The following is a 224,538-nucleotide window of genomic DNA, read 5'->3' as shown; positions in this document are numbered from 1 at the left end:
GCGGCGAAGGCGTCCTTGAGGTCGACGCCGACGGCACGGCGGTAGAGGAAGACGATCTTGCCGACTTTGAACACGAACAACGCCAGCGGCGGGATGGCGAAGATCAGCAGCGGCGGGTCGACCCGCTGCGGCACGATGATCATCGCTGCCGACCAGAGCAGGGCGCCGATGGTGAAGAAGATGTTCATGCCATCGGCGATCCAAGGCAGCCAGCCGGCCAGGAAGTGGTAGCGCTGGCCTCGGGTCAGCTCGCTGCCGTTGCCGCGCAGCAGGGCGCTGGCGTGGTGCTTGATGATCTGGATGGCGCCGTAGGCCCAGCGGAAGCGTTGCTTCTTGAAGTCGATGAAGGTGTCGGGCATCAGGCCTTTGCCATAACTGTTGTGGGCATAGGCGGCCGAGTAGCCTTTCTCGAATACCCGTAAGCCCAGCTCGGCGTCTTCGCAGATGCACCATTCGGCCCAGCCCAGCTCTTCGAGCACGGAGCGTCGGGTCATGGTCATGGTGCCGTGCTGGATGATCGCATCGCGGTCGTTGCGGGTGACCATGCCGATGTGGAAGAAGCCTTTGTACTCGCTGTAGCACAGCTTTTTGAAGGTGCTTTCGTTCTGGTCGCGGTAGTCCTGGGGCGATTGCACCACGGCGATCTTCGGGTCGGCGAAGTGCGGCACCATGTGCTTGAGCCAGTTGCGGTCCACGCAATAGTCCGAGTCGATCACCGCGATCACTTCGGCATCCTTGGCCGTATGCGGGAGCAGGTAGTTCAGTGCGCCGCCCTTGAAGCCGGCCAACGGAGAGACATGGAAGAACTTGAAGCGCTCGCCCAGCAGTTCACAGTGGGCCTTGAGCGGTTCCCACACTGCCGGGTCCTTGGTGTTGTTGTCGATGACCAGCACCTCGAAGTCGGGATAATCCAGCGCGGCGAGGGCGTTGAGGGTCTGCTTGACCATTTCCGGCGGCTCGTTGTAGCACGGCACATGCACCGAGACCTTCGGTCGGTAGGCGCTGTCGGCCTGTACCGGTAGGAATTCGCGCCGGCGCTTGTGGATCCATACCGCCTCGGCCAGTTCATGGGCCTCGGTCAGCAGGACGATGAACACGCCGAGTGCGCCGAGGGCCAGCAGAAAGCCCACGGTCAGGCTGAACCAGGTGCTGTATTGCTGGCTGTAGTCATAGCCGATCCAGACCAGCACCGAGCCACAGAGGAAGGCAATGAAGGTCAGGAAGGTGCGGCCGCGTTGGCGCAGGGCCGAGCCGTCGATCAGCAACAGGGTCAGGGCCAGCATGGCCAGCACCACCGAACCGACGGCCAGCGCACGCCATTGCGGAATGGCCACCACCGGCCCCTCGAAGTTGAATTTCTGCTGGCGTTCGGCGTTGAACACTCCCCAATAGGCGCCTACCGAACCCTCGTCGCTGGCTTTCCACGGCTGGTCGTAGGCTTCGATGACGAAGTAGTTGTAACCCTGGCTATTGAGGGTGGTGACCAAAGTGCGTAGGTAGATGGCCTGGTCGGCCTGGGTGGCATCGGCGCCGCCGCGCATGCGGCCGTTGCTTGGCCAGCCGACTTCTGAGAGCAGCAACGACTTGCGTGGGAACTGGTGCTTGAGGTCGCGGGCACGCTCGAGGACGAACTCCACAGAATCTGCCATCGGCACGAACTCCCAGTAGGGCAGGATGTGCGCGGCGATCAGGTCGACATGGAAGGCCAGCTCGGGATGTTCTTTCCAGATATGCCATTGCTCACTGGTGGTCACTGGCACCTTGACTGCTGCACGGACCCGGTCCAGGTACTGGATCAGCGCCTCGGGAGTGATCTCTTCGCGGAACAGCGCTTCGTTGCCGACCACTACCCGGACCACGCTGCGCGAGGTGTTGGCCAGCTCGATGGCCTTGGCTATCTCCCGTTCGTTGCGCTCCAGGTCTGGGCTGATCCAGATCCCCAGGGTTACCCGCAGGCCGAGTTCCTCTGCCAGATGCGGGATCTCGGCCTGGCTGCCTTCGACCGTATAGATGCGGATGCTGTCGGTCAGTTTGCTGATCTGCTCCAGGTCCTGGCGTATTTGGGCTTCTGTCGGATACTGGCCTCTCTGCGGGCTTTGCCCGAGGCGGAAAGGCGAATAGGAGAAACCGGAAATCTGTTCCGGCCAGGCGGGGGCGGACACGGGGCGGTTGATCAGTGCCCAGAACCCGGTGAACAGCGCGGCAATGGCCAGGACCACCACCAGGTTGATACCAAATTTACGCGATGACATAGAGTGTTCAGGTTCCGAAGGAAGGAACGGGCAGGCGCCACCGGGGCGCGGATCCTACGCTTTACCTGGGAAGGTAACTGATTGGATTTTCTTCAAAGGCTGAAGTTCTGGGCCCGTTCTGTTGTCGTCCGGCTCTTTTGGCCGGGGGCGCATTAAAGCAGGATTAGGCAATTCATTACCAATTGACCGCCAGGAGCCGTGCCCGGACTGGCTGTCATTCCGCAGCTGGCGGCCTATAATGCGCGCCGCTTTTTTCGGGATTGAGCCATGAGTACAGAAGATCCACGCTTTGCCGGCGTCGCCCGGCTATATGGCAATGACGGCTTGCAGCGCCTCAAGCAGGCCCATGTAGCCATCGTCGGCATCGGTGGCGTCGGGTCCTGGGCGGCCGAGGCCATGGCGCGCAGCGGCGTGGGTGAGATCTCCCTGTTCGACCTGGACGATGTCTGCGTCAGCAACACCAACCGCCAGGCTCACGCCCTGGAGGGTCAGGTCGGCCGGCCCAAGGTCGAGGTCATGGCCGAACGCCTGCGGGCGATCAACCCAGCCTGCACGGTGCATGCGGTGGCCGACTTCGTCACCCGCGAGACCATGAGTGAGTACATCACCGAGCAGCTCGACTGCGTCATCGATTGCATCGACAGCGTGATGGCCAAGGCGGCGCTGATCGCCTGGTGCCGGCGGCGCAAGATTGCCATCATCAGCACCGGCGGCGCGGGCGGTCAGATCGACCCGACCCAGGTGCAAGTCACCGACCTGAACAAGACCTACAACGACCCGCTGGCTTCGCGGGTGCGCTCCACCTTACGCCGTGACTACAACTTTTCACGCAATGTCAGCCGCAACTATGGCGTGCCTTGCGTGTTCTCCACCGAGCAGTTGCGTTATCCCAAGGGTGACGGCAGCGTGTGCCTGCAGAAGAGTTTCGTCGGCGAAGGGGTGCGCCTGGACTGTGCCGGCGGCTTCGGCGCGGTGATGATGGTGACTGCGACCTTCGGCATGGTCGCCGCCAGCAAGGCCGTGGAGAAGCTGGTGGGCGGCGCCCGGCGTCCGGCCGAGCGCAAGCCTCAGGCGCCTGAAGCCAACTGAGCCATACGCTGCAGCACAGCGTGCAGGCCGTTGCTGCGTGAAGGGGACAGTTGACGTTCGAGCCCCAGTTGGGTGAACCAGGCGCGTAGGTCCAGTTGAGCCAGTTCGGTGCTGTCCAGGCCTTGTATCCGAAGCAGCAGCAACGCCAGCAGGCCGCGCAGCAGGCGGGCGTCGCTGGCGGCCTTGAAATGCCATTGACCGTCCTGCTGCGTGGCCACCAGCCAGACCAGGCTTTCACAGCCATGGACCCGGTTGGCTTCGACCTTCTCTGACTCCTCCAGCGCGGGCAGACGCTCGCCCCATTGCATCAGCAGACGCGCGCGCTGCTCCCAGCCGCGGGCTTGCTCGAAGCTTTCCAGCGCCAGGCGGGCTGCTTCCGGCAGGCTCATTGCAGCAGCTCCAGGGCCTGGTCCAGCGCATCGAAGAAGCGCTGCAAGTCATCGCTGTCGTTGTACAGCGCCAGTGACACCCGTATCGCGCCCTCCAGGCCGAAGCCCTTGAGCAGCGGAATGGCGCAGTGATGGCCAGCGCGCACGGCAATGCCTTGCTCGGTCAGCAAGTGGGCGATGTCGGCATTGTGCACGCCGTCGATGACGAAGCTGGCCAGGGCCGTCTGTGGGGTGCCCAGCAGGCGGATACCCTCGCGGTCATCGAGCCCACGTAGCAGGTGCTGGTGCAGGCTGGCTTCATGGTTGGCCACGGCATTGGCATCCAGCCCGCCAAGGTAGTCGAGGGTGGCGCCCAAGCCGATGACTCCGGCGATCGGTGGCGTACCGGCCTCGAAACCCAGCGGCGCTGGCCGGAAGGCAGCGCTGTGGTAGTCCGCGATCTGCACCATCTCGCCACCGAATTGCCAGTGCCGCAGGCGCTCCAACGCCGGTCGGCGGCCATAGAGCACGCCAACGCCTTCGGGGCCGTAGAGCTTGTGGCTGGAAAACACATAGAAGTCGCAGCCCAGTTGCTGCACGTCATGGCGGCCATGGACCACTCCCTGGGCGCCATCGACCACGGTCAGCGCGCCCTGGGCGCGCGCATGCGCCAGCAGCGGCGGCAGCGGTTGCCAGGTGCCAAGCACGTTGGACAACTGGCTGACCGCCAGCAGGCGGGTGCGCGGGCCGATCAGTTGTAGCGCCTGCTCCAGGTCGATGCGCCCGTGTTCGTCCAGTGGCAGGATCACCAAGCGCAGGTTGCGCCGCCGCGCCAGTTGCTGCCAGGGCAGCAGGTTGGCGTGATGCTCCAGCGCACTGATGGCGATTTCGTCACCCGTTTCGAAAAGGTATTCCAGGCCATAAGCCAGCAGGTTCAACGCCGAGGTGGCCCCCTGGGTGAAGATGACCTGCTGGGCATCGGCGGCATTCAGCCAGGCCGCCACCTTGTCGCGACTGGCTTCGAACGCCTGGGTTGCCAGGGCGCCGGGCAGGTGCTGGGCACGGTGCACATTGGCTGCGCCATGGGAGTAGTAATGGCTCAGGGCGTCTAGCAGGGCCTGGGGCTTCTGGGTTGTGGCGGCGTTGTCCAGGTAGGTCTGGTGCTGCCGTTGCAGGGCGTCGATGGCAGGAAAGTCAGCGCGCCAGGGAGAGGGTTGGAACATGATCTTGGGACCTGGAAATCGGGCCTGGCATTAGGCCAGACCCGATGGTACCACTTAGAACCGGTCCGGGTTCTCAGTTGTGTGCGTGCAGTGCCTCGTTCAGCTCGATGGCCGACTTGTGGGTCTTGCACTCCACGGCACCGCTGACCGAGTTGCGGCGGAACAGCAGGTCGGTCTGGCCGGCCAGGTCACGGGCCTTGACCACCTTGACCAGTTGGTTTTGCTCGTCGAGCAGTTGCACCTTGGTGCCGGCAGTGATGTACAAGCCGGCTTCGACGGTGTTGCGGTCGCCCAGCGGGATGCCAATGCCGGCATTGGCGCCGATCAGGCAGCCTTCGCCCACGGTGATGACGATGTTGCCGCCGCCCGACAGGGTGCCCATGGTCGAGCAGCCGCCGCCCAGGTCAGAACCCTTGCCAACGAACACGCCTGCCGAAACACGGCCTTCGATCATGCCTGGGCCTTCGGTGCCAGCGTTAAAGTTGACGAAGCCTTCGTGCATGATGGTGGTGCCTTCGCCGATGTAGGCGCCCAGGCGCACGCGCGCGCTGTCGGCGATACGCACACCGGCGGGGACCACGTAGTCGGTCATCTTCGGGAACTTGTCCACCGAGAAGACTTCCAGCAACTCGCCTTTCAGGCGTGCTTCGAGCTGTTGTTCAGCCAGTTCGGCCAGGTCGATGGCACCCAGGCTGGTCCAGGCGACGTTCGGCAGCAGCGGGAAGATCCCGGCCAGGCTCAGGCCGTGCGGCTTGACCAGGCGGTGGGACAGCAGGTGCAGCTTCAGGTAGGCCTCGGGCGTCGAGCTCAGGGTGGTGTCTTCGGCCAGCAGGGTGGCGACCAGCGGCTTGTGGCTTTCGGCCAGGCGGGTCAGCAGGGCGGCCTGGGTGGCATCGACATTCTTCAGGGCGTCGGCCAGTTGCGAAGCCTGGGCGGTGGTGAAGGTGATGGCCTGGTTGCCGCCTTCGTAGCCCAGGACCGGCGCGATCGCGGCGACCAGTTCGGCGGCAGGCTTGAGCAGGGGCTGAGCATAGAAGACTTCCAGCCAGGCGCCCTGGCGGTTCTGGGTGCCGACACCGAAGGCCAGGCTGAACAGAGTAGTGGACATGCAGTTACCTCTTGCGAATAAGGGGTGGAAGCGTAGGCAGGTTCAGCGCAGGGCTGCCGCGTACAGGTCCGGTTTGAAGCCGACCAGGGTCTTTTCACCGAGGTCGAGCACCGGACGCTTGATCATCGAGGGTTGTGCCAGCATCAGCTCGACGGCCTTGGCCTGGTCGAGATCCGCCTTGCTGGCGTCATCGAGCTTGCGGAAAGTGGTCCCGGCACGGTTGAGGACAACTTCCCAGCCGTGCTCGTCGCACCAGCGGTTGAGGCTGTCGCGGTCGATGCCCTGGGTCTTGTAATCATGGAACTCGTAGCCTATGGCTTGTTCTTCAAGCCAGGTACGGGCCTTTTTCATGGTGTCACAGGCTTTGATGCCGTAGAGAGTGTAAGCCATTGAATACCAGGGGCAGCCGGGACAGGCCGGGCGTCCCCGAAACTCCTTGAAGATTGGGTGGGGCCGATTATGCGGCATCGATGGGCAGGGCGCCACGGCTGTGGTGGGCTCACTGTGCCCGTGGGGTTACGGCTTGACCCGCAGTGCAGGATGCTGTGTAGCATTAGGTTACATATTCTCGCGCGACCTGCGACTTTCGTGCAGCGGTTCATTTTCCCAGAGAGCCGCTAACATATTGTTTCAATGGCCCTGTTTCGCGACGCGGGCGGCGCCACGCTTTTGATCACACAGGAATCTTGCCGTATGCAGTCAGCCTATACCGTCCTTATCCTGCTGATGCTGGTAAGTGTTTCCAAACTGGTCGGACGGATGGTTCCCCTGCCATTGCCGTTGGTGCAGATCGCTGCCGGTGCGCTGTTGGCCTGGCCGACGCTCGGCTTGCATGTGGCCCTGAACCCTGAGCTGTTCCTCTTCCTGTTCTTGCCGCCGCTGCTGTTCGCTGACGGCTGGCGTATGCCCAAGCGTGAGCTGTGGCGCCTGCGTGGCCCGGTAGTGGCCTTGGCGGTCGGCTTGGTCCTGTTCACCGTCGTGGGCGCTGGCTATTTCATCCACTGGATCTTGCCGAGCATCCCGCTGCCGGTGGCCTTCGCCCTGGCGGCGGTGCTGTCGCCCACCGATGCCGTGGCGGTGTCGGCCATCGCCCAGGATCGCCTGCCGACCCCTTTGATGCACATGCTCCAGGGTGAGGCGCTGATGAACGACGCTTCAGGCCTGGTGACCTTCAAGTTCGCCCTGGCGGCGGCGATCACCGGCGTGTTCTCGTTGACCGAGGCGAGCCTGGCCTTCGTTCTGGTGGCATTGGGTGGCCTGGCGGTGGGCGTGGCCCTGAGCTGGCTGGTCGGCCGCCTGCGGGCGTGGATGATCGCCCGGGGCTGGGATGATCCGGCGACCCATGTGGTGTTCATGCTGCTGCTACCTTTCGCGGCTTATGTTCTGGCCGAGCGCCTTGGGGTTTCCGGGATTCTTTCGGCGGTAGCTGCTGGCATGATGCAGAGCTGGCTCGACCTGCTGCCGCGGCAGACCAGTACCCGCCTGCTTAATCGCAGTGTCTGGTCGTTGCTCGAATTCGCCTTCAACGGCCTGATCTTCCTCCTGCTGGGTCTGCAATTGCCTGACATCATCAAGGCCGTAGTCAGCCACGAGACCTCGCTGTGGCCGACTTTGGCCTGGCGCTGCCTGGATGTGGTAGCGATCTTCGCGGTGCTTGTGCTGCTGCGCTTTGTCTGGGTGCAGAGCATCTGGCGGGCGATCGGGGTAGTCCGCCGCTGGCGCGGCAAGTCGGAGCTGGTGCAGGTGCCGAACACGCGTTCCTGCTGGTTGTTGACCATGGGCGGGGTGCGTGGGGCCGTGACCCTAGCGGGTGTGATGTCGGTGCCCCTACTGATCGGCGCAGACACGCTGTTTCCCGAGCGGGACCTGCTGATCTTCATCGCTGCCGGGGTGATCCTGCTGTCGCTGATCTCGGCCTGTATTGCCCTACCGTTGTTGTTGCGTGGCGTGACCAAGAGTCCGGACGAGGCACTGCGCCAGGAAGTCCAGGAAGCCTGGCGGCGGACTGCCGAAGCAGCGATCCATACACTGGAGGCGGAGGAAGTTGTCGAGCCGGGGGCGCCGCAGGATGCCGCCCAAGCGGCCATGGCCACCGAACTCAAGGCGCGCTTGATGGCTGAATACCGCGACGAGTTGGAAAGCTACAACGACACCGCCGAATCCCGTGCCCTGGCCGAGCAAATGGACCAGTTGGAACGGCGTCTGCGCTTGAGAGCGTTGCGGGCCCAGCGCCTGGAGCTGTACAGCCTGCACCGCCAGCACCTGGTGGGGGATGAGGTGGTGCGGCAGGTGTTGGGCGAGCTGGACATGAGCGAGGCGAATCTGGGGCAGGTCAGGTAGGCCAGGGTTGAAGCATCGCGGAGCCATCCCACTTCCTGGCCATGGAAGCGGGATGGCTCGCGATACACCGTCAGCCTTTCAGGAATTCCCTGATCCGCTGCGCAGCCTCGATGCACTCGGCCAGTGGCGCGACCAGCGCCATGCGCACGCGCCCGGCGCCTGGATTGACGCCGTCCACTTCGCGGGACAGGTACGAGCCCGGCACCACGGTCACGTGCTGCGTCTCGAACAGGTCACGGCAGAACTGGGCATCGTCGCCCGGCACCTTCGCCCATAGGTAGAAACTGCCATCAGGACGCTGCACGTCCATCACCGGCTGGAGAATTTCAAGCACCGCATCGTACTTGGCCCGGTATTGGTCGCGGTTGTCGCGCACATGCGCCTCGTCCTGCCAGGCGGCAATGCTGGCCAGTTGGGTCTGCACGGGCATGGCGCAGCCGTGGTAGGTGCGGTACAGCAGGAAGGGCTTGATGATACTGGCATCACCTGCCACGAAGCCGGAGCGCAGGCCCGGCAGGTTGGAGCGCTTGGACAGGCTGTGGAACACCACGCAGCGCGCGAAATCGCTGCGGCCCAGCTCGGCGCAGGCGCTGAGTAGGCCGGGTGGCGGGTTTTCCTCGTCGAAGTACAGCTCGCTGTAGCACTCGTCGGCGGCGATCACGAAATCATGCTCGTCGGCCAGGGCGATCAGCTTCTTCAGGGTGTCCATCGGCACCAGGGCGCCGGTGGGGTTGCCCGGCGAGCAGAGGAAGAGGATCTGGCAGCGCTTCCAGACTTCGGCTGGCACGGTGTCGAAATCCGGGTTGAAGCCGTTGCTGTCCAGGCATGGCAGGTAGTGTGGCGTTGCGCCGGCCAGCAGGGCTGCGCCTTCGTAGATCTGGTAGAAGGGGTTGGGGCTGATCACCAGGCCATCGTCGGCACGGTTGACCACTGCCTGAGTGAAGGCGAACAAGGCTTCGCGGGTGCCGTTGACCGGCAGGATGTGGCGGTCGGCGTCGAGCCAGCCGGCTGGTACGCCAAAGCGGCGTTCGCACCACTGGCCGATGGCCTGGCGCAGGGCGGGAAGGCCCGCAGTAGTGGGGTATACCGACAGTTGCTTGAGGTTGTCGGCCAGGGCTTGGGCGACGAACGCTGGCGATTCGTGCTTCGGCTCACCGATCGACAGGGCGATGGCGCGTTTGTCCGCCGCCGCTGTCACGCTGCCCAGCAGGGCGCGGAGTTTCTCGAACGGGTAGGGCTGCAGCTGGGTCAAGGCATGGTTCATCGGCGCGGGGTCTCGTCAAACGTTAAAAAGTCACGCGGGTAGGGGTGGCTTCGCTGGTCTGGCCGGCTTGCAACTGCTGGACGATGGCGTCCTGCAGGCGGCTGCACAGCTGCGGATCGGACAGCGGCTGGTTGTCGGCGTCGGTAATGAAGAACACGTCTTCGACGCGTTCGCCGAGGGTGGCGATCTTGGCATTCTGCAAAGAAAGGTCGAACTCCAGGAAGATCTTGCCGATCCGCGCCAGCAGGCCGGGACGGTCGGGGGCCGTGAGTTCGAGGATGGTCACCGGGCGCTGGGCGTCGTTGTGGATGGTCACCTGCGGCGCGAAAGTGAAGTGCTTGAGTTGGCGTGGCACCCGGCGCTGGATGATGTCCGGGTAGTCTTCCGGCGTGCGCAGGGCTTCGGTCAGGCCCTCGCGGATCTGCTTGACCCGCTGCGGGTTGTCGCCGATGGCGCCGCCGTCGTTGTCCAAGACAATGTAGGTGTCGAGGGTGAACTGGCTGCTCGAGGTGATGATGCGGGCGTCATGGATGTTCAGGTTGAGCTGGTCCATGGCGGCCACGGTCACGGCGAAGAAGTCGTGTTGGTCGGGCGCGTAGATGAAGATCTGGGTGCCGCCCTCGAACTCGCGCTGGGTGGTTTCCTTGATCAGCACCAGTGGCCCGCCATCGGCGGGCTGCTGGAGGATCGCGTCGCTGTGCCAAGCCACGTCGGCGGCGGTATGGCGCAGGAAGTAATCGTCGCCCAGCTGGGCCCAGAGTTGCTCTACGTCGTCCGGGTCGGTGCCGCCGCGGACGAGGATGTCCAGCGCGGCATTTTGCGTCTGACGGATCTGCTCCTCGCGGTCCAGCGGGTTTTCCAGGCCCCGGCGCAGGGCGCGCTTGGTCTCGGTGTAGAGCTGGCGCAGTAGGCTGGCGCGCCAGGAGTTCCAGAGGCTGGGGTTGGTGGCGTTGATGTCGGCCACGGTCAGTACGTAGAGGTAGTCCAGGCGGGTTTCGTCGCCGACCAGCAGGGCGAAGTCGTTGATCACCTGTGGGTCGGATAGGTCCTTGCGCTGGGCGGTGGTCGACATCACCAGGTGGTTCTGCACCAGCCAGACGATCAGGCGGCTATCCCAGGCGGGCAACTGATGGCGTTCGCAGAAGGCCAGGGCGTCTACCGCGCCGAGTTCGGAGTGGTCGCCCTGGCGGCCCTTGCCGATGTCGTGGTAGAGGCCCGCCAGGTAGATCAGCTCCGGCTTGGGCAGTCGGCCCATGAGCTTGCTGGCCAGCGGGAATTTCTCCGAAACCGGCGTGTACTGCAGCTTGCGCAGGTGCTTGATCAGGTTGAGGGTGTGGGCATCGACCGTATAGATGTGGAACAGGTCGTGCTGCATTTGCCCGACGATCAGGCCGAACTCGGGCAGGTAGCGGCCGAGGATGCCGTAGCGGTTCATCCGCCGCAGGTTGCGGTGGATGCCGATCTCGCACTTGAACAGCTCGATGAACAGGCTGGTGTTGCGGATGTCGTGGCGGAAGCTGTCGTCGATCAGGTGACGGTGCTCGCGCAACAGGCGCACGGTGTCGGCTCGCACGCCCTTGATCTCGGGATGCTGGGCCATCAGTACGAAGATTTCCAGCATGGCGAACGGCGTGCGTTTGAACACGTTCGGGTTGACTGCCTCGATATAGCCGTCGTGCAGGCGGAAGCGGGCATTGAGCGGCTGGGTGCTGCCGCTGTCGTCAGCGAGGATGACTTCCTCGAAGTGCTGGATGATCAGGTCGCACAGCTGGCTGATGCTCATCACCACCCGGTAATACTGCTGCATGAACTGCTCGATGGCACGCTTGGGGTTGTCATCGCTGCAGCCCAACAGCGCCGCGATGCTGCGCTGGTGATCGAACAGCAGGCGGTCCTCGGCGCGCCCGGCGAGCATATGCAGGGCGTAGCGCACCTTCCACAGGAATTCCTGGGACGAGGCGAGCAACTCGTTCTCGCTTTCCAGCAGGAAGCCTTCGCCGGCCAGGGCGTGCAGGTTGAGGGTGCCGTACTGGCGGCGGGCGACCCAGAGCACCGTCTGGATGTCGCGCAGGCCGCCCGGGGAGCCCTTGACGTTGGGCTCCAGGTTGTATTCGGTGTCGTTGTACTTGTGGTGGCGGGCCTTGAGTTCGGCGCGCTTGGCCAGGAAGAACTCCTTGCTCGGCCACATGTGTTCGGTGCTGGTGACCTCGAGCATGCGCTGGCGCAGGGGCTCGGGGCCGGCGATGGTGCGACTTTCCATCAGGTTGGTGATCACCGTCAGGTCGGCACGCGCCTGCTCGGCGCATTCCTCGACAGTGCGCACGCTCTGGCCCACTTCCAGGCCGATGTCCCAGAGTAGGGTCAGGAAGCGCTCGATGGCATCGCGGTACAGCTCGTGCTCGGCACTGTCGAGCAGGATCAGCAGGTCGATGTCGGAATGGGGGTGCAACTCGCCGCGGCCATAGCCGCCCACCGCGACCAAGGCTATACCGGCTTGGTCGCGCCAGTCGAACTGGTTCCAGGCCTGCTGCAGGATATTGTCGACGAACCAGGCGCGGTCCTCGATGAGCCGGCGGATCTCAAGGCCGTTGCGAAAGCGCGCGTTGAGCACTTCGTCGGCCCGGCGAATGGCCTTCTTGAAGGCCGCGATGGGGCTCGCTTTCAGCGCCAGTTCCGCCTGGAACTGACCACGGTCGAACAGCTCTGGATCCACCTGGGGCATCGAATTGCGTTCCTAGAAGAGTCAGGCCGACGTGCGGGGAATGGTGTCGTCTTTGCGCAGGGTGAAGATCTCGTAGCCCGTGGCGGTGACTAGCAGGGTGTGTTCCCACTGGGCCGAGAGCTTGCGGTCCTTGGTGATCGCGGTCCAGCCGTCGCCCAGCACCTTGGTGTCGGCCTTGCCCTGATTGATCATCGGCTCGATGGTGAAGGTCATGCCTTCCTTGAGCTCCATGCCGGTGCCGGCGCGGCCGTAGTGGAGGATCTGCGGCTCTTCGTGGAACACCTTGCCGATGCCGTGCCCGCAGAACTCGCGTACCACCGAGAAACCGTTCTTCTCGGCATGCTTCTGGATCACCTCGCCGATGTCGCCCAGGCGGCAGCCCGGCTTGACCAGTTCGATGGCCTTGTACATGCATTCCTGGGTGATCTTGGACAGGCGCTCGGCCCAGACGGGCACGGTGCCGACATGGAACATGCGGCTGGTGTCGCCGTGGTAGCCGTCCTTGATCACGGTGACGTCGATGTTCAGGGTGTCACCGTCCTTCAACGGTTTGTCGCCGGGGATGCCATGGCAGACGACATGATTGACCGAGGTGCAGATCGACTTGGGGAAGCCCTTGTAGTTGAGTGGCGCCGGAATCGCCTTCTGCACGTTGACGATGTAGTCGTGGCAGAGGCGGTCGAGCTCCTCGGTGGTCACGCCGGGCTTGACGTGCTCTTCGATCATCTCCAGGACCTCGGCGGCCAGGCGGCCGGCGATGCGCATCTTTTCGATGTCTTCGGCGGTTTTGATGGTTACGGTCATTACAGGCTCTCTACGGCGCCGCGCTAGGGCGCAACAAACGGGAAAGGCCGGATTCTAGCAGAGCAGGGTGGCGATCTGGGTGAGAAAGGCACCAATCCGGCGGTATAATGAGGCCATTCTCGCCCGATTGGCGGGTCGCTGCAAAAGCCGCTGACGGACGACGGTGATCCGGGTTCCGTTTACTGGCGGTCTGTGGTATAAAATGCGCCGCTTTCGGGGATGGCCCCGGAAGTCCAAACCCACACACGTGTCGACACGATGGCCTGGGTGCCCTGAATCCACTGGATTCGTGGGTTGGTCATTGGGATGCGTGGAGGCCCAACCCGACTTATCAAGGAACTATCATGTCCCAAGTCAACATGCGCGATATGCTGAAGGCCGGTGTGCACTTCGGCCACCAGACCCGTTACTGGAACCCGAAAATGGGCAAGTTCATTTTCGGCGCGCGTAACAAGATCCACATCATCAACCTGGAAAAAACCCTGCCGCTGTTCAACGACGCCCTGTCGTTCGTAGAGCGCCTGGCCCAGGGCAAGAACAAGATCCTGTTCGTCGGCACCAAGCGTTCCGCTGGCAAGATCGTCGCAGAGCAAGCTGCTCGTTGCGGTTCGCCATACGTCGACCACCGCTGGTTGGGCGGCATGCTGACCAACTACAAGACCATCCGCGCCTCGATCAAGCGCCTGCGCGACCTGGAAACCCAGGCCGAAGACGGCACTTTCACCAAGCTGACCAAGAAAGAAGCGCTGATGCGCTCCCGTGACCTGGAAAAGCTGGATCGCAGCCTGGGCGGTATCAAGGACATGGGCGGCCTGCCTGATGCCCTGTTTGTGATCGACGTTGACCACGAGCGCATCGCCATCACCGAAGCCAACAAGCTGGGCATTCCGGTCATCGGCGTTGTCGATACCAACAGCAGCCCGGAAGGCGTTGACTACGTCATCCCAGGTAACGACGACGCCATCCGCGCCATCGAGCTGTACATGACTTCGATGGCTGATGCCGTCATCCGTGGCCGCAACAACGTTGCCGGCGGCACTGAAGTTTACGCTGAAGAAGCGGCAGCACCAGCTGCTGAGTAATTGACGCCTGGCGTCTACTCGGCACGCAAAAAGGGGGCTAGGCCCCCTTTTTGCCACCTTGAAATCCTCCTGTCAGCAAGGGCGCCGCATCATTGTCTCGCTGGCGTGACGACAGTGGATTTCCAGAATTGAACGCCCGTGACGAGCGGGTGGAATGGTTGAATACCTATCCAAGAGGATTTTGAAATGGCAGAAATTACTGCAGCGCTGGTCAAGGAACTGCGTGAGCGTACCGGCCAGGGCATGATGGAATGCAAGAAGGCGCTGGTCGCTGCCGGTGGTGACATCGAGAAGGCCATCGACGACATGCGTGCTTCCGGCGCCATCAAGGCTGCCAAAAAGGCTGGCAACATCGCTGCCGAAGGTTCGATCGCCGTTCGCGCAGAAGGCGGCCGTGGCCTGATCATCGAAGTCAACTCGCAAACCGACTTCCTGGCCCTGCAGGACGACTTCAAAGGCTTCGTCAAAGACAGCCTGAACGAAGCGTTCGAGCAGAAGCTGACCGACGCCGCTCCGCTGATCGCTTCGCGCGAATCGGCCCGTGAAGCCCTGGTCGCCAAGTGCGGCGAGAACGTCAACATCCGTCGTCTGGCGGCTGTCGAAGGCGAGGTCATCGGTTCTTACCTGCACGGCCACCGCATCGGCGTCCTGGTCGTCCTGAAAGGCGGCGACGAAGAGCTGGCCAAGAAGATCGCCATGCACGTGGCTGCTTCCAACCCGGCCGTCGTTCGTCCAGAAGACGTTTCCGAAGAGCTGGTTGCCAAGGAAAAAGAAATCTTCCTGCAACTGAACGCCGACAAGATCGCCGGCAAGCCGGAAAACATCGTCGAGAACATGATCAAGGGCCGTATCGCCAAGTTCCTGGGCGAAGCCAGCCTGGTCGAGCAAGCTTTCGTCATGGATCCAGAAGTCAAGGTTGGCGAGCTGGCCAAGAAAGCCGGTGCTGAAGTCGTTTCCTTCGTTCGTTACGAAGTCGGCGAAGGCATCGAGAAGAAAGAAGACAACTTCGCTGACGAAGTTGCTGCTCAAGTGGCTGCTGCCAAGAAGCAATAAGACGGACCCGTCTGTCGCCCCAAAGAGGCTGCCCGCTCACGCGCGCAGCCTCTTTGTCAAACCGGAAGCAGGTTTATCCAGCCTGCCTCCGCTGGCGCTGAAGCAGCGCCACGCTACAGTTAGCAGGCTGTACACAGCCCGCGCAGAATTTTCTTTAAAACGCCGCAGGAGAGACTCGCAATGGCTCAGCAGGTGAGTGGTCGCCAACCTCGCTATAAACGCATTTTGCTCAAACTTAGCGGCGAGGCCCTGATGGGCTCGGAAGAGTTCGGGATCGACCCGAAAGTGCTGGACCGCATGGCCCTGGAAGTTGGCCAGTTGGTCGGTATCGGCGTCCAGGTCGGCCTGGTGATCGGTGGTGGCAACCTGTTCCGTGGTGCGGCGCTCAGTGCAGCCGGCATGGACCGCGTCACCGGTGACCACATGGGCATGCTGGCCACCGTCATGAACGCCCTGGCCATGCGCGACGCTTTGGAGCGTTCGAACATCCCGGCCCTGGTCATGTCGGCCATTTCCATGGTCGGTGTCACCGATCATTACGACCGCCGCAAAGCTATCCGTCACCTCAACTCTGGTGATGTGGTAATTTTCTCCGCCGGCACCGGCAACCCGTTTTTCACCACCGACTCTGCAGCCTGTCTGCGAGCCATCGAGATCGATGCCGACGTCGTTCTGAAGGCGACCAAGGTCGATGGTGTGTACACTGCCGATCCATTCAAGGACCCGCACGCCGAGAAGTTCGACCGTCTGACGTACGATGAAGTACTGGATCGCAAGCTCGGCGTGATGGACCTGACCGCAATCTGCCTGTGCCGCGACCACAAGATGCCATTGCGGGTATTCAACATGAACAAGCCTGGCGCCCTGCTCAACATCGTGGTGGGTGGCGCTGAAGGAACCCTGATCGAGGAAGGCGAAGCATGATCAACGACATCAAGAAAGACGCTCAGGAGCGTATGAGCAAGTCCATCGAGGCCCTGGGGCGCAACCTGGCGGCTATCCGCACCGGCCGCGCCCACCCGAGCATCCTGGACAGCGTCAGGGTCCCTGCCTGGGGCAGCGAGATGCCGCTGAACCAGGTGGCTGCGGTCTCCGTCGAAGATGCGCGTACCCTGAAGATCGTCGCCCACGACAAGAACCTCAGCGCCGCCATCGAGAAGGCGATCCTCACTTCCGACCTGGGCCTGAATCCGAGCAGCGCTGGTACCACCATCCGTGTACCGATGCCGGCCCTGACCGAAGAGACCCGCAAGGGCTACACCAAGCAGGCCCGCGGTGTTGCTGAAGACGCCAAGGTGTCTGTGCGTAACGTGCGCCGCGACGCCCTGGCCGACCTGAAGAAGCTGGCCAAAGACAAGGAAATCAGCGAAGACGAAGAGCGTCGCGCCGCCGACGAGCTGCAGAAGCTGACCGACAAGTTCGTTGCCGAGGTCGACAAGGCGCTGGAAGCCAAGGAAAAGGACCTGATGGCCGTCTAAGGTCGGGACTTTTTAATGGAAAAGACCAAGCTAGCGGCACCGCCTTCGGTGCCGCGTCATGTCGCGATCATCATGGATGGTAATAATCGCTGGGCGAAGAAGCGCTTGCTGCCCGGCGTCGCCGGGCACAAGGCCGGCGTGGACGCGGTGCGGGCTGTGATCGAGGTCTGCGCTGAAGCCAAGGTCGAGGTATTGACCCTGTTCGCCTTCTCCAGCGAGAACTGGCAGCGTCCGGCCGATGAGGTCGGCGCGCTGATGGAGTTGTTCTTCTCGGCCTTGCGCCGTGAGGCCAAGCGTCTCAATGACAACAATATCTGCCTGCGCATCATTGGGGATCGCTCGCGCTTTCATCCCGAGCTGCAGGCTGCCATGCGCGAGGCCGAGGCGCTGACCTCCGGCAACGACCGCTTCATCCTGCAGATCGCCGCCAACTATGGTGGTCAATGGGATATCGCCCAGGCAGCCCAGCGCCTGGCGCGGGAAGTCCAGGCCGGCCATTTGCGCCCCGACGACATCACTCCTGGTTTGCTGCAGACCTGCCTGGCGACTGGCGACCTGCCATTGCCCGACCTGTGCATCCGTACCGGCGGCGAGCACCGCATCAGCAACTTCCTGCTGTGGCAGCTGGCCTATGCCGAGCTGTACTTCTCCGACCTCTACTGGCCGGACTTCAAACACGAGGCCATGCGCAACGCCCTGGCCGATTTCGCTTTGCGCCAGCGCCGCTTCGGTAAGACCAGCGAGCAGGTCGAAGCTGGAGCTCGTGCTTAATGCTTAAACAACGCATCATTACCGCGCTGGTCCTGTTGCCGATCGCGCTGGGTGGATTCTTCCTGCTCAACGGTGGGGATTTCGCCCTGTTCATTGGCCTTGTGGTGACGCTCGGCGCCTGGGAATGGGCGCGGCTGGCTGGCCTGGTGGCCCAACCCCTGCGCCTGGCTTACTCCGCCGTGGTCGCCGGGGCACTGATGCTGCTTTATCTGATGCCTGACCTGGCACCCTGGGTGCTGGGGGCGTCGGTGATCTGGTGGGCGCTGGCCACCTGGCTGGTGCTGACTTACCCACGTAGCAGCGAACTATGGGCCAGCGCCGCCTGCCGGTTGCTGATCGGCCTGCTCATCCTGTTGCCTGCCTGGCAAGGGCTGGTGCTGCTCAAGCACTGGCCTCTGGGTAACTGGCTGATCCTGGCGGTCATGGTGCTGGTCTGGGGGGCCGACATCGGCGCCTACTTCTCTGGGCGCGCTTTCGGCAAGCGCAAGCTGGCGCCTCAGGTGAGCCCTGGCAAGAGCTGGGAGGGCGTGTACGGTGGCCTGGTCGCGAGTCTGCTGATCACCCTGGCGGTCGGCGTGAGCCGCGACTGGGGTATAGGCCAGTTGCTGCTCGGTTTGTTGGGGGCGGCGTTGGTGGTCATGGCCTCGGTGGTCGGCGACCTTACCGAAAGCATGTTCAAGCGCCGCTCCGGGATCAAGGACAGCAGCAACCTGCTGCCCGGCCATGGCGGCGTACTCGACCGCATCGATAGCCTGACGGCGGCGATCCCGGTGTTTGCCGTGCTCCTCTGGGCGGCAGAGTGGGGTGTGATGTGAGTGCCTTGCAACGTATTACCGTGTTGGGTGCCACCGGCTCCATTGGCTTGAGCACCCTGGATGTGATCGCTCGCCATCCGGGGCGTTACCAGGTCTACGCCTTGAGCGGTTATTCGCGCCTGGACGAGTTACTGGCGCTGTGTCTACGTCACGCCCCAACCTATGCCGTAGTGCCGAGCGCCGGCGCCGCCGCACAACTGCGCGAAGGCTTGCGCGCCTCGGGTTGCGCCACCGAAGTGCTCGAGGGCGAGGCTGGGCTATGCCAGGTGGCGTCCGCGCCGGAGGTGGATACGGTAGTGGCCGCCATCGTTGGCGCGGCCGGTCTGCGCCCGACCCTGGCTGCCGTGGAGGCGGGCAAGAAGATCCTCCTGGCCAACAAGGAAGCGCTGGTGATGTCCGGCGCGCTGTTCATGGACGCGGTGCGGCGTAGTGGCGCCGTGCTGCTGCCAATCGACAGCGAACATAACGCGATCTTCCAGTGCTTGCCGGGCGACTACTCCCTAGGCATGGCCGAGGTGGGCGTGCGGCGTATCCTGTTGACGGCCTCTGGCGGCCCGTTCCGGGAAACGGCGCAGGCGCAGCTGATGCATGTCACGCCTGAGCAGGCCTGTGCCCATCCGAACTGGTCCATGGGGCGGAAGATCTCCGTCGATTCGGCGAGCATGATGAACAAGGGGCTGGAACTGATCGAAGCCTGCTGGTTGTTCGACGCGCCCCCGTCCAAGGTGGAAGTGGTGGTGCATCCACAAAGCGTGATTCATTCGCTGGTGGACTATGTCGATGGTTCGGTGCTGGCCCAGCTTGGCAACCCGGACATGCGCACCCCGATCGCCAATGCCTTGGCCTGGCCGCAGCGCATCGACTCTGGCGTCGCCCCGCTGGACCTGTTCGCGATCGCCCGCCTGGACTTCCAGGCTCCGGACGAGCAGCGCTTCCCTTGCTTGCGCCTGGCGCGGCAGGCTGCCGAGGTGGGCGACAGCGCGCCGGCGGTGCTCAACGCGGCCAATGAAGTGGCGGTGGAAGCATTTCTCCAGCGGCGCATCCGCTTCCCGGAGATCGCGAGTATGATCGAACAAGTGCTCGACCAGGAGCCTGTGGTAGCGTTGCCTTCGCTCGATGCGGTGTTCGCCGCCGACCAGCGTGCGCGGGAGCTGGCCCGGGAATGGTTGAGTCGTCACGGCCGCTGAGGTCTGGCGCTTGCGTGCGCTGTAGCAGGCACCGCTGAACGTCATTCGGAGAAAGACATGACTGCGCTTTACATGATTATCGGCACCCTGGTTGCACTGGGTGTGTTGGTCACCTTTCACGAATTTGGCCACTTCTGGGTGGCGCGTCGCTGTGGCGTCAAGGTGCTGCGTTTTTCCGTGGGCTTTGGTACTCCGCTACTACGTTGGTATGACCGTCACGGCACTGAATTCGTGGTCGCTGCCATTCCGCTAGGGGGCTACGTCAAGATGCTCGACGAGCGGGAGGGCGATGTTCCGCCAGGGCTGGCCGAGCAGTCCTTCAACCGCAAGTCGGTACGCCAGCGCATCGCCATCGTTGCTGCCGGTCCCATCGCCAACTTTCTGCTCGCCATTCTCTTTTTCTGGCTGCTGGCCATGCTCGGCACCCAGCAGGTGCGCCCGGTCATCGGTGCGGTCGAGCCGGGCAGCGTGGCGGCTGTCGCGGGCCTGAGCGCAGGGCAGGAAATCGTTTCCATCGATGGCAAGCCGACCAATGGCTGGTCGGCGGTCAACCTGCAACTGGTGCGTCGCCTCGGTGAGAGCGGTACATTGCGCGTCAACGTGCGCGAAGAGGGGAGTAGCGCCGAGCGCCAGCACGAGCTGAAGCTGGAGCAGTGGCTCAAGGGCGACGACGAGCCTGACCCGATTCAGTCCCTGGGTTTGCGTCCATGGCGGCCGGCGGTGGTGCCGGTACTGGCCCAGATCGATCCGAAGGGGCCTGCCGCCGCCGCTGGTCTGAAAACCGGAGACCGCCTGCTGGCCCTGGACGATACCGTCCTGAACGACTGGCAACAGGTGGTCGACAGGGTTCGCGAGCGCGCCAACAGCAAGGTGCAACTGCGCATCGAGCGTGACGGCGCGATCATGGAAGTCCCGGTAACTCTGGCCCGTCGGGGTGAGGGCAAGGCAGCCGGTGGCTACCTGGGAGCGGGGGTCCAAGGTGTCGAATGGCCGGCCAACATGCTCCGCGAAGTCAGCTACGGACCGCTGGAGGCCGTTGGCGAGGGCTTGTCGCGAACCTGGAACATGAGCGTCCTGACCCTTGAATCGCTGAAGAAAATGCTGTTCGGCGAGCTCTCGGTAAAAAACTTGAGCGGACCGATAACCATTGCTAAAGTGGCGGGCGCTTCAGCCCAGTCCGGCGTTGGGGATTTCCTGAATTTCCTTGCCTACCTGAGCATAAGCCTGGGGGTTCTTAACCTGCTGCCCATACCCGTACTGGATGGGGGGCATTTGCTGTTCTACCTGATCGAGTGGGCGCGCGGTCGTCCGCTGTCGGATCGGGTGCAAGGTTGGGGGGTCCAGATCGGTATCAGTTTGGTCGTTGGGGTCATGTTGCTTGCCCTGATCAACGATCTGGGTCGACTTTAACGCTTCGCTCAATTGCGAACTTGCCGCCCTTTTGGCGGCGAGTTGTTTATTGCCAGTTGGAATAAAAAAGGACTTCATGAAACGTCTGCTGCTAACTGCGGTCCTCTCCGCACTGATGATCGCTGAAGTTCACGCCGAGTCCTTCACCATCTCCGATATTCGAGTCAATGGCCTGCAACGGGTTTCTGCCGGCAGCGTGTTCGGCGCCCTGCCATTGAACGTCGGCGACGAGGCCGACGACCGGCGCCTGGTGGAATCCACCCGGTCCCTGTTCAAGACCGGTTTCTTCCAGGATATCCAGCTGAGCCGGGACGGCAATGTCCTGATCATCAACGTGGTCGAACGGCCGTCGGTGTCTAGCATCGAGATCGAAGGCAACAAGGCGATCAGCACCGAGGACTTGATGAAGGGCCTGAAACAGTCGGGCCTGGCCGAAGGCGAGATTTTTCAGCGCGCCACCCTCGAAGGTGTGCGTAACGAACTGCAGCGCCAGTACGTGGCCCAGGGCCGCTACTCGGCCGAGGTCGACGCTGAAGTCGTGCCACAGCCGCGCAACCGGGTCGGCCTGAAGATCAAGATCAACGAAGGCACCGTTGCCGCCATCCAGCACATCAACGTGGTTGGCAACAACGTCTTCAGCGACGAAGACCTCACCGACCTGTTCGAGCTCAAGACCACCAACTGGCTGTCCTTCTTCAGGAACGACGACAAGTACGCCCGCGAAAAACTCTCCGGTGACCTGGAGCGCCTGCGTTCCTACTACCTGGACCGCGGCTACATCAACATGGACATCGCGTCCACCCAGGTATCGATCACTCCTGACAAGAAGCACGTCTACATCACCGTCAACATCAACGAAGGTGAGAAGTACACCATTCGCGACGTGAAGCTGTCCGGTGACCTCAAGGTGCCGGAAGACCAGGTCGAGTCGCTGTTGCTGGTGCAGCCGGGCCAGGTGTTCTCGCGCAAGGTGATGACCACCACCTCCGAGCTGATCACCCGCCGTCTGGGTAACGAAGGCTACACCTTCGCCAACGTCAACGGCGTGCCGCAGGCGAACGAGCAGGACCATACCGTCGATATCACGTTCGTCGTCGACCCGGGCAAGCGCGCCTACGTCAACCGCATCAACTTCCGTGGCAACACCAAGTCCGAGGACGAAGTGCTGCGCCGCGAGATGCGCCAGATGGAAGGTGGCTGGGCCTCGACCTACCTGATCGACCAGTCCAAGACCCGCCTGGAGCGTCTGGGCTTCTTCAAGGAAGTCAACGTCGAGACCCCGCAGGTGCCGGGCACCGACGACCAGGTCGACGTCAACTACAGCGTCGAGGAGCAGGCTTCCGGCTCGATCACCGCCAGCGTCGGCTTTGCCCAGAGCGCTGGTCTGATCCTCGGTGGTTCGATCAGCCAGAACAACTTCTTGGGTACTGGTAACAAGGTGTCCATCGGCCTGACCCGCAGCGAATACCAGACCCGCTACAACTTCGGCTTCGTCGACCCCTACTGGACCGCCGATGGTGTCAGCCTGGGCTACAACGCCTTCTACCGTAGCACCGACTACGATGACCTCGATGTCGACGTGGCCAGCTATGCGGTGGACAGCCTGGGCGCCGGTGTCAGTGTCGGCTACCCGATCAGCGAGACCTCGCGCCTGACCTTCGGCCTGACCGTACAGCAGGACAAGATCAAGACCGGTCGCTACACCGTCGACGAGATTTTCGATTTCGTCCGAGAGGAAGGCGACAACTATCTGAACTTCAAGGCTTCGGCTGGCTGGTCCGAGTCGACCCTGAACAAGGGCGTGCTGGCTACCCGTGGTCATTCCCAGAGCCTGGTGCTCGAGGCGACCACCCCGGGCAGCGACTTGTCGTTCTTCAAGCTTGACTACCGTGGTCAGCTGTTCAAGCCGATTACCAACGACTACACCCTGCGCCTGCACACTGAGCTGGGCTATGGTGACGGTTTTGGTTCCACTTCGGGCCTGCCGTTCTACGAGAACTACTATGCCGGTGGTTTCAACTCGGTACGCGGCTTCAAGGACAGCAGCCTGGGCCCACGTAGTACGCCGAGTACCGGTAAGAACCCAGGTACCATTCGCGACCCGGATCAGGATCCGCTGCCGTTCGGTGGTAACGTGCTCGTTCAGGGTGGTCTCGAGTTGCTGTTCCCGCTGCCGTTCGTCAAGGACCAGCGCTCGCTGCGGACCTCGGTCTTCTGGGATGTGGGTAACGTGTTCGACACCAACTGCGGCTCCAAGCCCGATTGCGAGAAGGTCGGCTTCTCGGGCATGGCCAGTTCGGTCGGCGTAGGCGTGACCTGGATCACCGCTCTGGGCCCGTTGAGCTTCAGTCTGGCGATGCCGGTCAAGAAGCCAGACGACGCCGATACCCAGGTGTTCCAATTCTCTCTGGGCCAGACCTTCTGAGGTCTGCCCCTTGCTACCGACAACGGATTCTCTAGGAGTGCAACGTGCGTAAGTTGATCAAACTGGCCGTCGTGGCCGCGGCGCTGGTCGCCACCCCGGCTTTCGCCGAAATGAAGATTGCCGTGCTGAACTATCAGATGGCGTTGCTCGAGTCGGACGCGGCGAAGAAGTACGCAGTCGATGCCGAGAAGAAGTTCGGCCCGCAGCTGACCAAGCTGAAGAACCTGGAAAGCAGCGCCAAGAGCATCCAGGACCGCATCATCAAGGGCGGCGACAAGATGAACCAGCAGGAGCGCGAGCGCCTGGAGCTCGAGTTCAAGCAGAAGGCCCGTGACTTCCAGTTCCAGTCCAAGGAGCTGAACGAAGCCAAGGCCGTGGCTGACCGCGACATGCTCAAGCAGCTCAAGCCCAAGCTTGACGGCGCTGTCGAGGAAGTCATCAAGAGAGGTGGTTTCGACCTGGTGCTCGAGCGTGGCGCGGTGATTGATGTCAAGCCTCAGTACGACATCACTCGCCAGGTCATCGAGCGCATGAACCAAGCTCGTTGATCATGACCGTTACCATGACGCTCGGCCAACTGGCCGAGGCTCTCGGGGCCACTCTGAAGGGCCCCGAGGCGCTGGAAATCACTGGCTTGGCCACCTTGCAGGAGGCCGGGGCAGGGCAATTGAGCTTTCTTGCCAACCCGCAGTACCGCAAGTATCTCGTGGACACCCAGGCCGCCGCTGTGCTGCTCAAGGCCGCCGATGCTGAAGCCTTTGCCGGTCATGCGTTGATCGTTCCCGATCCGTACCTGGCTTATGCGCGTATTTCCCACCTGTTCGATCCTAAGCCCAAGGCTGTGGCGGGTATTCATCCCAGCGCCGTGGTTGCCGAGGACGCCCTGGTGGATACCAGCGCCAGCATCGGCCCGTTTGTCGTGATCGAGAGCGGTGCACAGGTCGGCCCGGGCGTGACCATCGGTGCCCATTGTTTCATCGGCGCGCGTTGCGTGATCGGTGAGGGCGGCTGGCTGGCGCCACGGGTCACCCTGTACCACGATGTGCGTATCGGCAAGCGTGTGGTCATCCAGTCGGGGGCGGTGATCGGTGGTGAAGGCTTCGGTTTTGCCAACGAGAAAGGTGTCTGGCAGAAGATCGCACAGATTGGCGGCGTCACCCTCGGTGATGATGTCGAGATCGGTGTGAACACTGCTGTCGACCGGGGCGCTCTGGCCGACACCCAGATCGGCGACGGGGTCAAGCTCGACAACCAGATCCAGATCGCCCACAACGTCCAGATCGGTGACCACACCGCCATGGCGGCTTGTGTCGGCATCTCCGGCAGTACCCGCATCGGCAAGCATTGCACCATCGCTGGCGGTGTTGGGATGGTGGGGCATATCGATGTTTGCGATGGCGTATTCGTCTCCGGGATGACCATGGTCACCCGCTCGATCACTGAGCCGGGTGCCTATTCTTCCGGTACGGCCATGCAGCCGCTGGGTGAATGGCGCAAGAGCGCTGCGCGTATCCGGCAGCTCGACGAGATGGCCAAGCGCCTCCAGCAGTTGGAAAAACGTATCGATACCGTGACCTCAGGCGGCCAGCCATCATCAGAAGGCTGATACCATTTCCTGAGCAAGAGTGAACAGTCGCTAGCTGGCTCCTCTTTGGATTTGCAAAAGGAGCGCGTGGTCAGCACCTGCGCTCCCTATTCTTACTACAGGCTTCCCCCCGAAATGATGGACATCAACGAGATTCGCGAATACCTGCCTCACCGTTACCCGTTCCTGCTGGTGGACCGGGTGGTGGATCTGGATGTCGAGGCCCAGAGCATTCGTGCCTACAAGAATGTCAGCATCAACGAGCCGTTCTTCAATGGCCATTTCCCGGCGCATCCAATTATGCCGGGCGTGCTGATCATCGAGGCGATGGCCCAGGCGGCCGGGATTCTCGGCTTCAAGATGCTCGATGCCAAGCCGGCGGACGGCACGCTGTACTATTTCGTCGGGTCCGACAACCTGCGTTTCCGCCAGCCGGTTCTGCCAGGCGACCAACTGATCCTCGAAGCCAAGTTCATCAGCCGCAAGCGCCAGATCTGGAAGTTCGAATGCCAGGCCACGGTCGACGGCAAGCCGGTATGCTCGGCACAAATCATCTGCGCGGAACGTGAACTATGAGTTTGATTGATCCACGGGCAATCGTCGATCCATCGGCCAAGCTGGCCGATGGCGTCGAAGTCGGCCCATGGTCGATCGTAGGCCCCGGTGTCGATATCGGGGAGGGCACTGTCATCGGCCCGCACGTGGTACTCAAGGGGCCGACCCGGATTGGCCGGCACAATCGCATCTATCAGTTTTCCTCGATCGGTGAAGACACGCCCGACCTGAAGTACAAGGGTGAGCCAACCCGCCTGGTGATCGGTGACCACAATGTGATCCGCGAGGGTGTCACGATTCACCGCGGCACCGTGCAGGACCGCTCGGAGACGACCCTGGGCGATCACAACCTGATCATGGCCTATGCCCATATCGGGCACGACAGCGTCATTGGCAACCACTGCATCCTGGTCAACAACACCGCATTGGCCGGGCATGTGCACGTGGGCGACTGGGCTATCCTCTCGGGGTTCACCCTGGTGCACCAGTATTGCCATATCGGCGCCCACAGCTTTTCCGGCATGGGCACCGCAATCGGCAAGGATGTGCCGGCGTTCGTTACCGTATTCGGCAGCCCTGCTGAAGCGCGCAGCATGAACTTCGAAGGCATGCGCCGCCGTGGTTTCAGCGACCAGGTCATCCAAGCCTTGCGTCGTGCCTACAAGATCGTCTATCGCCAGGGGCTGACCGTGGACGAAGCGATCAGCGAGCTTGCCGAGCTGTCTGGCCAGTTTGCCGAAGTCGAACTGTTCCGCCAGTCGATCCAGAATTCTGCCCGCGGCATCACCCGCTGATATGGCGCAGCTTTGCGTAGCACTGGTCGCAGGTGAGGCCAGCGGCGATATTCTCGGTTCCGGATTGATGCGGGCCTTGAAGGCGCGCCACCCTGATGTGCGCTTCATCGGGGTCGGTGGCCCGCTGATGGAGGCCGAGGGCCTGCAGTCCTACTTTCCCATGGAGCGCCTGGCGGTCATGGGGCTGGTCGAGGTGCTCGGACGCCTGCGCGAGTTGCTCAAACGGCGCAAGCTGCTGATCCAGACCCTCATCGCCGAGAAGCCGGATGTGTTCATCGGTATCGATGCGCCGGATTTCACCCTCAATATCGAATTGAAGCTGCGTCAGGCTGGGGTCAAGACCGTGCATTACGTCAGCCCTTCGGTCTGGGCGTGGCGGCAGAAGCGCGTGCTGAAGATCCGCGAAGGCTGTGACCTGATGCTGACGCTGTTCCCCTTCGAGGCGAAGTTCTACGAAGAGCAGGGCGTTCCTGTGTGTTTCGTTGGTCATCCATTGGCTGACACCATTCCGTTGGATGCCGATCGCCAGGCGGCCCGCTCGGTCCTCGGCTTGTCCGAAGGGCCCTTGGTGGCCTTGATGCCGGGCAGTCGTGGCGGTGAAGTCGGACGCTTGGGGGCGCTCTTCCTGGATGCCGCCCAGCGCCTGCGCGAGCTGGTGCCGGGCGTACGCTTCGTTTCGCCTTGTGCCAACCCGGCGCGGCGTGCGCAACTGGAGCAGATGCTCGAAGGCCGCGAGCTGCCGCTGACCTTGCTCGACGGTCAATCGCACCAGGCCCTGGCGGCCTGTGACGCGGTCCTCATCGCCTCCGGTACGGCGACCCTGGAGGCTCTGTTGTACAAGCGTCCGATGGTCGTCGCCTACCGCCTGGCACCGCTGAGCTTCTGGATACTCAAGCGCCTGGTGAAGAGCCCTTACGTGTCGTTACCCAACTTGCTCGCCCAGCGCCTGCTGGTGCCTGAACTGCTGCAGGAGGCCGCCACCAGCGAAGCCCTGGCGCAGACCTTGGCGCCACTGGTGACCGATGGTGCCGGCCAGACCGAGGGCTTCGGCCAGATTCATCGCGCCTTGCGCCGCGACGCCTCCAACCGGGCGGCCGAGGCGGTGCTTGCCCTGTTGGAAGACCGATAGATGCAGATTGGACTGGATTTCAACCTGGTCGAGGAACTGGTCGCCGGTGTCGACGAAGTGGGGCGTGGCCCCCTGTGCGGCGCTGTCGTCACGGCAGCGGTGATCCTCGACCCGCAGCGTCCCATCCTTGGCTTGAATGATTCGAAGAAGCTCACGCAGGCCCGGCGCGAGCTGTTGTTCGATGAGATCTGCGAAAAGGCCTTGAGCTTCTGCATCGCTCGGGCGGAGGTCGAGGAAATCGACCGCCTGAACATCCTGCACGCGACCATGCTGGCTATGCAGCGTGCGGTGGAGGGCTTGCATATCACGCCCAAGTTGGCCCTGATCGATGGCAATCGTTGCCCGAAGCTTGCGGTGCCGGCTGCTCCTGTGGTCAAGGGCGATAGCCAGGTCCCGGCCATTGCTGCCGCATCTATCTTGGCCAAGGTCACCCGTGACCGGGAAATGAGCGCGTTCGAACTGATCTACCCTGGCTATGGCATCGGGGGGCACAAAGGCTACCCCACGCCTGTCCACTTGGAAGCCCTGGCGCGCTTGGGGCCGACCCCCATCCATCGGCGCTCGTTCGCGCCGGTGCGGGCAGCCTTCGAAGCCCGCGGGGGTGTCACTGGGTCGCTGCTCGAACCCTGACGTGCCTTTGCCGTCGTGCGGCGGCTGCTGTTTTGTGCAAGGCCCGGTACAATCCGGGCCTTGTTGTCTTGTGCTGCTATAGGATCATCCATGTCGGTTTCCTTCGTTCATCTTCGCGTGCACTCCGAATTCTCGCTGGTCGACGGCCTGGTGCGGATCAAGCCGTTGGCCAAGGCCCTGGCCGGGATGAACATGCCGGCGGTGGCGATTACCGACCAGAGCAACATGTGCTCGCTGGTGAAGTTCTACAAGACGGCCATGGGTGCCGGGATCAAGCCGATCTGTGGCGCCGACCTGTGGCTGGCTGGTTCCGATCCGGACGCGCCATTGTCACGTATTTGCTTCCTGGCGATGGACGCCAAGGGCTACCGCAACCTGACCGAGCTGATCTCCCGGGGCTGGGTCGAAGGACAGCGCAATGGCCTGGTGATTCTCGAGCGCGACTGGATCGCTCCAGCCAGTGAAGGGCTGATCGCCTTGTCTGCGGCAAAGGAAGGCGATATCGGCATGGCGCTGCTCAACGGCAATGCTGACGAGGCTGAGGCCTTGCTGCGCGACTGGATGGGCATGTTCCCGGACCGTTTCTATGTCGAGGTGCAGCGCACCAACCGTGCCGGCGACGAAGAATACCTGCATGCCGCCGTGGCCTTGGCTGACAAGCTTGGCGCGCCGCTGGTGGCGACCAATGACGTGCGTTTCATCAAGCAGGCGGACTTCGACGCCCATGAAACCCGGGTTTGCATCGGCGAGGGGCGGGTGCTGGACGACCCGCGCCGTCCGCGCATCTACAGCGACCAGCAGTACCTCAAGAGCGCGGAAGAAATGGCCGAGCTGTTCAGCGACCTGCCCGAAGCGCTGGAGAACACCGTCGAGATTGCCAAGCGCTGCAACATCCAGGTGCAATTGGGCAAGTACTTCCTCCCCGACTTTCCTACGCCCAACGGCATGGGCATCGACGACTACCTGCGCCATGTTTCCCACGAGGGCCTGGAAGAGCGCTTGGCAGTGCTCTGGCCGAAGGAAACCACACCCAACTACGAGGAAAAGCGCCAGGTCTACCTGGACCGCCTTAAGTTCGAGCTGGACATCATCATCCAGATGGGTTTCCCCGGCTACTTCCTGATCGTTATGGACTTCATCAAGTGGGCCAAGAACAATGGCGTTCCGGTCGGCCCCGGCCGGGGGTCGGGTGCCGGCTCGCTGGTGGCCTACGTGCTGAAGATCACCGACCTCGATCCGCTGGCCTATGACCTGCTGTTCGAGCGCTTCCTCAACCCTGAACGTATTTCCATGCCCGACTTCGACGTCGACTTCTGCATGGACGGTCGTGACCGAGTGATCGACTACGTGGCGGAAGCCTACGGGCGCAACGCAGTGAGCCAAATCATCACCTTCGGCACCATGGCCGCCAAGGCGGTGGTGCGCGATGTGGCGCGGGTCCAGGGTAAGTCCTACGGCCTGGCTGACCGCTTGTCGAAGATGATCCCCTTCGAAGTCGGCATGACGCTGGAAAAGGCCTACGAGCAGGAGGAAATGCTCCGCGACTTCCTCAAGAGCGACGAGGATGCCCGTGAAATCTGGGACATGGCGCTCAAGCTCGAGGGCGTCACCCGGGGCACCGGCAAGCACGCCGGTGGCGTGGTGATCGCGCCGACCAAGCTCACCGACTTCTCGCCGATCGCCTGTGACGAAGAGGGTGGCGGCCTGGTGACCCAGTTCGACAAGGACGATGTGGAGGCGGCCGGCCTGGTGAAGTTCGACTTCCTCGGCCTGCGGACGCTGACCATCATCAAGTGGGCGATGGAGACCATCAACCGCGAGCAGGCCAAGAAGAACCTGCCGGACCTCAACATCGACTTCATCCCGCTCGATGACAAGAAGACCTACGACCTGTTGCAGAAGGCCGAGACCACGGCGGTGTTCCAGCTTGAATCGCGGGGCATGAAAGAGCTGATCAAGAAGCTCAAGCCCGACTGCCTGGAAGACCTCATCGCATTGGTGGCGCTGTTCCGTCCAGGCCCGCTGCAGTCCGGCATGGTGGACGATTTCATCAACCGCAAGCACGGCCGCGCCGAGCTGGCCTACCCGCACCCTGACTACCAGTACGAAGGCCTCAAGCCGGTTCTGGCACCGACCTACGGCATCATCCTGTACCAGGAACAGGTGATGCAGATCGCTCAGGTCATGGCCGGCTACACCCTTGGCGGCGCCGACATGCTGCGCCGTGCAATGGGTAAGAAGAAGCCTGAGGAAATGGCCAAGCAGCGCGGCGGCTTCATTGAAGGCTGCGCGAACAACGGCATCGATGCCGAGCTGGCAGGCAACATCTTCGACCTGGTGGAAAAGTTCGCCGGCTACGGCTTCAACAAATCCCACTCCGCCGCCTATGGCCTGGTGTCCTACCAGACCGCCTGGCTCAAGACCCACTACCCGGCGCCGTTCATGGCCGCGGTGCTCTCGGCCGATATGCACAACACCGACAAGGTGGTGGTGCTGATCGAGGAAGTTCGCAGCATGAAGCTGCGCCTCGATGCGCCGGATGTGAACAACTCCGAGTTCAAGTTCACGGTCAACGATGATGGCCGTATCGTCTATGGCCTGGGGGCCATCAAGGGCGTGGGTGAAGGGCCGGTGGAGGCCATCGTCGAGGCCCGCGCCGAGGGCGGTCCGTTCAAGGACCTGTTCGACTTCTGCGAGCGTGTCGACCTCAAACGCATCAACAAGCGTACCCTCGACGCCCTGATCCGCAGCGGCGCCCTGGACCGCCTCGGCCCGCACTTCCATGACGAACTCAAGGCCTACCAGGCCAACATCGACCGCAACCGCGCCGTCCTGCTCTCGGCCCTGGAGGAGGCGATCAAGGCCGCCGAACAGACTGCGCGTACTGCCGACAGCGGCCACGCCGACCTGTTTGGTGGCCTGTTCGTCGAAGAAGACGCCGATGTTTACGCTAACCACCGCAAGGCCCGTGAGCTGACCCTCAAGGAGCGTCTGCGTGGTGAAAAGGACACCCTCGGCCTATACCTGACCGGTCACCCGATCGACGAGTACGAAGGCGAGATCCGCCGTTTCGCCCGCCAGCGCATCATTGACCTCAAGCCGTCGCGGGAAACCCAGACGGTGGCCGGCATGATCATTGCTCTGCGGGTGATGAAGAACAAGAAGGGCGACAAGATGGGCTTCATCACCCTTGACGACCGCTCTGGACGGATCGAGGCTTCGTTGTTTGCCGATGCCTTCATGGCCGCCCAGGCGCTGCTGCAGACTGACGCGATGGTGGTGGTCGAAGGGGAGGTTAGCAATGACGACTTCTCTGGTGGCCTGCGTCTGCGGGTCAAGCGGGTGATGAGCATGGAGGATGCGCGCACCAATCTGGCCGAGAGCCTGCGCCTGAAAGTGGCCAGCGACGCACTCAAGGGCGACCGCCTGAACTGGCTCGGTGAGCTGATCACCCGCCACCGCGGCGCCTGCCCGATCACCCTGGAATATATCGGCAGCGATGCCCGGGCCATGCTGCAATTCGGCGAAAGCTGGTGCATCGACCCGGCCGATGGCCTGATTCAAGCCCTGCGTGACCAGTTCGGGCGTGAGAACGTCTTTTTGCAATATCGATGAATTTTTAATCTCGACCTGAATGCGCCTGATCCCTTAAGGTAGGGCGCCAAACGGATCAACCGGCCGGCCGCCTGGCCGTAGACCCAAGACGGATGCCTATGAACCCGAATTTCCTGGATTTCGAACAGCCGATTGCCGACCTGCAAGCCAAGATCGAAGAGCTGCGCCTGGTTGGCAACGACAATTCGCTGAACATCGGCGATGAGATCGCCCGTCTGCAAGACAAGAGCAGCGCCCTGACCGAAAGCATCTTCGGTAACCTCACCAGCTGGCAGATCGCCCGTCTGGCCCGTCACCCGCGTCGTCCCTACACCCTGGACTACCTCCAGCACATCTTCACCGAATTCGAAGAACTGCACGGTGACCGTCATTTCTCCGATGACGCTGCGATTGTCGGTGGCACCGCCCGCCTGGACGGCCAGCCGGTGATGGTCATCGGTCATCAGAAGGGTCGTGAAGTGCGCGAAAAGGTACGCCGCAACTTCGGTATGCCGCGTCCAGAGGGCTACCGCAAGGCCTGCCGCCTGATGGAAATGGCCGAGCGCTTCAAGATGCCGATCTTGACCTTTATCGACACGCCGGGCGCCTACCCAGGCATCGATGCCGAAGAGCGCAACCAGAGCGAAGCCATCGCCTGGAACCTGCGTGTGATGGCGCGCCTGAAGACGCCGATCATCGCTACCGTGATCGGCGAGGGCGGTTCCGGCGGCGCGTTGGCCATCGGTGTCTGCGACCAGTTGAACATGCTGCAGTACTCCACCTACTCGGTAATTTCGCCAGAAGGTTGCGCCTCGATCTTGTGGAAGACCGCCGACAAGGCCGCCGATGCAGCCGAAGCCATGGGCATCACGGCCGAGCGTCTGAAGGGCCTGGGTATTGTCGACAAAGTCATCGACGAGCCTCTGGGCGGAGCACACCGTGATCCGGTGAAGATGTCGGAAAGTATCCGCGCCGACCTGGTCGAGCAACTGGACATGCTCAAGACGTTCGACAACGACGCCTTGCTGCAGCGTCGTTACGACCGTCTGATGAGCTACGGCCTCTAAGGCCCGCACTACCCCTGCTGGAGCGGCGACTCGGTGTCCCCGGTCGTCCGTTCCAGCCAGGTGAGCACCGCTTCTCTATGTGAGGCTCCCATGATCGACCTCACCCCTCGGCTTACCCCCTGGCGCAACGCTCCAGCCTGGCGGGTCGCCTTCTCCGGCGGCCTGGACTCCACTGTCCTCCTGCATTTGCTTACCCGCTTCGCTCAAGTCCATGACACCCCCCCATTACGTGCCGTGCATATCCATCATGGCCTGCAGGCGGCTGCCGAGGCCTGGCCGGCCCACTGTCAGCGACTGTGTGACGAGCTGGGTGTCGAGTTGCAGGTCATTCATGTCCAGGTCGTTCCAGGTGCGAGCATCGAGCAGGCTGCCCGCGATGCGCGCTACGCGGCTTTTGCCGACGTGTTGGAGCCGGATGAGGTCCTGCTGACCGGACAACACCGTGAGGATCAGGCCGAAACCCTTTTGTTCCGACTGCTGCGCGGCGCCGGCTTGCGCGGTCTGGCTGCCATGCCGGCAGAGCGGCGTCTTGGGCAGGGCAGGTTGGTCAGGCCACTGTTGGCCGTGTCGCGGGCCCAGTTGCAGGCCTATGCCGATGAGCATGGCCTGGGCTGGGTCGAAGACCCTTCCAATACGGATACCGCCTTTGCTCGCAACTACCTGCGCCATGAGGTGTTCCCGCGGATGCAGCAGCGTTGGCCACAGGCAGCCCAGAACCTGGCGCGCAGCGCTGGGCACCTGAGCGAAGCCTTGGGGTTGCTCGATGAGCTGGCGGTCACTGATCTGGCCGAGGCGCGCAGCGACAGCCCGTTCGATTGGCTGGGCCTGGAATCGCTGGACCTGGTCTCGCTGGCGGCGCTGTCGCCTGCCCGACAGCGCAATGCCTTGCAGTATTGGCTGGCGTCGCGCACACGCCTGCCCGACAGCCGGCATTGGGCCGGCTGGGAGGCGCTGCGCGACGCCGCCGAGGATGCCCAGCCGGTCTGGCGCCTGACCGATGGTCAGTTGCAGCGCAGTCACCAGCGGATCTGGTGGCTGGCCGGGGACTGGGAGCGGGCCCCAACTGGCGAGCATGCCTGGCTTGACCCGCAAAAGCCGCTGCCGCTGCCGGACAACGGTCTTGTCCGGCTCACTGGCAGCCTGCCGCCGGGGCCTTTGCACATCGCCTATCGCCAGGGTGGAGAAAACCTGCAGGTCGTGGGCCGTGGCCGACGCGACCTCAAGCGCCTGCTCAATGAACTGCAAGTGCCGCACTTCGCGCGCCTGCGTCTGCCGCTGCTGTTCCAGGGCGATCAGCTGCTGGCGGTGGGCAACTTACCGGCCTTGAGCCAGGGGGATTGGCAGCTGCATTGGCAGGTCCCGACGAGCGCGCAAGGTTTGAGATGAAAGGCACATTCGGGTAGACTACGCTCCCTTCTTGATACAGCTTCTGTGCTTTCCTCGAAATCACAGGAGTTGCCGATTACCAAGCAGTTTTTTGCTGGGCGATTTCTAAAAATGTTTAGCGAGCTCCATGCCGGGGCGTATACCCCCGGTCTGTCCAGACGCGGCAGTTTTTCAAGGTGCACTGTGATTGACGCTGGTGATCGGGGGCTTCGGCCTTCCTTCGCTTACCTCGGCGGCGCTGGCCGCTTTAACGCAGACTTCTAGGGTTTTTCATGACGCGCTACATATTCGTCACGGGCGGTGTTGTTTCTTCATTGGGGAAAGGCATTGCCTCGGCTTCCCTGGCGGCCATCCTGGAGGCGCGGGGGCTCAAGGTCACCATGCTCAAGTTGGACCCGTACATCAACGTCGACCCCGGCACCATGAGCCCGTTCCAGCACGGTGAAGTTTTCGTCACCCACGACGGCGCCGAGACCGACCTTGACCTGGGCCACTACGAGCGGTTCATTCGCACGACCATGACCCAGAACAACAACTTCACCACCGGTCGCATCTACGAGCACGTGTTGCGCAAGGAGCGTCGTGGCGATTACCTGGGTGCGACCATCCAGGTAATCCCGCACATCACCGACGAGATCAAGCGCCGCATCATCAAGGGTGCTGGCGATGCCGACGTGGCCCTGGTGGAAATCGGCGGTACAGTGGGTGACATCGAGTCGCAGCCGTTCCTCGAGGCTATCCGTCAGTTGCGCGTCGAAGTGGGCTCCAAGCGCGCCATGCTGATGCACCTGACCCTGGTTCCGTACATCGCCACCGCCGGCGAGACCAAGACCAAGCCAACTCAGCACTCGGTCAAGGAGCTGCGTTCGATCGGCCTGCAGCCTGACGTGCTGATCTGCCGCTCCGACCATCCGGTGGATGCGTCCTCGCGCCGCAAGATCGCTCTGTTCACCAACGTCGAAGAGCGTGCGGTGATCTCCCTGGAAGACGTCGACACCATCTACAAGATCCCAGGCGTGCTGCATGCCCAGGGCCTGGATGACTTCGTCGTCGAGCGCTTCGGCCTGCAGTGTGGCGGCGCCGACCTGTCTGAGTGGGACAAGGTGGTCGATGCCAAGCTCAACCCCGAGCACGAAGTCACCATCGCCATGGTCGGCAAGTACATGGAGCTGCTGGACGCTTACAAGTCGCTGATCGAGGCGATGAGCCACGCCGGCATCCAGAACCGCACCAAGGTCAACCTGCGCTATATCGACTCCGAAGACATCGAGAACCAGGGCACCAGCCTGCTGGAAGGCGCCGACGCCATCCTGGTACCGGGCGGTTTCGGCCTGCGCGGCGTGGAAGGCAAGATCACCGCCGTGCAGTACGCCCGTGAGAACAAGGTGCCGTATCTGGGCATCTGCCTCGGCATGCAGGTCGCGGTCATCGAGTTCGCTCGTAACGTCATGGGCTGGAAGGACGCCAACTCCACTGAGTTCGATCGCAACAGCGGCCATCCGGTAGTCGGCCTGATCACCGAGTGGGCCGATGCCACCGGTGCCGTCGAGACCCGCACCGAAGCCTCCGACCTGGGCGGCACCATGCGCCTGGGTGCCCAGGAGTGCCAGGTTGCAGCCGGCTCCAAGGTCCACGAATGCTATGGCAAGGACGTGATCGTCGAGCGCCACCGCCACCGTTACGAAGTCAACAACACCCTGCTGCCGCAACTGATGGATGCTGGCCTGATGGTTTCCGGCCGCTCCGGTGACGGCGCCCTGGTCGAGGTGGTCGAGTCCAAGGATCATCCATGGTTCGTTGCCTGCCAGTTCCACCCGGAGTTCACGTCGACCCCGCGTGATGGCCATCCTCTGTTCAGCGGTTTCGTCAAGGCGGCCCTGGCACACAAGAGCAAGGTCTGATCCATGACCCAGAAGATCATCCGCGTCGGTAACATCGAGATCGCCAACGACAAGCCATTTGTCTTGTTCGGTGGCATGAATGTCCTGGAGTCCCGTGACCTGGCCCTGAAGGTCTGCGAAGAGTATGTACGGGTGACCGAGAAGCTCGGCATTCCGTACGTGTTCAAGGCCAGCTTCGACAAGGCCAATCGTTCGTCGGTCAACTCCTACCGTGGCCCTGGCCTGGAAGAAGGGATGAAGATCTTCGAAGAGATCAAGCAGACCTTCAAGGTTCCGGTGATCACCGACGTGCATGAGCCCTTCCAGGCCGAGCCGGTCGCCAAGGTGTGCGATATCATCCAACTGCCGGCCTTCTTGTCCCGGCAGACCGACTTGGTCGTGGCCATGGCCAAGACCGGCGCGGTGATCAACATCAAGAAGGCCCAGTTCCTCGCACCCCAGGAGATGAAGCATATCCTGGCCAAGTGCGAGGAAGCCGGCAACGACCAACTGATCCTCTGCGAACGTGGTTCCAGTTTCGGCTACAACAACCTGGTGGTGGACATGCTTGGCTTCGGCATCATGAAGCAGTTCAACTATCCGGTGTTCTTCGACGTGACCCACGCCCTGCAGATGCCGGGTGGCCGTTCCGACTCCGCTGGCGGGCGCCGTGCCCAGGTCACCGACCTGGCCAAGGCCGGCATGAGCCAGGGCCTGGCTGGGCTGTTCCTGGAAGCCCACCCGGATCCGGACAACGCCAAGTGCGATGGCCCTTGCGCCCTGCGTCTGGAAAAACTGGAACCATTCCTGGCCCAGCTCAAGCAATTGGATGACCTGGTGAAAAGTTTTCCGACGGTAGAGACCGCGTAACGCTCATTTCTCCGGTAAAGTACCGCCCGTTCTTCCCCTGACCTATCAGTCAGGGCCCGCCTTCGCCAGGCCTGCCTGTCTCCCGAGACACCTGGCGAAAGGTTCGGATTTCCTAAGCTGCGTTGTTTTCGTCAATTTTGGAGTGCTTAAAACAATGGCAAAAATCGTCGACATCAAAGGTCGTGAAGTTCTCGATTCGCGTGGCAACCCCACCGTGGAAGCCGATGTACTGCTCGACAACGGCATCATCGGCAGCGCCTGCGCGCCGTCCGGTGCTTCCACCGGCTCGCGCGAAGCGCTGGAGCTGCGTGATGGCGACAAGAGCCGTTACCTGGGCAAGGGCGTGCTGAAGGCTGTTGCCAACATCAACGGCCCGATCCGCGACCTGCTGCTGGGCAAGGACCCTGCTGACCAGAAGGCCCTGGACCGCGCCATGATCGAACTGGACGGTACCGAGAACAAGGCCAAGCTGGGCGCCAACGCCATCCTCGCCGTGTCCCTGGCTGCCGCCAAGGCCGCTGCCCAGGACCAGGACCTGCCGCTGTACGCACACATCGCCAACCTGAACGGCACTCCGGGCCAGTACTCGATGCCGGTTCCGATGATGAACATCATCAACGGTGGCGAGCACGCCGACAACAACGTCGACATCCAGGAGTTCATGGTCCAGCCGGTTGGCGCCAAGACCTTCTCCGATGCACTGCGCATGGGCACCGAGATCTTCCATCACCTCAAGTCCGTGCTCAAGGCCCGTGGCCTGAACACCGCCGTGGGTGACGAAGGTGGCTTCGCCCCGAACCTGGCTTCCAACGAAGACGCCCTGGGCGCCATCGCCGAGGCTGTCGAGAAGGCTGGCTACAAGCTGGGCAGCGACGTGACCCTGGCCCTCGACTGCGCGGCCAGCGAGTTCTATGAAGACGGCAAGTACAACCTGTCTGGCGAAGGCAAGTCGTTCGACGCCGAAGGTTTTGCCGACTACCTGAAGGGCCTGACCGAGCGCTTCCCGATCATTTCGATCGAAGACGGCTTGGACGAGTCCGACTGGGCTGGCTGGAAGATCCTCACCGAGAAGATCGGCGCCAAGGTCCAACTGGTCGGTGACGATCTGTTCGTGACCAACACCAAGATCCTCAAGGAAGGCATCGAGAAGGGCATCGGCAACTCGATCCTGATCAAGTTCAACCAGATCGGTTCGCTGACCGAAACCCTGGAAGCCATCCAGATGGCCAAGGCTGCTGGCTACACGGCAGTTATCTCGCACCGCTCCGGTGAGACTGAAGATTCGACCATCGCCGACCTGGCCGTGGGTACCGCTGCCGGCCAGATCAAGACCGGCTCGCTGTGCCGTTCTGACCGCGTCTCCAAGTACAACCAACTGCTGCGTATCGAAGAGCAACTGGGTGCCAAGGCGGTTTACCGTGGTCGCGCCGAGTTTCGCGGCTGAGCAAGAGATGGTAAAAAGACGGCAGCCGGGGCTGTCTGAACCTTGCTGTTGAAGGTTCAGGCGCCTCATGCAGGTTTCTGTCGACGAAGCCTGGCCTCGGCCAGGCTTCGTGCTGTCAGAGGCGTGCTTTTTGAGCGCTTCGGTGTAGCGGTCTTTTACTTCTGGATACCTTGATGCGCAGTCCCTATTGGTTGTTTCTCATCTTGCTCCTACTGCTGGGTGGCCTGCAGTATCGCCTTTGGGTGGGTAATGGCAGCCTGGCGCAAGTGGCCGAGCTCAAGCAGCAGATCGCCGAACAGCATGCGGAAAACGAACGTCTGCTGGAGCGTAACCGTGTGCTTGATGCCGAAGTCCTGGAGTTGAAGAAAGGCATGGAAACCGTGGAAGAACGGGCCCGCCATGAACTGGGGATGGTCAAGGAGGGCGAGACCCTCTACCAGTTACCGCAATGAACCAGCCCCTACCGGCCTTTTGGGCCGTGATTCCTGCGGCGGGCGTGGGTGCCCGCATGGCTGCCGACCGCCCCAAGCAGTACTTGCAACTGGGCGGGCAGACCCTCCTCGAGCATAGCCTCGACTGTTTTCTCGATCATCCTTGCGTCAAAGGGGTGGTGGTCAGCATCGCGGCCGATGACCCTTACTGGCCAGGCCTGAGTTGCGCCAGCGATCCGCGCATCCGCTGCGCCGCTGGTGGCCGCGAACGCGCTGACTCAGTGCTCAATGCCCTGCTGCTGCTGCATGCCCAGGGGGCCGCTGACAGCGACTGGGTGCTGGTGCATGACGCCGCGCGACCGAACCTGGCGCGCAGCGACCTGGATCATCTGCTGGCCGAGTTGGCCGATGATCCGGTGGGAGGGCTGTTGGCGGTGCCGGCGCGTGACACCCTCAAGCGTGCCGATGGCAATGGCCGGGTCAGCGCCACAGTCGATCGCAGCACCATCTGGCAGGCCTATACACCGCAGATGTTCCGCCTTGGCGCGCTGCACCGGGCCTTGGCGGACAGCCTGGTGGCTGATGTATCGATCACCGATGAAGCTTCCGCCATCGAATGGGCCGGCCAAGCGCCACGCTTGATCGAGGGGCGCAGCGACAACATCAAAGTCACTCGGGCGGAAGATTTGGAATGGTTGCGCCAGCGTTGGGCCTCGCGATGCTGAAGCAGGGATCTACCCTACCTCAACTTCCCCGATACTCCGGTAACTGCGCCAACCCGTCCTTGAGATAATCCACCAGCCGGCGCACCTTCGGTGACAGGTGCCGCTGCTGCGGATACAACGCCCACACCGCTGTATTCGGCGGCTGGTGGGCTTCGAGCAGCGAGACCAGGGCACCGGTTTGCAAATGCTCCAGCACGTAATAGTCCGGCAGCTGGCACAAGCCTATGCCCAGCAAGGCGGCGTCCAGCACCGCCTGCCCGCTGTTGCAGCGCCAGTTGCCCTGTACCCGCTGGCTCAGTTCACGGCCGTCCTGCTGCAACGACCAGATGTCCGAGCTGCCGATCAGGCAGTTGTGCCGCGCCAGCTCTGAAAGGCTGTGCGGCCGCCCGTAGCGTTCCAGGTAGGCTGGTGATGCACACAGGTACATGCGCCGAGGGGCCAGGCGGGTGGCGACGAGGCGGGAGTCCTGCAGCCGGCCCAGGCGGATCGCCAGGTCCATGCCTTCGTGCAGCAGGTCAAGGGGGCGGTTGGTCAGCTCGACTTCGGCCCGCAACTGTGGATACAGCGCCATGAAACGGGTCACCAACGGCACGATGAAGCGCTCGCCATAGGCGACCGCGCAGGTCATGCGCAGCAGGCCCTTGGGTTCGCTGGCCAGGTCGCCCATGGCGCGCAGGGCCTCCTCGCGACCGTCCTGCAGGCGCTGACAGTGCTGCAAGAAGGTCTGTCCCGCCTCGCTGAGGGTGACGCGCCGGGTGCTGCGGTAGAGCAGACGGGTTTGCAGGCGTTCTTCCAAGCGGGCGATCTGCCGGCTGATGTGCGAGGACGACACCCCGAGGCGCTCGGCCGCCGCAGTGAATTGGCCCGACTCCGCCACCGCGACGAATTCGTCGATGCCCTCCCAGCGATTGCTCATTGATTATCCCTGCATGGCAATAATGTTTTGTCTTTGTCTGGATTATTCATCAAAAGACCATGAATTACACTGCGAGACTGAATACATCCCTCTGATTGGAGACGATTAATGATCAAGTCCCGTGCCGCTGTAGCCTTCGAGGCGAAGAAACCCCTGGAAATCGTCGAAGTCGACGTAGCCATGCCCAAGGCCGGCGAGGTGCTGTTGCGGGTGGTGGCGAGCGGTGTCTGCCATACCGATGCCTACACCTTGTCCGGCGCGGACCCGGAAGGCATCTTCCCGTCGATCCTCGGTCACGAGGGTGGGGCGATCGTCGAGGCCGTGGGTGAGGGCGTGACGTCGGTGGCTGTGGGTGACCACGTGATCCCGCTGTATACCCCGGAATGCGGTCAATGCAAGTTCTGCCGCTCCGGTAAGACCAATCTGTGCCAGGCCATCCGCGCCACCCAGGGCAAGGGCTTGATGCCTGATGGCACCACGCGTTTCTCCTACAAGGGCCAGCAACTGTTCCACTACATGGGCACCTCTACCTTCTCCGAGTACACCGTGCTACCGGAAATCTCGGTGGCCAAGATCCAGAAGGAAGCGCCGTTGGAGAAGGTCTGCCTGCTCGGCTGCGGCGTGACCACCGGCATCGGCGCAGTGCTTAATACCGCCAAGGTCAAGGCTGGCGATACCGTGGCCATCTTCGGTCTGGGTGGCATCGGTCTGTCGGCGATCATTGGCGCGGTCAAGGCCAAGGCGTCGCGGATCATCGCGGTAGACATCAACCCAGGCAAGTTCGAGATCGCCCGCCAATTGGGCGCCACCGATTGCGTCAATCCCAAGGACTATGACCGCCCGATCCAGGACGTCATTGTCGACCTCACCGATGGTGGTGTGGATTTCTCCTTCGAGTGCGTGGGCAATGTCCAACTGATGCGCGCGGCCCTGGAGTGTTGCCACAAGGGATGGGGCGAATCGGTGATCATCGGCGTGGCCGGGGCCGGCCAGGAAATCTCCACCCGCCCGTTCCAACTGGTCACCGGCCGTGTCTGGCGTGGGTCGGCCTTCGGTGGCGTGCGTGGGCGCAGCGAACTGCCGAGCTATGTGGAAATGTCCGAGAAGGGTGAAATCCCGCTGGATACCTTTATCACCCATACCATGGGCCTGGAGGACATCAACAAAGCCTTCGACCTGATGCATGAAGGCAAGAGCATCCGCAGCGTGATCCACTTCTGAGGTCCGCCATGAGCCTGGAAAACATCTCCTGCCAGAAGAGCTTCGGCGGCTGGCACAAGCGTTACCGGCACCACTCCCAGGTGCTGGATTGCGACATGGTGTTCGCCGTGTACCTGCCTCCGCAGGCCGAGCAAGGCGAGAAGCTGCCCGTGCTGTACTGGCTCAGCGGCCTGACTTGCACTGATGAGAACTTCATGCAGAAGGCCGGCGCGCAGCGTCTGGCTGCCGAGCTGGGGCTGATCATCGTGGCCCCGGACACCAGTCCGCGTGGCGAGCAGGTGCCGGGGGACCCGGATGGTGCTTGGGACTTTGGCCTCGGCGCCGGGTTCTACCTCAATGCTACTCAGCAACCCTGGGCCCGACACTACCGCATGCATGACTATGTGGTGGATGAGTTGCCTGCCCTGATCGAAGCGCATTTCCCGGCTTCGGACCAGCGCAGCATCAGCGGGCACTCGATGGGCGGTCATGGGGCTCTGGTGTGTGCCCTGCGCAACCCGGGGCGCTACCGTTCGGTCTCGGCCTTTTCGCCGATCAGCAACCCGATGGACTGCCCCTGGGGGGAGAAAGCCTTCTCCCGTTACCTGGGCGAGGAGCGTTCGCGCTGGCGCGAGTGGGATGCCAGTGTCCTGCTTGCCGAAACGCCGTCCGGACAGTGCCCGCCGCTGTTGGTCGATCAGGGTGATCGCGACGACTTCCTGGAAAAGCAGCTCAAACCCGAGGCCCTCGAGCAAGCGGCCAGAAAAGGCGGGCATTCGCTGACCCTGCGTTTGCAACCGGGTTACGACCACAGCTACTACTTCATCGCCAGCTTCATCGATGAGCACCTGCGCCACCACGCCGTGTCGCTGGGGCTGCTGTGAGCCGACAAACCCCGCCCAAGGCTGGGTAAAGCAGGTAGAATCACGCCCTGACTCAATCAGGGCGTTTTTCTATGCGTATTGGCCACGGCTACGATGTGCACCGTTTCACGGACGGCGATTTCATTACCTTGGGTGGAGTGCGTATTGCGCACAAATACGGCCTGCTTGCCCATTCCGACGGCGATGTGCTGTTGCACGCCCTGAGCGATGCCTTGCTGGGCGCGGCCGCGCTGGGGGATATCGGCAAGCACTTCCCTGATACCGACCCTCAATTCAAGGGAGCGGATAGCCGTGTGCTGTTGCGTCATGTGCTCCGGATCGTCCAGGCCAAGGGTTGGAAGGTCGGTAATGTCGATGCCACCATCGTGGCCCAGGCGCCAAAAATGGCGCCGCACATCGAGACCATGCGCCAGCTGATTGCCGAAGATCTGCAAGTCGCTCTCGATCAGGTGAACGTCAAGGCCACCACCACTGAGAAACTCGGCTTCACCGGGCGTGAGGAGGGCATTGCCGTACACGCTGTCGCCCTGCTGCTGCAAGCATGACCGAATTCGAGCTGCTTGGGCCGCGCGCCTGTGGCGAGTCCCTGGGGACCGCGGTGCTCAAGGCGGTGGCCGAGGACTTCCAGGTCGACGAGGTGCTGGACATTCCCCTTTCCGGCCAGGGTGAACACCTCTGGTTGTGGGTCGAGAAGCGCGAGCTGAACACCGAAGAAGCCGCCCGACGCCTGGCTCGGGCAGCCGGCGTGCCGCTGCGGGCCATCAGCTATGCCGGGCTCAAGGACCGCCAGGCCCTGACCCGGCAGTGGTTCAGCCTGCACTTGCCGGGCAAGGCCGACCCTGACCTGTCGCGCGCCGAGGACGATAGCCTGCGCGTGCTCAAGCAAGTGCGCCACCAGCGCAAGCTGCAGCGTGGCGCTCATTCGGCCAACGGTTTCACCCTGCGGCTGACGTCTCTGGCAGCTGACCGCCAGGCACTGGATGCGCGGCTGGAGCAACTACGGCGTCAGGGTGTTCCCAACTATTTTGGCAGCCAGCGCTTCGGCCATGCTGGCGGCAACGTGCACGATGCCCGCGACTGGGCCGCCAGGGAAGCACTCCCGGAACAGCGCAACCTGCGTTCACGGCTGCTCTCGGCAGCGCGTAGCTACCTGTTCAACCAGGTGCTGGCGGCCCGTGTCGGCGATGGCAGTTGGCAGTTGGCACAGGTGGGAGACTTGTTGGCGTTCACGGACAGTCGGAGTTTCTTTGCCGCAGGGGAGGCGGAATGCTCAGATCCGCGCCTGGAGATTCTCGACCTGCACCCGACCGGCCCGCTCTGGGGCGAGGGGCCATCACCCGCCGCCGGCGCCACGGCCGAGGTGGAACAGCGGATCGGCGGGCAGCATGGTCCATTGTGCCAGTGGCTCGCCCGTGCGGGCATGAGTCACGAACGGCGTATCCTTCGGCTCCCTATTGGCGAGCTGACGTGGCATTATCCCGAGCCTGATATCCTGCAACTGGAATTCGTCCTTCCGGCCGGATGCTTCGCCACCGTAGTGGTGCGCGAGCTTGTCGATCTGGTGCCGGTAGGGCAGACGGACAGCCCATGCGTATTCTGATTTCGAATGACGACGGTGTCACCGCACCTGGCCTCGCCGCGCTGCACGCTGCGCTGGCGGATTATGCCGAGTGCGTGGTGATTGCCCCGGATCAAGACAAGAGCGGCGCCAGCAGTTCGCTGACGCTGGATCGGCCGCTGCACCCGCAGATCCTCGCCAACGGCTTCATCAGCCTCAATGGCACCCCCACCGACTGTGTTCACCTGGGGCTCAATGGCTTGTTGGCGGAAACGCCCGACATGGTTGTCTCGGGCATCAACCTGGGGGCCAACCTGGGCGATGACGTGCTGTATTCCGGTACGGTCGCTGCCGCGCTGGAAGGGCGCTTCCTGGGCGGCACCTCGCTGGCCTTTTCGTTGATCTCGCGCCAGCCGGACAACCTGCCAACCGCTGCACACATCGCCCGTCGCCTGGTCGAGGCGCAGTCACGCCTGGAGCTTCCTCCGCGCACGGTGCTGAATGTGAATATTCCCAACCTGCCGCTGGAACACATCCGCGGCATCCAGCTCACCCGTCTCGGACACCGGGCACGGGCGGCAGCTCCGACCAAGGTGGTCAACCCTCGTGGCAAGGAAGGTTACTGGATCGCCGTGGCAGGGGATGCCGAGGACGGTGGCCCGGGCACCGATTTCCACGCGGTGATGCAGGGCTATGTGTCAATCACGCCACTGCAACTGGACCGTACCTTCAATGACGCTTTCGAGCGCCTCGATGGATGGCTGGAGGGGCTGCTCTGATGCGCGAACAGGACGATATGATGCGACACGGTATTGGCATGACCTCCCAGCGCACGCGTGAACGCCTGATCCAGCGCCTGTACGAAGAGGGGGTGACGAACACCCGGGTACTCGAGGTGATACGCCGTACCCCGCGCCACCTGTTCGTCGATGAGGCCCTGGCCCATCGTGCCTATGAAGACACTGCGCTGCCGATCGGCCACAACCAGACCATTTCGCAGCCCTTTATGGTCGCCCATATGAGCGAGTTGCTGCTCGAGGCGGGGCCGCTGGACAAGGTGCTGGAGATCGGCACTGGCTCTGGCTACCAAACGGCGATCCTGGCGCAACTGGTGGAGCGCGTCTTTTCGGTGGAGCGGATCAAGGTGCTGCAGGACCGTGCCAAGGAGCGCCTGGTCGAACTCAACCTGCGCAATGTGGTGTTTCGCTGGGGCGATGGTTGTGAAGGTTGGCCGGCTCTGGCCCCTTACAACGGCATCATCGTCACTGCCGTGGCGCCGGAGGTCCCCCAGGCGCTGCTGGACCAGCTAGCACCGGGCGGGCGCATGGTGATTCCAGTGGGGTCGGCAGGAGAGTCGCAACAGTTGATGCTTATCGTGCGGGAAGAGCAGGGTTTTTCCAGGCGGGTCCTGGGCGCCGTGCGATTCGTACCTCTGCTCAATGGGCCGTTGGCCTGACCCAGGCGTCATTATTTTCGGTCTTGGCGAATTCTCATAGCATTGCCCTGTCTATCTGGCGGGGCCCCGAGGCGATGATCTCGCCACTTTGATCTGGCACCGAAACACCCAAGTCGAGTGCGCTCGGTTATAATTGAAACAATATTGCATTTCGTAAACGTCACCATGAGAGGAAGCGGCGGGTGGGTCACACAATCATTCGGCAGCGCAGGGATCTATCGAGCTTCAAGCTTCTGGTGATTGCATTGGCCATGGGGACCCTGCTGGCAGCTTGTTCCAGCACCAGCTCGAACGGCGCGCGGGTGGTGGATCGCAACAGCCCGGTAGTCAAGCGCCCTACAGTGACTTCGGGGCAGTACGTCGTGCGGCCGGGTGACACCCTGTACTCCATCGCCTTCCGCTATGGCTGGGACTACAAGGAGCTGGCGGCCCGCAACGGCATTGTCGCGCCCTATACCATCCGTCCCGGCCAGGCCATTCGTTTCAGCAGTGGCGCGGCAGGCCGCACCACGGTGGTCTCCAGTCCATCCTCCTCGAGCAAGACCACCGTCATCCGTCGTCCAGTGGCAACCACCACCCCACCGGCCAGCACCACGACCAGTAAACCGGCCGCTGTGACACCTGCGGCTCCCGCCGCCACGGTGACTCAAGTACCTGCTGCGGAGCGTTCCGCTGGTGGTTGGGCATGGCCGGCCAAGGGCGTGCTGATTGGAAAATTCGCTTCAAACGGTAGTTTGAATAAAGGCATTGATATCGCCGGTGATTTGGGACAGCCTGTTTTTGCTGCTGCTAATGGTTCAGTGGTTTACGCCGGAAGTGGTTTGAGGGGCTACGGCGAGCTGATCATCATCAAGCACGGTGATACCTACGTCAGTGCCTACGGTCATAACCGCAGGCTTTTGGTTCGGGAGGGGCAGCAAGTCAAGGTAGGGCAGACGATTGCCGAAATGGGGTCCACGGGCACTGATCGGGTGAAGCTGCATTTCGAGATTCGCCGCCAGGGCAAACCAGTCGACCCATTACAATTTCTGCCACGCCGTTGATTGTTGTTTCCGGCCTGTTCCTGACGTAGAGGGGACAGGCTCCAGCGCTGCCAGGGAAGCAGGTGCCGCTCGAGTCTGAGTTCGAACTCAGCAAAGGACTATAACAATGGCTCTCAGTAAAGAAGTGCCGGAGTTTGACATCGACGATGACCTGCTCGTGATGGAAACAGGCATCGTTTTGGAAACGGATGCGGTGTCAGACGAACCTGCTGTACCTTCGGTTCGGACCAAGGCCAAACAAGGCCCATCGCTCAAACAGCACAAGTACATCGATTACACTCGGGCACTTGATGCGACCCAGCTGTATCTAAACGAAATCGGTTTTTCTCCTCTGCTCTCACCAGAAGAGGAAGTGCACTTCGCGCGTCTGTCGCAGCGGGGGGACCCTGCCGGTCGCAAGCGCATGATCGAAAGCAACCTGCGCCTGGTAGTGAAGATCGCCCGGCGTTATGTGAACCGTGGCTTATCGCTGCTCGACCTGATCGAGGAGGGTAACCTCGGCCTGATTCGCGCTGTAGAGAAGTTCGACCCCGAACGGGGCTTCCGCTTCTCCACTTACGCGACCTGGTGGATCCGCCAGACCATCGAGCGGGCGATCATGAACCAGACTCGGACCATCCGCTTACCGATCCATGTGGTCAAGGAACTCAACGTCTACCTGCGTGCCGCGCGGGAGCTGACCCAGAAGCTTGACCACGAACCGTCCCCGGAAGAAATCGCCAGTCTTCTGGAGAAGCCGGTCGCTGAGGTCAAGCGCATGCTCGGGCTCAACGAGCGGGTATCCTCGGTTGATGTTTCCCTGGGGCCGGACTCCGACAAGACCTTGCTCGATACCTTGACCGATGACCGGCCGACCGACCCCTGCGAGCTGCTGCAGGACGACGATCTCTCCCAGAGCATCGACCAGTGGCTTGGAGAGCTGACCGACAAGCAGCGTGAGGTGGTGATCCGCCGCTTCGGCTTGCGCGGCCATGAAAGCAGCACCCTGGAGGATGTGGGACTGGAGATCGGCCTGACCCGTGAAAGAGTGCGGCAGATCCAGGTCGAAGGCCTCAAGCGCCTGCGTGAGATCTTGGAGAAGAACGGCCTCTCAAGTGAGTCGCTTTTCCAGTAAACGCCGCTGTTTTGCAAGACGCCCCGACGACCTCGGGGCGTTTTTGTTTCTGCGATGAAATATCAAGACACCTTTAGCGTTGCATTCCGTGTAAGCGATTGCTTACTTGTGATGTAAGTCATCGCCGTAGGGATTAGTAAATCATTGTCGTTTTCAAAGTCAGTATTTGTTTAACTTGTTGATATTTATAGGTTTTTTTGTTTTCACAGTTGTTTCGGCTGTCTTTTTTTGAGAGGTTTTCCGCTTGCTCGCTGTGCTGGAATAGCTAGTATTCGAACTGTGTCGACGGACTGGCACAGGCTTTCAGGGATGACAGCCAAGGACATCGCAGGATGCGATTCATCAGGATGATGAGCAAGGACAACAGGGACTACGGAAAAAAATGTGGGCGGGTCAAACCGCCCCTTTTTTTGCCTTGCGTATATGAAAAAGGCCCTGATACAGGGCCTTTTTTGCGAGGTAAGGAATAGAGCCCTTAGCGCTCCAGATCCTTGATCTTGCCTTTGACGCCGTCGAACTCTTCGGCATCCGGCAGTGCGTCCTTTTTCTCGGTGATGTTTGGCCAGATCTCCGCCAACTCGGCGTTCAGCTCGATGAACTCCTGCATGTCATCAGGCACTTCATCTTCCGAGAAGATGGCTTGGGCAGGGCATTCCGGCTCGCACAGAGCGCAGTCGATGCACTCGTCCGGGTGGATGACCAGGAAGTTCGGGCCTTCGTAGAAGCAGTCCACCGGACAGACTTCTACGCAGTCGGTGTACTTGCACTTGATGCAGTTGTCGGTGACGACGAAGGTCATTTCTAATTTTCTCCTCAGGCGACGGCAGCGTGCCCTTCCTTACAGGGCCGCGCGGTTTACAGGTGTGTGGCTGCAGGCCAGGCTAGGAGCCTGCAGCACCGGCAAACCGCGCGCGATTCTATCAGCTTGCGCGGGTGCGCGTTATAACAGAGTCTTCAGTGTATAGAGCATTTCGATAGCTTGGCGCGGTGTCATGTTGTCCAGGTCGAGCTTGCCGAGCTTTTCAATCGCCGGGTGCGGCAGGTTGGCAAACAGGTCGCTCTGATGCGGGACAGCGGGCGCGCCGTTAGCAACGACTGGGGCTTCATGGGGCAGGCTGGAGGTCTCCAGCCTGCCCAGGTGCTCGCGGGCACGCTGGATCACCGGTGCCGGTACGCCGGCCAGTTGCGCTACGGCCAGGCCATAGCTCTGGCTGGCCGGGCCAGGCAGCACGTGGTGCAGGAAGACAATGCGTTCGTTGTGCTCGGTGGCATTGAGGTGCACGTTGGCCACCAGGGGTTCGCTCTCCGGTAGGACCGTGAGTTCGAAGTAGTGGGTGGCGAACAGAGTGTAGGCGCGCAGTTGGGCCAGGCGCTCGGCTGCGGCCCAAGCCAGCGAGAGGCCATCGAAGGTACTGGTACCACGGCCCACCTCGTCCATCAGCACCAGGCTGCGGTCGGTGGCGTTGTGCAGGATGTTCGCGGTTTCGCTCATCTCGACCATGAAGGTCGAACGTCCGCCAGCCAAATCGTCGCTGGAACCGATGCGGGTGAAGATACGATCGACCAGCGACAGCTCGCAGCGCGTGGCTGGCACGAAACTGCCGATGTGCGCCATCAGCACGATCAGCGCGGTCTGACGCATATAGGTGGATTTACCGCCCATGTTCGGGCCGGTGATGATCAGCATGCGGGTGCTGTTGTCCAGCGCCAGATCATTGGCCACGAACGGAGTGGTCAGCACTTGCTCGACCACCGGGTGACGCCCTTGGTCGATACGCAGGCACGGCTCGTCGACGAAGCTAGGGCAGTTCAGGTCCAGGTTCAGGGCGCGCTCGGCCAAGTTGCTCAGCACGTCCAGCTCAGCCAGCGCGGCGGCGGTGTCCTGCAGCGGTGCCAGGTGCCCGATCAGGGTTTCTAGCAGTGCGTCATAGAGCATCTTCTCGCGGGCCAAGGCACGGCTCTTGGCCGACAACGCCTTGTCTTCGAAGGCTTTGAGTTCGGGCGTGATGAAGCGTTCGGCACCTTTGAGCGTCTGCCGGCGGATGTAGTCGGCGGGCGCTTGTTCAGCTTGCTTGCTTGGCAGCTCGATGAAATAGCCATGCACACGGTTGTAGCCGACCTTGAGGTTGGCTAGGCCGGTACGAGCCTTTTCCCGGGCTTCCAGGTCGATGAGGAACTGGCCGGCGTTCTCGCTCATGGCCAGGAGCTCGTCGAGTTCGCTGTCATAGCCGGTCTTGAGCACGCCACCGTCGCGGATCACCGCGGGTGGGTTGTCGATGATGGCCTTTTCCAGCAGTCCCGACAGTTCCGGGTAGGTGCCAGTAATGGCGGCCAGGCGCGCCAGGTGCGGTGCCTCCAGCTCGGCCATGGCGTTCTGCAGTTCGGGCAGGGCGCCGAGGGCATCGCGCAGGCGCGCCAGGTCGCGTGGGCGGGCATTGCGCAAGCCGATACGGGCGAGGATCCGCTCGATGTCGCCGATTTCCTTCAGTTGCGGCTGTAGCTTTTCGAAGCGGTAGCTGTCCAGCAGGCAGCGGATGGAACCTTGGCGCGCCTGCAGTACTTTGAGATCACGCAGTGGGCGGTTCAGCCAACGGCTCAGCAAGCGGCTGCCCATGGCGGTCTGGCAGCGGTCGATGACCGATTGCAGGGTGTTATCGCGCCCACCGGCCAGATTGATGTCCAGTTCCAGGTTGCGACGACTGGCGCCATCGAGCACCACGGTGTCGTCCAGGCGCTCGTGGCGCAAGCTGCGCAAGTGAGGCAGGGCGGTACGCTGGGTTTCCTTGGCGTAGGCCAGCAGGCAACCGGCGGCGCCAATGGCCAACGTCAGCTTGTCGCAGCCGAAGCCTTTGAGGTCTTGGGTCGCGAACTGCTGGCACAGGCTCTTGCGCGCCGAATCACGGTCGAAGTCCCACGGCGCACGGCGCCGGCAACCCCGGCGTTTCTCCGCCGGCAGGCCCTGTGGCCAGTCATCAGGAATCAGCAACTCCACCGGGTTGATGCGCTCGAGCTCGGCCAGCAGGTTTTCCCAGCCTTTGATCTCCTGGACGGTGAAGTTACCACTGGTGATGTCCAGCACGGCCAGGCCGAACAGGCGCTCGTCACCGAGCAGCGCGGCGATCAGGTTGTCGCGGCGCTCATCGAGCAACGCTTCGTCGCTGACCGTGCCTGGGGTGATGATACGTACCACCTGGCGTTCCACGGGCCCTTTGCTGGTGGCTGGGTCGCCGATCTGCTCGCAGATCACCACCGATTCGCCCAGCTTGACCAACTTAGCGAGGTAGCCTTCCACCGAGTGGAAGGGGATACCACACATGGGAATCGACTGGCCCGCCGACTGGCCACGAGCGGTCAGGGTGATATCCAGCAGTTTCGCGGCTTTCTTCGCATCTTCGTAGAAGATCTCGTAGAAGTCGCCCATGCGGTAGAACATCAGCTGGTCCGGATGCTGGTTTTTCAGCCTCCAGTATTGCTGCATCATCGGTGTGTGTGCGGAGAGATCAGACATTCAGGGCCTTACAGCGGTGTGTCCATGGAGACAATTGCGAAACGGCTAATGGTACAGGGATTTTCCTTATAGAGGGGCATTCGCGACCCTCTGTCTCGCATGCATTTGAGCAATTGCATTTGATGGCGCTGCCCGGCATTATGCGAAATATGCAAAAACGCAACGTAGCAACCGTTCTCAGAGCACTGCTCGACCGCCACGGCCTCTCCCCGACGGAACTGCACCGGCGTACGGGCGTGCCCCAATCGACCCTGTCGCGGATTCTCAGCGAGAAGATCGTCGACCCTTCGGACAAGCATGTGTCGAAGATCGCCGAGTACTTCGGCGTGAGCACCGATCAACTGCGTGGCCGTGCCGACCTGGGTGGCTCGCGTGAAGCGGCGCAGCCGGCGCATGGCCATGCCGATCTTAATGACATCAGCCTGTGGGATGACGAGACGCCGGTCGAGGACGACGAGGTGTCCATCCCCTTTCTTCGCGAGGTCGAGTTGGCAGCAGGATCAGGACGATTTGTCATCGAGGAAAGCGAGCGGGCACGGTTACGCTTCGGCAAGCGTAGCCTGCGCCACAACGGCGTGCAGTTCGACCAGGCCAAATGTGTGACCGTGCGTGGCAACAGCATGCTACCAGTGTTGCGCGATGGCGCTACGGTCGGGGTCAACACCGGCAAGAGCTCGATTGGCGACATCATCGATGGTGACCTCTATGCCATCAATCACAACGGCCAACTGCGTGTGAAGCAACTCTACCGACTGCCCACTGGCATCCGCCTGCGCAGCTTCAATCGCGATGAGCACCCCGACGAGGACTACAGCTTCCAGCAGATGCAGGAAGAGCAGATCAGCATCCTTGGTCATGTGTTCTGGTGGGGCATGTACGCCCGTTGAGAGCTCCTTTCGATCAGATGAAGCCCGCTTTGGCGGGTTTTTTTTTCGTCTGCGAAAAGCCCTACAGCCTAGAGAGGCTAAGGCTTCCATGCATATCAGCAAAATTAAATGCATAGAAAATTGTCGAAATGCATTGACTGTATATGCATTGATGCATAGCCTGTGTCTCAAGCCGGTCAGCCGCTGTGGTTACACGGGCCCCGATTGTGCGGTCTTGAGCTGCCAGAAGCAGCTAACCGGCAGGCAGGCGATGGCTAGCAGTTCGACAAGGCATTGCTGAAAGACCTGGGCTATCGGTTTTCTGCAATGCCAAGTTCTACCACAACCGGCCTGGCGACATGCCGTCGCCGGGTTATCACACAGGAGACAGGACAGTGACGAACGAGCAACAGATGTTGCTGGAGATGCCAGTCTGGTTGGTGGTCGTCCTGGCACTACTGGGCGGGCTTTTTGGCGAAATGTGGCGGGCTGACAAGGCGGGGGCGCGAGGCTGGGCGCTGGTGCGGCGGCTGGCGTTGCGCTCCGGAGCCTGCATGGTTTGTGGGGTGTCGGCGGTGATGCTGCTGTACGCCAGCGGCATGTCGATCTGGAGCGCCAGCGCCTTTGGTTGCCTCACTGCCATGACCGGCGCCGATGTGGCGATCGGTTTTTATGAACGCTGGGCCGCCCGTCGTCTAGGGCTGCACGAGCCCTCCAGTCCCGAACGCAATCAGGATCACTGACACAAGGAAGAGTACGCATGGGCGACGAGTTAACCCCGTGCGAGGGCCTCTCTATGGTCGTCAAGATGGCAAGCGGGGTCGGGGCAAGAGCATTTGTCCTGGCCGGTTGTGATGGTAGGGTAGTGCGCAGACTTTCCAGGAGCCTGCCATGGACCCGATCACTGTCCTTTCCGCCCGCCTGGGCGAACATTTGCGGCGTTTCAATGCCCAGGTGAGCACTGCTGAGTCCTGCACCGGCGGGGGTATCGCCGAGGCCATCACTCGGATTCCTGGCAGTTCGGCCTGGTTCGAGGCCGGCTATGTGACCTATTCCAACGCCCAGAAGACCCGCCAACTGAATGTGCCATCGACCTTGTTCCCTCTGGTCGGGGCGGTCAGCCAGGAAGTGGTCGAGGCCATGGCCCGAGGCGCCCAGGCAGCCAGTGGCGCGCGTTTCGCCGTGGCGGTCAGCGGTGTAGCCGGGCCCGACGGTGGCTCGCCGGGCAAGCCGGTGGGCACCGTGTGGCTGGCCTGGGTCGATGGCACCCACGTCAGCAGCGAGTGCCGGCACTTCGAGGGTGACCGCGAAGCGGTGCGCCGACAAACGGTGATCGCCGCCCTAGAGGGCTTGTTACAGCTTGGCGCAGAGTAAATCGAAAACGGGGGTAGGCGGGAACGAATCCCTGTGGAATAATACTGGCTACTTATACAGTTGTTCCGGCCGTCAGGCCCAGTCGATTACGTGAGGACTTCAATGGACGACAACAAGAAGCGCGCCTTGGCTGCGGCCCTGGGTCAAATCGAACGCCAATTCGGCAAGGGCGCGGTCATGCGCATGGGTGATCATGAGCGCCAGGCCATCCCGGCCATTTCCACCGGCTCCCTGGGCCTGGACATCGCCCTGGGCATCGGTGGTCTGCCGAAGGGCCGTATCGTCGAAATCTACGGCCCCGAGTCGTCCGGTAAGACGACCCTGACCCTGTCGGTCATCGCTGAAGCCCAGAAGAATGGCGCCACCTGTGCCTTCGTCGACGCCGAGCACGCCCTGGATCCGGAATACGCCGGCAAACTGGGTGTCAACGTCGATGACCTGCTGGTCTCGCAGCCGGACACCGGCGAACAGGCCCTGGAAATCACCGACATGCTGGTGCGTTCCAACGCCGTTGATGTGATCATCGTTGACTCCGTGGCCGCTCTGGTGCCCAAGGCTGAGATCGAAGGCGAGATGGGCGACATGCACGTGGGCCTGCAAGCCCGACTGATGTCCCAGGCGCTGCGCAAGATCACCGGCAACATCAAGAACGCCAACTGCCTGGTCATCTTCATCAACCAGATCCGCATGAAGATCGGCGTGATGTTCGGCAGCCCGGAAACCACCACCGGTGGTAACGCTCTGAAGTTCTACGCCTCGGTGCGTCTGGACATCCGCCGTACGGGTGCCGTCAAGGAAGGCGACGAGGTGGTCGGTAGCGAAACCCGCGTCAAGATCGTCAAGAACAAGGTTTCGCCACCTTTCCGTCAGGCAGAGTTCCAGATCCTCTACGGCAAGGGCATCTACCGCAACGGCGAGATCATCGACCTCGGCGTCGCTAATGGTCTGGTGGAGAAGTCTGGTGCCTGGTACAGCTACCAAGGCAACAAGATCGGCCAAGGCAAAGCCAACGCGGCCAAGTTCCTCCAGGAAAACCAGGCTATTGGTGCCGAACTCGAGAGGCTGATCCGAGAAAAGCTGCTTAACGCCGGTGCTGGTGCTAACGCTGCCAAAGCCACCGCGGCGGGTGCGGACGCCGACAATCTGGCTGACGCCGACGCCGGCTATTGATTGGCCCCATGTCCGTTGTACTCGACACCCCCGTCGCCGTTCGGCGGACAGCCATGGACCTGCTCGCGCGCCGCGAGCATGGTCGGGTCGAGCTGACGCGCAAACTGCGTCAGCGCGGCGCCCCCGACGAGTTGATCGAGCAAGCACTCGATCGTCTCGCCGAAGAAGGGCTGCTCAGTGAAGCCCGCTACCTCGAAAGCTTCATTTCCTATCGTTCCAATGCCGGCTATGGGCCTGCGCGTATTCGCGAAGAGCTTGGTCAGCGTGGCTTGAACCGCGGTGACATCGACCAGGCCCTGCGAGAGTGCGGGGTGGATTGGCCAGCCCGGTTGCAGGAAGTCTGGCAACGCAAGTTCGCAGGGCTGCTCCCTCATGACCCGCGCAGCCGCGCCCAGCAAACCCGTTTTCTCGCCTACCGTGGTTTCCCCATGGAGATGATCGGCCGCCTGTTAAGCGGCCGAGGATTGGACGACTAGCGGCCGACCACTAGCTTCAGGTCACCTTCAGGGCTTCCCGAGCACGCTGGGTGGTGTGCATGGGTTGGGGCTTGGCCCAGTTCTCCGGCAGATTGATGAAGTCCACCAGTTCACGCAGGCGGCCCTGGTCACGGCCATTGAAGGCGAAGGCGAGGCGAGTCAGGTGGTTGAAGTTGCCTTCATCATGCTCTGCACCGCTTTCGGCATGCTGGTGATACTTGCCGCTCAGGCGCAGGTCAGAAAAACCTTCCTGCAACTCATGCAGCGCCGCCTCGCTGAGTGGGTGATGCATACGGATCACGAACTGGTTCTTCAGCCAGCGGCTGGAGTGGTAGTTGCTGTAGAACTGATTGATTTCCTCCACCGCTTCATCGGCACTGTGCACCAGGCGCAGCAGCTTCATGTCGCTGGGCAGGATATAGCGGTTTTCTTCCAGCTGGCGGCTGATGAAATCCAGGGCATCCCGCCAGAACGTGCCGCCGGGGGAGTCCAGCAGGACCACGGGGACCAGCGGGCTCTTGCCCGTCTGGATCAGGGTCAGCACTTCCAGTGCTTCGTCCAGGGTGCCAAAACCACCTGGGCAGAGCACCAGTGCATCGGCTTCCTTGACGAAGAACAGCTTGCGGATGAAGAAGAAGTGGAAGGGCAGCAGTTTGTCGGTACCGTCCACTGTAGCGTTGGCATGTTGTTCGAAGGGCAGGGTGATATTGAAGCCAAGGCTGTGCTCTACGCCAGCGCCTTCATGAGTGGCGGCCATGATGCCGCCGCCGGCGCCCGTGATGACCATCAGGTCGGAGCGTGCCAAGGTAGCACCCAGCTCCCGGGCCAGGGCGTACATCGGATGCTCCAGCGGTGTACGGGCCGAGCCGAATACGGTGACCTTGCGACGTCCTTTGTAGCGTTCCAGGGTGCGGAAGGAATGGTCTAGTTCACGCAGGGCCTGCAGGGTGATCTTGGCATTCCATCGATTGCGGTCATCATGGGCCATGCGCAGGACTGTCAGCATCATGTCGCGGTACAGCGGCAGGTTGGGACTGTTTGGCGCGACCAGTTGCAGTTGCTCGTCAATCTTGCTCAGGTCGATTCCGTTGTCCCTGAAATGGTTGAACAGTAGCTCGTTCGGTTGGTAAGGCATTCAACGTCTCCTTCTGCAGCAAAACCTCTGACCGGGCCGATGGCATGTTCCCGGCCGCGACACTGCGTGTGTCGCTGGCTGCTGTGGCTCGAGTGTGAGTCCCGAGCATTGCAGCAGGCCTTCAAGGACCTGGTGCAGGGGCAGTAAATCCATCTTGTTGTCGTTGTTCCGGTAACGGGAACGCAGGTACGGCGGCACAGACCCCCTTTGCTTGCCGTTGAAAAATCCAAGTGTTCGCTATCAATCTAGACCCTGGCGCCTCTTCGTGCCGAATGGCGTTGATTTGGCCGTTCGTCAGGCAGGATCCAATCGTCTTGCGCCTCTGGTTAACTGGGGGCAGTAGCTTCAATGGCCATGCGCAGAGGTTGCGCTATGCATCGGCTGGTTCTGGAGGTTGACCGGCAACTGCTCCAGTTGCTGGAACGTGCTGCCCGGGCCAATAACCTAAGCCTGGAGGCGGAGTGCCGGCGTCGGCTGGAGGGGGGAGAGCGGCATTCGCGTTACCTCCAGGCCCTGCTGGCGGAGTTGCGCGCCGATGAGGAGCAGCGGCGCGCTAACGACAATGATCGGGTCGCCTGAGTTTACTTCTTGTTGCCCGCAACGCAGCTGGCGGCGTCGAAAGGCTGATCCATGACTGGGCGGTTGCTCTTGTAGACGGTGAAGCGATAGACCAGTACGGCACCCTTGGAGAGCAACTGACGGTAGCCGTTGTTCCTGCAGACACTGTCGCCAAGCTGGCTGCGGACCTGGTCCGGATTGGCAAGCATCTGCTGGGCATGGCTTTCGCGCACGCTCAGGTGGTTGATCAAGGCCTTGCCTTCAACGGTATAGCCTTGGTCGAGGATGTCTTCGTTGATTGCGCGGGGCGTGCCGACGCTGCTCTCCTTGGCGACCTTCTGCAGCATTTGGGTCAGCTCGTACTCCTGTTTGGAGGCTGCCTGGGCCGCCAGGGGTAGGGCAAACAGCAGGCTCAGGGTCGGGACGATAAGACGCAGCATGAATCTCTCCTGGTTCGATGACTGGCAATTTGACCGGCGCCTACCGATGGCGTTCCATGGAACAAGTGCCAAGTCTGCGATTATAAGGGAGGTGTCCTGCCACCTGCACGGCAAATGCCGGCCCCTCTGGTAAACTGGCGCTTTGTTTTCTGTCCGAGTTGCCGCAGTGTCCATTTCCTTCCATCAGCGTTGCCGCCCGTCATGAGTCATGCCGTAGCGCGCCTGCGCGCCGAGCGCCTGGCGCGCAGTAGCAAACCTTTCGTTGCCCGGGGATCGCGGGCAGAGCGTTGCCCGGGTTGCCGGGTGATTATCAGCCATTGCCTGTGCGCCTGGCGGCCCAAGGTCAGCGCCGAGTCGGGCATGTGCCTAGTGATGCATGACACCGAGCCACTCAAGCCCACCAACACTGGTTGGTTGATCGCCGACCTGATCACCGACACTTCGGCGTTCGGCTGGCAGCGTACTCAGGTCGACGAAAAGCTGCTGGCGTTGCTCGAGCAACCGCAATGGCAGCCTTACATCGTCTTCCCGGGCGAGTTCGTCGCGCCTGAGCGAGTGGTGACCGAGGTGGCGCGCGAGCCTGGCAAGCGTCCGTTGTTCATTCTGCTCGACGCCACCTGGACCGAGGCGCGCAAGATGTTCCGCAAGAGCCCTTACCTGGAGCGTTTCCCGGTGCTGAGCCTGCAGCCGGAACAGATGTCCCGCTACCGCCTGCGCCGCTCCAAGCGTGATGATCACTTTTGCACCGCGGAAGTAGCAGCCATGTGCCTAGAGCTGGCTGGCGACCAGCAGGCTGCCCAAGCCCTGGATGCCTACCTCGATGTGTTCAGCACCCACTACCTGAGCGCCAAGCGGCATTTGCCGTTGGACGACCAGGACAGCGCACACCAGCGTTTGCAAACCTTCCTATAGTACAAGGGGCGGGCGCGCCGGATTGGTCCATAATGCCGGGGCTGGCAGTCAGGGCGGGCGAGGCCGGCCGGGCATTTGGCTTGACCACCCGGACCGGGCTCGGCATCCTTGGCGCCGATTCGGGCACGACGAAGATGCTGCTACCCGGACTTCGCCGTGCCTTTCCGGGCGCGGACCTGCGTTTGCCCCCTGAGTTGCCCGCCAGGCGACCCACTTACCCCTCCTGCGCCTGGCACAGAACAGGATCCATAGATCGATGGCCACATACGAAATCCTGATAGCCGATGACCACCCGCTGTTTCGTAGCGCTTTGCGCCAGGCTGTTACCCTCGGCCTCGGGCCTGACGTGCGTTTGGTTGAAGTGGCGAGCATCGCCGAGCTGGAAACGCGCCTGACCGAAAAATCCGACTGGGACCTGGTGCTCCTGGACCTGAACATGCCTGGCGCCTATGGCTTCTCCGGGTTGGTCCTGCTGCGTGGCCAATACCCGCAGATCCCGGTGGTGATGGTCTCGGCCCAGGAAGAAGCAGCAGTGGTGGTCAAGTCTCGGGAGTTCGGTGCCAGTGGCTTCATTCCCAAGTCCAGCCCTCTGGAAGTGATCCAGGAGGCCGTGCGCAAAGTCCTCGATGGTGAAGTCTGGTGGCCACCGCAGGCGTTCGAGAAAGTCGATGTCTCGGCTGAGGCCAAGGCCGCCAGCGAAGGTCTGGCGAGCCTGACCCCACAGCAGTTCCGGGTCCTGACCATGGTCTGCGAAGGGCTGCTGAACAAGCAGATCGCTTATGAGCTGAGTGTTTCGGAGGCGACTATCAAAGCGCATGTGACGGCGATCTTCCGCAAGCTGGGTGTGCGTACCCGGACCCAAGCGGCGCTGCTGCTGCAACAGATGGAATCGGTATCCGGTAGTTAAGGCCTTGCGCCTTCACGCTTTTTTGACTCGGGCTGCATTAGGCTGCAGCGCTTCTTTTCTCAAGTGACCCTACATGTCGCCATTCAAGGGCCAGACCGGCCTCAAACGCATACTTAACGCCGCAGGCTATTCGCTGGACGGCCTGCGCGCCGCCTTCAAGGGCGAAGCTGCTTTCCGCCAACTGGTATTGCTCAACGTACTGTTGATTCCCCTGGCCTTCTGGTTGCCGGTCAGCCGCGGCGAGCGGGCGATCCTCATCGCCGTGTGCTTGCTGGGATTGATCGTCGAGTTGCTCAACTCGGCAGTCGAAGCGGCCATCGACCGGATTTCCCTGGAGCGCCACCCGCTGTCCAAGAATGCCAAGGACATGGGCAGCGCGGCGCAGTTGGTGGCCCTGAGCATGGTTGCGCTGGTCTGGGGCGTAATCCTGCTCTGAGATTCAGGCAATGGGCGGCAGGACGATCTCGTCACTGCGCCTGACCCCTGCGGTGAAGTTGCGGCACAGCTCGAGGAATTCGCGCATGGCCGAGGTCTGGTACTTCTGCTTGTGCCAGATGAAATAGAACTGCCGGGCGAGGTCCAACTCCGGGGTCTCCACAGGCATCAGGCTGCCTCGCCGGAAGGCATCGCGTAGCGCCAGGCGTGAAATGCAGCCGATGCCCAGGCCTGACTCCACGGCCCGCTTGATCGCTTCGGTATGCTCCAGCTCCAAGCGGATGTCCAGGTTGGTGCGGTGATGGCGCATGGCTTGGTCGAAGGTCAGGCGCGTGCCGGAGCCCTGCTCGCGCAGGATCCAAGCCTCCCGGGAAAGCGCTTCGATGTCTGCCCGGCCAATCTTCGCCAACGGATGTTGCGGCGCGCAGAACACCACCAGCTCGTCCTCGACCCAGGGTTGCACTTCCAGGTCGGGGTGGTTGCAGTCGCCCTCGATTAGACCCAGGTCAATCTCGTAGTGCGCGACCTGATGCACGATATGGGCAGTGTTCTGTACATGGAGCTTGACCTGGCTCTCCGGGTGACCCTGCATGAAACTGCCGATCAGCAGGGTGGCCAGGTAGTTGCCGATGGTCAGTGTGGCACCGACCGAGAGCGAACCGAATCCCGACTTGCCGTTGAGCAGGTCTTCGATTTCCTTGGCCTGGTCGAGCAGGGCAACGGCCTGGGGCAGCAGTTGGTGGCCCAAGGCGTTGAGGCTCAGTCGTTTGCCGGCGCGGTCGAAGAGCTGGCAGCTCGATTGCCGCTCCAGCTCGGTTATGGATGTGCTGGCCGCCGATTGCGACAATGCCAGCACGCTGGCGGCTCGCGAGACGCTCTGGTGTTGGGCTACGGCGACGAATACCTGGAGCTGGCGTAGAGTGAATCGCATATCTATATAACCGATAAGACATATCTTGATAATTCATTTAACAGATATTGTCGCTGCCTCTAAACTATCGCGCAATCGCGCTCTTGGTCAGCGCAGCGTTTTTCTTCAGGAGCCCGTACATGAGCAACATGAACCACGAACGTGTCCTCAGTGTTCACCACTGGAACGACACCCTGTTCAGCTTCAAGTGCACCCGTGACCCGGGTCTGCGCTTCGAGAACGGTCAGTTCGTGATGATCGGCCTGCAACAGCCTAACGGCCGCCCGCTCATGCGTGCCTACTCGATCGCCAGCCCGAACTGGGAAGAGCATCTGGAATTCTTCAGCATCAAGGTACCTGACGGCCCGCTGACCTCCCAGCTGCAGCACCTGAAGGAAGGCGACGAGATCATCATCAGCAAGAAGCCTACCGGCACCTTGGTGCTGGATGACCTGAACCCGGGCAAGCACCTGTACCTGCTCAGCACCGGTACCGGCTTGGCGCCATTCATGAGCGTTATCCAAGACCCGGAAACCTATGAGCGCTTCGAGAAAGTGATCCTGGTTCATGGCGTGCGCTACGTCAACGAAGTGGCTTACCGCGAGTTCATCACCGAACACTTGCCGCAGAACGAGTTCTTCGGCGAGTCGCTGCGTGAAAAACTGATCTACTACCCCACCGTGACCCGTGAGCCGTTCGAGAACCAGGGCCGGCTGACCGACCTGATGCGCAGTGGCAAGCTGTTCAGCGACATCGGCCTACCGCCGATCAATCCGCAGGACGACCGCGCCATGATCTGCGGTAGCCCGAGCATGCTCGACGAGACCAGCGAAGTGCTCGACAGCTTCGGCCTGAAGATCTCCCCGCGCATGCGCGAGCCAGGCGACTACCTGATCGAACGTGCCTTCGTCGAGAAGTAAGCGGCGAAGCACAAAACATGCAGGCCTTGGCCTAATGCCAGTCAGTTAAGGCCAATGGGGCTGCAAAGCAGCCCCACTTACAGGCCTGCGTTTTTTGTATCTGGGGATAGCGTAGTCCCTGAGACACCGGTCAGTTGTCCCGAACCACTTCCAGTACCCGGATGCGGTTCGGTTGCGGATAGTGCCAGCGCACCTGTACATCCCAGAACTTGACGCCATATACGCGCTCGGCGGGTGGCACCTGGTAGGCCGGGCGCGGGTCTTGCGCCAGGCACTGTTCGATCAGTTCCACCAGGGGCTCGCCCAAGCGCAGCGCCTGTTCCCGTGCCTGGGGCAGGGCTGTGTCGCTCCACTCCACATCAATGGCCGCAGGCGCTTCACTGGCCATCTGGTTGCTGGCGCCGGCAATGCAGTCGGCGTAGGGCACGTAGGGCTTGATGTCCAATACCGGAGTGCCGTCGAGCAGGTCGATGCCCGACAGCAGCAGGCGCCCAGGCTCGACACTTTCCAGGCGCACCACTGACTGACCGATGCCATTGGGCCGATGTGTGGCCCGGGTGGCGAATACGCCCATGGTCTTGTTTCCCCCCAGGCGCGGCGGGCGCACCTTCAGTCGAGGCTTGTCCTCCAAGGCTTGGTGGAACAGGAACAGCAGCCAGATATGGCTGACCTGCTCCAGGCCGGCGACGGCATCGCCCTGGTCGAAGGGGGGCAGTAGTTCGAGCACGCCACGGGCGGCTGGAGCCAGTTGCGGCTGGCGGGGGATCGCGAACTTCTCCTTGAAGCAGGAGTGGACGATGCCGACCGGTGAAACGCTATGTTCCATGCGGGTTCAGCCGCGCACGCGCAGGGTCAGGCCCTTGAGGAAGTTACGCAGTAACTGGTCGCCGCAGGGGCGGTAGTTGTCGTGCCCGACCTTGCGAAACAGCGCGCTGAGTTCTGGCTTGGACACCGGGAAATCGGCAGCCTTGAGTATTGCGTGCAAGTCATCTTCCTTGAGTTCGAAGGCGACCCGCAGTTTCTTCAGGATGGTGTTGTTGCTCACCGGGACCTCGATCGGCAACGGTGGACGACTCTCGTCGCGGCCGCGCTTGTAGATCACCAAGCCATCGAGAAAGTGGGCCATGACCCTTTCCGGGCAGCGCACGTAACCTGGCTCTTCTTCCTTCTTCAGGTAGCTGACGACGTCGTCGGTCGCCACTTCGAGGCCGGAGAGGCTAATGATCTCGCCCATCTGGGCGTCGCTGACCTTGAGCATATAGCGCAGGCTGCGTAGTACATCGTTGTGGTTCATTGGGTCAATCCTGTTCAGGCGCCGCACCGAAAAGCGGGTGCGGCGGTATTGCTAGAATCGTTCGTTAACGGCCAGGTAGCGCCACTGGGCCAGCGGCAGCTTGCCCATGCTCACTCCGCCCAGGCGGATGCGACGCATGCCGAGCACTTCAAGGCCGACGGCGGTGCACAAGTCGGTGATCTGGCCAGGTTGTGGGTTCTTCAGAACGATGCGCAGGTGCGTTTCGTTCTGCCAGCTGGCCTTGGCCTTCGGTAGTTCCCGGCCGCTACGGGTCACGCCACGGGCCAGCCGCTCCAGGGCCTGGGGCGTCGCCTGACCACGGACTTCGACGATGTATTCCTGTTCCAGGCGGGACAGGTCGGCGTTGATCTTGCGGCTGACCCGCCAATCCTGGGTGAACACCTGTAGACCGCTGGCGCCGGCCTGCAAGGGCGCTACGCAATCCTGGCGGGTGAAATGCCCGTGCAGGGGGCGTTGTCCCTGGCGGTGGGCCTCGGACAGGCTGGCCATGGTCATGCTCGCGCGGGCGGCCTCGGTATCCTGGCCGCCCGGCTGGTTGAGCAGCAGGGTTACTGGCGGAAGCTGTTCGGCCTTGGCTCCGGGAAGCAGTTCGACACGTTGTCCATCCACCTTGAACTGGGGCTGCTCGACCACCATGCCGTCGACAGTGACCCAGCCTCCCTCGATATACAGCTCAGCCTCCCGGCGGGAACAGCCGAGCTGTTCGGTGAGGCGTTTGGAAAGGCGCATGGGTTCGGACATGAAGGTCATCGCAGAGCAGAAGGAAAGGCGCCCATTGTACCCGTCCGGGTCGCCTTGAGGCCGGCAACCTGTGGTGATTCCATCATTTATCGGCCCTGTGGTGCATTTTCGGAACAGGGCTACTTCAGCCTTAGCCTTGGTCTGAGGGGGTTGTACGAATTAGCCTCATATGTAGTAAGGGGTATGGTTGCCCAAGGCCGTCTGTTTCTGAGCGACCTACCACCTCAAAGCCTTGATTCAGGTAGAAGCCCAAGGCCTGGGTATTCTGTTCGTTGACGTCCAGGCGCTCGGCGTTCAGTTCCTCGATGGCGTAGCCCAACAGGCGCTTGCCGATGCCCTGGCCGCGGTATTCCGGCGCTACGAAGAGCATGTCCACTTGGCCATTGGCTACCCCGGCAAAGCCGCCGATGCGTTGCGCGCAGGTTTTGCAGCAGACCAGCATGACCGCGTCGAGGTAGTGGCGCAGCACATGGTCACGTAACAGCAGGATGTAGTACTCCGGCAGGAAGTCATGGGTGGCGCGTACCGAGGCTTCCCAGACTCGGACCAGCTCCGGGTAGTCGCTCAGGTGTGGGGTTTGCAAACTCAGCGGCAGTGGCATCGGAAGCATTCCTCGAGGGCTGATGAGGAAACCATAGATGCAAAAAAATGCCCCGCCAGTGGGCGGGGCATGTTCAGTGCGGCGACCTCAGATGGGCTCGGCCCACAGGTCGTACTCGTCGGCATCCACGACCCGGCAGCGTACCTTGTCGCCCGGTTTGAAGCCGTGGCTGCCATCGATGAATACACTGCCATCGATTTCCGGCGCGTCGAAGAAGCTACGGCCGACCGAGCCTTGTTCTTCGACTTCGTCGATCAGTACCTCGATTTCCTTGCCGATGCGCAGTTGCAGGCGTGCAGCGCTGATGGCCTGCTGGTGGGCCATGAAGCGGTCCCAACGGTCTTGCTTGATGTCGTCTGGCACTTCCTCAAGGCCAAGGTCATTGGCCGGAGCGCCTTCGACCGGCGAATACTGGAAGCAGCCGACGCGGTCGAGCTGGGCTTCGCTGAGCCACTCGAGCAGGTACTGGAAGTCTTCTTCGGTTTCGCCGGGGAAGCCAACGATGAAGGTCGAGCGGATGATCAGCTCGGGGCATTGCTCGCGCCACTTCTTGATGCGCGCCAGGGTCTTGTCTTCGAAGGCTGGGCGTTTCATGGCCTTGAGCACTTTCGGGCTGGCGTGCTGGAACGGAATGTCCAGGTACGGCAGGATCTTGCCCGCAGCCATCAGTGGGATCACGTCGTCGACGTTCGGATAGGGGTAGACGTAGTGCAGGCGCACCCAGGCGCCCAGGCTGCTCAGCGCCTCGCACAGCTCAAGCATGCGGGTCTTGACTGGACGGCCGTTCCAGAAGTCAGTCTTGTACTTGACGTCGACGCCATAGGCGCTGGTGTCCTGGGAGATCACCAGGATCTCCTTGACGCCGGCCTTGACCAGGCGCTCGGCTTCGCTCAGTACGTCGCCGACCGGGCGGCTGACCAGCTTGCCGCGCATGGACGGGATGATGCAGAAGCTGCAGCTGTGGTTGCAGCCTTCGGAAATCTTCAGGTAGGCATAGTGGCGCGGGGTCAGCTTGACGCCCTGTGGCGGCACTAGGTCGACCAGCGGGTTGTGGTCCTGGCGTGGCGGTACCACCTCGTGTACGGCGCTGACTACCTGTTCGTACTGCTGCGGGCCGGTGACCGAGAGCACGCTCGGGTGTACCTCGCGGATATTGCCTTCCTCGACGCCCATGCAGCCGGTGACGATGACCTTGCCGTTCTCCTTGATCGCCTCGCCGATCACCTCCAGGGACTCTGCTTTGGCGCTATCGATGAAGCCGCAGGTGTTGACCACCACCACGTCGGCATCCTCGTAGGTCGGTACGACCTCATAGCCTTCCATGCGCAGCTGGGTCAGGATCCGTTCGGAATCAACCAGAGCCTTTGGACAACCAAGGGAAACGAAGCCGACCTTGGGCGTGGCGGGCGTAGGAGTGGTGGACATGACTAACCTCGGTATTGAAAGCGGTTTGCCCGGCTGTTGGCGGGCAGTCCTGGCGGGCGTTTTGCGGCGCCTCTGATCAAAAAGTGCGCAATTCTAGCGAGCGGAAAGTCACTTGACCAGCAGAAAAACGACGAACGCTGCGCCACGCTTCGCACTGTTCTGCCTGGATGGCCGGAAGCTCCGTGCACAGCTTGCGCAGCGGGCGCTTCAAGCATAGCGTCCGCTGCGTGTCCTGCCGGCTTGGCAGGGCGGTGCCGGTACTGGGAAGGCATGGCACGGGGCGCTGCCGGGTCAGTTTTGCTGCGCCAAGCTCGATTTGCCCTTGCGGCTCTCGATCTCATGGGTCAGGCGTTTGGCCAGGGCCGGGTAGTTTTCGTCGAAGTGGTGCCCACCCGGCAGTTTCAGGCGTTCGCCCACGGCGGTGTGGTCGGTGCAGCCGCTTTCATCGGCTTCTTCCACGCCATAGACGCAGACCACTTTGGAGGCTGGCAGCCTGGCCATTTCCGGCCCGGTGGGGGCCTCCTGGCCTTCCTTGCCGAGCCAGCCCTCGACTTCGATCTCGAAGCTGCCGCTGCGGGCGAAGGCCAGCAGGATCACTGCATTGATTCGCTGCTGGTCTTCGCTTGGCAAACGGTTGTAGATCGCAGGCAGCACGTCGGCGCCGAACGAATAGCCGGTCAGCACGAAGCGCTTGGTGCCCCATTTCTGCCGGTAGTGTTGCATCAGTTCCGAGAGGTCGGCGGCGCTTTGTTCCGGGGTCTTGTGCTGCCAGTAGTAGCGCAGGGTATCGATGCCGACCACCGGGTAGCCGAGCTTGGCCATTTCACCGGCGACATCGCGGTCCAGGTCGCGCCAGCCGCCATCCCCGGAGAGGAACAGGGTCACGGTGTCGGTGGTTTGTCCGGCCGGCACTTCCACCACTGGGAGGTTCAGGGCATTGCCATCCCGGCCAACGAGAGCTTGGGTCAACTGGGCCTTGAGTACTTGCGGCAGGTGGATGTCGTAGTCGCTGATGCTGGTGTCGGCATTGGCTTGGTCGCGGACAAAGGCAGCGCTGGCATCGTCCGGATTGTCGTTCCAGGCCACGCTCCAGTGGCCATGGGCGGCAGATTTCGGCAGGACAGTCGGGCAGCCCGGTTGTTCCAGGGTGAAGTCCACGGATATGGCGCGGGCCTTGTCGTTGTTCTGTCCAGCCAGCCAGCTCCAGGCTAAGGCTGCACCTGGGCCGATGCCGGCAACCAGGGTTGGCGCCGAAGACAGGTGGGTCAAGGCTTGCTCCAGGGCGTGCTGCTGCTTGAGGCAATCGGTTGCCGGCAAGATGACCTGAACCAGTTGGGCTTCTCCGGCTTGGCTTAGGTCGAGCAGTTGCTTGTCGCTCAGGCCCAGGCCCTGTGGCACGGCGATAGCCACTCTGGCTTTGGCATGGGTGCCGGGGGTGGCACGGGTCAGGCTGCCGCCATCTTCCAGGCCTAGGTGTTCCAGATGCGCCGGCGGGGCTGGCCGGGTCCACAGCCAGAAACCGAAGGCCGCCGTCAGCAGGGCCAGCAACAGTGGGATCAGTACATGTAACCAGTAGCGTCGGATCATCAGCGTTTCACCAATCCAGTCAAGCCGCCAGCGATCAGGGCGGCAGTGTCGGCCAGCGCCACCAGTGGGTCGAGCCCGGCTGGTGCGGCCATGTAACGAGGTTCCCAGTCCGGCTGGAACTTGTCTTTGAAGCGTCGCAGGCCCTGGAAGTTGTAGAGTTGTTCGCCACGGCGGAACACCATCGACCCCAGGCGCTGGGTCAGCGGGGCGCCTCGTCGGGGTTGCAGGCCGGAAAGGGGCACCATGCCCAGGCTGAAGCGGGCGTAATCGTGGTTTTTGTAATGCAGGATCAAGCCGATCATCATGAACTCCATGGTCAGCTTCGGCGCTTGCGGATGGGCACGCATCAGGTCGAGGCTGGCCAGTTCCCGGCTGTGGGTTTCCAGCAGGTTGGCAAACGCTACCGGGCGTCCCTGGAAGCGGATCAGGGCGATGCGGAAGTGTTGCAAGTACTCGGGACTGAAACGGCCAAGGGAAAAGCCTTTCTCGCGTACGTTCTTGCCGCCGAGCCAGGCGTCGGAAATCGCCTTCAGTTCCTCTAGGGGCGCTAGCCCGGGTTCATGGATCTCCAGGCTCAGGCCATCACGGCCGCCACGGTTCCAGGTGTAGCGCAGGTCCTTCATCTCCTTGCCCTTGGCGTCGATGTCGAATCGTCGCAAGTCCACCCTGGCTTCTTCTCCCAGCTTGATCGCGGTCAAGCCGATGTCCATGTAGAACGGCAGGTTCTGCGCGCGTACCTGGTAGAACACCGGGCGGGCGTGATGCACGTCGCACAGGTCGCGGAACTGCCAGATCATCTCGGCGCGCTCCTGGCTCGGGCCGACAGGATCGTATAGCGCCACCAGGCTACGGCCGCGGCGGGCATACATCAGGAATGCGTTGCCGTTGGGGTGGAACAGCAGCGCTTTGTCACCGGTTAGGGCCAAGCCCCCGTCGGGTTGGTCGGAGGCCTGCAGGATGCGCTGGGCGCGTTGCAGTTCTTCGGCGCAGGGCAGGTGAATCACCGGGCGGGCGGTGCGCAGAAGCCAGGTCAGGGCGACGATCACTAGCAGGACGGCGCTGCCCAAGGCCGAGCGCAGGCCGCGTGGGGCATCGGCGTCCAGGGTGAACTGCCACCACAGTTCGTGGCTGTAGGGCACGTCCTGGTAGGCGAAAAGCAGCAGCCAGACTGAGGCGCCGACGACACAGGCGCTGGCGGCCACGTACAGGGGAGAGAAGGGGAGCTCCAGCAGCCGGCTGGGCCGATAGAAGGAGCGGCGGAACAAGGCCAGCAGGCAGGCGGTAAAGGTCAGGATGCTGGCTTCTTCCCAGTCGAAACCCTTGAGCAGTGAAAGCAGTGCCGCCATCAGCAGCAGTACGGTGGTCAGCAGCCAGGCCGCTGACAGACGGCGTCGCAGGCCTTGGGCGAGGAGCAGGCAAAGGACGCCGATCAGGCTGGCGCCGAAGTGCGAGGCATCGATCAACCGGTGAGGCACCAGGAAGCCCAGGTGTTCCAGGCGGGTGTCGATCTCCGGTGTCGCTCCGGAGAACAGCAGCACCACACCAGACAGGAACACCAGGATCGCCAGCACTGGTGCGGCCAGGCCCGAAGCCGCCTTGATCGCCTGTTGGGCGAACAGTAGGCGCCGTGCCTCGCTGGCCAGCAGCACTACGCAGGCCAGCAGCAGCGGCAGCACTACATAGATCAGGCGATAGAGCAGCAGGGCCGCTGCCAGTGGCGCGGCACCGAGCTGGTTGGCGAATGCTGCCAGCAGTACTGCCTCGAAGACCCCGACGCCGCCAGGCACGTGGCTGAGCACGCCAGCGGCCAGGGCCAGGAGGTAGACAAGGACGAAAGCGCCGAAAGGCGGGGCTTCGGGCAACAGCAGGTACAGCACGGTCGCGGCCGCGGCGACATCCAGTGCGGTGATCAGCAATTGCAGGGCAGCCAGGCGGACACCCGGCAAGCGCAAGGTGCGGCGGCCGAGCTGAACCAGCAGGTTATCGGGCAGTGATTGCACTGGCAGCCGGCGTCGATAAAGGCCCAGGACCAGGGCTGCAGTCAGCCCGAGGACGGCGACAGCGACGGTTCCGAGTAGCATCGGCGACAAGCGCAGGGCGCTGGCTGCGGCCGGCAGGTCACTAAGGGTGGCTAGGGCTGCAAGGGGTGGCAGGGCACAACCCAGCGAAAGGCTGGCGAACACCGTCATGCGCGCTACCTCGGCGGCGCCCAGGCCCTGGCGGGCATAAAGGCGGTAGCGCACCGAGCCGCCGGAGAGCATTGACAGGCCGATGGCATTGCCAATGGCAAACGCGCTGAACCCCCCCAGGGCCAGGGTCGCGAGTGGCAGGCTCACTGCGGCATAGCGGCTGGCCGACCATTCGTAGCCGAGCAATATGAGAAAGCCGACAGCTGTGGCCAGAAAGGCAACTGCCAGGGAGTTGGACGGAACACCGAGCAGGGCATCGTGTAGGGCGTGGATATCCAGTTCGCTCAACAAGTGACGGCAGGCGACCAGGGCCGCGGCGAACAACAGCAGGGTCAGCGCTAGGCCGAGGGGCTGGCGGTACTTGCTGAGTCGGTCGAGCCAGGATAGTCCTTGCACTACGGTGGGTAATGCGCTGGTGGCTGGTGCTTGTGTTTCAGGGGACTGGGAAGTCATCAGGCACCCCGTGCCGTGGGCGCGAGGGAAGGGGGGTAGGCGGCCAATTGGCAATTCCTGCAAGGAAACAATGCCTGAATATTACTCCGGGGCAGGGCTGAACCGCGCCATTGGCACCGTTAAAGAAGTTTCATGAGGAGGGCAGGAAGGTTGGAGTAGGGGCAGTTGCCCTCGTCAATGGGGCGCGGGGGCTGTGTGTATAAGGAGGGGATTTTTAGGGGGCTAGAAGCAACAAACCCCGCACTGCTGAAAACAGGCGAGGTTTGTTCTGACGAATATGGTTGCGGGAGCCGGATTTGAACCGACGACCTTCGGGTTATGAGCCCGACGAGCTACCAGGCTGCTCCATCCCGCGTCAGTGGGGCGCATTTTACAGTTCTCAGTTTGGCTGTCAACCCTTAATGATTGATTTGCTGTGAGATTTTTTTCATGGGCAACAAAAAAGGCCACTGCATCTGCAGTGGCCTTCTTCTTGAATCTGGTTGCGGGAGCCGGATTTGAACCGACGACCTTCGGGTTATGAGCCCGACGAGCTACCAGGCTGCTCCATCCCGCGCCTGTGAGATCGAATTCTACGGATTTGTTTCCCTATGTCAAGCGTTTTACAGGAAAAATCCTTTTTTGTTCAAACCCTTAGCGCTCCGTTTTGGCCCGCAGGTCAGGTATCACGGGGCTTGTGGGCCTATTGTCGGGCTTCATCGGGCAGTGGGTGCGATGACAGCATGTGAATGAGGTACTATCTGTATGAATTTACAGTGCTGACGATCTCCCATGTCCTTGCGCAAAATCATTCACATCGACTGCGACTGTTTTTATGCCGCCATCGAGATGCGTGACGACCCGCGCCTGGCCGGTCGGCCGATGGCGGTGGGTGGTTCGGCCGATCGCCGCGGCGTGATCGCCACCTGCAACTATGAGGCGCGTGCCTATGGTGTGCGTTCAGCCATGTCGTCGCGGCATGCTCTGAAGCTCTGCCCGGACCTGTTGATCGTCAAGCCACGCTTTGATGCCTACCGTGAAGCCTCGCGGGAGATCCACGGCATTTTTCGTGACTACACCGAGTTGATCGAGCCTCTGTCGCTGGACGAGGCCTACCTGGATGTTTCCGATAGCCAGTGGTTCTCCGGCAGCGCCACGCGCATCGCCGAGGATATTCGCCGCCGGGTAGCGCATAAGCTGCACATCACCGCCTCAGCAGGCGTTGCGCCTAACAAGTTTCTGGCCAAGATTGCCAGCGACTGGCGCAAACCCAATGGGCTTTTCGTCATCACGCCTGCGCAGGTGGAGGATTTTGTCGCCGCCCTTGCCGTCAGTAAGCTGCACGGCGTGGGCAAGGTGACGGCGGACAAGCTCGGCCGCCTGGGCATCAGCACTTGCCTGGAGTTGCGCGCTTGGTCGCGTCTGGCGCTGGTGCGCGAATTCGGCAGCTTTGGCGAGCGTCTGTGGGGGCTGGCGCGGGGTATCGATGAGCGGGTCGTACAGAACGACAGCCGTCGCCAGTCGGTCAGTGTCGAGAACACCTATGACACCGACCTGCCGGACCTGGCCAGTTGCCTGGACAAGTTGCCTGAGCTGTTGCTCAGCCTGGAGGAGCGGGTGGCGCGCATGGATAGCAGCTATCGGCCGGGCAAGCCCTTCGTCAAGGTCAAGTTCCATGACTTCAGCCAGACCACCCTGGAGCAGGCGGGGGCAGGACGGGATCTGGACAGCTACAGACAATTGCTCCGCCAGGCGTTTGCCCGTGGCGGCAAACCGGTGCGCTTGTTGGGTGTGGGGGTGCGGTTGCAGGATCTGCGCGGTGCCCATGAGCAGTTGGAGCTGTTCGACCGCGATTGAGAAGGCCGACGTCAGGGTGACGCCGGCCGGAACATCAGTGAATGCCCGGGTCAGCGACCAGGCGACCGGCGTTCTTGGTCAAGGCATTGAGAAACTCCTGCTGCAGCTCCGGATCGTTGCGGGTCAGCTCGATCAGGCTCTGCTCCAGTTCGCTGGCTTCCTCTTCCAGGCCCAGCTCTGAGAGGCGTTTGACCCGGTGGACCCACTGGCTGACCTCGTCGTCTTCCAGGTCGTCGAAGATCAGGTCATGGGCTTCGACCAGCTTGCTGCGCAGGTTGCCGCTGACCAGCAGGCTGGCATTGCCGCGTACCCCGTTGTCTTCATCGAGCACCTGCAGGTGCAGGGTGCCGATGTGGCTGAGGTTCTGTTCCGAGAAGGGACTGTCGAGCAGGTTCAGGCGTAGTACGCCGTTCCTGTCGGTGGTCAGCTCGTGGGTCAGCTTGCCGGCTTTGACTTCGACCAGGCGTTCGCTCCAGGGCAGGCTGGCGTATTCCTGGCGCTTGTCCTTCTGCACTTCGCTGATGCCGGCCAGGTTCTGCTGAGCCCGGCCGTTGGATTGCACGTTCATGAACGGATTGAGCCCGGCCACGCCGTAGCTCAGCCAGTCATGGGTGACGCTTTCAGGCAGGTTGCCCAAGGCGAAGATGTTCACCACGTTGGCACCCACCCCAGCGACCACGGCCACCGCGCCCAGGGGGATCTCGTAGAGCTCCCGCCAGGGTTGGTAAGGCGTGTAGCGATCGTAGCGACGAGTGACTTCGAACTCGGTGACCTCGAAGTGCTTCTGCTCGTGGATCCGCACGCGCCGTTGGGGGAGCTCCAGCACTTTCGGCTCCCCGACATCGATCTGCAGGCTGTGTTCGAGCAGCTTGCGCTCGACGCGCTCCTCATGCTCGCTACGCTGGGACATCTGGTTGGCGCAGCCGCTGACGAGCAGGGCGCCGCATAGTGCGGCGCCCCCCAGGGTAAAGGTACTTCGCTTGAACATGATCACTCGCGCGTTGGCTATCAGCGACGGATGCGGGCTTGCAGGAACGACAGCACCTCGGCCACCGGCACGGGCTGGGCATCCTGTTCAGTACGGTGTTTGTACTCCAGATTGCCCTCGGCCAGGCCGCGGTCGCTGACGACGATGCGGTGTGGAATACCGATCAGTTCCATATCGGCGAACTTGATCCCCGGGCTGGTCTTCTTGTCGCGGTCGTCCAGTAATACCTCGAAGCCAGCTGCGGTCAGCTCGGCGTAGAGCTTGTCGGTGGCTTCGCGAACCGCTTCTGTCTCGTAACGCAGTGGTACCAGGGCGATCTGGAAGGGGGCCAGGGCATCGCTCCAGATAATGCCTTTGTCGTCATAGTTCTGCTCGATGGCGGCTGCGACCACGCGGGAGACGCCGATGCCGTAGCAGCCCATCGAGAGGGTCACAGGCTTGCCGCTCTCGCCCAGTACCTGGCACTTGAGTGCCTCGCTGTATTTGGTGCCGAGCTGGAAGATGTGCCCGACTTCGATACCGCGCTTGATCACCAGGGTGCCCTGGCCATCCGGGCTCGGGTCGCCAGCGACCACGTTGCGCAGGTCGGCGACCTGAGGGACCGGCAGGTCGCGCTCCCAGTTCACGCCGAAGTAGTGCTTGTCGTCGATGTTGGCGCCGATGCCGAAATCGCTCATCAGGGCTACCGAGCGGTCGATGATGCATTCCAGCGGCAGGTTCAGCGGGCCGAGGGAGCCAGCGCCGGCGCCGATGGCGGCGCGCAGCTCGGCGTCAGTGGCCATGACCAGCGGGTCGGCGACCTGTTCGAGCTTGGCTGCCTTGATTTCGTTCAGCTCGTGGTCGCCGCGCACGATCAGGGCGACCAGTTTGCCTTCTTCCGCGCCGCGGACGATCAGGGTCTTGACGGTCTTCTCGATCGGCAGGCCGTAGTTCTCGACCAGTTGGGCGATGGTCTTGGCATCCGGGGTGTCGACCAGGCGCAGTTCTTCGGTCGGCGCCAGGCGTGCGGCTTCACGCGGGACGGCTTCGGCTTTCTCGATGTTGGCCGCGTAGTCGGAACTGTCGCTGAAAATCACATCGTCTTCGCCGGATTCGGCCAGGACGTGGAACTCATGGGAGTAACTGCCGCCGATGGAGCCGGTATCGGCCTGCACTGGACGGAAGTCCAGGCCCAGGCGGGTGAAGATGTTGGTGTAGGCCTGGTGCATGCGCTCGTAGGTTTCCTGCAGGGAATCCTGGTCGGCATGGAAGGAGTAGGCGTCCTTCATGATGAACTCGCGGCCGCGCATCAGGCCGAAGCGTGGGCGGATCTCGTCCCGGAACTTGGTCTGGATCTGGTACAGGTTCAGCGGCAATTGCTTGTAGCTGCTCAACTCATTGCGCACCAAGTCTGTGATGACCTCTTCATGGGTCGGGCCGACACAGAAGTCACGGGCATGGCGGTCTTTCAGGCGCAGCAGCTCGGGGCCGTATTGCTCCCAGCGGCCGGATTCTTGCCACAACTCGGCGGGCTGGATGCTTGGCATCAGCACTTCCAGGGCACCGGCGGCGTTCATTTCCTCGCGTACCACGGCCTCGACCTTGCGCATCACCCGCAGGCCCATCGGCAGCCAGGTGTACAGGCCGGAGGCCAGTTTGCGGATCATGCCGGCACGCAGCATGAGCTGGTGGCTGATGACCACTGCGTCGGCAGGGGTTTCTTTCTGGGTGGCGAGCAAATATTGACTGGTGCGCATGTTAGGCCGTTGTCGGTTGCGTAAGACATTGATATGACCCCGCATTGTACGGGGGCGAGACGAAGGCGTACAGGATGCCCCAGGGCGCTGCGCTTGTCAGCCAAGAAAAAGCCCGGCATCGCTGCCGGGCTTTTCATTGCGGGGCACTGCGAGCCAGGGGCTTACAGGATGCTCAGCGGGTACTCCACGATCAGGCGCAGTTCGTCGATGGAGTTCGAACCGTAGTACACGCCATCGCTGGTGCGGTAGGTTGCCTGGCGGACGCGGAAGCTCAGATCCTTGGCCGGGCCTTCCTGCAGGACGTACTTGATGTCGATGTCGCGTTCCCATTCCTTGCCATTGTTGGTGGTGGCGGTGTTGGCGCCGGTACCACGGGCATAGCGGGTCATGAAGCTCAGGCCTGGAATACCGTATTCGGCGAAGTTCAGGTCGTAGCGGGCCTGCCAGGATTTCTCGTCTTCGGCGTTGAAGTCTGAGCGAGCAATGGAGTTGGCCAGGAACACGGTACCGCCGCCGTCGACGCCGTAGCCGTAGTCGCCGTCACCGGTCACGCGCTGGAAGGCCAGGGTGAAGGTGTGCGCGCCGACGTTATAGGCGCCGGACAGGCTGAACGCGCGGTTGTCGAGCTTGGTGGTGTCGTCCTTGGCGGCGCGCTGCAAACCAGCGCCATCGCTCTTGGTGTCATAGATGTTGAAGTCGAACACCAGGCCTTGGCTGTCGGAGATCGGCAGTGCCCAGTTGATGTTGGCGTAGTACTTGCGCCAGTAGTCCTCGACCTTGGAGTAGTACAGGCTGGTGCTCAGGTTGTCGCTGAAGGCGTAGGTGCCGCCGAATACCTTGGCTTCCTTCAGGTGCAGGCTGTCATGATGGGTCTGTTCCTGAGCGTTCATGCCAGTGAAACGACCGGCATGCAGTGTCAGGCCATCGATCTCTTCGGAGGTGATCAGCGCGCCTTCGGCAACTTCCGGCAGCAAGCGGCTGTCGTCGGTTGCGAACACTGGAAGCTCCGTGAACTGGTTACCGACTTTCAGTACGGTATCGGAGATGCGGAATTTGACCGCTGCGCCGCCTTCGGAATAGTCATCCTGGGAGCGGCCATCGGAGCCTTCCGGGAACAGGCCAGTGCCTGCGCGTCCCCTGCCACTGTCCAGTTTCAGGCCGAGCATGCCGATGGCATCGACACCGACACCGATGGTGCCTTGGGTGAAGCCCGACTCGAAGGTGCCGAGGAAGCCCAGGCCGGTCTCTTCGACGCGGCTTTGTGCGCCATTGGGCGCGTTACGGAAGTCGCGGCTGAAATACAGCATGCGGGTTTTGACATTGAGCTTGCTGTCTTCGATAAAGCCCTTCGACTCATCCTGCGAGGACGCGACGGCCAACTGCGAGGTCCCTGCCGCAACGGCCAGGGCGATCATGCTCCACTTCATCACGCGCATCGTGATTTGCTCCTTTGGTTTTTAGGAAGAGTACTGCTGCGCCCAAGTTTTCTAGTTATATGGGGCAGCTCTTTCTTGTTATGTCGGCGAAAATGTATATCACGCTGACTGGTCTTGGCGATATGGGGAAAAAGAACCTTTAGGTAACTTCATGGCCATGTCGCTAACTGTTATATCCATGTCGCAAATCACGTCCCGGGTACCCGAGGCGTACAACGCCAGCGCTGTTCTGCAGAGGTACAGGTAGTGTGAAAACGACCTTTGTCTGCAAGAACTCCCTGGTCAATCCATACCGCTGTTGTTATTTGTCGCGTTCACCTGGCTATGCAGGTGTCGTGCCGACCTTCAGGAGGAGGAAATGCAACAAGCGTGCTCAAAATTCCATGGCGTTGATGAAATTTTCACATTTTTACTGATTGAACGGGCAAAGCACCGGAAACACGAGGCGAAACCTGTCTGATGGTGTGCCAGTCTGCGTGGGGGTAAGCCAAGGAAAAGCTGCCTTTGAAGTCAAAGCGTTACCGTCGACTGTTGAAGCTGAGTAGGTTGTGCCTGAAAAGTGTGGCGCTGATCGCGTGCAAAGCCTCATTTTGGTGCGAAAAGTAGCGCTGTGTTACCGAGGCTGCTCCATGTGGGCTGTGGAGCGAGCCAAAGTAGTGCCGCTACCTCGTGTCTGTCGATGTCCTTGGGGAGGGGAACAAGAGTATCCTTCAGGCAATGGACCTGCGCGATGTCGGCGGGCCTTGTGCATTATTAGGAGGTTGTAACCGTGTTTGTTCTCGATCCGCGTCTTCAGCAGGACACCCTGGTCCTGGGGGACTTTCCATTGTGCCGCCTGCTGTTGAGCAAGGATGCCAACTACCCTTGGTTCATCCTCGTACCCCGGCGCGCTGATATCAGCGAGCTGTTTCAACTTGATGAAACCGATCAGCAGCAACTCTGGAAGGAAACGACGTATCTGGCCGAAACCCTCAAGGACAGTTTCGCCGCCGATAAACTGAATGTCGCGACCTTGGGTAATGTGGTTAGCCAATTGCACATGCATGTGATCGTTCGGCGTCGTGATGATGCCGCCTGGCCGGCACCGGTCTGGGGGAGTCGGCCTGCCACCGAGTATGACGCCGAACGGGTCGACGAGATCCGTCAGCGTTTGCGTGCAGTGCTGAACGATGACTTCACTTTCCTGGAGGAATGAGACATGTCTCTGGAATCACGGGTCACCGAGCTTGAGAGCCGCCAGGCATTCCAGGATGACACTATTCAGTCACTCAATGATGTGCTGGTCGAGCAGGGGCGGGTGATAGAGCGCTTGCAATTGCAGGTAGCGGAGCTGCTCAAGCGTTATGAGGAGATGGTCGGCCAATTCTCGGTCGGAGAGGATGAGCCACCACCGCCGCACTATTGAGTGCTGTTGCGCAAGCGCGCAGAGATGAAATGAAACAGGCCCGTTTTGACGGGCCTGTTTTTTACTGCTGCGGAACCAGCTCAGCGTCGCGGTGCAGCGATCACATCCTCGGCTTGCAGACCCTTGTCGCGCTGCATCACTGAGAACTCCACGCGCTGTCCTTCGACAAGCACCCGGTGTCCTTCGCCGCGAATGGCCCGGAAGTGCACGAAGATATCATCGCCGGAGTCACGGGAGATGAAGCCGAACCCTTTCGAGGTGTTGAACCACTTGACCGTACCCGTGTCGCGGTTGCTCATATCGTACGGGGTGGTCTGGCTGTCGCGGGTTTTCCTGGTGCCGCGGGCGAAGCCGGCCACAAGGTGCAGGACGACGGCCAGCAGGGCGCAGGCCAATGCAAGCAGGTTATCCAGTTCGGGGCGGGCCAGCAGAGTGATGGTCTGCAGGACCACGGCGAGGACCAGCAAGGCGCTGGCCAGTTGTTGCAGGTGATGGCGCATGCCTTTGTAGTACTGGGGCACGACCGGGGCTAGGGTCAGGTTCAGCAGGCCGAGCAAGGCCAGGTACACGGCCTCCGGCTGCTGCAGCAGGGGTGTCGCTTCGGTTCTGAGGCTGGGAATGAGCGACAGCAGCAAGGCTGCGACGCCCGTCACCAGATGGACGATCTTGAACATGTTGGTTGGCTCACATTGATAAGGCCGATCACAGGAAGAGCTGGTTTCACGGTGCGCGTGAGGTGTGAAGCGCGAAAACGTGAGAGGCCAGCCTATGCACCCAGGCAATGACAGTCCGCACGGGTGGCACGCTGCCTATTTAACAGCAAAGGCGGGGGCTTCTCAAATCAGCAGACGCAGGTGCTGGCCTGCTGCCCTGTGCCGCATGCAGGGTATGGCAAGTCTTGATACAGTGTTTCGTGCCTGCTTGATCATCAAGCCTTATGGAAAGGGGAACTTCATGGCAATCGATATCGGTATCAGTGAAGAAGATCGCAAATCTATCGTCGAAGGGCTGTCCCGCCTGCTGTCGGATACCTACGTCCTGTATCTGAAAACCCATAACTTTCATTGGAACGTTACCGGCCCTTCGTTCCGCACCCTGCACCTGATGTTCGAGGAGCAATACAACGAGCTGGCTCTGGCGGTTGATTCGATTGCCGAGCGTATCCGCGCGTTGGGCTTCCCAGCGCCGGGTTCCTATGCTTTCTATGCGCGCCATTCATCCATCAAGGAAGAAGAGGGGGTGCCGCCAGCGGACGAAATGATCCGCCAACTGGTGCAAGGCCAGGAAGCGGTGGTACGCACCGCCCGCAGTATCTTCCCGGTGGTCGACAAAGTGAGTGACGAACCGACCGCCGATCTGCTCACCCAACGCATGCAGGTGCATGAAAAGACGGCGTGGATGCTGCGAGTGCTGCTCGACGAAAGATAATGCCGGCTTGATGTGCCTGTGTGAATGCCCGATCCCACCTCGTGGGGTCGGGCATTCATGTTTGGGGCGGAAAGCTTTTCTGCTGGCTTCGGAGGGTGGGTCCAGCGCTTCATTGACGGCATGTCCCTGCGCCCGGGAAAGCGCAGGAGGTGTTTTCCACGGAAATGGAGCGTTGAAGGATGTCTGCATGGGTGAAACGCGTGGCTTGCCAGGGGCACTGGGCTGGCAAAGACTGTATAGACCCGTTCGAAGCGGATTTCGACATGGATCAGGTCCGTCCCATCTCGCGCTCTGTCAGGCTCAACGGTTTCGCCACCTGCCTGCGCCTGGAGTCCATCTATTGGCGGATTCTCGAGCGGATTGCCGACGCCAATCGTTGTTCGGTCAGTGCCGTGCTGTCTTATGTGGACCGTGAAGTGCACCTGCGCCATGGAGGGGTGAAGAATTTCAGTGGCCTGATCCGGGTGATCTGCGTAGCCTGGCTGCTGGATCCCCCATCGTCGCGCTGATCGGTTGGCGGGCTGCACTGCACTCCTTAACCATATATAATCTCGCTTTTTGCTGCCAGAAGCAGCCTGCGTTGTGGTTGACGAGAGACATTCATGCCCCTTTATGACTATCAATGTGCTTCCTGCAATCACCAGATGGAAGTGTTGCAGAAGATCAGCGCCGCGCCGCTGACCGATTGCCCGGCCTGCCAGGCCCCTGCGCTGAAGAAGCTGTTGTCGGTGCCCGGTTTTCGTCTGAGCGGCACCGGCTGGTACGAAACCGACTTCAAGACCGGTGCAAAAAAGAACCTCGCGGGCGGTGACAAGCCCGACTGAGTTGAATTGCATCGACCGGGTCTTGCACTATTAGCCCCTTGGGCGGCCAAGACCTCCACCGAATACACGAATCACGAGAAGCGAAACCACCATCATGATGCGCAGCCATTATTGCGGCCAACTGAACGAGAGCCTGGACGGCCAGGAAATCACCCTTTGCGGCTGGGTCCATCGTCGTCGCGACCACGGCGGGGTGATCTTCCTCGATATCCGTGATCGCGAAGGCATGGCTCAGGTCGTCTTCGATCCGGATCGCGCAGACAGCTTCGCCGCGGCCGACCGTGTGCGTAGCGAGTATGTGGTGCAAATCACCGGCAAGGTGCGTCCACGCCCGGCTGGTGCGGTCAACCCGAACATGGCGTCCGGCGCCATCGAAGTGCTGGGTTATGAACTGACCGTGCTCAACGAGGCTGAGACTCCTCCGTTCCCACTGAACGAGTATTCCGACGTTGGCGAAGAAACCCGCCTGCGCTATCGCTTCATCGACCTGCGTCGTCCAGAAATGGCCGAAAAGCTGCGCCTGCGTTCGCGCATCACCAGCAGCATCCGTCGCTATCTCGACGAGAACGGCTTCCTCGACGTCGAGACGCCGATCCTCACCCGTGCCACGCCTGAAGGTGCGCGTGACTACCTGGTGCCGAGCCGTACCCACGCCGGCAGCTTCTTCGCCCTGCCGCAATCGCCGCAGTTGTTCAAGCAACTGTTGATGGTCGCCGGTTTCGACCGTTACTACCAGATTGCCAAGTGCTTCCGCGACGAAGACCTGCGTGCCGACCGCCAGCCGGAATTCACCCAGATCGACATCGAGACCAGCTTCCTCGACGAATCCGAGATCATGGGCCTGACCGAAGGCATGATCCGCAAGCTGTTCAAGGAAGTGCTGGACCTGGAGTTCGGCGAATTCCCGCACATGACCTTCGAAGAAGCCATGCGCCGCTACGGTTCCGACAAGCCTGACCTGCGCATCCCGCTGGAACTGGTGGACGTGGCCGACCAGCTCAAGGACGTCGAATTCAAGGTGTTCAGCGGCCCGGCCAACGATCCGAAGTGCCGTGTTGCCGCCCTGCGTTTGCCGGGTGGTGCGAGCATGCCGCGCAGCCGCATCGACGAGTACACCAAGTTTGTCGGCATCTACGGCGCCAGGGGCCTGGCCTACATCAAGGTCAACGAACGCGCCAAGGGTGTCGAGGGCCTGCAGTCGCCGATCGTCAAGAACATCCCCGAGGCCAACCTGAACGTGATCCTCGACCGCGTTGGTGCAGTCGATGGCGACATCGTGTTCTTCGGTGCCGACAAGGCCAAGATCGTCAGTGAAGCGCTGGGCGCCCTGCGTATCCGCCTGGGCCACGACTTCGAGCTGTTTACCTGCCAGTGGGCTCCGCTGTGGGTCGTCGACTTCCCGATGTTCGAAGAGAACGACGACGGCAGCTTCACCGCGCTGCACCACCCGTTCACCGCGCCCAAGTGCACGCCCCAGGAGCTGGAAGCCAATCCGGCCACCGCGCTGTCGCGTGCCTATGACATGGTCCTCAACGGCACCGAGCTTGGTGGCGGTTCGATCCGTATCCACCGCAAGGAAATGCAACAGGCGGTGTTCCGCCTGCTGGGCATCGACGCGGCGGAGCAGGAAGAGAAGTTCGGCTTCCTGCTCGATGCCTTGAAATTCGGCGCACCGCCACACGGTGGCCTGGCCTTCGGCCTGGACCGCCTGGTCATGCTGATGACCGGTGCCCAGTCGATCCGTGAAGTGATCGCTTTCCCGAAAACCCAGAGCGCCGCCTGCGTCATGACCCAGGCACCTGGCTTGGTGGATGCGAAGTCCCTGCGCGAGCTGCATATCCGCCTGCGCGAACAGCCCAAGGCTGAGTAAGCGGATCCCGGGGCGCATCCATGGTGGCCAGTGCAGTTGATTCGGATCAACTGCGCGGGCCACCATGATGCGCCTTTGCGTTTCGGCGCAGGATTTTGTCGTTCCGTCCGGTCCGGGCGGAGCCTGATAGTGTTTCAAAGGATTCGGAGTGCGTTATGGCTGGTCATTCCAAGTGGGCGAACATCAAGCACCGCAAAGAGCGCCAGGATGCCAAGAGAGGCAAGATCTTCACCAAGTGGATCCGCGAGCTGACCGTTGCCGCCAAGCAGGGCGGGGGCGATCCGGCTTCCAACCCGCGCCTGCGCCTGGCGCTGGACAAGGCGCTTGGCGCCAATATGAGCCGCGACATCATCGAGCGCGCCATTGCCCGTGGCGCTGGGACCACTGAAAGCGACAACGTCGAAGAGCTCACCTACGAAGGTTACGGCCCAGGAGGTGTCGCCATCATGGTCGAGGCCATGACCGACAACCGCAACCGAACCGCCGCCGCCGTGCGTCACGCCTTCGGCAAGTGTGGCGGCAACCTCGGTACCGATGGTTCGGTAGCCTACCTGTTCGAGCGCAAGGGGCAGATCAGCTTCGCGCCGGGCCTGGAGGAAGACTCCTTGATGGAAGCCGCCATGGAGGCCGATGCCGATGACGTGGTAGTCAATGACGATGGCTCGTTCGACGTATTCACCTCCTTCAGCGGCTTCTACGCGGTGCGCAGCGCCTTGGAAGAGGCTGGCTTCAAGGCGGCCGATGCCGAGATCATCATGCAGCCGACCACCAGCGCCGAGCTAGACCTGGAGGGGGCGCAGAAGGTGCTCAAGCTGATCGATATGCTCGAGGACCTGGATGACGTGCAGAACGTCTACTCCAATGCCCAGATTTCTGACGAGATCATGGAAAAACTCGGCTAAGGTAGACTCCAGGCTGTTCGAGGCCGGAACTGTCAGCGGGCGCCAAGCTCCTCTGGCGGTTCCGGCTTCTCTGTTTCCAGCGGCGCCTTGGCGCCCTCTTGCATGCAGGCGTTATGACTCTGATTCTTGGTATCGACCCCGGTTCGCGGATCACCGGCTACGGTGTGGTGCGCCAGACCGGGCGTGGCTGCGAATACGTGGCGTCCGGCTGCATCCGTACCGGCAGCGGTGAGCTGCAGGAGCGCCTGCAGGTGGTGTTTCGCGGTGTACGCGAGATCATCCAGCAATATGGCCCGGTGACCATGGGCATCGAGCGGGTGTTCATGGCGCGTAATGCCGACTCGGCGCTCAAGCTCGGCCAGGCCCGTGGCGCTGCCATCGTCGCCGCGGTGGAAGAGGGCCTGGAGATCGCCGAATACAGCGCGACCCAGGTCAAGCAGGCGGTTGCTGGCACTGGCGGAGCCAACAAGGAGCAAGTGCAGATGATGGTGATGCACTTGCTCAAGCTCACTCAGAAGCCGCAGATCGACGCCTCCGATGCCCTGGCCATCGCCCTGTGTCATGCCCACACCCGTTCGAGCCTGGTCCCCCATGGCCTGGCGACGGCGCGACGGCGGGGCGGACGCTTGCGTCTGTAGCCGCTTCATGCGCTGATACACATTTTGTCCGGGTGAAACGCTCACCCGCCGCATTTGCTGATAGGGTTGACCGGTCTCTGGCCGGTCCCCGGAAAAAAGGATCGGAACGTGATTGGACGTTTGCGCGGCACCCTGGCGGAAAAACAGCCGCCGTACCTGATTGTCGATGTCAATGGCCTGGGCTACGAGCTGGAGGTGCCGATGACTACGCTGTACCGCCTGCCCAAGGTCGGAGAACCGGTTACCTTGCACACCCACTTGGTGGTGCGCGAGGATGCCCACCTGCTTTACGGCTTTCACGAAAAGCGCGAGCGTGAGTTGTTTCGCGAGCTGATCCGTCTCAACGGCGTCGGGCCCAAGCTGGCCCTGGCGCTGATGTCGGGCCTGGAGGCCGATGAGCTAGTGCGCTGCGTCCAGGCCCAGGATGCCTCGGTCCTGGTACGTGTCCCTGGCGTCGGCAAGAAGACCGCCGAGCGGCTGCTGGTCGAGCTCAAGGACCGCTTCAAGGCCTGGGAGACTTCGCCGGCGATGTTCACCCTGGTTTCCGATGGGCCGTTGCCGGCAGCCAGTGTTTCCAGCGCCGAGACCGACGCGGTCAGTGCGCTGATTTCCCTGGGTTATAAGCCCCAGGAGGCCAGCAAGGCCGTGGCCGCCGTGGACGCCAAGGGTAGCCTGAGCAGTGAAGAGCTGATTCGTCACAGCCTGAAGGGAATGATTGCCAAGTGATCGAAGCCGACCGACTGATAGCCGCCAGCGGGCGTGACCGCGAAGAGGTTCAGGACCGTGCGATCCGTCCGCTGCGCCTGGAAGAGTACATTGGCCAGCCGGTGGTGCGGGAGCAGATGGCACTGTTCATCCAGGCCGCCCGGGCGCGCAACGAGTCCCTCGACCACACCTTGATCTTCGGTCCGCCCGGATTGGGCAAGACCACCCTGGCGAACATCATCGCCCAGGAGATGGGGGGGTCGATCAAGAGCACCTCGGGGCCGATCCTCGAGCGTCCGGGGGACCTTGCGGCACTGCTGACCAACCTCGAGCCCCATGACGTGCTGTTCATCGACGAGATACACCGCTTGTCGCCAGTGGTCGAGGAGGTGTTGTATCCGGCCATGGAGGATTTCCAGCTGGATATCATGATCGGCGAAGGGCCGGCGGCGCGTTCGATCAAACTCGACCTGCCGCCCTTTACCTTGGTCGGCGCAACCACCCGTGCCGGCATGTTGACCAACCCGTTGCGCGACCGCTTCGGGATTGTCCAGCGACTGGAGTTCTACAACAACGACGACCTGGCGACCATCGTCAGCCGTTCCGGCGGCATCCTGGGTTTGCCTATCGAGGACCAGGGGGCCTTCGAGATCGCCCGCCGTGCCCGGGGCACGCCGCGGATCGCCAATCGCCTGCTGCGGCGCGTGCGTGACTATGCCGAGGTCCGTGGCAAGGGACAGATCACCAAGGCTGTTGCGGACATGGCGCTGAACCTGCTGGATGTCGACGAGCGGGGTTTCGACCATCAGGACCGGCGCTTGCTGCTGACCATGATCGAGAAGTTCGATGGCGGCCCCGTAGGGGTCGATAGCCTGGCGGCAGCCATCAGCGAGGAGCGCCATACCATCGAGGACGTGCTGGAGCCCTACCTGATCCAGCAAGGCTACATCATGCGCACCCCGCGGGGGCGGGTGGTGACCCGGCACGCCTATCTGCATTTTGGCCTGAACATTCCTGGGCGCCTCGGCGAAGCCGGGGTTTTTTCCGATCCGGCCGATGAATGACAGATCGAAACGGTGAATCTGCGGTCCTATCGCTGGCACGAGAGTAAATCGGTGGCAATACGACATTATCGATGAAAAAACAGTTGCTGGGGCGGATTGGCAAGCTGAGGAGTAAGCACTAGAGTATGCGCGCGCAAAATGGGCTGGAACCTTTCGCATATCGTTGTCGCGTCTACTACGAAGACACCGATGCGGGCGGCGTTGTTTATTACGTCAACTACCTGAAATTCATGGAGCGTGCGCGTACCGAGCGGCTGCGTGACCTGGGGTTCTCCCAGTCGGAGTTGGCAGCGCAGAACCTACTGTTCGTGGTCCATTCCAGTGAAGCGCGCTATCACGCGCCGGCACGTCTGGACGATGAGTTGCGGGTGACCGCGCAAGTACTTGAATTGAACCGCGCCAGCCTGCGCTTCGTGCAGCAGGTCTGGCGTGAAAGAGATACAACACTGCTCTGCGAAGGGCAGTTCCTGGTGGCCGCCGTGCGCGCCGACACATTCAAACCCCGGGCCATTCCCCAAGAGCTGCGTGACGCCTTTCTGGCGGACGGCACGGGTACTCAATCGAACGCAGGAGATTAAGCGTGGAAGCTAACGTCGTCGACCATACCTCCATGTGGAGCCTGGTCAGCAATGCCAGCATTGTGGTGCAGTTGGTGATGCTGATCCTGGTGGCAGCATCGGTGACCTCATGGATCATGATTTTTCAGCGCAGCAATATGCTGCGCGCCGGTCGTCGTGCGCTGGACACCTTCGAGGAGCGCTTTTGGTCGGGTATCGACCTGTCCAAGCTGTACCGCCAGGCCGGCAGCAACCCAGACCCAGACTCGGGTGTCGAGCAGGTCTTCCGTGCCGGTTTCAAGGAGTTCTCGCGCCTGCGCCAGCAGGCGGGTGTCGATCCTGATGCGGTGATGGAGGGCGTTGGCCGCGCCATGCGCGTTGCCATTTCCCGTGAGGAAGAGAAGCTCGAGCAGAGTCTGCCGTTCCTTGCCACCGTTGGTTCCACCAGCCCGTACATCGGCCTGTTCGGTACCGTCTGGGGGATCATGAACTCCTTCCGCGGCCTGGCCTCCGCTCAACAGGCGACCCTGGCCACTGTGGCTCCCGGCATTGCCGAGGCCTTGATCGCCACGGCAATCGGCCTGTTCGCCGCAATCCCGGCAGTCATCGCTTACAACCGTTTCGCTGCGCGCAGCGAAGTGCTGATTGGCCGTTACTACACGTTCGCCGACGAGTTCCAGGCGATCCTGCACCGCAAAGTGCACACCAGCGAAGAGTAATCAGGTAGAAGCCCATGGCCCGAGTTCGCCACAAACGCAAGCCGGTCGCCGAGATGAACGTGGTGCCCTACATCGACGTGATGCTGGTGCTGCTGGTTATCTTCATGGTGACCGCCCCCATGCTCAACCAGGGCGTGAAGGTCGACCTGCCCAAGGTTTCCAGTGAAGCCTTGCCGCAGGACAACAACGTTCAGGTGCTGACCATTTCGATCAAGGCTGACAAGACCTACTACTGGAACCTTGGCAGTGAAGTCGACACCGACAAGCAGATGGACAAGGCCATGACCTTGCCGGAAATGACCGACGCGGTGACCAAGATCATTGCCGCCGGACGTGACCAGGGCAAGCAGACCCAGGTCTTCATCCGTGGTGACAAGTCCGTCGACTACGGTGCGGTCATGGGCGCCATGGGCGGGTTGCAAACGGCCGGTGTCGGTAATGTTGGCCTGATTACCGAGGCGCCCTGATGCAACAGCGAGAGCCATCCGCCTCGGAAAGCTACTTCTGGCCTAGTGTCTGGGCCATTGGCCTGCACGTGCTGGTATTCGGCATGCTGTTCGTCAGCTTTGCCATGACGCCTGAGCTGCCGCCATCCAAGCCGATCGTCCAGGCGACCCTCTATCAGCTCAAGTCCAAGAGCCAGGCGACCACCCAGACCAATCAGAAGATTGCTGGGGAAGCGGCAAAGACCGCCTCGCGCCAGACCGAAGTCGAACAGATGGAGCAGAAGAAGGTCGAGCAGGAGGCCGTGAAGGCCGCGGAACAAAAGAAACAGGAAGCGGCTCAAAAGGCCGAAGCAGTCCGCGCTGCCGCCGAAACCAAGAAAGCCGAGGAAGCGAAGAAGGCCGACGACGCCAAGAAAGCCGCCGAAGCCAAAAAGGCTGAGGAGGCGAAGAAGGCCGCCGAGAAGCAGCAGGCCGATATCGCCAAGAAGAAGGCTGAGGAAGAGGCGAAGAAGCAGCAGGCCGCGGAAGACGCCAAGAAAAAAGCCGCCGAAGAGGCGAAGAAGAAAGCAGCCGAGGACGCCAAGAAGAAAGCGGCGGCCGAGGAAGCGAAGAAAAAGGCCGCTGAAGAGGCCAAGAAGAAAGCCGCAGCCGATGCGGCCAAGAAGAAGGCAGCGGAAGCAGCCCGCAAGGCGGCGGAGGACAAGAAGGCTCAGGCCCTGGCCGAGCTCCTGTCTGATACCACCGAGCGGCAGCAGGCCCTGGCCGATGAGCGGGGCGACCAGGTGGCCGGTGACTTCGACGACCTGATCCGTATGCGCGCGGCCGAGGGTTGGGCGCGTCCGCCGTCTGCGCGCAAGAACATGACGGTGGTCCTGCAGATCAACATGTTGCCGGACGGCACCATCACCAATGTGAGCGTCTCCCGCTCCAGTGGCGACGGTCCTTTCGACAGCTCGGCAGTCGCCGCGGTGAGGAACATTGGTCGGTTGACCGAGATGCAGGGCTTGAAGCCGAGCGAGTTCAATCCCTATCGTTCATTCAAGATGACATTTACACCTGAGGATCTAGCGTTGTGATTAAACTTCTTCGAGGACTGCTGGTCATGCTCTGCTGCGTGGCAGGTATGGTCGTGGCAGAGGAAAAGAACATCCTGGTCACCAGCGGCAGTGACCGAGCCACGCCGATTGCGGTGGTGCCTTTCGGCCTGCAGGGGGGCAGCGTGCTGCCGGAAGACATGGCCGATATCATCGGCAATGACCTGCGCAATTCTGGCTATTACGCGCCGATCCCACGGCAGAACATGATCAGTCAGCCGAGCCAGGCCAGCGAAGTGATCTTCCGTGACTGGAAAGCCCTGGGTGCCCAGTACGTGATGATCGGCAACATTGTGCCCGCCGGCGGTCGCCTGCAGGTGCAATATGCGCTGTTCAATGTCGCTACCGAGCAGCAGGTGCTGACCGGCAGTGTTGCTGGCGGCGTCGACCAGTTGCGCGATATGGCGCACTATATCGCCGACCAATCGTTCGAGAAGCTCACTGGCATCAAGGGGGCATTCTCCACCCGTATGCTGTACGTGACCGCCGAGCGCTTTTCCACCAACAATACCCGCTACACCCTGCAGCGCTCGGACTACGACGGTGCCCGTGCGGTGACCCTGCTGCAGTCGCGTGAGCCGATCCTGTCGCCGCGCTTCGCGCCGGATGGCAAGCGTATCGCCTATGTGTCGTTCGAACAGCGCCGTCCGCGTATCTTCGTCCAGCACATCGACACCGGCCGCCGCGAGCAGATCACCAACTTCGAAGGGCTCAACGGCGCTCCAGCGTGGTCGCCTGACGGTTCGCGCCTGGCGTTCGTGCTGTCCAAGGACGGCAACCCGGATATTTATGTGATGAACATGGCCTCTCGCCAGATCAGCCGAGTGACCGCGGGCCCAGGCATCAACACCGAGCCTTTCTGGGGCAAGGACGGCAACACCCTGTACTTCACCTCCGACCGTGGCGGCAAGCCACAGATCTACAAGACGAGCGTGAGTGGCGGTAGCGCCGAGCGTGTGACTTTCGTGGGTAACTACAACGCCAACCCGAAACTGTCGGCGGATGAAAAGACCCTGGTAATGATCCATCGTCAGCAAGGTTTCACCAACTTCAAGGTGGCTGCCCAAGACTTGCAGCGCGGAAGTGTAAAGATCCTTTCCGAGACTAGTCTTGATGAGTCGCCCACTGTTGCGCCAAACGGCACCATGCTAATCTACGCCACCCGCCAGCAGGGCCGGGGAGTCTTGATGCTCGTCTCTCTCAATGGACGCGTGAGGCTCCCGCTTCCTACCGCTCAAGGCGAAGTCAGAGAACCGTCCTGGTCCCCTTACCTGAACTGATGCGGCGTATTAGCTTTACGTTTTACTTAACACACTGGGGTTCATTAGGAGTTTCACGATGGAAATGCTGAAGTTTGGTAAATTTGCTGCGCTGGCTCTGGCCATGGCCGTAGCTGTAGGTTGCTCTTCGAAAGGCGGTGACGATTCTGGCGAAGGCGCTGTTGTTGACCCGAACGCTGGCTACGGTGCCAACACTGGCGCTGTTGATGGCAGCCTGAGCGAAGAAGCCGCCCTGCGCGCTATCACCACCTTCTACTTCGAATACGACAGCTCGGACCTGAAACCAGAGGCCATGCGCGCCCTGGACGTTCACGCCAAGGACCTGAAGGCCAACGGCAATCGCGTTGTCCTGGAAGGTAACACCGACGAGCGCGGCACCCGCGAGTACAACATGGCTCTGGGTGAGCGTCGTGCCAAGGCCGTCCAGCGCTACCTGGTTCTGCAGGGCGTTTCCCCTGCTCAGCTGGAGCTGGTTTCCTACGGTGAAGAGCGTCCAGTTGCTACCGGCAACGACGAGCAGTCCTGGGCTCAGAACCGTCGCGTCGAACTGCGCAAGTAATTCGATATGCGAATCTGCCGTCGTGTTGTAACCGTCCTCGCGCTCACCCTGCCGCTCGCGGCATGGGCTGAGGTTCCTGTAGTTGATGACAACGCAGGCTATAGCGGCTCAGGCAGCTATCCGCCAGCGGGTTATGGCACGAACGGCGCCTATGCCGGGGGCGGGGTTTCTACCCCGTCCTCGGCACAGGGGCAGTTGTTCATGCAGCTGCAACAGATGCAAGACCAGATTTCACGGCAACAAGGCATCATCGAAGAGCTGCAAAATGATGTAGCCCGTATGAAACAGGAGAACCTGGAGCGTTACCAGGACCTGGATCGGCGAATCGGATCCGGTGGCGATCCAGCCGCGACTCCCGAGAATTCTTCCACCAGTGGCGCATCCGATGCCGCCGCTGGTGGTGCTGCACAGCAGCCTGCAGCCAATAGCGAACCTGGTGATCCAGCGAAAGAGAAGCTCTACTACGATGCTGCTTTCGACCTGATCAAATCCAAGGATTTCGACAAGGCCAGCCAGGCGTTCAACGCGTTCCTGCGCAAGTACCCCAACAGTCAGTATGCCGGCAATGCCCAGTACTGGCTTGGCGAAGTGAACTTGGCCAAGGGGGACCTGCAGGGCGCCGGCCAGGCGTTCGCCAAGGTCAGCCAGATGTACCCCAAGCACAGCAAGGTGCCTGATTCGCTGTACAAGCTGGCCGACGTCGAGCGTCGTCTTGGCCACACGGACCGGGTCAAGGGGATTCTCCAGCAGGTGATCACCCAATATCCGGGTACCTCCGCTGCGCAACTGGCGCAACGCGACCTGCAGAAGCTCTGAGCAGGACCCGTATGAAGAAACCCGCGCTTGTCGCGGGTTTTTTCGTTAGAATCTGTGCCCTTTTTACGTAAACACGCTGCTGCGGATAACGCGATGCCGGGTTCGCAGCAGTGCCTGACGGAGGCGGACAGCCTGTTTAGCTGTTACGCCCGTGGCGACTATGCAAGATACATTACGCATTACCGAAGTCTTTTACTCTTTGCAGGGTGAAACACGAACGGCTGGACTGCCGACCGTTTTCGTCCGTCTGACCGGTTGTCCCCTGCGCTGCCAGTACTGCGATAGTGCCTATGCCTTCAGTGGCGGCACCATCCGCACCCTTGACTCCATCCTCGAGCAGGTGTCCGGCTTCAGGCCGCGCTATGTCTGTGTCACCGGCGGTGAGCCGCTGGCACAGCCCAATGCCATTCCACTGCTGGAGAAACTCTGCGACGCCGGTTATGAGGTGTCGTTGGAGACCAGTGGAGCACTGGACATTTCCAGGGTCGACAGCCGTGTCAGCCGGGTCGTGGACTTGAAGACCCCGGGCTCCGAGGAAGCGCACCGCAACCGCTACGAGAACATCGAACACCTGACGTCCAACGACCAAGTCAAGTTTGTCATCTGTTCCCGTGAGGACTATGACTGGGCCGTCTCCAAGCTGATCCAGCATGGCCTGGACAAGCGCGCTGGCGAGGTGTTGTTCTCGCCTAGTCACCATCAGGTGAGCGCCACCGACCTGGCCGACTGGATAGTCGCCGACAACCTGCCGGTTCGTTTCCAACTGCAGTTGCACAAGCTGCTGTGGAACGACGAACCAGGACGCTGACAGGAGAGAATGCAATGACTGAGAAACGTGCGGTAATCCTGCTTTCCGGCGGGTTGGACTCGGCCACTGTGGTGGCGATGGCCAAGGCCGAGGGCTACAGCTGCTACACCATGAGCTTCGACTATGGCCAGCGCCATCGTGCCGAGTTGAACGCAGCGGCCCGTGTCGCCCGTGACCTGGGTGTGATCGAGCACAAGGTCATCGGCCTGAACTTGAACGGCATCGGCGGCTCGGCCCTGACCGACAGCAACATCGACGTCCCTGAAACACCGGGGGAGGGGATTCCGGTGACCTACGTGCCTGCGCGCAACACGGTGTTCCTGTCTCTCGCCCTGGGATGGGCGGAGGTGCTGGAGGCGCAGGACATCTTCATCGGCGTCAATGCCGTGGATTACTCGGGCTACCCGGATTGCCGCCCGGAGTTCGTCGAGGCTTTCGAGCGCATGGCCAACCTGGCGACCAAGGCAGGTGTGGAAGGGCAGGGCTTCCGGATCCAGGCGCCGCTGCAGAACCTGAGCAAGGCGCAGATCATTCAAGAAGGTATCGCCCGAGGCGTGGACTACAGCCTGACTGTTTCCTGCTACCAGGCCGATGACCAAGGCCGTGCTTGCGGCAAATGCGACAGCTGCCGCCTGCGTGCTGAGGGCTTCAAAGCGGCCGGCGTAGAGGACCCAACCAACTATTTTTGATTTTTTTTGCGATGGGGTGTTGATTTCCTGTTAGAAATCAGTATTATACGCGCCATCCAACGGGTCGTTAGCTCAGTTGGTAGAGCAGTTGGCTTTTAACCAATTGGTCGTAGGTTCGAATCCTACACGACCCACCATATATGGTCGGATGTGAGGACTAGGAAGGCAGCTTCAACAGCCAGTTCCAGTCTTACAGCCGTCTGGAGCGAGCCTCAGGTTACGCTTCACAATGATGTAAATATGAATAGCCCGCTTCCTGCAAAGGAGAGCGGGCTTTTTCGTTATCTGGATTCCGAAATTCTGTGTCGGGTGCAGGTGTACTTGTCTCGGCTTTGTTACCAAGGGTGTGGTGCCTCCTACCCTATCGTCATGGAAACCAGTTCAAGCCGACAGTTGACGTCAAGGGCTGGCTGTTTGTTCAGACACGCAACCTGAGCATGTCGACAAGTGTCGGCCATCGGCATTACGCAAATGACAGCAGGCCTTCAGCGCCTGTTCTTCTTCTAGCTCACGCAGGGCACGGCTGATAGCGACTTGAGACAGGTCCAGAGCAGGGGGCAGCCGAACGGATGCCGCCGTGCTCGGCTACGGCAATCAGGGCCTGTAGTTGGTGGAGTTTCACGAAGCATCTCCTGCCTGAACACCAAAGGTCGTCATGACAACATTTTTGCGGCTTATGCAGAGCAGTAGATGACGTTAGATTAGAGGACGAGGCCGGGGCGCGCTCGAGCACCACGGTGAAGTATCTGCGGATGAGGAAGGCCAATCTTCGATGCCTTTCAAACCTGAAATCGATAATACCCTGGCGGCACTTTGCTGTTTCCTCGCAGAGAGGACACTAGCCGTCGAGGCGGGGCCGGCCGTACTCCTGAGTTTCCCCAATAGATGATCTCCAGGCATGCCATGACGCCGGCCGGGCTAGTTTCGCCTCGCTTTCAGGCATGTCGGTAGCGGATGTTTAGCCATCATGTGCAAAAAACCGGCAAAGCCGGAGTATCGCCTCAGCGATACGCCTTTCTATACCGACGGCGAAGTGACTTTTCTCAAGACGAGCGAGGGCTTGGGCTGGACTGACGTCTATGCCCAGGTCACCCATGAGGGGCCGAACGAAGCCATTTGCTCGGGCGTACGGGATATCTGGTTCGTGATGCCGTTGCAGCCGGTGAAGATGTGGCGGCGTACTGGCTTGCGGCAGCAGCAAGGCCTGTTGGCGCCCGATGGCATCGTGGTAACGGGCGCCGGCGACTCCTCTCACACCCTGCTGCGCAACAGCGCGCGAGCACTGCATGTGTTCATCCGCGCGGAGGTATTCGAAGAGGTTGCCCGCGAAATGTCCAGCGCCCTGGGAGCCCCGTCAGCCTCGATCGCCTCTGCTTTCGACCTGCGCGACCGAGGCCTGAGCCTGATGCTTCGTGGCATCAAGCAGGCGCTGGATGATCCTGCGGACATCGCCAGGATGAAAGTTGAATACCTGGCGCGCGCCATCGCTATCCACTCCTTCGGGCATAACGGTACCTGGGGGGCGAAGGATAGGCATTGCTTGGACAACCGGCGTTTCAAGGCGCTTGTCGAATACCTGCAGGAAAACCTGAGCAGTGAGCTGTGCCTCGACGAGTTGGCCGCGGCCGCCAACCTCGGGCGCACTGCCTTCATCCGTCAGTTCAAGGCTCGCACTGGGCAGACACCTCATCAGTACGTGATGCTTGCACGGATACGGAAGGCCTGTGATCTGCTCGAAAGGACCCGTCTCCCCCTCAGCCAGATCGCCTATGCCTGCGGCTACTCGGACCAGGCACACATGAGCAGCAGCTTCAGGCGCATCGTAGGCCTCACGCCATCCCGCTATCGCAGCGAGCACTTCTGATCTCCCCAGTGGCTGAGCAGGGGCGCGCAATTGATGGAACTTTTCTAAAAGTCGCGGCGGTTTTTCCAAGACTGGAAAACCGCCCAGTTCCTAAAATGGCGGCTAGGCACGGGGCTCTGTGACTTTAGGAGTCATACGTCGGCCAGCTTCAATCTGCCTTACCTGGTGCGGTATTACCAAAGCGAAGTGGGGGATGCCCCGGTCGTCGACGTCCACTGAAGTCTAAAGGTGAGCCCATGCCGGCGAGGGTGTATTTGCGCGCAGTCGATTTTGCAGGATTGCGGATGGCGTGGGCTGCCCGTGAGGCCACGGGCCAAGGCGCTTGGCGGGGCCTCCGCGCTTCACCGGTTCTCAGCGAGGAGCGGTCGTCGATCGTTGCGATTCGCAGCGTGTTGCAGGGGCGGCAGGGTGAGTTCTACTGGTACGACTTTACCTTTGGGCTGACGCCTGCAGTCGTTGCGCCAGAGTCTTGCACAGCCGGACAGGATCGTCTTGAAGGGGCGAGATTTTCCACCGCCCACGGCCCCGGGCCGCGGTCGCGGTGGTAATCTGAGCACCCTGGCACAGGCCTGATTGGCCTGTGCGTCATTTCCTATGGACAGCAATCGGTTTATTCATGAAGAAAACAGTAGGCATCCTTTCTGGCCTGGCAGTGGCTATCGCCGTCGTGACCACCGCTGGCGCCTGGTACACCGGCAAGCAGTTGCCCGCGGAACTGGAACGCTCCATCGTCCGCGGCAATCAGGAGCTGCAGAAGGCGCTGGTCGGCAGCGGCGGCAGCATGACGGTCGAGCTGGTATCGCTGGACCAGCATTTCTTCACTAGCACCGCGAACTATCGCATCACAGCCAAGGATATATGGCTCGGTGAGGGCGAGCCGTTGAACTTCCAGGTGGGCGTGGTCGACGAAGTCGAGCATGGTCCGTTTCCCTGGTCGCGGGTCAAGGCGCTCAAGTTGATGCCGGTCATGGCTGCCAGCAATACCCGCTTGCAGAAGGATGACCTCACAGCACCCTGGTTCGCCGCCGCAGGCGAGCAATCGCCCGTGCAGGGGCTGGTCAGCCTGGGCTATGACGGCAGTGTCGAGAGCGATCTGAAGCTGCTGCCTCTGAAGTTTGACGAAGCCAACGGCAACAAGCTCGATTTCTCCGGCATGCGGCTGCTGCTGCGAGGGGACCGTGAAGGCAAGGCCGTCAAGATCGACGGCAACGCCGGCCAACTGGAAATGACACTGGTTGGCGAAGACCATCCGCCAGTCAAGATGCTGTTCAAGGGCTTGGACATCACCGGCAATCTCGCCAGCACCGGCTATGACATGATCTATGCTGGCACGCTCAACCTGGCTTTGGCCGAGAGCCAGGTCACCCTCGGCTACCAGCAGGATACGCTGGTCCTCAAGGGCCTGGAGCAGAACAACCTCTACAGCGCCGATGGCGACAAGCTGTCCGCCCGGTTGGAATACAAGGTGGCCGACATCACCTATGGCGGCCGGGCCGTGGGGGCTGGCGAGATGATCTGGACCATGAAGGCGCTGGACATTCCTGCGCTGCAGTCGCTAGGCGACTGGTATCAGACCAGGCTGCCAGAGTTCCGGCAGGCCGCAGCCCAGAACACCGTGCCGTCGTTCGATATGGCGCCGCAAGAGAAGGCCAAGGTCCAGGCCGACCTACAGAAGGTCCTTGCCGCCAAGCCACAGGTTGCCCTTGAGAAGCTCTCGTTCAAGACTGCCAATGGCGAGAGCCGTTTGAGCCTCATCGTCGATTTGACCAACCCAACCTCCCTGGACTTGCCGGCCGACCAATTGACCCAGCAACTGATCAGCCAGTTGCAGGGCAAGTTGTCGCTGTCCAAGCCGATGATCGGCGACCTGGCCACCTTGCAGGCGCTGTTGCAAGGGCAGGACGATGCCCAGGCCATTGCCCAGCAGTCGGGCCAGGCCGGCGAGATGGTCGGCATGATGGCTGTGCAGAGCGGCATGGCTACGGTACAGGGCGACGATGTGGTTGCCAGCTTGCACTATGCCGACGGCATGGTCGATTTCAACGGCAAGAAGATGACGGTCGAGGAATTCGCCATGCTGTTGGGCGCCCATATGGCCGCGCTTGCCCCGGATCGCGGCTGACCCACCCTGCGCCTGGGGCGATACCCCCACCGGCCCAGGCGGCAGCGCCCAAAAAACGCTTTTGAATTCATCCGATTGTCTGTAGCCTTCGGCGTCCGATAATAATCCGGGCCTGCAGAGGGTCTCCGGCTGCGTGTGGGATGTCCGTTCAGCCCCTGCCGTCCGGAACCTGTAGCCGATTTGCCAGGGCCTGGTGATACACTCGACTGACGCGCACATGCGCCCGCAGGTCCAGCGATCATGACCCAGATTTCCGAACGTCTGTTGGTTCAAGCCCACCTTGACGCCAAGCAGCCCAATCCCCTGACGCCCGAGCAGGAGGCCGAATACCGTGCGGCCATCGCTGCCGAGCTCAAGGCCCAGAATGCCGTTCTGGTAGCTCACTATTATTGCGACCCGGTGATCCAGGCGCTGGCCGAGGAAACCGGCGGTTGCGTCTCCGACTCGCTGGAGATGGCCCGCTTCGGCAAAAACCATCCGGCCAGCACCGTGGTGGTGGCCGGGGTGAAATTCATGGGCGAGACGGCGAAGATCCTCACTCCGGAGAAGCGCGTGCTGATGCCGACCCTGGAAGCGACCTGTTCGCTTGACCTGGGTTGCCCGGTGGACGAGTTCTCGGCCTTCTGCGACCAGCATCCCGAGCGCACCGTGGTGGTCTATGCCAACACCTCCGCAGCGGTCAAGGCACGGGCCGATTGGGTGGTTACCTCCAGTTGCGCGCTGGAAATCGTCGAAAGCCTGATGGACAACGGCGAGACCATCATCTGGGGCCCGGACCAGCATCTGGGCCGCTACATCCAGAAGCAGACCGGCGCCGACATGCTGTTGTGGGACGGTGCATGCATCGTTCATGAAGAGTTCAAGTCGCGCCAGTTGGCCGACATGAAGGCGCTGTACCCGGATGCAGCCATCCTGGTGCACCCCGAGTCGCCCGAGTCGGTGATCGAACTGGCCGATGCCGTCGGTTCGACCAGCCAACTGATCGCCGCTGCGCAGAGCTTGCCGAACAAGACCTTCATCGTCGCCACTGATCGCGGCATCTTCTACAAGATGCAGCAGTTGTGCCCGGACAAGGCCTTCGTCGAAGCGCCTACCGCTGGCAACGGCGCGGCCTGCCGCAGTTGCGCCCACTGCCCGTGGATGGCCATGAACACCCTTGAGCGCACCCTGGATTGCTTGCGCAAGGGCAGCAACGAAATCTTCGTCGAGCCGGCGCTAATTCCCAAGGCGATCAAGCCGCTCAAGCGCATGCTCGACTTCACCCAGGCGGCCCGGATGAAGTTGTCGGGCAACGCCTAGTCAAGCCAGGCGAGGGCAAAGCCCTCGCTTGACAGATGTCTTGCCCCTACGGCCCTGGCTGACTGCTCAGCGCATCATTTCCTTGACCATACGCTGCTGCTCGAGGATATCGCGCTGGCGCGCATCGATCCTTGAGGCCAATTGGAAGTTGTTGCCAGCTCGACGCTTGGCGTAATCCAACTGCTGAACGGCCTGATCGTAGTCGCCGACCAGGGCGAAGTACTCGGCGCGGGCCTGGTGCAAGCCGATGGTGTTGCCGGACAAGCCTCGGGCCTCGGCGATGTCGTACCAGACGTCCGGGTCATAGGGGCGGCTCTTGATCAGCGCTTCCAGGGCCTTTTCCGACTCGGCTGGGCGGTTCTGCTTGAGCAGCAGGTCGGCGCGTACTTGCTGCAACGGGTAGCTGCTGGGGTACAGGCTGCGCATACGTTCAACCCGCTGCTGGGCGTCGGCCAGGCGATTGTTGGTGATGTCCAGGTCGATCTGCGCCAGGTTGTAGGTCAGGTCGTTGGGTGCCTTGTCCAGTAGCGGCTTGAGGTTTTCCCGTGCCTCATTGAGCCGGCCGCCCTTGATCTGGGCGATGGCCAGGCCATAGCGCGCCGCGTCGAGCTTCGGGTTCTCGTCCAACTGTGCACGGAAGCGCTTGGCGGCCAGGCCCGGGGTGCCTTCGTAGATGAGCGCCACACGAGCACGGATAAGTTGGTAGCGCAGGCTGTCTTCGACGCCGCCTTTGGGTGCCTGCTCGGCGCGGTTGCGGGTGTCGGCGATCCGCGACTCGGTGACCGGGTGAGTGAGCAGGAATTCCGGCGGCTTGGCATCGTAGCGGTACTGGCGCATCAGGCGCTCGAACATGGTTGGCATGTTGCGCGGGTCGTAGCCGGCCTTTTCTAGGTTCTGGATGCCGATGCGGTCCGCTTCCTGTTCGTTCTGCCGCGAGAAGCGCCGCTGCTCCTGGATGGCCGCTGCCTGGGTGCCGGCAATCGCGGCAATGCCGGCATCGCCGCCTCCAGAGGCGGCCAGCACGATACCTGCCAGCAAGGCCGCCATCATGGGCAACTGCATGCGCTGTTGCGCCTCGACGCCACGGGCGAAGTGGCGCTGGGACAAGTGCGCCAGTTCGTGGGCCAGCACCGAGGCGTATTCGCCCTCGGTCTGGGCGTTGAGGAACAAGCCGCCGTTGACCCCGACGATCCCGCCGGGCGCGGCGAAGGCGTTGAGCTCGCGGCTGTCGATGAGGATGAACTCCAGGCGCCGGTCCTGCAGTTGGCTGGTTTCAGCCAGCCGGTAGACGCTGGTTTCGACGTAGTCCTTGAGCTGGGGGTCGTTCAGCTGGTTGACGTTGCCGCGCAGCAGGCTGAGCCAGGCCCGGCCCAACTGGTGCTCCTGCTGCGGGGAAACGATCGCGGAACTGGCGTCGCCCAGTGACGGCAGGTCGTCGGCATGGCCTGGAAGGGCCAGCAGGCAGGCCAGCGTCAGCAGGGTGGGGCGCAGTAGATTCATGCATGAAGCTCGCAACGATCAAAGAGCCTTACTGTAGCCCGCTCACACGTTGGCGACCAGTGGCGGTATCCTACGACACTTGTCTGCAATGCTTGATTGCCCCTGCCAGGAGACGCACCCGATGAGTGACACCCCGACCTTCGACGCCGAACTCGATGCCAGCGGGCTGAACTGCCCGTTGCCACTGCTCAAGGCGAAGATGGAGCTCAATCGGCTGGCCAGTGGCGCGGTGCTCAAGGTCGTGGCCACGGACGCCGGCTCGCAGCGTGACTTCCGCACTTTTGCCCAGCTCGCCGGTCATACGCTGCTCTGTGAAACGGCTGAGGCTGGGGTCTATACCTACTGGCTGCGCAAAGCCTGAGACTTCTTCCCAAGGATCGTCAATGTTCAAAGTGCTTCGTGACTGGATGCAGCGCTACTTCTCCGATGAAGAAGCAGTGGTGCTGGCGGTCCTGCTGTTCCTGGCCTTCGCCGCGGTCCTCACCCTCGGCGGCATGCTGGCGCCAGTGTTGGCGGGCATGATCCTGGCCTTCTTGATGCAGGGGCTGGTCAATGCCCTTGAGCGCCTGCGTGTACCTACCAGGGTCGCGGTGGGCGTGGTCTTTACCCTGTTCATGGGCGCCCTGGGGGTGTTCCTGCTGGTGTTGGTGCCTTTGCTCTGGCATCAGTTGATCACCCTGCTCAATGAATTGCCGGGCATGCTGGGAAAATGGCAGTCGCTGCTGTTGCTGCTGCCCGAGCGCTACCCGCACCTGGTTTCTGACGAGCAGGTGCTGCGCGCTATCGAGGCGGTGCGTGGTGAAATCGGCAAGTTCGGGCAGTGGGCGCTGACGTTCTCCCTGTCGAGCTTGCCGCTGCTGGTCAACATCATGATCTACCTGGTGCTGGTGCCGATCCTGGTGTTCTTCTTCCTCAAGGACCGTGAGCTGATCGCTCGCTGGGCCAGCGGCTACCTACCGCGTGAGCGTGCTCTGATGACCCGGGTGGCCGAGGAGATGAACCGGCAGATCGCCAACTACATCCGCGGCAAAGGCATCGAGATCCTCATCTGCGGCATCGCCACCTATATCGCTTTCATCAGCCTGGGCCTCAATTACGCGGCTCTGCTGGCGCTGCTGGTCGGCCTGTCGGTGGTGGTGCCCTATGTCGGCGCGGTGGTGGTGACCGTGCCGGTGACATTGATCGCGCTGTTCCAGTGGGGGTGGGGCGATCAGTTCATCTACCTGATGGCGGTGTACGCGATCATCCAGGCGCTGGACGGCAACGTGCTGGTGCCGCTGCTGTTCTCTGAGGCCGTCAGCCTGCACCCGGTGGCGATCATCTGCGCGGTGCTGCTGTTTGGCGGGCTGTGGGGGTTCTGGGGAATCTTCTTCGCCATTCCCCTGGCGACCCTGTTCAAGGCCGTGCTCGATGCCTGGCCACGGCAGGAGCCGGTGGTTGCGCCGCTGCTCTGATAGGGCATTGGGCCATGTGGGGGCCGCTGTGCGGCCCACACTGGATTGCTGTGTGGTCAGGCCTTGTTCAACGCCTGTGCTGCCGCCAGTACGGCATCCACATGCCCTGGCACCTTCACTCCACGCCATTCGTGGCGCAACACGCCTTCCTTGTCGATCAGGAAGGTGCTTCGGTCGACGCCCATGTACTCCTTGCCATAGAGCTTTTTCAGCTTGATCACGTCGAACAGCTGGCACAGGGCCTCGTCCTTGTCGCTGATCAGCTCGAAGGGGAAGCCCTGCTTGGCCTTGAAGTTCTCATGGGACTTGATGCCATCACGGGACACGCCGAACACCTCGGTGTCGGCCGCCTGGAACGCCGCGTACTGGTCGCGGAAGCCCTGGCCTTCGGTGGTGCAGCCTGGGGTGCTGTCCTTGGGATAGAAGTACAGCACCACCTGGCGGCCCTTGAGGCCGGCCAGGCTGACGGCTTGGCCGCTGGTGGCCTGGGCTTGGAAGTCGGCAACGGGTTGGTCGAGTGCTACGGCCATGGAAGTTTCCTTACATAGGGTTCTGTGGGCGCCAAGGTTCGATCAGCGCATCCAGGTTCAGGGCGTCGGCGAAATCCAGGAACTGGTCGCGCAGCCAGCTGATCTGGGTGCCGGCCGGCAGGGTCACGGTGAATGTGGCGTTGAGCATGCTGCTGCCGGTCTGGGGGGCCTCGTAGGTGTCGCAGGTCAGGTTCTCCAGCTCGACCCGGTGGTCGAGGAAGAACTGGCACAGCTCGCTGATAATGTCCGGGCGATAGGCGGCGCTGACATAGGCCACGTAGGGCAGGGCCTGGGGGCGTACCTCCAGGTCGGCGCTGCGCACCACGTTGAGGGTGAAAGCGTGCTTCTTGCCCAGGCTTGGCAGGGCAGCTTCCAGGCGTGCGAGGGCATCCCAACTGCCGGCAACCTGCAGCACCAGCGCGCTGGTCTCGCCGTGGCGGGTCAGGCGTGAGGTCACCACCGCGCAACGATTGTCGTTGGCGGCGCGGCTCAGGACATTGGCCAGCTCCATGGGGTTGGCGCCCAGGGCGCTGATGACGAGGAATTGTTCGCGAACGGTGGGGGTGGACATGCAGCCTTCCTAAAGCGATGAGCGGTCGGTACATGACGGGCGCAAAGTGCCTGGAGGGCAGGGCCGCAGGCTCGCAATCGAGGTCGTGGACGCTGGCAGGAAGCGTTGTCGGCGGCCCGACGGGCCACGCTGTACCGATCAAAGGGTCAAGGGTAGCGAAAACTGACGCCAAGGGGAATGCTCCGCCCGCCGGCGTCGCTTGTGCAAGGTCGATGGCGCCAGTACCATTACCGCTCTCTTTTTCCGGCAGGAGCAGTTTCATGATTGCGGGCAGTATGGTGGCATTGGTCACACCCATGGATGCAGAAGGGCGTCTTGACTGGGACAGCCTCAGCAAACTCGTGGACTTCCACCTGGAGAACGGCACCCACGCGATCGTCGCTGTCGGCACTACTGGCGAGTCGGCAACCCTCGATGTCGAAGAGCACATCAAGGTCATCGAGTTCGTGGTCAAGCGTGTCAATGGTCGCATTCCGGTCATCGCCGGCACTGGCGCCAACTCCACCCGCGAAGCCGTGGAACTGACCCGCAACGCCAAGGAAGCCGGCGCCGACGCCTGCCTGTTGGTCGTGCCGTACTACAACAAGCCGACCCAGGAAGGCCTGTACCAGCACTTCAAGCACATCGCCGAAGCCGTCGACATCCCGCAGATCCTCTACAACGTGCCGGGCCGCACGTCGTGCGACATGCTCGCCGAGACCGTGATCCGCCTTTCGACTGTGCCGAACATCATCGGCATCAAGGAAGCGACCGGTGACCTGCAGCGGGCCAAGGCCATCCTCGATGGTGTCAGCAAGGACTTCATCGTTATGTCCGGTGACGACCCGACCGCGGTCGAGCTGATCCTGCTGGGCGGCAAGGGCAATATCTCCGTCACCGCCAATGTCGCCCCGCGCGAAATGGCCGACCTGTGCGAGGCCGCCCTTGAGGGCAATGCCGAGAAGGCCCGCGCAATCAACGAAAAACTCATGCCGCTGCACAAGAACCTGTTCGTCGAAGCCAACCCGATCCCGGTGAAGTGGGCGCTGGCGGAAATGGGACTGATGCAGGAAGGCATCCGCCTGCCGCTGACCTGGCTGAGCGAATCCTGCCATGACACCGTTCGCCAGGCCCTGCGCCAGTGCGGCGTAAAGGCTTAATTGAGGACGTACACCGCATGAAGCGACTGGCTGGTCTTTCCGCCCTTGCCCTGATCATTTCCAGCACCAGCGGTTGCGGCTGGTTGTGGGGCGAAGAGGGTTATTTCCGCGACCGTGGCAGCGACTACCTGCAGGCGCAACAGACTGCACCGATGCAACTGCCGCCGGACGCCGGCAACCCCAAGCGTCTCGATCCGCTGTTGCCGATCCCGCGCAACGTCGCCGATGACAATGCCTCCGGCGAGTATGAAGTACCGCGTCCGCAACCCATGTCGGCAACTGCCGACATCAGCGACTTCAGCCTGCAGCGCAGCGGCAGCAGCCGTTGGGTCCTGGCCCAGCGCTCGCCTGCCGAGGTTTGGCCAGTGGCTCACCAGTTCTTCGAGGACAATGGCTTCCGCATCGCCGAGGAGCGTCCGCAAACCGGTGAGTTCAGCACTACCTGGCAGCGTTTCGACGAGTTGTCGGCTTCCTTGGGCCAGCGTCTGGCCAGCACGGCCAGCAGCGGTGACAGCGAAGTCCGTGTGCGTGTGCGCATGGAGCCTGGCGTGCAGCGCAACACCAGTGAGGTCTATGTCGTCAGTGCCGAGCGTCCGGCTGGCAGCACCGCTGAGCCTGGCTTCCCGTCCAGTTCCACCAATACCGGCGTCGACGCCCTGCTGGTCGACGAGATGCTCGCCAGCATGACCCGCAGCGCCGAGAAGGGTGGTTCGGTGTCGCTGCTGGCCGCGCGCGACTTCGACGCTCCCAGCCGTGTCAGCCTGAGCGAAGACGGCAGTGGCAACCCGGTGCTGTACCTGGGGGCCGACCTGGACCGCGCATGGTCCAGCGTGGGTCGCGCCCTGGAGCAGGGCGAATGGCGTGTCGAGGATATCAACCGCAGCCTGGGCCTGTACTACATCAACCTGTCCGAGAAACCCGAGGACAAGGAACAGAAGCCAGGCTTCTTCAGCCGCCTGTTCGGCAGCGAGCCGACCCAGGAAGAGCGTGAAGCCCGCGCCGAGCGTTACCAGGTCCGTCTGAGCAAGGTTGGCGAAAGTGTCCAGGTCACGGTCGAGAAGAACATCAACACCGTGGCCCCGGCCGATGTCGCCCGCCACGTGCTGAGCATGATTCAGGACAACCTGGGCTAAGTGCGCTTCGCGGTACTCGGAAGCGGCAGCCAGGGAAATGGCACGCTGATCGCCAGTGATGACACCTTCATCCTGGTCGACTGCGGCTTTTCCCTGCGCGAGACCGAGCGGCGCCTGGCGCTGCTCGGCGTTTCGGCGGCGCAGCTGAGCGCGGTGCTGGTAACCCATGAACATGCCGACCACGTGCATGGGGTCGGGTTGCTGGCGCGGCGCTACAATGTACCGGTCTACCTCAGCCAGGGCACCTTGCGCGGCATGCGCAAGCCCGTCGAGGCGGCCGGTTTTCTCGCGGCGAACGACAACCTGCGCATCGGTGGCCTGGAGGTCAGCGCGGTGCGGGTCGAGCATGACGCGCTGGAACCTTTGCAGTACATCGTCAGCGACGGTCGCCGGCGCTTTGGCATGCTGACCGACCTGGGGTCCTACGACGCGGACTTGCTGGACAGCTACCAGGGCCTGGACGCTTTGCTGATCGAGGCCAACCACTGCCGCGACCTGCTGGCCCGTGGGCATTACCCGTACTTTCTCAAGCAACGGGTCGGCGGCAGCCAGGGACATTTGAACAACCACCAGGCCGCGCGCCTGGTGTCCGAGTTGGGCTGGCAGAACCTGCAACACCTGGTGCTGGCCCACCTCAGCAGCAAGAACAACCTGCCACAGCTGGCCCGCCAGTGCTTTGTCGACACCTTGGGGTGCGACCCGGACTGGCTCCAGGTGGCGAATCAGGACCATGGGCTCGACTGGCGTGAAATCGCCTAGCCCAACTACTCAGCAAGCGGAGCCCATCATGGAAAAACGCGAAGAACTCTACCGCGGCAAAGCCAAGTCGGTGTACAAGACCGACGACGCCGACCGCCTGATCCTGCTGTTTCGCAACGACACTTCGGCGTTCGACGGCAAGCGCATCGAACAGCTCGACCGCAAGGGCATGGTGAACAACAAGTTCAATGCCTTCATCATGCAGAAGCTGGAAGAAGCCGGCGTTCCGACCCAGTTCGACAAGCTGCTGGGCGACAACGAATGCCTGGTCAAGAAGCTCGACATGATCCCGGTCGAATGCGTGGTGCGCAACTATGCCGCTGGCAGCCTGGTCAAGCGCCTGGGTGTCGAGGAAGGTATCAAGCTCGAGCCATCGACCTTCGAACTGTTCCTGAAGAACGACGAGAAGGGCGATCCCTTCATCAACGAATCCCACGTCGTCGCTTTCGGCTGGGGCACCGCTGATCAGCTGGCGACCATGAAAACGCTGTCGCTCAAGGTCAACGAAGTACTGACCAAGCTGTTCGACGATGCAGGCTTGCTGCTGGTCGACTTCAAGCTCGAGTTCGGCGTGTTCCACGGCCAGATCGTCCTGGGTGACGAATTCAGTCCCGATGGCTGCCGCCTGTGGGACAAGGAAACCCGCAAGAAGATGGACAAGGACCGTTTCCGCCAGGGCCTGGGCGACGTCATCGAAGCCTACGAAGAAGTAGCACACCGCCTGGGCGTGCCGCTGTAAGGCGGCGCGTTCACGCAAGCGCCTGATACCACGCGAATTTTTTCAAAGAAGGCTTTGCCTTACGGAAAACTGCTGGTATCATGCGCGCCACTGGAGAGATGCCGGAGTGGCCGAACGGGACGGATTCGAAATCCGTTGTACTGGCAACAGTACCTAGGGTTCAAATCCCTATCTCTCCGCCATATTAAAGGCCCCGAGCGCTTATAGCCCTCGGGGCCTTTTTCATTTGGGGAATAGGAAAGCGTGTCATTACCCAAGTGTAAGAAGGTGGTGGATTTGGCACTTTCCAGCAGGATATTTGGCATCGCCGTGTAAGGGCGATGCAAAACGCCTGAACTTCACCTGTGCTCGTTATCTCACTGCGCAAGACCGCAACTCGGCCTCCTGACACCGCGATTTGTGGTGTTTGAACTATTGCGCATGCAAAGCAAAGTCAGGCCGATCCGGTCGTCTGGCTAACCGCTCCCGCACTCCCGCAAAAACGCCCCAACGCCCGTCGTCACGGGGCTCCGCTACCCTATGCCTCTTCTGTGAATCTCCAGTGTTTCACCCCCTTTCACAACGTTTCACAGCGGTAGTCGGCTTTCGTTGCCAACATGACCCAGTGCAAAGGAGTTACCCGCCTGGTTCAGGCACCTCCATTGCGCGGACTTCGAGCCGCCGCTGCGCGGCCAATATCAAACCTCAAGGAGTATCACGATGAGTTCTGTTCCTCCAGCAAACTCCGGCGGCGCTGATGGCGCTATTGCCAAGATGGAAGCTGTTTTCAACGAGGCCATCGAGAAGTCGGCCAAGATCACAGAGGTGAGTACCAAGAAGAAAACGGAGCTTGATGCCACCAAACAGCGTCCGCAGAACTGACGCTGCCGTACGGGCGGTGCTCGCGCCGCCCGTACTCATGTTGCTCCAACGAATTCCGTTCCGTGGTCGCTGACGCACTGTCGTCACGCTTGACGGTGGTAATCGCCCATGACAGCTCTCACTACTTTGGCTCCAATGACGGACGCCGTTGCATCGGCCAAACCGGCCCCTGTGCTCACTGTCACTCGGGGTCTGCACCAAGGCGGTCACATCCGCTTGGACGCGGCGGCGTACACCCTCGGGAGCACGGCAGAAGCTGACTTTATCCTTAGCGACCCTGGCATCGAGCCTCGGCACCTAGTGCTGCGCTTGGCTGATGACAAGGTCTTCGTCGAAGCCCTTGGCGGCGAGGTGCAGGTCGAAGAGCGGCAGGGGCGGCTGATCCTCGTGCCTGCTGGGAGCGGCTACCGCGGCCAACTCCCCCTGAACATTGCCCTCGGTCAGGCTCGTCTGAATCTGGAGCCTGGGGTGCCAGGGCGTGCCGCCACTTCTGCGGCCTCGGTCTGGTATGGCAAGCCACGCCTGCTCCTGGCTCTGGCGCTGATGTTCATTTGCGCCTGCGCTTTTGCGTTTCGCAGCGAGCCATTACCGCCATTGGCCCAGCCCCGCGAACCTGCACCGCAGGCACCCAAGCCACCCTCGATTGCCCAGGCCCAGAAATGGCTCGACCAGCAGTTGCTCGCCGCTGACCTCAAAAGCATCACGGTCAACGAGGCTGGCGGCCAGCTGATTGCCCAAGGCCACTACGCGCAGGCCCACAAGCCACGTTGGATAGCCCTGCAGCAAGCCTTCGACCAACAGTTTGGACAGCACATCGTGCTGCGCAGCACTGTCAGCGCGCAGGCCGAGGCTGCCCGGCCCAGGGTGCGTCTGCAAGCCGTGTGGTTTGGCGACAACCCCTACCTGATCAACGACAGTGGCAAGCGCCTGTACCCCGGCACGGCGCTGGCCGACGGCTGGGTGCTCGAACGCATCGAGGACGAGCAGGTGGTCCTGGCCAGGGGTGAAGAGCGCTTCACCTTGACCTTATGAGAATCGATCCGCGGCCATTGCTGCCGCCGTCCTCCGAAAAGACTACCGCTGCCGTCGAAGCCGTTCGTCCGACGCAGGCCCGGCCCAATGCCCGTTTCGAGGCAGTGCTCAGCAAGCGTGAGCTCGCCGCGCGCCGGTCGCTGCGCGGTGAGCTCGAACAGGCGTGTGCCAGCGAAGAGATCAATCCGGAACTGTTCAGCGGTACCCGCGCGCTGGATCTTCTGCAGTACCTGCTCGATGAGGCCCTGCCGCTGCTCGACGCCGAACCTGAGATCCGCCTGCTGGCGGAGGACCTCATCCGTGAAGAAATCTACCTGCGCCAGACGTTGGAGCAGCAACGCGCCGAGGTGCAGGCATGACCAGCCGCGAACGCCACGACAGCATCGAGTTGCTCAAGGGGCTGGGCGACCTGTACCGACGCAGCGGCCAGCCCCAACGGGCGCTGGTGATGTTGTTGATCGCCGCGCACATGGCGCCCGCCGACGGCGCGTTGCTGCGCCACCTGGTCATGGCTTTCACCGCCACCGGTGACGCCGAGCGCGCGCTCAACGCGCTGGATCGGCTCACCGCCCAGGAAGGCGAGTCGCCCGGCCTGTTGCTGCTGCGCAGTCACGCGCTGTGGCACGGGGCTCGCAAAGATGAGGCGCGCCAGTGCTTCAAGCGTTACCTCGCGGCACGCAAGGTGGCCCCATGAGCGCGCTTGACCGGGTCAACGGCCTGGCGCGTAGCGCCTCCCAGCGCTCCGACGTGGTGATCGTCGCGTTCATGCTGATGGCTATCGCGATGATGATCATCCCGCTGCCGACCGGTTTGGTCGACATGCTGATCGGCCTGAATATCGCCGTGAGCATCCTGGTGCTGATCGTGGCTTTCTACATCGTTCATTCGGTGGAGTTTTCCGCGCTGCCGCCGCTGATCCTGCTCAGCACGTTGTTCCGCCTGTCGCTGTCGATCACCACCACGCGGCTGATCCTGCTCAACGGCGATGCCGGGCACATCGTCAAAGCTTTCGGTGATTTCGTCATCGCCGGCCAGGTGGTGGTCGGTCTGGTGGTGTTCCTGATCATTACCGTGGCGCAGTTCATCGTCATCACCAAGGGTGCCGAACGCGTGGCCGAAGTGGCCGCGCGCTTCACCCTGGACGCGATGCCCGGCAAGCAGATGAGCATCGACAACGACCTGCGCAACGGCGATATCGACCAGGCCGAGGCGCGCCGCCGCCGTTCCCGGCTGGAGCGGGAAAGCCAGATGTTCGGGGCCATGGATGGTGCGATGAAGTTCGTCAAGGGCGATGCTATCGCCGGGCTGGTGATCCTGGCCGTCAACCTGCTTGGCGGCATGCTGATCGGTATGGTCGAACGCGACATGTCGTTTGGCACCGCGGTACATACCTATTCGCTGCTGACAGTGGGCGATGGCCTGATCGCGCAGATCCCGGCGTTGCTGATCTCGGTGGCGGCCGGCACGGTGGTTACCCGCGTCAATAGCGGCGACGGCGCTTCGGGCGACCTGGGCACCGAGATCGTGCGCCAACTGGGCGCCAGCCACCGCGCCCTGAGCCTGACCGCGCTGATCCTGCTGGGCGTCGCCTTTCTCCCGGGCTTCCCCGCCGCAGTGTTCATCAGCCTGGCGGTCGTGCTGGGTGGCTCGGCGTTCTTCCTCAAGCGACGCCAGGCGGTCGATCAGACGCCTGTGGCGGTAGAGCTGGACGAGGCCGAAGCCGAGCAGGCGCAGGCCGTCGAACCTGCCGGTCCGTTGTCCAAGCCCCTGGGGTGCCGACTGCTGCTGGTCCTCGGGCCCGGGCTTGCGGCCAGCGCGCCCGAGCAGCCGCTGCGCCAGCGTATCGAGGCGTTGTGTCATGAACTGCGTGGCGAGTTGGGCATCGAGGTGCCGGTGGCGGTGATCCATGTCGATCACCAAGGCGCTCCCCAGCGCTTTGTCATCGAGCTCGAAGGTGTTCCGGTCAGCGAAGGAGAGTTGCCCGCTGGTTGCCTATTGCTTCGGGACGACCCGGTGAATGCCCACCTGTTGGACGTTCCTATCACCGAGGCCGATTCGCCGCTGTCGCAGCGTGCAGCGCACTGGATCGCGCTCGAGCATCAGGCGCGATTGGAGCAGGCTGGCGTGGGCTTCCTGGTGCCCGAGGAGGTGCTGCGTGCCGTGCTGGAGCGTGCCCTGCGCCGCTATGCCGCCGACTTCCTGGGTATCCAGGAAACCCGCGCGTTGCTCGAAGGCATCGAGGACAGCTACGGCGAGCTCATCAAGGAAGCCCTGCGCAACCTGCCCCTGCAACGCATGGCCGAGGCGCTGCGTTACCTGGTCGGCGAGGGTGTGTCGATCCGCAATCAGCGCGCCTTGCTCGAAGCCATGGTCGATTGGGGGGCGCGTGACGCTGATGCGACACACCTGGCCGAGCACCTGCGTGCCGCCTTGGCCCGGCAGATCAGCCACCAGTACGCTGACCGCAACCGGGTGATCAGTGCGCTGATTGTAGCCCCCGCGCTGGAGCAGCAATTACGCGCCGGCCTGCGCCGTCAGAACAGCGTCCACGACGCGATCCCCGAACAGGCCAGCCGGGCCTTGCTGGTGGAGTTGCGCGAGGCCTGCACGCGCCTGCCCGAAGACCGCCGCACAGTGCTGCTGGTGCATCCGGAACTGCGCCGCCCGTTGCGCCGTTTGGTCGTGCGTGGCGACATCGACCTGGCGGTGCTGTCGTTTCGCGAGTTGGCTGGCGAATACAACCTGCAAGCTGTAGGCACCGTGGGCCTCGGCGACAACGTTCAGAACCGCGCTAGCAATGGCGTTCCGGCTAACCCTATGGCGAATGCCTCATGAGTCCTCTAGCACACCTCGTTCCCTTGGTCTCCCTCCGTCTGTGGCTGGGGCTGGCCAGCCTGCTGCTCTCGCTGCTGGCCTGTGCCCAGGAACTGGCCGTCGGCAACAGAGGTACCCTCGACCTGAGTGCGGGGGAGGGGCGCATCCTGCGTTTCCAGACTCCCGTGGCCTCGGTCCTGGTGGCCGAACCCGAGGTCGCGGACTTGCAGGTAGTGTCCGATGGGGTGATCTATGTGTTCGGCAAGGCTCCGGGGCAGACCAGCCTCATCGCTCTGGACGCAGAGAGTCAGCAGCTCGCCGCGATGACCCTGTCGGTGAACAGCGCTACCCAGGGCGTCAGTCGCTCGCTGCAGAACCTGCACCCACAGAGTACCGCTCAGGTCAGTGCTGTGGGCAACCAACTGGCCGCCAAGGGCATGGTGCAGAGCGTCGGCGAAGCCACAGACCTCAATGCCCTGCTGCAGGGGCAGGCGCAGATCCCAGCGCTCAACACTACCACCTATGGTGGCTCGGCCCAGGTCAACATCCGCGTGCGCTTCGCCGAGGTGTCGCGCTCCGAACTGCTGCGCTATGGCGTGAGCTGGAACGCGCTGTTCAACAACGGCACCTTCTCCTTCGGCCTGGTGACCGGCGGCAACTTGGCCGCCGAGGCTGCCCGCGGCGCCTCGAACGTGATCAGCGCCGGGGTCAGCTCGGGCAACGTGAACATCGACGCCATGCTCGAGGCGCTGCAGAGCAACGGTGTGCTGGAAATTCTCGCCGAACCCAACATCACCGCCATGACCGGCCAGACTGCCAGCTTCCTGGCTGGCGGCGAGGTTGCCGTGCCGGTGCCGGTCAACCGCGACCTGGTGGGCATCGAGTACAAGCCCTACGGTGTGTCGCTGCTGTTCAGCCCCACGCTGTTGCCCAATGGCCAGATCGCCCTGCAGGTGCGCCCGGAGGTCAGCAGCCTGATGGGGTCGGAGATGGCTACCGTCAACGGCTACCGGGTCCCGTCGTTCCGCGTGCGTCGCGCCGACACGCGGGTGGAGGTGGGCAGCGGCCAGACCTTCGCCATCGCCGGCCTGTTCCAGCGCGAGAGCAGCCAGGACGTGGAAAAACTGCCGGTGCTGGGCGACATGCCAATCCTCGGCAATCTGTTTCGCTCCAAGCGCTTCCAGCGCAACGAGACTGAACTGGTGATCCTGATTACCCCGTACTTGGTGCAGCCGGTGCGTCAGCGCGACCTGGCTACTCCGCTCGATGCTTTGCCCGGTGCTGCCACGGCTTCGGCCGGGCCGCGCAGCGGCGGCAAGTTCGGCTTCTACATGAACTGATCCGGGAGCGACCATGAGCAAACCACCGCTGCCCCCGTGCCTGTCTTGCCTGCTGTCGCTGGCGCTGCTCTCCGGCTGCAAGACCCACTTGGACCCGGCGTCTTACTCACCGGACTACCAGCGCCAGGCCGGTGCCGACGGCAAGGTCCAGATGCTGCCGGTGGAGTGCCTCAAACCCGCCGCCATCGATGCGTTCGACCTGGATGAGGCATACGTCCCGCTGCTGCCGCCGGGCTGCGCCAACAACCTCACGCTGATGCGCATGGTCGAGCAGCCCGCGGACCTGTTCCAAGGCCGGACGAGTGGCCCGACCATGGCCGCGCCGGTGGGCCGGGCAGCGCAGGTCTACCTCGATGGCTATGACCGCGAGGAACTGCGTCGACGGCTGGATGAACAACTTTCCCGCGCTGATCGGCAGGAGCGCCAATGAACCGTTTCTGTCTAGCGACCGTCCACCAGCCCCAGCTCCCGGGCCTTGGTCTGCGGGTCCTGGATGGCCTTGATGCGCCGGGCCTCGGCCAGCAGCGCCGGTCGCTCGTCATCGGCGATGTCGTCCAAGGCCAAGCTGGCGATGTCCTGCTCGCGGCCGGCCAGCACGGTCACCAGCAGCACGTTGCGCTGGTGGCGGGGCAGGGCGCGGGGCGACTGGCCGACCTGCTGGATTGTGTCCAGCGCGTGCTGCGTCTGCCCGCCCAAAGCGTAGGCCAGGGCCAGGTTGCAGCGGGTGTCCAGGTCGTCCGGCGCCAGGGCCAGACTCTTGTCGAACGCTGCCTGGGCGTCTTGCACTTGGCCTGCCAGGATCTGGGCTATGCCCAGGCGGTTCCAGGTGTCGGTGCGTCCGGAGGCGTTGGCGGCCTGGGCCAGGGAGGTGACGGCACGGCTGATCTTGCCCTGGCGAAGTTGCGCGGTGCCCAGGCCTTGCAGGGCGTCGATATCGTCCGGGTGGGCCTCCAGGGCTTGCTGGTAGGCACGTTCCGCGCCTCGTGCATCGCCACTGGCCAGCAGCGCCTCGCCCAGTTTCAGCCAGGCCTCGGGGTGGCTGCCCGAGGACTGCGCGGCACGTTCGTAGAGCGCGGCCGCCGAGGCCGCGTCGCCGCGCTGGCGCAAGTCGCCGGCCAGTTGCATGAGGCGGTCGTGGTCATCGTCGGTGACGCGAGGCTGGCTGGCGCAGGCAGCGAGCAAGGTGCAGGCTGTCAGCAGCAGGGTGCAAGGCATACGGTTCGGCATGGACAAGACTCGGCTGGGCGAAGGGACGGCCATTCTATCGGCTTGGCGCGCAAAGAGGGTCGCCCTGTATGCGATTTCACGGTTGTGATCGAAGGCGGCCTGGCTGTCACGGAGGGCATCGAGCATGCGTAACCTGATGCTGGTGCTGGCCGCGATCCTCACGTTTTCACCCCTGCTCCTGTGGGCCGGCACGCAGGCGTCGAGGGACGCTCCCGACTGGTTCGACAGGCCTTATGCCTATGCGCTGATCGATCAGGACGTGCGCGGCGCGCTGGGGGAGCTAGGCCACCACCTGGGGTTGATGGTGGTGCTGTCCGAGAAAGTCCGCGGCAAGGCGCGCAGCACCCTGCGCAGCCGGACCGCCGGGGACTTCATCACCCAATTGTGCGAGACCAACGGCCTGGGCTGGTACTTCGACGGCAGCGTGCTGTACGTCAATACCGACGACGAGGTCGCCACGCGCCTGTTCCGCCGTGGCCCGGGCCTGGACCCTGAACGCCTGCGTGACTACCTGGCCGGGCTGGATGTGCACGGCCGCCAACTCGCGGTGCGCGCCAGCGAAGGCGGCGACGAAGTGCTCGTTTCCGGGCCGCCGGCCTATCTGGAGCGGGTCCAGCAGCATGTCGATAGCCAACCGCGGCCCGCCGCACCCGTAGCCCTGAACCGTAGCGTGCGGGTGTTCCGCGGCGCCACCGTCAGCGATCACTGAAAACCACCAAGGAGAAACCCCCATGGCAGTCACCCCCATCGAAAATGTCGGCGGCACCTCGGCAACCCCCGAGGACAAGTTCAACATGGCGCTGAACAAGGCCCAGGAGGAGATCAGCGAAGAAGAGTTCACCGAGGCGCTGATCAGCAATGCGGTGAGCATCGGTGGGTTGTTCATCATCATGCCCAAGCTCCAGGAGATCCTAGGCGAGGCCCTGTCCGCGGGGGATGAAGAGTAACGGCCATGACAGCCAGTCTCATGACCACGGCGGCCTTGCCGCCGTCAGGAGGGCAGGAGGCGCTGGGGGCGTCCCAGAACCTCTTCGAACACGTGGCCGGCAACGCCAAGGGCATGCCCGAGGGCGCCAGCCCGCACCAGATCGGCGAGGGCTTGATGGAGCGGCTCAACAGCTTCATCGACCGTTCACGCAGCTTCGCCGAGCGCGCCGAGTCACTGGCTCACGGTCCCGCACAGTCGTCATTCCTGCCGCCAGGCAATACCTTCGCCGCCGTCGGCGGCGAAGGGCCGAAGAAGGTCGGCGAGTCCCAGGTGGATCAGGTCATCCACTCCTTGGGGCGGATGTTCGACTACTCCATCGAAACCCAGATGGTGGTGCGTGGTGCGACGCAGATCTCCGGCTCCGCCAACACCCTGCTCAAAGGACAATGAACCATGGCCAGTCGTAGTCGAGCCGTGCGCCTGCTGATCGTCGTTACCCTGGCTGGGCTATTGCAGGCGTGCGACATGGACCTGTACAGCAACCTCAGCGAGCGCGAGGCCAATGCGATGCTCGCGGTGCTGCTGCGCGACAATATCCCGGCCTCGCGCAAGGTCCAGGACAACGGCCAGTTCAAGGTCGTAGTGGAGGAGCGGCGTTTCGCTCAGGCCATGGCCCGGCTCGACGAGGCCGGCCTGCCGGGGCAGTCGTTCTCCAACCTGGGCGAAGTGTTCCAGAGCAACGGGCTGGTGTCCTCGCCGGCTCAGGAGCGAGCACAGATGGTCTACGCCCTGAGCGAGGAGCTGGCGCACAGCGTGTCGCAGATCGACGGCATCGTCTCGGCGCGGGTGCACGTGGTGCTGCCGGATAACGACCTGCTCAAACGGGTCATTTCACCGTCCTCGGCGTCGGTGTTGGTGCGCTATGACGCCAACACCGACATTCACCCACTGATCCCGCAGATCAAGACCCTGGTGGCCAACGGTATTTCCGGGCTCGGCTACGACGGCGTGTCGGTGACTGCGATCCAGGCCGCGGCTCCTGCGACCCAGACCAGCGGCCAACCGCGCATGACCCGCTTTCTGGGTATCTGGTTGATCGAGGAAGACCTCAACCGCGCGCGCCTGGTCTTTGGCGGCAGTCTGCTGCTGACCCTGGCGCTGGCGGGGGGGCTGGGATGGCAGCGCTGGAACCGGCGCCGCGGCCAGGCCTTGTATAGCCTGTCGGAGGCGCCATGAACCTGATGCTGCGTTGGCAGGCGTTGATCGAGCAGCCCCTCTCGTTCGTCGACCCGCGCTACCTGCGCCAGTGCTTCGCCGAGGACGTTCCGGACCATTGGGTCCAGGCGTTGGGCGAGGCGCCGCGTTTTCAGTCGCGGTTGCTGACGCTGTTGATGCGGCATTTCCAACTGCCGCCCCTGGCTCAGGTGCCGCGGCCGGCCGAGCAAGACCTGCCGGTGCTGCTGCTGCGGCCCGCTGCGTTCCGGAGCCTGCCACGGCTGTGCGGTGCCATCTGGCACGGCGCGGCCCTGGGCCGGGAGATCCGCCGCGAGGCGGTCGAACACCTGCGCCGGGGCCTGGGGCAAGAGGTGTTCACCCTGGCCCTGGCGCACCGGCAATGGAGCGGGGCGATGGACCTGCCGCGCCAGCCCGACGACCTGCTGGCGGCGATCGAGCACGACGGCGCACGCTGCGTCCACGCATGGGTACAGGCCCAGCCGGAGCCATTGCGCCAGTGGCTGGTTCTGCGCCTGGACACACTGCCGGCCGATGCGTCGGTCTCACCGCTGGACGCCGGGATCGTCCGTCGGGTCGCTGGGCTGGCCGCCGCTGCCGATGAACAGGAGCGCGCTCCATGAAGCCGTTGCCGAAGCGTCCAGCCGTGCGCATCCTGCGCGCCGCCGAGGCGCAGTTGTGGACCGATGGCCACGGCTACCTGCAGGCCGCCCGTGAGGAGGCCGAGCGCATCCGTGAGGATAGCGCGCGCTGGCTGGAGCAGGCCCGGGCCGAAGGCTTCGAGCATGGTCGCGCCAAGGGTGCCGAGCAGGTCAGCGAGTTGTTGGCGCAGACCTGCGTGCAGGTCGACGCTTATCTGTCTGGCCTGGAAACTGCCCTGGCCGACCTGGCTCTGGGCATCGCACGTGAGGTGCTGGGCGAGTTGGACGATGCGGAGCGAGTGGTGCGCTGCGCGCGCAAGGCGCTGGTCGCGTTCCGCCAAGACCAGGCCCTGACGCTGTTCGTGCCGCATCAGGAGGTCGAGGCGGTGCGCCTGCGCCTGCGCAGTGAGCCGGATGCTCTGGCTAGCCTGGCCGTGGAATCGGATGATCAGTTGCAACCCGGCCAAGCCCGCCTGGGCAGTCCCGTCGGCTCCGTCGAACTGGGCCTGGACGCTCAGTTGCAAGCCTTGCGCCGCAGCCTGCTGCCGTTCACCGAGGTGGCCCCGTGAGCCTTGCCTTGGAACAGGTGTTGCCGCGCCTGCGAGCCCGCCTGGAGCACGCCCGGCCGCGCCCGATGAAGGGCACCATCCGCAGCATCCGTGGGGTGCTGCTGCGCGCCAGTGTCGCCGGGGTACGAATCGGCGAGCTATGCCACCTGAACGACCCTTCCAGCGGTCGGACCCTGGCGGCTGAGGTCATAGGTTTCGATGGCGACGAGGCGATCCTGTCACCCATCGGCTCGCTGGAAGGCTTGTCCTCGCGCACCGAGATCACCGCCACCGGCGAGGCCCTGGGCGTCAGCGTCGGCGACGCGCAACTGGGGCGGGTCATCAGCCCTATGGGCGAGTACCTCGACGGCGACCGTCTGCCGCCAGCGGGCGAGCTGCGGCGCTACCCGCTGCAGGCCGAGCCCCCCGAGCCCTTCGCCCGCCAGGTGATTGGCAAGCCGCTGGCGGTCGGGATACGGGCCATCGACGGCCTGCTGACCCTGGGGCGCGGCCAGCGCCTGGGCCTGTTCGGCGAGCCAGGCGTGGGCAAGTCGTCGCTGCTGGCGAGTATCGTGCGCAACACCGAGGCGGACGTGGTGGTCATCGGCTTGATTGGCGAGCGCGGTCGCGAAGTGCGCGAACTGCTCGACGTGCAGCTCGATGCCCAGGCCCGTGCCCGCACCGTAGCGGTGGTGGCCACCTCCGACCGACCCGCCGCCGAGCGGGCGCGGGCAGCGTACGTGGCCACGGTGCTGGCCGAATATCATCGCGACCAGGGGCGTAGCGTGCTGTTGCTGATGGACAGCCTCACCCGCTTCGCCCGCGCCCAGCGCGAGATTGGTTTGGCGGTGGGCGAGCCGCCGACCCGCCGCGGCTACCCGCCATCGTTCTTCTCTGCACTGCCGCGCCTGCTCGAACGCGCCGGCCCCGGCGCCCACGGCAGCATCACGGCGTTGTACACCGTGCTGACCGAGGGCGATGCGGCGACCGACCCAGTGGCCGAGGAAGCACGTTCGATCCTCGACGGTCATGTGGTGCTCAGTGCCGAGCTGGCCCAGCGCAACCATTTCCCCGCTATCGACGTACTGCGCAGCCGCAGCCGCCTGATGGAGCAGGTCGCCAGCCAAGAGCAACGGCGCCTGGCCATGCGCGTGCGTGAGCTGATGGCGCGGCGCAACGACATCGAGATGCTGATCCGCATCGGCGAATACGCGGCCGGCAGCGACCCGCTGGCCGACGAAGCGATCGCCCGCCACGCTGACATCGAGGCCTTCCTGCGCCAGGCGCCCGACGAGCCGAGCAGTGCCTGGCAGACCTTGGAGCACCTGCGCAAGGTATTGGCATGACTACAAGGAGCGCGCCCATGAACGACCATGAACTGAAAAGCTTGCACGCTTTGCGGCAACTGCGCGAGCAGCGAGCCTCAAGCCAGTTGGCGGCGCAGCGGCAACGCTGCCGGGAAACCCACCAGGCCCTCGACGAGGCCCGCGAGCGGTTGCACCAGCACCGCGAAGCCTCCGCGCGCGAGGCCGAGAGCTTGTACGGACGCTTCAGCGACGGTATGTCGGTCCAAGCGTTGCTGGCCGCCCAGGCGCGCCTGGAGGAACTGGAGGACGCCCAGCAGGCCCTGCTGGGCGGAGTGGATGAGGTCAGTCAGGCGCTGGTCGAGCAGGAGCATTCGCGCGAAGCCCTGCGTGTCGCCCACGCCGCCCGGCAGCGTCAGGTCGATGCCTGGCAGGCGCTGGTCGACGGTTATGCGCAGGGTGAGCGCCGGGCGGGTGAGTCCCGCGAAGAGGCCGAAGACCTGTTCGCTCCACTGAGGGATATCGCGCCTTGACCGTAGACTCTTGCCTCCAGGCTTGTGATGTCCTGGCGCTCGAGCGGGCGCTGGAGGAGTACGACCCCGCGTCGCTGGAGCTGCATACGCGCCTGCACCGGCCGCGTCAGCCCTGGCAGGTGCACTGTGCGGGTCAGGCGCTGACGCTGTACTGGAACAGTCGCGCGCCTGGTCAGGACGCAACGCTGGTCGAAGTGTGGCTAGCCCTGGGCGATGCCCCGGTGCACCTCGCCCTGCCAGTCCAGGCCCTAGTGCTGCTGGATCTGCCCGGGAGCCTGGCGTTGCCCGGCCTGCCGGCGGCCCTGCTGCTGGAGCAGGCCCTGCTGCCGTTGATCGAGACGTTGGAGCGGTGCCTGACGCAGCCATTGCGGGTGCTCGATCAAGCCGCGCCCCTGACCTGCCTGCACCCCCTGGCCATCGACGTAACGCTGCGCTGTGACGACCTGGCGTTGCCGGTGCGGCTGCGCACCGACGCGCAGGGCTGGGCCAGCATTGCTGATGGTTTGGACCGTCACGCCCCGCTGGCGCCCCACGCGCTCGGCTCGCTACCGCTGGCGTTGGTCGTCGACGGCGGCGAAGCCTGGCTCACCCTGGGCGAGCTGGGCAGCCTGCTGCCAGGCGATGTGGTGATGCTCGACCCTTGGCCTGACGACCAGGTACGTCTGCGCCTGGGCACTAACCTGCAGGCTCGCGCCCAGCGCCAGGGCAACCGCCTGCAATTGCTCGCCCCCCTCTTTATCGATTCCGCCTTCAAGGAGCCCTACATGAGTGAACCGGATGCCGGGCCAGAGCTGGACAGCAGCCTGGACGAGCTGCAACTGAAACTGGTTTGCCAGGTCGGCAGCGTCGAGCTGACCCTGGCTCAGCTACGCGAACTGGGCACCGGCAGTGTGTTGTCGCTGACCCCGCGCATGCACGATGGTGTCGATTTGATGATCAATGGCCGCCGGGTCGGTCAGGGGCAACTGGTGAAGATCGGTGACGGCCTGGGTGTGCGCCTGCTGAGCTTCGCCGTGTCATGAGCGAGTACCAGCCCAACCTGATCGAGATCATCCTGCTGGTCGCCTCCATCGGCCTGATTCCGTTAGCGGTGGTGACCTTGACTGGCTTTTTGAAGATTTCAGTGGTGCTGTTCCTGATCCGCAATGCCCTGGGCGTACAGCAGACCCCGCCGAACCTGGTGCTGTACGGTATTGCTCTGATTCTCTCGGTGTATGTCACTTCGCCGTTGATCGGCGATATGTACCGGGCGGCGCAGGACCATGGCCTGCAGATGGAAAGCGCCGAGCAGGTCAAGGCGCTGGGAGAGGCGTTGCGCCCGCCCTTGCAAGCGCACCTGTCGCGCTTTGCCAACGAGAACGAGCGCGGCTTCTTCGTACAGGCCACCGAGACGGTCTGGTCGGCCGAGGCGCGCGCTGAACTGCGCGACGACGACCTGGTGGTGCTGATCCCGGCGTTCGTCAGCTCCGAGCTGACCCGCGCGTTCGAGATCGGCTTCCTGCTGTACATCCCGTTCCTGGTGGTCGACCTGCTGGTGTCCAACGTGCTGATGGCCATGGGCATGTCGATGGTGTCGCCGACGCTGATTTCTATTCCGCTGAAGTTGTTCCTTTTCGTCTCGCTGAGCGGCTGGTCGCGCTTAATGCATGGTCTGATTCTGAGCTACGGGTGATCCGATGGGACAGGACGTTTTTCTTTCACTGATGAAACAGGCGCTGATGACGGTGCTACTGCTGTCGGCGCCGGCTTTGGGCGTGGCGATCGTCGTCGGTCTCAGCGTGGGCCTATTGCAGGCGCTGACGCAGATCCAGGACCAGACCCTGCCGCAGGTGGTGAAACTGGTGGCGGTACTGCTGGTGATTGTCTTCGTCGGTCCGCTGTTGGCCGGGCAGATCGTCGGCCTGGGCGACCTGGTGCTGGACAACTTCGTGTTGTGGACGCGCTGAGCGGGCATGGACGTCAATCTGGTCCACGCCTTCCTGGAGATCGCCTACCCGGTCATCAGCTCGGTGGCGCTGGCCAGTGCCCGGGCCATGGGATTGGTGCTCATCACACCGGCGCTCAACCGTCTCGGCCTGACCGGGATGATCCGCACTTGCGCGGCGGTGGCGATCTCGGTGCCGATGTTCCTGCCGGTGTTTACAGACTTCACCGCCGTGCCTGCGCACACCGGCTTCTGGCTGGTCGGTCTGTTGATCAAGGAGTTCCTGGTCGGGGTGGTGGTCGGGCTGCTGTTCGGCATACCGTTCTGGGCCGCGGAGGTGGCGGGGGAACTGATTGATCTGCAGCGCGGCTCGACCATGGCGCAATTGGTCGACCCGTTGTCGTCCGGTGAGTCGGGGGTCACGTCGACTTTGTTCACGGTGATGCTGATCACCCTGTTCTTCATGTCCGGCGGGTTCATCCTCATGGTCGGTGGCTATTATCACAGCTACCAATTGTGGCCGGTGACCGCCTTCACGCCGCTGTTCGCCTCATCGGCCCTGACGGCAGTGCTGGCGATCCTCGACCAGGTGATGCGCATCGGCGTGCTGATGATCTCTCCGCTGATCATCGCCCTGCTGATCACCGACCTGATGCTGGCCTACCTGTCGAGGATGGCGCCGAACCTGCATATCTTCGACCTATCGCTGCCGGTCAAGAACCTGTTCTTCTCCATCCTGATGGTGATCTACATCGCCTTCCTGGTGCCGGTGATGCTCGACCAGCTCAGTGAGTTCCGTGGCACCGTCGAGGTGCTCAAGCACCTGGTGGACGATGGCAATGGCTGACACCAGCGAAGAGAAATCGCAGCCGGCCTCGGACAAGAAGCTCAAGGATGCGCGCAAGAAAGGCCAGGTCGCCAAGAGCCAGGACCTGGTCTCGGGCATGGTCATCTTGCTGTGCACCCTGTGCATCGCGATCCTGGCACCCAGGGCCAAGGCCCAGGTAACAGCCTTGTTCGACCTGGTTGCGACGATCTATGTCCAGCCGTTCTCCAGTGTCTGGCCGCAGTTGCTGGACACCGCCGAGCGGTTGCTGATCGGTATCACCCTGCCGGTGATGGGGGTGACGGTCGCGGCGGTGGTGCTGACCAACATCGTGACCATGCGTGGGGTGGTGTTCGCGGTCGACCCGCTCAAGCCGGACTTCAAGCGCATTAACCCAGCCGAGGGGTTAAAGCGTATCTTCGCCATGCGCAATGTGGTGGAGTTCATCAAGGGGCTGGTCAAGGTGCACCTGTTGGGGCTGGCGTTCTACGTGGTGGGCAAGCATGCCTTGCAGGCGCTGATGGAGGCCTCCCGGTGCGGCACCGACTGCCTGCAGGCGACGTTCTTTCTGGTGCTCAAGCCGTTGGTGTTCACCGTGCTGGCGGCTTTCCTGGTGCTGGGAGCGATAGATGTGCTGATGCAGCGCTGGTTGTTCGGCCGCGATATGCGCATGACCCGCAGCGAGCAGAAGCGCGAGCGCAAGGATATCCACGGCGATCCGCTGATCAAGGGTGAGCTCAGGCGCCAGCGCCAGGAGATGCAGGCCATGGCGACCAAGTTGGGGCTGGGCAGGGCATCGCTGATGGTGGGGGGGGCTGGCGGTTGGTTGGTAGGGGTACGCTACGTGCGCGGTGAGACACCAGTGCCGGTGGTGGTGTGTCGCGCGGAGCCGGAGGAGAGCGCCAGGATGTTGGCCGAGGCGGCGGCGCTGGGTATCGCCCATGCGATGGACGCGGAGTTGGCCACGGAGTTGGCCCGGCGCACGGTGGTCGGGGAACGGGTGCCGGACAGTACCTTCCAGGCGGTGGCGGATCTGCTGGTGGCGGCGCGATTGATTTGATGGCGCGGGGCATCAGCCGCAATACGATTGCCTGGTTTTGTGGCTGCTACGTGCCCGCTCTGGAGGCAAGGCCGTTCCCTCGATGACCACGCCGTTTCGTTGAAAGCAGCGCCGTGATCGAGGGAGCGGGCTGATACCGCTATTGAGCTGCGTAGCAGCCCTGGCCGTGGCCGACTCAGGCGTTTTCGACAGGTTTGTAGATGCCGCTGTACCCGCCGCCGACCATCCACACGATCTCACCGTCGTCAGTAATCCACTCCGATGGCTTCTCCGAAAACTTGTAACTCTCGGACATGGCGTTGTTGCCGTCACCGATGTAGTCCGGGTGCTTGACCCGGTCTTTGCCACGGATGTGCGAGCGCGCCTCCCATTCTTCCCGGCGGAACTCGAAGATGCTGCGGTTTTCCGGCGTATCGCGCTGGCCCCAGTCCGACAGGTAGGTCTGTAGCCAGACATAGGCTTCGTCGCCATGGGGCTGTAGTAAGCCATCTTGCTTGAACTGCTGGATCTGCTCCCAGTTCTGCATCGACAGCTTGTGCAGCTTGTGCGACTTGACGTCGTTGAGAATGGCACCCACCAGAGAGAACGCCCCGGAGAAGAGGAAGCCCACCGGACCAAGCAGCGGCACGACACGTCCGGCGACGCCGATGGCGCTGAGTACGCTGCCGGCACCGCCGACCAGGCTACTGACACCGCCGGCGATAGACATGGAGCCGGCACCGATCTTGAACGGGTCTTGCTCGCGGATGCCATCGCGGATAGCCAGGCCCCCGGTGACGATGCTCAGCACTCCACCGACTACGTCGGCCCCAGCGCCGATCACCTTGAGCGCGCTGCCGGCGATCCGTGCGGCCATGCTGGAGCCCGGGACTCGGCCGCGTTTCTCGATGCCGCTTTCGATGCCCTCGTGCAACTTGAGCATGGTCGCTTCGTCGAACGTCTGGCCATTGACTAGCTTGCTGAAGTTTACCTCTTTGTTGTCCATCGCATTGTCGATGATGTCGTAGTACTGCTTCTGCACGTCCTGGAGAGTACGTGGCACCGTCGGGTCCGCTGTGCCGGGCTTGGCCCAGATCTCCGGCACGGAGCGGTCCAGGCCCATCATCTTGTAGGCATTGGTGCCCATGAGCTTGTCATAGGCCTTGGTACCCAGTGTGGCGAAATGCGAACCGGTGCTGAGGAAGGCCACGAAGTCGTTGGTGATGCCCACCCGCTGGGCCGGCGTGACGGCAAGGCTGCCGCCTTTGCCTGCCAGTTGGTAGATCGCCCGCCCGAGGGAGATCGCGCCACCGAGCGAGCCCAGCACACCGTTGTCGGTGAGGAAGGACAGCTGCTTGAAGAAGGTGGTGCGATTCTCGGCGCTGAATGTTGACTTGAGCTGCGTGTCGAGGGCTTTCTCGATGTCTTTCGCGGTGATCGTGCCGTTGGTCTGCCAGGTGTCGCCCAGGGACGCCATCACTTTGCCGAAGTCGGCGGCGAGGCCTTTGTCCTTGAGCAGCATCTCGACGAACTTGTCGTAGCTCTGCAAGGCGCGGCGCGGGAGTGTATCACTGCTGGCCTTGAGTGCCTGGAGGATGATCAGGTTCTGGTCCGTGGTGGCCAGCGCGGTGTTCTCGTCGCTGATCTTGCTGGGGTCGGACAGCAGGTTCTCCAGTTCCAGGGTGTAGCCGTCGATCTGCAGGTTCTGCAGGAACTCATCGGCCTTGGCCGGGTCCACGTCTGCCAGCGCGGCGTAGGCGCGTTGCACTTCCTGGGTCGCGATCTCGCTCTTGCCGTCTTCGGTCAGGGCGCCGATATACTTGGTGAAGTTCTCCGAGGACGTGCTTTCGAGCAGCTTTTGGTGGGTTTCGTCGACCTTGTCCTGGCCGCCCTCGACCTTGCTCAGTGCCGACTCTCGCTTGGCCTTGAGGTCCTTGACGATATTCTCGTCGGCCAGCAGTGTGTTGATTTGCTCGTCGATGGCCTTGACGTTGAAGATTTCGTCACGCACGTCGCGGGAGGTGAGTTGGATCGGGTCGATCGCGTTGCCGCTATGCTGGAAGCCATGCTCGGGAATGATCGGCATGCCATTGTCGGCCATGCTCTTGGCTTCCAGCGCTCGCACGAACTTGGCGCGCGGGTCGTCCTGGGAAATGCTGCCGTTCTTGATGCCCTCCCGGTATTCGTCGACCAACTCCTTGATGGTCAGGTCCTGTACGGACAGGGTATTGCCGTCCTCGTCCTTGACTGTCGTGGGGAGTTCCTCGACCAACACTTCGTTCAACGGCGGGAGGCCGTGCTCGGCGCGCAGCTTGTCGACGTCGTTGATCTGCTCGGCGACTTCCTTGCGATACGAGACGATCTGGTCGTACATCTGCGGGTTGTCGTGCGCGGAGACAATGATCTTCTCTTCCTCGCCGCCCGGTTTGTGCTGGGTGAAGGTGATCAGGCCGGGGCCGTAGCCCTCGATGTCACCCACGCTCATGATGTCGTCGGTCGACGACAGGTAGGCTCCCGGCTCGGCTTTGACGTACCCCTCTGATGTGGCGCGCTCCAGGCCGCTGATCGTCTGTCCCTTGGCGGTGTATTCGACGAACTCCTTGGGCGTCAGGTGAGCCGACACTACCACCTGCTTGCCATCGGCCTGGGTGACCACGAGGATGCCCTCGGTGGGGGTCTCGACCTTCTTGATCTGCTCCAGCGGCACGGTCGACTCGCCCTGTCCGAATAGGTGTTGATCGGGCTGGGTGCGGGCGTTCTTGATGTACTCGAAGGCTGGGGTACCTTCCGTCTCCTTGACCACGTGCAGGAAGTCGTACAGCTTGTCGCCACGGTCGATCGGCGCTGGCTGGTCACCTGCAGAGGGAATGTTCTCCAGTGCCGCGTAGTTGCTCTCCTGCGCGGCGGCGGCGTCACGGCTGATCATGTACTTGTGGCCGTCATGCTCGAACAGGATCACGCGAGATATCGGATCTTCAGAGATCACCTTGAGCTTTTCCATGTTCATGCCGTCGGGCATGGCGGTGATCTGTTTGTAGCCGTTGGCCTCACCCTCGCCCAGTACCAGCTTGGTCTTGCCGGCCCCGCTGTAGGCGGCGAATGCTTCCGGGGTGACGCCTTCGGCAACGATCATTTCAGCGCCACTGGTCAGCTTGACCTTGAGGATCCCATCGACGGGTTGCTCCACCGACTTGATGTTTGCCAGCAGGGGGGGCTCGTCGTCCTTGCGCAGCAGGGGCTTTGCAGGGTCTTTCAGGCCGTCTATGAGGATTTCATGGGTGGGAGTGCCCTGGGTCTGACCGAGGGTCTGGAGCAGATTGTAGAGTTGTGTGCCGTGCTCCGGGTTGGGGGCTTCGCGTTGTGGGATCCCGTGGCCAAAGCGGATGTTCTCGAGCTTTTCGTATCCGGCCTGGGTCTGCTCGGCTTCTTCCTTGCTGATCTTGTACTTGTTGCCGGCGTGCTCGAAGTAGATCGAGCCGTCGTCCTTGTCCTGGGCCACCACCTTGAGCTTCGTGGGTTCGAGCTTTTCCGGCAGTTCCGTGATTGCCTTGTAGTTCTCGTCATCGGCTGGTTTGGTCTCGGCCGGCTTTTCGGCCGAGGTGTTGCCGGTCGGTTTCTTTTCTCCAGGGGGAGTGGTGGCCAGTACCTTGGCCTTGAACGGCAGTTCGGGGTTCGGCTCCTTGAATTTGTCGGCCAGCTGGCGGGCCTTGTCGAGTACCGACTCGAAGACATCGCCGTCGGAGGTCGAGGACGAATTACTGCCGCTGGGGGTCTGCTCGGGTTTGATGATCATCGCACGGTCCGTGTAGGGCGGTGGCGGCAGGCGCAGACCGACAGCGGTGCTCGCTCCACTGTCCGGCAGTCAGGCTGCGCGGGCGCTGCCAAGGGTTTGTGAGAGCCTGAATCCTAGGCGATCCGTGGTGGCGCGGTGCGTGGCCTTGACAAGTTCCCACAACCTTTCACGGGCGTGAAAGGCGCGTGCGTGTGTCCCAGTCCCTGCGCTGCAAGTGTCTTTTCCTGTGGGGTGGGGACGCTCGCCAGGCGAGACAGGCTTGCAGCGATTCGCCCTGCCCAGAACCTGGCTCCCTGGGCCTCGGCTTCGCTCATGGCTTCATTCAAGATCTCATGCGCCAGAGGCCGTAATGAGGGGCTGCCCTGTGCGATCAGCAACTGTGCCTTGATGCGCAACAGTTCTGGACGGAACCACCGCTCTTCGCGGGCGGCGGTGATGGACAGGGTTTCGTCGAGGACCTCCAGCCCCAACTGTTCCAGGCCCAGCAGAGCCAAGCCCTGGGCGTATTCGCTACGCATCAGGCTATAGAGTGGGCCGTCGCCCAGAGCGCGCAGTTGATTGAGCGCCTCGCCCAGGCAGCACACGCCTTCCTCGGGCGCGTTGCCGCGGATCAACAGAACACTCTCGAAGCAACGTGTGAACAGGCGCCAGATAGGCATGTCGTGATGGGCCGTGCTGTCTTGCAGCAGTTTGAGAAAATGCTGGCTTCGTTTCTCATGCTCAACCAGCAGCGTGGTGGGGATCGCGCTCAGGCTCAAGGTGTACCACAGCGTGGCTGGGTGATGGAGCGCCATGGCGGCTTCGACATTGCTGTCGATGCTCAGTAAGGCTTGGCCGACATGGCCCTGCAACAGTTGGATCTGCGCCTTGAGCGAGCGAGCGGCGATGCTCTGGTCGAAATGCGTGTCGATGATATGGACGCGTGGCAGCCGTGGGGAGCTCAGGGCTTCGGCGATCGCCTGTTGTGCGCCTTCCAGGTCGGCCATGTAGAACAAAGGAGCGGCCCGCATACGTTTGCCGAGCAGGCGCCGGTCGAGTCTGCCGGTTTTCTCGCTGAGCTCGATGTAACGGTTCGCCAGCTCTAGGGCTTCCCGGTGCTGGTTGCTGCAAATCCGTTCATGCCACAACCCCCACAGGCTTCGCAGTTCATGTTCTGTATCGCCCAAGGTTTGAGCGTCTTCGTGCACTTGTTTCCAGGCCTCTTTGATTTTCTCTCCGGCACCGCGGGTCAAGGCCATGACTCCGGCCGAAATGGTCAGCAGCAGCATGCGCTGGCGGGGCGTGATCGAGGAAAAATGCAGACCCCGGTCTACCCAATGATGGCATTCGTCGATCCGTGACAGGCCTAGCCACAGCGGTATGCTCATCAAGATCAGGTCGACGCCGAGGGCTGAGTCGCCAGCCTGCGAGAAGCACCAACCCAGGGCTGAGCGCACGCACTCGATATCCGGGCCGTACAGGGCCAACCATGCTTCGGTACCCAGGCTGTCCAGGCTTTGCGCCGCACGTTGTTGCTCGCTCAGGGTATAGGTGGCATGGCGGCGTGCGGTGGCTTCTGTTTCCTGGTGCTGGGCCAGTTTTTGTGCGGCATACGAGCGTGTGGTCTCGAGCAGTCGATAGCGTTTAACCGGTGTGGACGTGCCCGCGATCAGCAGCGACTTGTTCATTAGGCTTTCGAGTAGGCAGGCTGGATCCTGGAGTTTTCTCGGAGAGACCTCGATCACTGCCTTGACGGCGGCGAGGCTGAAGGTCCCTGGGAATATCGAGAGCTGGCGGAACATGGCCTGTTCCTCGCACGAAAGCATGGCATAGCTCCAGTCCAATGACGCACTCAGGGTGCGATGGCGCGGTTGAGCGGTGCGCCGGCCTGCCATCTGCAGGCGAAAGTTGCCATCGAGCAACTCCACCAGGTAGCTGGTGCCGAAGGCGCGTACATGGGCCGCCGCGATTTCAATGGCCAGGGGATTGCCGTCGAGCTTGCGGCAAACGGCAACCGTGGCGGGTACGTCGGCATCGCTGAAGATGAAGTCTGGATCGTGGGTGGCGAGACGTTCGATGAAAAAACCGATACTGGAGTAGGCGATGGCTTGTTCGGCACTGAGGCCAGCGTCATCCACGGGTACCTGCAAGGGCGCCAGGTCGTGGACGAACTCGCCCTCGGCGTGCAAAGGTTCGCGACTGGTGATCAGCACGCAACACAGTGGTGCCTGACGCAGGATGGCCTCCACCGCCTTGGCGGTTTCTTCCAGGAGGTGTTCACAATTGTCCAGGATCAGCAAACGTTTGCTATCGCCCAGGCTTTCGCTGATCCCCAGTAGGAAATCCTCGTGGCTCGAACTGACTCCCAAGGCTGAGGAGAGCATGCGCTCGACTGTTGGCCCTTCGCTTGCCGATGTCAGGTCAAGGAACGTTGTACCCTGGGGAAAATCCGCAGCAAGCTCATGGGCCAGTGCCAGGGCCACGCTGGTCTTACCGATACCCCCGGAGCCGGTGAGGGTGACGAAGCGCCGCTTGTGCAGCTCTTGCCCAAGGGTCTGCAGCAGCTCATCCCGACCGACGACCTTGTTCTTGATATTTGGCAGGCCCAGGCCGACCTTTGTCGCCGGAGCCTCCTGGTGCGCCATTTCCTTGATCGTCACTGGGGCAACGAAACGGTAGCCGCGCCCTGGAACTGTGACGATGTAGGTAAAGTCACCGTCGTCACCCAGTGCGCGACGCAAGGTCACTATCTGCGCCCGCAGGTTGCACTCTTCGACAATGACCTTGGACCACACGAGTGAAAGCAACTCACTCTTTTCCAGAAGCTCACCGGCTCGGCTCACCAAGGCCACGAGCAGTAACAGTGCCCGGCTGCCCAGTTGCAGCGGTTCCCCGTTCTTGAACAGCAGGTGCTGTTGGGGGTAGAGCACGAAGGGGCCGAAGCAGAATGCGTTTTCCGGATCAGGCGTATCCAGTGCGTTCATGCTGACTATCTTTCCGGGATGGGTTCTGTTGCGCGTCATGATCAAACCTTTATAAATTAGATACTTATTGGTGATCAGGAGAGGTCACCTTTGGGGGTACATGTTCAGGTCAAAGGCACTATCCGGAGTAATAGTTTCTATTTGGGCATCACCTTTCTTATTTATAAGTTGATGGCTATATGCCATGCTCTTGTGCCCATCGAGTCGCCATGTTTGCAAGACAAGTACGGGCGCTACGGACAGAGTCTAAGGTCAGTGCGGGCTAAGAATTAGCAGGTATCGTGCCATAGGGCGAAGACTATAACCCAGAGTGGCGAGATTGAACTTTGGCGGTGAGTAATAACGGCGCAGTGTTTTATTATTGTTCGTTCGGAAAGCCGAATGCCATAGGCGTTTGCGTTCGGAACGCCGAGCCTCTACGACGCGTCAATGGCCCTACGGTTTTGGTCGCGTTTTCGATAGGGGCTTTGCTGCCCATATTGCATACACGGATGGCTTTTCCCCTCTGGGAGTGGCGGTTTGCCGGAGGGGAGGGTATTTTCCCGTTTGGCGGTAACCCGCCACGTTGGCCGGCTGCGACCCTGTGTACGGAAGGTACGGAAGGAGCACAAGGCTTTGCTGCGAGGGAAGTTTTTTGTCTGGCGAGAATCCGCCAGTTGTTGTTGTGTGACATAACTCACGGAAGTCCGTACTGACCTGCGATATGCAGGATTTATTTGTGTTGGCGCTGTCTGTCCAACTCGGTGGGATGTCCCCTCATATATTCGAGCTCACGACCTGTCCTGTCTGGCGGCAATCCGCCTTGTGCCAAGTTGTGATGCATATACGTGTTTCATTGAACAGTAAAAAGAGCCATTTAACAGGTATTTTCTGCCAATCCAAGAATGGACCGGCATGATCGAGGGGAGACGCTGGATAGTTGAGCACTTGAACTGGGCAAGTTGCAGGTGGACAGGTTCCGGCCAGGCACAAAGGAGCCACCCCGGTAGTGTCTCGCGTGTGCTCTTCTTTCCCGCAGATGTCCCCCTAACCTGTCTGCCTCGTGGGTTGGCGCGAGCAGGCGCAACTTGTTTGTCGCGGCAATTAAGTTACAATCGAAAAAACGTTTCAGTCCCAACCGGCCATTCCCGGCCGCTACGGGGCGGCGTCTGATGTTTCTCAAGCTGCTGAATCCAATGATCAATAAAAAGCGAGCGCTGAAGAACATGAACAGCCGAGGCCGGTGGCCTCGGCCTTGAAACCAACCGCCTTGGTCTTCGACACCACCTGCCTGACCTCATCCCAGCCGCATGGCTGAGTCGGGCGGCTATGCTGAAGAGCCGTAGGTGGATAAATGTTCTATTAAGTGGATTGATCAATGTTCAAGAAAACGAGCAAGGCCTTGCTGGCCCTGGCTGTTGCGGCGAGTGTGATGCAGGCGCACGCCGACGAGGCCAGGAAAGTAGACGTGCTGCTGATCGGCGGCGGCATCATGAGTTCGACCCTGGGTGTCTGGCTCAATGAGCTGGAGCCTGGTTGGTCGATGGAGATGGTCGAGCGCCTGGACGCTGTCGCCGAGGAAAGCTCCAACGGCTGGAACAACGCCGGTACCGGCCACTCCGCCCTGGCCGAGTTGAACTACACGCCAGAAGACAAGGACGGCAACGTCAATATCTCCAAGGCCATCGAGATCAACGAAGCCTTCCAGGTGTCCCGCCAGTTCTGGGCGTGGCAGGTGCGCAACGGCGTTCTGAAGAACCCGCACTCGTTCATCAACTCCACGCCGCACATGAGCTTCGTCTGGGGGGATGACAACATCAAGTTCCTCAAGAAGCGCTATGAGGCGTTGCAGGCGAGCCCGCTGTTCCGGCCGATGGAGTATTCCGAAGACCACGCGCAGATCGCCAAGTGGGTCCCGCTGATGATGGAAGGGCGTGACCCGAACCAGAAGCTGGCCGTGACTTGGGCGCCGATCGGCACCGACGTCAACTTCGGCGAGATCACCCGTCAGTTCGTGGGGCACTTGCAGGGCAAGGACAACTTCACCCTCAAGCTCTCCAGCGAAGTGAAGGACATCTCCCGCAATGACGATGGCTCCTGGCATGTGGAGTACAAGAACCTCAAGGACGGTACTAGCACGGCCACCGATGCCAAGTTCCTGTTCATCGGCGCCGGTGGCGGTGCGCTCAAGCTGCTGCAGAAGTCGGGTATCCCGGAAGCCAAGGAGTACGCAGGATTCCCGGTAGGCGGATCGTTCCTGGTCACCGAGAACCCAACCATCGCCATGCAGCACATGGCCAAGGCCTACGGTATCGCCTCCACCGGCGCGCCGCCCATGTCGGTCCCGCACCTGGACACCCGTGTGCTGGACGGCAAGCGCGTGATCCTGTTCGGCCCATTCGCGACCTTCTCGCCTAAGTTCCTCAAGAACGGTTCGTACCTGGACCTGCTGAGCACCACCACCGTGCACAACGTCTGGCCGATGACCAAGGTTGGCATCGATCAGTATCCACTGGTCGAGTACCTTGCGGGCCAACTGATGCTGTCCGATGATGATCGCTTCAAGGCCCTGCAGGAGTACTTCCCGCACGCCAAGCAGGAAGACTGGCGTTTGTGGCAGGCCGGCCAGCGTGTGCAGATCATCAAGCGCGATGAAGATAAAGGCGGTGTGCTGAAACTGGGCACCGAGGTCGTTGCCTCGCAGGACGGCACCATTGCCGGTTTGCTAGGGGCGTCCCCGGGTGCCTCGACAGCCGCGCCGATCATGCTGAACGTGCTGGAAACGGTGTTCAAGGACAAGGTCGCGACACCTGAATGGCAAGCGAAGATCCGCCAGATCGTGCCGAGCTATGGCACCAAGCTCAATGACTCCGCGGCCGCTGTGCAGAAGACTTGGGACTACACGGCTGAAATCCTGCAACTGGACAAGCCGCCGGTCATCGACCAGAGTGCCGGCAGCGCTACCGTCAGCGAGCCAAGCCAGCCCGTCGAAAGCGAGCCTGCCAACGATATGGCGTTGTGAGGGATGACCTGCTGGCATGGCAGCAGGTTGCCTAGCTAGCTAGAAGAAAAGCCACGAGGATTGCCAACAGGCAGCCTCGTGGCTTTTTTGTGCATGGGCGCCCAGCAGGCGGGGCTGTCGTCAGAAGTCCACGGTCGCCGACAGCCGCAGGATGCGCGGCGTACCTTGGGTCAGGTAGTTGTTAGAGGTGGATGCCGAAGCCCAGTAGGCCTTGTTCGCCACGTTCTCGACATTGGCGCGCAGGGTCACCTGCTTTTCGTCCAGCCTGAAACTGTAGCGACCACCCAGGTCGACACGGGTCCAGGCGGGAATGCTCAGGCTGTTGCTGGTGTTCACGTACTGGCCGCCGGTGCGCAGCAGGCGGGCGTTGAGCGCCGCGCCTTGGATGCCGGGGATGTCCCAGTCGGCGCCGAGGTTGAACTGGAAGCGCGGTACACCGGGGGCGCGGTTGCCGTCGGTGGCGCCACCGGTGGTCTTCTTCAATTCGGTGTGCATGAATACGGCGCCGGTGAGCAGGCGCAGTCCATCCAGAGGCTCGCCGAACAGGTTTAGCTCGACCCCTTTATTGACTTGCTCGCCATCCACGGTGAAGGTGCCGAGGCTGGCGCCGGGGGCAGTGTAGGTGGCGCTGTTGGGCTGTTCGATGCGGTACACGCCCAGGGTCGCGCCGAAGCTGTCCCAGTCCAGCTTGACCCCGGCTTCGATCTGCTTGCTGCGCCGTGGCGGGAATACTTCATTGGGGTTGGTGACTCCCGACGACGGAGCGGTCGGACCCTGGGCCAGGCCTTCGATGCGGTTGGCATAGAGCGACACGTGCTCCCAAGGCTTGATCACCAGCCCGTAGACCGGTGTGGTGATGGTTTCGTCGTAGTCGGCATTGCGGGCGCCGGAGGCGGTGTTCCAGCCATCGACGCTGATCGACTGTTTGCGCACCCCGACGGTCAGCAACACACGGTCATCCAGAAAACCCAAGGTGTCGGACACCGCGGCGCTCTTGATGCGGTTTTTACCGACGATGCGTGGGTCATGCAGATCGCTGCCGAAGTAGGTGTCCGGCGGCACCGGGCGGGGGACCTGGATCGGGTTGTACAGGTTGGTCGGGAAGCGGCTGGCAGTGTAGAGCGCTTCATAGGCCGAGCGCTGTTCGCCCCAGATGCCGGACAGGCCGAAATTGACCCTGTGACTGACCGGGCCGGTGGCGAAGTGGCCGTTCAGGCCGGCGATGGCGCTCTTGTTGTCTTCGTCATGAGGGGAGTACAGCAGCCCACCGCGGGCGGTGCCGTTCTCGTCGCTGACGTACAGCGAGGAGTACTCGCCGTTCTCCCGGGTGTGCTTGGCGCCGCCGCCGGCATAGGCGGTCCAGTGGTCGTTGAGGTCGTACTCGGCATTGACCATGCCATAGGTGTCTTCGAGCTGCGACCAGCTCCAGCTCTGTGAGTAATTGTCCCGTGCGGACGGTGCGCGCGGCACTTTTGTGCCGGTCGGATAGATCACCGCGCGGCCTTCGTTGATGCGTTCCTTCTGGTAGCCCAGATCGGTGGACAGCCGCAGGCGCTCACCACGGTAATCGAGGGCGATGGCGATCAGCGAGGAGTGTTGGGTTTCGTTGTGGATGCCGGTGCCGCCATCGTGCTTCGCCAGGTTGATGCGCGCCCCAAAACGGTTGTCCTCGCCAAAACGCTGGCCGATATCCAGATGACCGCCCACTTGGCTGCCAGTGGCGTAGTCGAACGTGATGCTACGGGTGGGCGTGTCCTCGGCGCGCTTAGGCACCAGGTTGACCGCGCCACCGATGCCGCTGCCCTGGGGCGAAACGCCGTTGATGAAGGCGTTGGGGCCCTTGAACAGTTCGACCCGCTCCAGCGCCTCGGTCGTGATGATCTGCCGGGGCAGGACACCGTACAGGCCGTTGTAGCTGATGTCGTCGGTGCTGAGCGGCAGACCGCGGATGGTGAAGACCTGGGAGAAGTTGCCGAAGCCTGCCGACTGGCGCACCGCGGCGTCGTTCAGTAGCACGTCGCCGAGGGTGCGCGCTTGCTGGTCGGCGATGGTCTTGGCGGTGTAGCTGACCACGCTGAACGGCACGTCGCTGATTGCCTGATTGCCCAGTACGCCAAGGCGTGCGCTGCGGGCGAGTTGGCCGCCTTGCCAGGTGTCGGCGTTGGCGGCCAGGTCGCTGCTCACCGTGGTAGCGCCCAGCTCGACAGCATTGCCGAGGTCGACCTCCGGCGCCAGGGTGTAGCCGCCGCTGTCGGTGCCCAGCAAGCTGTAGCCGCTGCCTGCGAGTAGTCGGGCAAACCCTTCCTGCACGCTGTAGCTGCCTTGCAGGCCCTGGCTCTGCTGACCGCGCAGCAGGGATGGGTCGAAGGACAGAGGGACGCTGGCGCTGACGGCAAACTGCGCCAGCACGTCGGCCAGCGGGCCAGGGCTGATGTCGTAGCTGCGCATGCTGCTGTTGCTGAGGTCGGCAGCCATCAGTGCCGGCGCGGGAGCCAGGGCGGCGAGCGCGATGGCCAGGCTCAGGGCCCTGAAGCGGAAGTGGGGAAAGGCGATGGAGCGGGAGCGGTATGGCAGCCTGGACGTCATGCGATGTTCCTGTCGGCGAGAGAGAGGGGTCTGCCCTGTTCACCGGATGAGGAAGAAAAAGGTATCAAGGATGGATGAAAAAGTTTCGCGATGCCTCAGGCGCGGGGTTCCACCGCCACCCAGTAGCGGGTCATGCCATGGATTTCCACTGGCAGCGTTTCGCTGAGCAGGCGCAGGCTGGTGTCGGTATCGCGCAGCGAGAATGCGCCGGACACCCTCAGTTCGCGCACCGCGTCATGGCAGCGTAGGACGCCGGGGCGATAGCGGCCCAGTTCCGCCAGCAGGTCGCCCAGGCGCATGTCGCGGGCCAGCAGCATGCCGTTTTCCCAGGCCAGGGCGCCGGCTTCAAGGCGTTCGGTGGGCAGCACATGCTCGCTGTCGAAGGCGCCGCGCTCGCCGGCCTTGAGCACCAGGCCGTTGGCACCATGCAACGGGCGCGCATCCACTGAGCCTTGCAGCACGGCTACCCGACTCAGGTGGCCATCGATCCGCACGCTGAATCGTGTGCCCAGCGCCCGCGCGCTGCCGTGCAGGGTGCGCACTAGCAAGGGCCTGGCGGGTATGGCCGGGTCGGGTGCGCTGGTGACGAGGATTTCCCCGGACAGCAGGTCGATGCGCCGTTCGCTCGCGCTGAAGACGATGTCGATGGCGGTGTCGGTGTTGAGCAGCACCTGGCTGCCGTCAGGCAGGGTCAAGGGACGTTGCTCGCCCACGGCGGTGCGTTGGTCGGCGGTCCACTGTTGCCAGGGCGTTTGGCGCCAGGCCAGCCAGGTAGCCGGTGCGGCCAGCAGCAGGAGGCCGAGGCGGTTGAGCGCCTGGCGCCGGCTGACCCCACCGCTGCGGCTGAGGCGGCGCAGGGTTTCGCCGGCGATGGGGGCCGGCAGACGGCGAAAGTCGCCCAGGATCGCCTCGGCGCGCTGCCAGGCTGCCGCATGTTCGGCACTGCGCTGGCACCAGGCCTGGATGGCGCGGCGGTCGTCGTCGGTAGCCGCCCCCGATTGCAACTGCACCAGCCAGTCGGCGGCTTCGCCGAGGATCAGCGGATCGATGCGGTTGTCCATCAGGCCACGCTCAGGCAGGCCAGGAAGGCCTCACGCATGTCACGTTTGACGGTGATCAGCGACATCTTCAGTTGTGCGGCGATCTGCGGGTAGGTCAGGCCTTCGAGCTGTGACAGAAGGAACACCTGGCGCGCCCGCGCGGGCATCTCCTGGAGCATGGCCTCGATGCGGTAGAGGGTCTCGAGGATCAGCAGGCGGGTTTCCGGCGAAGGCACTTCGGGTTCGGGCAACTGAGCGATGGTTTCCAGGTAGGCGCGCTCCACATCCTGGCGGCGCCAGCGGTCGATCACCAGGCCCTTGGCGATGTGCGTGAGCAGGGCTCGGGGCTCGCTGCCGAAGTAGCGCGAGGCCTGGCGGTTGAGCAGGCGTAGGAAGGTGTCATGGGCCAGGTCCGCGGCGTCGCTGGCATTGCCCAGCTTGCGCCCGAGCCAGCCTTGCAGCCAGCCGTGGTGTTCGGCATAGAGCGTCTGGATATGCTGGTTGGACGAGCGGTCGGCGGGCGGCATGGAGAGCGCAGAGCTCCGGGGTGTGGTGGAATGTAATTAAGAATTGATCGCATTCTATCCAGTTGTCCCGGCAACTGGCAATCCACGAGCAGACCGGGCGTCGCCCCGCACTGGCCGGGCTGCAAGCCCCTGCTCAGGTGTACCGCTTGCGGTAAACCCCCGGCGAGACGCCAAAGCGCTGCTTGAAAGAAGTAGTGAAGTGGCTGCTGGTGGAAAAGCCCCAGGCGAAGCCCAGGGCCGATAACTTGATGGTCGACTGCGGGTTGCGCAGGGCCTCGGCGCAGATGTCCAGGCGGCGGTTCTTGATGTACTGGGCGATGACCAAGCCCTGCTTGGCGAACACCCGGTACAGGCCACGCATCGACACGCCGATTTCGCGGGCGATCATCTCCGGGCACAGCGCTTCGTCATCGATGTGCGCCTCGATCAGTTCCAGGCTTTTGCGAAATATCCGTTCATGTGGATCAGGACTGCTGTCGGCGCCAGACAGGGCAGGGCGCATCAGGCTGACCAAGGCATCGATCACCGCCTCGCTCTCGGCCAGGCTGACTGCCTCCAGGCCTGTCGAGGAAAGCAGCATCTGGTGTGCCAGCTGCGCCACCGGCGAATGCGCCGGTATCTTCCGGCAGCGCTGTAGTGGGGCGAACTTCATCAAGTGGTCGACCCGCTCATGGGGCAGGATCAGCGACAGTTGGCGCGACTCCGCAGTGAAGTGGAAGTCGCTGGGGCGGGCGCTGTCGATCAGGATCACATCGCCCGGCACGATCACTTCGCGCTCTTCGCCTTGGGCCATGTTTGCCGAGCCCTGCAACTGGAACACGGCAAAGTACTTGTGTTCCTCGCTGCGACGCACTTCGCGTGGGGTCCGCAGCAGGCGCGCGCTGCTGCTGTGCACGTGGCTGAAGCGCAGGGCGCCATGTTGGTGACCGTGGATGGTGCCACTGAAGCCGTCGTCCAGCGCGGCACCGTCGAACTCGCCACAGAGCAGATTGATATCGGCCAGCCAGCGCTGGAAGTTGTCGTGGATCGTGCCAGTCGCAACGTTCATGGTCCGGACCTCACAGCGAGCATTGTTGTTATTGTCGGGGCGTTGCGGCACGCAGGTGCTGTTCGTTCAGCGCAGGCCTCCGAAGCGCCGGTAGAAGCTCTCTGCGGCGTCGGGCAGCGGGCCGTCGGCGGTTTCCATCGCACTGCCCAGCCACTCTTCAGTGCGCGCCCAGGTCAGCCGGTAGATGTTGCGGCACAGCTGGCGTGCGGCGCGGCCTTCCCAGTCCCCGGGGAGCAGTTCGTCGGGCAGGTGTGGGTCGCGCAGCAGCAACTTGCGGTACTCGTGGATCAGCAGCAGGCGGACCATGAAGCAGTCGCTCGGCTGCAGCGTGTCTTGCTCACGCAGCGCCTGCCACACCGGGCGGAACAGTTGGATGAACTCACTGTAGTGAGCGCCCAGCTCATCCAGGCGCCAGCTTTCCCGCGCCTGGGCGCGCAGGGCGCGCGAGGCCATCACGTCCTGGCCAGTGGTTTCGAAGATCAGCGTGTCTTCGAGGGCGTCGAGGTCGAGCAGGGTGGCGTTGATGTCGGTGCGGTCGCCGCGGGGGTTGGCCAGGACGACCGGTGAGATCGCGCCAAAGCCCTGCCATTCCAGTTCTTCGCGTACCTGCTTGCGCTTGTCGGCGGCCAGTTGGGTGAGGATCACCATGAACCAGGAGCCGTCCCACTCCGGTACCACCGAGCTGTACACGCGCTTGAAGGCTTTGTCGAAGCGTCGCCGACCGGTGCCGGTCAGGCTGTAGTAGCTGCGTCGACCGACTTTCTCGGCACTCAGCCAGCCTTCCTTGGTCAGGCGGAAGATCGAAGTGCGGATCAGCCGCTCGTTGATGCCGAAGGGCTCCAGCAACTGGATCAGGCTGCCCAGCCAGACGGTCCCGCCGTGGGGCTCGATGGCGTCACCGTACAAGGTCACGATCAGCGAGCTGGCACGGATGGGGATCTGTTCCTGGAAGCGGGCGACGAGCTGATTCAGGGGCGCGAGGGACGACATGGGGGATCCGCTGGATGAAACCCCGGAATATAACTGCCGGCCGCCCCGGCTGGCCAGTGGCGCGGCCGAGGCCATGGGGTCACGCGCTTTGCGTTTTCGGGCGGAAGGTGCTGTCGCTGACACGCGGGCGGTCCTGTTCGGGTTCATTCAAGGGCTGACACTCGACCATTTGCTCTAGGCAGCGGCGGGTCAGGGCGTGGTATTCGCGGGTGCCGGCCTGCTTCCAGTGGATTTCCTCGTCGCTGAGCTGGCGCTTGACCTGGGCCGGCGTGCCGACCACCAGCGAGCGCTCCGGGCACTCGAAGCGGGCTTTGACGAAGGCTGCGGCGGAGACGATTGAGCGTGCGCCGATCACCGCGCCATCCATCACCACGGCATTCATGCCCACCAACGCGTCGGCGCCGATGCGGCAGCCATGTAGCACGGCCCCGTGGCCAATGTGGCCGTTGCGTTCGACCACCGTGTCGCTGTCGGGGAAACCGTGCATCACACAGGTGTCCTGCAGGTTCGCCCCTTGCTCGAGGATGATCCGCCCGAAGTCGCCGCGCAGGCTGGCCAGTGGGCCGACGTAGCAATCCGGACCGACGATTACGTCGCCGATCAGCACCGCCGAAGGATGGACGTAGGCACTGGGGTCGATCACCGGGGTGATGCCGCCGAGGCTGTAGCAAGTCATGTCGTACTCCTGGCTGGAGGGGGCCCACCCGATTGTGAGCCTGCTTCGTGGAGTGAAAATATAACGTGTTGTGATGGTAAATCAATGATTCTGTGTATCGCTTTTTGGTGAGGTGGTCAGGCGTACCTTTCGTCGGCTGGGATTACTGATAATTAGCAGGGATATCGGATCTATTTTTCTCCTAGGTCATTGAAGAAGCGAGGGCCATCGACACGGATAGAAAATAACAGGACACTAATTTGATATTTTGCTGTTGATTTTGTGTATCGTATTTCGCATATACTCCTCGGCAACCGGCCTTGAGCTAACAATAATCGCCAGCCTCGACTGGCGCGCACGGTGACCGTCATGCCTGACCTGCTGCTGCTCGATACCCGCGAGACGGGTGTCTGCCTGATAACCCTGCACCGGCCCGAGGTGCTCAACGCGCTCAACACGCAGCTACTGGGCGAGCTGGCTGAGGTGCTCGAGCACCTGGAGCAGGACCCGGCCTGCCGGGCGGTGGTGCTGACCGGTAGCCGCAAGGCGTTCGCCGCTGGCGCCGACATCAACGAAATGGCTTCCCGCGATGCGGTCGGCATCCTCAACGACCCGCGCGTGCAGTACTGGCAGCGCATCAGCCGCTTCAGCAAGCCGCTGATAGCCGCGGTCAACGGCTTCGCCCTGGGCGGTGGCTGCGAGCTGGCGATGCACGCCGACATTCTCATCGCCGCCACCGATGCTCGCTTCGGCCAGCCAGAAATCAACCTTGGCATCATGCCCGGCGCAGGCGGCACCCAGCGCTTGCTGCGGGCGGTCGGCAAGTCGCTGGCGATGCAGATGGTGCTGACCGGCGAGGCCATCGATGCGCGCACCGCGCAGCAGGCCGGCCTGGTCAGCGAGATCACCCAGCCTGAATTCACCGTCGACCGCGCCCTGGCCATTGCCGAAAACATCGCGCGCAAGGCGCCGCTGGCCGTGCGCCTGGCCAAGGAGGCGCTGCTCAAGGCCATGGACACCGACCTGGCCACCGGCATGCGTTTCGAGCGCCACGCCTTCACCGTGCTGGCAGCCAGCGAAGACCGCAACGAAGGCATCCGCGCCTTCCAGGAAAAGCGCCCAGCAGTCTTCATCGGGCGCTGAGCGCCGTAGCCCGTTCCTTTACCCTTGCGAGTGACAACGGTCATGACTTTCGAACACATTCTTTTCGACATCGACGACGGCCTGGCCTTTCTGCGCCTGAACCGTCCAGAGCAGCTCAACAGCTTCAATGCGCAGATGCATGCCGAGGTGCGCGAGGCCCTCAAGCAGGTGCGTAGCACCCCAGGCGTGCGGGTGCTGCTGATCACTGGCGAGGGCCGTGGTTTCTGCGCCGGGCAGGACCTGGCCGACCGCAACGTGGCGCCGGGGGCGGCGATGCCGGATCTGGGCCAGTCGATCGAGCAGTACTACAACCCGCTGATTCGCACCCTGCGCGACTTGCCCATGCCGGTGATCTGCGCAGTCAATGGCGTGGCTGCCGGTGCTGGGGCGAACATTCCGCTGGCCTGCGACCTAGTGCTGGCGGCGCGCTCGGCGAGTTTCATCCAGGCCTTCTGCAAGATCGGCCTGGTCCCGGACTCCGGCGGTACCTGGTTCCTGCCAAGACTGGTTGGCGTGGCGCGGGCCAAGGCTTTGGCGCTGCTGGGCAACCGCCTGAGCGCCGAACAGGCCGAGCAGTGGGGGCTGATCTACCAATGCGTGGATGACGCCGCCCTGCGTGACGAAGCGCTGAAGTTGGCTCGCCACCTGGCCGCGCAGCCGACTGCCGGGCTGGCACTGATCAAGCGCGGCCTTAACGCCAGCCTGGACAACAGCCTGGACGAGCAATTGGAGCTGGAGCGCGACCTGCAGCGCCTGGCCGGTCGCACCGAGGATTACCGGGAAGGCGTGGCGGCCTTCATGGCCAAGCGTACACCTGAATTCAAGGGGTGCTGAGCATGAGCGCACTGGACAGCAGCACCGTCGTTGCGGTGATCGGAGCCGGCGCCATGGGCGCCGGTATCGCCCAGGTGGCAGCCCAGGCCGGGCATCCGGTCTTGCTTCACGACAACCGCCCGGGGGCGGCGGCCGCCGCCATCGAGGGCCTGGACCGGCAACTGGGCAAGCTGGTGGAGAAGGGGCGTATCAGTGCCGGGCAACATGCCCAGGCTCGGGCGCGCCTGCAGGCGGTGGACAGCCTCGAGAGCTTGGCCGACGCGGGCCTGGTGATCGAGGCCATCGTCGAGAACCTGGAGGCCAAGCGCGGCCTGTTCGCCAGCCTGGAGGCCATTTGCTCGCCGGACTGCGTACTGGCGAGTAACACCTCATCGTTGTCGATCACCAGCATCGCTGCTGGTTTGGCACGGCCCGAGCGCTTCCTCGGTGTGCACTTTTTCAACCCGGCACCGTTGATGGCGCTGGTAGAGATCGTGTCCGGGCTGGCCACCGCGCCGGCCATCGCAGCGAGCCTTTACGACACGGTCAGGGCCTGGGGCAAGGCGCCAGTGCATGCGCGCTCCACGCCAGGTTTCATCGTCAACCGTGTGGCCCGGCCGTTCTATGCCGAGAGCCTGCGCTTGCTGCAGGAGGGGGCTGCCGATTGCGCGACCCTGGATGCGCTGATGCGCGATGCCGGTGGCTTCCGCATGGGCGCCTTCGAGCTCACCGATCTGATCGGCCATGACGTGAACTATGCGGTGACCTGCTCGGTGTTCGACGCCTACTACGGTGATATGCGTTTCCAGCCTTCGCTGATCCAGAAGGAGCTGGTCGATGGCGGTCGCCTCGGGCGCAAGAGTGGGCACGGCTTTTATGACTACGGGCCGGCCGCGGCGCGACCGGTGGTCAGCGAGATGCGCAGCGGGCAACGCGTGGAGAGCTGCGTGGTGGAGGGTGACCTGGGTATCGCCCAGGGCCTGGTGGCGCGCCTGCAGGTACAGGGGATCAAGGTTGAACAGGGGGCCGGGCCTGGTCTGATCCGGGTTGGCGACGCGGTACTGGCGCTCAGCGACGGCCGTTTGGCCAGTCAGCGGGCGCGGGAGGACGGCTTGAGCAACCTGGTGCTGTTCGACCTGGCATTGGACTACAGCACGGCCAGTCGCATCGCCATCAGCTGGGCCGCCGACACCACGCCCGAGGCGCGTGACCACGCCGTGGCTCTGCTGCAAAGCGCTGGCCTGGTGGTCAGCCCGCTGGCCGACCTGCCGGGGCTGGCCGTATTGCGCACCGTGGCGATGCTCGCCAACGAAGCCGCAGACGCGGTGCTACAAGGCGTGGCGACGGCGGCGGACGTCGACCTGGCCATGCGCAAGGGCGTCAACTACCCGCAAGGGCCGCTGGCCTGGGCCGAGGCCATCGGCCTGGGCAATGTGTTGGGCGTGCTCGAACAGCTGCAGGCGGCCTACGGCGAGGCGCGCTACCGCCCATCGCTGTTGCTGCGTCGCCAAGTGGCCGAGGGGAGGGTGCTGCATGACTGACCTCAACGCCCAGGGCCTCGCCCGCCAGTGCGCCGAGACAATGTTGAGCCGCGACCAGGCCAGCCTGGCGCTGGGCATGCAGGTGCTGGCGGTATCGCCGGGCAACGCGACCCTGAGCATGCCGGTGCGTGCCGACATGATCCAGGGTCATGGCACCTGCCACGGCGGCTACATCTTCACCCTCGCCGACTCGGCCTTTGCCGTGGCTTGCAACACCTACAACCAGGTCACCATCGGCCTGGGCTGCAGCATCGACTACCTGGCCCCGGCCTTCGTCGACGACACCTTGGTCGCCACCTGCGTGGAGCTCAGCCGTCGGGGGCGCACCGGCAGTTATGACGTGCGCGTGGAAAACCAGCAGGGGCAGCTCATCGCGCTGTTCCGTGGCAAATCTTACAAAGTACAAGGCAGCGTGCTTGCCCAGGAGAACCCAGATGACTGATGCCTTTATCATCGACGCCGTGCGCACGCCCATCGGGCGCTATGGCGGTGCCTTGAGCGGCGTACGCGCCGATGACCTCGGCGCCGTGCCACTGCGCGCATTGATGGCGCGCAATCCGCAGGTGGACTGGTCGGCAGTGGATGATGTGATCTACGGCTGCGCCAACCAGGCCGGCGAAGACAACCGCAACGTCGCGCGCATGTCGGCACTGCTTGCCGGCCTGCCAATAAGCGTGCCGGGCACCACGGTCAACCGCCTGTGCGGTTCGGGCATGGATGCCATTGGCCTGGCGGCGCGGGCCATCCGCAGTGGTGAGACCGGGTTGATGCTGGTCGGCGGCGTCGAATCCATGTCGCGTGCGCCGCTGGTGATGGGCAAGGCCGAGCAGGCGTTTTCTCGCGAGGCGCGGATCTACGACACCACCATTGGCTGGCGTTTCGTCAACAAGGCGATGGAAAAGGCCTTCGGCATCGACTCGATGCCGGAAACCGCCGAGAATGTCGCCGCCCAGTTCGGCATTGCCCGCCAGGACCAGGACGCCTTCGCCCTGCGCAGCCAGCAGCGCGTGGCGGCGGCCCAGGCCAGTGGCCGTCTGGCGCAGGAGATCGTGCCGGTGAGCATTGCCCAGCGCAAGGGTGAGCCCAGGGTCGTGGCCGTTGACGAGCACCCGCGCAGCGACACTACGCTGGAGATGCTGCAACGCCTGCCGACGCCGTTCCGTGAAGGGGGCAGCGTCACTGCGGGCAACGCCTCCGGGGTCAATGACGGCGCCTGCGCGCTGCTGCTGGCCAGCGCCGAGCAGGCCGAGCGCTATGGCCTCAAGCGCCGTGGCCGGGTGGTGGCGATGGCCACGGCCGGGGTCGAGCCGCGGATCATGGGGATCGGCCCGGTGCCGGCGACGCGCAAGGTGCTCGAACAGGCCAGCCTGAGTCTGGCCGACATGGACGTCATCGAACTCAACGAAGCCTTCGCCGCCCAAGGGCTGGCGGTGCTGCGCGAGCTCGGCCTGGCGGACGACGATCCACGGGTCAACCCCAATGGCGGCGCGATCGCCTTGGGCCATCCGCTGGGCATGAGCGGCGCGCGGTTGGTGACCACGGCGCTGGTCGAGCTGGAAAATCGCGGTGGACGCTACGCCTTATGCACTATGTGCATTGGCGTGGGGCAGGGTATCGCGATGATCATTGAGAGAGTCTGAGCCGAACGAGCTTATCGCCTAACGGGAGCCGCGCAGCTCCCACACTCGGGCCCCCAGGGGGCTGAACCATAAAAAGAATCAGAGTGAAATCATGAATATGGCCGCCTTGAACACCACTGTGCTCGACCCGATGGAGACCGCCAGCATCGACGAACTGCGCCAGCACCAGCTGGACCGTCTGCGCTGGAGCCTGGGCCATGCCTACCAGAACGTGCCGCTGTACCGCCGTCGCTTCGACGAACTGGGCGTGCACCCGGACGACATTCGCTCGCTGGAAGACCTGGCGAAGTTCCCTTTCACCACCAAGTCCGACCTGCGTGACAACTACCCCTACGGCATGTTCGCCGTGCCGATGCAGGACGTGGTGCGTGTGCACGCCTCCAGCGGCACCACTGGCAAGCCCACCGTGGTCGGCTACACGCAGAACGACATCGACACCTGGGCCAACGTGGTGGCGCGTTCGATCCGCGCTGCTGGCGGGCGGCGTGGCGACAAAGTGCACGTCTCCTACGGCTATGGCCTGTTCACCGGCGGCCTTGGTGCGCATTACGGTGCCGAGCGGCTGGGCTGCACGGTGATCCCGATGTCGGGCGGGCAGACCGAGAAGCAGGTACAACTGATCAACGACTTCCAGCCCGACATCATCATGGTGACCCCGTCCTACATGCTCAACCTGGCCGACGAGATCGAGCGCCAGGGCCTGGACCCGCACAAATTGGCGTTGCGCCTGGGGATCTTCGGCGCCGAGCCCTGGACCGACGAGTTGCGCCGCTCCATCGAGCAACGCATGGGTATCAATGCCCTGGATATCTACGGCCTGTCGGAAATCATGGGCCCGGGGGTAGCCATGGAGTGCGCCGAGACCAAGGACGGCCCGACCATTTGGGAAGACCACTTCTACCCGGAGATCATCGACCCGGTCACCGGCGCGGTGCTGCCTGATGGGCAGATGGGCGAGTTGGTGTTCACCTCCCTGAGCAAGGAGGCGCTGCCGATGATCCGCTACCGCACTCGCGACCTGACCCGGCTGTTGCCTGGCACGGCACGGCCGATGCGGCGCATCGACAAGATCACTGGGCGCAGCGACGACATGCTGATCATCCGTGGAGTCAACGTGTTCCCGACACAGATCGAGGAGCAGGTGCTTAAGATAAAACAACTTTCAGAGTGTTATGAGATTCACTTGTATCGTAATGGCAATATGGACAGTGTCGACGTACATGTGGAACTGCGTGCCGATTGCCAGCATTACGACGAGGCTCAGCGCAGGCTCCTGACCAATGAGCTGTCCAAGCAGATCAAGACCTACATCGGCATCAGCACTCGTGTGTTGTTGCAGCCCCCAGCGACCCTCAAGCGCTCCGAAGGCAAGGCTTGCCACGTCTATGACAAGCGTTTGGCTGGCTGAGCAGCATAGATAGATTGCTGGTTCTTGTTGCCCCGACCTTGTCGGGGCTTTTTTTTATGGCGTGACATGTCTTGGGGGACTGTGGCGCCCTCAAGACAAGCACCTGCTACCCCCCTGCAATCCCCTAATTACCCTGGCCCATCCCATTTTTCCCATTGCTACAGGCCAAAGCGATACAAAAAATTATTAGATACGCGAAAATCTTGTTTGATATTGGATTCTGTATCGCTTATAAATGACCCCATGCCCAACCAGCCTTGAGGCGGGAGTCAGAACATGTACGCACAGCTTGTTGAAACAGGAGTCAAGCGCATCAAGTCCCTGGAGGAGATGTCCGCCGAGGAGCGCGCTTTCCAAGAGAAGATCGACGCCGAGATCAAGATCGAAGCCAAGAACTGGATGCCCGACGCCTACCGCCAGACCCTGATCCGGCAGATTTCCCAGCACGCCCATTCCGAGATCGTTGGCATGCTGCCCGAGGGCAACTGGGTCACCCGGGCGCCGAGCCTCAAGCGCAAACTGCAACTGATGGCCAAGATCCAGGACGAGGCCGGCCATGGCCTGTACCTGTACAGCGCCATGGAAACCCTCGGCGCCGATCGCGACGAGGAGATCGCCAAGCTGCACAGCGGCAAGGCCAAGTATTCGAGCATCTTCAACTACCCGACCCTGAACTGGGCCGACATGGGGGCGGTCGGTTGGTTGGTGGATGGCGCCGCCATCGTCAACCAGGTGGTGCTGCAGCGCACCTCCTACGGTCCGTACTCGCGGGCGATGATCCGCATCTGCAAGGAAGAGAGCTTTCACCAGCGCCAGGGCTACGAAATCCTCCTGACCATGATGCGCCACGGTACCCAGGCGCAGAAGGACATGGTCCAGGACGCGATCAACCGCCTGTGGTGGCCGGCGCTGATGATGTTCGGCCCCAGTGACGAGCATTCGCCCAACAGTGCCCAGTCCATGGCCTGGAAGATCAAGCGCCAGAGCAATGACGAACTGCGCCAGCGCTTCATCGACCAGACCGTGCCGCAACTTGAGCTGCTCGGCTGCAGCGCCCCCGACCCGGAACTGAAGTGGAACGCCGAGCGTGGCCATTACGACTTCGGCCCCATCCAGTGGGAAGAATTCTACGAAGTGCTCAAGGGCAACGGCCCGTGCAACCAAGAGCGCCTGGCCACCCGGCGCCAGGCCATCGAGGACGGTGCCTGGGTACGTGAGGCCGCCGTCGCCTACGCACGCAAACAACAGAACAAGAACGCCGCCTGATACGGCGATTGATGCGGAGATAACACCATGTCTGTCTGGACCCTCTACGAAGTGTTCGTGCGCAGCAAGCACGGCCTGAACCACAAGCATGTGGGCAGCGTGCACGCCGCCGACGCGGCCATGGCCATCGAGAATGCCCGTGAGCTCTACACCCGGCGCAGCGAAGGCGTGAGCCTCTGGGTGGTGCCTTCGGCGCTGATCGTCGCCTCGTCGCCAGACGAGAAGGACCCACTGTTCGTCCCCTCCGACGACAAGGTCTATCGCCACGCCAGCTTCTATGAACTGCCCGACGAAGTCGGACACATGTGAGGCCGGCCATGCACAGTCAAGAAGACCTCATCCAATACCTGCTGCTGCTCGGCGACAGTGCCCTGGTCCAGGGCCAGCGCCTGTGCGAGTGGTGCGGCCACGCCCCGGCGCTGGAAGAAGAGCTGGCGCTGATGAACGTCGGCCTCGACCTGGTCGGCCAGGCCCGCAACTGGCTGGAATATGCCGCCGAGTTGCTGGACGACGGCCGCGACGCCGATGACCTGGCCTTCCGTCGCGACGAGCGCGCCTACCGCAACCTGCTGCTGGTCGAGCAACCCAACGGCGATTTCGCCGTGACCATGGCCAAGCAGTTCCTTTACGACGCCTGGCATCTACAGGTGCTCGAAGGCTTGAGCGCTTCGCGCGATGAGCGCATCGCCGGTATCGCCGCCAAGGCGCTCAAGGAAGTCACCTACCACTTGCGTCGCTCCAGCGAGTGGGTGCAGCGCCTGGGCGGCGGCACCGACGAAAGTCGCCGGCGCATGCTGGCGGCGATCCCCCTGGTGTGGCGTTTCACCGTTGAGCTGGCTGCCGGCAGCGAGGGCGAGGTGCGCTTGGCCGAGGCCGGTATCGCCGCCGACCCAGCTCAGGTCGGCTCGGCCTGGCTGAAGCAGGTGTCGGCGACCTTCGCCTCGGTCGAGTTGCCATTGCCGGCGGCGGCCAACTTCTTCTACCTGAGCGGTCGCCGTGGCCTGCACACCGAGCACCTGGGCCTGCTGCTGGCCGAGATGCAGTTCCTGCCACGGGCCTACCCCGATGCGACCTGGTGAGCTGATCGCCAGCGACCGTGGCGCCCGCACTGCCCAGGCCGGCGACCTGGCGCGGGCCTGGGCGGTACTGGAGCAGGTCATGGACCCGGAGGTGCCCGTGGTCAGCGTGGTCGACCTGGGTATCGTCCGTGACCTGGATTGGCGCGCCGGCCACCTGCACCTGGTGGTCACCCCGACCTACTCGGGCTGCCCGGCCACCGAGGTGATCGAGGGGGATATCCGCCAGGCGCTGGAGCAGGCCGGCTTTGCCGGACCGCAACTGGAGCGCCGCCTGACCCCGGCCTGGAACACCGACTGGATCAGCGCCCAGGGTCGTGAACGCCTACGGGCTTATGGCATCGCGCCGCCGGTGGGGAGCAGCAGCAAGCGCAGTTTGCTCGGCGACAGCCCCCAGGTGCTGTGCCCGCAATGCGGCAGCGCCCACACCGAGTTGCTCAGCCAGTTCGGCTCCACGGCCTGCAAGGCTTTGTACCGGTGCCGCGAGTGCCTGGAGCCCTTCGACTATTTCAAATGCATCTGAGCGCAACGCGCCGTGCAGCGGAGAACACCATGAGCCAATTTCACAACCTGACGATCAAGGAAGTGCGCAACGAAACCCGTGATGCGGTTTCCATTGCCTTCGACGTGCCGCCGCAGTTGCAGGACGACTTCCGTTTCACCCAGGGCCAGTACCTGGTCATGCGTACCCACCTGGACGACGAGGAAGTGCGCCGTTCCTATTCCATCTGCAGCGGCGTGCATGACGGCGAGCTGCGTGTGGCGGTCAAGCGCGTGCCCGGTGGGCGCTTCTCGGCCTTTGCCAATGAGCGGCTCAAGGCTGGCCAGCAACTGGAAGTGATGCCGCCAGCCGGTAGCTTTTTCGTGCCGCTGGACCCGGCCCGCCGCGGTAATTACCTGGCGGTGGCGGCCGGCAGCGGTATCACGCCGATCCTCTCGATCATCAGCACCACCCTCGCCAGCGAGCCCAACAGCCGCTTCACCTTGCTTTACGGCAACCGTTCCAGCTCCGGCGCGCTGTTTCGCGACAAGCTCGAAGACTTGAAGAACCGCTACCTGGAGCGCCTCAACCTGATCTTCGTGTTCAGCCGCGAGCAGCAGGACGTCGACCTGTACAACGGTCGTATCGACGCCGACAAGTGCGGGCAGTTGTTCTCTCGCTGGATGGACGTGGGTGCGCTGGACGCGGCCTTCATCTGCGGTCCGCAGGCGATGACCGAGACCGTACGCGACAGCCTGCGCAGCAATGGCATGGCCGCCGAGCGCATCCACTTCGAACTCTTCGCTGCCACCGGCAACCAGGCCCGCCGCGAGGCCCGCGAGGCCGCGCGCCTAGTGGACTCGGCGGTCAGCCAGGTCACCGTGATCAGCGATGGTCGCGCCCTGGCCTTCGACTTGCCGCGCAACACCCAGAGCGTGCTCGACGCCGGCAATGCCATCGGCGCCGAGCTGCCGTACTCGTGCAAGGCCGGGGTCTGCTCGACCTGCAAGTGCAAGGTGGTCGAAGGCGAGGTGGAGATGGACAGCAACCACGCCCTGGAGGACTACGAGGTGGCCGCCGGCTATGTGCTGTCGTGCCAGAGCTATCCGGTCAGCGACAAGGTGGTCCTCGATTTCGATCAGCTGTAGGCCCACGTCATCTGACCTGCAACACCTGCGTGACCTGAAAACAATTACAACATCAAGAGATCGCTTCCCATGACACCCGAACACATCGAGAGCATCCGCAAGCACCCGGACTTCCAGCAACTGGTACGCCGCAAGCGTCGCCTCAACGGCACGTTGACCTTGGCCATGCTGGTGATCTACTACGGCTTCGTCCTGCTGGTGGCGTTTTCCCCCAGTACCCTAGGTCAGTCCCTGAACGGCGGGGTGACCAGCGTCGGCATGCTGGTCGGCGTGCTGATCGTGCTGTTGTCCTTCGCCCTCACCGGGATCTACGTGCACCGTGCCAACAATGTGCTCGACCCGCTCAATGACAAGGTCAAGGCGGAGTGCGCGCAATGAACTGGACAGCCATTGGAATGTTCCTCGTGTTCGTCTGCTTCACCCTCGGCGTGACCCGCTGGGCGGCGCTGCGGACCCGTTCGGCCAGCGACTTCTACACTGCCGGCGGCGGCCTCACCGGCATGCAGAATGGCCTGGCGATCGCTGGCGACATGATCAGCGCGGCGTCCTTCCTGGGCATCTCGGCGATGATGTTCCTCAACGGCTACGACGGCCTGCTGTATGCCCTGGGTGTGCTGGCCGGTTGGCCGATCATCCTGTTCCTGATCGCCGAGCGCCTGCGCAACCTGGGAAAGTACACCTTCGCCGACGTGGTCTCCTACCGCCTGGCGCAGACGCCGGTGCGCCTGACCTCGGCCTTCGGCACCCTGACCGTGGCGCTGATGTACCTGGTGGCGCAGATGGTCGGTGCCGGCAAGCTGATCGAACTGCTGTTCGGCATCAGCTACCTCTATGCGGTGATCCTGGTTGGCGTGCTGATGGTGTTCTACGTCACCTTCGGCGGCATGCTCGCCACCACCTGGGTACAGATCATCAAGGCAGTGATGCTGCTTTCGGGCACCACCTTCATGGCCTTCATGGTGTTGCGCTACTTCGACTACAGCACCGAGGCGATGTTCGCCAGCGCCGCGGCCGTGCACGCCAAGGGCACCGCGATCATGGCTCCGGGCGGACTGTTGTCGAACCCGGTGGATGCGATCTCGCTTGGCTTGGGCATGATGTTCGGCACGGCCGGGTTGCCCCATATCCTGATGCGCTTCTTCACCGTCAGCGACGCCAAGGAAGCACGCAAGAGCGTGTTCTATGCCACCGGTTTCATCGGCTACTTCTACCTGCTGCTGATCGTCATTGGCTTCGGCGCCATTGTCATGGTCGGTACCGAGCCGGCCTACCGCGACGCCAGTGGCGCGATCATCGGCGGCGGCAACATGATCGCCGTGCACCTGGCCCAGGCCGTGGGCGGCAACCTGTTCCTGGGCTTCATCTCGGCGGTGGCCTTCGCCACCATCCTGGCGGTGGTCGCCGGTCTGGCGCTGTCCGGCGCCTCGGCGGTGTCCCATGACCTGTATGCCTGCGTGATCCGCAAGGGCCAGGCCAGCGAGCAGGAAGAAATGCGCGTGTCGCGCATGGCCACCTTGGGCATCGGTGTGCTGGCGATCATCCTCGGCCTGATGTTCGAGTCGCAGAACATCGCCTTCCTCTCCGGCCTGGTGCTGGCCATCGCCGCCTCGGTCAACTTCCCGGTGTTGTTCCTCTCGATGTTCTGGAAGGGCCTGACCACCCGTGGCGCAGTGATCGGCAGCATGAGCGGGTTGGTGTCGGCGATCGTCCTGCTGGTGCTGAGCCCGGCGGTGTGGGTCAACGTGCTGCACCACGAGCAGGCGTTGTTCCCTTACAGCAACCCGGCGCTGTTCTCCATGAGTCTGGCTTTCCTCGGCGCCTGGGTGTTCTCGGTCACCGACAGTTCGCCTCGGGCGGCCGAGGAGCGGGGCCGCTACCTGGCGCAGTTCATCCGCTCCATGACGGGCATCGGTGCCGCAGGCGCCAGCAAACACTGATCACCACTGATACGAATGTCGGGTATAAAAACAATGAACCACACTCGCCTCAAACCCGCCACATTGCTGGCCAGCCTCACTCTGCCCATGGTCGCCGTACCGGCCATGGCGGACTTTTTCGACGATAGCCACGCCAAGGTCGAGCTGCGCAACCATTACCTCAACCGCGACTTCCGCCAGGATGGCGCCCCCCAGTCCAAGGCCGAGGAGTGGGGCCAGGGTTTCACCGCCAGGTTCGAGTCGGGGTTCACCGAAGGCCCCGTGGGCTTCGGGGTGGACGCCATGGGCCAGTTGGGCATCAAGCTCGATTCCAGCCGCGACCGGCGCGGCACCGGCCTGCTGCCTTATGGCCGCGACAGCCTGGAGCCGGCCGACGACTACAGCGAGCTCGGCCTGACCGGCAAGCTGCGCCTGTCGAAAAGCGTGCTGCGCCTGGGCACCCTGCAACCGATCCTGCCGGTGGTGGTGTACAACGACACCCGCCTGCTGTCCGCCAGCTTCCAGGGCGGCCTGCTGACCAGCCAGGAGATCGACGGCCTGACCCTCAATGCCGGGCGCCTGACCAAGGCCAACCTGCGCGATTCCTCCAGCCGCGACGATATCGGCTACGGTGCTGCCAGCAGCGATCATTTCGATTTCGGTGGTGGCACCTACGCCTTCAGCCCGCAACTGAACCTGAGCTACTACTACGCCAAGCTCGACCAGATCTACCGCCAACAGTTCGTTGGGCTGGTGCACACCCAGCCCCTGGGGGAAGGCCTGAGCCTGCGCAGCGACCTGCGCTACTTCGACAGCCGCGGCGATGGCGCCGAACGGGCAGGGCGCATCGACAACCGTAATTTCAACGGCATGTTCACCCTTGGGGTACGCGCCCACAAGTTCACCGCCACCTTCCAGCAGATGTCCGGCGACAGCGGCTTCCCGTTCCTCAACGGCGGCGATCCTTACACGGTCAACCTAGTCACCTACAACACCTACACCCGCGCCGGACTGGACTCCTGGCAACTGCGCTACGACTACGACTTCGTCGCCCTCGGCATCCCGGGCCTGAGCTTCATGACCCGCTACACCGATGGCCGTCACGCCAAGACCGCGACCTTCGACAACGGCCGTGAGCGCGAGCGCGACACCGACATCACCTACGTCATTCAGAGCGGTCCGTTGAAGGACGTCAGCTTGCGCTGGCGCAACGTCTCGTTCCGTTCCGGCAACGGCCTGACCACCGACCTGGACGAGAACCGCCTGATCATCGGCTACACCTTGGCGCTCTGGTAAGCGCCCATTCAAAGAACCGGAGGACACCATGTCGCAAGCCCCTACCTTGCAGAGCTTCATCGCCGGCCGCTGGCTCGGCCAGCACGGCGCCCAGGCGCTGCGCAGTGCCCTGGACGGCCATGTCCTGGCTTACAGCCATGAAGAGCGCCCGAATTTCGCCGAGGCCATCGACTTCGCTCGCCAGCGCGGCCTGGCCGAACTGATGGCCATGGACTTCCAGCAACGCGCCCAGCGCCTCAAGGCCCTGGCGCTGTACCTGAGCGAGCGCAAAGAGCAGCTCTACGCCTTGTCGCACCACAGCGGCGCGACCCGTGCCGACAGCTGGATCGATATCGAGGGTGGCAATGCCACGCTGTTCTCCTATGCCGGCATCGGCAGCCGCGAGCTGCCTTCGGGCAACGTCCTGCACGAAGGCCCGGCCATTGCGCTGGGCAAGCAGGGCAAGTTCGCCGGCAGCCACATCCTGGTGCCGCGTGCGGGCCTGGCGGTGCACATCAATGCCTTCAACTTCCCGATCTGGGGCATGCTGGAAAAGTTCGCGCCGACCTTCCTGGCCGGCATGCCATGCATCGTCAAACCGGCCACCTCGACCAGCTACCTGACCGAAGCCGTGGTGCGCCTGATGGACCAGTCCGGCCTGTTGCCGGCTGGCAGCCTGCAGTTAGTGGTCGGCAGTACCGGTGACTTGCTCGATCGCCTGCAGGGTCAGGATGTGGTGACCTTCACTGGTTCCGCGGACACCGCCGCCAAGCTGCGGGTCACCCCCAACCTGATCCGCCACTCGGTGCCATTCACCGCCGAGGCCGATTCGTTGAACTGCGCCATTCTCGGTCCTGATGTCAGCCCGGACGACGAAGAGTTCGACCTGTACATCAAGGAAGTGGTACGTGAGATGACCACCAAGGCCGGGCAGAAGTGCACGGCGATCCGCCGTGCCATTGTCCCGGCCAGACACCTCGATGCCGTGGCCACGCGCCTGCGTGAGCGGCTGAGCAAGGTGGTGGTGGGCGACCCATCGGTGGAGGGCGTGCGCATGGGCGCTCTGGCGTCCCATGAGCAGCAGCGCGACGTCGGTGAGCGGGTGCGCAGCCTGCTCGAGAGCTGTGACCAACTGTTCGGCGCCAGCGACGGCTTCGCCCCGCGTGGCGAGGGGGTCAGCGAAGGGGCTTTCTTCGCCCCGACCTTGCTGTTGGCCCGAGATCCCCATGCCGAAGGCGGTGCGCACGATATCGAGGCGTTCGGCCCGGTGAGCACCTTGATGGCCTATGACGACCTGGACGAAGCCCTGGTGCTCGCCGCACGCGGCAAGGGCAGCCTGGTGGCGAGCCTGGTCACCCGCGATCCACAAGTGGCGGCCAAGGCGGTTCCGACCGCAGCTGCCTGGCATGGCCGCTTGCTGGTACTCGACCGCGAGGCGGCGCTGGAGTCCACTGGCCATGGCTCGCCGTTGCCACAACTCAAGCACGGCGGTCCGGGCCGGGCGGGGGGCGGCGAGGAGCTGGGCGGCCTGCGCGCGGTCAAGCACTACCTGCAGCGCGCCGCGGTGCAGGGTTCGCCGAGTATGCTGATGGCGGTGACCGGCGAGTACGTGCGCGGCGCCCAGGTGATCGAAACCGAGGTGCACCCGTTCCGCCGCTACTTCGAGGAACTGCGCATCGGCGAGTCGCTGCTGACCCACCGGCGCACGGTGACCGAGGCGGACCTGGTCAACTTCGGCTGCCTGTCGGGCGACCATTTCTACATGCACTTCGACGAGATCGCGGCCAAGGAGTCGCAGTTCGGCAAGCGCATCGCCCATGGTTATTTCGTGTTGTCGGCGGCGGCCGGCCTGTTCGTCTCGCCCGGGGCTGGGCCGGTGCTGGCCAACTATGGCCTGGACACCTTGCGCTTCATCAGCCCGGTGGGTATCGGCGACACCATCCAGGCGCGCCTGACCTGCAAGCGTAAGATCGACCAGGGCAAGACCAGCCCGCTGGGTCAGCCGCAAGGTGTGGTGGCCTGGGATGTGGAGGTGACCAACCAGCTGGGTGAGCTGGTGGCCAGCTATGACATCCTGACCTTGGTGCTCAAGCGCGAGGGCTGATCACGCAGGCATCGTTCGCTTTGGGGGGCGCTGCGCGCCCCATCGCGACGTGCCGCGCAGCCGCAATGTCGGCCTTACCAGTACCCCGGCCGCTGGTACATGGCTTTCAGGTAGTCGATGAAGTAGCGGACTTTCGCCGGAAGGAACCTTTGCTGGGGATAGACCGCCTGGATGTCATAGCCAGGCAAGGCGAATTCATCCAGCACGGTGACCAGCTCGCCGCTCATCAGCTCCTTGTGGATCTCCCAGGTCGAACGCCAGCCGATCCCCAGCCCTTGGCGCATCCAGGAGAACAACAGTTCGCCGTCATTGCAGGCCAGGTTACCGCTGACACGCATCGCGACCTGCCGGCCTTCGCGCTGGAATATCCAGCCGCGTTGCTGCCCGCCCTGCAGGGTGAAGGCCAGGCAATTGTGGTTCGCCAACTCTTCCAGCGTGGTCGGTTTGCCGTGCTTGGCGAAATATTCGGGGGTTCCGCATACCACCCGGCGGTTGTCATACAGCTTCACCGCCACATAATTCGGGTCGGTCACGCCGCCAATGCGGATGCTCAGGTCATAGCCTTCGCTGACCAGGTCGACGACGCTGTCGGTAAGGTTGAACGACAGTTTCAGATTGGGAAACTGCTGATGGAAGCCCAGCGCATGGGGCGCGACATGCAGACGGCCGAAAGAGGCCGGCGCCGATACCAGGAGGTTGCCCTTGACCATCGAGCCGCTGCTGCTGATGTCGGCTTCGACATCGTCAAACTCCCGCAGCAACTGCTTGGCCCGCTCCAGCAACTGCTCCCCCAGCTCGGTCAAGCGCAAGCCGCGTGTGGAGCGGTGCATCAATTTGACACCCAGGCGTTTTTCCAAGGCATCCAAGCGCCTGCCGAGCATCGCCGGCGTTACGCCCTCGCTCAATGCAGCGGCGGCAAAGCTGCCCTTTTGGGCGACCTGGACGAAACTGTGCAGTTCTGTGTAACGACCCATTCGATACCTTTTATATCGACAGAAACTAGTTTTGAAGTATTCCGCATGGCCGAAGCCTAATCCAGACTGGCCCCTACTACAAAGAAAACGGTCTGTCCGGAGGAGTAGGTAATGGCCAGAATGAGAGCAATCGAGGCGGCGGTGCTGGTGATGCGTCGTGAAAGTATCGACACTGCGTTCGGTATTCCCGGCGCCGCCATCAATCCGCTGTACGCAGCCCTGAACAAGCTCGGCGGTATCGATCACGTGCTGGCCCGCCACGTCGAAGGCGCCTCGCACATGGCCGAGGGCTACACCCGCGCCAATCCAGGCAACATCGGCGTGTGCATCGGCACCTCCGGCCCTGCCGGCACCGACATGGTCACCGGCCTGTACAGCGCTTCGGCCGACTCCATCCCGATCCTCTGCATCACCGGCCAGGCCCCGCGCGCGCGCCTGCACAAGGAAGACTTCCAGGCCGTCGATATCACCAACATCGTCAAGCCGGTCACCAAGTGGGCCACCACCGTTCTGGAGCCGGGCCAGGTGCCCTATGCCTTCCAGAAGGCCTTCTACGAGATGCGCACCGGTCGCCCAGGCCCCGTGCTGATCGACCTGCCGTTCGACGTGCAGATGGCCGAGATCGAGTTCGACATCGACGCCTACGAGCCGCTGCCGGTGCACAAGCCTGCCGCCAACCGCGTCCAGGCTGAAAAAGCCCTGGCCATGCTCAATGAAGCTGAGCGTCCGCTGCTGGTCGCCGGCGGCGGCATCATCAACGCCGATGCCAGTGACAAGCTGGTCGAGTTCGCCGAACTGACCGGCGTGCCGGTGATCCCGACCCTGATGGGCTGGGGCACCATCCCCGACGACCACCCGCTGATGGTCGGCATGGTCGGCCTGCAGACGTCGCACCGCTACGGCAACGCCACCCTGCTCAAGTCCGACCTGGTGTTCGGCATCGGCAACCGCTGGGCCAACCGCCACACCGGCTCGGTCGAGGTGTACACCGAAGGCCGCCGCTTCATCCATGTGGACATCGAACCGACCCAGATCGGCCGCGTCTTCACCCCGGACCTGGGCATCGTCTCCGACGCAGGCGCCGCCCTGGACGCCTTCCTGGAAGTGGCCCGCGAGTGGAAAGCCGCCGGCAAGCTCAAGGACCGCGGCGCCTGGCTGGAAGACTGCCAGCAGCGCAAGTCCAGCCTGCAGCGCAAGACCCACTTCGACAACGTGCCGGTCAAGCCGCAGCGTGTGTACGAAGAGATGAACCAGGTCTTCGGCAAGGACACCTGCTACGTCAGCACCATTGGCCTGTCGCAGATCGCCGGCGCGCAGTTCCTGCACGTCTACAAGCCACGCCACTGGATCAACTGCGGCCAGGCTGGCCCGCTGGGCTGGACCATTCCGGCAGCCCTGGGCGTGGTCAAGGCCGACCCGAGCCGCAAGGTCGTCGCGCTGTCGGGCGACTACGACTTCCAGTTCATGATCGAAGAGCTGGCCGTGGGCGCGCAGTTCAACCTGCCGTACATCCACGTGCTGGTGAACAACTCTTACCTGGGCCTGATCCGTCAGGCGCAGCGCGGGTTTGAAATCGATTACTGCGTGCAACTGGCCTTCGAGAACGTCAATGCACCGGAGCTCAACGGCTATGGCGTGGACCATGTGGCCGTGGTCGAAGGCCTCGGCTGCAAGGCCATCCGCGTGTTCGATGCCAACGACCTGTCAGCGGCATTCAACCAGGCACGCCAGTTGATGGAGGAGTTCCGCGTTCCGGTGGTGGTCGAGGTCATCCTGGAGCGGGTCACCAACATCGCCATGGGCATCGAGATCAACGCGGTCAACGAGTTCGAGGAGCTGGCCAGCTCCCGCGCCGACGCGCCCACTTCCATTCTTCCACTGGACTGATGCCTGGTTTCCAGTAACACAGACTCAGGAGTCGACCATGCCCCGTTTTGCCGCCAATCTTTCCATGCTGTTCACTGAAGTGGACTTTCTGGAGCGTTTCGCCGCCGCTGCCAAGGCAGGTTTCCACGGTGTCGAATATCTCTTCCCCTACGACTACAGCTCGGCCGAAATCAAGCAGCAGCTCGATACCCACGGCCTGACCCAGGTGCTGTTCAACCTGCCGGCCGGTGACTGGGCCAAGGGTGAGCGTGGCATCGCCTGCCATCCTGACCGTGTGGAGGAGTTCCGCGAAGGGGTGGGCAAGGCCATCGCCTATGCGAAGGTCCTGGGCAACACCCAGGTCAACTGCCTGGCCGGCATTCCTCCGCAAGGATTCGATCCGTTCGTTATCGAGAATACCTTCCTCAACAACCTCGAATTCGCCGCACAGGCGCTCGAGGCCGAGGGTATCAAGTTGGTCATGGAGATGATCAACACCCGTGATATCCCCGGGTTCTACCTGAACACCACCCGGCAGGCCCTGGATATCCGCAAGAAGGTCGGCAGCGCCAACCTGTTCCTGCAATACGACATCTACCACATGCAGATCATGGAAGGGGACCTGGCGCGGACCGTCGAGTCGAACCTGGCCGCGATCAACCATGTACAGCTCGCCGACAACCCGGGACGCAACGAGCCGGGCACCGGCGAGATCAATTACCGCTTCCTCTTCGAACACTTGGACCGCATCGGCTACCAAGGCTGGGTCGGCTGTGAATACAAACCGCTGACCACCACCGAGGCAGGCCTCGGCTGGCTCAAGACCCACAACGCAATCTAAAGCCTGACGCCATCCTGTAGGAGCGGGCTTGCCCGCGATTGCGATGGCGACCCTACCGCCGCTACAGGGTACGCGGCGCCTGAACTGAGCAATGACAAAGAGGCAACTTCTCATGGCTAAAATCGGTTTTATCGGCACTGGCATCATGGGCAAGCCCATGGCCCTGAACCTGCAGAAAGCAGGGCACTCGCTCTATTTCTCCGAGCATTTCGACAAGGCTCCGGCCGAGCTGCTGGGCGACAACGGCATTGCCCTGGCCAACCCCAGGGAAGTGGCCCAGGAAGCCGAGTTCATCATCATCATGGTTCCCGACACCCCGCAGGTCGAAAGTGTCCTGTTCGGTGACAACGGTGTGGCCGAAGGTGTCGGCCCGAACAAGGTGGTGATCGACATGAGCTCGATCTCGCCAACCGCCACCAAGGTCTTCGCCGAGAAGATCAAGGCCACCGGCGCCGCCTACCTGGACGCCCCGGTCTCCGGCGGTGAAGTCGGCGCCAAGGCCGCGACCCTGAGCATTATGGTCGGCGGCAGCCCGGACACCTTCGAACGCGCCTTGCCGTTGTTCCAGGCCATGGGCAAGAACATCACCTTGGTCGGCGGCAATGGCGATGGCCAGACCGCCAAGGTGGCCAACCAGATCATCGTCGCCCTGAACATCCAGGCCGTCGCCGAAGCCCTGCTGTTCGCCGCCAAGAATGGCGCCGACCCGGCCAAGGTACGCGAAGCGCTGATGGGCGGCTTCGCCTCCTCGAAGATCCTCGAAGTGCATGGCGAGCGCATGATCAAGGGCACCTTCGACCCGGGCTTCCGCATCAACCTGCACCAGAAGGACCTCAACCTGGCCCTGCAGGGCGCCAAGGAACTGGCGATCAACCTGCCCAACACCTCCAACGCCCAGCAAGTGTTCAGCACCTGCGTCGCCCTCGGTGGCGGCAACTGGGATCACTCGGCGCTGATCAAAGGCCTGGAGCACATGGCCAACTTCTCGATCCGCGACGATAGGTAAGCCTCAAACCTCAAGCTGCAAGTATAAGTGGGAGCGCATCAGGCCAATGCCAGTCAGTTAAGGCCAATTGGGCCGCATAACTGACTGGCATTGGCGTACCAGCCTGCTCTTTCTTGTAGTTCGTTACTTCCATCCTTCCAGGCGCATGGTGGCTCGGATCAGGCGCTGTTCTTCTTGCTCGATCTCGCGAAGGTTGTCACGCACGCTGTGGATGTGTTCGCGGGCGGCGCGCTGGGCTTGTTCGGGCAACTGTTCCATCACGGCGTGGTAGAGGCGGGTGTGCTGGCGGTCGATCTGCCGTTTTTGCGCTGGGCGACAGTACAGGTTGTTGACCGAAGCGAATACGGTGCTGAGCGTCAGGTCGCTGAGCGACTGCAGGGTATGCACCAGCACGGGGTTGTGCGAGGCCTCGCTGATCGCCCTGTGGAAAGCATGGTCGCGCCGCGCATGCTCCCGTGGGTCGTGTGACAGCGGGGACTCATGGGCCGCGACCATCTCATCGTAGCGCCGCTTGATCAGCAACCGATCCACATCGGTGGCACGCAAGGCCGCCAAGCGCGCGGACTCACCTTCCAGTAGCGCGCGCACTTCCAACAGGTCGAACAGCGTGCGTGGCTGCGAGCTGAACAGGTGCATCAATGGCGTGGTGTTGCCTGTATGGCTCAGGTCCGCCACGAACGAGCCGCGCCCCTGTTCGGTATCGACGATGCCGCGCCCGCGCAGTACCCGCAATCCTTCACGCAGCGCCGAGCGCGAGCAGCCCAGTTTCTCCACCAGGCGCCGCTCGGAAGGCAGCGCCTGTCCAACCTTGAGCACGCCATCGACGATCAATCGCTCGATGCGTTCGGCCACCTGGTCAGCGACCTGCGGCTTGCTTTGCCTGCCTGAATCGGGACTCACCATCGGAGCACTCCAGTAACTGGTCAGACCAGTTGGTATTGGCTTGATATCTCCTGATCAATTTATAGGCAAACAACCTGTTTATTCCACGTGAAAAAGCCAGTAGGCAGAATAAAGTGGTAGGACCAGTTGGCCAGGCCATCGACTTGGTCGTTTCCCTGAGCGCACTCTGATTCTGACTTGGGCCTGCGATTGGCAGGGGCCAAGCCGTGAAAACAACAAGAACAAAACCATGGGTGAGCTTTATGAACATCCTCTATGACGAGCGCGTCGATGGCGCACTGCCTCGCGTCGACAAGGCGGCCCTGCTTTCGGAGCTGCGCGAAGCCTTGCCCGATCTCGAAATCCTGTCCGCCCAGGAAGACCTGAAGCCTTATGAGTGCGATGGCCTGTCGGCTTATCGCACCACGCCGATGCTGGTGGTGCTCCCCGAGCGTATCGAACAGGTCCAGACCCTGCTCAAGCTGTGCCACGCCCGTCAGGTGCCGGTGGTTGCCCGGGGCGCGGGCACCGGCCTTTCGGGCGGAGCCCTGCCTTTGGAGCGGGGCATCCTGCTGGTGATGGCGCGCTTCAACCGCATCATCGAAGTGAATCCTGAGGGCCGCTTCGCACGGGTCCAGCCCGGTGTGCGCAACCTGGCCATTTCCCAGGCTGCGGCGCCCTTCGACCTTTACTACGCGCCAGACCCTTCATCGCAGATCGCCTGCTCCATCGGCGGCAACGTGGCGGAGAACGCTGGAGGCGTGCACTGCCTGAAGTACGGCCTGACCGTGCATAACCTGCTCAAGGTCGAGATCCTCACCATCGAAGGCGAGCCGCTGACGCTTGGCAGCGACGCCCTGGACGCGCCAGGCTTCGACCTGCTGGCGCTGTTCACTGGCTCCGAAGGCATGCTCGGCATCGTCACCGAAGTGACCGTCAAGCTGCTGCCCAAGCCACAGGTGGCGCGGGTGCTGTTGGCGAGCTTCGACTCGGTGGACAGGGCCGGGCGGGCGGTGGGCGACATCATCGCCGCTGGCATCATCCCCGGTGGCCTGGAGATGATGGACAACCTGTCGATCCGCGCGGCTGAAGACTTCATTCATGCCGGCTACCCGGTAGATGCGGCGGCCATCCTGCTGTGCGAACTCGATGGCGTCGAGGCCGACGTGCAGGACGATTGCGAGCGAGTGGAAGCCGTGCTCAAGGCCGCTGGCGCCACCGACGTGCGCTTGGCCTGCGACGAGGCCGAGCGCGCCAGGTTCTGGGCCGGGCGCAAGAATGCCTTTCCGGCGGTTGGCCGTATCTCCCCGGACTACTACTGCATGGATGGCACGATCCCGCGCCGCGAGCTCCCCCGGGTACTCAATGGCATCGCCGAACTGTCCGAGGAATACGGGCTGCGCGTGGCCAACGTATTCCATGCCGGCGACGGCAACATGCACCCGCTGATCCTGTTCGATGCCAATGTGCCTGGCGAGCTGGAGCGGGCCGAAGCGATTGGCGGCAAGATCCTTGAACTCTGCGTCGAAGTCGGCGGCAGCATCACCGGCGAGCACGGGGTAGGGCGCGAGAAGATCAACCAGATGTGCGCCCAGTTCAACAGCGACGAGCTGACCCTGTTCCATGCCGTGAAGGCGGCGTTCGATCCCCAAGGCCTGCTCAACCCCGGCAAGAACATCCCGACCCTGCACCGTTGCGCCGAGTTCGGCTCGATGCATGTGCACCACGGCAAGCTGCCGTTTCCTGAACTGGAGCGTTTCTGATGCGACACGATCACGACGCCAGCGCAGCGCTGCTGGAACAGGTCAACTACGCCCTTAATGAACGCATGCCGCTGCGGATCCAGGGCGGCAACAGCAAGGCCATGCTCGGTCGCCGGGTGAGTGGCGAAGTACTCGATACCCGCAGCCACCGAGGCATTGTCAGCTACGACCCGACCGAGCTGGTCCTGACTGCCCGCGCCGGTACGCCGCTCGCGGAGGTCGAGGCTGCGCTCGAGGCGGCGGGGCAGATGCTGCCCTGCGAACCACCGCACCTGGGCTTGGGTGCCACCCTTGGAGGCATGGTCGCGGCCGGGCTGTCGGGGCCCCGGCGTCCCTGGGCGGGTTCGGTACGTGACTATGTGCTGGGCACCCGGGTGATCACAGGCCACGGCAAGCTCCTGCGCTTTGGCGGCGAAGTGATGAAGAACGTGGCCGGCTACGACCTGTCGCGGTTACTGGCCGGCAGTTTCGGCTGCCTGGGGGTGATCACTGAAGTGTCGCTCAAGGTACTGCCAACGCCGCGCACTTGCTTCAGCCTGCGCCTGGAGATGGACATCCACCAGGCCTTGGGCGAGCTCGCCGAGTGGGGCCAGCAACCGATACCGATCAGCGCCGCTTGCTACGACGGGCAGGCACTCCACCTGCGCCTGGAAGGGGGCGAAGGCTCGGTGCAGTCTGCCCGTCAGCGCCTGGGCGGCGAAGCGCTGGGCAACGGTTACTGGGAGGATCTGCGCGAACAGCGCCTGGCCTTTTTTGCCTCGGCCGAGCCGCTGTGGCGGCTGTCCCTGCCGAACAATACCGGGGTCATCGCCTTGCCGGGCAAGCAACTGCTGGACTGGGGCGGGGCCCAGCGTTGGCTGAAGTCCGACGCCGACGCGGAGGTGATTCGCCAGGCCGTGAGCAGCGCAGGCGGCCATGCCACGCGCTATGGCGTGAGCGAGACGCCCTTTTCACCGCTGGCCGGGCCTTTGATGCGCTACCACCAGAACCTCAAGAAACAGCTCGACCCCCAGGGCATCTTCAACCCGGGTCGTGTCTACGCGGACGTCTGAGAGCGAGCTATGCAAACCAATCTGAGCGAACAAGCCAAACGCCTGCCGCGTGCCGAAGAAGCCGAACGTATCCTGCGCTCTTGCGTGCATTGTGGTTTCTGCACTGCCACCTGTCCGACCTACCAACTGCTGGGCGATGAACTGGATGGCCCGCGTGGCCGCATCTACCTGATCAAACAGGTGCTCGAAGGGCAGGAGGTCACCGCCAAGACCCAGTTGCACCTGGACCGCTGCCTGACCTGTCGCAATTGCGAAACCACGTGCCCCTCGGGCGTGCAGTATCACGACCTGTTGGACATCGGCCGCGCGGTTGTCGAGGAGCGGGTGCCCCGTTCTCTTCGCGAACGCATGCTGCGTGAAGGACTGCGTGCCGTGGTGCCCCGGCCAGCCGTGTTCAAGGCCCTGACCGTGGCTGGTCAGGCCTTCCGGCCGCTGTTGCCGGGCACTCTGAAATCCAAGCTGCCACGCCAGCCGCATCCAGCCAAGCCGCGTCCGGCGGCGCGCTATGCACGCCGTGTGCTGATGCTCGAAGGCTGCGTGCAGCCGGCGCTTTCGCCGAACACCAATGCTGCCGCCGCACGTGTCCTGGACCGGCTGGGCATCTCAGTAGTGCCGGCCCGGGAAGCCGGTTGCTGTGGCGCCGTCGACTATCACCTCAATGCCCAGGAGAAGGGGCTAGAGCGTGCCCGGCGCAATATCGACGCCTGGTGGCCTGCGGTCGAAGCGGGGGCGGAGGCCATCGTGCAGACGGCCAGCGGCTGTGGTGCCTTTGTCCGCGACTATGGCCACCTGCTCAAGGACGATCCTGCCTATGCCGCCAAGGCCGGGCGGGTCAGCGCCCTGGCCAAGGACCTGGTGGAGGTGCTGCGCGCCGAACCGCTGGAGAACCTCGGGATTCACGGTGACCGACGCCTGGCTTTCCACTGCCCTTGCACCCTGCAGCACGCCCAGAAGCTTGGCGGCTCCGTCGAAGACGTGCTCGGCCGGCTCGGTTTCAGCCTTACCAATGTGCCCGACAGCCACTTGTGCTGCGGCTCGGCCGGGACTTACTCGCTGACCCAGCCCGAGCTGTCCCGGCAACTGCGCGACAACAAGCTCAACGCCCTGGAAAGCGGCAACCCAGAGGTGATCGTCACCGCCAATATCGGCTGCCAGACCCATCTCGACGGCGCAGGGCGTACGCCGGTGCGCCATTGGGTCGAGCTGGTGGAAGAAGCCTTGATTTAGGAGAGAACCATGCGAAGCAAAGCTGTACTGGGAAGTGAGGAGGTCATCCGGATTCTTGCCGGAGCCCGTGATGAGGCCCAACGCAACCATTGGGCCGTGACCATTGCCGTGGTGGACGACGGCGGCCACCCCCTGGCGTTGGAGCGGCTCGATGACTGTGCGCCCATCGCGGCCTACATCGCCACCGAGAAAGCCCGCAGCGCGGCCCTCGGCCGACGCGACACCAAGGGTTACGAGCAGATGGTCAACGGTGGCCGTGTCGCCTTCGTCAGCGCACCGTTGCTGACCTCGTTGGAGGGTGGTGTGCCAGTGCTGGTCGATGGTCAGGTGATTGGTGCCGTCGGCGTGTCCGGGGTGAAGGCCGAACAGGATGCCCAGGTAGCCGTTGCCGGAATCGCAGCCCTTTCAGGAGAAAGACAATGACCGAGCGCGTGTCTTGCCAACGGTTGCAAGTGGCGAGCAACCTCCAGCGCTTCATCGACGATGAAGTCCTGCCCGATACCGGTATTTCCCCTGAAGCGTTCTGGAGCGGCTTCGATGCCCTGGTGCACGACCTAGCGCCACGCAACCGTGTGCTGCTGGCCGAGCGCGAGCGCCTGCAGGGCGAGCTGGATGCCTGGCATAGGGCTAACCCAGGGCCGGTGGCGGACATGGCCGCTTACCAGGCGTTTCTCGAGTCCATCGGCTACCTGCTGCCGCAGCCCGATCAGGTCGAGGTCGGCACCAGTAACGTCGACAGCGAAATCGCCGTCCAGGCCGGTCCGCAACTGGTGGTACCGGTGATGAATGCCCGCTATGCCTTGAACGCTGCGAACGCCCGTTGGGGGTCGCTGTATGACGCGCTCTATGGCACCGACGCCATCGCCGAGGACAACGGCGCCGCGAAGGGCGGCGCCTACAACCCCGTGCGCGGCGCCAAGGTGATCGCCTTCGCCCGCGCGTTCCTGGACCAGGCGTTCCCTCTGCAGGGCGCGTCTCATGTCGACGCCACGGCCTACCGGGTGGCCGACGGCCGGTTGCAGGTCAGCTTGGCCAATGGCGGGCGGACCGGCCTGGCGCAGGAGGAGAAGTTCGTTGGCCATCAAGGCCCGGCCGATGCGCCGACAGCGATATTGCTGAAGAATCATGGCCTGCATGTCGAGATTCAGATCGACCCGGCCAGCGTGATCGGCGCGACCGATGGCGCCGGGGTCAAAGACCTGCTGATGGAAGCCGCGCTGACCACCATCATGGACTGCGAGGACTCCGTCGCGGCGGTGGACGCCGACGACAAGGTCGTGGTCTACCGCAACTGGCTGGGCTTGATGAAAGGCGACCTGGCGGAAAGCGTGAGCAAGGGCGGCAAGGCCTTTACCCGCACGCTGAACCCGGACCGCCACTATCACGGTCGCGATGGCGGCGAGCTTGCTTTGCACGGTCGTTCCTTGCTGTTCGTGCGCAATGTTGGCCACTTGATGAGCACCCCGGCCATCCTCGATGGTGAAGGGCAAGAGATTCCCGAAGGTATTCTCGATGCGGTGGTCACCAGCCTGGCCGCATTGCACGACCTGCGCCGCAAGGGCAACTCGCGTACCGGCAGTGTCTATATCGTCAAACCGAAGATGCATGGTCCTGCCGAGGTGGCGTTTGCCGACGAACTCTTCGGCCGTGTCGAAGACTTGCTCGGGTTGCCGCGCTACAGCCTGAAGATGGGCATCATGGACGAGGAGCGGCGGACCAGCATCAACCTCAAGGCCTGCATCGCGGCGGCGGCCAAGCGGGTGGCGTTCATCAATACCGGCTTTCTCGACCGCACGGGCGACGAGATGCACTCGGCCATGGAAGCCGGCGCCATGCTGCGCAAGGGTGACATGAAAGCCACTGCCTGGATCCAAGCCTATGAGCGCAACAACGTGCTGGTCGGCCTGGCGTGCGGCCTGCGCGGCCGGGCGCAGATCGGCAAAGGCATGTGGGCCATGCCTGACCTGATGGCGGCCATGCTCGAACAGAAGATCGGCCATCCCAAGGCCGGGGCCAACACGGCCTGGGTGCCGTCGCCGACCGCGGCTACCTTGCACGCATTGCACTACCACCAGGTGGATGTGCAGACGGTGCAACGCGAGCTTGAAAGGATCGACCTGAACAGCGAGCGCGCCAGCCTGCTGCAGGGCCTGCTCAGCGTGCCGGTGAGTGTCGCCCGGGACTGGAGCGCTGCCGATATCCAGGCGGAACTGGACAACAACTGCCAGGGCATCCTCGGTTACGTGGTGCGTTGGGTGGAGCAGGGCGTCGGTTGTTCCAAGGTGCCGGACATCCACAATGTCGGCCTGATGGAGGACCGCGCGACCTTGCGCATCTCCGCCCAGCACATTGCCAACTGGCTGCACCACGGTGTAGTCAGCGCGGCCCAGGTGGGTGAAACCCTTGAGCGCATGGCCAGGGTGGTGGACCAGCAGAACGCCGGGGACGCCGCCTACCGCCCGATGGCACCGGCGTTCGAGCGCTCTCATGCGTTCCGGGCCGCCAGCGACCTGGTTTTCAAGGGGTGCGAGCAGCCCAGCGGTTACACCGAACCATTGCTGCATGCCTGGCGTGCCCGTTTCAAACGGGAGCAATGAGCGCCGGCTTCCCGAAACCGACCTGCCTGAAGAGGAGCCCTCTTGTGGGCTCCTCCTGGGCGGCGACTGTCCATTCCTTGCCCCGGAGGCCACACCCCGCCATCAGTACCTATGCCAGCGGTTACCCGCAACCGATCACTTGGATACCCAACAATAATAAGAGGCTCCTGTCATGCAAACCTGGCAACAGATGTACACCCCACTCGGAAGTCTGGGACTCTCAGCACTGGTTGCGCTGATCCCCATCATATTCTTCTTCATCGCCCTGGCTGTCTTGCGCATGAAGGGCCACATCGCTGGCACCATCACCCTGGCGCTGTCGATCGCCATCGCCACCTTGGTGTTCGGCATGCCGTCCGACATGGCCTTCGCCGCCGCCGGCTACGGTTTCGCCTATGGCCTCTGGCCCATCGCCTGGATCATCGTCGCGGCGGTGTTCCTCTACAAACTCACGGTCAAGAGCGGCCAGTTCGAGGTGATCCGCAGTTCGGTGCTGTCGATCACCGACGACCAGCGCCTGCAGGTGCTGTTGATCGGTTTTTCCTTCGGCGCCTTTCTCGAGGGCGCGGCTGGTTTTGGCGCGCCAGTGGCGATCACCGGCGCTCTGCTCGTGGGGCTTGGCTTCAACCCGCTGTATGCGGCGGGCCTGTGCCTGATTGCCAACACCGCGCCGGTGGCCTTCGGCGCCCTGGGGGTGCCGATCATCGTCGCGGGGCAGGTGACCGGCATCGACGCGTTCAAGATCGGCGCCATGGCCGGCCGTCAACTGCCGCTGCTGTCGGTCATTGTGCCGTTCTGGCTGGTCGCCATTATGGACGGCTGGCGCGGCGTCAAGGAGACCTGGCCAGCGGCCCTGGTGGCAGGCGCCAGCTTCGCCATCACCCAGTACTTCACTTCGAACTACATTGGCCCGGAGCTGCCCGACATCACCTCGGCATTGGTGAGCATTGTGTCCTTGACGCTGTTTCTCAAGGTCTGGCAGCCCAAGCGTGCCGAAGACAGTGATGTGGTCGGTGTCTCCGGCGGCGCGGCGGTGATGGGCGGCTTCGGCGGGATGCGCAACAGCACGCCTTCGCCCTATAGCTTCGGCGAGATCCTCAAGGCCTGGTCGCCATTCCTGGTGCTCACCGTGCTGGTGACGATCTGGACCTTGAAGCCCTTCAAGGCCCTGTTCGCTCCGGGCGGCGCGCTGGAGCAGTTCGTCTTCGTGTTCGCCATCCCGCACCTGGATCAGTTGGTGATGAAGGGCGCGCCCATCGTCGAGACGGCGACGGCCATGCCGGCGGTGTACAAGTTCGATATCGTCTCGGCAGGCGGCAGCGCGATCCTGCTCTCGGCGCTGGTCTCGATGTTCATTTTGCGTATCGACTGGAAGACCGGGATCTCGACCTTCAAGGAAACCCTGGTCGATCTGAAATGGCCCATCCTATCCATTGGCATGGTGCTGGCCTTCGCGTTCGTCACCAACTATTCGGGCATGTCCACCACCCTTGCCCTGGTGCTGGCCGGCACCGGTTCGGCGTTTCCGTTCTTCTCGCCGTTCCTGGGCTGGCTGGGCGTGTTCCTGACCGGTTCAGACACCTCCTCCAATGCCCTGTTCGGCTCCTTGCAAGCCACCACCGCGCATCAGATCGGCGTCGATGACACCCTGCTGGTGGCAGCCAACACCAGCGGCGGCGTGACCGGCAAGATGATCTCGCCGCAGTCCATCGCCGTGGCTTGCGCGGCCACAGGTATCGTCGGCAAGGAGTCCGACCTGTTCCGTTTCACCCTCAAGCACAGCCTGATTTTCGCCGCCATCATCGGGCTTATCACGCTGTCGCAAGCTTACGTCTTCACTGGGATGCTGGTGCATTGAGGCCAGCCTGGGCGCTGGATATCCGGCGCCCATTCCTGGCTGAACGCAACGATTGGAGAAACCATGGCCACCCATTTCAAACATACCGTTATAGGTGAACGCGTGCTTGAGACCTGGTCCGGGTCGAGGTGACGCGTGGATTACTTCGCGGCCTTGACCGCTTTTGTCGAAGCAGCGCAAGACAACAACTTTTCACGTGCGGCCGAGCGTCTCGGCATCAAGGCTTCGACGGTTTCAAGGTACGTGAAAAGCCTTGAGCAAGAGTTGGGTATCGCTTTATTCAACAGGTCCACTCGCATGCTCCACCTGACAGAAGGCGGCGAGACATTCCTCCTGCATGCGCACCGGGTGCTGGAGGCGTTGGAAAATGCCAAGGCGGCGACCTCGGCTTTGAACCAGCATCCTCGTGGCGTGTTGAAACTCAACATACCGCCTGCGTTTGCGCGTCACCACATTCTGCCGGCATTGAACACGTTTCTTGGACGCTTTCCCGAGGTGAGAGTGGAGCTGGTTCTGGATGACTCCCAGGCTAACTTGATCCATTCCGGCATTGACCTTGCGATTCGTATCGGAGCCCTCGCCGACTCCACCTTAATGGCGCGCAAGATCGCTGAGGAAAAGCTGCTGCTCGTCGTCAGTCCCGCCTTTGCGGCTGCCCATGCGCAGCCTGCGAGTCCTGCCGACCTTGAACACCTTCCTTCGGGCTCAAGTATCGACTCATGGGCTGAGCTGGTATTCGTGTCGCCGACGCAGGGTTCATTCCAGCCGATATTGGCCGATTGCATCCGGATCAACGACCTGGACGCACAACTCATCGCCGCCAGACAAGGGCTGGGGGTTGCCATACTGCCGGACTGGCTGGTGGCCAAGAGTATCGAGGCGAATGAATTGCTGGTCTGGTTACCAGAATGGGATATTCGATCCGTGGAGCGGAAATCGGCTGTCTGGTTTGTCTATCCGCCTAAGCGGATTGTCTCTTCAAAGGTGCGCTGCTTTATCGACTTCATGGTTGAACGTATTGGTACCACGCCCTATTGGCAGTGTTAGAACGCCTCCCACATCCCTGTAAGCGGGCGGCGTGGCGGCTGGTTTCAACTGAATCGAATGTCCAAGGAGCGCAAGTGGGTTTGCAAGCCGGCATCCTGGATGGGGATCAGGAAGGCATCTTTGCCCGACTCGTTGAAATGCGCGTGCCAGTGACCAGGAGGGGTCACGAATGCCAAGCCGGGGGTCCAATCCACGCGCACGGGGTTGCGGATCTGGCCATCGGCACCCAGTTCGGTGCCCACCAGTGAGTAGCAGCCTGGCGGGCAGTCGATGATGAAGTCCAACGCAATGGACTGATGCCGGTGTGGTTTCTGGACCGAGCCGGCAGGCAGGATTCCGTACATTGCCCAGAGCACGTGGGTCACTGTTCTGGTTTGGGGGAAGTTGCGGTTGCCCAGCAAGATACTGATGCGGCTGCGATCCCGTGCCCGCGGGTCTTCGGCAGCCTCGCGCAGCTTTGCGTTTGCTGTCTGTGCAGGGTACAGCGTTGGTGCGAAGCGATCGATGCTGCGGGTGACGCCCAGGTAGCGCAGCAGTGGCTCATCATGAACGTAGTACAGGCGAGCATCCCGAGTCGCGCTGAGCCGGGCCGGTAGCAGGCCGGGTAGGGCGATGAAGCACCCTTTCGACCATTCGAGCGTATGTTCGCCTTGGGCCACCTTGCCAGTGCCTTCGATCACATAGAACACCTGTGAAGTCGCGTTGGGGTGGAGGGTCAGACTGTCATCAGCGGTGAGGCGGATGAAGTTCGCGCATAGTCCAGGACCCGTTGCCGGCCCTTCGCAACCCAAGGTGTCGCTCAGGTCCAGCGGGACCACCCGCGACGGACCTGTGTCATAAAGCGATGCCGGGAAGCTGTGGTAGGGAACCCGGGCAATCAGATTGGCACTGATTGGGTTGGCCGCCTTGCTGTATTCGAAGTACTCGGCCTCCCGTTCGTGGGCCGGTACGCTGTGAACTGGGTTGGGTTTGAACTCGCTATTCATGGTTGTCACCTCAATCTCTGGCGGGGAAGGGCATGAGTCCGTCGCGGCGGGTGAGGAAACTATAAGTACGCTGGTCAGGCAGATTAATCCCCCAAGCAGCACAGCAGTTGTGCACAACGGGGCTGTTGACTGGAGCTACCAGCCCGTTCAGGGCCATGGCGGCCTGCGCTGTTTATGGCCGGCAAACGCTGCTGGAAAAGAGTTAAAAAAACACCAAATCAGTGACAAGAATCGTTTTTTCAGTTTGATAAAACCCAATTGTTACTTTCTCTTTTTTATCTCTTTCCAGGTCTTGGTAGCCTTTTGTTACAGTTGCTTTCCGGCCTTTCTTAAAGGATTGGATCCGCTTGTCGAGAAACAATAAAGCGTGCACCAGTTTATAAGGAAGGGAGAGGGCGATGAATTTAAGGAATTTGAAGATCGGCAGACGGGCAGCCCTGTTTTTCTCATTGATCGCGGTCCTGGTTCTGGCGATGGGCCTGACATCGCTATTCCAGGCAAAGCAGATGGATGCCGCGACGGACGAGATCCGCACAGACTGGTTGCCAGCAGTGCTTGCAATAGGGGAGGTTGGGAACAATCTGGGGCGCGCCAGAGGCCTGACCTTGCGCGCCGTGATGTTGGAAGACACCGCTGAGCGGGAAAGAACCATCGCCAGAATAAAAGATATAAGTGAAGACATTTCCCAACATATAAATGCTTATGACGCCACGATAGAAACGGCTGAAGACCGTAAGCTTTTCGAAGACTTCATGTCCGCTTATTCAAATTATTACGGTACGCAAGAGAAAGTGTTGGCTGCCGTCGCTGCTGGGCAGCGGGATGAGGAGTTCAGGCTGGCCAATGGACCACTTTCCGAGTACTCGGATAGCATGATGGCGGCATTGAGCAAGCTGATCCAGTTCAATGCCGATAACGCTACCGGGGCTGCCGTGCTCAGCAGCAAGGCCTTTAATACTGCCTTCTTCATGATTGTCGTGGCGTTGTTGGCAATCCTGCTGTTCATGGTCGTGATGGCAATCATCCTGACGCGCAGTATTGTCGGGCCATTGGCCGATGCGGTGGTGGTTGCCAATAGAGTCGCCAGCGGCGACCTGACCCAGGACGTGCGCGTCATAGGCCGTGACGAACCTGCGCTGTTGATGACGGCACTGCAAAAAATGCAGGAAAGCCTGCGGGTAACGATCCGGCAGATTGCAGGTTCGTCCGATCAATTGGCGTCGGCCTCCGAAGAGTTGCACGCGGTGACGGAAGACACCAACCGAGGCCTCAACCAACAGAGCGTCGAAATCGACCAGGCGGCGACGGCGGTCAACCAGATGACCGCGGCGGTCGAAGAAGTTGCAAGCAACGCAGTGAACACCGCCGATGCCTCCAAGGAGGCGGACCAGAGCACTCAACAGGGGCGGGCGAAGGTCAACCAGGCGCTGGAGTCCATCCAACTGCTGGTCCAGGAGGTGTCGACGACTTCCCAGGAAGTCAGGCAGCTTGCCGGGAACATCAATGAGATCAGCCAGGTCCTGGATGTTATCCACTCCATTGCCGACCAGACCAACCTGCTAGCGCTCAACGCGGCCATCGAAGCGGCTCGCGCAGGCGAGGCCGGGCGCGGGTTCGCCGTGGTGGCCGACGAAGTACGCGCGCTGGCCTACCGCACCCAGCAATCGACGACAGAAATCGAAAAGATGATCGCCAGTATCCAGTCGGGCACGGACCGCGCGGTTGGCGCGATGCACGACAGCCAAGGGCGGGCCAACAGCACGCTGGATGTCGCGCGGGCAGCCGATGAGGCGCTTGAAATCATTACCGAGTCGATCACCTCGATCAACCAGAAGAACCTGGTCATTGCCAGTGCTTCGGAAGAACAGGCCCAGGTCGCCCGCGAGGTGGACCGTAACCTGGTCAACATCCGTGATCTGTCCATGCAGACCGCTGCCGGCGCCAACCAGACCAGCGCCGCCAGCCAGGAGCTGTCGCGCCTGGCGGTGGAGCTCAACGGTATGGTGTCCAAGTTCAGGGTCTAGTGGTCTGAATAACCAAGCAGGCCGGCCAGGTGGGTCTGTCGCCTGGGGAGGGCTGTCTCTCAGGGCTGCGGGATGAGCAACGCCTTGGCTTCGGCGAAGCACTGCTCGGCGATCGCCGAGCGTGGTTCGCTGCGGCGCAGCAGCAGGCCGATGGGGCTGTGGACGCTGGCATCGGTGATGGGCAGGATGCGCAGGTGCTGGCTCAGGTCTTCCAGGCCGCAGCCCAGGGGCATCACGGCGCAGCAGACGCCGGCGTTGATGGCTTGGATCAGCTGGAAAGTGGAGTCGCTCTCCAGCACCGCGTTCGGGTCCAGGCCGCGGCTGCGCAGGCTCAGATCGAGCGACTGGCGGTAGTGCATGCCTTTGCTCAGCAGGCCCAGGGGCAGCTCGCCCAGGGCTTCCCAGTGCAGTTCCGGTTGCTCGAACTGGAAGTGCCGGGTGTCGTGCAGCAGGCCCATGGTGGTGGTGCCCAGTTCGATGACGTCGAAGAAGCTGGCGTTGACCTGGTCCAGGTAACAGATGCCCAGGTCGAGCTGGTTGCGACTGAGGCCGTCGATGATCTGTTCGGAGCTCAGGGACGATAGCTGGAAGTGCAGTTCAGGGTACTTCTCGCGCAGGGGCATGAGCAGGTGCATCGGGTTGAAACTCGACAGCGGCACGGTGCCCAGGCGCAGGCTGCCAACGATCTGGCCACGGCAACTGGCGGCTTCGGCTTGCAGGCCATCGTGGGCCGCGAGCAGGGTACGGGCCCAGGCCAGGATGCGCTCGCCGGCCTCGGTGAAGCCTTCGAAGCGCTGGCCTCGCTTGACCAGGACCAGTTGCAGTTCGTCTTCGAGATTGCGCAGGCGCATGGACAAGGTCGGCTGGGTGATGTGGCACAGCGCCGCGGCCTGGCCGAAGTGCCGGGTCTGGTCCAGGGCGATGAGGAACTTGAGCTGCTTGATGTCCATGGGGCGCGGCCTTGGGCGGTATCAGGGAAAGAATGTCCTGAGACCTTACCCAAGTCTGGGCCGGCTATCCAATCTTTAGTCATGAGCCTGTGGCCGATCCGTGTGAGCGTGGCACCGATAGAGCCGGCTGATGGGGCGTTCCAGCATATCGATTGGACGTTGGCCGGCGTTCTCACTAGTGTCCTGTCTTTGAAACAAGCGGTTCACTTTTGACGGTGTCTGTTGTCGCCAAGCCGTGTTGCGACTCCTCGCCTTGCCTGACTACAACAGCCACTCGTCAAAAGAGAACGTATTTCGGAGACAGGACACTAGCGTTGCGTAAATGACTTTGCCAGGAGGAGCCCAAGGTGAGCGTTAAACCGGATGCGGTGTTCGTGCCGCTCAACATCGCCGTGCTGACGGTCAGCGATACCCGTACGTTCGACAACGACAGCTCCGGCGAGCTGTTGGCTTCGCGGGCGGTGGAGATCGGCCATCGGCTGGTCGACCGTGTCCTGCTCAAGGACGACCTCTACAAGATCCGCGCCCAGGTCGCTACCTGGATCGCCGATGACCAGGTGCAGGTGGTGCTGATCACTGGTGGCACTGGCTTTACGGCGCGCGACAGCACCCCGGAAGCGGTCATCTGCCTGCTGGACAAGCAGGTCGATGGTTTTGGCGAGCTGTTCCGGGCGCTGTCGATCCTCGACATCGGCACCTCCACCGTGCAGAGCCGCGCTCTGGCTGGCCTGGCCAATGGCACCCTGGTGTGCTGTCTGCCGGGCTCGACCGGCGCTTGCCGCACGGCCTGGGAAGGGATCCTGGTCGAGCAGCTCGATGCCCGGCACCGCCCGTGCAACTTCGTGCCGCATCTCAAGCCTATAGGGTTGTGCGAGTCGCGGGGGTAGCGGTAAGCCGCGATAGCGGCGCTGCCGGGGCGTGAGGTGTCGCAGCGCAAGGTTTACGCTGGCTCCTACCGCGATAGCGTCGGCTGCAAGATTCGATTAGGCCTGACTTGCCGCTTCAGCTCAGTACATGGTCCACCGGCATCAACACCGGCGGCAGTTCGCTGTGGCCCAGGGCGGCCAGCACATCCCGCTCGACGATGCGCACCATGGCGTCGGTGGGCAGGTCGTTTTCGTCACGCCCGAACGGGTCTTCCAGCTCATTGCCGATCGCGTCGAGGCCGAAGAAGGTATAGCTGACGATGGTGGTGAACAGCGGTGCCAGCCAGCCCAGCGGTACGGCCAGGGCGAAGGGCAACAGCAGGCAGAAGATGTAGATGGTGCGGTGCAGCAGTAGGGTGTAGGGGAAGGGCAGTGGGGTGCTCTTGATCCGTTCGCAGGTGGCCTGGACTTCCGACAGGCCGGTCAGGCGCTGCTCCAGGGTGGTGTAACGCCAGTCGCTGATCTGCTGCTCTTGCGCCAGTCGTGAGCAGTGTGCGCCGATCTCGCGCAGGATGCCGTCGCAGAGATCGTGAGAGTTGACAGGCGCGCTGTCGCTCAGCCACGGGCGGGCGGCGCGCAATTGATCCTCGTTGCGCAAATGGGCGTTGAGCGCGTGGGCGAAGCCGCACAGGTTGCGCAGCAGCTCGGCCCTGAGCCGCTCGTCAGTGATGATCACGCTCTGGCGGATGAACGAGCGCATTTCGATGATCAGCTTGCCCCAGGCCTTGCGCCCCTCCCACCAGCGGTCGTAGCAGGCATTGTTGCGAAAGCTCATGAAGATCGACAGCGACAAGCCGAGCAGTGTGAAGGGAGTGGCGCTGACCGGGTAGAAGAATGCCGGGTAACGATGCTCGATCAGGACGATCAGGGCTGCGAGCAGGGTGACCATCAGGCAGCGCAGGGCGATGCGCTTGACGATGGAGCCTTTGAGAGTGAACAGCACGCGCAGTACATCGGGGCGGGAGTGGACGATCATGGGGTTCCGGGTTCCGTGCGGCTCAACCGCCGGTCATGTTCATGAAGCGCAGGATCTGTACCTCGCCACCGACTTCGAAGTGATGGCGGTAGGGCTTGAGCTGCATGGCGTCGCGGATGGCTGTGTCCAGTCGCGCGGTATCGCCGGGGTGGGCGCGCAGCACTTGCTTGAGGTCCATGGAGTGTTCGTTGCCCAGGCACAGTAGCAGGCGGCCTTCGACGGTCAAGCGCACGCGGTTGCAGGTCGCGCAGAAGTTGTGGCTGTGCGGTGAGATGAAACCGATGCGGGTCTGCGGGGCATCGGCCAGGCGCCAGTAGCGTGCCGGGCCTTGGGAGGACTCGGCCGAGTCGATCAGGGTGAAGTGCTCGGCGATCCGCGTCCGTACCTCATCGCTGGAGTAATAGGATTCGCCACGTTCGTGTTCGCTGATGACGCCCAGGGGCATTTCCTCGATGAAGGAAATGTCGAGTTCGCGGTCAATGGCGAAGCGGACCAGGTCGATGATCTCGTCGTCGTTGCGTCCCTTGAGCACCACGCAGTTGAGCTTGGTCCGGCGAAAACCGGCCCGGCGCGCGGCGTCGATGCCAGCGATCACCTGGGCCAGGTCGCCAGTGCGGGTCAGGGCCTTGAAGCGTTGTGGATCGAGGCTGTCCAGGCTGATGTTCAGGCGTGATACGCCGGCCTCGAACAGTGGTTGTGCCAGGCGCCCGAGCTGCGAGCCGTTGCTGGTCAGGCACAGTTCGCGTAGCCCGGGCAGGGCGGCGATGCGTGCACACAGCTCGACGATGCCTTTGCGCACCAGTGGTTCGCCACCGGTAAGGCGGATCTTGCGGGTGCCCAGGGCGACGAAGCGTTCGGCCACCTGGTACAGCTCTTCGAGGGTGAGGATGCGTTGGCGCGGCAGGAACTGCATGTCTTCGGCCATGCAATAAACGCAGCGAAAGTCGCAGCGGTCGGTCACCGACATCCGCAGATAGTCGATTTTCCGGTTGAAGCCGTCGATCAGTGCCCGGGTGTTTTCTTCCACGTCTGCCCTATCTCTAGCGCGCTGCTTTCATCCTGTGCCGCATGCGCTTGCCTTATTTGCGGGACAGGGAATAAATGCTGAATGTGAAGTTCAAACTATAGCGTGCTGGAAGTCCCGTCAAATTACTTTCCCCTACCATTCGATCAGTGCTGTCTATCACTGCTGAGGGTCAGGAAATACGCGGGGTTCAGCTCATCATCGAGGGGGTTTATCAAGGTTTAATTTATTTCGATTGGACGCTCTGCCTGTGCCTCCTTAGGCTGGAAAAAACATCGCTGAACAACTCATCGATGAAGTTTCATTGCCTGCGTGAGGATTGTCTGTATGAGTCAAGACGAACATATCCGGAACTACAACGGCCCGGCGGCAGGCTGGGGCGCCTTGAAGAGCGTGACCAAGAGCTGGCTGGGCAGCGACAACGCCTTCAAGAACCTGCGGGCAATGCTCAAGACCAACCAGAACGGCGGCTTCGACTGTCCCGGCTGCGCCTGGGGCGAGTCGCCGGAAAACGACATGGTCAAGTTCTGCGAGAACGGCGCCAAGGCCGTCAACTGGGAAGCTACCGGGCGTTCGGTAGATCCGGCGTTTTTCGCCCGCTACAGCGTCAGTGCCTTGGCTGACCAGACGGACTACTGGCTTGAATACCAGGGCCGCCTGACGCACCCCATGCGCTACGACGCCGCCACCGACCACTACGTGGAAACCACCTGGGACGATGCCTTCGCTCTGGTTGCCCAGCACCTGCAAGCGCTGGAGTCGCCGGACCAGGCCGAGTTCTACACCTCGGGCCGGGCCAGCAACGAGGCGGCGTTCCTCTATCAGCTGTTCGTCCGCGCCTACGGCACCAACAATTTCCCCGACTGCTCGAACATGTGCCACGAAGCCAGCGGCGTCGGCATGGGCGAGGCTCTTGGTGTGGGCAAGGGCACCGTGGTGTTCCATGACCTGGAGAAGGCAGACGCCATCTTCGTCATCGGCCAGAACCCCGGCACCAACCACCCGCGCATGCTCGAACCCTTGCGTGAGGCGGTCAAGCGCGGTGCCCAGGTGGTGTGCTTCAACCCGCTCAAGGAGCGTGGCCTGGAGCGCTTCCAGCACCCGCAGCATCCGTTCGAGATGCTCAGCAACGGCTCCGAACCCACCAACACCGCCTACTTCCGTCCAGCCCTGGGCGGTGACATGGCGGTGATGCGCGGCATTGCCAAGTTCCTTCTGAAGTGGGAGCGCGAGGCCCAGGCCAACGGCGAGCCGCCTGTCTTCGACCATGCCTTCCTCGCCGAGCACACCAGTGGCCTGGAAGATTACCTGGCCGCAGTGGATGCCACCTCCTGGGAACACATCGTCGAACAGTCCGGGCTCAACCTGGCCGAGTTGGAGCTGGCGGCCCGCATGTACCGCAAGGCGGAGCGGGTGATCATGTGCTGGGCCATGGGCGTGACTCAACACCGTCATTCGGTGCCGACGGTGCAGGAGATCGTCAACCTGCAGCTGCTGCGCGGTAACGTCGGCAAACCGGGGGCTGGCCTGTCGCCGGTGCGTGGTCATAGCAACGTGCAAGGTGATCGCACCATGGGCATCGATGAGAAGCCCAACGCGCAGTTGCTCGATGCCATCGAACAGCGCTTCCAGTTCAAGGTCCCGCGTGAGCACGGGCACAATGCCGTGCTGGCGATCCAGGCCATGGAGGAAAAGCGCTCTAAGGTGTTCATCGCCCTGGGCGGCAACTTTGCCCAGGCCACGCCGGATACCCCGCGCACCCATGCGGCACTGCGCAACTGCAACCTGACGGTGCACATCGCGACCAAGCTCAACCGCTCGCACCTGGTCACTGGCCGCGACGCGCTGATCCTGCCCTGCCTGGGACGCACCGAGATCGACCTGCAGGCCGAAGGGCCCCAGGGTGTGACGGTGGAGGACACCTTCAGCATGGTGCACATCTCCAACGGCCAGCTGAAACCGCGCTCGCCGCACCTGCGCTCGGAGCCTGCGATCATCGCCGGCATGGCCAAGGCGACCCTGGGCGACCGCCCGATCGACTGGGACTGGGTGATCGCCGACTATGGCCGCATCCGCGACCTGATCGCCGACGTCATCCCAGGCTTCGCCGACTTCAATGCTCGCCTGCAGCACCCAGGAGGCTTCCATCTGGACAACGCGGCGGCCGAGCGCAGTTGGCGCACGGCGACCGGCAAGGCCTGCTTCACCGCCAGCGCGTTGCCTGAGCATCTGGTCAACGAGCAAGTGCTGGCGCGTGGCGACAAGCCTGACCTGATCCTGCAGACCATGCGTTCCCACGACCAGTACAACACCACCCTGTATGGTCTCGATGACCGCTACCGGGGCGTGTTCGGCCTGCGCGAGGTGGTGTTCGTCAACGAAGAGGACATCCGCCGCCTGGGCTTCGAGCCGGGCGAGCACGTGGATTTGGTGTCCCTCTGGGAGGATGGCCGCGAGCGGCGGGTGTCCGGTTTCCGCTTGGTGCCCTACGACATGCCGCAAGGCCAGGCGGCGGCCTACTACCCGGAAACCAACCCGCTGGTGCCGCTGGAAAGCTATGGCGACCGCACCTATACGCCAACCTCCAAGTTCATTGCCATCAAGCTGGAGAAGGCCCGGGAAGGCAACCGGATTGCGGCGGCCAATACAGCGGACTGAAACAGGGCGCAGTTCATTTCGAGGTAGGGGGCGGTGTCAGTTGGCGATGGGGCGGTGACGAGCCGTGCTTTTGGCAAGGCTGTGCCTTGCATCGCCAGCTTACGCTGGCTCACCTCAACGCCGTACCGGAAACGCCGTGGTGTACTTGATCTGCTCCATGGCGAAGCTGGAGGTGATGTTCGACAGCCCATCGGTGCTGGTGATCAGCTTCTTGTAGAAACGGTCGTAGGCGCCGATGTCGCTGACCACCACTCGCAGCATGTAGTCCCAGTCGCCGGACATCCGGTAGAACTCCATCACTTCCTCGAAGCTCGTCACGGTCTCGGCGAACTGCTCCAGCCAGGCACTGTCGTGGCGCTGGGTCTTGAGCTGGACGAACACCGACAACCCCAGCCCCAGGCGGTTCGGGTCGAGCAGGGCCACCCGGCCGCGGATATAGCCTTCTTCCTCCAGGCGCTTGACCCGCTTCCAGCAGGGCGTGGTGGACAGGTTGACGGCTTCGGCCAGGTCCTTGAGGGAGATCGAGGCGTCGCGCTGGAGCAGGGTTAGGATGTGCTGGTCGAAACTGTCCATGTCGAATAGGCGCGCCTGAGGAGAAAAGGTTTCTCCAGATTAGCGAAGCGGTAGAAACAATGAAACCGATGGATATGCGATAGTGGCGCCTATCCACCCGCACTTTTGGTTCCGAGCATGTCCGACAAGCCGCGCAATTTCGCCACCCGCACTATCCACGCAGGCGACCAGTTTTCTGTTGCCGACAACGCCATCTTCCCGGCCATCGTCACCGCCAGCTCCTTCATCAAGCGCAGCCTGGACGAAGAGCCGGAGTACGCTTACAGCCGGGTCAGCAACCCCACCCGCCATGCCTACGAAACCTGTGTCGCCGCTCTGGAAGAGGGTGTCGGCGCGGTGGCCTGCGCGTCCGGCGTGGCGGCTACGGCGACGGTGCTGGAGCTCTTGCCCAAGGACGCCCACGTGGTGGTGATGAATGGGGTATACGGCGGCACCTTCCGCCTGCTGGAGGACTACCGCAGCGTCAGCTCCGGCCTGAGCACCACCTACGTCGACCTCAACGACCTGCAGGCCGTGGCCGCCGCGATCCGCCCCGAGACACAGCTGATCTGGATCGAGACCCCGACCAACCCCTTGCTGCAATTGGTCGACATCAAGGCGCTCTGCGCGCTGGCCCGCGAGCGCGGCATCCTTACCTGTGTCGACAACACCTTCTGCTCGCCGTGGAACCAGCAGCCCATCGCCCTGGGCGTGGACCTGGTGATGCATTCGGCGAGCAAATACATCGGCGGTCATTCCGACCTGATCGGTGGCGTGGTGGTGGCCGCCAGCGACGCACTGCTGGCGCGCTTGCGCAAGATCAGCATGGCCGTGGGCGCGATCCAGGGGCCGTTCGACTGCTACCTGGCCCTGCGCGGCCTCAAGACCTTGGACGTGCGCATGGAGCGCCAGTGCGCCAACGCCTTGCGTATCGCCCGCTTCCTGGAGGGTCACCCGCAAGTCGAGCAGGTCTTTTACCCGGAACTGGAGAGCCACCCGCAGCAGGCCCTGTGCAAGCAACAGATGCGCACGGGCGGTGCAGTGGTGTCGATGAGCATCAAGGGCGACCGTCAGGCGATCAACCGGCTGATCGAGGCGCTGTCGATCTTCGTCCTGGCCGACTCCCTCGGGGGCGTGGAAAGCATGATCAACCACTCCTGGAGCATGTCGCACAACTCGCTGAGCCCAGAGCAGAAGACCAGGATCGGCATCGGTGAGAACCTGCTGCGGTTGTCGGTGGGGATCGAGGATCACCGGGACCTGATCGCCGACTTGGAGCAGGCCCTGGAGAAGGCGGCGGAGTAAACGCCAGCGTCAGCTGGCGATGCAAGGCGCAGTCTTGTCATGTACAGGTCGCTGCGCCCTGATCGCCAACTGATGCTGCGTGCAAACCGTCTACAGCGTCTTGCACAAACGCTCCAAGGGGTGTCGAGGACGTCAGGACTGGGGTGGATGGACAATTCGTTCGATCTTGTCCTTGATCAACAGGCGCTCCTTGCGCAGGCGGTTGACTTCGTCGTCGGCGGTGCCGTTGTTCTCGGCTGCGACCGTTTCCTTGTCCACGGCCAGGTAGTCTTTGTGAAGCCGAGTGAGATCGTTGTGTGTCTCTTTGAGCTTCTCGAAATCATCTGCAGTGATGTGCAGGTCCGCGAGCAAATCGTGCGTGACTGGCATTGCTTCACCTCTGTCAGGGGTTGGTGAAAGGTCTTGAACTTTGAGAATAGCTGCCTTTGCCAGGTTCCGGGCTTGGGTTAGGCTGTCGCTCTTCTTCCACCACCTGGAACCCGCGCAATGCCTCATCTCAACCTGGAATACAGCGACAATCTGCGTGCGCTGGATGTCGACCGGCTGCTGCTGCGCCTGAACCATGCCCTGGTCGGCAGCGGTCAGTTCGCCGACGAGCTGGACATCAAGAGCCGTGCCCAAGCCTTCGCCCACTACCGGGTCGGGGTCGCTCCCGTTGAGAGAGCCTTCGCCCATGTGAAGCTGGCGATCCTCAGCGGGCGTTCAGTGGAAGTGAAGAAGCAACTGACATCGAGCCTGCTGGAGGTTTTGCACGAGGCGTTGCCAGCGCAATCGGGCCTGGATATCCAACTGTGCGTCGAAGTGCTCGATATAGACCGCGAGCCTTATGCCAAACTTCACTTGCCAGGTGCGGGCCACTGATCGCTTGGCGACGGTCGTGAGGTTTCCCGAGCAAGGCCCGCGCCGTATATACTGCGCGCCATTGTTTGTGGGAGAGCCTCGTGGCCATCGAAATACACTGGATCCGTGACGACCACAGCCTGGCCGAGCACTGCCAGCGCTGGCGTGAACTGCCCTACGTGGCCCTCGACACCGAATTCATGCGGGTCGACACCTTCTATCCGAAAGCCGGCCTGATCCAGATCGGCGACGGCAAGCGGGCCTTCCTGATCGACCCCTTGTCGATCCGCGACTGGCAGCCGCTGGCCGAACTGCTCGACGATACCCGCGTGGTCAAGGTCCTGCATGCCTGCAGCGAAGACCTTGAAGTCCTCTCGCGACTGACCGGCAAGCTGCCGCAGCCGCTGTTCGATACCCAACTGGCCGCCGGCTACCTCAACCTGGGCTTTTCCATGGGCTATTCGCGCCTGGTCCAGGAAGTGTTGGGCATCGACCTGCCCAAGGGCGAGACCCGCTCCGACTGGCTGCAACGCCCATTGTCGGAAACCCAGGTCAGCTATGCCGCCGAGGATGCCGTGCACCTGGCCGAACTGTTTGCCAGCCTGCGTCCGCGGCTGTCGGACGACAAGTACGCTTGGGTGCTGGAGGACGGTGCCGAGTTGGTCGCCCAGTTGCGCCGCGAAATCGACCCCTACACCCTGTACCGCGAGGTCAAGCTGGCCTGGAAGCTGTCACCGGTCCAACTGGCAGTGCTGCGCGAGCTCTGTGCCTGGCGTGAGCGTGAGGCCCGCGCCCGTGACATACCGCGCAACCGTGTCCTCAAGGAGCATGCCTTGTGGCCGATGGCCAGGTACCAGCCGGACAGCCTGTCGGCACTGGCGAAGATCGACGACATGCACCCGCGCACGATTCGCCAGGACGGCGAGTACCTTATCGGCTTGATCAAGCAGGCGGCCAGCCTGCCGCCAGAGGAGTGGCCGCCGGTGTTGCCCGAGCCGTTGCCGATCGAAGCCTCCGGCATCCTCAAGCAACTGCGTGCCATTGGCCAGGCCGAGGCCGAGCGCCTGGGCATCGCGCCGGAACTGATGCTGCGCAAGAAAACCCTGGAAGCGCTGCTCAAGAGCGGTTTCCCCAATGGCCCCTATCAACTCCCCGATTCGCTGCGCGGCTGGCGTCGCGAGCGGATGGGGCAGGCCCTGCTCGATAACCTGGCAGGTGCCGGAGAATCCCGATGAAACGTATCTGTTCGATCTACAAGAGCCCGCGCAAGAGCGAGATGTACCTCTACGTGCTCAAGACCGATGGCCTGGAGCGAGTGCCCGAAGGCCTGCTGCCGTTCTTCGGCACCCCGGTCCACGCCTTCGATCTGGTGTTGACGCCGGAGCGCAAGCTGGCCCGCGAAGACATCGCCAAGGTCCTGGAGAACCTCGACAGCCAGGGCTACCACTTGCAGATGCCGCCGCCCGACGACGATTACATCGAGCACCTGCCTGAAGAGCTGTTGCGCCGCAACGATCCGGCCTGATCACAGCTCCCTTTCTTGTCGTGCAGCCCGGTGTTGGATGCCGGGCTGCTTTCGTTGTCTGCCAAGGTTGTCACCGATATGCGTGTTTTGATCGCTGAACAGGATCATGCCCTGTACGCCCGCCTGCTGCGCGAAGCGGCGCCGGACCTGGAGGTCCTGACCAGTGGCGAGTCCGCCGAGCTGGCCTGCCAGCCCAGCGAGTGCAAGGTGTGGCTCGGCCAGCCGGACCTGCTGGCAAGCTTGCTGCGCCAGGGCCACCGGCCTGAGTGGGCGCAGTCCACCTGGGCGGGGATCACCCCGCTGTTGGCCCAGGAGCTGCCTCGTGATTACCGCCTGACCCGGGCCGTGGGGATTTTCGGCCAGGTCATGGCCGAGTACATGCTCACCTACATGCTCGGCCACGAGCGTGATGTGCTGGCGCGCTTGGTCAGCCAGGTCGAGCGCCGTTGGGATGACCGTCCTGGGCACAGCTTGGAGGGGCGGCGGGTGCTGATCGTTGGTGTGGGCGACATCGGCCAGCGCGTCGCCGAGTTCCTCCTGCCGTTCGGGGTGACCCTGTATGGCATCGCCAGCCAGCCGCGTGAACAGCAGCCCTTCACCGAGGTGGCTGGCCTGGACCAGTTGCCGCGCTTGGTGGGCGAGGCCGACTACGTGCTCAACTTGTTGCCCGACACCCCGGCCACCCATGACCTGTACGATGCCGCGCTGTTCGAGTGTTTCAAGCCTTCCGCGCTGTTCATCAATGCCGGACGTGGTGTCGCGGTGGTCGATGGCGACCTGGTCGAGGCGCTGAAGAAGGGCCATCTGGCCGGCGCAGTGATCGACGTCTGCCGCCAGGAGCCGCTGCCCCAGCGTCACCCGTTCTGGACTGCCTGGGGCCTGCTGCTGACCGGGCACAGCTCGGCACCGACCTCGCCAACGGCGATGGTGCGTCTGTTCGTCGAGAATCTGCGGGCTTATCAGGCAGGGCAGGCGTTGCGCGGGGAAGTGGATTTTCAGCGAGGGTATTGAGCGGCAATCGCAGGAGCGGGTAAGCCCGCTCCTGCAGAGTGTGGCTTACAGGCTGAAATCGCCCTCGGCCGCCAGTTCGCTCAGCGGCCGGCGCGGACTTGGCACTTCGCGGGCCTGCAGGCCTTCGGCAAGGCTGGCCTTGTCGCCCAGCTTGCCGATCGCGACCATGGCGTGCAGGGCGTAACCCTCGGGGATTTTCAGTTCCTGGCGTGCCAGGGCTTGGTCGAAGCCGGCCATGCCGTGGGTGTGCCAGCCGCTGATGCTGGCCTGCAGGGCCAGGTGGCCCCAGGCCGAGCCGGTGTCGAAGGTGTGCCAGAGGGCCGGGGTTTCCTCGCTGGCGCCTGGAGCGGTGAAGGTGGTCTTGGACAGGATCACCACCAGTGCCGAGGCCTGCTGGGCCCAGCTGCGGTTGAACTCGTTGAGCAGGCCCAGGTAGCGCTGCCAGTTTGGCGTGTCGCGGCGGGCGTAGAGGAAGCGCCAGGGCTGCGAATTGTAGGCCGAGGGAGCCCAGCGCGCGGCCTCGAGGAAGCTCAGCAAGGTTTGCTCGCTGATCGGCTCGGCAGTGAACGCCCGGGGCGACCAGCGGTTGATGAACTGTTCATTGATGGCGTATTCGGCAATGCGTGGATTGGCGCTCATGGCGGCTCCTGCGAGAGGGGAGAGAATCGTGGCCCAAGCTACTGCGTCGCGCCAGCACTGACAAGCGGTCTGGTATTGATAGAGGACAGGCCCTAGACTGGCGCCGCCAAGGCGGCGAGCTGCACGTTGCATGGGCCCGGCAAGAGCGGATGAGTGTCCGGCTTTTGCCCATGGCTTGAAGCGTGAGGCCTGGAGCTTGACCTGGGCTTGGAATCCAATGCAGGAAATGGTGTGTGATGATTGCCGATAACGCCCCCTTCTGGAGGCGCAAGACCCTCGACCAACTCGACCCGCAAGAGTGGGAGTCGCTGTGCGACGGCTGTGGCCTGTGCTGCCTGCAGAAGCTCGAGGACGAGGACGACAACAGCGTCTACTACACGCGTATCGCCTGCAAGCTGCTCGACCTGAAGACCTGCCAGTGCAGCGACTACCCGAACCGCTTCGAGCAGGTGCCGGACTGCATCCAGCTGACGCCAGGCAAGGCCGACCAGTTCAAGTGGCTGCCGACCACCTGCGGTTATCGCCTGGTCAGCGAAGGCAAGGACCTGCCGGCCTGGCATCATCTGGTCTGCGGTGACCGCGAGCAGGTGCACAAGCAGCGTATTTCCCAGTCCGGGCGTATGCTCAGCGAGGCGAGCGTTGCCGAGGACGACTGGGAAGACTATCTGATATTTCGCGCCGGTTGAGCCGCCAGGGCTCGACGGCCTTTCGCCTCTGAGGAACAAGGAGTTTCTGTATGCGTGTGCATTGCCACCTGTTGCTGGTCCTGGGAGTGCTGGCCAGTTCATCGGCCTGGGCGAAGAAGGTCGACCTGGACTATCACGTGAGGTTGCTGCCCGAAAGCGGCCAGGCCGAAGTGCAGTTGACCCTGGCCGAAGGCGCCGCGGTGCGCAGCCTGGATTTCGACCTGGGCAAGGCCGGCGCCTACAGTGACTTCCAGGCCGACGGCCAGTGGCAGTTGCAGGAGCAGGGCCAGCGCGGCCTGTGGCAGCCAGCGTCAGGCAAGACCAGCCTGAGCTACCGGGTCAAGTTGGATCAGCGCCAGCGTGGCGGCGCCTACGAAAGCCGGATCACCCCGCATTGGGCGTTGTTCCGCGGTGACCAGTTGGTGCCACCAGCACGTCTTGACCAGCAGGACGGCACCGAACTGGTGGCGCGGCTGAGCTTCGAGCTGCCCGGTGGCTGGAAGAGCATCGAGACGCCCTGGCCGCGCATCGGCAAGCAGCGCTTTCGCATCGACAACATCTCCCGTCAGTTCGACCGGCCGACCGGCTGGATGCTCGCCGGCACCACCGGCAGCCGGCGCACGCGCTTGGGCGATACCGAAGTAACCGTGGCCGCGCCGCAAGGGCAGGGCATGCGCCGCCTGGACACCTTGACGCTGCTGACTTTCGTCTGGCCGCAACTGCAACGGGTGTTCCCACGCAACCCACCCAAACTGCTGCTGGTCGGGGCGCGCGACGAGATGTGGCGTGGCGCCCGCAGCGCCCGGCACTCGATCTATCTGCACAGCAACCGGCCGCTGATCAACGAGAACGGCAGCAGCCCGCTGCTGCGCGAACTGGTGCGCCAGTTCGCCCAGATCAGCGACCGCAAGGCCAGTGACTGGCTCAGTGAAAGCCTGGCCGAGTACTACGCCACGGTCTTGCTGTATCGCTCAGGCGGCATGAGCGAAGACCGTTACCGGGCGCTGCAGGATCGCTTGCACAAGCAAGGGGCCAAGGTCACCAGCCTGCGCGGCGAGCAGGCCAATGCCGCGCAGATCGCCCGTGGCGTGCTCCTGCTGCAGGCCCTGGACCGCGAGATCCGCCTGCACAACCATGAAAAACGCTCGTTGGACGACGTCACCCAGGCGTTGATGCGCCTGCAGAGCGTCAGCACCGAAGAGTTCATCCAGATCAGCGAGAGCGTGCTTGGCCAGCCTTCCGAGGTGCTGCAGAGCAAATTGCTGCGCTAAGACTTGGGGCTCTTCAGCGAGTCGTTGCCGGTCACCGTGGCCGAGCGGGTTGCGGCATCGGCGCTGGCCTGCAGCACGGCCAGCTCCGCCGCGCTGCGTGCGATGTCCGTGCGCAGGCTGTGCAGCTCGTTGCGATGCCGTTGCAACCAAGCCTTGGTCGAGCAGTGGCCGCTGATGCCCCGGGCCAGGGCCAGGCCGCCGACCGCCATCTGCAGCAGTCCGAGCAGGCCGCCATGGCGCAGGCCCTTGCTGACCATCAGTGCGCCACCGGCCAGGGAGCTGGCTCGCTCCCAACCGCGCACGTTGTGTTCGCGGGGATCAGGTGCGCAATGGATATCAAGCATGGCGGGATCTCCTGAAGGGTGTGTAAACAGCAGACCCTGACCAGCGTTGCAGCGTTCACTTCTTTATCAGGTCGGCCAGAGCACGCACTCAACTTCGGCGTTGTTTGTATCGCAACGTATCCCTGTGCTGCCCCAATACACAGCGATGCAAACAACGGGACGCGACGAAACATTCAAGATACATCTCCTGATTAGGGTTGAGCTTCAGCCACCCGATACCAGAGAGGAGGTCGCTCATGAAGTGGGCCCGCGCCGGTTTGATTACCGCTTTGATGACATCCGCTGTCGCTACGCCATTTGTCTTTGCTGATGGCAGCACTGAAAAAGCTTCGCCGATATACGGGGTGACTATTCCGGAAGGTTACCGCCAATGGCAGTTGATCGCGCCCGCCACCGAAGGGGCCCCGCTGAATGAAATCCGCGCGGTGCTGGGTAACGACATCGCGATCAAGGCCTATAAGGACGGCACGCTGCCTTTTCCTGACGGCACGATATTGACCAAACTGGCCTGGAAGCACGTGCAGTCTCCAGAGTTCGAACCGGCTTCGATCCCGGGCGCTGCCACCACCGTACAGTTCATGGTCAAGGACTCGGTCAAGTACAAGGACTCGGGCGGCTGGGGTTTCGGCAGGTTCGTCAATGGCCAGCCGGTCGATGAAAAACAGCACCAGACCTGCCTCGGGTGTCACCAGGCCCGGGTCAAGGATCACGACCTGGTGTTCACCCGTTGGGCGCCTTGATTGTCGTTTGTCAGGTTGCCCGGGCGAACAGCGGCATACGCCCGGTGATCCAGGTCAGGCATTCCTCGGCGGCCGCGGACAGCGGTCGCCGCGCCTTTACCAGCAGACGTGCATGAGCGGACTGGAAGAAGCTGTGATTGATAGGCAGGGCCACTAGTTCATCGCCGGTAATGCTCAGTGAATCGGCAAAACCACCCAGCATGGTGATGCCGTTTCCTCGGCTGACAAATCGTCGCAGCCCCTCCAGTGAGTTGGTGACCAGCGTGGGATGCAGCTGCAGGCCTTCCGAATACGCGACCCAGCGCGCCGCCTGGCCCAGGCCATAGTCCGGCGGCATCAACGCCAACGGATAGTCGAGTAATTCCTTCACCTCCACCGGTGTGCCGCGAAGAGCCAGAGGATGTCGTGCATGCACCAGCAACTCCACCGGCTGCAAGGCACTGGCGCGGTACTCGATGTCCGGGTGGGCGGTCGGGTTATAGGCGAGCCCGATGTGGGCGCGGTTTTGCGCAACCTCGGCGAGCACCTCGTCCACAGGCAGAATGTCCATCGCCACGCGCAAGCCTGGATAGGTCGCGCAGAAGTCGGTGAGTACGGACTCCATCAGGCCATCGACATACCCCTGGCTCAGGACGATGCGGATTTCGCCGGTCTGCAGGCCCATCAGTGCATTCAGTTGATCTTCCAGGTGTTCTTGCTGCGATTGGCAGCCACGCCAGAAGTCCAGCAAGCATTGAGCGGCTTCGGTGGGCAGAACGCCACGTGCCTGGCGCTCGAACAACTGCGCGCCGACCTCGCTCTCCAGCAGTTTGATCTGGCGGGTGATGACCGACGGGGCCGTATTGAGGCTGTCTGCGGCGCCGCGAATCGAACCACTCTTCAGGACTTCGTAAAAGTAGCGTATCCGCCGTTGATTGAGTTCGCGCATTGAGATCTCCGTTGCCTGAAAGGCAACGATAGCAGCAATAAGTTGCTCTTGCTGCAGGGGTACGAGCAGTCGACGATTGAGCCATCCAGCAGGCATCTATCGTACGCCTGGTTCACCCACGAGAGGTCTGGCCATGTCACTCACATCCAACAACAAAAATAGCCAAGATGCCTTGTCCAGTCTGTATCGCAAGATCAGTTGGAGGCTGCTGCCATTCCTGTTGCTGTGCTACGTTTTCGCGTACTTGGACCGGGTCAATATCGGCTTTGCCAAGTTACAGATGCAGGCAGACCTGGGGTTCAGCGACAAGATCTACGGGATCGCCGCCGGCATGTTTTTCGTCGGTTATGTGCTCTTCGAAGTCCCCAGTAACCTGATGCTGCCTAAAGTTGGCGTGCGTCGCACACTGGGACGAATCATGGTGCTGTGGGGGCTGACTTCGACCAGCATGCTGTTCGTACAGAGCGAAACGACCTTTTACGTTCTGCGCTTCATTCTCGGCGTATTCGAAGCCGGTTTCGCACCGGCGATGATTTTCTACATGACCTACTGGTATGCGCAAAAGCGCATGGCTAGCGTCATGTCGATCATCTGGCTGGCAGCGCCGCTAGCGGGTATTTTCGCCGCGCCACTGTCGACCTGGATCATGGACGCCTTCGCCGGTCGCAACGGTCTGGCCGGTTGGCAGTGGATGTTCCTGCTCGAAGGGTTGCCCTGTGCAGCGCTGGGTGTGGTTGCCTGGTTCTACCTGACGGATCGTCCGGCCGATGCCCGCTGGCTGAGCGCTGAAGAGAAGCAATTGCTGGCATCGGAAGTCAAGGTCGACAAGGCTCCGCATCATTCCTTCAAGGCGGTGATCCGCGATCCGAAAATCTATTTGCTTGCGGCGGCATACTTCTGCCTGCTCAACGGCATCTACACCACCAGCTTCTGGTTGCCGACCATTCTCAAGGACGCTGGAATCACCGACATCAAGCAGGTCGGTTTGTATTCGGCGATACCCTACGTCGCGGCGGTGGTCAGCATGATCCTGTTCAGTCGCAGCTCCGATCGCTGTGGCGAGCGACGCCTGCACAGTGCTATTCCAGCATTGATCGCTGCACTGGCACTGGCGTGCAGCACTCAAATAAGCAGTCAATTGTTCTGGACGATGGCCAGCCTGACCGTTGCTACTTCCATGAGCTGGGTTGCCTACACCGTGTTCTGGGCCATGCCAGGCCAATACCTCAAGGGCGACAGCGCGGCAGGCGGTATAGCCCTGATCAACAGCATTGGTCAAACCGGCGGCTTCTTCAGCCCGATCATCATCGGATGGGCGAGGACTGCCACCGGCACCACCAGCAGCGGGTTGCTGATCATGTCCTCGCTGCTGGCCATTGGTGCGTTGTTGCTGCTGGCCAGTCGTGCGCCAGAGCGGTCGATGGCCAGTGCGCTGCCATCGTGATACGCCAGTCGATGGTTGTATAAGCCCGTTGCCACCCCGGCGGATTCTGGATTCAGGAGTCACGTTCATGAACATTCGAGTGCTGATCGCAGGGTTCCAACACGAAACCAATACCTTCGCGCCGTCCAAAGCCGCTTATGAGAACTTTCAGCGGGGCGAAGGTTTCCCGATGATGGCGCGCGGCGCAGAAGTGCTTGCCCTGCGCGATGTCAACATTCCTGCAGGTGGCTTCATCCAGGCTGCCGAGCGCGCTGGATACGAGCTGCTGCCAGTGATCTGGGCGGGAGCTAGCCCTTCGGCTCATGTGGAGAAAGACGCTTATGAACGCATCGTCGGCGAAATAACCGACGCTGCCCGGGAATTGGATTTCGACGCCATCTATCTGGACCTGCATGGCGCCATGGTTGCCGAGCACACCGATGACGGCGAGGGCACCTTGCTCGAACGGTTGCGCAGGATCGTTGGGCTACAGATCCCAATCGTGGTGTCTCTGGACCTGCACACCAACCTCACCCGCAAGATGTTCGCCAATGCCGACGCACTGATGGCCTATCGCACCTACCCGCATGTCGATCTGGCCGAGACTGGCTTGCGTGCTGCCGAATTGTTGGAGCGCTTGCTGACCCAAACCAGGCCGTATCACTCGGTAATGAAGCGTGTGCCGTTCCTGATCCCCATCAATGGCATGTGTACGCTGCTCGAACCTGCCAAGGGGCTGTATGAGCATCTGGCTGAGCTTGAAACTGGCGGTGTCCAATCGCTGTCATTCACGCCAGGCTTTCCGGCGGCGGATTTCGAAGAGTGTGGGCCGGCCATTTGGGGTCATGGAACTGACGCAGCCGAGGTTGAGCGGGCGGTTGACGAGTTGTACAGCAGGCTGCTCGCCGAAGAAGGCCAATGGCGGGTGCCGTTGCTTGACCCGGATGCCGCGGTGCAGGAAGCCATCCGCCTGAGCGAGGGGGCGAGCAAGCCGGTGGTGATCGCCGATACGCAGGACAATCCGGGCGCAGGCGGGGATTCGAACACCATGGGTATGTTGCGCGCATTGTTGCGTAACGGTGCGCGACAGGCTGCAATAGGTCTGATCTGCGACCCCAGGGCGGCCCAGGCTGCGCATCACGCAGGCGTAGGTGCGTTCATCGACATCGATCTGGCGGGTTGTCCTGGTATCGCGGGTGACGAACCATTGCAAGGTCGCTTTGAGGTGACTTCGCTGTCTGACGGCCGTTGCAGATTCGACGGTCCGATGATGCACGGCATGCTCGCCGAATTGGGGCCGGTAGCCTGTCTGAAGATCGACGACGTGTATGTGGCGGTGAGTTCTAACAAGGCGCAAATGTTTGATCGCAATCTCTACCGCGCTGCGGGTATCGAGCCTGAACAGATGAAGATTCTGGTCAACAAAAGCTCTGTGCACTTCCGCGCAGACTTCCAGCCGATTGCCGAAGCAGTTCTGGTCGCAAGATCGCCAGGGCCGGCGGTCGCCGATCCTGCGGAGCTGAACTGGACGCGCTTGGCTGAAGGTATCCGCACCAGCCCTCTGGGTAAGCCGTTCTGGCGACGAGCGGTGGCGAGTGTCTAGGGACACGTTCACATACGCGAACGTGCTACTTAGAGATACAAAGCGCGTGGACGGAGACACATCGTAGATACATTGGCGCGGTTATATGCGTAGTTGACCGTGCTGTTCCTTGTCGTGGTCCTGAGTGTGCCGGTTTATTCGTTCAGGGGCGCCTGTCAGACATGGCTATCGCCTCATCGCAGCGACAGGGAAACGCCTTACCGGTCGGCTTCTCGGCACAGTCCTGCGGTATCCACCCACTCATCAACTCCTCGGAGTCCTGCCCATGTCTGAAACAAAACTGCACCGTGGTATCAAATGGTTCCGACAGTTGTCTCGCCTCATGATCGGCGTGCCGGATTACGAAAATTACGTAGCGCTCAGGGCCGTCAGCCATCCGGACGAACCGGTGATGACGTATGAAGAGTTTTTCCGCGAGCGTCAGGAGGCGCGCTATGGCAAACGCCAGTGCACGACGCGCTGTTGCTGATGCCCTCGGCTCACTGAAACCTTGACCTAAAACGCCATCTTCAGAGATGGCGTTTTCTTTTCGAGCCAGGAGAGATAGAGCTCATCATGCCGTTGCCTGATAGGCAACGAAGTATGATTTTAGTTGCTCTTGCTGGGGTGGCGATGTCGGAGCAACATCCTCTACACGCCCTGGTTGCAAGCCGCTTCCAGTGGCTCGTGGATTGTCGTCTTCCGAAAGAAAATCACTGAAGGAGAGTACTCAATGCTTCTGCATCTCTCGACTTGGGCCGAGATAGGCCAGTATCTTGAACGTAGCCGCACCATCGTGGTTCCCATCGGTTCGAATGAGCAACACGGCCCTACCGGCCTGCTGGGCACCGACTGGATGTGTCCGGAAATCATTGCTCACGAAGCCCAGAAAACAGCAGACATCCTGATTGCTCCAAGCTTCAACATTGGCATGGCTCAACACCATCTTGGATTCCCAGGAACCATCTCACTGCGGCCCTCGACCTTCATCGCTGCGATAGGTGATTGGGTCCGCTCGCTGGCAGCTCACGGCTTCCAAAAGATCCTCTTCCTCAATGGTCACGGCGGCAACATCGCATCGATCGAGGCGGCTTTCTCGGAGCTCTACGCCGAGGCGAGCTTTGCTCGACGTCCGGCAGGGTTCGCGCTGAAACTGTGTAATTGGTGGGATCTTGAAGGTGTTGGTGAGCTGGCGAGGGAGCAGTTTCCAACGGGCCATGGTGTTCATGCCACGCCCTCGGAAATTGCCGTCACCCAATGGGCGTACCCAGATTCGATCAAGTCGGCGCAGTATTCGCCCCAGATCGCTGACTCGGGTCCAATCCGCGAATCGCTAGACTTCCGCGCACGCTATCCCGACGGTCGCATGGGGTCGGACCCGGCTCAGGCAACGCCGGAAAAAGGCCGCGCTTTGGTGATGTTGGCCGCCCGTAGCCTGGTGCAAGAACTGGAGGCGTTCAGTCGGGAGTCGACACCAGGCTAGCAGGGGGACCAGCCCATGGTGGGCAGGTGCAAGCGTTGTAGTGCAGGGCGCTGGGGTTGGTCACCGAGAATTGATGGTCTTCTTCATGGTGTACCAACCTCCACGCTTAATGAGGCGCTTATTGTTTCTTCATTAGCTCAGCCAATGCAGCGAACGGGTTGTGCGTCGCTGTAGAAATCTTGGGTGAGTTCAGTGACGCGTCTGAAAAGTACTGCTGATCGGTATATCGCGAATGTTCGTTGTCGTGGCAGTACAGGCACAGCAACTCCCAGTTGGAGCCATCCTGGGGGTTGTTGTCGTGGTTGTGGTCGCGGTGGTGCACGGTCAGTTCACTCAAGCGCTTGCCGGAAAACTCCCGGGCGCAGCGGCCGCAGACGTGGGGATACATCTTCAGGGCCTTGTCGCGATAGCCCATTTCCTTGTCGCGTTTGGCATCGGCCAGGATGCGGTCGAGGCGGGCGGTGGCGGCGGCGGTGGAGGCCGAAGTCATGGGGTTACCTTTCTTATCTGGGCTGATGACGGTTATGTCCTGAGTCTAGCGCGCCGGAGTGGACCGCGAACAGGCAAAACCGCCAAGTTGCGCGTAGGCTGTAGGGATGTAACCGACAGGAGGCATGCATGCCCTATGCGATCCTCGCCGTACTGATTCTCGCTGGCTTGCCGCCGGCGCTGGCCGCCGACCTGCAGCCGAGGATCATCGCGCCAGTGCCTGGTGCGCCTGGCACGGCGACGCCGACTCCTTATCCGCAGATCACTCCCAGCACACCACCCAAGGCTGGCGACAGCAAGCCCGGTGCGCCGCTGCTGCCGCCGATTCCCGTGCCAGGGCCGCCGAGGGACCAGCCTCTGCCGGGGCTGAAGTACGAGGCGCCCAAGGGCAATCCCAAGAGCGGCTAGGGGGCTGTTATCCCGCACCCAGGCCAGGCGCCGAGAAGCCGGACTTAAGCCACGCCCAGTTCGTTGAAGACGAACGCATATTCCAGGGCCACGTCTCGCAGTCCTTGGTAGCGGCCGCTCATGCCGCCGTGGCCGGCGCCCATCTCGGTCTTGAGCAGCAGCAGGTTGTCGTCGGTCTTCAGGGTGCGCAGGCGGGCCACCCACTTGGCCGCTTCCCAGTACTGCACGCGGCTGTCGTTGTAGCCGGCGACCACCAGCATGGCCGGGTAGGCCTGGGCCTTGACGTTCTCATAAGGGGCATAGGCCTTGATCCGCTGGTACACCTCCGGTTCCTGGGGATTGCCCCATTCGTCGTATTCGGTGACGGTCAAGGGCAGGTCCGGGTCGAGCATGGTGTTGAGCACGTCGACGAAAGGCACTTCGGCGATGGCGGCGCGGAACAGTTCGGGGCGCAGGTTGAGCACGGCACCGATCAGCAGGCCACCGGCGCTGCCGCCGCTGATCGCCAGGCGCTCGCGGGTGGTCACGTGCTGGTCGATAAGGTGTTCGGCGCAGGCGATGAAATCGTCGAAGGTGTTCTGTTTATGCTCCTGCTTGCCGGCACGGTACCAGGCTTCGCCCAGTTCGCCACCACCGCGCACATGCGCAATGGCGAAGGCCACGCCGCGTTCGAGCAGGCTCAGGCGGGCGTGGGAGAACCAAGGGTCGAGGCTTTCACCGTAGGCGCCATAGCCGTAGAGGTACAGCGGTACGGTCTTGCCCAGGTCGCTGCGGCGGCGCACCAGACTGATCGGCACCTGGGTGCCATCCTGGGCAGTGGCCCAAAGACGTTCGCTCACATAGTCATCGGCATCGAAGGCGCCGAGCACTGGGGTTTGCTTGAGCACGGTCTGGGCGCCTGTGGCCAGTTCCAACTGGCGCACCTGGGCCGGGCGGTTGAGCGCCTCGTAGCGCAGGCGGATGCGCGTGCTGCTGAACTCCAGGCTGTCCTGCACGTAGAGGCTGTAGGCTGCGTCCGGAAGTTCGACGCGGTAGGGCGGCAGGCCCTGGGGGCGCACTTCGATGATCGGCAGGCCGCCTTCGCGCAGGCTCAGGCTCAGGGCGCCGGCATTGAGGCTCAACCCCTCCAGCATCACGTCGTCGCGATGTGGCACCAGTACTTGCCACTGGTCGCGGCTCGGCACTTGCCCGGCAGGGGCCTGGAACAACGCGAAGTTGATGCCGTCCTGGTTGCTGCGGATGAACCAGCGCCATTGGCCGTCCAGTTGGCCATGGTCGGCGAAGTATTCGTGGCCCTCGACGCGCGGTGCCAGGCAGGTGAAGTCGCCGGCAGGGGTATTGGCGTCCAGCACCCAGGCTTCGCTGGTGGTCTTGCTGTTGAGCAGCAGGATCAGTTGGCGTTCGGAGCTGGCGCGGTAGCAATGCAGGAAGAACCGGCCATCGGGCTCCTCGAATACCTGCTCGGCCCCCGCCTGACCGAGACGGTGGCGCAGCAGGCGCCAGGGGCGGTGGGTGTCGTCCAGTTCGGCGAAGAACAGGGTCTGGCTATCGTTGGCCCAGGTCATGCTGCCGTCGCAGTCCTCGAAGGGCAGCGTGGTGACGTCGCCGCTGGCGAGGTCCTTGACGTACAGGGTGTAGACCTCGTCGCCCGTGGTGTCGAGGCTGTAGGCCAGCAGTCGGTGGTCGGGGCTGATGTTGAAGGCGCCGAGGGCGAGGAAGCCTCCGGCCGCCAGGACGTTGGGGTCTAGCAGCAGTTGTTCGTGGTGTTCATCGACGGTGTTGGAGTCGTCGGCTGGCCGCGGGCAGCGGTAGTGGCGTGGGTACTCGTCGCCTGCAGTGGTGCGGGTGTAGTACAGCCAGGGGCCCCAGGGCGAGGGCAGCGACAGGTCGGTTTCCAGGATGCGGCCTTTGATCTCCTCGAACAACTGCTCGCGCAGCGGCGCCTGGTCGGCCAGCAGGGTGTCCAGGTAGGCGTTCTCTTCCTGCAGGTAGGCCAGCACCTCCGGGGTGTCGCGTTCTTGCAGCCAGGCGTAGGGATCGTCCCCTGGGTGCTGGCGGGCAATCGGTGCGCGTGGGGCGTGGTCGGTGACGGGCATGCGGGGTTCTCTTGGCGTAGGGCGCGCCTGCGCGCCGAAAAGTGTTTATCATAAGCATCTCTTTGCCTGGCTTGCACGAACACCATGACCGAGAACGACTATCTGCTCGCCTGGGGCCTGTATGCCCTAGCCGCCCTGGGCTGCCTGCTGGTGGGCTGGCGCGTGACCCGCTGGATGTGGCGCTGGCTGCGCGAACCGTTGCGCCTGGCGCTGGCAGTGCTGCTGCTGACGCCGACCATCATCGATCCGGTCAAGGAAAGCTTCGCGCCGGCCATCGCCATCACCGCCCTGGACCTGCTGCTCAAGGTCGGCAACAACGCCTGGCGCGCCGCATCCGACCTGGCCATGTACGGCATGATCGCCTTTGCTCTGTACATCCTCTTCGTGCTGCTGCGCTGGCCGCTGGAGAAGCGCGCCCGCGAGCGCCGCGCCAATGCCGAGGCCGCCGCCAGGCACGACGTGGCTGAAGAGGTGGAGCAAGACGAACCCTTCGCCGCTGACCGTTACCGCGACCCGCAACCTGCCGGCACCGGCCGTGGCCGGGTCGAGCCGCGGTTGTAGGCGGGAGCTGCAAGTATGTGCGAACTGCTGGGCATGAGTGCCAACGTCCCCACTGACATCGTTTTCAGCTTCACCGGCTTGATGCAGCGCGGCGGCCGTACCGGTCCGCACCGCGACGGCTGGGGCATCGGCTTCTACGAAGGGCGTGGTCTGCGCCTGTTCCAGGACCCGGCGGCGAGCAGCGAGTCGGAAGTAGCCAACCTGGTGCAGCGTTATCCGATCAAGAGCGAGGTGGTCATCGGCCACATCCGCCAGGCCAACGTCGGCAAGGTTTGCTTGTCCAATACCCATCCGTTCGTCCGCGAGCTGTGGGGGCGCAACTGGTGTTTCGCACACAACGGCCAACTGGGCGACTTCACGGGGCAGATCACCTTCTACCGCCCGATCGGCGACACCGACAGCGAAGCGGCGTTCTGCGACCTGCTCAACCGAGTGCGCTCGGCTTTCCCCGAGCCGGTGGAGATCGAGCAACTGTTGCCGGTGCTGGTCGAAGCCTGCGCCGAATACCGGGGCAAGGGCGTGTTCAACTGCCTGCTCGGCGACGGCGACTGGCTGTTCTGCTTCTGTTCGACCAAGCTGGTACATATCACCCGACGCGCGCCGTTCGGCCCGGCGCGGCTCAAGGATGTCGACATGATCGTCGACTTCCAGGCCGAAACCACCCCCAACGACGTGGTCACGGTGATCGCCACCGAGGCCCTGACCGAAAACGAGACCTGGCAGCGCTACGAGCCGGGTCAATGGGCCCTTTGGCGGCATGGCGAGTGTGTCGCCCAGGGGCAGAGCTGAAGCCAGGGAAGTCGCTCCATGTTCAGAAGTTACCTGCGGTTGCTGTTGTTCACCTTCGGCGTGCTGGCCGGTATCCAGGTGCCAGGCCTGGTCAACGATTACAGCCAGAGGGTCGAGGCACACCTGCTGGAGTCGCGCGAGGCGCTCAAGGGTTTTGAACAGACGGCCGAGCGCTTCTTTAATGGTGACCTGCTGGCATTGGTGCGGCACTACCGCAGCAGCGACGATCCGGTGTTCAACAGCGATGCCAACAGCATCGAGAACCTGCTGGTGCGCAACCGCATCTTCGAACGTGAGTGGCAGATCCTCCAGGGGTCTTGGCTGAGGCGCACCTGGCATGTGCTGGCGGCGCCCGATGCCCAATTGCGCGAGGAAACCCTGAAGGGCTACAGCTACCAGGTTCTCCTGGCGCCCGAGGCCATTGCTTGGGGGCTGGGCTGTGGCCTGTTGGTAGCGCTGGTGGTCGAGAGCCTGTTGTTGCTGCTCGGTTGGGTGGTCCTGGGCGGGCGGCGCAAGACCGTGCGCGAGAGCTGGCGTTAGGCGTTGAGCGCAAGAGTCGGGGCCTGCAGGAGAGGCCCCGGCTTACTGAAGTCTTGCCCTGGGTATCAGACCAACACGATCCGCTGCGCCCCCGCATCTGCCGCGTAACGCCCAAGCACCTGCCGGCACAGCGCCACCACTTCGTCCACCAGCTCTACTCCGGTCTGCCAGGCCACCACCAGTTCCAGGCTCGGTGGTGGTTGCAACCCGCTCAATTCCACCAGCTCCCCGCGTGCCAGCTCAGCCTCGACCAGCGCCGGTGGCAGCGCGCCGACGCCGAAACCGTCACGCAGCAAGCGGGTGATGGCTGCCACCGAGTTCACGCAGTTCAACCGCGGTGTGGCCACTCCGGCGCCTTGCAGCAGGCTGAGCACCTCTTGGTGCGGCCGTGAGTTCTTCGAGAAGGTGACGATGCGCTCGCGCGCCAGCTCGGCCAGGGAGGCATAGCTGCGGTGCTGGATAGCGCCGCTGGCGACGATCCAGCCCATGGGGTAGCGGGCCAGGTCCAGGCTGCGAATCGACTCCTGGCGCAGCAAGTCGGTCTGCAGGATCACATCGAGAAAGCCCTTCTGCAACTGCTCGCGCAGGTTCAGCGCGGTATCGGCGACCAGCTCGATCTCCACCTGTGGGTAGCGTTCGGTCAGTTCGGCCACCAAGGCGCTCATCCAGGTGTGGATGACCGTGTCCATCACTCCGAGTCGAATCCGCCCGACCTTGGCTCGGTCGCTGTCCAGCGACTGCTTCAAGGCCTTGGCGGTGGCGAGCATCTGCTCGGCATATTCCAGCACCTTGCTGCCTTCGGGCGTCAGGCTGACACCCCGTGAATCGCGCAGCAGCAACTTGACGCCCAGATCCGCTTCGAGCGCGGCGATACGGCTGGAGACCGAGGCCTGGGTGGTGAAGAGCTTTTCTGCGGTCAGGCGAAAGCTTTTGAGGCGGGCGACCCAGACAAAGGTTTCGAGAAATCTGAGGTTCATGGCGTTCTCGCAAGGGCGATCAGGTTTTCTTATTCCAGACCGCTGGTTTTTCTCGTTGGACGCAGGTTTCAGGCCTTTGAACAATGGTGCACAGGCCGCGACCATCGCGTCGCTCATAAAACAATACCAACAAGCTGAGGCAACCATGAACCCATCGGGCGTGCAGCAACAGGTCCAATCCCGGACGGCGGCCGGGCCCTTTGCCTGGTATCGCAACATCGACAAACAGCAACGGCGCACATTCTGGAGCTGCAAGATCGGCTATGGCCTGGACGGCATGGACACCCAGATGCTCAGCTTCGTCATCCCCACCCTGATCGCCCTGTGGGGCATCAGCACCGCCGAGGCCGGGCTGATCCATACCAGCACCTTGATCGCCTCGGCCTTGGGCGGCTGGATCGCCGGTATCCTCTCCGACCGCATCGGCCGTGTGCGTACCCTGCAACTGACGGTGCTGTGGTTCGCCTTCTTCACCTTCCTCTGCGGCTTCGCCCAGAACTACGAACAACTGCTGATCGCCCGTACCCTGATGGGCTTTGGCTTCGGCGGCGAGTGGACCGCTGGCGCCGTGCTCATCGGCGAGGTGATCCGTGCCCAGGATCGTGGCAAGGCGGTCGGCATGGTGCAGTCCGGCTGGGCCATCGGCTGGGGCCTTACAGCAATCCTCTATGCCCTGCTGTTCTCCCTGCTGCCGCCGGAGCAGGCCTGGCGCGCGCTGTTCCTGCTGGGCATCGTGCCGGCAGTGTTCGTGATCTTCGTCCGCCGTTTGGTCAAGGACCCGGAGGTCTACCGGCAGGCCAAGGCCGTGGAGAAGACCGAGGCGCCATCGCACTTCTACGAGATCTTCGCTCCGGGCATGCTGTTCACCACCCTGCGCGCTTCGCTGCTGACCACCGGCGCCCTGGGTGGCTACTACGCCATCACCTCCTGGCTGCCGACTTTCCTCAAGAACGAGCGTGGCCTCAGCGTGCTGGGCACGGGCGGCTACCTGGCCATGGTGATCGTCGGCTCCTACGCCGGCTATGTGATCAGCGCCTACCTCACCGATATCCTCGGCCGGAAGAAGAACTTCATCCTCTTCGCCGTGGGGTCGTTCATCATCGTCCTGCTCTATACCCAGATCCCGGTAAGCGACGGCATCATGCTCTGGCTGGGCTTCCCGCTGGGCTTCTTCGCCTCGGGGATCTTCAGCGGCATGGGCGCCTTCCTCACCGAGCTGTTCCCCACCCGTATCCGTGGTTCGGGGCAGGGCTTCTGCTACAACGTCGGCCGCGCCATCGCGGCGTTCTTCCCGCTGCTGATCGGCATGCTCAGCCAGAAGGTGTCGCTGGGCCTGGGTATCGGTGGTTTCGCCGCTGTCTCCTATGGCGTAGTGATCCTGGCAGCCCTGAGCCTGCCTGAAACCCGCGGCAAAGTGCTGCAAGCACGGTAAGGTACGCACATGACCATCGATACGGGAGTCCGCCAGGTGAAGCGCCTGCTACTCAATTGCGACATGGGCGAGAGTTTCGGCAACTGGTGCATGGGCCTGGATGCCGAGGTGATGCCCTACATCGACTGCGCCAACATCGCCTGCGGCTACCACGCTGGCGACCCGGGGATCATGCGCCGTACCGTGGCCCTGGCCCTGGAGCACCAGGTGTCCATCGGCGCTCATCCGGCCTACCCGGACCTGGTCGGTTTCGGCCGCCGCTCCATGGCCTGCAGTGCCGAGGAGATTCGCGACCTGTTGCACTACCAGATCGGTGCGCTGGACGGCATCTGCAAGGTCCAGGGCGGCCGGGTCGGCTACGTCAAGCCGCACGGGGCGCTGTACAACGACATGATGGCCGACCCGCTCAAGCTGCGTACCGTGCTCGAAGCAGTGGTCGCCTATGACCCGAGCCTGCCAGTGATGCTCATGGCCACTGCCGACAACCGCGCGGCCCAGGCGCTGGGTGATGAGCTGGGTGTGACGCTGTGGTTCGAAGCTTTCGCCGACCGTGCCTACACCGCCACGGGCCACCTGGTGTCGCGGCGCCTGCCTGGTGCGGTACATCATGACCCGGCGCTGGTGGTTGAGCAGGCCCTGCGCCTGGCCCGCGGCGAAGCGCTGGTGGCCGATGACGGCAGCGCTCTGCAACTGCGCGCCAACACCCTCTGCGTGCATGGCGACAACGACAGTTCGGTGGCCGCCGTCCGGCAGATCCGCCAGGCCCTCGACGCCCTGGAGACAGCATGACGCCGCGTATCGAGGTGATTGCTATCGACAGCCTGATGGTGCGCCTGTTCGATGCCATCGAAGAAGGCAACATGCCCTGGATCCTGGCCGCCAGCCAGCGCTTGCGCGAGGCTTTTGGCAAGCGTCTGGTCGACTTGGTGCCGTCCTATACCACGCTGATGCTGCAGTTCGAGATGCCGCCGGGCGAGGCGCGGGTGTTGATCGGGCAGGCGCTGGAAGGCTTGCAGCCGGATGCCGGCAGTGCTGGCCGCCGCCATGAGATCCCGGTGTGGTACGACCTGCGCGTCGGCCCGGAGCTGGCCTTGCTGGCCGAACGCAGCGGGCTGTCCCAGGCCGAGGTGATCCGTCTGCACAGTGAGCGCGAATACCCGGTGTTCGCCCTGGGCTTCGCGCCGGGTTTCGCCTTCATGGGCTTGGTCGACGAACGCCTGGCCACGCCGCGCCTGGCGACCCCACGCAAGCGCGTGGCGGCGGGCAGTGTCGGCATTGCCGAGCGGCAGACGGCGGCTTATCCGGCAGTCTCGCCGGGCGGCTGGAACCTGATCGGCCGCACCCCCGCCCGGCTGTTCGACCGCCAGCGAGAGGGGTACAGCCTGCTGCAACCGGGCGACCGGGTGCGTTTTGTCGCCGTGGATCACGCTGAGTTCATCAGCTTGGGCGGGGATGACAGCCCGCTGGAGGTACAGGCATGAGCCAATTGAAGATCGAGGCCAGCACCCCGCTGTGCCTGTTGCAGGATGCTGGGCGCTTTGGCGTGCGCCATTTGGGGGTGACCCAGGGCGGGGCGTTGGACTGGGTAGCCATGGGCTGGGCCAACTGGCTGCTGGGCAATGCCTTGGACGCGCCGGTGGTGGAAGTGACCCTGGGGGGCTTCAGCCTGGTGGCCGAGGCTGACTGCTGCCTGGCGTTGGCCGGTGCCGACCTGGACGCACAGGTGGATGGCCAGCCGCTCAAGCCCTGGCGCAGCTTCATCCTGCAGAGGGGCCAGCGGCTGAGCCTGAGGCAGCCGCTGAAGGGCGCCCGCGCCTACCTGGCGGCGCCGGCTGGCTTCCAGGCCCAGGCCGTGCTGGGCAGTTGTGCCACGGTCGTGCGTGAAGAGCTGGGTGGCCTGGATGGCCAGGGCAGCGCCCTGGGCAAGGGGCAGTCGTTAGGCTACAGCGGTACGGCGCCAGCGCTGCGGGAAGTGCCGCAGGCATTGCGCCCCGTCCTTGCTGCAACGCCGCAGTTGGACCTGGTGATGGGGGCGCAGATTGGCGAGTTCAGTGGCAGCAGCCTGTTCGAGGCCTTCAACCGTGGCTGGACCCTGGACAGCCGGGCAGATCGCATGGGTATCCGCCTGCTGGGGCCGGTGCTGGAATACCAGGGCGCGCCGATGATTTCCGAAGGCATCCCCCTCGGTGCAGTGCAGGTGCCGCCGGATGGCCAGCCGATCGTCTTGCTCAATGACCGGCAGACCATTGGCGGCTATCCACGGTTGGGAGCGCTGACGCCCCTGGCCTTGGCGCAACTGGCGCAGTGCCTGCCGGGTACGGTGGTGCGGTTCAGGGCGGTGGTGCAGGAACTGGCCTGGCAGGAGCAGCAGGATTACCTGACGCGCTGGAACTGAGCGCCGGCCACTTTGCGGCCGGCGCAGTCCCTGTGGGCCATCGCTTTACAGAAGTGTTGACGGTGCCAGCCTAGGGAGCACTGTTCGGCTCCTGGTTATTTGGACAGGAACTTCATCCCGTCCTCCAACCCCTGCAACGTCAGCGGATACATCCGCTCCTCGACCAGCTCGCGAACGATGTGGGTCGAGGCCGTGTAGTCCCAGGTTTGCTTGGGATACGGGTTGATCCAGATGAGCTTTTTGAACTTCTCCATGAAGCGCTGCATCCACACATACCCGGCTTCTTCGTTCCAGTGTTCGACGCTGCCGCCGGGCTGGGTGATCTCGTAGGGCGCCATGGCCGCGTCGCCGACGAACACCACCTTGTAGTCGTCGCCATACTTGTGTAGCAGGTCGAAGGTCGAAAAGCGCTCGGAGGTGCGGCGCAGGTTGTTCTTCCACACCGATTCGTAGATGAAGTTGTGGAAGTAGTAGTACTCCAGGTGCTTGAACTCGGTCTTGCAGGCCGAGAACAACTCTTCGCAGACCTTGACGTGGGCGTCCATGGAGCCGCCGATGTCGAACAGCAGCAGCAACTTGACGCTGTTGCGCCGCTCCGGGCGCATCTGGATGTTCAGCAGGCCGGCATCACGGGCGGTGTGGTCGATAGTGCCGTCGATGTCCAGCTCCTCGGCCGCACCCTGGCGGGCGAACTTGCGCAGCCGGCGCAGGGCCAGCTTGATGTTGCGCGTGCCCAGTTCGACTTGGTCGTCGAGGTTCTTGTACTCGCGCTGGTCCCAGACCTTGACCGCCTTGCCCTGGCGCTTGCCGGCCTCGCCGACGCGGATACCCTCGGGGTTGAAGCCGCCGGAACCGAACGGGCTGGTGCCGCCGGTGCCGATCCACTTGTTGCCCCCGGCGTGGCGGCCTTTTTGTTCTTCCAGGCGCTTCTTGAATTCCTCGATCAGTTTGTCCAGCCCACCGAGGGACTGGATCTGCGCGCGTTCCTCGTCGCTCAGCGAGCGCTCGAACTCCTTGCGCAGCCAGTCTTCGGGAATCAGCGCCTCGAGGTGCTGGTCGAGGTTCTCCAGGCCCTTGAAGTAGGCGGAGAAGGCCCGATCGAACTTGTCGAAATGCCGCTCATCCTTGACCAGGATCGCCCGCGCCAAATAGTAGAACTCGTCCATGTCGGCGAAGATGACCCGCTGCTGCAAAGCGTTGAGCAGATCGAGCAGTTCGCGCACCGACACCGGCACCTTGGCCGCGCGCATTTCATTGAACAGGTTGAGCAACATGGCCCGGCCCCCGTCAGCGGTTGCCGCGCCGGCTCATGAAGGCCAGGCGCTCGAGCAGTTGCACGTCCTGCTCGTTTTTCACCAGAGCCCCGGCCAGCGGCGGGATGGCCTTGGTCGGATCGCGCTCGCGCAGCACGGCTTCGCCGATGTTGTCGGCCATCAGCAGTTTGAGCCAGTCGACCAGTTCGGAGGTGGAGGGCTTTTTCTTCAGGCCTGGCACCTTGCGCACGTCGAAGAACACGTCCAGCGCTTCGCTGACCAGTGACTGCTTGATGTTCGGGTAGTGTACGTCGACGATCTTCTGCAGCGTCTCGCGGTCCGGGAAGGCGATGTAGTGGAAGAAGCAGCGGCGCAGGAAGGCGTCGGGCAGTTCCTTCTCGTTGTTCGAGGTGATGATGATGATCGGGCGCTGTTTGGCCTTGATGGTTTCGTCGATCTCGTAGACGTAGAACTCCATCTTGTCCAGTTCCTGCAACAGGTCGTTGGGGAACTCGATGTCCGCCTTGTCGATCTCGTCGATCAGCAGGATCACCCGCTCCTCGGCCTCGAAGGCCTCCCAGAGCTTGCCCTTCTTCAGGTAATTGCGCACATCGTGGACCTTGTCCACGCCCAGCTGCGAGTCGCGCAGGCGGCTGACCGCATCGTATTCGTAGAGGCCCTGGTGGGCCTTGGTGGTGGACTTGATATGCCAGGTGATCAGCCTGGCGCCGAAGGACTCGGCCAGTTGTTCGGCCAGCATGGTCTTGCCGGTGCCCGGCTCGCCCTTGACCAGCAAGGGCCGCTCCAGGGTGATCGCCGCGTTGACCGCCAGTTTCAGATCATCTGTGGCGACGTAGTCGCGGGTGCCTTCGAACTTCATGAACCGATCCTCTGTGTGGAGAGTCAGTGCCGGCCCTTTCGCGGGCAAGCCCGCTCCTACAGATACGGCGCAAACCTCATGGTGGCGCTGTACCTGTAGGAGCGGGCTTGCCCGCGAAGAGGCCGGCCCAGACGACACATGTTTATATTTACTCGCGACTATAACGCGGGGCTGGGCAGCTGGAAACGCGGACCGGGTATTCAGTCCCTGAATGGTCCGTCACACCCGCCTCAGTCGGAATCGGGTGGTGCTTGCTCATAACGTGCGCTGAACGCCTGGACGAACCCGTTGCGCAGGATCTGCAGGAACGCCTCGAAGGCGCTGATGTCTTGCTGGTGCACGCTGCCACTGAGCTCCACGCGAGTGGCGAACTGGTTCTTGCGCTGATTCTTGAGCAGCGTTTCGCTGCCCCCGACCACGGCTTCCCAGATGGAGCGGAAAAAGCCCTTGTCCTCGTCCTTGACGTCCTGCTGCCAGTTGAACACATCGACATCGCGCAGCAAGGGCTTGATGTAGCCGGTCAGTTGAGCCTTTTCCGCCTGGGCCTCGATCACCACGTCACCGTGGCCAGCATTGAAATCGAACTTGCCGTAGGCACTGGCGAAGTCGTTGAGCCGGCGCAACTGGATGCCAGTGGCCCGCAGGCGGAACTCGAAGTCCTCGAAATCGCTGAACGGGTCGAACGTGGCACGGCTTTCTACGCGGGCATCGCCGAGCAGGCGCGCCGTGCCCTCGAAACTGGCATCGCGGCGGCCCTCCAGGTCCTTGACGGTGGTCAGGTTGCGGATGTTGGCGGCCAGGTCAGTGGCCTTGAGGTCGACGGGCGGCTTGGAGGTGAAGTTGCGGAAGGTCAGGGTGCCGTCCTCGATGCGTACTTCGTTCAGGGTGATAGGCAGTAGTTTTTCAAGCTGCTGGTGCCAGTCGGTGCCCCGGCCAGTTTGCGAAGCCTGTTGATTGCCGCCGTCGACGAAGTTCAGCTCGGGCCGGACGAAAGCCACCTCGGCGACCACGGCATGGTCGTACCACAGGGCATGCCAGCTGACCGACAGGTCGATCAACGGCGCCTGGAGGAAGGACACCGGCACCTTGCCGGTAGTCTTGACGATCTCCAGGCCGTTGATCTGGTAGGCGCCGCGCCACCAGGCCAGGTCGACATCGGTGATCTGGCCCCGGTAGTCACCCATGTCGGCCAGCTTGTCGTTGAGGTAGTCGCGGACCAGCGTAGGCAAGGCCAGGTGCAGGGTCAGCAGCAGGACCAGGAGGCCCGCCAGGCCTACGGCTGGCCAGCGGTAGCGTCGTTTCATCGGCAGCTCTCGGGTGTGCGTTGTCCGGTTGACCGCCGGCAGCTGTAAGGAGTTCGACCAGGGTAGACGGCCCTCTATGCCAGGCTTACCCTTGAAGTTTTCCGCACGGTGTTAATTAAGGACCCTGCCATGAGCCGTATCTACGCTGACAACGCGCACTCCATCGGCAATACGCCGCTGGTGCAGATCAACCGCCTCGCTCCCCGCGGCGTGACCATCCTGGCCAAGATCGAAGGGCGCAACCCGGGCTATTCGGTCAAGTGCCGGATCGGCGCGAGCATGATCTGGGACGCTGAAGGCAGCGGCAAGCTCAAACCGGGCATGACCATCGTCGAGCCGACCTCGGGCAACACCGGCATCGGCCTGGCCTTCGTCGCCGCGGCCCGGGGCTACAAGCTGATGCTGACCATGCCGGCGTCCATGAGCTTGGAGCGGCGCAAGGTACTCAAGGCCCTAGGCGCCGAATTGGTGCTGACCGACCCGGCCAAGGGTATGAAGGGCGCGATCGAGAAGGCTGGCGAGATCGTCGCCAGCGACCCGGCGCAATACTATATGCCAGGCCAGTTCGACAATCCGGCCAACCCGGCGATCCATGAGAAGACCACCGGCCCCGAGATATGGAACGACACCGACGGCGCGGTGGACGTGCTGGTGGCGGGCGTCGGCACTGGCGGTACCATCACCGGTGTGTCGCGCTATATCAAGCAGATCCAGGGCAAGTCGATCCTGTCGGTGGCGGTCGAGCCTGTGGCCTCGCCGCTGATCAGCCAGACCCTGGCCGGCGAGGAGCTCAAGCCGAGCCCGCACAAGATCCAGGGTATCGGCGCCGGTTTCGTGCCGAAGAACCTCGACCTGTCCTTGGTTGACCAAGTCGAGACGGTCAGCGATGAAGAGTCCAAGGTCATGGCCCTGCGCCTGATGCAGGAGGAGGGCATCCTCTGCGGCATCTCTTGTGGCGCGGCGATGGCGGCGGCGGTGCGCCTGGCCGAGAAGCCGGAGATGCAGGGCAAGACCATCGTCGTCATCCTGCCCGACTCCGGCGAGCGCTACCTCTCGAGCATGCTCTTCGCTGACCTGTTCACCGAACAGGAAAACCAGCAGTAAGCGGCAAGCTGCAAGAAAACGCAGGCTGCAGACTGTAGTTTTCTGCGCTGCCGCTGATCCGGCGCAATACCTGGCGCCGCGCTTTGTTGCACAATCCTCAACACTGCTGTCCAGCCCCGGTTGTTTTTACCGGGGCTGGATCGGTTTATCATGTCTGGCTGATTTTGTACGCAGGCAGGCAGCGATGGCCTGATCCTCATCCAAGGAGTGTTGCATGACCGTTTCCTTTGTCGCCAAGGCGGGAGTCCTGCTGTTGTTCTTCGGCAGCGTCCTGTTCGTGCACCTGCGCGGCAAGGCGCGCTTGCCCGTGCTGCGTCAGTTCGTCAACCATTCGGCGCTGTTCGCCCCTTATAACAGCCTGATGTATTTGTTCTCCGGCGTGCCGTCCAAGCCCTACCTGGACCGCAGCCGTTTCCCTGAACTGGACGTGCTCAAGGACAACTGGGAAGTGATCCGCGAAGAGGCCATGCACCTGTTCGACGAGGGCTATATCCGCGCCGCCGAAAAGGACAACGACGCCGGTTTCGGCTCGTTCTTCAAGAAAGGCTGGAAGCGCTTCTACCTCAAGTGGTACGACAAGCCGCTGCCATCGGCCGAAGTGCTGTGCCCGAAGACCGTCGAACTGGTCAGCCGCATTCCCAACGTCAAGGGCGCGATGTTCGCCCTGTTGCCCGGCGGTAGCCACCTCAACCCGCACCGCGATCCATTCGCAGGTTCCTTGCGCTACCACCTTGGCCTGTCCACGCCCAACTCCGACGACTGCCGCATCTACGTCGACGGCCAGGTCTACGCTTGGCGTGACGGCGAAGACGTGATGTTCGATGAGACCTACGTGCACTGGGTCAAGAACGAGACCGACGTCACCCGTGTGATCCTTTTCTGCGACGTCGAGCGCCCCCTCAGCAGCCCGCTGATGACCCGCATCAACCGCAAGGTCAGCGCCTTCCTCGGCCGTGCCACCGCGCCACAGAACACCGACGAAGAGCGCGTCGGCGGGATCAACCAGGCCTATGCCTGGAGCAAGCGTTTCAGCAACAAGATCAGCGGCCGGGTGAAGCAATTCAAACGCGCCAACCCCAAGGCCTACCGTGTGTTGCGGCCGGTGCTGGCGGTGGTGGTGGCGTATCTGCTGTACCGTTGGTTGTTCTGACACCGCCCTGGGCTCCCCGGGGCTGTTCCTACAACGGTTGCGTTAATCTCCAGAACACTGTTGTACCTGTGGGGCGGCCTTGTGTCGCGATGGATCCGACGCTATAGTCGGATCCATTCACCTCATCGAAGACCTGTTCATGCCAGCTTCCCCGATCATTCCTACATACGCCACCGCGCCCGACGCGGTAGTGGTCGTGCGTGGGAGTCAGCAGCCGGCCATGATCAGTCATTACCCACCACCTGTCAGTGGCGTGGTAGGGAGCGTTGTAGCGCCTCCCTGCGTGGTAGTGCTGGGCTGAGCGGCCAACGGCTGCGTCCCTTCACACCTGCACACTACTGAACCCGGTCGGCTATCCCTCGATAGACCCTCCGTTCGGCTCATTTGCCCGAATACAGGTGGCAATTCATGTCTGTTTTATCGAAAGAATCCGTGGCCTCGGCGGCTACGACCAGCCTGTTCGTCCTGCTGTGGAGCAGCGGGGCGATCGTCTCCAAGCTGGGCTTGGCCCATGCCAGTCCCTTTGCCTTTCTCCTGCTGCGCGCGACCCTGGCCCTAGGTGGTCTGTTGCTGATTGGCCCTTTGCTTGGCCTGCGTTGGCCGCGTACGCGTGGTGCAGTGCTGCAGGCCCTGGCCACGGGGGCCGTGCTGCTTGGCGCCTACCAGATCTTCTACCTGCTGGCGCTGAACACCCATGTTACCCCTGGCGTCATGGCCACGGTCATGGGCGTACAGCCCATCCTCACCGTGGTGCTGATGGAACGCCAGCGTTCCTGGAGCCGGTTGTTCGGCCTGGGGCTGGGCTTGAGCGGGTTGATCATGGTGGTTTACCAGGGCATCAACCTGGGCGGCGTGTCTCTGGCCGGGATGCTGTTCGCCTTGCTGGCGCTGGTCAGCATGACCTTCGGTTCGATCATGCAGAAACGCATCACCGACAATCCAATGGGCACGCTGCCGCTGCAGTACATCGCGGGGTTGGCGATGTGCGTGGTGTTCGCGCCGTTCCAGGCGCTGCATGTGGAGCTGACCGGCAGTTTCATCGGCTCGGTGCTGTGGATGGGGCTGGTGGTGTCGTTGCTGGCGACCTTATTGCTGTACCGGCTGATCGCCCGGGGCAACCTGGTCAATGTCACTAGCCTGTTCTACCTGGTGCCGGCGGTGACGGCGGTGATGGATTACCTAATTTTCGGTAACCGTCTGGCGCCGCTGAGCCTGCTGGGGATGGGGCTGATCGTCGTCGGTTTGCTGTTCGTGTTCCGCAAGCCGGCGTTGCGTGCTGCGCGAGCATAGGAGGTCGGCCGGGCTTGCCTCGATCCTGGGGCAAGCTCGGCGACTGTGGGGCCGTAGCGGCCCCCCTACCTTCCTTGCCTCGTCCGTTGGCGCTTCAGAAGTAGTAGCCGATGTTGATGTTGGTCCGGTAGTACCAGTCGTTGCTGCCGATGGAGTTGGTGTCGGTCCAGCCGGTGCCGTTCTCCGCGCCGCCGAAAGGGTTGGCGTTCTTCGCCCAGGTCAGGTCGATCCAGGCCATGATCGGCATGGCGAGGAATTGCGCGCCGACGGTGAACATTTGCGAGTCGTCCCAGCCACTCTTGTCTTTCATCATCCGGCTGTAGTCGGTGTACAGCTTGACCTTTTTCAGCTGGCCAAGGCTGGGGGTGAAGATGTCGTAACCGACGTTGAGCGAGCCTATGGTCGCCTTGGAGGCGATCAGGTAGGCCGGGGTCAAGCCGTTGCCACCCATCAGCACCGAGTCATCGCTGACGCCGTCTGGGTTCTTCGGGTCGTATTCATAGCGGATCGCCTGGCCGGTCACCGTCCAGGGGCCAGCATTGACGATCGCATGCACACCGCCGGCCCAGTAATCGCCGTCATCGTGGGTGGTGGCGTTGTAGAGCTCGGCTGCCGCCAATGAAGCGCCGATTTCGGTTTTCCAACCGTCGCCGGTGAAGGTCCGGGCGAGACGGGCATTGACCTGGTTGCGTTTCTCGTTGTCCTGGCGTGAATGGATGAAGGGCACGGCATTGTCGTCGAGATCGGCATAGCGGCCCACTTCTGGCGAGTAACGGATGCTGCTGGGCAGCATGCGCGGGAAGTAGCCCAGTTGTAGATCCCAGTCCTTGTCCTTGTAGCTGTACTTGAGGCCTGTGCCGGCACTGACGCCGTAGCCCATGAAGAATGGAATGTGATAACTCCAGCCAAACTGTGGATAGGGCTCCAGGCCGAACGGCTTGAACGGCGCGCCCAATTGCAGGTTGGAGTTGGCATTGAAGCGGTAGCCGATATAGCCACGGTCGATGGAGCGCTTGCCGTCATCCTGGAACCAGTAGCCGACGTCGCTGAACAGTTGCTTGTGAGTGGCCTGGACATCCAGGCGGAATGTGTCGAACAGGAAGCGTCCGTTGTTCTCGGTGGTGTCCCAATGTTCGTCCCGGTAATTCACCCGCAGGGCGCCACCGATATCCAGCGAGCTTTCGCCATCGTCGCTGCGCCAGGCAATGTGCGGGAATGGCTTTTTCACCGTTGGCGGCTGGTCCGGCGCTGCGGGGCCGGGTTCGGAAGCGAAACTGGCACAACTGCTGATGATCAGGCCCAGGCTTATCACATACTTTTTCATATCAATGCCCCGCAAGGTTGAGCAGCTTCCGACGGCAATACGTGTCCTGCGCCTTGAAATAGGCGTTAAGCGGAAACTGGGCATGTCGTCGACAACTGGAAAGGTTGGGTTTTTATTGTTTTATAGGTGATACGCTGTTTGAAGTATGAACTCGAACAAGTAAGAGCAGAAACTGTGCCAGTATTGGTGGGGGCGGAAGTATCGAATAAAGTCTATATAAAACAATTATTTATATCTGAAACACGGCGCTCTGTGCCATATCTGGAACGAGGTGGTATGAAAGTAACAAGCCTGTTTCAGTGTTGTGCATCCAGGGGGCGCAGTGGGTCATTGTGATGCATTGATTGTTTTATCGATAAATAAATAGCAGGCTCTTCAAATAAACTGTGGGGATTGTCATGGGCGGTTCTAAGACATACCTGCACCGCTCATAAAAAAAGCCGACCCTATCAGGTCGGCCAATCATGCGCGTGAGCAAAATCCGATTAAAGGTCGAGCACCAGGCGCCGGCTCTTGCAACCCGATACACAAACCATCATGGAGGTATTCGCCGCCCGTTCGGCTTTGGTCAACACGCCGTCGCGGTGGTCGATGTCACCCTCCAGCACACGGGTTTCACAGGAACCGCAGACGCCTTCGCGGCAGCTGTATTCGACATCGCAACCAGCTTCGAGCAACACATCGAGCAGGTTCAGCCCAGGTTCCACGGCGAGGGTCTTGCCGGATTTCTTCAGTTCGACGCTGTAGCTGTCCTGAGCGTCTTCCGACGGCGGCAGCTCGGCGGCGGTGAAGCGTTCGATATGTGCATGCGGGTAGCCGAGGCTTTCGCAGGTGCTTTCGAAGGCGTCGAGCATTGGCGTCGGGCCACAGCAGTAGAAGTGCGTGTCGCCCGGCTGGCCGGCCAGGTAGCTGGCCAGGTTCGGCACTGTGCCTTTCTCGTCGTTGAAGTGGTAGACCACCTTCGCATCCAGGCCGCTGAGCTCTTCCAGTAGCGCCGCTTCCTTGCGCGAGCGGGCGCAATAGACTAGTTCGGCGGATTTCCCCAGGGCCAGCAGTTGGCGGAACATGCAGTAGATCGGCGTGATACCGATGCCACCGGCCACCAGCACGCTATGGCTGGCGTGCGGGTCGAGGGGGAAGTTGTTGCGCGGCCGCGAGATGCTCAGTTGGGTGCCGACGCGCAACTGGTCATGGACGAACTTCGAGCCGCCGCGGCTGTTGCGGTCACGCAGGATGCCGACCACATAGCGGCCCTTGTCGCTCGGCGAGTTGAGCAGCGAGTAGCTGCGCACCAGGCCGTTGGGCAGGTGCAGGTCGATATGCGAGCCGGCTTCGAACGGCGGGAACACGGTGTCGCCCCAGGGGCGCAGTTCGACGCTGAGGATGCCTTCGGCTTCGTGGCGCAGGGTGTGTACCAGCGCGGTGAGGGTAGAGGAGTTGGACATCGGTCACCTCGATGGCGCAGTGCGCAAGTCAATGTCGAGCCGGGCGCTGGCTTCGATTTCCACCAGCAGTTCAGGGAACACCAAGGCGCTCACTTCGACGAGGGTGGATGTGGGGTAGCAGGCAAAACCTTCGAAGAAGTCGCGGCGGGCGCGGCCAACGGCCTCCTTGTCGGCGATCTGGGTGACGTACACCGTCAACCGGTAAAGGTTGCCGATATGCCCGCCAGCCGCCTCCACCAGCGCCTTGGCTTTTTCCAGCACCAGCAGAGTCTGGGCGTAGGCGTCCAGCGGTGTGCCGGTTTCGGCGGCCTGACGGGTGGCGGGATGCCCGGTCATGCCGGACATCACCACCTCGTTGCCGATCAGCAGGGCATTGGACCAGCTGGCCGTGGCCAGCTCGCTCAAGCCCGGGGCCTGGATGCGTTGCACGGCCAGATTCATGGCAGTTGCTTCGCTTCGATCAGGGCCAGTTGCTCCTTGGCCTTGCCCTTGAGGTAGCGGCGCAGGCGCACCACGCCCAGGTCATGCTGGTAGAGGTTCTCGCGCTGGTTGGCATCGAACTCCATGAACTCCAGCAGTACCCGGTCCTGTTCCAGCACGGCCCAGTGGCGGGCTTCCAGGCGGTTCTTGTAGAGGAAGCGCCAGGTGTCGCGCTGCCAGCCGGTCAGCGGCCGTGCGCGCCAGTGGAAGACGGCGGACAGGGCGCGGTTGCTGGGGGTGTAGCTGCCGATGATAGTGAAGTTGCCACCGGGGCCGCCGGTCTTCGGGTAGGGGATTTCCAGACGCAGCCAGTGGCAGCCGTTGTCGAGGAATTCGGTCCAGTCGAAGTTGACCCCGCGCTGGCCTTCCTTCTCGAAGACGAAGCCCTGGTCGGTATCACGGGTGACGAACTTGGCGGTGGCTTCGCCCTCGCTCATGGAGTGGGACATCTTATGCAGGTAGGTGCCGTGCATAGGGTCCATGACGTTGTCCAGCACATAGCGGTAGTCGCCTTTCCACTCGGTGTAGCAGAGGAAGCTGCTCCACTCGGGCGAGGTCAGTTGCTCGGGCAGCACCAGCTCGGGCGGGGTCTCCAGGTGCGGGTCAGTGGCGTTGAACAGGAAGATCGCACCCGCTGCCTCGCGGGTATGGAACATCCGCGTCGGGCGGCTGCCTTCGAGCTTGCAGCCGGGGCTGCCGGGCACCTTGGTGACGGTACCGTCACAGCGCACTTCGACGCCGTGATACGGGCATTGCAGGCGGTCACCGAGCACCGGGCCCTGGGACAGCGGCGCGCCACGGTGCGGGCAGTGGTCTTCGAGGGCGTGGACACTGCCGTCGTTGTCGCGCCACAGGGCGATCTTGTAGCCCAGGCGGCGGATCGAGACGGGCTTTTCGCCCAACAGTTCCGACGGCAGGACCGGGAACCAGAGGTCTTTCAGGCCATTGGCCAGGTGTTGTTCAACAGGATCGACGGTTACGTGCATGTTCATTTTGTTCTACCTCCGGTGGGTCATTCGCCCAGCCGAGCCATCAGGGTTTTATAGGCGTCTTCGGTCCACTCGCCGGTGGTCAGCGGGCAGGGCGGACCGGCCAGGTTCAGGTGCGCGAGCAGGTCGCCCAACTCGGTCACGCCGTTGCCGTAGGCGCGTTCGATGGAGTCGCCGAGCAACTCTTCGAACGGGGTGTTGGGCCGCTTGCGGGCCTGATGGGGCTCCAGGTAACGCTCGGTGTTGCTCATGTCATTGACCTCCATTGCGAACCCGTTCGCGGATCATTTCGCGGACCGGGACAAAGTCGTACGTCGGATAGCATTCGGTGCGGAATACGCCCCAGGCGGCGCGCTCCAGCTCCACATTGACCTTGCTCAACAGGCTGGGTGGCAGGCGCAGGGTGACGATCTGGCCCAGGCCCATGGCCACGGTCCAGGACAGCACCTCGACACCCTCGGGCGGGAAGCTGTCCCACCAGCCCATCTTTTTCATGTGGCCCTGGATTTCCTCCAGGTTCTTCGACTGGTCGTGACGCAGCACGACGGTCAGCAGCATCGATTCGCTCATGGCTTGGCCGGCTCCTTGGGCTTGTCAGTAAGGAACTTGCCTTGCGGCGCATCGGCATGCTGCTGGCGCCGGGTGTTGCCATCGATACCGCCGGCGATCGCCCATTCGGCGAACACCGTCGGGCCGGGTTCGAACTCTCGGGGTTGCCAGTCGCCGGTCAGTTGGTCTTCGTCGGCGTAGTACTCGACCAGGGCCCCGGCCGGGTTCTTGAAGTACCAGAAGAAGGCCGACGACACTGGGTGACGGCCTGGACCGATCTCGGTGGCCCAGCCGCAGCGGGAGATGTGCATGCCGCCGCCGAACACTTCGTGCAGGTCGCGCACAGTGAAGGCCACATGGTTGAGCCCGGCGCGCGGTGCCGGCAGTTGCAGCATGAACAGGTCGTGGTGGCCGCCTTCCTCGGCCGTGCGCAGGAAAGCGCCGCGGTTGGGGTAGCGGTCCGAAGCCTGGAAGCCGAAGCGCTCGTGGTAGAAGGCTTCGCAGGTATTGACGTCCTTGACGAAGAACACCACGTGGCCGACTTCGATGGGCGTGGCGCGCTCGTAGACCGGCGCTGGCTTGTTGATCCGGCCCTTGACCTGCCAGGTGTTGTGACCGCTGCACTCGATGTCCAGCTCGCGCTTGCGGGTGACCTGCAGGCGGATCGCCAGGCCGTTGGGGTCGGTGCAGCCGACGCGGCCGTTGCCTTCGACAAAGCCTGGGTCATTGGCGATGCGCTGGCTATACAGCGCCAGGTCCGCTTCGTTCGCCACGCCCCAGACCACTTCGCGCACGGTCGAGCCGGCCTCGATGGCCGGGGGCAGGCCGGGCTTGTCCAGGTGGGCGAGCACTACCCGGCAACCATTGAGGGTTTCGAAGATCACTTCATCGGCTTGCTCGCTGACCTTGGTCAGGCCCCAGTCGGCGAAGAAGCGCACGCAGGTCTCCAGGTCTTCCACGCCATAGGTGACTTCGTCGATGCCCAATACGCTCATGGCCTTGCCTCCACGCCGGCCCAGGCCAGCGGTTGTTCGTTCATGCCCCAGTAGAGGCTCTTCTGTTCCATGTACTGCAGGATGCCGAGCCGGCCTTTTTCCCGGCCCAGGCCGCTGTCACGCCAGCCGCCGAAGGGGGTCGAGATGGAGAACTGCTTGTAGGTGTTGATCCACACCGTGCCCGCCTGGATCTTGCGGCCCAGGGCCCAGGCACGCTTGTAGTCACGGCTCCAGATGCCTGCGGCGAGGGCGTAGAGGCTGTCGTTGGCCTGCTCGATCAGCTCGGCCTCGCTGTCGAAGGGCATGGCCACCAGCACCGGGCCGAAGATTTCTTCCTGGCAGGTCTGCTGGTTGTTGTTCAGGCCTTCGAGGATGGTCGGCGGGTAGAAGTAGCCTTGGTCGTAGAGGCCGCCGGTTGGCCGCTGGCCGCCGAGCAGCAGGCGGCCGCCTTCGGCCAGGCCCAGGGCCACGTAGCGTTCCACCGACTCGCGGTGCGCGGCGCTGATCAGCGGGCCCATCTGCGTTGATTCGTCAGCTGGGTCTCCCAGGCGCAAACGTGCCGCGCCGGCCACTAGGCGCTGCATGAATGGCTCATACAGGGCGCGGGCGACAAACAACCGGGACCCTGCAATGCAGGCTTCGCCCGACGAGCTGAAGATGCCATACAGCACCCCGGCCACGGCGTGATCGAGGTCGGCGTCATCGAGGACGATGGTCGGCGACTTGCCGCCCAGTTCCAGCGATACCGGCATCATCTTGTCGGCGGCGATATGGGCGATGTGCTTGCCGGTGCGAGTGCCGCCGGTGAACGACACACGCTTGATCAGCGGGTGCTGGGTCAAGGCATCGCCGAGTATCGAGCCCTTGCCCGGCAGCACGCTGACCAAGCCCTTGGGCAAGCCTGCGTCTTCGCAGATCTGCGCCAGTTGCAGGGCCAGCAGTGGGGTGATTTCCGCCGGTTTGATCACCACGGCGTTGCCGGCGGCCAGGGCCGGGGCGACTTTTTGCGCCTCGCTGGCGATCGGCGAGTTCCAGGGGGTGATCGCCGCGACCACGCCCATGGGCTCGTACACGCTCATGCTGACGAAGTCGCCGCGCGACGGGGTGATGGTTTCCTCCAGGGTTTCGCAGGCGGCGGCGAAGAACTGGAAGGTGCCGGCGGCGCTGGCCACCAGAGCACGGGTTTCGTTGATCGGCTTGCCGTTGTCCTGGCGCTGTAACTGTGCCAGTTCCTCGCCGCGCTGGCGGATCAGCTCGGCGATGCGGTACAGCACGGCGGCGCGTTCGTGGGGCTTGCGCTGGGCCCAGCCACTGTTGAGGAAGGCTTGATGGGCGCCTTGCACGGCTTCTTCGACGTCGTCGAGGCTGGCCGCGTTGAGCCAGGCCACTGGCTCGCCGGTGGCCGGATAGCGAGTGGCGTAGCGTTCGCCGCCCCCCAGGCGCCAGGTGCCGGCGATGCAGATAGGTAAAGTCTGTTCCAGAGTCATCGACGTTCCCCTAGATGGAAATGGCATGGGCGTGGTTGCCCAGGGCCCGGACCACGCTGTAGACGGTCAGAGCAGAGGTCTTCGGGTTGGCCTGCAGCGGCTTGCCGCGCAGGCTCATCTCGAAGCCGCCGAAGGCGCCACGGGCTTCGAAGTGGTGTACGTTTTCTTCGCTCAGCGGGTCGGCGACCAGCGTCACGCGGGTGCGGTCCAGGCCCAGGCCAGCCAGCGACAGCGTGGCGGCGACATTGGCGTTCTTCGGATACAGGTGCGCCGCTTCCCGGGCGCTGCCTTCGAAGATCACCGTGGCTTCGGTGATGCTGTCCAGGTCGCAGACCTGCTCGGCCGGGGTGTTCTTCCAGGCCCGCGCCGGCTTGCGGCCGGTGTAGTCCACCGAGTCCAGGCCGCCGACCTTGGCCGCCGACAGCGCATCGATGCCACCAATGGCGCCGGGCAGCAGCTCGATCCGCGTGTTGCCACGGGCTGCTGCCGCTTCCAGACGCTCGACCAAGCCGACCTCCGACAGCGCCCCCACCGAGACGATCAGGCAGGCGATGCCGCGCTCCAGCGCAGGCAACACATGCTCCTCGATGGCCTTGTGCCCGGCGCACTCGACCAGCAGGTCGGGACGGGCGTCGGCGGGCAGGGCGGTGAGCACTTGCGGCGGCTGGCCGAAACTGGCCAGGCGCTGGCGTACCAAGTCTTCGGAGCCGGCCGAGGCGATGACCGCGTCGACGCACAACTGCGGGTCTTTCTCCAGCAGCTCGAGCACGCCGACGCCGATGGCGCCGCAGCCGATCATGGTGATATGCAACATGGCGTGTTCCTCAGGCCGTGGCCTTTTGGGCCTTGGTCTCGCTGTTGGGCGGGCCGGCGAACTGGGTGGCGAAGCTGCCGACACTGAGCATGTCCACTTCCAGCAGGAAAGGGCCGCTGTCGCCGAGGGCGCTGTCGAGTACCGGACCGAAGTCCTTCAGGTCGCTGACCAAGCCATGGCGCAGGCCGAGGGATTCGGCGAGCTTGGCGTAGTCGGGGGTGTGCAGTTCGACATAGGCGTGGCGGGCGCCGTAGATAGCGTCCTGGATATTGCGGATCACGCCATAGCGCTGGTCGTTCATCAGCAGGATCACCACATTGGCTTTTTCCTGGACCAGGGTCGCCAGCTCGCCCAGGTTGAGGATGAAGCCGCCGTCACCGGCCAGGGCGAAGACCTTGCGTTCCGGCGCGGTTTCCGCTGCCGCCACCGCCGCGCCGATGCCCATCGCCAAGCCCTGGCCGATCCCCCCGCCGAGGGCGTGCACGCCGGCTCGTGGGTGATAGAGGTTGAGCAGGCGGTTGCCCCAGATGCTGTTGGACAGGGTTACGTCGCGCACCCAGGAGAAGTTGCGCCCAGTCAGGGCCTGCAACTGCTCGACCATGGCCGAGTACGGGCCGAGGTCGGCGACCAGTTGCGCACGGGACTGTTCACGCACGGCCTTGAGCTCGGGCAGGAAGTTCGGGTCGATGCGCAGGCGGCCTTGCAGGCGGTCGGCCAGGCCGTCGAGGGCCAGCGCCGAGTCGCCGCAGATGAACAGGTCGCTGGGGTAACTGCGGCCTTCGATGGCCGGGTTGGCGTCGATACGCAGGGTGGTGCGCGGCAGCTTCAGGGCGTACTTGAAGGTCTCGTTGCTGCGCAGGCGCGAACCGGCCACCACCAGTGCGTCGCAGGTCTGCATGAAACCTTCGACCAGCTTGTTCTGCGAGAAGGCGCCCAGGCAGCGTTCATCGTCTTCGTTGACCACGCCACGGCCTTGGGTCGAGGTGATCACGCCGACGCCCATGTCCAGCAGGCGCTTGACCTGTGGGCCGGCATGGCGGGCGCCGCCACCGAGCCAGAGCAACGGGCGGGTGGCTCCGGCCAGGCGCTCGGCGACCAGGTCCAGGGCTTCGGGCGAGGGTACCGCGACCGGCACCGGCAGTGGCGAGAGGTCGGTGGGCATGGGGATGAAGGTGGACTGGATGTCGATCGGGATTTCCACGCTGACCGGGCCGGTGGGGGCGGTCAGGGCGGTCTGCACGGCCAGCTTCAGGGTGCTCAGCGCGGTCTCCACGCTGCGCACGCGGAACGCGGCCTTGGATACGGCCTTGAGCATGGTCAGTTGGTCGCGGGCCTCGTGGATATAGGCCAGCTCCTGATCGAGGTACGGGGTCTCGATCTGCCCGGTGATGTGCAGCAACGGCGTGCCGGCGGTCAGCGCCTCGACCATGGCCCCGGCGGCATTGCCGGCGGCGGTACCGGTGGAGGTCAGGCACACGCCCAGGCCACCGGTGGTGCGAGCATAGGCGTCGGCCATGTTGGTGGCGCCGGCTTCGCCGCGGGCCATGACGAAGCGGATGTTGCCGCGCACGGCGAAGGCATCGAGGATCGGCATGTTGTGGATCGAGATTACGCCGAACGCGGCCTTGACCTCGCATTGTTCGAGAAACGCAGTGATGACGGCGCCGACGGTGACAGTGTTTTCATTACGCATGGCGGGACAGGCCTCCGGATACATCGATATGGCTGCCAGTGGTGTAGGCCGACAGGGGCGAAGCCAGGAACAGGATCGCTTGGGCTGCCTCTTTGGGCAGGCCCAGGCGGCCCAGGGGAATGTGTTTGCGTTGAGCCAGGCGGGCGGTCCATTGCGCCCAGTCCAGCTCGCGTTCTTCACGGGCCTCGAAGCGCCGGCGCCATTGCCCGGACTCGACCAGGCCGATGAGGATGCCGTTGACCCGGATGCCGTGTTCGGCGAATTCGCTGGCCATAGAGCGCACCAGATTCTTCAGGCCCGCTCGGGCAGCCGAGGTGGCGACCATGTGCGGCTCCGGCTGGCTGGCCAGCAGCGAGTTGACGCAGACGATGGCGGCACCAGCCTGGCTTTGCAGTTGCGCCATGAAGGCGCGCACCGGGTGGATCACCGAGAAGAACTTCAGGTGCAGCTCTTCGCTCCAGGCCTCATCGCTGGTGTCGGCGAAGGTCGAGACCCGGCCTTGGCCGGCGTTGTTGACCAGTACCCGGGCCGGTCCAAGCGCGGCCAGGCTGGCAGCGGCAAAGGCTTGCACTGATTCTGCGTCGAGCACGTCGCACACCTGGGCCAGCAGGCGGGCCTCGGGGAAGCGTTCGCGCAGGCGGGCCTCGGCATTGCGCAGGCGCTCTGCGTCACGTCCGCAGAAGGCCACTCGAGCCCCGGCTTCGAGCAACAGCTCGACGCAGGCATAGCCGATGCCGGAGGAGCCGCCAGTGACGATGGCGGTGCTGTCATGCAGTTGGTAGAGGTTCATCTCAGTCCCTCATCAACGCAGTGACACGGCCGTGGCCGCTGTGGGGCGTGTAGTTGAGCAGCCTGGACAACTCGTCGGCGCTGCCGCGGACCTGGCCGAGCAGGTTGTCGAAGTTGACGTGGCCTATCTGCACCGTGGGGATAGTCACCCCCAGGGCGGCGACCACTCGGCCGCTGGCGTCGCGCACGGGGGCGGCGACGGTGGAGATGGTCGATTCGAAGAAGCCCTCGCCGCTGACATAGCCGCGCAGGCGGTCGGCCTGAACCAGGTCGAACAGCTCCAGCACGGTTTTCGGCGTGCAGAGCGAGTACTGCTCCAGGTGTTCCTCTGGGTACAGCTCGCGCAGTTCGGCCAGGCTCAGGTCCTCCAGGAGGATGCGGCCGAGCACTGTGGCGTGGGCAGGCAGACGGGTACCGACGGTGACCGCGCTAGAGAACACCGAGGGCGGCGAGACCTTGGCCACGTAGACGATCGAGCGGCCATCGCGCACCACCAGATTGCTCGGGTAGTTCAGGCGGTCGCACAGGCGCGCCAGCAGCGGTTGGCCCAGCTCGGTCAGCTCCAGTGATGCCAGGTATTCGAAGCCCAGGCGCAGCACCGACATGCCGAGGCGGTACTCATTGCCACTGCGGGTGACGAAGCCCATGGTTTCCAGGGTCGTCAGCAGGCGGAAGATGGTCGAGCGGGGCAGTTCCAGGCGCCGGGCCAGTTCCGGGGCGGTCAGGGTGCGGTTCTGCCGGCTGAATTCGCACAACAGCAGCAGGCCGCGTTCCAGGCCGGGGACGATGTACTTGTCCTGGTTTTCTTTCAACGAATCCGTATCGTTCATAACACAGTACCTGTGAGGGAAGCGTCCAGTGCCAGGGCCAGGCGCCCGGTCACCGCATCGGGTTGTTCGATGGCGCAGGCATGGCCGGCACCGGCAATCAGGGTGAACGGAGCCGCGAAGGCGCTGGCTACGGCCTGGCAGTCTTCGGGCCGGGTAATGCCGTCAGCGCTGCCGCAATGCACTTCGCAGGGCACCGCCTGGGCGCGGTAGCGCAGCAGGTGGTCGCCGCACAGCAACTCGACGGCCTGGCGGTAGCCTTGTGGCAGCAGACGCGCCATGTTCCATTGCACCCAAGCTTGGGCCGTCGCGCTGGCCGAGGCCGAGAGCATGTGGGCGCTGCGCTCGCGGGCCATTTGCGCGATGCCCAACTGCTCCAGCGTATGTAGGCGTTTGCTGCGCACCGCCCGGCCTTGCTCGGCCTGTTCCGGCGCGCCGTAGCCGCGCGCTGGGCTGAGCAGCACCAGGCGGCTGACCCGCTGGGGCTGGGCCTGGGCGAAAGCCGCTGCGGTCAGCGCGCCCAGGGAATGGCCAACCAGCACGCAGCGCTCGATGTCCAGGGCGTCGAGCAGTTGCCCCAGGCGCTGGGCGTAGTCGCCTGCCTTTGGCACGGCCATCGGCAGTGGCGCGGACTGGCCGTAACCGGGGGCGTCCCAGGCGATGACCCGTGCCTGGGCGCTCAACGCCATGGCCACCTGCAGCCATGACGCGGCGCCGGAGCCGATGCCGTGCAGCAACACGATGGCTGCTCCGCTGCCCGCTTCGCGCACGCCTTGCAGGCCATCGCCCAGGCGCAGCAGGCGCTCGGCGAAGTGCCGTTCGAGGTGCTGTCGCAGGGGCGCGAGAAGCGTGTCGGTGACCGGGCTCATGGCTTATCCGCGCTTGATCGAGGCCAGCGGGTGGGCTGGCGGATAGGTTGGGGTCACCGGCTTTTTCGCACCGAGCATCACGCACATCAGGGCATCTTCGTCACCGATGTTGATCTCTTCGCGATACACGCCTGGTGGTACGGAAATCAGGTCGCGGTCGGTGAGCACGGTCTCGAAGCGCTCGCCATCTTTTTCGATGATCACCTTGAGCTTGCCGCGCAGGACGAAGAACACTTCTTCGACGTCAGTGTGCAGGTGGGGCGGGCCTTCGTGGCCGGCCGGGATGACCATGGTGGAGAAGGTGAAATGCTCCGAGGGAATGGTGTTCATGTCGCTGCTGACACCGGTGCCGCCGGTGCCGACGTAGCGCATTTGCGCACGGCGGAATTTGGGGTCGTAGTCGGCCTGGAACTTCAGCGCGTCCCAGTCGTAGCGACGGGTTTCATAGCGGGCGATGCGTGTCTGCATCCAGCTGGCCAGGTCGGTCCCGTCCGGTTGGTCCCAGGATTTGGGGGCGTCTTGTTGTACGGAAAGATCGGTCATGGTCTTCTCCTTGCTCAGGGCATGACGAACCCGCCGTTGACCGGCAGGGTTTGTCCAGTGATGAAGCGCGACAGGTCGGACAGGGCGAATAGCACGGCGCCACTGACGTCGTCGGGCAGTTGTGGGCGCTGGATGGCCCGTTGTTCGGTGTACAGGCGGTGACGGGCCTCGGGCACGTAGGCAGTGGCCTCGACCAGCACCAGGCCGGGGGCGATGGCATTGACGGTGATGTTGTCGTTGCCCAGTTCCCGGGCCAGGCTGCGGGTCATGGCGATGATCGCGCCCTTGCTGGCGACGTAGGCCAACAGGTTCGGCGCGCCCCACAGCGGGGTGTCGGAGGCCAGGTTGACCACCGCCCCGTGGCCGCTGGCGCGCAGGGCCGGCAGGGTGGCACGGGTCATCAGCCAGGTGCCGCGGACATTGACTTGCATGACCTGGTCCCAGGTCTCGATGTCCAGCTCTTCGCAGGTCTTGCCGCCGGAGTTGGTGATCGAGGCGTTGTTGACCAGCCCGTCGAGGCCGCCCAGGCGCTTGATCGTGCGCTCCACGCAGGCGTCGATGGATTCGGGGCTGGCCAGGTCCAGGGTCACGCCGCTGACATCCAGGCCCTGGGCAGACAGGTCGCAGGCGGCCTGTTGCACGCGGCCGGCGAGGATGTCGGCGATCACCACGCGCGCACCGGCTTGGGCGATGGCTTGGGCGAAGGCATAGCCCAAGCCCCTGGCGCCGCCGGTGACCAGTACGCGACGGCCTTCGAGCAGGTTCTTGAAGGAAGTCATCATTGGGTACTCAGCATGGCTTTGGGGAGGTAATGCAGGACGCGCTTCTCGGCCCAGACCACCGCGCCGTAGGCGAGCACGCCGATCAGGGTGAGCATGACGATGGCGACGAACACCCCGGCGGTGTTGCCCTGGCCTTCAGCGTCCACCAGCAGGAAGCCCAGGCCTTGGTTGCCACCGACCAGCTCGCCGACGGTCACTCCGATCACCGCCAGGGTCGAGGCGATGCGCAGCCCGGAGAACAGCGCGGCCATGGCCGATGGGAACTCCACCAGGCGGAAGATCTGCCAGCGGCTGGCGTTCATGGTGCGCACCAGGTTGATCATGTCTGGGTCGACCGTGCGGATGGCCGAGAGCACGTTGATCATCACCGGGAAGAACACGATCAGGATGGCGATGAGGATCTTCGGATAGATGGTGTAGCCCAGCCACATGACGAACAGCGGGGCGAAGGCCACCTTGGGCGCGATCTGCAGCGCCAGGATGTACGGCGAGAGCATGGCCTCGGCCGACGGCGAGAGGCCCAGCGACACGCCGATGGCCACACCCAGCAGGGCGCCCAGGCCGAAGCCGACGATGATCTCGAAGGCCGTGATCAGGGTGTGTTGCAGCAGGTTGCCGGACTGCCACATCAGCAGGCTTTCCTGGGCCACGCGGCTCAGTTGCGGCATGACGAACTCGGGCATGCCGAGCAGCCCGGGACCCCACTGCCAGAGCAGCAGAAAGAGGATCAGCAGGGCGACGCTGCCGAGCACGGAAGTGTTGAGGTTTCTCATCAGGCGATTACCTTGGTTGCAGTGACCGTCATTTGGCCGCGGTGCTGGTTTCGATGAACTGGTTGCTGTAGAGCTCGTCGAGCTTCGGCTCCCGGGGCACGATGCCTTCGTTGACATAGAACTTGCGCACGGCGTCCAGTCGCGCGGGGTCTATGCGGCCGAGCACGGGCTGGTTGGCGTAGACGTGCTGCACGTAGAGGCGCAGGGTCTTCTCCAGCGATGCTTCCTTGCCGGCATAGGCCGGTACGGCGCGGGCAAAGGTGGCGGCGGCGGCTTTCGGGTCCTGGATGATGTCCTGCATGCCTTGCAGGGTGGCCTGGACCACGCCGCGGACGATCTCGGGGTGCTGGGCGATGGCGTCATCGGAGGCGAGGATGGCCTGGGCCATGCTTTCGAAGATTTGCTCGCGCGGGATCAGTTCGAGCTTGAGGCCGGCTTCTTCGGCGTTGACCACCCAGTCCGGCACGGCGGCCATGGCCTGGGACTTGTTCGCCGAGAACAGCTGCCAGACGCCGGAAGGGCCGGCGGCCTGGATGTCTACGTCGTCCTTGCCAAGGCCGGCCTTGCGCAGCGAAGCGAGCAGGGCGTAGTAGGTGGTGTCGGAGTAGGACATCACGGTCAGGGTCTTGCCCTTGAGCTGGCTCACCGAGTGGATGTTCTCGCCGGCATTGGTGGCGATCATGGTGACCCCGCCAGCACCGAGCACGGCCACGGCGCGCACCGGGATGCCGTTGGCGCGAACGATGATCGGGGTATCGCCGATGGCGCCACCGACCAGGGCATTGCCGGCGCCGATCTGCTTGGCCACATCGACACCGCCTTTGGCGGCGATGAAGGTGATGTCCAGGTCACGGTCGCTGTAGTAGCCCTTTTCCTTGGCGATGATCCACGGCGCGAAGGCCGGTGAGCTGGGCGGCGCCGGCAGCAGGTAGGTGACCTTGGTCGGCGCGGCCTGGGCCTGCAGGGCCAGGCCCAGGCCGACGGCCATCAAGGAGGTGTGAGCCAGGTGCTTGAAGAATGACTTGAACATGCTTACTCCTGAATCGGTGGATGGGCCGGTGGGCGTTATCAATGCAGTTCGGTGTCTTCGCCGACTTTCAGCAGCTCCATCAGGCGTCCGGCGAGGGGGCCGATCTCAGGCAGCTTGCGGCGTTCCAGCGGGTTCTCGCGAAACGGTAGGTCGACTTCGATCTCTTCGATGATGGTGCCGGGGCGGGCACTCATGACCAGCAGGCGATCGGACAGGGCAATCGCCTCGACCAGGTCGTGGGTGATGAATAGGGCGGTCTTCTTCTCTTCGAACAGCATCTGCGCCAGGTCTTGCTGCAGGATCATCTTGGTTTGCGCATCGAGGGCCGAGAACGGCTCATCGAGGAA

Annotated in this window: 215 protein-coding genes, 4 tRNA genes and 2 pseudogenes (2 of these 221 running past the window's edge); 146 read left to right on the top strand and 75 right to left on the bottom strand. The window is 62.8% G+C overall.

What is annotated here, in order from left to right; all coding sequences use genetic code 11:
- A protein-coding gene (locus ACYU03_RS19915) for a glycosyltransferase (protein WP_461886342.1) crosses the window boundary here: on the bottom strand, positions 1-2,252 show its 5' portion. The gene continues 340 nt to the left of window position 1, outside the view; 2,252 of the gene's 2,592 nt are visible here — the first part of the coding sequence; it begins with the start codon at positions 2,250-2,252; the stop codon falls past the left edge of the window.
- Positions 2,253-2,519: 267 nt separating this feature from the next.
- On the opposite strand from ACYU03_RS19915, the gene tcdA reads away from it, so the two are divergent.
- Positions 2,520-3,341: a tRNA cyclic N6-threonylcarbamoyladenosine(37) synthase TcdA gene (gene tcdA / locus ACYU03_RS19910; RefSeq protein WP_461886341.1), complete on the top strand. Its 822-nt coding sequence runs from the start codon at positions 2,520-2,522 to the stop codon at positions 3,339-3,341.
- On the opposite strand, the gene ACYU03_RS19905 is transcribed toward tcdA, so the two are convergent.
- From ACYU03_RS19905 to ACYU03_RS19890, 4 genes are all read right to left on the bottom strand, one after another.
- A complete protein-coding gene (locus ACYU03_RS19905) occupies positions 3,320-3,730 on the bottom strand; it encodes a SufE family protein (RefSeq protein ID WP_461886340.1) in 411 nt (136 codons plus the stop codon). The two genes, tcdA and ACYU03_RS19905, sit on opposite strands and share 22 nt — an antisense overlap.
- Positions 3,727-4,932 carry a cysteine desulfurase gene (locus ACYU03_RS19900; protein WP_461886339.1) on the bottom strand — a complete coding sequence of 402 codons (1,206 nt, stop codon included), beginning with the start codon at positions 4,930-4,932 and terminating at the stop codon, positions 3,727-3,729. The genes ACYU03_RS19905 and ACYU03_RS19900 overlap by 4 nt, the downstream gene beginning before the upstream one ends.
- Before the next feature lie 73 nt (positions 4,933-5,005).
- Complete coding sequence (gene dapD / locus ACYU03_RS19895) at positions 5,006-6,040, bottom strand: 2,3,4,5-tetrahydropyridine-2,6-dicarboxylate N-succinyltransferase (protein WP_461886338.1); 1,035 nt, start codon at positions 6,038-6,040, stop codon at positions 5,006-5,008.
- Positions 6,041-6,082: 42 nt separating this feature from the next.
- Positions 6,083-6,430, bottom strand: coding sequence for an ArsC family reductase (locus ACYU03_RS19890; RefSeq protein WP_461886337.1), 348 nt, complete (start codon positions 6,428-6,430; stop codon positions 6,083-6,085).
- A 303-nt stretch (positions 6,431-6,733) separates the two neighbouring features.
- Between ACYU03_RS19890 and ACYU03_RS19885 the strand changes: the two genes are divergently transcribed.
- Positions 6,734-8,380 carry a Na+/H+ antiporter gene (locus tag ACYU03_RS19885; RefSeq protein WP_461886336.1) on the top strand — a complete coding sequence of 549 codons (1,647 nt, stop codon included), beginning with the start codon at positions 6,734-6,736 and terminating at the stop codon, positions 8,378-8,380.
- A gap of 70 nt (positions 8,381-8,450) precedes the next feature.
- Here the strand turns inward: ACYU03_RS19885 and dapC are convergent, their stop codons facing one another.
- Genes dapC through map form a run of 3 tightly spaced genes read right to left on the bottom strand, consistent with a single transcriptional unit; the run spans position 8,451 to position 13,170 of the window.
- On the bottom strand, positions 8,451-9,644 hold the full coding sequence (dapC, locus tag ACYU03_RS19880) for a succinyldiaminopimelate transaminase (RefSeq protein ID WP_461886335.1): 1,194 nt from the start codon (positions 9,642-9,644) through the stop codon (positions 8,451-8,453).
- Positions 9,645-9,666: 22 nt separating this feature from the next.
- Entirely contained in the window at positions 9,667-12,366 is a 2,700-nt protein-coding gene (locus ACYU03_RS19875) for a [protein-PII] uridylyltransferase (protein ID WP_461886334.1), read from the bottom strand.
- A 21-nt stretch (positions 12,367-12,387) separates the two neighbouring features.
- Positions 12,388-13,170, bottom strand: coding sequence for a type I methionyl aminopeptidase (map, locus tag ACYU03_RS19870; protein WP_461886333.1), 783 nt, complete (start codon positions 13,168-13,170; stop codon positions 12,388-12,390).
- 344 nt (positions 13,171-13,514) lie between these two features.
- Here map and rpsB point away from each other — a divergent pair, with 344 nt between their 5' ends.
- The 23 genes from rpsB (at position 13,515) to ispD (ending at position 39,481) form a co-directional block, all read left to right on the top strand.
- Positions 13,515-14,252 (top strand): 30S ribosomal protein S2, encoded by a 738-nt coding sequence (rpsB, locus tag ACYU03_RS19865; protein WP_461886332.1) that lies wholly within the window; start codon positions 13,515-13,517, stop codon positions 14,250-14,252.
- Between the two features lie 186 nt (positions 14,253-14,438).
- Complete coding sequence (gene tsf, locus ACYU03_RS19860; RefSeq protein ID WP_461886331.1) at positions 14,439-15,305, top strand: translation elongation factor Ts; 867 nt, start codon at positions 14,439-14,441, stop codon at positions 15,303-15,305.
- Positions 15,306-15,485: 180 nt separating this feature from the next.
- Positions 15,486-16,229, top strand: coding sequence for a UMP kinase (gene pyrH, locus ACYU03_RS19855; RefSeq protein WP_461886330.1), 744 nt, complete (start codon positions 15,486-15,488; stop codon positions 16,227-16,229).
- Positions 16,226-16,783 carry a ribosome recycling factor gene (gene frr, locus ACYU03_RS19850; protein WP_461886329.1) on the top strand — a complete coding sequence of 186 codons (558 nt, stop codon included), beginning with the start codon at positions 16,226-16,228 and terminating at the stop codon, positions 16,781-16,783. Before pyrH ends, frr begins: the two co-directional genes overlap by 4 nt.
- A gap of 15 nt (positions 16,784-16,798) precedes the next feature.
- Positions 16,799-17,554 carry a polyprenyl diphosphate synthase gene (gene uppS / locus ACYU03_RS19845; RefSeq protein WP_461886328.1) on the top strand — a complete coding sequence of 252 codons (756 nt, stop codon included), beginning with the start codon at positions 16,799-16,801 and terminating at the stop codon, positions 17,552-17,554.
- Positions 17,554-18,369, top strand: a complete 816-nt coding sequence (locus ACYU03_RS19840; protein ID WP_461886327.1) for a phosphatidate cytidylyltransferase — start codon at positions 17,554-17,556, stop codon at positions 18,367-18,369. The genes uppS and ACYU03_RS19840 overlap by 1 nt, the downstream gene beginning before the upstream one ends.
- Positions 18,366-19,556 carry a 1-deoxy-D-xylulose-5-phosphate reductoisomerase gene (ispC, locus tag ACYU03_RS19835; protein WP_461886326.1) on the top strand — a complete coding sequence of 397 codons (1,191 nt, stop codon included), beginning with the start codon at positions 18,366-18,368 and terminating at the stop codon, positions 19,554-19,556. Before ACYU03_RS19840 ends, ispC begins: the two co-directional genes overlap by 4 nt.
- A 57-nt stretch (positions 19,557-19,613) precedes the next feature.
- Positions 19,614-20,966 carry a sigma E protease regulator RseP gene (gene rseP, locus ACYU03_RS19830; protein ID WP_461886325.1) on the top strand — a complete coding sequence of 451 codons (1,353 nt, stop codon included), beginning with the start codon at positions 19,614-19,616 and terminating at the stop codon, positions 20,964-20,966.
- Between the two features lie 76 nt (positions 20,967-21,042).
- Positions 21,043-23,391 (top strand): outer membrane protein assembly factor BamA, encoded by a 2,349-nt coding sequence (gene bamA, locus ACYU03_RS19825; RefSeq protein ID WP_461886324.1) that lies wholly within the window; start codon positions 21,043-21,045, stop codon positions 23,389-23,391.
- A gap of 110 nt (positions 23,392-23,501) precedes the next feature.
- Positions 23,502-23,939, top strand: a complete 438-nt coding sequence (locus tag ACYU03_RS19820) for an OmpH family outer membrane protein (protein WP_461891507.1) — start codon at positions 23,502-23,504, stop codon at positions 23,937-23,939.
- A 2-nt stretch (positions 23,940-23,941) separates the two neighbouring features.
- Entirely contained in the window at positions 23,942-24,997 is a 1,056-nt protein-coding gene (gene lpxD / locus ACYU03_RS19815) for a UDP-3-O-(3-hydroxymyristoyl)glucosamine N-acyltransferase (RefSeq protein ID WP_461886323.1), read from the top strand.
- Positions 24,998-25,111: 114 nt separating this feature from the next.
- A complete protein-coding gene (fabZ, locus tag ACYU03_RS19810; RefSeq protein WP_461886322.1) occupies positions 25,112-25,552 on the top strand; it encodes a 3-hydroxyacyl-ACP dehydratase FabZ in 441 nt (146 codons plus the stop codon).
- The gene (gene lpxA / locus ACYU03_RS19805) at positions 25,549-26,325 is read left to right on the top strand and encodes an acyl-ACP--UDP-N-acetylglucosamine O-acyltransferase (protein ID WP_461886321.1); all 777 of its coding nucleotides are present in this window, start codon (positions 25,549-25,551) and stop codon (positions 26,323-26,325) included. Before fabZ ends, lpxA begins: the two co-directional genes overlap by 4 nt.
- A 1-nt stretch (position 26,326) precedes the next feature.
- The gene (gene lpxB / locus ACYU03_RS19800) at positions 26,327-27,454 is read left to right on the top strand and encodes a lipid-A-disaccharide synthase (protein WP_461886320.1); all 1,128 of its coding nucleotides are present in this window, start codon (positions 26,327-26,329) and stop codon (positions 27,452-27,454) included.
- Complete coding sequence (rnhB, locus tag ACYU03_RS19795) at positions 27,455-28,084, top strand: ribonuclease HII (RefSeq protein ID WP_461886319.1); 630 nt, start codon at positions 27,455-27,457, stop codon at positions 28,082-28,084.
- A 90-nt stretch (positions 28,085-28,174) separates the two neighbouring features.
- Positions 28,175-31,699 carry a DNA polymerase III subunit alpha gene (gene dnaE / locus ACYU03_RS19790; RefSeq protein ID WP_461886318.1) on the top strand — a complete coding sequence of 1,175 codons (3,525 nt, stop codon included), beginning with the start codon at positions 28,175-28,177 and terminating at the stop codon, positions 31,697-31,699.
- A 98-nt stretch (positions 31,700-31,797) separates the two neighbouring features.
- Positions 31,798-32,745 carry an acetyl-CoA carboxylase carboxyltransferase subunit alpha gene (locus ACYU03_RS19785; RefSeq protein ID WP_461886317.1) on the top strand — a complete coding sequence of 316 codons (948 nt, stop codon included), beginning with the start codon at positions 31,798-31,800 and terminating at the stop codon, positions 32,743-32,745.
- A 90-nt stretch (positions 32,746-32,835) separates the two neighbouring features.
- Positions 32,836-34,131, top strand: coding sequence for a tRNA lysidine(34) synthetase TilS (tilS, locus tag ACYU03_RS19780; protein WP_461886316.1), 1,296 nt, complete (start codon positions 32,836-32,838; stop codon positions 34,129-34,131).
- Between the two features lie 272 nt (positions 34,132-34,403).
- On the top strand, positions 34,404-36,032 hold the full coding sequence (locus ACYU03_RS19775) for a CTP synthase (RefSeq protein ID WP_461886315.1): 1,629 nt from the start codon (positions 34,404-34,406) through the stop codon (positions 36,030-36,032).
- A gap of 3 nt (positions 36,033-36,035) precedes the next feature.
- On the top strand, positions 36,036-36,881 hold the full coding sequence (gene kdsA, locus ACYU03_RS19770) for a 3-deoxy-8-phosphooctulonate synthase (RefSeq protein ID WP_461886314.1): 846 nt from the start codon (positions 36,036-36,038) through the stop codon (positions 36,879-36,881).
- A gap of 154 nt (positions 36,882-37,035) precedes the next feature.
- Positions 37,036-38,325: a phosphopyruvate hydratase gene (gene eno, locus ACYU03_RS19765; RefSeq protein ID WP_461886313.1), complete on the top strand. Its 1,290-nt coding sequence runs from the start codon at positions 37,036-37,038 to the stop codon at positions 38,323-38,325.
- 173 nt (positions 38,326-38,498) lie between these two features.
- The gene (gene ftsB, locus ACYU03_RS19760) at positions 38,499-38,777 is read left to right on the top strand and encodes a cell division protein FtsB (protein WP_461886312.1); all 279 of its coding nucleotides are present in this window, start codon (positions 38,499-38,501) and stop codon (positions 38,775-38,777) included.
- A complete protein-coding gene (ispD, locus tag ACYU03_RS19755; RefSeq protein ID WP_461886311.1) occupies positions 38,774-39,481 on the top strand; it encodes a 2-C-methyl-D-erythritol 4-phosphate cytidylyltransferase in 708 nt (235 codons plus the stop codon). Before ftsB ends, ispD begins: the two co-directional genes overlap by 4 nt.
- Positions 39,482-39,500: 19 nt before the next feature.
- Here ispD and ACYU03_RS19750 read toward each other — a convergent pair whose 3' ends face one another.
- Positions 39,501-40,397, bottom strand: coding sequence for a LysR substrate-binding domain-containing protein (locus ACYU03_RS19750; protein WP_461886310.1), 897 nt, complete (start codon positions 40,395-40,397; stop codon positions 39,501-39,503).
- Between the two features lie 108 nt (positions 40,398-40,505).
- On the opposite strand from ACYU03_RS19750, the gene ACYU03_RS19745 reads away from it, so the two are divergent.
- The 8 genes from ACYU03_RS19745 to rpoS all read left to right on the top strand — a co-directional run bounded on the left by ACYU03_RS19745 (position 40,506) and on the right by rpoS (position 47,652).
- Positions 40,506-41,618 (top strand): S-(hydroxymethyl)glutathione dehydrogenase/class III alcohol dehydrogenase, encoded by a 1,113-nt coding sequence (locus tag ACYU03_RS19745; RefSeq protein ID WP_461886309.1) that lies wholly within the window; start codon positions 40,506-40,508, stop codon positions 41,616-41,618.
- A gap of 8 nt (positions 41,619-41,626) precedes the next feature.
- A complete protein-coding gene (gene fghA, locus ACYU03_RS19740; protein WP_461886308.1) occupies positions 41,627-42,481 on the top strand; it encodes an S-formylglutathione hydrolase in 855 nt (284 codons plus the stop codon).
- A 71-nt stretch (positions 42,482-42,552) separates the two neighbouring features.
- Positions 42,553-43,026 carry a 2-C-methyl-D-erythritol 2,4-cyclodiphosphate synthase gene (ispF, locus tag ACYU03_RS19735; protein WP_461886307.1) on the top strand — a complete coding sequence of 158 codons (474 nt, stop codon included), beginning with the start codon at positions 42,553-42,555 and terminating at the stop codon, positions 43,024-43,026.
- Complete coding sequence (truD, locus tag ACYU03_RS19730) at positions 43,023-44,081, top strand: tRNA pseudouridine(13) synthase TruD (protein WP_461886306.1); 1,059 nt, start codon at positions 43,023-43,025, stop codon at positions 44,079-44,081. Before ispF ends, truD begins: the two co-directional genes overlap by 4 nt.
- Entirely contained in the window at positions 44,069-44,818 is a 750-nt protein-coding gene (gene surE / locus ACYU03_RS19725) for a 5'/3'-nucleotidase SurE (protein ID WP_461886305.1), read from the top strand. Before truD ends, surE begins: the two co-directional genes overlap by 13 nt.
- Before the next feature lie 38 nt (positions 44,819-44,856).
- On the top strand, positions 44,857-45,495 hold the full coding sequence (locus ACYU03_RS19720) for a protein-L-isoaspartate(D-aspartate) O-methyltransferase (RefSeq protein ID WP_461891506.1): 639 nt from the start codon (positions 44,857-44,859) through the stop codon (positions 45,493-45,495).
- A 182-nt stretch (positions 45,496-45,677) separates the two neighbouring features.
- Positions 45,678-46,538, top strand: a complete 861-nt coding sequence (locus tag ACYU03_RS19715; RefSeq protein WP_461886304.1) for a peptidoglycan DD-metalloendopeptidase family protein — start codon at positions 45,678-45,680, stop codon at positions 46,536-46,538.
- A 106-nt stretch (positions 46,539-46,644) separates the two neighbouring features.
- Positions 46,645-47,652, top strand: coding sequence for an RNA polymerase sigma factor RpoS (gene rpoS, locus ACYU03_RS19710; RefSeq protein WP_461886303.1), 1,008 nt, complete (start codon positions 46,645-46,647; stop codon positions 47,650-47,652).
- 475 nt (positions 47,653-48,127) lie between these two features.
- On the opposite strand, the gene fdxA is transcribed toward rpoS, so the two are convergent.
- Positions 48,128-48,451, bottom strand: coding sequence for a ferredoxin FdxA (gene fdxA, locus ACYU03_RS19705; RefSeq protein WP_009395216.1), 324 nt, complete (start codon positions 48,449-48,451; stop codon positions 48,128-48,130).
- A 141-nt stretch (positions 48,452-48,592) separates the two neighbouring features.
- Entirely contained in the window at positions 48,593-51,160 is a 2,568-nt protein-coding gene (gene mutS / locus ACYU03_RS19700; protein WP_461886302.1) for a DNA mismatch repair protein MutS, read from the bottom strand.
- Positions 51,161-51,300: 140 nt separating this feature from the next.
- Here mutS and ACYU03_RS19695 point away from each other — a divergent pair, with 140 nt between their 5' ends.
- From ACYU03_RS19695 to recX, 5 genes are all read left to right on the top strand, one after another.
- Positions 51,301-52,047, top strand: coding sequence for a LexA family transcriptional regulator (locus ACYU03_RS19695; RefSeq protein WP_461886301.1), 747 nt, complete (start codon positions 51,301-51,303; stop codon positions 52,045-52,047).
- Between the two features lie 374 nt (positions 52,048-52,421).
- Entirely contained in the window at positions 52,422-52,769 is a 348-nt protein-coding gene (locus ACYU03_RS19690; protein ID WP_461886300.1) for a phage holin family protein, read from the top strand.
- A gap of 148 nt (positions 52,770-52,917) precedes the next feature.
- Positions 52,918-53,400, top strand: a complete 483-nt coding sequence (locus ACYU03_RS19685; protein WP_461886299.1) for a CinA family protein — start codon at positions 52,918-52,920, stop codon at positions 53,398-53,400.
- Positions 53,401-53,502: 102 nt separating this feature from the next.
- Positions 53,503-54,570: a recombinase RecA gene (gene recA, locus ACYU03_RS19680; protein WP_461886298.1), complete on the top strand. Its 1,068-nt coding sequence runs from the start codon at positions 53,503-53,505 to the stop codon at positions 54,568-54,570.
- A gap of 8 nt (positions 54,571-54,578) precedes the next feature.
- Positions 54,579-55,046, top strand: a complete 468-nt coding sequence (recX, locus tag ACYU03_RS19675) for a recombination regulator RecX (protein ID WP_461886297.1) — start codon at positions 54,579-54,581, stop codon at positions 55,044-55,046.
- Positions 55,047-55,062: 16 nt separating this feature from the next.
- Here recX and ACYU03_RS19670 read toward each other — a convergent pair whose 3' ends face one another.
- The gene (locus ACYU03_RS19670; protein WP_461886296.1) at positions 55,063-56,181 is read right to left on the bottom strand and encodes an LOG family protein; all 1,119 of its coding nucleotides are present in this window, start codon (positions 56,179-56,181) and stop codon (positions 55,063-55,065) included.
- A gap of 372 nt (positions 56,182-56,553) precedes the next feature.
- Between ACYU03_RS19670 and ACYU03_RS19665 the strand changes: the two genes are divergently transcribed.
- Positions 56,554-56,760 (top strand): hypothetical protein, encoded by a 207-nt coding sequence (locus tag ACYU03_RS19665; protein ID WP_461886295.1) that lies wholly within the window; start codon positions 56,554-56,556, stop codon positions 56,758-56,760.
- Positions 56,761-56,762: 2 nt separating this feature from the next.
- Here the strand turns inward: ACYU03_RS19665 and ACYU03_RS19660 are convergent, their stop codons facing one another.
- The gene (locus ACYU03_RS19660) at positions 56,763-57,179 is read right to left on the bottom strand and encodes a quorum-sensing-regulated virulence factor family protein (protein WP_461886294.1); all 417 of its coding nucleotides are present in this window, start codon (positions 57,177-57,179) and stop codon (positions 56,763-56,765) included.
- 201 nt (positions 57,180-57,380) lie between these two features.
- Between ACYU03_RS19660 and ACYU03_RS19655 the strand changes: the two genes are divergently transcribed.
- The 3 genes from ACYU03_RS19655 (at position 57,381) to ACYU03_RS19645 (ending at position 59,434) form a co-directional block, all read left to right on the top strand.
- Positions 57,381-58,091, top strand: coding sequence for a tRNA-uridine aminocarboxypropyltransferase (locus tag ACYU03_RS19655; RefSeq protein WP_461886293.1), 711 nt, complete (start codon positions 57,381-57,383; stop codon positions 58,089-58,091).
- A 256-nt stretch (positions 58,092-58,347) separates the two neighbouring features.
- Entirely contained in the window at positions 58,348-58,998 is a 651-nt protein-coding gene (erdR, locus tag ACYU03_RS19650; protein WP_461886292.1) for a response regulator transcription factor ErdR, read from the top strand.
- 73 nt (positions 58,999-59,071) lie between these two features.
- Positions 59,072-59,434, top strand: coding sequence for a diacylglycerol kinase (locus ACYU03_RS19645; RefSeq protein WP_461886291.1), 363 nt, complete (start codon positions 59,072-59,074; stop codon positions 59,432-59,434).
- Positions 59,435-59,437: 3 nt separating this feature from the next.
- Here ACYU03_RS19645 and finR read toward each other — a convergent pair whose 3' ends face one another.
- Positions 59,438-60,364, bottom strand: coding sequence for a LysR family transcriptional regulator FinR (finR, locus tag ACYU03_RS19640; protein WP_461886290.1), 927 nt, complete (start codon positions 60,362-60,364; stop codon positions 59,438-59,440).
- 119 nt (positions 60,365-60,483) lie between these two features.
- Between finR and fpr the strand changes: the two genes are divergently transcribed.
- Complete coding sequence (gene fpr / locus ACYU03_RS19635; protein ID WP_461886289.1) at positions 60,484-61,263, top strand: ferredoxin-NADP reductase; 780 nt, start codon at positions 60,484-60,486, stop codon at positions 61,261-61,263.
- Positions 61,264-61,393: 130 nt separating this feature from the next.
- Here the strand turns inward: fpr and tsaA are convergent, their stop codons facing one another.
- From tsaA to ACYU03_RS19590, 9 genes are all read right to left on the bottom strand, one after another.
- The gene (gene tsaA / locus ACYU03_RS19630; protein ID WP_461886288.1) at positions 61,394-62,089 is read right to left on the bottom strand and encodes a tRNA (N6-threonylcarbamoyladenosine(37)-N6)-methyltransferase TrmO; all 696 of its coding nucleotides are present in this window, start codon (positions 62,087-62,089) and stop codon (positions 61,394-61,396) included.
- Between the two features lie 6 nt (positions 62,090-62,095).
- Positions 62,096-62,557, bottom strand: a complete 462-nt coding sequence (locus tag ACYU03_RS19625; protein ID WP_461886287.1) for a YehS family protein — start codon at positions 62,555-62,557, stop codon at positions 62,096-62,098.
- 51 nt (positions 62,558-62,608) lie between these two features.
- Entirely contained in the window at positions 62,609-63,319 is a 711-nt protein-coding gene (locus tag ACYU03_RS19620) for an rRNA pseudouridine synthase (RefSeq protein WP_461886286.1), read from the bottom strand.
- Between the two features lie 130 nt (positions 63,320-63,449).
- The gene (locus ACYU03_RS19615) at positions 63,450-63,920 is read right to left on the bottom strand and encodes a GNAT family N-acetyltransferase (RefSeq protein ID WP_461886285.1); all 471 of its coding nucleotides are present in this window, start codon (positions 63,918-63,920) and stop codon (positions 63,450-63,452) included.
- Between the two features lie 87 nt (positions 63,921-64,007).
- Entirely contained in the window at positions 64,008-65,345 is a 1,338-nt protein-coding gene (rimO, locus tag ACYU03_RS19610) for a 30S ribosomal protein S12 methylthiotransferase RimO (protein WP_461886284.1), read from the bottom strand.
- A gap of 291 nt (positions 65,346-65,636) precedes the next feature.
- A complete protein-coding gene (locus ACYU03_RS19605) occupies positions 65,637-66,932 on the bottom strand; it encodes a virulence factor family protein (protein ID WP_461886283.1) in 1,296 nt (431 codons plus the stop codon).
- Positions 66,932-69,574: a bifunctional lysylphosphatidylglycerol flippase/synthetase MprF gene (gene mprF / locus ACYU03_RS19600; RefSeq protein WP_461886282.1), complete on the bottom strand. Its 2,643-nt coding sequence runs from the start codon at positions 69,572-69,574 to the stop codon at positions 66,932-66,934. The genes ACYU03_RS19605 and mprF overlap by 1 nt, the downstream gene beginning before the upstream one ends.
- A gap of 278 nt (positions 69,575-69,852) precedes the next feature.
- Positions 69,853-69,929, bottom strand: a tRNA-Met gene (locus tag ACYU03_RS19595).
- A gap of 124 nt (positions 69,930-70,053) precedes the next feature.
- A tRNA-Met gene (locus ACYU03_RS19590) sits at positions 70,054-70,130 on the bottom strand.
- Between the two features lie 221 nt (positions 70,131-70,351).
- Between ACYU03_RS19590 and dinB the strand changes: the two genes are divergently transcribed.
- On the top strand, positions 70,352-71,410 hold the full coding sequence (dinB, locus tag ACYU03_RS19585) for a DNA polymerase IV (RefSeq protein WP_461891505.1): 1,059 nt from the start codon (positions 70,352-70,354) through the stop codon (positions 71,408-71,410).
- Positions 71,411-71,444: 34 nt separating this feature from the next.
- On the opposite strand, the gene ACYU03_RS19580 is transcribed toward dinB, so the two are convergent.
- From ACYU03_RS19580 to ACYU03_RS19570, 3 genes are all read right to left on the bottom strand, one after another.
- Positions 71,445-72,398, bottom strand: a complete 954-nt coding sequence (locus ACYU03_RS19580; RefSeq protein WP_461886281.1) for a hypothetical protein — start codon at positions 72,396-72,398, stop codon at positions 71,445-71,447.
- Positions 72,399-72,418: 20 nt separating this feature from the next.
- A complete protein-coding gene (locus ACYU03_RS19575; protein ID WP_461886280.1) occupies positions 72,419-74,134 on the bottom strand; it encodes a proline--tRNA ligase in 1,716 nt (571 codons plus the stop codon).
- Between the two features lie 161 nt (positions 74,135-74,295).
- Entirely contained in the window at positions 74,296-75,570 is a 1,275-nt protein-coding gene (locus ACYU03_RS19570; protein ID WP_461886279.1) for an OprD family porin, read from the bottom strand.
- Positions 75,571-76,339: 769 nt separating this feature from the next.
- Here ACYU03_RS19570 and ACYU03_RS19565 point away from each other — a divergent pair.
- Together ACYU03_RS19565 and ACYU03_RS19560 are read left to right on the top strand one after the other, a co-directional pair.
- Positions 76,340-76,765, top strand: a complete 426-nt coding sequence (locus tag ACYU03_RS19565) for an HIT family protein (protein WP_461886278.1) — start codon at positions 76,340-76,342, stop codon at positions 76,763-76,765.
- Positions 76,766-76,768: 3 nt separating this feature from the next.
- On the top strand, positions 76,769-76,975 hold the full coding sequence (locus ACYU03_RS19560; RefSeq protein ID WP_461886277.1) for a SlyX family protein: 207 nt from the start codon (positions 76,769-76,771) through the stop codon (positions 76,973-76,975).
- A gap of 80 nt (positions 76,976-77,055) precedes the next feature.
- Here ACYU03_RS19560 and ACYU03_RS19555 read toward each other — a convergent pair whose 3' ends face one another.
- Both ACYU03_RS19555 and ACYU03_RS19550 read right to left on the bottom strand, forming a co-directional pair.
- Positions 77,056-77,274 carry a cold-shock protein gene (locus tag ACYU03_RS19555; protein WP_461891504.1) on the bottom strand — a complete coding sequence of 73 codons (219 nt, stop codon included), beginning with the start codon at positions 77,272-77,274 and terminating at the stop codon, positions 77,056-77,058.
- Positions 77,275-77,391: 117 nt separating this feature from the next.
- Positions 77,392-77,649: pseudogene (locus tag ACYU03_RS19550) on the bottom strand (cold shock domain-containing protein membrane protein); the annotation flags it as partial.
- Positions 77,650-77,929: 280 nt separating this feature from the next.
- On the opposite strand from ACYU03_RS19550, the gene ACYU03_RS19545 reads away from it, so the two are divergent.
- From ACYU03_RS19545 to nadA, 21 genes are all read left to right on the top strand, one after another.
- Complete coding sequence (locus tag ACYU03_RS19545; RefSeq protein ID WP_461886276.1) at positions 77,930-78,403, top strand: Dps family protein; 474 nt, start codon at positions 77,930-77,932, stop codon at positions 78,401-78,403.
- Between the two features lie 179 nt (positions 78,404-78,582).
- Positions 78,583-78,912 carry a ribbon-helix-helix domain-containing protein gene (locus ACYU03_RS19540; protein ID WP_461886275.1) on the top strand — a complete coding sequence of 110 codons (330 nt, stop codon included), beginning with the start codon at positions 78,583-78,585 and terminating at the stop codon, positions 78,910-78,912.
- Between the two features lie 93 nt (positions 78,913-79,005).
- A complete protein-coding gene (locus tag ACYU03_RS19535) occupies positions 79,006-79,227 on the top strand; it encodes an FmdB family zinc ribbon protein (protein ID WP_461886274.1) in 222 nt (73 codons plus the stop codon).
- Positions 79,228-79,321: 94 nt separating this feature from the next.
- Complete coding sequence (gene aspS, locus ACYU03_RS19530; protein WP_461886273.1) at positions 79,322-81,097, top strand: aspartate--tRNA ligase; 1,776 nt, start codon at positions 79,322-79,324, stop codon at positions 81,095-81,097.
- 155 nt (positions 81,098-81,252) lie between these two features.
- Positions 81,253-81,999 (top strand): YebC/PmpR family DNA-binding transcriptional regulator, encoded by a 747-nt coding sequence (locus ACYU03_RS19525; RefSeq protein ID WP_461886272.1) that lies wholly within the window; start codon positions 81,253-81,255, stop codon positions 81,997-81,999.
- 113 nt (positions 82,000-82,112) lie between these two features.
- Positions 82,113-82,637 carry a crossover junction endodeoxyribonuclease RuvC gene (gene ruvC, locus ACYU03_RS19520; protein ID WP_461886271.1) on the top strand — a complete coding sequence of 175 codons (525 nt, stop codon included), beginning with the start codon at positions 82,113-82,115 and terminating at the stop codon, positions 82,635-82,637.
- Between the two features lie 108 nt (positions 82,638-82,745).
- On the top strand, positions 82,746-83,363 hold the full coding sequence (gene ruvA, locus ACYU03_RS19515) for a Holliday junction branch migration protein RuvA (protein WP_461886270.1): 618 nt from the start codon (positions 82,746-82,748) through the stop codon (positions 83,361-83,363).
- Positions 83,360-84,406 (top strand): Holliday junction branch migration DNA helicase RuvB, encoded by a 1,047-nt coding sequence (ruvB, locus tag ACYU03_RS19510; RefSeq protein ID WP_461886269.1) that lies wholly within the window; start codon positions 83,360-83,362, stop codon positions 84,404-84,406. Before ruvA ends, ruvB begins: the two co-directional genes overlap by 4 nt.
- A gap of 125 nt (positions 84,407-84,531) precedes the next feature.
- Positions 84,532-84,984 (top strand): tol-pal system-associated acyl-CoA thioesterase, encoded by a 453-nt coding sequence (gene ybgC, locus ACYU03_RS19505; protein ID WP_461886268.1) that lies wholly within the window; start codon positions 84,532-84,534, stop codon positions 84,982-84,984.
- Between the two features lie 2 nt (positions 84,985-84,986).
- The gene (gene tolQ / locus ACYU03_RS19500) at positions 84,987-85,682 is read left to right on the top strand and encodes a protein TolQ (protein ID WP_461886267.1); all 696 of its coding nucleotides are present in this window, start codon (positions 84,987-84,989) and stop codon (positions 85,680-85,682) included.
- 14 nt (positions 85,683-85,696) lie between these two features.
- Positions 85,697-86,149, top strand: a complete 453-nt coding sequence (gene tolR, locus ACYU03_RS19495; protein WP_461886266.1) for a protein TolR — start codon at positions 85,697-85,699, stop codon at positions 86,147-86,149.
- The gene (gene tolA / locus ACYU03_RS19490) at positions 86,149-87,204 is read left to right on the top strand and encodes a cell envelope integrity protein TolA (protein ID WP_461886265.1); all 1,056 of its coding nucleotides are present in this window, start codon (positions 86,149-86,151) and stop codon (positions 87,202-87,204) included. The genes tolR and tolA overlap by 1 nt, the downstream gene beginning before the upstream one ends.
- A 26-nt stretch (positions 87,205-87,230) precedes the next feature.
- A complete protein-coding gene (tolB, locus tag ACYU03_RS19485) occupies positions 87,231-88,502 on the top strand; it encodes a Tol-Pal system beta propeller repeat protein TolB (RefSeq protein WP_461891503.1) in 1,272 nt (423 codons plus the stop codon).
- Positions 88,503-88,560: 58 nt separating this feature from the next.
- Entirely contained in the window at positions 88,561-89,061 is a 501-nt protein-coding gene (pal, locus tag ACYU03_RS19480) for a peptidoglycan-associated lipoprotein Pal (RefSeq protein ID WP_461886264.1), read from the top strand.
- A 6-nt stretch (positions 89,062-89,067) separates the two neighbouring features.
- Positions 89,068-89,877, top strand: coding sequence for a tol-pal system protein YbgF (gene ybgF, locus ACYU03_RS19475; RefSeq protein WP_461886263.1), 810 nt, complete (start codon positions 89,068-89,070; stop codon positions 89,875-89,877).
- A gap of 160 nt (positions 89,878-90,037) precedes the next feature.
- A complete protein-coding gene (gene queE / locus ACYU03_RS19470; protein WP_461886262.1) occupies positions 90,038-90,685 on the top strand; it encodes a 7-carboxy-7-deazaguanine synthase QueE in 648 nt (215 codons plus the stop codon).
- A gap of 14 nt (positions 90,686-90,699) precedes the next feature.
- Complete coding sequence (gene queC / locus ACYU03_RS19465) at positions 90,700-91,374, top strand: 7-cyano-7-deazaguanine synthase QueC (RefSeq protein WP_461886261.1); 675 nt, start codon at positions 90,700-90,702, stop codon at positions 91,372-91,374.
- Between the two features lie 61 nt (positions 91,375-91,435).
- A tRNA-Lys gene (locus ACYU03_RS19460) sits at positions 91,436-91,511 on the top strand.
- Between the two features lie 830 nt (positions 91,512-92,341).
- On the top strand, positions 92,342-93,238 hold the full coding sequence (locus ACYU03_RS19455; protein WP_461886260.1) for a helix-turn-helix domain-containing protein: 897 nt from the start codon (positions 92,342-92,344) through the stop codon (positions 93,236-93,238).
- Between the two features lie 616 nt (positions 93,239-93,854).
- The gene (locus ACYU03_RS19450) at positions 93,855-95,360 is read left to right on the top strand and encodes a YdgA family protein (protein WP_461886259.1); all 1,506 of its coding nucleotides are present in this window, start codon (positions 93,855-93,857) and stop codon (positions 95,358-95,360) included.
- Between the two features lie 240 nt (positions 95,361-95,600).
- Positions 95,601-96,659, top strand: coding sequence for a quinolinate synthase NadA (gene nadA, locus ACYU03_RS19445; protein ID WP_461886258.1), 1,059 nt, complete (start codon positions 95,601-95,603; stop codon positions 96,657-96,659).
- A 66-nt stretch (positions 96,660-96,725) separates the two neighbouring features.
- Here the strand turns inward: nadA and ACYU03_RS19440 are convergent, their stop codons facing one another.
- Entirely contained in the window at positions 96,726-98,159 is a 1,434-nt protein-coding gene (locus ACYU03_RS19440; RefSeq protein ID WP_461886257.1) for a M48 family metalloprotease, read from the bottom strand.
- 121 nt (positions 98,160-98,280) lie between these two features.
- On the opposite strand from ACYU03_RS19440, the gene ACYU03_RS19435 reads away from it, so the two are divergent.
- Both ACYU03_RS19435 and ACYU03_RS19430 read left to right on the top strand, forming a co-directional pair.
- Positions 98,281-98,520: a sulfurtransferase TusA family protein gene (locus tag ACYU03_RS19435; protein ID WP_461886256.1), complete on the top strand. Its 240-nt coding sequence runs from the start codon at positions 98,281-98,283 to the stop codon at positions 98,518-98,520.
- Positions 98,521-98,542: 22 nt separating this feature from the next.
- Positions 98,543-99,613 carry an AI-2E family transporter gene (locus tag ACYU03_RS19430; RefSeq protein ID WP_461886255.1) on the top strand — a complete coding sequence of 357 codons (1,071 nt, stop codon included), beginning with the start codon at positions 98,543-98,545 and terminating at the stop codon, positions 99,611-99,613.
- A gap of 56 nt (positions 99,614-99,669) precedes the next feature.
- Here the strand turns inward: ACYU03_RS19430 and ACYU03_RS19425 are convergent, their stop codons facing one another.
- Positions 99,670-100,143, bottom strand: coding sequence for a peroxiredoxin (locus ACYU03_RS19425; RefSeq protein ID WP_461886254.1), 474 nt, complete (start codon positions 100,141-100,143; stop codon positions 99,670-99,672).
- 10 nt (positions 100,144-100,153) lie between these two features.
- Complete coding sequence (locus tag ACYU03_RS19420; RefSeq protein ID WP_461886253.1) at positions 100,154-100,714, bottom strand: glycine cleavage system transcriptional repressor; 561 nt, start codon at positions 100,712-100,714, stop codon at positions 100,154-100,156.
- A 260-nt stretch (positions 100,715-100,974) separates the two neighbouring features.
- Between ACYU03_RS19420 and dapA the strand changes: the two genes are divergently transcribed.
- From dapA to ACYU03_RS19360, 12 genes are all read left to right on the top strand, one after another.
- Positions 100,975-101,853: a 4-hydroxy-tetrahydrodipicolinate synthase gene (gene dapA / locus ACYU03_RS19415; protein ID WP_461886252.1), complete on the top strand. Its 879-nt coding sequence runs from the start codon at positions 100,975-100,977 to the stop codon at positions 101,851-101,853.
- A gap of 17 nt (positions 101,854-101,870) precedes the next feature.
- Positions 101,871-102,986 (top strand): outer membrane protein assembly factor BamC, encoded by a 1,116-nt coding sequence (gene bamC, locus ACYU03_RS19410; RefSeq protein ID WP_461886251.1) that lies wholly within the window; start codon positions 101,871-101,873, stop codon positions 102,984-102,986.
- Complete coding sequence (locus tag ACYU03_RS19405; protein WP_461886250.1) at positions 102,987-103,745, top strand: MBL fold metallo-hydrolase; 759 nt, start codon at positions 102,987-102,989, stop codon at positions 103,743-103,745.
- 28 nt (positions 103,746-103,773) lie between these two features.
- Positions 103,774-104,484, top strand: coding sequence for a phosphoribosylaminoimidazolesuccinocarboxamide synthase (gene purC / locus ACYU03_RS19400; RefSeq protein ID WP_461886249.1), 711 nt, complete (start codon positions 103,774-103,776; stop codon positions 104,482-104,484).
- A gap of 92 nt (positions 104,485-104,576) precedes the next feature.
- A tRNA-Ser gene (locus ACYU03_RS19395) sits at positions 104,577-104,666 on the top strand.
- Positions 104,667-105,183: 517 nt separating this feature from the next.
- On the top strand, positions 105,184-105,345 hold the full coding sequence (locus ACYU03_RS19390) for a hypothetical protein (protein WP_461886248.1): 162 nt from the start codon (positions 105,184-105,186) through the stop codon (positions 105,343-105,345).
- 108 nt (positions 105,346-105,453) lie between these two features.
- On the top strand, positions 105,454-106,377 hold the full coding sequence (locus tag ACYU03_RS19385; protein ID WP_461886247.1) for a SctD/MshK family protein: 924 nt from the start codon (positions 105,454-105,456) through the stop codon (positions 106,375-106,377).
- Positions 106,374-106,736, top strand: coding sequence for a hypothetical protein (locus ACYU03_RS19380; protein WP_461886246.1), 363 nt, complete (start codon positions 106,374-106,376; stop codon positions 106,734-106,736). Before ACYU03_RS19385 ends, ACYU03_RS19380 begins: the two co-directional genes overlap by 4 nt.
- Entirely contained in the window at positions 106,733-107,071 is a 339-nt protein-coding gene (sctY, locus tag ACYU03_RS19375) for a type III secretion apparatus assembly chaperone SctY (RefSeq protein WP_461886245.1), read from the top strand. The genes ACYU03_RS19380 and sctY overlap by 4 nt, the downstream gene beginning before the upstream one ends.
- Positions 107,068-109,212: a type III secretion system export apparatus subunit SctV gene (gene sctV, locus ACYU03_RS19370; protein WP_461886244.1), complete on the top strand. Its 2,145-nt coding sequence runs from the start codon at positions 107,068-107,070 to the stop codon at positions 109,210-109,212. Before sctY ends, sctV begins: the two co-directional genes overlap by 4 nt.
- Positions 109,209-110,531, top strand: coding sequence for a type II and III secretion system protein family protein (locus ACYU03_RS19365; protein WP_461886243.1), 1,323 nt, complete (start codon positions 109,209-109,211; stop codon positions 110,529-110,531). Before sctV ends, ACYU03_RS19365 begins: the two co-directional genes overlap by 4 nt.
- Positions 110,532-110,544: 13 nt before the next feature.
- A complete protein-coding gene (locus ACYU03_RS19360; protein ID WP_461886242.1) occupies positions 110,545-110,961 on the top strand; it encodes a hypothetical protein in 417 nt (138 codons plus the stop codon).
- An 11-nt stretch (positions 110,962-110,972) separates the two neighbouring features.
- On the opposite strand, the gene ACYU03_RS19355 is transcribed toward ACYU03_RS19360, so the two are convergent.
- Positions 110,973-111,758: a tetratricopeptide repeat protein gene (locus ACYU03_RS19355; protein ID WP_461886241.1), complete on the bottom strand. Its 786-nt coding sequence runs from the start codon at positions 111,756-111,758 to the stop codon at positions 110,973-110,975.
- 124 nt (positions 111,759-111,882) lie between these two features.
- On the opposite strand from ACYU03_RS19355, the gene ACYU03_RS19350 reads away from it, so the two are divergent.
- From ACYU03_RS19350 to ACYU03_RS19290, 13 genes are all read left to right on the top strand, one after another.
- A complete protein-coding gene (locus tag ACYU03_RS19350; RefSeq protein WP_461886239.1) occupies positions 111,883-112,467 on the top strand; it encodes a type III secretion protein in 585 nt (194 codons plus the stop codon).
- A gap of 22 nt (positions 112,468-112,489) precedes the next feature.
- Positions 112,490-112,705 (top strand): hypothetical protein, encoded by a 216-nt coding sequence (locus ACYU03_RS19345; RefSeq protein ID WP_461886238.1) that lies wholly within the window; start codon positions 112,490-112,492, stop codon positions 112,703-112,705.
- A gap of 92 nt (positions 112,706-112,797) precedes the next feature.
- The gene (locus tag ACYU03_RS19340) at positions 112,798-113,136 is read left to right on the top strand and encodes a hypothetical protein (RefSeq protein WP_461891502.1); all 339 of its coding nucleotides are present in this window, start codon (positions 112,798-112,800) and stop codon (positions 113,134-113,136) included.
- A 3-nt stretch (positions 113,137-113,139) separates the two neighbouring features.
- On the top strand, positions 113,140-113,922 hold the full coding sequence (sctJ, locus tag ACYU03_RS19335; protein WP_461886237.1) for a type III secretion system inner membrane ring lipoprotein SctJ: 783 nt from the start codon (positions 113,140-113,142) through the stop codon (positions 113,920-113,922).
- On the top strand, positions 113,919-114,542 hold the full coding sequence (locus ACYU03_RS19330) for a type III secretion protein (protein WP_461886236.1): 624 nt from the start codon (positions 113,919-113,921) through the stop codon (positions 114,540-114,542). The genes sctJ and ACYU03_RS19330 overlap by 4 nt, the downstream gene beginning before the upstream one ends.
- Positions 114,539-115,129, top strand: a complete 591-nt coding sequence (locus ACYU03_RS19325) for a FliH/SctL family protein (protein WP_461886235.1) — start codon at positions 114,539-114,541, stop codon at positions 115,127-115,129. The genes ACYU03_RS19330 and ACYU03_RS19325 overlap by 4 nt, the downstream gene beginning before the upstream one ends.
- Positions 115,126-116,454 carry a FliI/YscN family ATPase gene (locus ACYU03_RS19320; RefSeq protein WP_461886234.1) on the top strand — a complete coding sequence of 443 codons (1,329 nt, stop codon included), beginning with the start codon at positions 115,126-115,128 and terminating at the stop codon, positions 116,452-116,454. Before ACYU03_RS19325 ends, ACYU03_RS19320 begins: the two co-directional genes overlap by 4 nt.
- A gap of 17 nt (positions 116,455-116,471) precedes the next feature.
- On the top strand, positions 116,472-116,945 hold the full coding sequence (sctO, locus tag ACYU03_RS19315; protein ID WP_461886233.1) for a type III secretion system stalk subunit SctO: 474 nt from the start codon (positions 116,472-116,474) through the stop codon (positions 116,943-116,945).
- The gene (sctQ, locus tag ACYU03_RS19310) at positions 116,942-117,967 is read left to right on the top strand and encodes a type III secretion system cytoplasmic ring protein SctQ (protein ID WP_461886232.1); all 1,026 of its coding nucleotides are present in this window, start codon (positions 116,942-116,944) and stop codon (positions 117,965-117,967) included. The genes sctO and sctQ overlap by 4 nt, the downstream gene beginning before the upstream one ends.
- Positions 117,964-118,617 carry a type III secretion system export apparatus subunit SctR gene (gene sctR, locus ACYU03_RS19305; RefSeq protein WP_461886231.1) on the top strand — a complete coding sequence of 218 codons (654 nt, stop codon included), beginning with the start codon at positions 117,964-117,966 and terminating at the stop codon, positions 118,615-118,617. Before sctQ ends, sctR begins: the two co-directional genes overlap by 4 nt.
- A 4-nt stretch (positions 118,618-118,621) precedes the next feature.
- Positions 118,622-118,891: an EscS/YscS/HrcS family type III secretion system export apparatus protein gene (locus ACYU03_RS19300; protein WP_461886230.1), complete on the top strand. Its 270-nt coding sequence runs from the start codon at positions 118,622-118,624 to the stop codon at positions 118,889-118,891.
- 6 nt (positions 118,892-118,897) lie between these two features.
- Positions 118,898-119,716: a type III secretion system export apparatus subunit SctT gene (gene sctT / locus ACYU03_RS19295; RefSeq protein ID WP_461886229.1), complete on the top strand. Its 819-nt coding sequence runs from the start codon at positions 118,898-118,900 to the stop codon at positions 119,714-119,716.
- Positions 119,709-120,755 (top strand): EscU/YscU/HrcU family type III secretion system export apparatus switch protein, encoded by a 1,047-nt coding sequence (locus ACYU03_RS19290; protein ID WP_461886228.1) that lies wholly within the window; start codon positions 119,709-119,711, stop codon positions 120,753-120,755. The genes sctT and ACYU03_RS19290 overlap by 8 nt, the downstream gene beginning before the upstream one ends.
- Before the next feature lie 175 nt (positions 120,756-120,930).
- On the opposite strand, the gene ACYU03_RS19285 is transcribed toward ACYU03_RS19290, so the two are convergent.
- Both ACYU03_RS19285 and ACYU03_RS19280 read right to left on the bottom strand, forming a co-directional pair.
- Complete coding sequence (locus ACYU03_RS19285; protein WP_461886227.1) at positions 120,931-124,527, bottom strand: cytochrome D1 domain-containing protein; 3,597 nt, start codon at positions 124,525-124,527, stop codon at positions 120,931-120,933.
- Between the two features lie 113 nt (positions 124,528-124,640).
- On the bottom strand, positions 124,641-127,490 hold the full coding sequence (locus ACYU03_RS19280) for a winged helix-turn-helix domain-containing protein (RefSeq protein ID WP_461886226.1): 2,850 nt from the start codon (positions 127,488-127,490) through the stop codon (positions 124,641-124,643).
- A 1,357-nt stretch (positions 127,491-128,847) separates the two neighbouring features.
- On the opposite strand from ACYU03_RS19280, the gene mqo reads away from it, so the two are divergent.
- The gene (gene mqo, locus ACYU03_RS19275; protein ID WP_461886225.1) at positions 128,848-130,491 is read left to right on the top strand and encodes a malate dehydrogenase (quinone); all 1,644 of its coding nucleotides are present in this window, start codon (positions 128,848-128,850) and stop codon (positions 130,489-130,491) included.
- 120 nt (positions 130,492-130,611) lie between these two features.
- On the opposite strand, the gene ACYU03_RS19270 is transcribed toward mqo, so the two are convergent.
- The 6 genes from ACYU03_RS19270 to paaY all read right to left on the bottom strand — a co-directional run bounded on the left by ACYU03_RS19270 (position 130,612) and on the right by paaY (position 137,358).
- The gene (locus ACYU03_RS19270) at positions 130,612-133,077 is read right to left on the bottom strand and encodes a TonB-dependent siderophore receptor (RefSeq protein WP_461886224.1); all 2,466 of its coding nucleotides are present in this window, start codon (positions 133,075-133,077) and stop codon (positions 130,612-130,614) included.
- Positions 133,078-133,172: 95 nt separating this feature from the next.
- On the bottom strand, positions 133,173-134,138 hold the full coding sequence (locus ACYU03_RS19265) for a FecR domain-containing protein (RefSeq protein WP_461886223.1): 966 nt from the start codon (positions 134,136-134,138) through the stop codon (positions 133,173-133,175).
- Positions 134,138-134,644: a sigma-70 family RNA polymerase sigma factor gene (locus ACYU03_RS19260; RefSeq protein WP_461886222.1), complete on the bottom strand. Its 507-nt coding sequence runs from the start codon at positions 134,642-134,644 to the stop codon at positions 134,138-134,140. Before ACYU03_RS19260 ends, ACYU03_RS19265 begins: the two co-directional genes overlap by 1 nt.
- Positions 134,645-134,777: 133 nt before the next feature.
- Complete coding sequence (gene feaR / locus ACYU03_RS19255) at positions 134,778-135,692, bottom strand: transcriptional regulator FeaR (RefSeq protein ID WP_461886221.1); 915 nt, start codon at positions 135,690-135,692, stop codon at positions 134,778-134,780.
- 66 nt (positions 135,693-135,758) lie between these two features.
- On the bottom strand, positions 135,759-136,682 hold the full coding sequence (paaX, locus tag ACYU03_RS19250; protein WP_461886220.1) for a phenylacetic acid degradation operon negative regulatory protein PaaX: 924 nt from the start codon (positions 136,680-136,682) through the stop codon (positions 135,759-135,761).
- Between the two features lie 79 nt (positions 136,683-136,761).
- Positions 136,762-137,358 (bottom strand): phenylacetic acid degradation protein PaaY, encoded by a 597-nt coding sequence (gene paaY / locus ACYU03_RS19245; protein WP_461886219.1) that lies wholly within the window; start codon positions 137,356-137,358, stop codon positions 136,762-136,764.
- Positions 137,359-137,706: 348 nt separating this feature from the next.
- On the opposite strand from paaY, the gene paaF reads away from it, so the two are divergent.
- The 15 genes and pseudogenes from paaF (at position 137,707) to paaZ (ending at position 153,148) form a co-directional block, all read left to right on the top strand.
- Positions 137,707-138,480: a 2,3-dehydroadipyl-CoA hydratase PaaF gene (gene paaF / locus ACYU03_RS19240; protein WP_461886218.1), complete on the top strand. Its 774-nt coding sequence runs from the start codon at positions 137,707-137,709 to the stop codon at positions 138,478-138,480.
- A 42-nt stretch (positions 138,481-138,522) separates the two neighbouring features.
- Positions 138,523-139,314 (top strand): 2-(1,2-epoxy-1,2-dihydrophenyl)acetyl-CoA isomerase PaaG, encoded by a 792-nt coding sequence (paaG, locus tag ACYU03_RS19235; protein ID WP_461886217.1) that lies wholly within the window; start codon positions 138,523-138,525, stop codon positions 139,312-139,314.
- A 2-nt stretch (positions 139,315-139,316) separates the two neighbouring features.
- Positions 139,317-140,834 (top strand): 3-hydroxyacyl-CoA dehydrogenase PaaH, encoded by a 1,518-nt coding sequence (paaH, locus tag ACYU03_RS19230; RefSeq protein WP_461886216.1) that lies wholly within the window; start codon positions 139,317-139,319, stop codon positions 140,832-140,834.
- Positions 140,827-141,276 (top strand): hydroxyphenylacetyl-CoA thioesterase PaaI, encoded by a 450-nt coding sequence (gene paaI / locus ACYU03_RS19225; RefSeq protein WP_461886215.1) that lies wholly within the window; start codon positions 140,827-140,829, stop codon positions 141,274-141,276. Before paaH ends, paaI begins: the two co-directional genes overlap by 8 nt.
- On the top strand, positions 141,269-142,474 hold the full coding sequence (pcaF, locus tag ACYU03_RS19220; protein WP_461886214.1) for a 3-oxoadipyl-CoA thiolase: 1,206 nt from the start codon (positions 141,269-141,271) through the stop codon (positions 142,472-142,474). The genes paaI and pcaF overlap by 8 nt, the downstream gene beginning before the upstream one ends.
- Before the next feature lie 91 nt (positions 142,475-142,565).
- Positions 142,566-143,882 (top strand): phenylacetate--CoA ligase PaaK, encoded by a 1,317-nt coding sequence (paaK, locus tag ACYU03_RS19215; RefSeq protein WP_461886213.1) that lies wholly within the window; start codon positions 142,566-142,568, stop codon positions 143,880-143,882.
- 276 nt (positions 143,883-144,158) lie between these two features.
- Positions 144,159-145,148 (top strand): 1,2-phenylacetyl-CoA epoxidase subunit PaaA, encoded by a 990-nt coding sequence (gene paaA, locus ACYU03_RS19210; RefSeq protein ID WP_461886212.1) that lies wholly within the window; start codon positions 144,159-144,161, stop codon positions 145,146-145,148.
- A 27-nt stretch (positions 145,149-145,175) separates the two neighbouring features.
- Positions 145,176-145,457, top strand: coding sequence for a 1,2-phenylacetyl-CoA epoxidase subunit PaaB (gene paaB / locus ACYU03_RS19205; protein ID WP_461886211.1), 282 nt, complete (start codon positions 145,176-145,178; stop codon positions 145,455-145,457).
- An 8-nt stretch (positions 145,458-145,465) separates the two neighbouring features.
- A complete protein-coding gene (gene paaC / locus ACYU03_RS19200; protein WP_461886210.1) occupies positions 145,466-146,227 on the top strand; it encodes a 1,2-phenylacetyl-CoA epoxidase subunit PaaC in 762 nt (253 codons plus the stop codon).
- The gene (paaD, locus tag ACYU03_RS19195; RefSeq protein ID WP_461886209.1) at positions 146,214-146,747 is read left to right on the top strand and encodes a 1,2-phenylacetyl-CoA epoxidase subunit PaaD; all 534 of its coding nucleotides are present in this window, start codon (positions 146,214-146,216) and stop codon (positions 146,745-146,747) included. The genes paaC and paaD overlap by 14 nt, the downstream gene beginning before the upstream one ends.
- Before the next feature lie 29 nt (positions 146,748-146,776).
- Complete coding sequence (paaE, locus tag ACYU03_RS19190; RefSeq protein WP_461886208.1) at positions 146,777-147,853, top strand: 1,2-phenylacetyl-CoA epoxidase subunit PaaE; 1,077 nt, start codon at positions 146,777-146,779, stop codon at positions 147,851-147,853.
- Between the two features lie 69 nt (positions 147,854-147,922).
- Entirely contained in the window at positions 147,923-148,231 is a 309-nt protein-coding gene (locus ACYU03_RS19185; RefSeq protein ID WP_461886207.1) for a DUF485 domain-containing protein, read from the top strand.
- Positions 148,222-149,790 (top strand): annotated as a pseudogene (locus ACYU03_RS19180) (cation acetate symporter); the annotation flags it as partial. The gene ACYU03_RS19185 and the pseudogene ACYU03_RS19180, both read left to right, overlap by 10 nt.
- A 33-nt stretch (positions 149,791-149,823) precedes the next feature.
- Entirely contained in the window at positions 149,824-151,065 is a 1,242-nt protein-coding gene (locus ACYU03_RS19175; protein WP_461886206.1) for an OprD family porin, read from the top strand.
- Between the two features lie 28 nt (positions 151,066-151,093).
- Positions 151,094-153,148: a phenylacetic acid degradation bifunctional protein PaaZ gene (gene paaZ / locus ACYU03_RS19170; RefSeq protein WP_461886205.1), complete on the top strand. Its 2,055-nt coding sequence runs from the start codon at positions 151,094-151,096 to the stop codon at positions 153,146-153,148.
- Positions 153,149-153,222: 74 nt separating this feature from the next.
- On the opposite strand, the gene ACYU03_RS19165 is transcribed toward paaZ, so the two are convergent.
- Entirely contained in the window at positions 153,223-154,122 is a 900-nt protein-coding gene (locus ACYU03_RS19165; protein ID WP_461886204.1) for a LysR family transcriptional regulator, read from the bottom strand.
- 111 nt (positions 154,123-154,233) lie between these two features.
- Here ACYU03_RS19165 and gcl point away from each other — a divergent pair, with 111 nt between their 5' ends.
- The 3 genes from gcl to ACYU03_RS19150 all read left to right on the top strand — a co-directional run bounded on the left by gcl (position 154,234) and on the right by ACYU03_RS19150 (position 157,835).
- Positions 154,234-156,009, top strand: a complete 1,776-nt coding sequence (gene gcl, locus ACYU03_RS19160) for a glyoxylate carboligase (RefSeq protein WP_461886203.1) — start codon at positions 154,234-154,236, stop codon at positions 156,007-156,009.
- A 37-nt stretch (positions 156,010-156,046) separates the two neighbouring features.
- The gene (hyi, locus tag ACYU03_RS19155) at positions 156,047-156,829 is read left to right on the top strand and encodes a hydroxypyruvate isomerase (protein WP_461886202.1); all 783 of its coding nucleotides are present in this window, start codon (positions 156,047-156,049) and stop codon (positions 156,827-156,829) included.
- Positions 156,830-156,941: 112 nt separating this feature from the next.
- On the top strand, positions 156,942-157,835 hold the full coding sequence (locus ACYU03_RS19150; RefSeq protein ID WP_461886201.1) for a 2-hydroxy-3-oxopropionate reductase: 894 nt from the start codon (positions 156,942-156,944) through the stop codon (positions 157,833-157,835).
- A 123-nt stretch (positions 157,836-157,958) separates the two neighbouring features.
- On the opposite strand, the gene glcC is transcribed toward ACYU03_RS19150, so the two are convergent.
- Positions 157,959-158,738 (bottom strand): transcriptional regulator GlcC, encoded by a 780-nt coding sequence (glcC, locus tag ACYU03_RS19145; protein ID WP_461886200.1) that lies wholly within the window; start codon positions 158,736-158,738, stop codon positions 157,959-157,961.
- A gap of 242 nt (positions 158,739-158,980) precedes the next feature.
- Between glcC and glcD the strand changes: the two genes are divergently transcribed.
- The 7 genes from glcD to ACYU03_RS19110 all read left to right on the top strand — a co-directional run bounded on the left by glcD (position 158,981) and on the right by ACYU03_RS19110 (position 168,261).
- A complete protein-coding gene (gene glcD, locus ACYU03_RS19140) occupies positions 158,981-160,480 on the top strand; it encodes a glycolate oxidase subunit GlcD (RefSeq protein WP_461886199.1) in 1,500 nt (499 codons plus the stop codon).
- Complete coding sequence (gene glcE, locus ACYU03_RS19135) at positions 160,480-161,532, top strand: glycolate oxidase subunit GlcE (protein WP_461886198.1); 1,053 nt, start codon at positions 160,480-160,482, stop codon at positions 161,530-161,532. Before glcD ends, glcE begins: the two co-directional genes overlap by 1 nt.
- Positions 161,533-161,541: 9 nt before the next feature.
- A complete protein-coding gene (glcF, locus tag ACYU03_RS19130) occupies positions 161,542-162,759 on the top strand; it encodes a glycolate oxidase subunit GlcF (protein WP_461886197.1) in 1,218 nt (405 codons plus the stop codon).
- A gap of 9 nt (positions 162,760-162,768) precedes the next feature.
- Positions 162,769-163,182: a heme-binding protein gene (locus ACYU03_RS19125; RefSeq protein WP_461886196.1), complete on the top strand. Its 414-nt coding sequence runs from the start codon at positions 162,769-162,771 to the stop codon at positions 163,180-163,182.
- Positions 163,179-165,356, top strand: coding sequence for a malate synthase G (locus tag ACYU03_RS19120; protein WP_461886195.1), 2,178 nt, complete (start codon positions 163,179-163,181; stop codon positions 165,354-165,356). Before ACYU03_RS19125 ends, ACYU03_RS19120 begins: the two co-directional genes overlap by 4 nt.
- A gap of 172 nt (positions 165,357-165,528) precedes the next feature.
- Positions 165,529-167,214, top strand: a complete 1,686-nt coding sequence (locus ACYU03_RS19115) for a lactate permease LctP family transporter (RefSeq protein WP_461886194.1) — start codon at positions 165,529-165,531, stop codon at positions 167,212-167,214.
- Between the two features lie 135 nt (positions 167,215-167,349).
- Positions 167,350-168,261 carry a LysR family transcriptional regulator gene (locus ACYU03_RS19110; protein ID WP_461886193.1) on the top strand — a complete coding sequence of 304 codons (912 nt, stop codon included), beginning with the start codon at positions 167,350-167,352 and terminating at the stop codon, positions 168,259-168,261.
- Between the two features lie 44 nt (positions 168,262-168,305).
- Here the strand turns inward: ACYU03_RS19110 and ACYU03_RS19105 are convergent, their stop codons facing one another.
- Positions 168,306-169,247: a cupin gene (locus ACYU03_RS19105; RefSeq protein WP_461886192.1), complete on the bottom strand. Its 942-nt coding sequence runs from the start codon at positions 169,245-169,247 to the stop codon at positions 168,306-168,308.
- Positions 169,248-169,645: 398 nt separating this feature from the next.
- On the opposite strand from ACYU03_RS19105, the gene ACYU03_RS19100 reads away from it, so the two are divergent.
- Positions 169,646-171,271 (top strand): methyl-accepting chemotaxis protein, encoded by a 1,626-nt coding sequence (locus tag ACYU03_RS19100; RefSeq protein ID WP_461886191.1) that lies wholly within the window; start codon positions 169,646-169,648, stop codon positions 171,269-171,271.
- A 59-nt stretch (positions 171,272-171,330) separates the two neighbouring features.
- On the opposite strand, the gene ACYU03_RS19095 is transcribed toward ACYU03_RS19100, so the two are convergent.
- On the bottom strand, positions 171,331-172,221 hold the full coding sequence (locus tag ACYU03_RS19095) for a LysR family transcriptional regulator (protein ID WP_461886190.1): 891 nt from the start codon (positions 172,219-172,221) through the stop codon (positions 171,331-171,333).
- 347 nt (positions 172,222-172,568) lie between these two features.
- On the opposite strand from ACYU03_RS19095, the gene moaB reads away from it, so the two are divergent.
- The gene (gene moaB, locus ACYU03_RS19090) at positions 172,569-173,108 is read left to right on the top strand and encodes a molybdenum cofactor biosynthesis protein B (RefSeq protein ID WP_461886189.1); all 540 of its coding nucleotides are present in this window, start codon (positions 172,569-172,571) and stop codon (positions 173,106-173,108) included.
- Between the two features lie 115 nt (positions 173,109-173,223).
- Here the strand turns inward: moaB and ACYU03_RS19085 are convergent, their stop codons facing one another.
- Positions 173,224-174,123 (bottom strand): bestrophin family protein, encoded by a 900-nt coding sequence (locus ACYU03_RS19085; protein ID WP_461886188.1) that lies wholly within the window; start codon positions 174,121-174,123, stop codon positions 173,224-173,226.
- Positions 174,124-174,145: 22 nt separating this feature from the next.
- Entirely contained in the window at positions 174,146-175,150 is a 1,005-nt protein-coding gene (gene moaA, locus ACYU03_RS19080; protein WP_461886187.1) for a GTP 3',8-cyclase MoaA, read from the bottom strand.
- 324 nt (positions 175,151-175,474) lie between these two features.
- On the opposite strand from moaA, the gene ACYU03_RS19075 reads away from it, so the two are divergent.
- Positions 175,475-177,805 (top strand): FdhF/YdeP family oxidoreductase, encoded by a 2,331-nt coding sequence (locus tag ACYU03_RS19075; protein ID WP_461886186.1) that lies wholly within the window; start codon positions 175,475-175,477, stop codon positions 177,803-177,805.
- Positions 177,806-177,919: 114 nt separating this feature from the next.
- Here ACYU03_RS19075 and ACYU03_RS19070 read toward each other — a convergent pair whose 3' ends face one another.
- Entirely contained in the window at positions 177,920-178,378 is a 459-nt protein-coding gene (locus ACYU03_RS19070; protein WP_461886185.1) for an Lrp/AsnC family transcriptional regulator, read from the bottom strand.
- Between the two features lie 117 nt (positions 178,379-178,495).
- Between ACYU03_RS19070 and ACYU03_RS19065 the strand changes: the two genes are divergently transcribed.
- Positions 178,496-179,662, top strand: a complete 1,167-nt coding sequence (locus ACYU03_RS19065) for a trans-sulfuration enzyme family protein (protein WP_461886184.1) — start codon at positions 178,496-178,498, stop codon at positions 179,660-179,662.
- A gap of 132 nt (positions 179,663-179,794) precedes the next feature.
- Here ACYU03_RS19065 and ACYU03_RS19060 read toward each other — a convergent pair whose 3' ends face one another.
- Complete coding sequence (locus ACYU03_RS19060; protein ID WP_461886183.1) at positions 179,795-180,031, bottom strand: YdcH family protein; 237 nt, start codon at positions 180,029-180,031, stop codon at positions 179,795-179,797.
- Between the two features lie 117 nt (positions 180,032-180,148).
- On the opposite strand from ACYU03_RS19060, the gene ACYU03_RS19055 reads away from it, so the two are divergent.
- The 4 genes from ACYU03_RS19055 (at position 180,149) to ACYU03_RS19040 (ending at position 183,038) form a co-directional block, all read left to right on the top strand.
- Positions 180,149-180,523, top strand: coding sequence for a 5-carboxymethyl-2-hydroxymuconate Delta-isomerase (locus tag ACYU03_RS19055; RefSeq protein ID WP_461886182.1), 375 nt, complete (start codon positions 180,149-180,151; stop codon positions 180,521-180,523).
- 80 nt (positions 180,524-180,603) lie between these two features.
- On the top strand, positions 180,604-181,737 hold the full coding sequence (gene rnd, locus ACYU03_RS19050) for a ribonuclease D (RefSeq protein WP_461886181.1): 1,134 nt from the start codon (positions 180,604-180,606) through the stop codon (positions 181,735-181,737).
- Positions 181,734-182,027: a YcgL domain-containing protein gene (locus tag ACYU03_RS19045; protein ID WP_461886180.1), complete on the top strand. Its 294-nt coding sequence runs from the start codon at positions 181,734-181,736 to the stop codon at positions 182,025-182,027. The genes rnd and ACYU03_RS19045 overlap by 4 nt, the downstream gene beginning before the upstream one ends.
- Positions 182,028-182,105: 78 nt before the next feature.
- Positions 182,106-183,038, top strand: a complete 933-nt coding sequence (locus tag ACYU03_RS19040; protein ID WP_461886179.1) for a D-2-hydroxyacid dehydrogenase — start codon at positions 182,106-182,108, stop codon at positions 183,036-183,038.
- Between the two features lie 45 nt (positions 183,039-183,083).
- Here the strand turns inward: ACYU03_RS19040 and ACYU03_RS19035 are convergent, their stop codons facing one another.
- Positions 183,084-183,677: a nitroreductase family protein gene (locus tag ACYU03_RS19035; RefSeq protein WP_461886178.1), complete on the bottom strand. Its 594-nt coding sequence runs from the start codon at positions 183,675-183,677 to the stop codon at positions 183,084-183,086.
- A gap of 236 nt (positions 183,678-183,913) precedes the next feature.
- Between ACYU03_RS19035 and ACYU03_RS19030 the strand changes: the two genes are divergently transcribed.
- Both ACYU03_RS19030 and ACYU03_RS19025 read left to right on the top strand, forming a co-directional pair.
- Positions 183,914-184,363, top strand: a complete 450-nt coding sequence (locus tag ACYU03_RS19030; protein ID WP_461891501.1) for a YcgN family cysteine cluster protein — start codon at positions 183,914-183,916, stop codon at positions 184,361-184,363.
- Between the two features lie 56 nt (positions 184,364-184,419).
- Positions 184,420-185,634 (top strand): hypothetical protein, encoded by a 1,215-nt coding sequence (locus ACYU03_RS19025; RefSeq protein ID WP_461891500.1) that lies wholly within the window; start codon positions 184,420-184,422, stop codon positions 185,632-185,634.
- Here the strand turns inward: ACYU03_RS19025 and ACYU03_RS19020 are convergent.
- Entirely contained in the window at positions 185,631-185,978 is a 348-nt protein-coding gene (locus ACYU03_RS19020; protein WP_461886177.1) for a DUF2892 domain-containing protein, read from the bottom strand. The genes ACYU03_RS19025 and ACYU03_RS19020 overlap by 4 nt on opposite strands.
- Before the next feature lie 236 nt (positions 185,979-186,214).
- On the opposite strand from ACYU03_RS19020, the gene ACYU03_RS19015 reads away from it, so the two are divergent.
- A complete protein-coding gene (locus ACYU03_RS19015; RefSeq protein WP_461886176.1) occupies positions 186,215-186,718 on the top strand; it encodes a cytochrome P460 family protein in 504 nt (167 codons plus the stop codon).
- Positions 186,719-186,728: 10 nt separating this feature from the next.
- On the opposite strand, the gene ACYU03_RS19010 is transcribed toward ACYU03_RS19015, so the two are convergent.
- Complete coding sequence (locus tag ACYU03_RS19010) at positions 186,729-187,646, bottom strand: LysR family transcriptional regulator (protein WP_461886175.1); 918 nt, start codon at positions 187,644-187,646, stop codon at positions 186,729-186,731.
- Positions 187,647-187,779: 133 nt separating this feature from the next.
- Between ACYU03_RS19010 and ACYU03_RS19005 the strand changes: the two genes are divergently transcribed.
- The 4 genes from ACYU03_RS19005 (at position 187,780) to ACYU03_RS18990 (ending at position 192,134) form a co-directional block, all read left to right on the top strand.
- Positions 187,780-189,090, top strand: coding sequence for an MFS transporter (locus tag ACYU03_RS19005; RefSeq protein WP_461886174.1), 1,311 nt, complete (start codon positions 187,780-187,782; stop codon positions 189,088-189,090).
- Positions 189,091-189,157: 67 nt separating this feature from the next.
- Positions 189,158-190,672, top strand: a complete 1,515-nt coding sequence (locus ACYU03_RS19000) for a M81 family metallopeptidase (RefSeq protein WP_461886173.1) — start codon at positions 189,158-189,160, stop codon at positions 190,670-190,672.
- A 265-nt stretch (positions 190,673-190,937) separates the two neighbouring features.
- Entirely contained in the window at positions 190,938-191,141 is a 204-nt protein-coding gene (locus ACYU03_RS18995; RefSeq protein WP_461886172.1) for a YbdD/YjiX family protein, read from the top strand.
- Between the two features lie 243 nt (positions 191,142-191,384).
- On the top strand, positions 191,385-192,134 hold the full coding sequence (locus tag ACYU03_RS18990) for a creatininase family protein (RefSeq protein WP_461886171.1): 750 nt from the start codon (positions 191,385-191,387) through the stop codon (positions 192,132-192,134).
- 118 nt (positions 192,135-192,252) lie between these two features.
- Here ACYU03_RS18990 and ACYU03_RS18985 read toward each other — a convergent pair whose 3' ends face one another.
- On the bottom strand, positions 192,253-192,624 hold the full coding sequence (locus ACYU03_RS18985; RefSeq protein ID WP_461886170.1) for a YajD family HNH nuclease: 372 nt from the start codon (positions 192,622-192,624) through the stop codon (positions 192,253-192,255).
- Between the two features lie 128 nt (positions 192,625-192,752).
- On the opposite strand from ACYU03_RS18985, the gene ACYU03_RS18980 reads away from it, so the two are divergent.
- Entirely contained in the window at positions 192,753-193,031 is a 279-nt protein-coding gene (locus ACYU03_RS18980; RefSeq protein ID WP_461886169.1) for a hypothetical protein, read from the top strand.
- A gap of 44 nt (positions 193,032-193,075) precedes the next feature.
- On the opposite strand, the gene ACYU03_RS18975 is transcribed toward ACYU03_RS18980, so the two are convergent.
- Complete coding sequence (locus ACYU03_RS18975; protein WP_461886168.1) at positions 193,076-195,127, bottom strand: S9 family peptidase; 2,052 nt, start codon at positions 195,125-195,127, stop codon at positions 193,076-193,078.
- Positions 195,128-195,211: 84 nt separating this feature from the next.
- Here ACYU03_RS18975 and ACYU03_RS18970 point away from each other — a divergent pair, with 84 nt between their 5' ends.
- The 3 genes from ACYU03_RS18970 to ACYU03_RS18960 are packed head-to-tail and all read left to right on the top strand — an operon-like array spanning position 195,212 to position 197,017.
- Positions 195,212-195,688 carry an MFS transporter gene (locus ACYU03_RS18970; RefSeq protein WP_461886167.1) on the top strand — a complete coding sequence of 159 codons (477 nt, stop codon included), beginning with the start codon at positions 195,212-195,214 and terminating at the stop codon, positions 195,686-195,688.
- A 15-nt stretch (positions 195,689-195,703) separates the two neighbouring features.
- Complete coding sequence (locus ACYU03_RS18965) at positions 195,704-196,477, top strand: class II glutamine amidotransferase (RefSeq protein ID WP_461886166.1); 774 nt, start codon at positions 195,704-195,706, stop codon at positions 196,475-196,477.
- Positions 196,478-196,495: 18 nt separating this feature from the next.
- Positions 196,496-197,017, top strand: a complete 522-nt coding sequence (locus ACYU03_RS18960; RefSeq protein WP_461886165.1) for a DUF2937 family protein — start codon at positions 196,496-196,498, stop codon at positions 197,015-197,017.
- Positions 197,018-197,082: 65 nt separating this feature from the next.
- On the opposite strand, the gene ACYU03_RS18955 is transcribed toward ACYU03_RS18960, so the two are convergent.
- A complete protein-coding gene (locus ACYU03_RS18955) occupies positions 197,083-197,994 on the bottom strand; it encodes a LysR family transcriptional regulator (RefSeq protein ID WP_461886164.1) in 912 nt (303 codons plus the stop codon).
- Between the two features lie 145 nt (positions 197,995-198,139).
- On the opposite strand from ACYU03_RS18955, the gene ACYU03_RS18950 reads away from it, so the two are divergent.
- The 4 genes from ACYU03_RS18950 to ACYU03_RS18935 are packed head-to-tail and all read left to right on the top strand — an operon-like array spanning position 198,140 to position 201,821.
- Positions 198,140-199,426 (top strand): MFS transporter, encoded by a 1,287-nt coding sequence (locus ACYU03_RS18950; RefSeq protein ID WP_461886163.1) that lies wholly within the window; start codon positions 198,140-198,142, stop codon positions 199,424-199,426.
- Between the two features lie 9 nt (positions 199,427-199,435).
- Positions 199,436-200,215, top strand: a complete 780-nt coding sequence (locus ACYU03_RS18945; protein ID WP_461886162.1) for a 5-oxoprolinase subunit PxpA — start codon at positions 199,436-199,438, stop codon at positions 200,213-200,215.
- Positions 200,212-200,907, top strand: a complete 696-nt coding sequence (gene pxpB / locus ACYU03_RS18940) for a 5-oxoprolinase subunit PxpB (RefSeq protein ID WP_461886161.1) — start codon at positions 200,212-200,214, stop codon at positions 200,905-200,907. The genes ACYU03_RS18945 and pxpB overlap by 4 nt, the downstream gene beginning before the upstream one ends.
- Positions 200,904-201,821: a 5-oxoprolinase subunit C family protein gene (locus ACYU03_RS18935; RefSeq protein WP_461886160.1), complete on the top strand. Its 918-nt coding sequence runs from the start codon at positions 200,904-200,906 to the stop codon at positions 201,819-201,821. Before pxpB ends, ACYU03_RS18935 begins: the two co-directional genes overlap by 4 nt.
- A 95-nt stretch (positions 201,822-201,916) precedes the next feature.
- On the opposite strand, the gene ACYU03_RS18930 is transcribed toward ACYU03_RS18935, so the two are convergent.
- The 3 genes from ACYU03_RS18930 to ACYU03_RS18920 all read right to left on the bottom strand — a co-directional run bounded on the left by ACYU03_RS18930 (position 201,917) and on the right by ACYU03_RS18920 (position 205,258).
- Positions 201,917-203,095: a vWA domain-containing protein gene (locus ACYU03_RS18930; RefSeq protein ID WP_461886159.1), complete on the bottom strand. Its 1,179-nt coding sequence runs from the start codon at positions 203,093-203,095 to the stop codon at positions 201,917-201,919.
- 13 nt (positions 203,096-203,108) lie between these two features.
- Positions 203,109-203,954: an AAA family ATPase gene (locus ACYU03_RS18925; RefSeq protein ID WP_461886158.1), complete on the bottom strand. Its 846-nt coding sequence runs from the start codon at positions 203,952-203,954 to the stop codon at positions 203,109-203,111.
- Positions 203,955-204,184: 230 nt separating this feature from the next.
- The gene (locus ACYU03_RS18920; RefSeq protein ID WP_461886157.1) at positions 204,185-205,258 is read right to left on the bottom strand and encodes a DUF748 domain-containing protein; all 1,074 of its coding nucleotides are present in this window, start codon (positions 205,256-205,258) and stop codon (positions 204,185-204,187) included.
- Between the two features lie 129 nt (positions 205,259-205,387).
- Between ACYU03_RS18920 and cysK the strand changes: the two genes are divergently transcribed.
- The 3 genes from cysK (at position 205,388) to ACYU03_RS18905 (ending at position 208,802) form a co-directional block, all read left to right on the top strand.
- A complete protein-coding gene (gene cysK / locus ACYU03_RS18915) occupies positions 205,388-206,362 on the top strand; it encodes a cysteine synthase A (protein ID WP_461886156.1) in 975 nt (324 codons plus the stop codon).
- Between the two features lie 214 nt (positions 206,363-206,576).
- Positions 206,577-207,512, top strand: a complete 936-nt coding sequence (locus ACYU03_RS18910; RefSeq protein WP_461886155.1) for an aspartyl/asparaginyl beta-hydroxylase domain-containing protein — start codon at positions 206,577-206,579, stop codon at positions 207,510-207,512.
- Positions 207,513-207,920: 408 nt separating this feature from the next.
- Entirely contained in the window at positions 207,921-208,802 is an 882-nt protein-coding gene (locus ACYU03_RS18905) for a DMT family transporter (protein ID WP_461886154.1), read from the top strand.
- Positions 208,803-208,896: 94 nt separating this feature from the next.
- On the opposite strand, the gene ACYU03_RS18900 is transcribed toward ACYU03_RS18905, so the two are convergent.
- The 18 genes from ACYU03_RS18900 to ACYU03_RS18815 form a co-directional block, all read right to left on the bottom strand.
- Entirely contained in the window at positions 208,897-210,126 is a 1,230-nt protein-coding gene (locus ACYU03_RS18900) for a hypothetical protein (RefSeq protein ID WP_461886153.1), read from the bottom strand.
- 485 nt (positions 210,127-210,611) lie between these two features.
- Positions 210,612-211,571 (bottom strand): PDR/VanB family oxidoreductase, encoded by a 960-nt coding sequence (locus ACYU03_RS18895; RefSeq protein ID WP_461886152.1) that lies wholly within the window; start codon positions 211,569-211,571, stop codon positions 210,612-210,614.
- 3 nt (positions 211,572-211,574) lie between these two features.
- On the bottom strand, positions 211,575-212,012 hold the full coding sequence (locus ACYU03_RS18890; protein ID WP_461886151.1) for a RidA family protein: 438 nt from the start codon (positions 212,010-212,012) through the stop codon (positions 211,575-211,577).
- Positions 212,009-213,043 carry a Rieske 2Fe-2S domain-containing protein gene (locus ACYU03_RS18885; RefSeq protein WP_461886150.1) on the bottom strand — a complete coding sequence of 345 codons (1,035 nt, stop codon included), beginning with the start codon at positions 213,041-213,043 and terminating at the stop codon, positions 212,009-212,011. Before ACYU03_RS18885 ends, ACYU03_RS18890 begins: the two co-directional genes overlap by 4 nt.
- A gap of 20 nt (positions 213,044-213,063) precedes the next feature.
- Positions 213,064-213,291 (bottom strand): recombinase-like helix-turn-helix domain-containing protein, encoded by a 228-nt coding sequence (locus ACYU03_RS18880; RefSeq protein ID WP_461886149.1) that lies wholly within the window; start codon positions 213,289-213,291, stop codon positions 213,064-213,066.
- 1 nt (position 213,292) lies between these two features.
- Positions 213,293-213,610, bottom strand: coding sequence for a hypothetical protein (locus tag ACYU03_RS18875; RefSeq protein WP_461886148.1), 318 nt, complete (start codon positions 213,608-213,610; stop codon positions 213,293-213,295).
- Positions 213,607-214,584: a VOC family protein gene (locus ACYU03_RS18870; RefSeq protein WP_461886147.1), complete on the bottom strand. Its 978-nt coding sequence runs from the start codon at positions 214,582-214,584 to the stop codon at positions 213,607-213,609. Before ACYU03_RS18870 ends, ACYU03_RS18875 begins: the two co-directional genes overlap by 4 nt.
- On the bottom strand, positions 214,581-216,071 hold the full coding sequence (locus ACYU03_RS18865) for an aldehyde dehydrogenase (protein ID WP_461886146.1): 1,491 nt from the start codon (positions 216,069-216,071) through the stop codon (positions 214,581-214,583). Before ACYU03_RS18865 ends, ACYU03_RS18870 begins: the two co-directional genes overlap by 4 nt.
- Before the next feature lie 10 nt (positions 216,072-216,081).
- Positions 216,082-216,885 carry an aspartate dehydrogenase gene (locus tag ACYU03_RS18860; RefSeq protein ID WP_461886145.1) on the bottom strand — a complete coding sequence of 268 codons (804 nt, stop codon included), beginning with the start codon at positions 216,883-216,885 and terminating at the stop codon, positions 216,082-216,084.
- Positions 216,886-216,895: 10 nt separating this feature from the next.
- The gene (locus tag ACYU03_RS18855) at positions 216,896-218,578 is read right to left on the bottom strand and encodes a thiamine pyrophosphate-binding protein (RefSeq protein WP_461886144.1); all 1,683 of its coding nucleotides are present in this window, start codon (positions 218,576-218,578) and stop codon (positions 216,896-216,898) included.
- Positions 218,571-219,368 (bottom strand): SDR family oxidoreductase, encoded by a 798-nt coding sequence (locus ACYU03_RS18850; protein ID WP_461886143.1) that lies wholly within the window; start codon positions 219,366-219,368, stop codon positions 218,571-218,573. Before ACYU03_RS18850 ends, ACYU03_RS18855 begins: the two co-directional genes overlap by 8 nt.
- Position 219,369: 1 nt before the next feature.
- The gene (locus tag ACYU03_RS18845; RefSeq protein ID WP_461886142.1) at positions 219,370-220,197 is read right to left on the bottom strand and encodes an IclR family transcriptional regulator; all 828 of its coding nucleotides are present in this window, start codon (positions 220,195-220,197) and stop codon (positions 219,370-219,372) included.
- Positions 220,194-221,063, bottom strand: coding sequence for an alpha/beta fold hydrolase (locus ACYU03_RS18840; RefSeq protein WP_461886141.1), 870 nt, complete (start codon positions 221,061-221,063; stop codon positions 220,194-220,196). Before ACYU03_RS18840 ends, ACYU03_RS18845 begins: the two co-directional genes overlap by 4 nt.
- 3 nt (positions 221,064-221,066) lie before the next feature.
- Positions 221,067-221,606, bottom strand: a complete 540-nt coding sequence (locus tag ACYU03_RS18835; RefSeq protein ID WP_461886140.1) for a cupin domain-containing protein — start codon at positions 221,604-221,606, stop codon at positions 221,067-221,069.
- Between the two features lie 14 nt (positions 221,607-221,620).
- Positions 221,621-222,388 carry an SDR family oxidoreductase gene (locus ACYU03_RS18830; RefSeq protein WP_461886139.1) on the bottom strand — a complete coding sequence of 256 codons (768 nt, stop codon included), beginning with the start codon at positions 222,386-222,388 and terminating at the stop codon, positions 221,621-221,623.
- Positions 222,385-223,161: an ABC transporter permease gene (locus ACYU03_RS18825; RefSeq protein WP_461886138.1), complete on the bottom strand. Its 777-nt coding sequence runs from the start codon at positions 223,159-223,161 to the stop codon at positions 222,385-222,387. The genes ACYU03_RS18830 and ACYU03_RS18825 overlap by 4 nt, the downstream gene beginning before the upstream one ends.
- Positions 223,162-223,189: 28 nt before the next feature.
- Complete coding sequence (locus tag ACYU03_RS18820; protein ID WP_461891499.1) at positions 223,190-224,149, bottom strand: ABC transporter substrate-binding protein; 960 nt, start codon at positions 224,147-224,149, stop codon at positions 223,190-223,192.
- Between the two features lie 80 nt (positions 224,150-224,229).
- Positions 224,230-224,538, bottom strand: the end of a protein-coding gene (locus ACYU03_RS18815) for an ABC transporter ATP-binding protein (protein WP_461886137.1). It continues 528 nt past the right edge of the window; the window shows 309 of its 837 coding nt (coding positions 529-837); its start codon lies beyond the right edge, outside the window; the stop codon is at positions 224,230-224,232.

Source organism: Pseudomonas sp. X10, assembly GCF_054889225.1.
This window is presented reverse-complemented; position numbering and strand designations above follow the sequence as displayed.

Excerpts from the sequence above, each read along its gene's own strand:
- tcdA (WP_461886341.1), top strand. The coding sequence starts at position 2,520 with ATGAGTACAGAAGATCCACGCTTTGCCGGCGTCGCCCGGCTATATGGC.
- ACYU03_RS19905 (WP_461886340.1), bottom strand. The coding sequence starts at position 3,730 with ATGAGCCTGCCGGAAGCAGCCCGCCTGGCGCTGGAAAGCTTCGAGCAA.
- ACYU03_RS19900 (WP_461886339.1), bottom strand. The coding sequence starts at position 4,932 with ATGTTCCAACCCTCTCCCTGGCGCGCTGACTTTCCTGCCATCGACGCC.
- dapD (WP_461886338.1), bottom strand. The coding sequence starts at position 6,040 with ATGTCCACTACTCTGTTCAGCCTGGCCTTCGGTGTCGGCACCCAGAAC.
- ACYU03_RS19890 (WP_461886337.1), bottom strand. The coding sequence starts at position 6,430 with ATGGCTTACACTCTCTACGGCATCAAAGCCTGTGACACCATGAAAAAG.
- ACYU03_RS19885 (WP_461886336.1), top strand. The coding sequence starts at position 6,734 with ATGCAGTCAGCCTATACCGTCCTTATCCTGCTGATGCTGGTAAGTGTT.
- dapC (WP_461886335.1), bottom strand. The coding sequence starts at position 9,644 with ATGAACCATGCCTTGACCCAGCTGCAGCCCTACCCGTTCGAGAAACTC.
- ACYU03_RS19875 (WP_461886334.1), bottom strand. The coding sequence starts at position 12,366 with ATGCCCCAGGTGGATCCAGAGCTGTTCGACCGTGGTCAGTTCCAGGCG.
- map (WP_461886333.1), bottom strand. The coding sequence starts at position 13,170 with ATGACCGTAACCATCAAAACCGCCGAAGACATCGAAAAGATGCGCATC.
- rpsB (WP_461886332.1), top strand. The coding sequence starts at position 13,515 with ATGTCCCAAGTCAACATGCGCGATATGCTGAAGGCCGGTGTGCACTTC.
- tsf (WP_461886331.1), top strand. The coding sequence starts at position 14,439 with ATGGCAGAAATTACTGCAGCGCTGGTCAAGGAACTGCGTGAGCGTACC.
- pyrH (WP_461886330.1), top strand. The coding sequence starts at position 15,486 with ATGGCTCAGCAGGTGAGTGGTCGCCAACCTCGCTATAAACGCATTTTG.
- frr (WP_461886329.1), top strand. The coding sequence starts at position 16,226 with ATGATCAACGACATCAAGAAAGACGCTCAGGAGCGTATGAGCAAGTCC.
- uppS (WP_461886328.1), top strand. The coding sequence starts at position 16,799 with ATGGAAAAGACCAAGCTAGCGGCACCGCCTTCGGTGCCGCGTCATGTC.
- ACYU03_RS19840 (WP_461886327.1), top strand. The coding sequence starts at position 17,554 with ATGCTTAAACAACGCATCATTACCGCGCTGGTCCTGTTGCCGATCGCG.
- rseP (WP_461886325.1), top strand. The coding sequence starts at position 19,614 with ATGACTGCGCTTTACATGATTATCGGCACCCTGGTTGCACTGGGTGTG.
- bamA (WP_461886324.1), top strand. The coding sequence starts at position 21,043 with ATGAAACGTCTGCTGCTAACTGCGGTCCTCTCCGCACTGATGATCGCT.
- ACYU03_RS19820 (WP_461891507.1), top strand. The coding sequence starts at position 23,502 with ATGAAGATTGCCGTGCTGAACTATCAGATGGCGTTGCTCGAGTCGGAC.
- lpxD (WP_461886323.1), top strand. The coding sequence starts at position 23,942 with ATGACCGTTACCATGACGCTCGGCCAACTGGCCGAGGCTCTCGGGGCC.
- fabZ (WP_461886322.1), top strand. The coding sequence starts at position 25,112 with ATGATGGACATCAACGAGATTCGCGAATACCTGCCTCACCGTTACCCG.
- lpxA (WP_461886321.1), top strand. The coding sequence starts at position 25,549 with ATGAGTTTGATTGATCCACGGGCAATCGTCGATCCATCGGCCAAGCTG.
- lpxB (WP_461886320.1), top strand. The coding sequence starts at position 26,327 with ATGGCGCAGCTTTGCGTAGCACTGGTCGCAGGTGAGGCCAGCGGCGAT.
- rnhB (WP_461886319.1), top strand. The coding sequence starts at position 27,455 with ATGCAGATTGGACTGGATTTCAACCTGGTCGAGGAACTGGTCGCCGGT.
- dnaE (WP_461886318.1), top strand. The coding sequence starts at position 28,175 with ATGTCGGTTTCCTTCGTTCATCTTCGCGTGCACTCCGAATTCTCGCTG.
- ACYU03_RS19785 (WP_461886317.1), top strand. The coding sequence starts at position 31,798 with ATGAACCCGAATTTCCTGGATTTCGAACAGCCGATTGCCGACCTGCAA.
- tilS (WP_461886316.1), top strand. The coding sequence starts at position 32,836 with ATGATCGACCTCACCCCTCGGCTTACCCCCTGGCGCAACGCTCCAGCC.
- ACYU03_RS19775 (WP_461886315.1), top strand. The coding sequence starts at position 34,404 with ATGACGCGCTACATATTCGTCACGGGCGGTGTTGTTTCTTCATTGGGG.
- kdsA (WP_461886314.1), top strand. The coding sequence starts at position 36,036 with ATGACCCAGAAGATCATCCGCGTCGGTAACATCGAGATCGCCAACGAC.
- eno (WP_461886313.1), top strand. The coding sequence starts at position 37,036 with ATGGCAAAAATCGTCGACATCAAAGGTCGTGAAGTTCTCGATTCGCGT.
- ftsB (WP_461886312.1), top strand. The coding sequence starts at position 38,499 with ATGCGCAGTCCCTATTGGTTGTTTCTCATCTTGCTCCTACTGCTGGGT.
- ispD (WP_461886311.1), top strand. The coding sequence starts at position 38,774 with ATGAACCAGCCCCTACCGGCCTTTTGGGCCGTGATTCCTGCGGCGGGC.
- ACYU03_RS19750 (WP_461886310.1), bottom strand. The coding sequence starts at position 40,397 with ATGAGCAATCGCTGGGAGGGCATCGACGAATTCGTCGCGGTGGCGGAG.
- ACYU03_RS19745 (WP_461886309.1), top strand. The coding sequence starts at position 40,506 with ATGATCAAGTCCCGTGCCGCTGTAGCCTTCGAGGCGAAGAAACCCCTG.
- fghA (WP_461886308.1), top strand. The coding sequence starts at position 41,627 with ATGAGCCTGGAAAACATCTCCTGCCAGAAGAGCTTCGGCGGCTGGCAC.
- ispF (WP_461886307.1), top strand. The coding sequence starts at position 42,553 with ATGCGTATTGGCCACGGCTACGATGTGCACCGTTTCACGGACGGCGAT.
- truD (WP_461886306.1), top strand. The coding sequence starts at position 43,023 with ATGACCGAATTCGAGCTGCTTGGGCCGCGCGCCTGTGGCGAGTCCCTG.
- surE (WP_461886305.1), top strand. The coding sequence starts at position 44,069 with ATGCGTATTCTGATTTCGAATGACGACGGTGTCACCGCACCTGGCCTC.
- ACYU03_RS19720 (WP_461891506.1), top strand. The coding sequence starts at position 44,857 with ATGACCTCCCAGCGCACGCGTGAACGCCTGATCCAGCGCCTGTACGAA.
- rpoS (WP_461886303.1), top strand. The coding sequence starts at position 46,645 with ATGGCTCTCAGTAAAGAAGTGCCGGAGTTTGACATCGACGATGACCTG.
- fdxA (WP_009395216.1), bottom strand. The coding sequence starts at position 48,451 with ATGACCTTCGTCGTCACCGACAACTGCATCAAGTGCAAGTACACCGAC.
- mutS (WP_461886302.1), bottom strand. The coding sequence starts at position 51,160 with ATGTCTGATCTCTCCGCACACACACCGATGATGCAGCAATACTGGAGG.
- ACYU03_RS19695 (WP_461886301.1), top strand. The coding sequence starts at position 51,301 with ATGCGAAATATGCAAAAACGCAACGTAGCAACCGTTCTCAGAGCACTG.
- ACYU03_RS19685 (WP_461886299.1), top strand. The coding sequence starts at position 52,918 with ATGGACCCGATCACTGTCCTTTCCGCCCGCCTGGGCGAACATTTGCGG.
- recA (WP_461886298.1), top strand. The coding sequence starts at position 53,503 with ATGGACGACAACAAGAAGCGCGCCTTGGCTGCGGCCCTGGGTCAAATC.
- recX (WP_461886297.1), top strand. The coding sequence starts at position 54,579 with ATGTCCGTTGTACTCGACACCCCCGTCGCCGTTCGGCGGACAGCCATG.
- ACYU03_RS19670 (WP_461886296.1), bottom strand. The coding sequence starts at position 56,181 with ATGCCTTACCAACCGAACGAGCTACTGTTCAACCATTTCAGGGACAAC.
- ACYU03_RS19665 (WP_461886295.1), top strand. The coding sequence starts at position 56,554 with ATGCATCGGCTGGTTCTGGAGGTTGACCGGCAACTGCTCCAGTTGCTG.
- ACYU03_RS19660 (WP_461886294.1), bottom strand. The coding sequence starts at position 57,179 with ATGCTGCGTCTTATCGTCCCGACCCTGAGCCTGCTGTTTGCCCTACCC.
- ACYU03_RS19655 (WP_461886293.1), top strand. The coding sequence starts at position 57,381 with ATGAGTCATGCCGTAGCGCGCCTGCGCGCCGAGCGCCTGGCGCGCAGT.
- erdR (WP_461886292.1), top strand. The coding sequence starts at position 58,348 with ATGGCCACATACGAAATCCTGATAGCCGATGACCACCCGCTGTTTCGT.
- ACYU03_RS19645 (WP_461886291.1), top strand. The coding sequence starts at position 59,072 with ATGTCGCCATTCAAGGGCCAGACCGGCCTCAAACGCATACTTAACGCC.
- finR (WP_461886290.1), bottom strand. The coding sequence starts at position 60,364 with ATGCGATTCACTCTACGCCAGCTCCAGGTATTCGTCGCCGTAGCCCAA.
- fpr (WP_461886289.1), top strand. The coding sequence starts at position 60,484 with ATGAGCAACATGAACCACGAACGTGTCCTCAGTGTTCACCACTGGAAC.
- tsaA (WP_461886288.1), bottom strand. The coding sequence starts at position 62,089 with ATGGAACATAGCGTTTCACCGGTCGGCATCGTCCACTCCTGCTTCAAG.
- ACYU03_RS19625 (WP_461886287.1), bottom strand. The coding sequence starts at position 62,557 with ATGAACCACAACGATGTACTACGCAGCCTGCGCTATATGCTCAAGGTC.
- ACYU03_RS19620 (WP_461886286.1), bottom strand. The coding sequence starts at position 63,319 with ATGTCCGAACCCATGCGCCTTTCCAAACGCCTCACCGAACAGCTCGGC.
- ACYU03_RS19615 (WP_461886285.1), bottom strand. The coding sequence starts at position 63,920 with ATGCCACTGCCGCTGAGTTTGCAAACCCCACACCTGAGCGACTACCCG.
- rimO (WP_461886284.1), bottom strand. The coding sequence starts at position 65,345 with ATGTCCACCACTCCTACGCCCGCCACGCCCAAGGTCGGCTTCGTTTCC.
- ACYU03_RS19605 (WP_461886283.1), bottom strand. The coding sequence starts at position 66,932 with ATGATCCGACGCTACTGGTTACATGTACTGATCCCACTGTTGCTGGCC.
- mprF (WP_461886282.1), bottom strand. The coding sequence starts at position 69,574 with ATGACTTCCCAGTCCCCTGAAACACAAGCACCAGCCACCAGCGCATTA.
- ACYU03_RS19580 (WP_461886281.1), bottom strand. The coding sequence starts at position 72,398 with ATGTTCAAGCGAAGTACCTTTACCCTGGGGGGCGCCGCACTATGCGGC.
- ACYU03_RS19575 (WP_461886280.1), bottom strand. The coding sequence starts at position 74,134 with ATGCGCACCAGTCAATATTTGCTCGCCACCCAGAAAGAAACCCCTGCC.
- ACYU03_RS19570 (WP_461886279.1), bottom strand. The coding sequence starts at position 75,570 with ATGCGCGTGATGAAGTGGAGCATGATCGCCCTGGCCGTTGCGGCAGGG.
- ACYU03_RS19560 (WP_461886277.1), top strand. The coding sequence starts at position 76,769 with ATGTCTCTGGAATCACGGGTCACCGAGCTTGAGAGCCGCCAGGCATTC.
- ACYU03_RS19555 (WP_461891504.1), bottom strand. The coding sequence starts at position 77,274 with ATGAGCAACCGCGACACGGGTACGGTCAAGTGGTTCAACACCTCGAAA.
- ACYU03_RS19545 (WP_461886276.1), top strand. The coding sequence starts at position 77,930 with ATGGCAATCGATATCGGTATCAGTGAAGAAGATCGCAAATCTATCGTC.
- ACYU03_RS19540 (WP_461886275.1), top strand. The coding sequence starts at position 78,583 with ATGTCTGCATGGGTGAAACGCGTGGCTTGCCAGGGGCACTGGGCTGGC.
- ACYU03_RS19535 (WP_461886274.1), top strand. The coding sequence starts at position 79,006 with ATGCCCCTTTATGACTATCAATGTGCTTCCTGCAATCACCAGATGGAA.
- aspS (WP_461886273.1), top strand. The coding sequence starts at position 79,322 with ATGATGCGCAGCCATTATTGCGGCCAACTGAACGAGAGCCTGGACGGC.
- ACYU03_RS19525 (WP_461886272.1), top strand. The coding sequence starts at position 81,253 with ATGGCTGGTCATTCCAAGTGGGCGAACATCAAGCACCGCAAAGAGCGC.
- ruvC (WP_461886271.1), top strand. The coding sequence starts at position 82,113 with ATGACTCTGATTCTTGGTATCGACCCCGGTTCGCGGATCACCGGCTAC.
- ybgC (WP_461886268.1), top strand. The coding sequence starts at position 84,532 with ATGCGCGCGCAAAATGGGCTGGAACCTTTCGCATATCGTTGTCGCGTC.
- tolR (WP_461886266.1), top strand. The coding sequence starts at position 85,697 with ATGGCCCGAGTTCGCCACAAACGCAAGCCGGTCGCCGAGATGAACGTG.
- tolA (WP_461886265.1), top strand. The coding sequence starts at position 86,149 with ATGCAACAGCGAGAGCCATCCGCCTCGGAAAGCTACTTCTGGCCTAGT.
- tolB (WP_461891503.1), top strand. The coding sequence starts at position 87,231 with ATGCTCTGCTGCGTGGCAGGTATGGTCGTGGCAGAGGAAAAGAACATC.
- pal (WP_461886264.1), top strand. The coding sequence starts at position 88,561 with ATGGAAATGCTGAAGTTTGGTAAATTTGCTGCGCTGGCTCTGGCCATG.
- ybgF (WP_461886263.1), top strand. The coding sequence starts at position 89,068 with ATGCGAATCTGCCGTCGTGTTGTAACCGTCCTCGCGCTCACCCTGCCG.
- queE (WP_461886262.1), top strand. The coding sequence starts at position 90,038 with ATGCAAGATACATTACGCATTACCGAAGTCTTTTACTCTTTGCAGGGT.
- queC (WP_461886261.1), top strand. The coding sequence starts at position 90,700 with ATGACTGAGAAACGTGCGGTAATCCTGCTTTCCGGCGGGTTGGACTCG.
- ACYU03_RS19455 (WP_461886260.1), top strand. The coding sequence starts at position 92,342 with ATGTGCAAAAAACCGGCAAAGCCGGAGTATCGCCTCAGCGATACGCCT.
- ACYU03_RS19450 (WP_461886259.1), top strand. The coding sequence starts at position 93,855 with ATGAAGAAAACAGTAGGCATCCTTTCTGGCCTGGCAGTGGCTATCGCC.
- nadA (WP_461886258.1), top strand. The coding sequence starts at position 95,601 with ATGACCCAGATTTCCGAACGTCTGTTGGTTCAAGCCCACCTTGACGCC.
- ACYU03_RS19440 (WP_461886257.1), bottom strand. The coding sequence starts at position 98,159 with ATGAATCTACTGCGCCCCACCCTGCTGACGCTGGCCTGCCTGCTGGCC.
- ACYU03_RS19435 (WP_461886256.1), top strand. The coding sequence starts at position 98,281 with ATGAGTGACACCCCGACCTTCGACGCCGAACTCGATGCCAGCGGGCTG.
- ACYU03_RS19430 (WP_461886255.1), top strand. The coding sequence starts at position 98,543 with ATGTTCAAAGTGCTTCGTGACTGGATGCAGCGCTACTTCTCCGATGAA.
- ACYU03_RS19425 (WP_461886254.1), bottom strand. The coding sequence starts at position 100,143 with ATGGCCGTAGCACTCGACCAACCCGTTGCCGACTTCCAAGCCCAGGCC.
- ACYU03_RS19420 (WP_461886253.1), bottom strand. The coding sequence starts at position 100,714 with ATGTCCACCCCCACCGTTCGCGAACAATTCCTCGTCATCAGCGCCCTG.
- dapA (WP_461886252.1), top strand. The coding sequence starts at position 100,975 with ATGATTGCGGGCAGTATGGTGGCATTGGTCACACCCATGGATGCAGAA.
- bamC (WP_461886251.1), top strand. The coding sequence starts at position 101,871 with ATGAAGCGACTGGCTGGTCTTTCCGCCCTTGCCCTGATCATTTCCAGC.
- purC (WP_461886249.1), top strand. The coding sequence starts at position 103,774 with ATGGAAAAACGCGAAGAACTCTACCGCGGCAAAGCCAAGTCGGTGTAC.
- ACYU03_RS19390 (WP_461886248.1), top strand. The coding sequence starts at position 105,184 with ATGAGTTCTGTTCCTCCAGCAAACTCCGGCGGCGCTGATGGCGCTATT.
- ACYU03_RS19385 (WP_461886247.1), top strand. The coding sequence starts at position 105,454 with ATGACAGCTCTCACTACTTTGGCTCCAATGACGGACGCCGTTGCATCG.
- ACYU03_RS19380 (WP_461886246.1), top strand. The coding sequence starts at position 106,374 with ATGAGAATCGATCCGCGGCCATTGCTGCCGCCGTCCTCCGAAAAGACT.
- sctY (WP_461886245.1), top strand. The coding sequence starts at position 106,733 with ATGACCAGCCGCGAACGCCACGACAGCATCGAGTTGCTCAAGGGGCTG.
- sctV (WP_461886244.1), top strand. The coding sequence starts at position 107,068 with ATGAGCGCGCTTGACCGGGTCAACGGCCTGGCGCGTAGCGCCTCCCAG.
- ACYU03_RS19365 (WP_461886243.1), top strand. The coding sequence starts at position 109,209 with ATGAGTCCTCTAGCACACCTCGTTCCCTTGGTCTCCCTCCGTCTGTGG.
- ACYU03_RS19360 (WP_461886242.1), top strand. The coding sequence starts at position 110,545 with ATGAGCAAACCACCGCTGCCCCCGTGCCTGTCTTGCCTGCTGTCGCTG.
- ACYU03_RS19355 (WP_461886241.1), bottom strand. The coding sequence starts at position 111,758 with ATGCCGAACCGTATGCCTTGCACCCTGCTGCTGACAGCCTGCACCTTG.
- ACYU03_RS19350 (WP_461886239.1), top strand. The coding sequence starts at position 111,883 with ATGCGTAACCTGATGCTGGTGCTGGCCGCGATCCTCACGTTTTCACCC.
- ACYU03_RS19345 (WP_461886238.1), top strand. The coding sequence starts at position 112,490 with ATGGCAGTCACCCCCATCGAAAATGTCGGCGGCACCTCGGCAACCCCC.
- sctJ (WP_461886237.1), top strand. The coding sequence starts at position 113,140 with ATGGCCAGTCGTAGTCGAGCCGTGCGCCTGCTGATCGTCGTTACCCTG.
- ACYU03_RS19330 (WP_461886236.1), top strand. The coding sequence starts at position 113,919 with ATGAACCTGATGCTGCGTTGGCAGGCGTTGATCGAGCAGCCCCTCTCG.
- ACYU03_RS19325 (WP_461886235.1), top strand. The coding sequence starts at position 114,539 with ATGAAGCCGTTGCCGAAGCGTCCAGCCGTGCGCATCCTGCGCGCCGCC.
- sctO (WP_461886233.1), top strand. The coding sequence starts at position 116,472 with ATGAACGACCATGAACTGAAAAGCTTGCACGCTTTGCGGCAACTGCGC.
- sctR (WP_461886231.1), top strand. The coding sequence starts at position 117,964 with ATGAGCGAGTACCAGCCCAACCTGATCGAGATCATCCTGCTGGTCGCC.
- ACYU03_RS19300 (WP_461886230.1), top strand. The coding sequence starts at position 118,622 with ATGGGACAGGACGTTTTTCTTTCACTGATGAAACAGGCGCTGATGACG.
- sctT (WP_461886229.1), top strand. The coding sequence starts at position 118,898 with ATGGACGTCAATCTGGTCCACGCCTTCCTGGAGATCGCCTACCCGGTC.
- ACYU03_RS19290 (WP_461886228.1), top strand. The coding sequence starts at position 119,709 with ATGGCTGACACCAGCGAAGAGAAATCGCAGCCGGCCTCGGACAAGAAG.
- ACYU03_RS19285 (WP_461886227.1), bottom strand. The coding sequence starts at position 124,527 with ATGATCATCAAACCCGAGCAGACCCCCAGCGGCAGTAATTCGTCCTCG.
- ACYU03_RS19280 (WP_461886226.1), bottom strand. The coding sequence starts at position 127,490 with ATGAACGCACTGGATACGCCTGATCCGGAAAACGCATTCTGCTTCGGC.
- mqo (WP_461886225.1), top strand. The coding sequence starts at position 128,848 with ATGTTCAAGAAAACGAGCAAGGCCTTGCTGGCCCTGGCTGTTGCGGCG.
- ACYU03_RS19270 (WP_461886224.1), bottom strand. The coding sequence starts at position 133,077 with ATGACGTCCAGGCTGCCATACCGCTCCCGCTCCATCGCCTTTCCCCAC.
- ACYU03_RS19265 (WP_461886223.1), bottom strand. The coding sequence starts at position 134,138 with ATGGACAACCGCATCGATCCGCTGATCCTCGGCGAAGCCGCCGACTGG.
- ACYU03_RS19260 (WP_461886222.1), bottom strand. The coding sequence starts at position 134,644 with ATGCCGCCCGCCGACCGCTCGTCCAACCAGCATATCCAGACGCTCTAT.
- feaR (WP_461886221.1), bottom strand. The coding sequence starts at position 135,692 with ATGAACGTTGCGACTGGCACGATCCACGACAACTTCCAGCGCTGGCTG.
- paaX (WP_461886220.1), bottom strand. The coding sequence starts at position 136,682 with ATGTCGTCCCTCGCGCCCCTGAATCAGCTCGTCGCCCGCTTCCAGGAA.
- paaY (WP_461886219.1), bottom strand. The coding sequence starts at position 137,358 with ATGACTTGCTACAGCCTCGGCGGCATCACCCCGGTGATCGACCCCAGT.
- paaF (WP_461886218.1), top strand. The coding sequence starts at position 137,707 with ATGCCTGACCTGCTGCTGCTCGATACCCGCGAGACGGGTGTCTGCCTG.
- paaG (WP_461886217.1), top strand. The coding sequence starts at position 138,523 with ATGACTTTCGAACACATTCTTTTCGACATCGACGACGGCCTGGCCTTT.
- paaH (WP_461886216.1), top strand. The coding sequence starts at position 139,317 with ATGAGCGCACTGGACAGCAGCACCGTCGTTGCGGTGATCGGAGCCGGC.
- paaI (WP_461886215.1), top strand. The coding sequence starts at position 140,827 with ATGACTGACCTCAACGCCCAGGGCCTCGCCCGCCAGTGCGCCGAGACA.
- pcaF (WP_461886214.1), top strand. The coding sequence starts at position 141,269 with ATGACTGATGCCTTTATCATCGACGCCGTGCGCACGCCCATCGGGCGC.
- paaK (WP_461886213.1), top strand. The coding sequence starts at position 142,566 with ATGAATATGGCCGCCTTGAACACCACTGTGCTCGACCCGATGGAGACC.
- paaA (WP_461886212.1), top strand. The coding sequence starts at position 144,159 with ATGTACGCACAGCTTGTTGAAACAGGAGTCAAGCGCATCAAGTCCCTG.
- paaB (WP_461886211.1), top strand. The coding sequence starts at position 145,176 with ATGTCTGTCTGGACCCTCTACGAAGTGTTCGTGCGCAGCAAGCACGGC.
- paaC (WP_461886210.1), top strand. The coding sequence starts at position 145,466 with ATGCACAGTCAAGAAGACCTCATCCAATACCTGCTGCTGCTCGGCGAC.
- paaD (WP_461886209.1), top strand. The coding sequence starts at position 146,214 with ATGCGACCTGGTGAGCTGATCGCCAGCGACCGTGGCGCCCGCACTGCC.
- paaE (WP_461886208.1), top strand. The coding sequence starts at position 146,777 with ATGAGCCAATTTCACAACCTGACGATCAAGGAAGTGCGCAACGAAACC.
- ACYU03_RS19185 (WP_461886207.1), top strand. The coding sequence starts at position 147,923 with ATGACACCCGAACACATCGAGAGCATCCGCAAGCACCCGGACTTCCAG.
- ACYU03_RS19175 (WP_461886206.1), top strand. The coding sequence starts at position 149,824 with ATGAACCACACTCGCCTCAAACCCGCCACATTGCTGGCCAGCCTCACT.
- paaZ (WP_461886205.1), top strand. The coding sequence starts at position 151,094 with ATGTCGCAAGCCCCTACCTTGCAGAGCTTCATCGCCGGCCGCTGGCTC.
- ACYU03_RS19165 (WP_461886204.1), bottom strand. The coding sequence starts at position 154,122 with ATGGGTCGTTACACAGAACTGCACAGTTTCGTCCAGGTCGCCCAAAAG.
- gcl (WP_461886203.1), top strand. The coding sequence starts at position 154,234 with ATGGCCAGAATGAGAGCAATCGAGGCGGCGGTGCTGGTGATGCGTCGT.
- hyi (WP_461886202.1), top strand. The coding sequence starts at position 156,047 with ATGCCCCGTTTTGCCGCCAATCTTTCCATGCTGTTCACTGAAGTGGAC.
- ACYU03_RS19150 (WP_461886201.1), top strand. The coding sequence starts at position 156,942 with ATGGCTAAAATCGGTTTTATCGGCACTGGCATCATGGGCAAGCCCATG.
- glcC (WP_461886200.1), bottom strand. The coding sequence starts at position 158,738 with ATGGTGAGTCCCGATTCAGGCAGGCAAAGCAAGCCGCAGGTCGCTGAC.
- glcD (WP_461886199.1), top strand. The coding sequence starts at position 158,981 with ATGAACATCCTCTATGACGAGCGCGTCGATGGCGCACTGCCTCGCGTC.
- glcE (WP_461886198.1), top strand. The coding sequence starts at position 160,480 with ATGCGACACGATCACGACGCCAGCGCAGCGCTGCTGGAACAGGTCAAC.
- glcF (WP_461886197.1), top strand. The coding sequence starts at position 161,542 with ATGCAAACCAATCTGAGCGAACAAGCCAAACGCCTGCCGCGTGCCGAA.
- ACYU03_RS19125 (WP_461886196.1), top strand. The coding sequence starts at position 162,769 with ATGCGAAGCAAAGCTGTACTGGGAAGTGAGGAGGTCATCCGGATTCTT.
- ACYU03_RS19120 (WP_461886195.1), top strand. The coding sequence starts at position 163,179 with ATGACCGAGCGCGTGTCTTGCCAACGGTTGCAAGTGGCGAGCAACCTC.
- ACYU03_RS19115 (WP_461886194.1), top strand. The coding sequence starts at position 165,529 with ATGCAAACCTGGCAACAGATGTACACCCCACTCGGAAGTCTGGGACTC.
- ACYU03_RS19105 (WP_461886192.1), bottom strand. The coding sequence starts at position 169,247 with ATGAATAGCGAGTTCAAACCCAACCCAGTTCACAGCGTACCGGCCCAC.
- ACYU03_RS19100 (WP_461886191.1), top strand. The coding sequence starts at position 169,646 with ATGAATTTAAGGAATTTGAAGATCGGCAGACGGGCAGCCCTGTTTTTC.
- ACYU03_RS19095 (WP_461886190.1), bottom strand. The coding sequence starts at position 172,221 with ATGGACATCAAGCAGCTCAAGTTCCTCATCGCCCTGGACCAGACCCGG.
- ACYU03_RS19085 (WP_461886188.1), bottom strand. The coding sequence starts at position 174,123 with ATGATCGTCCACTCCCGCCCCGATGTACTGCGCGTGCTGTTCACTCTC.
- ACYU03_RS19075 (WP_461886186.1), top strand. The coding sequence starts at position 175,475 with ATGAGTCAAGACGAACATATCCGGAACTACAACGGCCCGGCGGCAGGC.
- ACYU03_RS19070 (WP_461886185.1), bottom strand. The coding sequence starts at position 178,378 with ATGGACAGTTTCGACCAGCACATCCTAACCCTGCTCCAGCGCGACGCC.
- ACYU03_RS19065 (WP_461886184.1), top strand. The coding sequence starts at position 178,496 with ATGTCCGACAAGCCGCGCAATTTCGCCACCCGCACTATCCACGCAGGC.
- ACYU03_RS19060 (WP_461886183.1), bottom strand. The coding sequence starts at position 180,031 with ATGCCAGTCACGCACGATTTGCTCGCGGACCTGCACATCACTGCAGAT.
- ACYU03_RS19055 (WP_461886182.1), top strand. The coding sequence starts at position 180,149 with ATGCCTCATCTCAACCTGGAATACAGCGACAATCTGCGTGCGCTGGAT.
- ACYU03_RS19045 (WP_461886180.1), top strand. The coding sequence starts at position 181,734 with ATGAAACGTATCTGTTCGATCTACAAGAGCCCGCGCAAGAGCGAGATG.
- ACYU03_RS19040 (WP_461886179.1), top strand. The coding sequence starts at position 182,106 with ATGCGTGTTTTGATCGCTGAACAGGATCATGCCCTGTACGCCCGCCTG.
- ACYU03_RS19035 (WP_461886178.1), bottom strand. The coding sequence starts at position 183,677 with ATGAGCGCCAATCCACGCATTGCCGAATACGCCATCAATGAACAGTTC.
- ACYU03_RS19030 (WP_461891501.1), top strand. The coding sequence starts at position 183,914 with ATGATTGCCGATAACGCCCCCTTCTGGAGGCGCAAGACCCTCGACCAA.
- ACYU03_RS19020 (WP_461886177.1), bottom strand. The coding sequence starts at position 185,978 with ATGCTTGATATCCATTGCGCACCTGATCCCCGCGAACACAACGTGCGC.
- ACYU03_RS19015 (WP_461886176.1), top strand. The coding sequence starts at position 186,215 with ATGAAGTGGGCCCGCGCCGGTTTGATTACCGCTTTGATGACATCCGCT.
- ACYU03_RS19010 (WP_461886175.1), bottom strand. The coding sequence starts at position 187,646 with ATGCGCGAACTCAATCAACGGCGGATACGCTACTTTTACGAAGTCCTG.
- ACYU03_RS19005 (WP_461886174.1), top strand. The coding sequence starts at position 187,780 with ATGTCACTCACATCCAACAACAAAAATAGCCAAGATGCCTTGTCCAGT.
- ACYU03_RS19000 (WP_461886173.1), top strand. The coding sequence starts at position 189,158 with ATGAACATTCGAGTGCTGATCGCAGGGTTCCAACACGAAACCAATACC.
- ACYU03_RS18995 (WP_461886172.1), top strand. The coding sequence starts at position 190,938 with ATGTCTGAAACAAAACTGCACCGTGGTATCAAATGGTTCCGACAGTTG.
- ACYU03_RS18990 (WP_461886171.1), top strand. The coding sequence starts at position 191,385 with ATGCTTCTGCATCTCTCGACTTGGGCCGAGATAGGCCAGTATCTTGAA.
- ACYU03_RS18985 (WP_461886170.1), bottom strand. The coding sequence starts at position 192,624 with ATGACTTCGGCCTCCACCGCCGCCGCCACCGCCCGCCTCGACCGCATC.
- ACYU03_RS18980 (WP_461886169.1), top strand. The coding sequence starts at position 192,753 with ATGCCCTATGCGATCCTCGCCGTACTGATTCTCGCTGGCTTGCCGCCG.
- ACYU03_RS18975 (WP_461886168.1), bottom strand. The coding sequence starts at position 195,127 with ATGCCCGTCACCGACCACGCCCCACGCGCACCGATTGCCCGCCAGCAC.
- ACYU03_RS18970 (WP_461886167.1), top strand. The coding sequence starts at position 195,212 with ATGACCGAGAACGACTATCTGCTCGCCTGGGGCCTGTATGCCCTAGCC.
- ACYU03_RS18965 (WP_461886166.1), top strand. The coding sequence starts at position 195,704 with ATGTGCGAACTGCTGGGCATGAGTGCCAACGTCCCCACTGACATCGTT.
- ACYU03_RS18960 (WP_461886165.1), top strand. The coding sequence starts at position 196,496 with ATGTTCAGAAGTTACCTGCGGTTGCTGTTGTTCACCTTCGGCGTGCTG.
- ACYU03_RS18955 (WP_461886164.1), bottom strand. The coding sequence starts at position 197,994 with ATGAACCTCAGATTTCTCGAAACCTTTGTCTGGGTCGCCCGCCTCAAA.
- ACYU03_RS18950 (WP_461886163.1), top strand. The coding sequence starts at position 198,140 with ATGAACCCATCGGGCGTGCAGCAACAGGTCCAATCCCGGACGGCGGCC.
- ACYU03_RS18945 (WP_461886162.1), top strand. The coding sequence starts at position 199,436 with ATGACCATCGATACGGGAGTCCGCCAGGTGAAGCGCCTGCTACTCAAT.
- pxpB (WP_461886161.1), top strand. The coding sequence starts at position 200,212 with ATGACGCCGCGTATCGAGGTGATTGCTATCGACAGCCTGATGGTGCGC.
- ACYU03_RS18935 (WP_461886160.1), top strand. The coding sequence starts at position 200,904 with ATGAGCCAATTGAAGATCGAGGCCAGCACCCCGCTGTGCCTGTTGCAG.
- ACYU03_RS18930 (WP_461886159.1), bottom strand. The coding sequence starts at position 203,095 with ATGTTGCTCAACCTGTTCAATGAAATGCGCGCGGCCAAGGTGCCGGTG.
- ACYU03_RS18925 (WP_461886158.1), bottom strand. The coding sequence starts at position 203,954 with ATGAAGTTCGAAGGCACCCGCGACTACGTCGCCACAGATGATCTGAAA.
- ACYU03_RS18920 (WP_461886157.1), bottom strand. The coding sequence starts at position 205,258 with ATGAAACGACGCTACCGCTGGCCAGCCGTAGGCCTGGCGGGCCTCCTG.
- cysK (WP_461886156.1), top strand. The coding sequence starts at position 205,388 with ATGAGCCGTATCTACGCTGACAACGCGCACTCCATCGGCAATACGCCG.
- ACYU03_RS18910 (WP_461886155.1), top strand. The coding sequence starts at position 206,577 with ATGACCGTTTCCTTTGTCGCCAAGGCGGGAGTCCTGCTGTTGTTCTTC.
- ACYU03_RS18905 (WP_461886154.1), top strand. The coding sequence starts at position 207,921 with ATGTCTGTTTTATCGAAAGAATCCGTGGCCTCGGCGGCTACGACCAGC.
- ACYU03_RS18900 (WP_461886153.1), bottom strand. The coding sequence starts at position 210,126 with ATGAAAAAGTATGTGATAAGCCTGGGCCTGATCATCAGCAGTTGTGCC.
- ACYU03_RS18895 (WP_461886152.1), bottom strand. The coding sequence starts at position 211,571 with ATGTCCAACTCCTCTACCCTCACCGCGCTGGTACACACCCTGCGCCAC.
- ACYU03_RS18890 (WP_461886151.1), bottom strand. The coding sequence starts at position 212,012 with ATGAATCTGGCCGTGCAACGCATCCAGGCCCCGGGCTTGAGCGAGCTG.
- ACYU03_RS18885 (WP_461886150.1), bottom strand. The coding sequence starts at position 213,043 with ATGAACATGCACGTAACCGTCGATCCTGTTGAACAACACCTGGCCAAT.
- ACYU03_RS18880 (WP_461886149.1), bottom strand. The coding sequence starts at position 213,291 with ATGAGCAACACCGAGCGTTACCTGGAGCCCCATCAGGCCCGCAAGCGG.
- ACYU03_RS18875 (WP_461886148.1), bottom strand. The coding sequence starts at position 213,610 with ATGAGCGAATCGATGCTGCTGACCGTCGTGCTGCGTCACGACCAGTCG.
- ACYU03_RS18870 (WP_461886147.1), bottom strand. The coding sequence starts at position 214,584 with ATGAGCGTATTGGGCATCGACGAAGTCACCTATGGCGTGGAAGACCTG.
- ACYU03_RS18865 (WP_461886146.1), bottom strand. The coding sequence starts at position 216,071 with ATGACTCTGGAACAGACTTTACCTATCTGCATCGCCGGCACCTGGCGC.
- ACYU03_RS18860 (WP_461886145.1), bottom strand. The coding sequence starts at position 216,885 with ATGTTGCATATCACCATGATCGGCTGCGGCGCCATCGGCGTCGGCGTG.
- ACYU03_RS18855 (WP_461886144.1), bottom strand. The coding sequence starts at position 218,578 with ATGCGTAATGAAAACACTGTCACCGTCGGCGCCGTCATCACTGCGTTT.
- ACYU03_RS18850 (WP_461886143.1), bottom strand. The coding sequence starts at position 219,368 with ATGAACCTCTACCAACTGCATGACAGCACCGCCATCGTCACTGGCGGC.
- ACYU03_RS18845 (WP_461886142.1), bottom strand. The coding sequence starts at position 220,197 with ATGAACGATACGGATTCGTTGAAAGAAAACCAGGACAAGTACATCGTC.
- ACYU03_RS18840 (WP_461886141.1), bottom strand. The coding sequence starts at position 221,063 with ATGAGCCCGGTCACCGACACGCTTCTCGCGCCCCTGCGACAGCACCTC.
- ACYU03_RS18835 (WP_461886140.1), bottom strand. The coding sequence starts at position 221,606 with ATGACCGATCTTTCCGTACAACAAGACGCCCCCAAATCCTGGGACCAA.
- ACYU03_RS18830 (WP_461886139.1), bottom strand. The coding sequence starts at position 222,388 with ATGATGACTTCCTTCAAGAACCTGCTCGAAGGCCGTCGCGTACTGGTC.
- ACYU03_RS18825 (WP_461886138.1), bottom strand. The coding sequence starts at position 223,161 with ATGAGAAACCTCAACACTTCCGTGCTCGGCAGCGTCGCCCTGCTGATC.
- ACYU03_RS18820 (WP_461891499.1), bottom strand. The coding sequence starts at position 224,149 with ATGGCCGTCGGCCTGGGCCTGGCCCTGCAGGCCCAGGCCGCGCCGACC.